The organism is Microbulbifer sp. ABF4_143 (assembly GCF_056160225.1).
This window is the reverse complement of sequence record NZ_JBSWWT010000008.1, coordinates 1-187,781: the sequence shown is the minus strand read 5'-3', so window position 1 is coordinate 187,781 and position 187,781 is coordinate 1. Positions and strand designations below refer to the sequence as shown.

Annotated in this window: 157 protein-coding genes, 2 other RNA genes and 1 pseudogene; 72 read left to right on the top strand and 88 right to left on the bottom strand. The window is 63.0% G+C overall.

What is annotated here, in order from left to right; genetic code table 11:
* On the bottom strand, nucleotides 1-456 hold a 456-nt coding region (locus ACXAF3_RS08690; protein ID WP_475111902.1), incomplete at its 3' end, for a transposase.
* Between the two features lie 59 nt (nucleotides 457-515).
* A pseudogene (locus ACXAF3_RS08685) lies at nucleotides 516-944 on the bottom strand (transposase); the annotation flags it as partial.
* Between the two features lie 202 nt (nucleotides 945-1,146).
* On the opposite strand from ACXAF3_RS08685, the gene ACXAF3_RS08680 reads away from it, so the two are divergent.
* Complete coding sequence (locus ACXAF3_RS08680; RefSeq protein WP_475111901.1) at nucleotides 1,147-1,584, top strand: VOC family protein; 438 nt, start codon at nucleotides 1,147-1,149, stop codon at nucleotides 1,582-1,584.
* 110 nt (nucleotides 1,585-1,694) lie between these two features.
* Here the strand turns inward: ACXAF3_RS08680 and ACXAF3_RS08675 are convergent, their stop codons facing one another.
* Complete coding sequence (locus tag ACXAF3_RS08675; protein WP_475111900.1) at nucleotides 1,695-2,156, bottom strand: ion channel; 462 nt, start codon at nucleotides 2,154-2,156, stop codon at nucleotides 1,695-1,697.
* A 702-nt stretch (nucleotides 2,157-2,858) separates the two neighbouring features.
* Between ACXAF3_RS08675 and pcp the strand changes: the two genes are divergently transcribed.
* The 5 genes from pcp to ACXAF3_RS08650 all read left to right on the top strand — a co-directional run bounded on the left by pcp (nucleotide 2,859) and on the right by ACXAF3_RS08650 (nucleotide 10,219).
* Nucleotides 2,859-3,527 carry a pyroglutamyl-peptidase I gene (gene pcp / locus ACXAF3_RS08670; RefSeq protein ID WP_475111899.1) on the top strand — a complete coding sequence of 223 codons (669 nt, stop codon included), beginning with the start codon at nucleotides 2,859-2,861 and terminating at the stop codon, nucleotides 3,525-3,527.
* 242 nt (nucleotides 3,528-3,769) lie between these two features.
* Entirely contained in the window at nucleotides 3,770-5,908 is a 2,139-nt protein-coding gene (locus ACXAF3_RS08665) for a prolyl oligopeptidase family serine peptidase (protein WP_475111898.1), read from the top strand.
* Nucleotides 5,909-6,097: 189 nt separating this feature from the next.
* Nucleotides 6,098-8,671, top strand: coding sequence for an ATP-dependent helicase HrpB (hrpB, locus tag ACXAF3_RS08660; protein ID WP_475111897.1), 2,574 nt, complete (start codon nucleotides 6,098-6,100; stop codon nucleotides 8,669-8,671).
* 50 nt (nucleotides 8,672-8,721) lie between these two features.
* Nucleotides 8,722-9,084 carry a hypothetical protein gene (locus tag ACXAF3_RS08655; protein WP_475111896.1) on the top strand — a complete coding sequence of 121 codons (363 nt, stop codon included), beginning with the start codon at nucleotides 8,722-8,724 and terminating at the stop codon, nucleotides 9,082-9,084.
* 142 nt (nucleotides 9,085-9,226) lie between these two features.
* Entirely contained in the window at nucleotides 9,227-10,219 is a 993-nt protein-coding gene (locus ACXAF3_RS08650) for an endo alpha-1,4 polygalactosaminidase (RefSeq protein WP_475111895.1), read from the top strand.
* Between the two features lie 127 nt (nucleotides 10,220-10,346).
* On the opposite strand, the gene nfuA is transcribed toward ACXAF3_RS08650, so the two are convergent.
* The 5 genes from nfuA to ACXAF3_RS08625 all read right to left on the bottom strand — a co-directional run bounded on the left by nfuA (nucleotide 10,347) and on the right by ACXAF3_RS08625 (nucleotide 14,556).
* The gene (nfuA, locus tag ACXAF3_RS08645) at nucleotides 10,347-10,937 is read right to left on the bottom strand and encodes a Fe-S biogenesis protein NfuA (protein ID WP_475111894.1); all 591 of its coding nucleotides are present in this window, start codon (nucleotides 10,935-10,937) and stop codon (nucleotides 10,347-10,349) included.
* A gap of 123 nt (nucleotides 10,938-11,060) precedes the next feature.
* A complete protein-coding gene (locus tag ACXAF3_RS08640; protein WP_475111893.1) occupies nucleotides 11,061-11,753 on the bottom strand; it encodes a type 1 glutamine amidotransferase domain-containing protein in 693 nt (230 codons plus the stop codon).
* Nucleotides 11,754-11,780: 27 nt separating this feature from the next.
* Nucleotides 11,781-12,815 carry an NADP-dependent oxidoreductase gene (locus ACXAF3_RS08635; protein WP_475111892.1) on the bottom strand — a complete coding sequence of 345 codons (1,035 nt, stop codon included), beginning with the start codon at nucleotides 12,813-12,815 and terminating at the stop codon, nucleotides 11,781-11,783.
* A gap of 112 nt (nucleotides 12,816-12,927) precedes the next feature.
* Nucleotides 12,928-13,518: a TetR/AcrR family transcriptional regulator gene (locus tag ACXAF3_RS08630; RefSeq protein WP_475111891.1), complete on the bottom strand. Its 591-nt coding sequence runs from the start codon at nucleotides 13,516-13,518 to the stop codon at nucleotides 12,928-12,930.
* An 87-nt stretch (nucleotides 13,519-13,605) separates the two neighbouring features.
* Nucleotides 13,606-14,556, bottom strand: a complete 951-nt coding sequence (locus ACXAF3_RS08625; RefSeq protein ID WP_475111890.1) for an AEC family transporter — start codon at nucleotides 14,554-14,556, stop codon at nucleotides 13,606-13,608.
* A gap of 174 nt (nucleotides 14,557-14,730) precedes the next feature.
* On the opposite strand from ACXAF3_RS08625, the gene metH reads away from it, so the two are divergent.
* The 5 genes from metH (at nucleotide 14,731) to asnS (ending at nucleotide 23,108) form a co-directional block, all read left to right on the top strand.
* Nucleotides 14,731-18,426 carry a methionine synthase gene (metH, locus tag ACXAF3_RS08620; protein WP_475111889.1) on the top strand — a complete coding sequence of 1,232 codons (3,696 nt, stop codon included), beginning with the start codon at nucleotides 14,731-14,733 and terminating at the stop codon, nucleotides 18,424-18,426.
* Nucleotides 18,427-18,541: 115 nt separating this feature from the next.
* Nucleotides 18,542-18,754 carry a DUF2970 domain-containing protein gene (locus tag ACXAF3_RS08615; protein WP_475111888.1) on the top strand — a complete coding sequence of 71 codons (213 nt, stop codon included), beginning with the start codon at nucleotides 18,542-18,544 and terminating at the stop codon, nucleotides 18,752-18,754.
* A gap of 525 nt (nucleotides 18,755-19,279) precedes the next feature.
* Nucleotides 19,280-20,941 carry a nitrite/sulfite reductase gene (locus tag ACXAF3_RS08610; RefSeq protein ID WP_475111887.1) on the top strand — a complete coding sequence of 554 codons (1,662 nt, stop codon included), beginning with the start codon at nucleotides 19,280-19,282 and terminating at the stop codon, nucleotides 20,939-20,941.
* The gene (locus ACXAF3_RS08605) at nucleotides 20,925-21,479 is read left to right on the top strand and encodes a DUF934 domain-containing protein (RefSeq protein ID WP_475111886.1); all 555 of its coding nucleotides are present in this window, start codon (nucleotides 20,925-20,927) and stop codon (nucleotides 21,477-21,479) included. The genes ACXAF3_RS08610 and ACXAF3_RS08605 overlap by 17 nt, the downstream gene beginning before the upstream one ends.
* A 222-nt stretch (nucleotides 21,480-21,701) precedes the next feature.
* Entirely contained in the window at nucleotides 21,702-23,108 is a 1,407-nt protein-coding gene (gene asnS / locus ACXAF3_RS08600; protein ID WP_475111885.1) for an asparagine--tRNA ligase, read from the top strand.
* A gap of 67 nt (nucleotides 23,109-23,175) precedes the next feature.
* Here the strand turns inward: asnS and ACXAF3_RS08595 are convergent, their stop codons facing one another.
* Both ACXAF3_RS08595 and ACXAF3_RS08590 read right to left on the bottom strand, forming a co-directional pair.
* Nucleotides 23,176-23,775 carry a rod shape-determining protein gene (locus ACXAF3_RS08595; RefSeq protein ID WP_475111884.1) on the bottom strand — a complete coding sequence of 200 codons (600 nt, stop codon included), beginning with the start codon at nucleotides 23,773-23,775 and terminating at the stop codon, nucleotides 23,176-23,178.
* Between the two features lie 45 nt (nucleotides 23,776-23,820).
* A complete protein-coding gene (locus tag ACXAF3_RS08590) occupies nucleotides 23,821-25,023 on the bottom strand; it encodes a CaiB/BaiF CoA transferase family protein (protein WP_475111883.1) in 1,203 nt (400 codons plus the stop codon).
* A 153-nt stretch (nucleotides 25,024-25,176) separates the two neighbouring features.
* Between ACXAF3_RS08590 and ACXAF3_RS08585 the strand changes: the two genes are divergently transcribed.
* A complete protein-coding gene (locus ACXAF3_RS08585) occupies nucleotides 25,177-25,494 on the top strand; it encodes an Mpo1-like protein (protein WP_475111882.1) in 318 nt (105 codons plus the stop codon).
* A 51-nt stretch (nucleotides 25,495-25,545) separates the two neighbouring features.
* On the opposite strand, the gene ACXAF3_RS08580 is transcribed toward ACXAF3_RS08585, so the two are convergent.
* Complete coding sequence (locus ACXAF3_RS08580) at nucleotides 25,546-26,979, bottom strand: TyrR/PhhR family helix-turn-helix DNA-binding protein (protein WP_475111881.1); 1,434 nt, start codon at nucleotides 26,977-26,979, stop codon at nucleotides 25,546-25,548.
* A 190-nt stretch (nucleotides 26,980-27,169) separates the two neighbouring features.
* Between ACXAF3_RS08580 and phhA the strand changes: the two genes are divergently transcribed.
* The 3 genes from phhA (at nucleotide 27,170) to ACXAF3_RS08565 (ending at nucleotide 30,094) form a co-directional block, all read left to right on the top strand.
* On the top strand, nucleotides 27,170-27,985 hold the full coding sequence (phhA, locus tag ACXAF3_RS08575; protein WP_475111880.1) for a phenylalanine 4-monooxygenase: 816 nt from the start codon (nucleotides 27,170-27,172) through the stop codon (nucleotides 27,983-27,985).
* Nucleotides 27,986-28,248: 263 nt separating this feature from the next.
* Nucleotides 28,249-28,719: an Lrp/AsnC family transcriptional regulator gene (locus ACXAF3_RS08570; protein ID WP_475111879.1), complete on the top strand. Its 471-nt coding sequence runs from the start codon at nucleotides 28,249-28,251 to the stop codon at nucleotides 28,717-28,719.
* Between the two features lie 205 nt (nucleotides 28,720-28,924).
* Nucleotides 28,925-30,094, top strand: a complete 1,170-nt coding sequence (locus ACXAF3_RS08565) for a cation:proton antiporter (RefSeq protein ID WP_475111878.1) — start codon at nucleotides 28,925-28,927, stop codon at nucleotides 30,092-30,094.
* A 145-nt stretch (nucleotides 30,095-30,239) separates the two neighbouring features.
* Here ACXAF3_RS08565 and ACXAF3_RS08560 read toward each other — a convergent pair whose 3' ends face one another.
* Genes ACXAF3_RS08560 through ACXAF3_RS08550 form a run of 3 tightly spaced genes read right to left on the bottom strand, consistent with a single transcriptional unit; the run spans nucleotide 30,240 to nucleotide 36,021 of the window.
* Nucleotides 30,240-33,380, bottom strand: a complete 3,141-nt coding sequence (locus tag ACXAF3_RS08560) for an efflux RND transporter permease subunit (protein ID WP_475111877.1) — start codon at nucleotides 33,378-33,380, stop codon at nucleotides 30,240-30,242.
* Nucleotides 33,377-34,579, bottom strand: a complete 1,203-nt coding sequence (locus ACXAF3_RS08555) for an efflux RND transporter periplasmic adaptor subunit (protein ID WP_475111876.1) — start codon at nucleotides 34,577-34,579, stop codon at nucleotides 33,377-33,379. The genes ACXAF3_RS08560 and ACXAF3_RS08555 overlap by 4 nt, the downstream gene beginning before the upstream one ends.
* Complete coding sequence (locus ACXAF3_RS08550) at nucleotides 34,576-36,021, bottom strand: efflux transporter outer membrane subunit (protein ID WP_475111875.1); 1,446 nt, start codon at nucleotides 36,019-36,021, stop codon at nucleotides 34,576-34,578. Before ACXAF3_RS08550 ends, ACXAF3_RS08555 begins: the two co-directional genes overlap by 4 nt.
* Nucleotides 36,022-36,349: 328 nt before the next feature.
* Between ACXAF3_RS08550 and ACXAF3_RS08545 the strand changes: the two genes are divergently transcribed.
* The 4 genes from ACXAF3_RS08545 to ACXAF3_RS08530 all read left to right on the top strand — a co-directional run bounded on the left by ACXAF3_RS08545 (nucleotide 36,350) and on the right by ACXAF3_RS08530 (nucleotide 41,023).
* Nucleotides 36,350-37,534, top strand: coding sequence for an acyl-CoA dehydrogenase (locus ACXAF3_RS08545; RefSeq protein WP_475111874.1), 1,185 nt, complete (start codon nucleotides 36,350-36,352; stop codon nucleotides 37,532-37,534).
* A gap of 243 nt (nucleotides 37,535-37,777) precedes the next feature.
* Nucleotides 37,778-38,395, top strand: a complete 618-nt coding sequence (locus tag ACXAF3_RS08540; protein ID WP_475111873.1) for a trimeric intracellular cation channel family protein — start codon at nucleotides 37,778-37,780, stop codon at nucleotides 38,393-38,395.
* Between the two features lie 25 nt (nucleotides 38,396-38,420).
* On the top strand, nucleotides 38,421-40,031 hold the full coding sequence (locus ACXAF3_RS08535; protein WP_475111872.1) for an alpha/beta fold hydrolase: 1,611 nt from the start codon (nucleotides 38,421-38,423) through the stop codon (nucleotides 40,029-40,031).
* A 143-nt stretch (nucleotides 40,032-40,174) separates the two neighbouring features.
* The gene (locus ACXAF3_RS08530; protein WP_475111871.1) at nucleotides 40,175-41,023 is read left to right on the top strand and encodes a sulfurtransferase; all 849 of its coding nucleotides are present in this window, start codon (nucleotides 40,175-40,177) and stop codon (nucleotides 41,021-41,023) included.
* A 196-nt stretch (nucleotides 41,024-41,219) separates the two neighbouring features.
* Here the strand turns inward: ACXAF3_RS08530 and msrA are convergent, their stop codons facing one another.
* Entirely contained in the window at nucleotides 41,220-41,849 is a 630-nt protein-coding gene (gene msrA / locus ACXAF3_RS08525; protein WP_475111870.1) for a peptide-methionine (S)-S-oxide reductase MsrA, read from the bottom strand.
* A gap of 36 nt (nucleotides 41,850-41,885) precedes the next feature.
* Entirely contained in the window at nucleotides 41,886-42,500 is a 615-nt protein-coding gene (locus ACXAF3_RS08520; RefSeq protein WP_475111869.1) for a class I SAM-dependent methyltransferase, read from the bottom strand.
* 295 nt (nucleotides 42,501-42,795) lie between these two features.
* On the opposite strand from ACXAF3_RS08520, the gene ACXAF3_RS08515 reads away from it, so the two are divergent.
* Nucleotides 42,796-44,061 (top strand): porin, encoded by a 1,266-nt coding sequence (locus tag ACXAF3_RS08515; protein WP_475111868.1) that lies wholly within the window; start codon nucleotides 42,796-42,798, stop codon nucleotides 44,059-44,061.
* A 38-nt stretch (nucleotides 44,062-44,099) separates the two neighbouring features.
* Nucleotides 44,100-44,606: a DnaJ domain-containing protein gene (locus ACXAF3_RS08510; protein WP_475111867.1), complete on the top strand. Its 507-nt coding sequence runs from the start codon at nucleotides 44,100-44,102 to the stop codon at nucleotides 44,604-44,606.
* Between the two features lies 1 nt (nucleotide 44,607).
* Here ACXAF3_RS08510 and ACXAF3_RS08505 read toward each other — a convergent pair whose 3' ends face one another.
* Genes ACXAF3_RS08505 through ACXAF3_RS08495 form a run of 3 tightly spaced genes read right to left on the bottom strand, consistent with a single transcriptional unit; the run spans nucleotide 44,608 to nucleotide 46,423 of the window.
* Nucleotides 44,608-45,387: a methyltransferase gene (locus ACXAF3_RS08505; RefSeq protein WP_475111866.1), complete on the bottom strand. Its 780-nt coding sequence runs from the start codon at nucleotides 45,385-45,387 to the stop codon at nucleotides 44,608-44,610.
* Nucleotides 45,384-45,707 (bottom strand): MazG-like family protein, encoded by a 324-nt coding sequence (locus ACXAF3_RS08500; protein ID WP_475111865.1) that lies wholly within the window; start codon nucleotides 45,705-45,707, stop codon nucleotides 45,384-45,386. The genes ACXAF3_RS08505 and ACXAF3_RS08500 overlap by 4 nt, the downstream gene beginning before the upstream one ends.
* Before the next feature lie 2 nt (nucleotides 45,708-45,709).
* On the bottom strand, nucleotides 45,710-46,423 hold the full coding sequence (locus ACXAF3_RS08495; protein ID WP_475111864.1) for a DUF599 domain-containing protein: 714 nt from the start codon (nucleotides 46,421-46,423) through the stop codon (nucleotides 45,710-45,712).
* Nucleotides 46,424-46,650: 227 nt separating this feature from the next.
* On the opposite strand from ACXAF3_RS08495, the gene ACXAF3_RS08490 reads away from it, so the two are divergent.
* The 4 genes from ACXAF3_RS08490 to ACXAF3_RS08475 all read left to right on the top strand — a co-directional run bounded on the left by ACXAF3_RS08490 (nucleotide 46,651) and on the right by ACXAF3_RS08475 (nucleotide 53,023).
* Complete coding sequence (locus ACXAF3_RS08490) at nucleotides 46,651-49,560, top strand: insulinase family protein (RefSeq protein WP_475111863.1); 2,910 nt, start codon at nucleotides 46,651-46,653, stop codon at nucleotides 49,558-49,560.
* Nucleotides 49,561-49,712: 152 nt separating this feature from the next.
* Nucleotides 49,713-50,456: a carboxy-S-adenosyl-L-methionine synthase CmoA gene (gene cmoA, locus ACXAF3_RS08485; RefSeq protein ID WP_475111862.1), complete on the top strand. Its 744-nt coding sequence runs from the start codon at nucleotides 49,713-49,715 to the stop codon at nucleotides 50,454-50,456.
* Nucleotides 50,457-50,464: 8 nt separating this feature from the next.
* Nucleotides 50,465-51,442: a tRNA 5-methoxyuridine(34)/uridine 5-oxyacetic acid(34) synthase CmoB gene (gene cmoB, locus ACXAF3_RS08480; protein WP_475111861.1), complete on the top strand. Its 978-nt coding sequence runs from the start codon at nucleotides 50,465-50,467 to the stop codon at nucleotides 51,440-51,442.
* A gap of 195 nt (nucleotides 51,443-51,637) precedes the next feature.
* Nucleotides 51,638-53,023, top strand: a complete 1,386-nt coding sequence (locus ACXAF3_RS08475; protein ID WP_475111860.1) for an L-serine ammonia-lyase — start codon at nucleotides 51,638-51,640, stop codon at nucleotides 53,021-53,023.
* Nucleotides 53,024-53,096: 73 nt separating this feature from the next.
* Here the strand turns inward: ACXAF3_RS08475 and ACXAF3_RS08470 are convergent, their stop codons facing one another.
* From ACXAF3_RS08470 to ACXAF3_RS08440, 7 genes are all read right to left on the bottom strand, one after another.
* Nucleotides 53,097-53,900, bottom strand: coding sequence for a class I SAM-dependent methyltransferase (locus ACXAF3_RS08470; protein ID WP_475111859.1), 804 nt, complete (start codon nucleotides 53,898-53,900; stop codon nucleotides 53,097-53,099).
* 36 nt (nucleotides 53,901-53,936) lie between these two features.
* Complete coding sequence (locus ACXAF3_RS08465) at nucleotides 53,937-54,305, bottom strand: SpoIIAA family protein (protein ID WP_475111858.1); 369 nt, start codon at nucleotides 54,303-54,305, stop codon at nucleotides 53,937-53,939.
* 63 nt (nucleotides 54,306-54,368) lie between these two features.
* On the bottom strand, nucleotides 54,369-54,833 hold the full coding sequence (locus tag ACXAF3_RS08460; RefSeq protein ID WP_475111857.1) for a hypothetical protein: 465 nt from the start codon (nucleotides 54,831-54,833) through the stop codon (nucleotides 54,369-54,371).
* Nucleotides 54,834-55,229: 396 nt separating this feature from the next.
* Complete coding sequence (locus ACXAF3_RS08455) at nucleotides 55,230-55,721, bottom strand: hypothetical protein (RefSeq protein ID WP_475111856.1); 492 nt, start codon at nucleotides 55,719-55,721, stop codon at nucleotides 55,230-55,232.
* Between the two features lie 290 nt (nucleotides 55,722-56,011).
* On the bottom strand, nucleotides 56,012-56,662 hold the full coding sequence (locus tag ACXAF3_RS08450; RefSeq protein WP_475111855.1) for a YiaD family glycine zipper/OmpA-like lipoprotein: 651 nt from the start codon (nucleotides 56,660-56,662) through the stop codon (nucleotides 56,012-56,014).
* A 603-nt stretch (nucleotides 56,663-57,265) separates the two neighbouring features.
* Entirely contained in the window at nucleotides 57,266-57,490 is a 225-nt protein-coding gene (locus ACXAF3_RS08445; protein ID WP_475111854.1) for a SlyX family protein, read from the bottom strand.
* Nucleotides 57,490-58,635 carry a serine hydrolase domain-containing protein gene (locus ACXAF3_RS08440; protein ID WP_475111853.1) on the bottom strand — a complete coding sequence of 382 codons (1,146 nt, stop codon included), beginning with the start codon at nucleotides 58,633-58,635 and terminating at the stop codon, nucleotides 57,490-57,492. The genes ACXAF3_RS08445 and ACXAF3_RS08440 overlap by 1 nt, the downstream gene beginning before the upstream one ends.
* A 126-nt stretch (nucleotides 58,636-58,761) precedes the next feature.
* Here ACXAF3_RS08440 and ACXAF3_RS08435 point away from each other — a divergent pair, with 126 nt between their 5' ends.
* Complete coding sequence (locus ACXAF3_RS08435; protein ID WP_475111852.1) at nucleotides 58,762-59,226, top strand: PaaI family thioesterase; 465 nt, start codon at nucleotides 58,762-58,764, stop codon at nucleotides 59,224-59,226.
* 16 nt (nucleotides 59,227-59,242) lie between these two features.
* Here ACXAF3_RS08435 and ACXAF3_RS08430 read toward each other — a convergent pair whose 3' ends face one another.
* On the bottom strand, nucleotides 59,243-60,070 hold the full coding sequence (locus tag ACXAF3_RS08430; protein WP_475111851.1) for an ion transporter: 828 nt from the start codon (nucleotides 60,068-60,070) through the stop codon (nucleotides 59,243-59,245).
* Nucleotides 60,071-60,235: 165 nt separating this feature from the next.
* Between ACXAF3_RS08430 and yciH the strand changes: the two genes are divergently transcribed.
* Nucleotides 60,236-60,559, top strand: coding sequence for a stress response translation initiation inhibitor YciH (gene yciH / locus ACXAF3_RS08425; protein WP_475111850.1), 324 nt, complete (start codon nucleotides 60,236-60,238; stop codon nucleotides 60,557-60,559).
* Between the two features lie 277 nt (nucleotides 60,560-60,836).
* On the opposite strand, the gene ACXAF3_RS08420 is transcribed toward yciH, so the two are convergent.
* The gene (locus ACXAF3_RS08420) at nucleotides 60,837-63,299 is read right to left on the bottom strand and encodes a hypothetical protein (protein ID WP_475111849.1); all 2,463 of its coding nucleotides are present in this window, start codon (nucleotides 63,297-63,299) and stop codon (nucleotides 60,837-60,839) included.
* A gap of 218 nt (nucleotides 63,300-63,517) precedes the next feature.
* The gene (locus tag ACXAF3_RS08415; protein ID WP_475111848.1) at nucleotides 63,518-64,165 is read right to left on the bottom strand and encodes a TetR/AcrR family transcriptional regulator; all 648 of its coding nucleotides are present in this window, start codon (nucleotides 64,163-64,165) and stop codon (nucleotides 63,518-63,520) included.
* A 133-nt stretch (nucleotides 64,166-64,298) separates the two neighbouring features.
* On the opposite strand from ACXAF3_RS08415, the gene ACXAF3_RS08410 reads away from it, so the two are divergent.
* The 4 genes from ACXAF3_RS08410 to ACXAF3_RS08395 all read left to right on the top strand — a co-directional run bounded on the left by ACXAF3_RS08410 (nucleotide 64,299) and on the right by ACXAF3_RS08395 (nucleotide 69,680).
* Entirely contained in the window at nucleotides 64,299-65,906 is a 1,608-nt protein-coding gene (locus ACXAF3_RS08410) for an acyl-CoA carboxylase subunit beta (RefSeq protein WP_475111847.1), read from the top strand.
* Nucleotides 65,907-65,972: 66 nt separating this feature from the next.
* Entirely contained in the window at nucleotides 65,973-67,139 is a 1,167-nt protein-coding gene (locus tag ACXAF3_RS08405) for an acyl-CoA dehydrogenase family protein (RefSeq protein WP_475111846.1), read from the top strand.
* A 145-nt stretch (nucleotides 67,140-67,284) separates the two neighbouring features.
* The gene (locus ACXAF3_RS08400; protein ID WP_475111845.1) at nucleotides 67,285-69,291 is read left to right on the top strand and encodes an acetyl/propionyl/methylcrotonyl-CoA carboxylase subunit alpha; all 2,007 of its coding nucleotides are present in this window, start codon (nucleotides 67,285-67,287) and stop codon (nucleotides 69,289-69,291) included.
* Nucleotides 69,292-69,299: 8 nt separating this feature from the next.
* Nucleotides 69,300-69,680, top strand: coding sequence for a SirB2 family protein (locus ACXAF3_RS08395; RefSeq protein WP_475111844.1), 381 nt, complete (start codon nucleotides 69,300-69,302; stop codon nucleotides 69,678-69,680).
* Nucleotides 69,681-69,797: 117 nt separating this feature from the next.
* Here ACXAF3_RS08395 and ACXAF3_RS08390 read toward each other — a convergent pair whose 3' ends face one another.
* The gene (locus ACXAF3_RS08390; protein WP_475111843.1) at nucleotides 69,798-71,276 is read right to left on the bottom strand and encodes an alanine/glycine:cation symporter family protein; all 1,479 of its coding nucleotides are present in this window, start codon (nucleotides 71,274-71,276) and stop codon (nucleotides 69,798-69,800) included.
* A 213-nt stretch (nucleotides 71,277-71,489) separates the two neighbouring features.
* Between ACXAF3_RS08390 and ACXAF3_RS08385 the strand changes: the two genes are divergently transcribed.
* Nucleotides 71,490-73,160 carry a sulfatase-like hydrolase/transferase gene (locus tag ACXAF3_RS08385; protein ID WP_475111842.1) on the top strand — a complete coding sequence of 557 codons (1,671 nt, stop codon included), beginning with the start codon at nucleotides 71,490-71,492 and terminating at the stop codon, nucleotides 73,158-73,160.
* A 66-nt stretch (nucleotides 73,161-73,226) separates the two neighbouring features.
* On the opposite strand, the gene ACXAF3_RS08380 is transcribed toward ACXAF3_RS08385, so the two are convergent.
* Entirely contained in the window at nucleotides 73,227-74,093 is an 867-nt protein-coding gene (locus tag ACXAF3_RS08380; RefSeq protein WP_475111841.1) for a beta-keto acid cleavage family enzyme, read from the bottom strand.
* A gap of 252 nt (nucleotides 74,094-74,345) precedes the next feature.
* Between ACXAF3_RS08380 and ACXAF3_RS08375 the strand changes: the two genes are divergently transcribed.
* Both ACXAF3_RS08375 and greB read left to right on the top strand, forming a co-directional pair.
* Nucleotides 74,346-76,295, top strand: coding sequence for a S9 family peptidase (locus ACXAF3_RS08375; protein ID WP_475111840.1), 1,950 nt, complete (start codon nucleotides 74,346-74,348; stop codon nucleotides 76,293-76,295).
* A 7-nt stretch (nucleotides 76,296-76,302) separates the two neighbouring features.
* Nucleotides 76,303-76,803, top strand: coding sequence for a transcription elongation factor GreB (gene greB, locus ACXAF3_RS08370; protein WP_475111839.1), 501 nt, complete (start codon nucleotides 76,303-76,305; stop codon nucleotides 76,801-76,803).
* Nucleotides 76,804-76,962: 159 nt separating this feature from the next.
* On the opposite strand, the gene ACXAF3_RS08365 is transcribed toward greB, so the two are convergent.
* Nucleotides 76,963-77,250, bottom strand: coding sequence for a hypothetical protein (locus ACXAF3_RS08365; RefSeq protein WP_475111838.1), 288 nt, complete (start codon nucleotides 77,248-77,250; stop codon nucleotides 76,963-76,965).
* Between the two features lie 31 nt (nucleotides 77,251-77,281).
* A complete protein-coding gene (locus ACXAF3_RS08360) occupies nucleotides 77,282-79,579 on the bottom strand; it encodes a hypothetical protein (protein WP_475111837.1) in 2,298 nt (765 codons plus the stop codon).
* 584 nt (nucleotides 79,580-80,163) lie between these two features.
* Between ACXAF3_RS08360 and ACXAF3_RS08355 the strand changes: the two genes are divergently transcribed.
* Together ACXAF3_RS08355 and ACXAF3_RS08350 are read left to right on the top strand one after the other, a co-directional pair.
* Nucleotides 80,164-81,441 carry a hypothetical protein gene (locus ACXAF3_RS08355; protein ID WP_475111836.1) on the top strand — a complete coding sequence of 426 codons (1,278 nt, stop codon included), beginning with the start codon at nucleotides 80,164-80,166 and terminating at the stop codon, nucleotides 81,439-81,441.
* A 105-nt stretch (nucleotides 81,442-81,546) separates the two neighbouring features.
* Entirely contained in the window at nucleotides 81,547-82,845 is a 1,299-nt protein-coding gene (locus ACXAF3_RS08350; RefSeq protein WP_475111835.1) for an MgtC/SapB family protein, read from the top strand.
* 360 nt (nucleotides 82,846-83,205) lie between these two features.
* On the opposite strand, the gene ACXAF3_RS08345 is transcribed toward ACXAF3_RS08350, so the two are convergent.
* Entirely contained in the window at nucleotides 83,206-84,885 is a 1,680-nt protein-coding gene (locus ACXAF3_RS08345) for an NAD-dependent malic enzyme (RefSeq protein WP_475111834.1), read from the bottom strand.
* A gap of 64 nt (nucleotides 84,886-84,949) precedes the next feature.
* Entirely contained in the window at nucleotides 84,950-86,056 is a 1,107-nt protein-coding gene (locus ACXAF3_RS08340) for a cation diffusion facilitator family transporter (RefSeq protein WP_475111833.1), read from the bottom strand.
* 254 nt (nucleotides 86,057-86,310) lie between these two features.
* Between ACXAF3_RS08340 and ACXAF3_RS08335 the strand changes: the two genes are divergently transcribed.
* A complete protein-coding gene (locus tag ACXAF3_RS08335; RefSeq protein WP_475111832.1) occupies nucleotides 86,311-87,927 on the top strand; it encodes a DUF1254 domain-containing protein in 1,617 nt (538 codons plus the stop codon).
* Nucleotides 87,928-88,307: 380 nt separating this feature from the next.
* Here the strand turns inward: ACXAF3_RS08335 and ACXAF3_RS08330 are convergent, their stop codons facing one another.
* A complete protein-coding gene (locus ACXAF3_RS08330; protein ID WP_475111831.1) occupies nucleotides 88,308-89,861 on the bottom strand; it encodes an arylsulfatase in 1,554 nt (517 codons plus the stop codon).
* 133 nt (nucleotides 89,862-89,994) lie between these two features.
* Here ACXAF3_RS08330 and ACXAF3_RS08325 point away from each other — a divergent pair.
* A non-coding RNA gene (locus tag ACXAF3_RS08325) (sX9 sRNA) lies at nucleotides 89,995-90,072 on the top strand.
* A 308-nt stretch (nucleotides 90,073-90,380) separates the two neighbouring features.
* Here the strand turns inward: ACXAF3_RS08325 and ACXAF3_RS08320 are convergent.
* Nucleotides 90,381-91,388: an HAD family hydrolase gene (locus ACXAF3_RS08320; RefSeq protein WP_475111830.1), complete on the bottom strand. Its 1,008-nt coding sequence runs from the start codon at nucleotides 91,386-91,388 to the stop codon at nucleotides 90,381-90,383.
* Nucleotides 91,389-91,768: 380 nt separating this feature from the next.
* Between ACXAF3_RS08320 and ACXAF3_RS08315 the strand changes: the two genes are divergently transcribed.
* The 3 genes from ACXAF3_RS08315 to ACXAF3_RS08305 all read left to right on the top strand — a co-directional run bounded on the left by ACXAF3_RS08315 (nucleotide 91,769) and on the right by ACXAF3_RS08305 (nucleotide 96,237).
* Entirely contained in the window at nucleotides 91,769-94,006 is a 2,238-nt protein-coding gene (locus ACXAF3_RS08315) for a tetratricopeptide repeat protein (RefSeq protein WP_475111829.1), read from the top strand.
* A gap of 175 nt (nucleotides 94,007-94,181) precedes the next feature.
* Entirely contained in the window at nucleotides 94,182-94,697 is a 516-nt protein-coding gene (locus ACXAF3_RS08310; protein WP_475111828.1) for a hypothetical protein, read from the top strand.
* A gap of 52 nt (nucleotides 94,698-94,749) precedes the next feature.
* Nucleotides 94,750-96,237 carry a phospholipase D-like domain-containing protein gene (locus ACXAF3_RS08305; RefSeq protein WP_475111827.1) on the top strand — a complete coding sequence of 496 codons (1,488 nt, stop codon included), beginning with the start codon at nucleotides 94,750-94,752 and terminating at the stop codon, nucleotides 96,235-96,237.
* 27 nt (nucleotides 96,238-96,264) lie between these two features.
* Here ACXAF3_RS08305 and ACXAF3_RS08300 read toward each other — a convergent pair whose 3' ends face one another.
* The 7 genes from ACXAF3_RS08300 to ACXAF3_RS08270 form a co-directional block, all read right to left on the bottom strand.
* Nucleotides 96,265-96,648: an OsmC family protein gene (locus ACXAF3_RS08300; protein ID WP_475111826.1), complete on the bottom strand. Its 384-nt coding sequence runs from the start codon at nucleotides 96,646-96,648 to the stop codon at nucleotides 96,265-96,267.
* 89 nt (nucleotides 96,649-96,737) lie between these two features.
* The gene (locus ACXAF3_RS08295) at nucleotides 96,738-98,732 is read right to left on the bottom strand and encodes an alkyl/aryl-sulfatase (RefSeq protein WP_475111825.1); all 1,995 of its coding nucleotides are present in this window, start codon (nucleotides 98,730-98,732) and stop codon (nucleotides 96,738-96,740) included.
* Nucleotides 98,733-98,778: 46 nt separating this feature from the next.
* Complete coding sequence (locus ACXAF3_RS08290; RefSeq protein ID WP_475111824.1) at nucleotides 98,779-100,071, bottom strand: OmpP1/FadL family transporter; 1,293 nt, start codon at nucleotides 100,069-100,071, stop codon at nucleotides 98,779-98,781.
* A gap of 69 nt (nucleotides 100,072-100,140) precedes the next feature.
* Nucleotides 100,141-100,950 carry a hypothetical protein gene (locus tag ACXAF3_RS08285; RefSeq protein WP_475111823.1) on the bottom strand — a complete coding sequence of 270 codons (810 nt, stop codon included), beginning with the start codon at nucleotides 100,948-100,950 and terminating at the stop codon, nucleotides 100,141-100,143.
* 237 nt (nucleotides 100,951-101,187) lie between these two features.
* Nucleotides 101,188-102,345 carry an acyl-CoA dehydrogenase family protein gene (locus ACXAF3_RS08280; RefSeq protein WP_475111822.1) on the bottom strand — a complete coding sequence of 386 codons (1,158 nt, stop codon included), beginning with the start codon at nucleotides 102,343-102,345 and terminating at the stop codon, nucleotides 101,188-101,190.
* A 248-nt stretch (nucleotides 102,346-102,593) separates the two neighbouring features.
* Nucleotides 102,594-103,508: a DMT family transporter gene (locus ACXAF3_RS08275; RefSeq protein WP_475111821.1), complete on the bottom strand. Its 915-nt coding sequence runs from the start codon at nucleotides 103,506-103,508 to the stop codon at nucleotides 102,594-102,596.
* A gap of 100 nt (nucleotides 103,509-103,608) precedes the next feature.
* Nucleotides 103,609-104,118 carry an Lrp/AsnC ligand binding domain-containing protein gene (locus ACXAF3_RS08270; RefSeq protein WP_475111820.1) on the bottom strand — a complete coding sequence of 170 codons (510 nt, stop codon included), beginning with the start codon at nucleotides 104,116-104,118 and terminating at the stop codon, nucleotides 103,609-103,611.
* Between the two features lie 142 nt (nucleotides 104,119-104,260).
* Between ACXAF3_RS08270 and putA the strand changes: the two genes are divergently transcribed.
* From putA to ACXAF3_RS08235, 7 genes are all read left to right on the top strand, one after another.
* Nucleotides 104,261-107,419, top strand: coding sequence for a bifunctional proline dehydrogenase/L-glutamate gamma-semialdehyde dehydrogenase PutA (gene putA / locus ACXAF3_RS08265; protein ID WP_475111819.1), 3,159 nt, complete (start codon nucleotides 104,261-104,263; stop codon nucleotides 107,417-107,419).
* A gap of 300 nt (nucleotides 107,420-107,719) precedes the next feature.
* Nucleotides 107,720-108,523, top strand: a complete 804-nt coding sequence (gene cyoA, locus ACXAF3_RS08260; protein ID WP_475111818.1) for a ubiquinol oxidase subunit II — start codon at nucleotides 107,720-107,722, stop codon at nucleotides 108,521-108,523.
* 178 nt (nucleotides 108,524-108,701) lie between these two features.
* Nucleotides 108,702-110,681 carry a cbb3-type cytochrome c oxidase subunit I gene (locus ACXAF3_RS08255; protein WP_475111817.1) on the top strand — a complete coding sequence of 660 codons (1,980 nt, stop codon included), beginning with the start codon at nucleotides 108,702-108,704 and terminating at the stop codon, nucleotides 110,679-110,681.
* Nucleotides 110,678-111,280, top strand: coding sequence for a cytochrome o ubiquinol oxidase subunit III (cyoC, locus tag ACXAF3_RS08250; RefSeq protein ID WP_475111816.1), 603 nt, complete (start codon nucleotides 110,678-110,680; stop codon nucleotides 111,278-111,280). Before ACXAF3_RS08255 ends, cyoC begins: the two co-directional genes overlap by 4 nt.
* Nucleotides 111,277-111,561 (top strand): cytochrome o ubiquinol oxidase subunit IV, encoded by a 285-nt coding sequence (gene cyoD, locus ACXAF3_RS08245; RefSeq protein WP_475111815.1) that lies wholly within the window; start codon nucleotides 111,277-111,279, stop codon nucleotides 111,559-111,561. Before cyoC ends, cyoD begins: the two co-directional genes overlap by 4 nt.
* Nucleotides 111,562-111,646: 85 nt before the next feature.
* Nucleotides 111,647-113,329, top strand: coding sequence for an FMN-binding glutamate synthase family protein (locus ACXAF3_RS08240; protein WP_475111814.1), 1,683 nt, complete (start codon nucleotides 111,647-111,649; stop codon nucleotides 113,327-113,329).
* A gap of 26 nt (nucleotides 113,330-113,355) precedes the next feature.
* Complete coding sequence (locus ACXAF3_RS08235; protein ID WP_475111813.1) at nucleotides 113,356-115,068, top strand: thiamine pyrophosphate-dependent enzyme; 1,713 nt, start codon at nucleotides 113,356-113,358, stop codon at nucleotides 115,066-115,068.
* A gap of 164 nt (nucleotides 115,069-115,232) precedes the next feature.
* Here the strand turns inward: ACXAF3_RS08235 and ACXAF3_RS08230 are convergent, their stop codons facing one another.
* Together ACXAF3_RS08230 and ACXAF3_RS08225 are read right to left on the bottom strand one after the other, a co-directional pair.
* Nucleotides 115,233-115,628, bottom strand: a complete 396-nt coding sequence (locus ACXAF3_RS08230; RefSeq protein ID WP_475111812.1) for a glycine zipper family protein — start codon at nucleotides 115,626-115,628, stop codon at nucleotides 115,233-115,235.
* A 183-nt stretch (nucleotides 115,629-115,811) separates the two neighbouring features.
* Complete coding sequence (locus tag ACXAF3_RS08225; RefSeq protein WP_475111811.1) at nucleotides 115,812-119,336, bottom strand: indolepyruvate ferredoxin oxidoreductase family protein; 3,525 nt, start codon at nucleotides 119,334-119,336, stop codon at nucleotides 115,812-115,814.
* Between the two features lie 302 nt (nucleotides 119,337-119,638).
* Between ACXAF3_RS08225 and ACXAF3_RS08220 the strand changes: the two genes are divergently transcribed.
* The gene (locus tag ACXAF3_RS08220; protein WP_475111810.1) at nucleotides 119,639-120,121 is read left to right on the top strand and encodes an Lrp/AsnC family transcriptional regulator; all 483 of its coding nucleotides are present in this window, start codon (nucleotides 119,639-119,641) and stop codon (nucleotides 120,119-120,121) included.
* A 225-nt stretch (nucleotides 120,122-120,346) separates the two neighbouring features.
* Here the strand turns inward: ACXAF3_RS08220 and cobN are convergent, their stop codons facing one another.
* The 3 genes from cobN to ACXAF3_RS08205 are packed head-to-tail and all read right to left on the bottom strand — an operon-like array spanning nucleotide 120,347 to nucleotide 125,195.
* On the bottom strand, nucleotides 120,347-124,288 hold the full coding sequence (cobN, locus tag ACXAF3_RS08215) for a cobaltochelatase subunit CobN (protein WP_475111809.1): 3,942 nt from the start codon (nucleotides 124,286-124,288) through the stop codon (nucleotides 120,347-120,349).
* A gap of 2 nt (nucleotides 124,289-124,290) precedes the next feature.
* Entirely contained in the window at nucleotides 124,291-124,665 is a 375-nt protein-coding gene (locus ACXAF3_RS08210; protein WP_475111808.1) for a DUF2149 domain-containing protein, read from the bottom strand.
* Nucleotides 124,665-125,195, bottom strand: a complete 531-nt coding sequence (locus ACXAF3_RS08205) for a MotA/TolQ/ExbB proton channel family protein (RefSeq protein WP_475111807.1) — start codon at nucleotides 125,193-125,195, stop codon at nucleotides 124,665-124,667. Before ACXAF3_RS08205 ends, ACXAF3_RS08210 begins: the two co-directional genes overlap by 1 nt.
* A gap of 221 nt (nucleotides 125,196-125,416) precedes the next feature.
* On the opposite strand from ACXAF3_RS08205, the gene ACXAF3_RS08200 reads away from it, so the two are divergent.
* Nucleotides 125,417-127,600 (top strand): TonB-dependent hemoglobin/transferrin/lactoferrin family receptor, encoded by a 2,184-nt coding sequence (locus tag ACXAF3_RS08200; protein WP_475111806.1) that lies wholly within the window; start codon nucleotides 125,417-125,419, stop codon nucleotides 127,598-127,600.
* Between the two features lie 173 nt (nucleotides 127,601-127,773).
* Here ACXAF3_RS08200 and ACXAF3_RS08195 read toward each other — a convergent pair whose 3' ends face one another.
* Nucleotides 127,774-127,980, bottom strand: coding sequence for a DUF2905 domain-containing protein (locus ACXAF3_RS08195; protein WP_475111805.1), 207 nt, complete (start codon nucleotides 127,978-127,980; stop codon nucleotides 127,774-127,776).
* Nucleotides 127,981-128,128: 148 nt separating this feature from the next.
* Here ACXAF3_RS08195 and ACXAF3_RS08190 point away from each other — a divergent pair, with 148 nt between their 5' ends.
* Complete coding sequence (locus ACXAF3_RS08190; protein ID WP_475111804.1) at nucleotides 128,129-129,775, top strand: amidohydrolase; 1,647 nt, start codon at nucleotides 128,129-128,131, stop codon at nucleotides 129,773-129,775.
* Between the two features lie 138 nt (nucleotides 129,776-129,913).
* On the opposite strand, the gene ACXAF3_RS08185 is transcribed toward ACXAF3_RS08190, so the two are convergent.
* The 5 genes from ACXAF3_RS08185 to ACXAF3_RS08165 all read right to left on the bottom strand — a co-directional run bounded on the left by ACXAF3_RS08185 (nucleotide 129,914) and on the right by ACXAF3_RS08165 (nucleotide 136,545).
* A complete protein-coding gene (locus ACXAF3_RS08185) occupies nucleotides 129,914-132,133 on the bottom strand; it encodes a M3 family metallopeptidase (RefSeq protein ID WP_475111803.1) in 2,220 nt (739 codons plus the stop codon).
* Nucleotides 132,134-132,508: 375 nt separating this feature from the next.
* A complete protein-coding gene (locus tag ACXAF3_RS08180) occupies nucleotides 132,509-133,189 on the bottom strand; it encodes a glutathione S-transferase family protein (protein ID WP_475111802.1) in 681 nt (226 codons plus the stop codon).
* A gap of 131 nt (nucleotides 133,190-133,320) precedes the next feature.
* Nucleotides 133,321-134,727, bottom strand: coding sequence for a class II 3-deoxy-7-phosphoheptulonate synthase (locus tag ACXAF3_RS08175; protein ID WP_475111801.1), 1,407 nt, complete (start codon nucleotides 134,725-134,727; stop codon nucleotides 133,321-133,323).
* Nucleotides 134,728-134,804: 77 nt separating this feature from the next.
* Entirely contained in the window at nucleotides 134,805-135,995 is a 1,191-nt protein-coding gene (locus ACXAF3_RS08170) for an amino acid aminotransferase (RefSeq protein ID WP_475111800.1), read from the bottom strand.
* Nucleotides 135,996-136,032: 37 nt separating this feature from the next.
* Nucleotides 136,033-136,545 (bottom strand): MarR family winged helix-turn-helix transcriptional regulator, encoded by a 513-nt coding sequence (locus ACXAF3_RS08165; RefSeq protein WP_475111799.1) that lies wholly within the window; start codon nucleotides 136,543-136,545, stop codon nucleotides 136,033-136,035.
* Between the two features lie 276 nt (nucleotides 136,546-136,821).
* On the opposite strand from ACXAF3_RS08165, the gene ACXAF3_RS08160 reads away from it, so the two are divergent.
* Nucleotides 136,822-137,952, top strand: coding sequence for a homogentisate 1,2-dioxygenase (locus ACXAF3_RS08160; protein WP_475111798.1), 1,131 nt, complete (start codon nucleotides 136,822-136,824; stop codon nucleotides 137,950-137,952).
* A gap of 113 nt (nucleotides 137,953-138,065) precedes the next feature.
* The gene (gene maiA, locus ACXAF3_RS08155) at nucleotides 138,066-138,695 is read left to right on the top strand and encodes a maleylacetoacetate isomerase (protein WP_475111797.1); all 630 of its coding nucleotides are present in this window, start codon (nucleotides 138,066-138,068) and stop codon (nucleotides 138,693-138,695) included.
* A gap of 76 nt (nucleotides 138,696-138,771) precedes the next feature.
* Here maiA and ACXAF3_RS08150 read toward each other — a convergent pair whose 3' ends face one another.
* The 6 genes from ACXAF3_RS08150 to ACXAF3_RS08125 all read right to left on the bottom strand — a co-directional run bounded on the left by ACXAF3_RS08150 (nucleotide 138,772) and on the right by ACXAF3_RS08125 (nucleotide 143,873).
* Nucleotides 138,772-139,200: a hypothetical protein gene (locus tag ACXAF3_RS08150; RefSeq protein ID WP_475111796.1), complete on the bottom strand. Its 429-nt coding sequence runs from the start codon at nucleotides 139,198-139,200 to the stop codon at nucleotides 138,772-138,774.
* 168 nt (nucleotides 139,201-139,368) lie between these two features.
* A complete protein-coding gene (locus ACXAF3_RS08145; protein ID WP_475111795.1) occupies nucleotides 139,369-140,133 on the bottom strand; it encodes a hypothetical protein in 765 nt (254 codons plus the stop codon).
* Between the two features lie 49 nt (nucleotides 140,134-140,182).
* On the bottom strand, nucleotides 140,183-140,716 hold the full coding sequence (locus tag ACXAF3_RS08140; protein WP_475111794.1) for a hypothetical protein: 534 nt from the start codon (nucleotides 140,714-140,716) through the stop codon (nucleotides 140,183-140,185).
* A 122-nt stretch (nucleotides 140,717-140,838) separates the two neighbouring features.
* Complete coding sequence (locus ACXAF3_RS08135; protein WP_475111793.1) at nucleotides 140,839-141,807, bottom strand: mechanosensitive ion channel family protein; 969 nt, start codon at nucleotides 141,805-141,807, stop codon at nucleotides 140,839-140,841.
* Nucleotides 141,808-141,846: 39 nt separating this feature from the next.
* A complete protein-coding gene (locus ACXAF3_RS08130; protein ID WP_475111792.1) occupies nucleotides 141,847-142,692 on the bottom strand; it encodes a 2OG-Fe(II) oxygenase in 846 nt (281 codons plus the stop codon).
* Nucleotides 142,693-142,793: 101 nt separating this feature from the next.
* Entirely contained in the window at nucleotides 142,794-143,873 is a 1,080-nt protein-coding gene (locus ACXAF3_RS08125; RefSeq protein WP_475111791.1) for a dipeptidase, read from the bottom strand.
* A 184-nt stretch (nucleotides 143,874-144,057) separates the two neighbouring features.
* Here ACXAF3_RS08125 and ACXAF3_RS08120 point away from each other — a divergent pair, with 184 nt between their 5' ends.
* Nucleotides 144,058-144,531, top strand: a complete 474-nt coding sequence (locus ACXAF3_RS08120) for an LEA/WHy family protein (RefSeq protein WP_475111790.1) — start codon at nucleotides 144,058-144,060, stop codon at nucleotides 144,529-144,531.
* Nucleotides 144,532-144,572: 41 nt separating this feature from the next.
* On the opposite strand, the gene ACXAF3_RS08115 is transcribed toward ACXAF3_RS08120, so the two are convergent.
* Genes ACXAF3_RS08115 through ACXAF3_RS08100 form a run of 4 tightly spaced genes read right to left on the bottom strand, consistent with a single transcriptional unit; the run spans nucleotide 144,573 to nucleotide 146,694 of the window.
* Nucleotides 144,573-144,947: a hypothetical protein gene (locus tag ACXAF3_RS08115; protein ID WP_475111789.1), complete on the bottom strand. Its 375-nt coding sequence runs from the start codon at nucleotides 144,945-144,947 to the stop codon at nucleotides 144,573-144,575.
* A complete protein-coding gene (locus ACXAF3_RS08110; RefSeq protein ID WP_475111788.1) occupies nucleotides 144,940-145,494 on the bottom strand; it encodes a sigma-70 family RNA polymerase sigma factor in 555 nt (184 codons plus the stop codon). The genes ACXAF3_RS08115 and ACXAF3_RS08110 overlap by 8 nt, the downstream gene beginning before the upstream one ends.
* Before the next feature lie 21 nt (nucleotides 145,495-145,515).
* Nucleotides 145,516-146,355 carry a DUF6249 domain-containing protein gene (locus ACXAF3_RS08105; protein WP_475111787.1) on the bottom strand — a complete coding sequence of 280 codons (840 nt, stop codon included), beginning with the start codon at nucleotides 146,353-146,355 and terminating at the stop codon, nucleotides 145,516-145,518.
* A gap of 54 nt (nucleotides 146,356-146,409) precedes the next feature.
* Nucleotides 146,410-146,694 (bottom strand): hypothetical protein, encoded by a 285-nt coding sequence (locus ACXAF3_RS08100; RefSeq protein ID WP_475111786.1) that lies wholly within the window; start codon nucleotides 146,692-146,694, stop codon nucleotides 146,410-146,412.
* Nucleotides 146,695-146,869: 175 nt separating this feature from the next.
* Between ACXAF3_RS08100 and ACXAF3_RS08095 the strand changes: the two genes are divergently transcribed.
* From ACXAF3_RS08095 to ACXAF3_RS08085, 3 genes are all read left to right on the top strand, one after another.
* A complete protein-coding gene (locus ACXAF3_RS08095) occupies nucleotides 146,870-147,472 on the top strand; it encodes a DUF924 family protein (protein ID WP_475111785.1) in 603 nt (200 codons plus the stop codon).
* A complete protein-coding gene (locus ACXAF3_RS08090) occupies nucleotides 147,472-148,089 on the top strand; it encodes a LysE family translocator (RefSeq protein ID WP_475111784.1) in 618 nt (205 codons plus the stop codon). The genes ACXAF3_RS08095 and ACXAF3_RS08090 overlap by 1 nt, the downstream gene beginning before the upstream one ends.
* 275 nt (nucleotides 148,090-148,364) lie before the next feature.
* On the top strand, nucleotides 148,365-148,667 hold the full coding sequence (locus tag ACXAF3_RS08085; protein WP_475111783.1) for a YebG family protein: 303 nt from the start codon (nucleotides 148,365-148,367) through the stop codon (nucleotides 148,665-148,667).
* Between the two features lie 153 nt (nucleotides 148,668-148,820).
* Here ACXAF3_RS08085 and ACXAF3_RS08080 read toward each other — a convergent pair whose 3' ends face one another.
* The 3 genes from ACXAF3_RS08080 to ACXAF3_RS08070 are packed head-to-tail and all read right to left on the bottom strand — an operon-like array spanning nucleotide 148,821 to nucleotide 151,840.
* Complete coding sequence (locus ACXAF3_RS08080) at nucleotides 148,821-149,213, bottom strand: MAPEG family protein (RefSeq protein ID WP_475111782.1); 393 nt, start codon at nucleotides 149,211-149,213, stop codon at nucleotides 148,821-148,823.
* Between the two features lie 12 nt (nucleotides 149,214-149,225).
* Nucleotides 149,226-150,512, bottom strand: coding sequence for an amidohydrolase family protein (locus tag ACXAF3_RS08075; protein ID WP_475111781.1), 1,287 nt, complete (start codon nucleotides 150,510-150,512; stop codon nucleotides 149,226-149,228).
* Between the two features lie 23 nt (nucleotides 150,513-150,535).
* The gene (locus ACXAF3_RS08070; protein ID WP_475111780.1) at nucleotides 150,536-151,840 is read right to left on the bottom strand and encodes an amidohydrolase; all 1,305 of its coding nucleotides are present in this window, start codon (nucleotides 151,838-151,840) and stop codon (nucleotides 150,536-150,538) included.
* Between the two features lie 289 nt (nucleotides 151,841-152,129).
* Between ACXAF3_RS08070 and ACXAF3_RS08065 the strand changes: the two genes are divergently transcribed.
* Both ACXAF3_RS08065 and ACXAF3_RS08060 read left to right on the top strand, forming a co-directional pair.
* Nucleotides 152,130-152,618 carry a PAS domain-containing protein gene (locus ACXAF3_RS08065; protein ID WP_475111779.1) on the top strand — a complete coding sequence of 163 codons (489 nt, stop codon included), beginning with the start codon at nucleotides 152,130-152,132 and terminating at the stop codon, nucleotides 152,616-152,618.
* A gap of 36 nt (nucleotides 152,619-152,654) precedes the next feature.
* On the top strand, nucleotides 152,655-153,785 hold the full coding sequence (locus ACXAF3_RS08060) for a response regulator (RefSeq protein ID WP_475111778.1): 1,131 nt from the start codon (nucleotides 152,655-152,657) through the stop codon (nucleotides 153,783-153,785).
* A gap of 4 nt (nucleotides 153,786-153,789) precedes the next feature.
* Here the strand turns inward: ACXAF3_RS08060 and ACXAF3_RS08055 are convergent, their stop codons facing one another.
* The 7 genes from ACXAF3_RS08055 to ACXAF3_RS08025 are packed head-to-tail and all read right to left on the bottom strand — an operon-like array spanning nucleotide 153,790 to nucleotide 158,820.
* Nucleotides 153,790-154,956, bottom strand: coding sequence for a glutathionylspermidine synthase family protein (locus ACXAF3_RS08055; RefSeq protein WP_475111777.1), 1,167 nt, complete (start codon nucleotides 154,954-154,956; stop codon nucleotides 153,790-153,792).
* Between the two features lie 12 nt (nucleotides 154,957-154,968).
* The gene (locus tag ACXAF3_RS08050; RefSeq protein ID WP_475111776.1) at nucleotides 154,969-155,568 is read right to left on the bottom strand and encodes a DUF1190 domain-containing protein; all 600 of its coding nucleotides are present in this window, start codon (nucleotides 155,566-155,568) and stop codon (nucleotides 154,969-154,971) included.
* A gap of 11 nt (nucleotides 155,569-155,579) precedes the next feature.
* Nucleotides 155,580-155,996: a DUF350 domain-containing protein gene (locus tag ACXAF3_RS08045; RefSeq protein ID WP_475111775.1), complete on the bottom strand. Its 417-nt coding sequence runs from the start codon at nucleotides 155,994-155,996 to the stop codon at nucleotides 155,580-155,582.
* A gap of 15 nt (nucleotides 155,997-156,011) precedes the next feature.
* Nucleotides 156,012-156,662 carry a YjfK family protein gene (locus tag ACXAF3_RS08040; protein WP_475111774.1) on the bottom strand — a complete coding sequence of 217 codons (651 nt, stop codon included), beginning with the start codon at nucleotides 156,660-156,662 and terminating at the stop codon, nucleotides 156,012-156,014.
* A complete protein-coding gene (locus tag ACXAF3_RS08035) occupies nucleotides 156,647-157,693 on the bottom strand; it encodes a potassium channel family protein (RefSeq protein ID WP_475111773.1) in 1,047 nt (348 codons plus the stop codon). Before ACXAF3_RS08035 ends, ACXAF3_RS08040 begins: the two co-directional genes overlap by 16 nt.
* 30 nt (nucleotides 157,694-157,723) lie before the next feature.
* Complete coding sequence (locus ACXAF3_RS08030) at nucleotides 157,724-158,419, bottom strand: PspA/IM30 family protein (RefSeq protein ID WP_475111772.1); 696 nt, start codon at nucleotides 158,417-158,419, stop codon at nucleotides 157,724-157,726.
* A complete protein-coding gene (locus tag ACXAF3_RS08025; protein WP_475111771.1) occupies nucleotides 158,416-158,820 on the bottom strand; it encodes a DUF2170 family protein in 405 nt (134 codons plus the stop codon). The genes ACXAF3_RS08030 and ACXAF3_RS08025 overlap by 4 nt, the downstream gene beginning before the upstream one ends.
* Before the next feature lie 136 nt (nucleotides 158,821-158,956).
* Here ACXAF3_RS08025 and ACXAF3_RS08020 point away from each other — a divergent pair, with 136 nt between their 5' ends.
* A complete protein-coding gene (locus tag ACXAF3_RS08020) occupies nucleotides 158,957-159,259 on the top strand; it encodes a DUF6471 domain-containing protein (RefSeq protein WP_475111770.1) in 303 nt (100 codons plus the stop codon).
* A gap of 41 nt (nucleotides 159,260-159,300) precedes the next feature.
* On the opposite strand, the gene ACXAF3_RS08015 is transcribed toward ACXAF3_RS08020, so the two are convergent.
* The 6 genes from ACXAF3_RS08015 to ACXAF3_RS07990 all read right to left on the bottom strand — a co-directional run bounded on the left by ACXAF3_RS08015 (nucleotide 159,301) and on the right by ACXAF3_RS07990 (nucleotide 167,987).
* The gene (locus ACXAF3_RS08015) at nucleotides 159,301-159,600 is read right to left on the bottom strand and encodes a hypothetical protein (protein WP_475111769.1); all 300 of its coding nucleotides are present in this window, start codon (nucleotides 159,598-159,600) and stop codon (nucleotides 159,301-159,303) included.
* A gap of 72 nt (nucleotides 159,601-159,672) precedes the next feature.
* On the bottom strand, nucleotides 159,673-162,414 hold the full coding sequence (locus ACXAF3_RS08010) for a DEAD/DEAH box helicase (protein ID WP_475111768.1): 2,742 nt from the start codon (nucleotides 162,412-162,414) through the stop codon (nucleotides 159,673-159,675).
* Between the two features lie 66 nt (nucleotides 162,415-162,480).
* The gene (locus ACXAF3_RS08005) at nucleotides 162,481-163,032 is read right to left on the bottom strand and encodes a GmrSD restriction endonuclease domain-containing protein (protein WP_475111767.1); all 552 of its coding nucleotides are present in this window, start codon (nucleotides 163,030-163,032) and stop codon (nucleotides 162,481-162,483) included.
* A 163-nt stretch (nucleotides 163,033-163,195) separates the two neighbouring features.
* The gene (locus tag ACXAF3_RS08000) at nucleotides 163,196-166,294 is read right to left on the bottom strand and encodes an efflux RND transporter permease subunit (RefSeq protein WP_475111766.1); all 3,099 of its coding nucleotides are present in this window, start codon (nucleotides 166,292-166,294) and stop codon (nucleotides 163,196-163,198) included.
* A 33-nt stretch (nucleotides 166,295-166,327) separates the two neighbouring features.
* Complete coding sequence (locus tag ACXAF3_RS07995; RefSeq protein ID WP_475111765.1) at nucleotides 166,328-167,422, bottom strand: efflux RND transporter periplasmic adaptor subunit; 1,095 nt, start codon at nucleotides 167,420-167,422, stop codon at nucleotides 166,328-166,330.
* Nucleotides 167,423-167,450: 28 nt separating this feature from the next.
* Entirely contained in the window at nucleotides 167,451-167,987 is a 537-nt protein-coding gene (locus ACXAF3_RS07990; protein WP_475111764.1) for a TetR/AcrR family transcriptional regulator, read from the bottom strand.
* A 224-nt stretch (nucleotides 167,988-168,211) separates the two neighbouring features.
* On the opposite strand from ACXAF3_RS07990, the gene ACXAF3_RS07985 reads away from it, so the two are divergent.
* A complete protein-coding gene (locus ACXAF3_RS07985; protein WP_475111763.1) occupies nucleotides 168,212-168,595 on the top strand; it encodes a YchJ family protein in 384 nt (127 codons plus the stop codon).
* Nucleotides 168,596-168,617: 22 nt separating this feature from the next.
* Here ACXAF3_RS07985 and ACXAF3_RS07980 read toward each other — a convergent pair whose 3' ends face one another.
* Both ACXAF3_RS07980 and ACXAF3_RS07975 read right to left on the bottom strand, forming a co-directional pair.
* On the bottom strand, nucleotides 168,618-168,779 hold the full coding sequence (locus tag ACXAF3_RS07980; protein ID WP_475111762.1) for a hypothetical protein: 162 nt from the start codon (nucleotides 168,777-168,779) through the stop codon (nucleotides 168,618-168,620).
* A gap of 128 nt (nucleotides 168,780-168,907) precedes the next feature.
* Entirely contained in the window at nucleotides 168,908-170,116 is a 1,209-nt protein-coding gene (locus ACXAF3_RS07975; RefSeq protein ID WP_475111761.1) for an RtcB family protein, read from the bottom strand.
* A gap of 476 nt (nucleotides 170,117-170,592) precedes the next feature.
* Between ACXAF3_RS07975 and ACXAF3_RS07970 the strand changes: the two genes are divergently transcribed.
* The 5 genes from ACXAF3_RS07970 to ACXAF3_RS07950 all read left to right on the top strand — a co-directional run bounded on the left by ACXAF3_RS07970 (nucleotide 170,593) and on the right by ACXAF3_RS07950 (nucleotide 174,152).
* Nucleotides 170,593-171,255, top strand: a complete 663-nt coding sequence (locus ACXAF3_RS07970; protein WP_475111760.1) for a pseudouridine synthase — start codon at nucleotides 170,593-170,595, stop codon at nucleotides 171,253-171,255.
* A gap of 127 nt (nucleotides 171,256-171,382) precedes the next feature.
* Nucleotides 171,383-172,453 carry a proline racemase family protein gene (locus ACXAF3_RS07965; protein WP_475111759.1) on the top strand — a complete coding sequence of 357 codons (1,071 nt, stop codon included), beginning with the start codon at nucleotides 171,383-171,385 and terminating at the stop codon, nucleotides 172,451-172,453.
* A 19-nt stretch (nucleotides 172,454-172,472) separates the two neighbouring features.
* A complete protein-coding gene (gene lhpI, locus ACXAF3_RS07960; RefSeq protein WP_475111758.1) occupies nucleotides 172,473-173,423 on the top strand; it encodes a bifunctional Delta(1)-pyrroline-2-carboxylate/Delta(1)-piperideine-2-carboxylate reductase in 951 nt (316 codons plus the stop codon).
* Between the two features lie 127 nt (nucleotides 173,424-173,550).
* Complete coding sequence (locus ACXAF3_RS07955; protein WP_475111757.1) at nucleotides 173,551-173,811, top strand: DUF1810 domain-containing protein; 261 nt, start codon at nucleotides 173,551-173,553, stop codon at nucleotides 173,809-173,811.
* The gene (locus ACXAF3_RS07950) at nucleotides 173,781-174,152 is read left to right on the top strand and encodes a DUF1810 family protein (RefSeq protein WP_475111756.1); all 372 of its coding nucleotides are present in this window, start codon (nucleotides 173,781-173,783) and stop codon (nucleotides 174,150-174,152) included. The genes ACXAF3_RS07955 and ACXAF3_RS07950 overlap by 31 nt, the downstream gene beginning before the upstream one ends.
* A gap of 62 nt (nucleotides 174,153-174,214) precedes the next feature.
* Here the strand turns inward: ACXAF3_RS07950 and ACXAF3_RS07945 are convergent, their stop codons facing one another.
* Complete coding sequence (locus ACXAF3_RS07945; RefSeq protein ID WP_475111755.1) at nucleotides 174,215-175,546, bottom strand: dicarboxylate/amino acid:cation symporter; 1,332 nt, start codon at nucleotides 175,544-175,546, stop codon at nucleotides 174,215-174,217.
* 252 nt (nucleotides 175,547-175,798) lie between these two features.
* Between ACXAF3_RS07945 and ACXAF3_RS07940 the strand changes: the two genes are divergently transcribed.
* Together ACXAF3_RS07940 and ACXAF3_RS07935 are read left to right on the top strand one after the other, a co-directional pair.
* The gene (locus tag ACXAF3_RS07940; RefSeq protein WP_475111754.1) at nucleotides 175,799-176,002 is read left to right on the top strand and encodes a hypothetical protein; all 204 of its coding nucleotides are present in this window, start codon (nucleotides 175,799-175,801) and stop codon (nucleotides 176,000-176,002) included.
* Nucleotides 176,003-176,053: 51 nt separating this feature from the next.
* Nucleotides 176,054-177,091 carry a M14 family zinc carboxypeptidase gene (locus tag ACXAF3_RS07935; protein ID WP_475111903.1) on the top strand — a complete coding sequence of 346 codons (1,038 nt, stop codon included), beginning with the start codon at nucleotides 176,054-176,056 and terminating at the stop codon, nucleotides 177,089-177,091.
* Here ACXAF3_RS07935 and aceE read toward each other — a convergent pair.
* From aceE to ACXAF3_RS07920, 3 genes are all read right to left on the bottom strand, one after another.
* The gene (gene aceE, locus ACXAF3_RS07930) at nucleotides 176,980-179,691 is read right to left on the bottom strand and encodes a pyruvate dehydrogenase (acetyl-transferring), homodimeric type (protein ID WP_475111753.1); all 2,712 of its coding nucleotides are present in this window, start codon (nucleotides 179,689-179,691) and stop codon (nucleotides 176,980-176,982) included. The two genes, ACXAF3_RS07935 and aceE, sit on opposite strands and share 112 nt — an antisense overlap.
* Nucleotides 179,692-179,836: 145 nt before the next feature.
* On the bottom strand, nucleotides 179,837-181,021 hold the full coding sequence (gene megL / locus ACXAF3_RS07925; protein ID WP_475111752.1) for a methionine gamma-lyase: 1,185 nt from the start codon (nucleotides 181,019-181,021) through the stop codon (nucleotides 179,837-179,839).
* 50 nt (nucleotides 181,022-181,071) lie between these two features.
* Nucleotides 181,072-181,554: an Lrp/AsnC family transcriptional regulator gene (locus ACXAF3_RS07920; RefSeq protein WP_475111751.1), complete on the bottom strand. Its 483-nt coding sequence runs from the start codon at nucleotides 181,552-181,554 to the stop codon at nucleotides 181,072-181,074.
* Between the two features lie 268 nt (nucleotides 181,555-181,822).
* Here ACXAF3_RS07920 and ACXAF3_RS07915 point away from each other — a divergent pair, with 268 nt between their 5' ends.
* The 4 genes from ACXAF3_RS07915 (at nucleotide 181,823) to ppnN (ending at nucleotide 185,965) form a co-directional block, all read left to right on the top strand.
* On the top strand, nucleotides 181,823-182,212 hold the full coding sequence (locus tag ACXAF3_RS07915) for a ribonucleotide reductase subunit alpha (protein ID WP_475111750.1): 390 nt from the start codon (nucleotides 181,823-181,825) through the stop codon (nucleotides 182,210-182,212).
* A 259-nt stretch (nucleotides 182,213-182,471) separates the two neighbouring features.
* Entirely contained in the window at nucleotides 182,472-183,872 is a 1,401-nt protein-coding gene (locus ACXAF3_RS07910) for an MFS transporter (protein WP_475111749.1), read from the top strand.
* A 581-nt stretch (nucleotides 183,873-184,453) separates the two neighbouring features.
* Nucleotides 184,454-184,531, top strand: a non-coding RNA gene (locus tag ACXAF3_RS07905) — sX9 sRNA.
* 60 nt (nucleotides 184,532-184,591) lie between these two features.
* On the top strand, nucleotides 184,592-185,965 hold the full coding sequence (gene ppnN, locus ACXAF3_RS07900; protein WP_475111748.1) for a nucleotide 5'-monophosphate nucleosidase PpnN: 1,374 nt from the start codon (nucleotides 184,592-184,594) through the stop codon (nucleotides 185,963-185,965).
* 236 nt (nucleotides 185,966-186,201) lie between these two features.
* Here ppnN and ACXAF3_RS07895 read toward each other — a convergent pair whose 3' ends face one another.
* Nucleotides 186,202-187,683, bottom strand: a complete 1,482-nt coding sequence (locus tag ACXAF3_RS07895) for a lipase-like domain-containing protein (protein WP_475111747.1) — start codon at nucleotides 187,681-187,683, stop codon at nucleotides 186,202-186,204.
* Between the last annotated feature and the right edge of the window lie 98 nt (nucleotides 187,684-187,781).

Sequence of the window (187,781 nt, the reverse complement as noted above, 5' to 3'; positions counted from 1 at the left end):
TTGCAGCACCAGCAGTGCTGCGGCCTCAGCCAGCGCTTTCTCCTTGCGTTTGAGATCCTTCTCCAGCTTGCGGTTCTTCTTGCGTTCCTGCTGCAACTCCCGCCGCTCATCGGCCGATAGCTGGCCGTTGCTGCCGGCTCCGGTAACGGCGGCCTCTCGCCAGCGTTGTATCTGTTCGGCGTAGAGTCCCTTGCGGCGGCAATACTCCGCCAGCTGTTCTTCATTCAGCGCCGCGGTCTCAATCACCACGGCCAGTTTGCTTTCCCCGCTCCAGTTCTCGGGGTTCTTTGGGTCGGCAGGCACGGCTTTTCCCTGTTCACGGATTCGATTGCGCCAATTGTACAGGGTTTGCTCAGAGACGCCGGTCTCCCGGCTAACCTGGGCCACCGCCATGGCATTTGGCGGCATCATCATCTGCACGGCTCTTTCTTTGAAGCCTTCACTGTAACGCGGCATTTTCCACTCGATTACCGCCCCCTCATACACTGTTGATTAAAAAGTGGGCGCGACATCTATGCTGACACAGGGGGGGCCTGCTCGCCAACCAGTGCCCGCAGCGCCTCCTGGAAGTCGCCAGTGGATACCCCGCGCAGGTACAGCCAGGGAATCAGCTCGTCGAGGCTCTTGGCGCGCTTGAGGTACGGCGGCAGTAGCCTGCTGTTGAACTTGATACCGGCGCCGCTGCGATCCCTGACCTTCGGTACCTTGACCTCGACATCGCCCACACCGGTCTGGATGGTCCGCTGGGGCAGGTAGCCATTGCGCACCACCGCTTGGCGGCCGTCCTCTGTCTTGAGGTCCCGATACTGTTGCAGCAGCGCCGCCAGCTCCGCCTCGACCGCCGCGGCGATCAGGGCAGAAGCCCCCTGACGGATGGTCTCGTGGAGCGGGTCCAGGCCCTTTGACTCTGGTTGTGAAAGAACATGCAAGGTAGACTTGTCCATGGCGTACTCCTTTTGTTGGTTGTGATCGTCGTGGTGATCAACCAACAGGGTACGCCATCTTTTTAGCCTACTGCCATACACCAGAAATCAGTATAACTCGCAGTTTTTCAGAGGTTCCCTAACAAGGCGCTGCTGTCGGACAAATTTTCCGCTGCATTCCTAGTTTTCCGTAGAGCGCGGCGTTAGAGGCCAAGGAGACATCATGACAGTCAGGCGTATGGACAATGTCGGTATCGTGGTCGAGGACATCGATGCCACCATTGAGTTCTTCTCTGAACTCGGCCTAACCCTCGAAGGCCGCATGCCCATCGAAGGCGAATGGGCCGGCCGCGTCACCGGAGTGCGCGGCCAGCGCGTCGAGATCGCCATGATGCGCACCCCCGACGGCCACGGCCGCATCGAGCTCTCGCGCTTCGACGCCCCCGCCATCGCATCCGATCACCGTACAGCCCCGGTGAACTCGTTGGGATACTTGCGCGTCATGTTCACCGTCGAGGACATCGACGACACCCTCGCTCGGCTCCGCACGCTCGGTGCTTCGGTGGTCGATGAAATCGTCAATTACGAAGACAGCTACCGGCTGTGCTACATTCGGGGCCCCGAAGGAATTCTCATCGGGCTTGCTCAAGAGCTCGGGTAGGTGAGGTGGTCTAATACCAACGGACACCCCAGTTAAAGGGAGAGCGGGGTCAGACCTTACATTTGGCGTGCGAGCGGAATGCCGCGCCGGAATCCCCGCTCTTCCCCGCGCTAAAACTCCGTCCACACCTTCTGCAAAACTAGAAACAGAAAAGCCGTGGAACAGCCAAACATCAGTAGACCGTTGATCGCCGCCAATGGCCCGAGCACCCGCCAGGGCGGCCGCAGCGCCACATCCCCATAGCCCTGGGCGGTGATCGAGCTGCTGGAAAAATAGATGCCTTCGGTCAGGCATGGAACCACCTTGCAGCGCCACAGGAACAGCCCCCAGGCGAAGGCCTCAATCACATGGGTCATGAAGAGGACAAAGAAACAGGCTGGTACCAGCACCCTGCCCGCGTTCTCCGGGCCGTAGCTGTCCGTCAGCCAATCGTGCGCCGCGGTCAGGCTGCGGACCATCTCCAACAACACTGCGGTGTGAAACAGGAAGATGCCGGCCGCCAGCAACAGGGCCAGGCCGAAAACCCGACGCCAGTGACGCCTTCCGATCTGCTGATCGTATGAGGTGGTCATTTGCTGCTCGCCCGTGCGGCATTGCGAGAGGTGCCTCAAAATTTCCGCCGAGCGCCAGGTGCAGGCGGATGCGGTTGGCGATCCGGGCATTGCGCAGTCTGATCACGCTGGCCCCAACGACTATCTGTTCCGCCTGCAGCGCCTCCACCCACAGCAGGTCCCGTCTGCCCGGCGATAAGATCGCTTCCTGAGTAAAAAGCGCTACGCGACAGAACAGATTTTTTCGGTGACCGGCGCCTTTCCGACCGATGGACGAACGCCGTTTCGGACCAAACGCCTGCGTCGGCCACGGTACTGGAAACGGCGATGAGAGGATGAGAGCAGATAGCGGAGAAACAACAGATTCGCCCTGGGAAATGCCACCGGGGGCCGCGAGTGGGGAAAATTGAAAAACAGGACGCCGGGGGTCTCATCCATAGGACGCCTCCATGAAGTTATGAGTTGCTCCGAACGGTGGCTTTTAATTTCCGATGGCATATTATGAACATACAATTTGAGATCTGTTGCGGGCGGTGCCACACAGTTAGCAGCACGCACTGCCAGAAAAAATTTTGCCGTCGCTGTGTATAGTTCAGCGATGCAGACATTGCAAAGGCGTCTCAGCGCAACCGGCGCCACTGGCGGGCGAATGGCTTTGCGGCGCCGGGAGGACTGAAGCATCCCCAAGTCGCCAGCCAACACAACAGGGAAATCGGGACAACAGTGACAAGGATTTTACTGACGGGGTTCGAAGCCTTTGGCGATACGCCGGTCAATCCCGCTGAGTCGGTGGCGCAAGCTCTGGACGGCAGCCGGATTGATGGTGCGGCGGTCACCGGAATCGTGGTGCCGAACAATTTCTTCGAGTGTATCGATTTCGTTCGCGCAGCGATCGGAGATGTCCGGCCGGAACTGGTGGTGATGATGGGCGAGTACGGCGGCCGGGCCGCCATCACCGTGGAACGTATAGCACAGAACCTCAACGATTCGACCCGCTACCAGCTGAAGGACAATCGCGGGGTGGCCATGCAGGGCCAGCCCACGGTACCGGACGGCCCGGTGGCCTACAGCAGTACTCTGCCCCTGCGCGCGATGGTCAAGGCCATGCGCACCGCCGGCGTGCCGGCGGATATATCGGACACCGCCGCCACCTTCTGCTGCAATCACTTGATGTACGGCATTCTGCACTCTATCGCCACCAGTCAGCTGGATATCCGCGCCGGCTGGATACACCTGCCGCACCTGCCCGAGGTGGCGGCTCTGGTGGAGAATTTGGGCGCACCGAGCATGTCCTGCGAAACCGCAACCCGGGGCGTCCGCGCGGCAATAGAGGCCGCCCTGAAGCATCCGCAGGATATCGACGAACCCATCCCGTCGCGGCTGCAGATATAAAAGATTCCGCGCACTCTGGGGTAACAGCTGTCGCGTCTGTTTGCGCCGGCGTGCATGCGATCGCGGCAGCGGGCCTCGTGTCGCTCTCGTGGCCGGCAACCACGTTCGTCGCAATTTCACAGCGCCGTATCTCAAGGGCCGATCGCACAATCTTTACACAGCCAGACGCCAACCCTATCCTGTCCCGCGGACAATTCGCGGCGCAGAGTTCGCGGCCATAATTTTCTACAGGTTCAATAACTATGAGTACAAAGTTTCGACAGCTCGCCGTCGCGGCCCTGGCGCTTGCCTCGGCGCCCGCGCTCTGGGCGGAGGAAGATCCCTATCTGTGGCTCGAGGAAGTGGACGGTGAACGGGCCATCGAGTGGGTGAAAGAACAGAATGCCGAGACCCAATCCCGCCTGGCCGGGACCGACCTGTACAAATCCCTCTACGCCGACGCCCTGGCGGCGCTGAGCGCCGAAGACCGGCTGCCGGAAATCACCCAGAAGGGCGACTGGCTGTACGAGAACCACCACAGCAAAGAGAATCCGCGCGGCCTCTACCGCCGTATCCCGGTGGACAAGTTCGACCGCGGCAGCGAGCGGTGGGAAACCGTGCTGGATATCGACGCCCTGTCCCGCGCCGAGGGCAAGAAGTGGGTGCTCAAGGGTATGGACTGTCAGGACGAGGCCCAGACCCGCTGCCTGGTGGCCCTGTCCGCCGGCGGCGGCGACGCGGTGGAGCTGCGCGAGTTCAACGCCCGCGACAAGAAATTCGTCGAGAACGGCTTCTTCTCTCCGATGGCCAAGCAGTCCGCTGTCTGGCTGGACGGCGACCGCCTGCTGATCGCCAGCGCCAGGGGCGAGGACGCCGCGACCGAGTCCGGCTACGCCCGCACCGCCCAACTGTGGCGGCGCGGCGAACCGCTGGCCAAGGCCAAAACGCTGCTGGAAGTGCCGCGGGACTCGGTGTGGCTGACTCCCGCCGCGATCGGCAGCGGTGACAAGCGCACTATCCTCCTGAACGAGGGCCTGGATTTCTGGCATGCCCGCACCTTCGTCTACCGGGGCGGCGAGGTGCTGCCGCTGCAGCTGCCGCAGAGCGCCGCAATCGAAGGCGCCCTGGGCGACGCGCTGGTGGTCAGGCTGAACGAAGACTGGAAGGTCGGCGGCAAGCAGTGGCCGCTCGGCAGCCTGGTGCTGGTCTCCCTGAACTCTCTGCTGAAAGGCGACACCGAGGTTTCCGCCCTGGTCACTCCGAACGAGCGCGAAGTGGTCGAGTCCGTGGCCGTATCCGAAGCCGGCGTGCTGGTGACCATGCTGGACGACGTCAAGGGCCGCGCCTACTTCTACCGCCGCGGCGACAAGGGCTTTGAGAAAACCCCGATCCCGTTTCCCGACAACGGCAAGCTGGCCATCGCCACCTACAGCGATGAAAGCGGCAACGCCTACCTGACCTGGGAAAACTTCATCACGCCGCCGACCCTGTATCGCTACCGCGCCGATGCGGACACGCTGGAGCGCCTGCTGGTGCAGTCCCCGACCTTCGACGGCAGCAAATTCAAGGTAGAGCAGTACTTCGCCGAATCCGCCGACGGCACCCGAGTGCCCTACTTCGCGGTGATGGCGAAGGATATCGAGCTGGACGCCGACAACCCGACCCATATCTTCTCCTACGGCGGCTTCCGCAACGCGCTGCTGCCGTCCTATTCCGGCTCTTACGAACCGCTGAACGGCGCCTACGGCAAGCTGTGGCTCGAGCGCGGCGGCGTCTTTGTGCTGGCGAATATCCGCGGCGGCGCCGAGTATGGCCCCGCCTGGCACGCGGCGGCCCTGCGCGAAAACCGGGTCAAGTCTTTCGAAGACTTCGCCGCGGTGGCGGAAGACCTGATCGCGCGCCGCATCACCCGCCCGCAGCGCCTCAGCATCGAGGGCCGCAGCAACGGCGGCCTGCTTGTGGGCGCGAGCATGACCCGCCGCCCGGACCTGTTCAACGCGGTTATCTGTGGCGTGCCGCTGCTGGATATGAAGCGCTACCACAAGCTGCTGGCCGGCGCCTCCTGGATGGGCGAGTACGGCAACCCGGATACCGACGACTGGAAATTTATCCGGGACTACTCCCCCTACCAGAACCTGAAGGCGGACACCGACTACCCGTCGGTGTTCTTCTTCACCTCCACCCGCGACGACCGCGTACACCCGGGCCACGCCCGCAAGATGGCCGCGCGCATGAAGGCCATGGGCCAGCGGGTGGAATACTTCGAAAACCTGGAAGGCGGCCACAAGGGCAGCGCCACCAACGAGCAGCTGGCGCACCGGGTCGCGCTGATGTACACGCACCTGTGGAAGGCGCTGGAGCACGGCGACGCGCCCCCGGCACTGAGCGCCGCCGGCCGCTAACCCCGCCAGATTGCTCTCGCCCCACCGGGGTGCGGCTGTAAACACACAGCCGTGCCCCGGCCCTCCCCCAACACGTCCCTGCTGGCTTCGGGTGGACCGCTGCCCTGGGCTCTCATCCCTCCGCAGAGAAGCCAGCGGCGCACCGCCGCCCTAGCCTGAACCGGTGCGGCTGCCGCTATAATCGCGGCCATGTCCGAGTTACCTATTCAATCCGCCCTGCCCAAACTGCTGGCCGCCCTCGGCCGGCACGACAATGTCGTGCTGCAGGCCCCGCCCGGCGCCGGCAAGACCACCGCGGTGCCGCTGGCGCTGCTGGACTGCGATTGGCTGGGAGACAAAAACATCATCATGCTGGAGCCGCGGCGGCTGGCGGCGCGGGCCGCGGCCGCGCGTATGGCGGATCTGCTCGGGGAGCCGCTGGGTCAGACCGTCGGCTACCAGATACGCGCCGAGCGCAAAGCCAGCGACAAGACCCGCATACTGGTGGTGACCGAGGGTATCCTGACCCGGCTGCTGCAGTCGGACCCGGAGCTGGCGACCACGGCGCTGGTGATTTTCGACGAATTCCACGAGCGCAATCTGCACGGGGATCTGGCCCTGGCGCTGTGCCTGCAATCCCAGGAGTACCTGCGCGAGGACCTGAAGCTGCTGGTCATGTCCGCAACCCTGGAGACCGAAGCCGTGGCCGAACTGCTCGGCGATGCACCGGTGGTGACCAGCGAGGGGCGCAGTTTCCCGGTGCATGTGCACTATCTGCCGCAACAGCGGCCGCCCCGGCAGCCGGCGGACGACAGGCGCCAGCTGCCGGCGCTGATGGCGCGCAAGATCGCCGAGTGGATGGATGACTACGAGGGCAGCCTGCTCGCCTTCCTGCCCGGCGTCGGCGAGATCAAGCAGGTGGAGGCGCTGCTGCGGGAGCAGCTCGCGGAGCGGAGTGAGATCACCATAGCGCCCCTCTACGGCGACCTGAGCAAAGAGCAACAGGACACCGCCATAGCCCCCGCCCCGCCCGGCCGGCGCAAGATAGTGCTGGCCACCAATGTGGCCGAAACCAGCCTGACCATCGAGGGTATCCGCATGGTCGTGGACTCCGGCTTGATGCGGGAATCCCGCTTTGATCCGAATACCGGCATGAACCGCCTGGTGACCACCAGCATCTCCCAGGCCTCGGCGACCCAGCGCTGTGGCCGCGCCGGGCGTTTGAGCGAGGGGCAGTGCCTGCGGCTGTGGAGCGAGTCCCGCCAGCAGCAGTTGGCCGCAAAGAACACCCCGGAAATACTGCTCAGCGACTCGGCGCCGCTAATGCTGGAACTGGCCCAGTGGGGAGTTACCGATGTCACCGAGCTGCGCTGGCTCGACCTGCCCCCGCCCGGCCCCGTCGCCCAGGCGCAGGAACTGCTGCAACAGCTGGGCGCACTGGACGGTGAAAAACGCATCACCGAGCACGGCAGCGCCATGCTGGCGCTGGGCACCCATCCACGCCTGGCCCATATGATGATTCGCAGCCTGGATCTCGGGCTCGCGCGCGAGGCCTGCCTGCTGGCGGCGCTGCTGTCGGAGCGGGATATCTTCCGCGGCGAGGCGCGCTGGGACAGGGATATCCAAAAACGCATGGCGGTGCTGCTGGGCGAGCGCAAAGACAGCGGCGCCGATCGCGGCGCAATACAGCGCATCCGCCAGCAGGCGAGGATATGGCAGACCCAGCTGCAGAAAAGCCGGCACGCGGCCAGCCCGGGCAGCGCCGGGGCCGCAATCGACGAAACGGATCGCATCGGTGTGCTGGTCGCCCTCGCCTACCCGGACCGCATCGCCCAGAACCGCCACGACCGCGAGCGCCGCTTCCTGCTCGCCAGCGGCCGCGGCGCCCACTTCTCCCACGACGACGAACTGGCACTGGCGGACTATCTGGCGATCGCCGAGCTGGACGGCCAGGGCCGCGATGCGCGCATCCAGCTGGCCGCGCGTATTTCCGAACAGGCGCTGCGAGAAGTCTTTGCCGACCTGATCGAACGGAGTGAGTCGGTGCGCTGGGATGACAGGGCCGGCCGCGCGGTGGCCAGCCTGCGCACCGCCCTCGGGCGCATAGTGCTGGATGAAAGACCGGCAAAGGACATATCCCCGGAACTGCTGAACCGCGCGCTGCTGGACGCGATTCGCCGCAAGGGTCTGGAAATACTGCCCTGGACCCGCGAGGCCGAATCCCTGCGCGCCAGGGTGGAATTCCTGCGCCGCAACCGGGAGCAATTCACCGATCTGCTCGCGGACCTTACACTGCCGGACTGGAGCGACGAGGCGTTGGCCGATTCGCTCGAGGACTGGTTGCTGCCGCACCTCGGCGGCTTCAGCAGACTCGAACAGCTGAAACAGCTGAACCTGCACGCGATTCTGCTCGGCCGGCTGGACTGGCCCAGCCAGCAACAGATAGACACACTGGCGCCCAGCCACATCACGGTACCCAGTGGCTCGCGCATTGCGATCGATTACGGTGAGGAGCCGCCGGTCCTGGCCGTACGCCTGCAGGAGATGTTCGGCCTGGCACAAACACCGGCGATTCTGCAGGGCCGCTACCCGCTGATGATCCACCTCCTCTCCCCGGCCCGGCGGCCGGTGCAGGTGACGCGGGATCTGGCCAGCTTCTGGACCAACACCTACAGGGAGGTGAAGAAGGAACTGCGCATCAAATACCAGAAACATTTCTGGCCGGATGATCCACTGACTGCACCGGCAACCAGCAGAACGAAAAAGCGGATGGATCTGTCCTGATTTCTATCGGTTGGGTAGGAGTTACTAGTTCCAGGGAAAGTTGGTGTCAGATGACAAGAGCCTCAATTACAGCTTTTCTATTGTTGCAGGCAGTTTTTGCCAGTGCCTGCAACAACAATACGATTACTGTCACAGAAATATCAGGAAATGGTATCGATGATGAATCGGGCGAATTCTGTGCAGAATTCACGCTGACGAGGGAAGAGGCTCAAAAATATTTTAATAGCGCCGAGGAGGTTTCCATCAAAGAGATCCACGACGAATACCCCTACCTCCCCTGCTTTGTGACCGGGAAGGCCACTCTCGATCAGAAGATGTGCGAGTGGGAGATTCGAGCCGGGGGAACGAGTCATCTGCGCTGTGGCGGCCAATCTGTACTTATGGCCTGTCGCGACTGCTTACCTAATCCATAAGTCCGTCGGCTACGAGCCCCGGAACCTTTAACCGGCACCTTTAAAGAAAAAGCTCAGCCCCGCAAGCGCGGACTTGTCGTTGCCCCATTCCCGCAACCTTGCTAACGTGCCGGATACCCGTGTTTAACCAGGGAGACGGATCTTGAAACGGATACTCGCGCTCTTTCTTTGCCCGCTGCTGTTTGTCGGCTGCAACCTCGACGAGCTGCCGGACTTCTCTGGGCGAATCCCGATCGACTACCAGCAGGAGATGCGCGATCTGGTCCAGGACATCAGCCGCTACGCGAAGCGCATCGACAAAGACTTTATCATCATCCCGCAAAATGGCGTGGAGCTGGTGACCAGCAACGGCCGCGAGAGCGGGGCGCCGGACAGCGGCTACTTGGGCGCCATCGACGGCCTCGGCCAGGAGTCCCTGTTCTTCGGCCAGGGTGGTGTCGACCAGCCCACGCCACTGGAGGAGCGACAACGCCTGCGCAAGTTCCTGGATATCGGCAAAGACAACGGCAGTGTCGTGCTGATCACGGACTTCGCCGCCATCCAGGCCAATGTGGACGACTCCTATGAGGACAACGAAGATGCGGGCTATATCTCCTTCGCCGCGGACCACGAGGAGCTGGACAATATTCCCAGCTACCCGCCGGAGGTTCACAACCGCAACTTCGACAATATCGTTTTCCTGGACGAGGCGAGCAACTTCCTCAACCTGATCAATCCGCGCCTCTTCTCCACCCGCCAGGAGCTGGTGGACGCCATCGCGGAGACCGATTACGACATCGTCATTATCGACTTCTTCTTCAACGGCGAGGAGTTCACCGCGGAACAGATAGAGCAGCTCAAGGTTAAGGACAACGGAGCCCGCAGGTTGCTGATTGCCTACGTCAGTATCGGGCTGGCTCAGGACAACCGCTTCTACTGGCAATCCTTCTGGCCCACCAACCCGCCGGCCTGGCTGGACGGGGAGGTCCCGGGCATGCCCGGCGATTACTATGTGGAGTACTGGCAGGAGGGCTGGCAGGAGCTGATCTTCGGCAACGACGAATCCTATATGTTCAGGATACTGGATGCGGATTTTGACGGGGCCTTACTGGATAACGTCGATGTGTTCGAGTTTTTCGAAGAAAGGGATAAGTGAACGGCGAAAAACCTACAGCAAATAACTGACGCCGGGTGGCTGTTGCGCATCCGGCGGTGATCCAACAGAAATTAAATGGGCGAACACAAGGTTCGCCCCGAGAAATCCTCTTGTGCGGCCCGGCCGATCAGTAATAGGCCTGGGACTTGTCCGAGTGGTCGGTGATGTCCTTGACGCCGGCCAGCTCCGGAATCTTCTCTTTCAGGGTCTTCTCGACCCCCTCTTTCAGAGTCATGTCCACCATGCCGCAGCCCTGGCAGCCACCGCCGAACTTCAGCACCGCGTACATGTCCTCGGTGACCTCCACCAGACTCACCTGGCCGCCGTGGGCGGCGAGGCCGGGGTTGACCTCGTTGTAGAGCACATAGTTGATGCGGTCCTCGATCGGGCTGTCGTCGGTGATCTTCGGCATGCGCGAATTCGGCGCGCGGATGGTCAACTGGCCGCCCATCTTGTCCGACGAGTAGTCGACCCGCGCCTCGTCCAGGTAGGGCACGCTGCGGCCTTCGAAGTAGGCCTTGAAGCCGTTCATCTCCATCACCACGTCGTCCTCCTGCTCCTCGCCCGGGCGACAGTAGGCGATGCAGGTCTCCGCGTTCGGCGTACCCGGGTTGGAGACGAACATGCGGATGGCGATGCCCTCGCAGTCCTGCTTCTCCAGCAGTTCGCGCAGGTATTCCTGGGCGGATTCCGTGATGGTGACATTCAATTCAGACATAAGCCTTCTCAAATAACCGAGTTTCTTTGTCGGGTATTTTACTCCCAGTTGCGGTCAAGTTAAACCGGCTATTGCCGTTTGCGGGCGCTGTGGGTATCGCCGCGCCCGCAAACGGCTCTGCGGTCATCCGTCTTTCGGCGCCTTGACGAAACCGAGCAGTGTCTCCGCGGCCTCCTCGGAAGACGCCGGGTTCTGCCCGGTAACCAGCTTGCCGTCGACGACCACATAGGGCTGCCAGTCGTCCGCGCTGGAAAAGTTGGCGCCATTGGACTTCAGCATATCCTCGACCAGGAAGGGCACCACCTCGGTCAGCCCCACCGCCGCCTCCTCGGAGTTGGTGAAGCCGGTAACGCTCTTGCCGCGTACCAGCGGCTTGCCGTCGCTCCCCCGGGTGTGGCGGAAAATACCAGGACCGTGGCATACGGCACCGACGGGCTTGTCGGCCGCATGGAATGCCTCGATCAGCGCGATGGAGAGCTTGTCCTCCGCCAGATCCCACAGCGGGCCGTGGCCGCCCGGATAGAAGACGGCATCGTAGTTGTCTGCATCGACCTCGGCGAGCGGCAGGGTGTTTGCCAGCGCTTTTTGTGCGTCTTCGTCTTTGCGGAAGCGCTCTGTGGCTTCTGTCTGGAAGTCCGGCTCGTCACTTTTCGGGTCCAGCGGCGGCTGCCCCCCTTTCGGCGAGGCGAGCGTTATCTCGGCGCCGGCGTCCCTGAAGACGTAGTAAGGCGCGGCGAACTCCTCCAGCCAGAAGCCGGTTTTTCTGCCCGTGTCCCCCAGCTCGTCGTTGGAGGTCAGCACCATCAAAATTTTCATCGTCCGTCTCCTCTGGTCATTTCCAAATCAGTCGTCGGCGCCCACGCGCACCACCAGCTTGCCGAAGTTCCTGCCTTCCAGCAGGCCCATAAACGCCTGCGGCGCCCGCTCCAGCCCCTCGACGACCTCTTCCCGATATTTGATCCGGCCGCTGGCCAGCCACTCGTTCATCTGCGGAAAGAATTCACCGAAGCGGTCCTGGTAATCGAAGACAATAAAGCCCTGGATTTTCAGTCGCTTGACCAGCGCCTGGCCCATCAACAGGCCCATGCGGTCCGGCCCCTCCGGCAGTGACGATGCGTTGTACTGGGACACCAGGCCGCAGACCGGAATGCGCGCAAAATTGTTCAGCAGCGGCAGCACCCCATCGAATACCTTGCCGCCGACATTCTCGAAATAGACGTCGATACCTTCGGGGCAGGCCGCCGCCAATTGCCCGGCGAAATCTTCCGCGCGGTGATCGATACAGGCATCGAAGCCCAGCACCTCCACCGCGTAGCGGCATTTCTCGGTCCCCCCGGCGACACCGACCACGCGGCAGCCTTTGATCTTGCCAATCTGGCCGACGGTCGCGCCCACCGGACCCGTCGCGGCGGCCACCACCAGGGTCTCGCCGGCCTTGGGCTGGCCGATATCCAGCAACCCCATATAGGCAGTGAAGCCGGGCATACCCAGCACTCCGAGAGTGTAGGAAGGATTTTGGGGATTGCTTCCGAGGTTCATCAGCCCGGCGCCATCGGACAGGGCGTAATCCTGCCAGCCGCTGTAGGCGAGCACCCAGTCGCCCTCCCGGTAGTCGGGGTGGCGGGATTCCACCACCCGGCTGACGGTGGCGCCCACCATGGTTTCACCGATCTGCACCGGCTCCGCGTATGAAGGGCCGTCGTTCATACGCCCGCGCATATAGGGGTCCAGCGACAGGTAGACGGTGCGCAGCAGCAGCTGCCCCTGCTCCGGCTTTGGCAGAGGCACTGTCTCCAGGCGGAAGTTTTCGTCGCCGGGCGCCCCTTTGGGACGGGATGCCAGCACTATGCGGCGGTTTTTATCTGTCGGTTGCTTCACGCTCATTCTCCGATTGGGTGGATAGTTCTATATTTGCCCGCCAGTATTAGACCGGTCGTCTATTTATGCGCCATAAAAATGCCCGCCAACTGGCGGGCAGTCACAATCGACTTCAGTTCAGGTCGAGCAGATCGCGGGTGGTGGCCATCGCCTGCGCCATAGCCTCACCGCTGCGATGCAGCTTGGCCAGCAGGCTGGCGCCGAGCCACAGTTGGTAGAGCGTCGAGGCGCTCTCGCGGGCGTCCAGATGCGGCGGCAGCGAACCATCCGCCCTGCCCGCCTCGATGCACTCGGCGAGGCGCGCGATAATCCGCTCTGTACCGTCGCGCAGTGTCAGGCGCATCGGCTCGGACAGGTCGGCGACCTCCGCGCTCAGCTTCACCACCAGACACTTCTGCCCGTCACAGGGCTCGCAGTAGCCCTTCAGCCACTCCTGCCAGTAGCGCATCAGGTTTTCACCGGCGCTGCGACCCCCGGCGGAAAAGCACAGATCCATGCCCTGCAGATACTTGCGGAAGTAGTCCTCCAGCAGCGCCTGGCCGTACTGCTCCTTCGACTTGAAATAGTGATAGAAGGAGCCTTTGGGGACACCGGCGGTATTCAGCAACTCGCTCAGGCCGACACCGGAGAAGCCCTTGACGGACATAATCCGGTGGCCGGTATCGAGCAGATGCTGGCGTGTATCTTCATAGCTGGGCTTCATGGCGCTTAGCCTATCCGATACTAGACCGGTCGTCTAGATCAATCGGTTTCGGTCGTATTCCACCCGGCAATACAGGCCGGCGCGGGGCTATTTCGGGAGCGCCTCCGGATAGATATGGGCCAGGATAAGCAGCCACAGCAGCAGAGTGATTACCGAGGCGGCGGAACTCGCCGATATGATGACGGCAACCCGCGACGGGTGCTGCCGATATCTGTTGGCCAGTACGAAGGTGGACTTGCCGACTGGCACCGCGGCACAGACCACTGCCGAGACCGCCATGATCGGGGGCAGGCGGACGAGGAAAGCCAGCAGCAGCACCAGCAGCGGTAACAGGATCAGCTTCACCAGCGAAATACCGGCGATCGCACGGAACTCCCTGCCGAAGTCTTTGAACCTGATCGACAGGCCGATGGCAAAAAGCGCGCACGGAGTCACCGCGGCCCCCAACAGGCTCAAATACTGTTTGGCAGCGGCGGGCAGCGGCCAACCGGTAGCGGCGTAGGCAATCCCCGCAAAAGTCGACAGAATCACCGGATTCAACAGCGCGTGCCGCACGCCGGACAGAGCACCGAAACCCGATTCCGACGCCGCCGATTGCGCCCTTTCCAGCAGGACCGTCGCGACGAGAAGAACGAAGATCAGCACTACTGTCGCAATGGCCGCGGGCAGTACGGCCTTGTGGCCAAACACCGAGTGCAGCAGCGGCAGCGCGACGAAAGCCGTATTCGAGTAAATCGCCATCATAGACAGCATGGTCGCATCGCTCAGTGAATGATGCCGCCAGCGCCGCGCGTATATGAATACGGCGACAAAGAGAATCGCCACCGCCCCACCGAAACAAACATAGAAACCCGGATCGAGCAGCCTCGCCATCGACTCCTCGGCAAGGATCGAGAACAGCAGCGCCGGAATTGCGACCCAGAACGCAAACTGAATCAGCAAATCGGCCGCGCCGTCCGGCAGAACCCTGAAGCGGGCGAACACAATACCGGTGACAATGATCGCGAATATGGGGAATAAGAGCCCGAGAATTTCCATCGACGCACTACTCCCGATTACTTGTCCGGATCCGGCACACAGCGACGACCGACTGCCAGCGGGCATCGGTCACCCTTGCAATGGATTCAAAATAGTGCGTGAAACCGGGCCCGGCCAGCCGATTGTGCTAAGATTGCCGCCCTCTCGCCTCCGGCCGTTAAATAGGAAGTGTCCATGTCCCAGCAGTCCCGCAGTCAACGCCTCCAACAGCTAGAAGCCGCGCTGAATGAGCGCATCCTGATCCTGGACGGTGCCATGGGCACCATGATCCAGCGGGAGAAGCTGCGGGAAGCGGACTACCGCGGGAAGCGCTTTGCCGATTTCCACCGGGATCTGAAAGGCAACAACGACCTGCTGAGCCTGACCCGGCCCGAGCTGATCGAGCGCATTCACCGGGACTATCTCGCCGCCGGCGCCGATATCATCGAGACCAACACCTTCAATGCGACCCGCCTGTCCCAGTCCGACTACGACATGGAGGACCTGGTGCCGGAGCTGAACCGGGTCTCCGCCGAGGTGGCGCGGCGCGCGGCGGATGCGCTGTCGACGCCGGACAGGCCGCGCTTCGTCGCCGGCGTCATTGGCCCCACCTCGCGCACCGCGAGCATCTCACCGGACGTGAACGACCCCGGTGCGCGCAATGTGACCTTCGATGAGCTGGTGCAGAACTATGTCGAGGCCGGCCGCGCGCTGATCGAGGGCGGCTCCGACCTGATTCTGATCGAGACCATCTTCGACACCCTGAACGCCAAGGCGGCCATCTACGCGCTGCAGCAGCTGTTCGAGGAACTGGGTTTCGAATTGCCGATCATGATCTCCGGCACCATCACCGATGCCTCCGGCCGCACCCTGTCCGGCCAGACCACCGAGGCCTTCTACTACTCGGTGGCCCACGCCAAGCCTTTGAGCGTCGGCCTCAACTGCGCCCTCGGCGCCACCGAGCTGCGCCCCTATATCGAGGCGCTGTCCGGCGTCTGTGCCGAACACGTGTCCGCGCACCCGAACGCCGGCCTGCCGAACGAGTTCGGCGAGTACGACGAGACACCGGAAGAGACAGCCGCGATCGTGGCCGAGTTCGCGCGCAGCGGCTTTATCAATATCCTCGGCGGCTGCTGCGGCACCACGCCGGAGCACATCCGCGCTATCGCCGACGCGGTCGCCGATATAGCGCCGCGCAAACTGCCCGAGATCAAACCGGCCCTGCGCCTTGCCGGCCTGGAGCCCTTCGTCGTCGACGAAAACTCCCTGTTCGTCAACGTCGGCGAGCGCTGCAACGTGACCGGTTCGGCGCGCTTCAAGCGCCTTATCCTCGAGGAGGACTACGACACCGCACTGCAGGTGGCCGCCGCCCAGGTGGAGGACGGGGCCCAGGTGATCGACTTCAATATGGACGAGGCGATGCTGGATTCCGTCGCCGCGATGCGCCGCTTCCTGAATCTGGCCGCCACCGAGCCGGATATCGCCCGGGTGCCCTTTATGGTGGACTCCTCCAAGTGGGAGGTGATCGAGGCAGGCCTGCAGTGCATTCAGGGCAAGCCGATCGTCAACTCCATCAGCCTGAAGGAAGGTGAAGCCGATTTTATCGACAAGGCGCGCCTGTGCCTGCGCTATGGTGCCGCGGTGGTGGTCATGGCCTTCGACGAGCAGGGCCAGGCGGACACCTTCGAGCGCAAGATAGAGATCTGCAAGCGCAGCTACGACATACTCGTCGACAAGGTCGGCTTCGCGCCGAACGATATTATCTTCGACCCGAATATCTTCGCCGTCGCCACCGGTATCGAGGAGCACAACAACTACGCGGTGGACTTTATCGAGGCGACCCGCTGGATCCGCGAGAACCTGCCCGGCGCCAACGTGTCCGGCGGCGTATCCAATGTGTCCTTCTCCTTCCGCGGCAACAACCCGGTGCGCGAGGCCATCCACTCGGTGTTCCTGTTCCACGCGATCAGGGCCGGGTTGAATATGGGTATCGTCAACGCCGGTATGCTGGAGGTCTACGACGAGCTGCCGGCAGAACTGCGCGAAAAAGTCGAGGACGTGATCCTGAACCGCAGCCCGGACGCCACCGAGGCGCTGCTGGATATCGCGGAGAAATACCGCGGCGAAGGCGGCGGCCAGGCGCGCAAGGAGGATCTCAGCTGGCGCCAGCTGCCGGTGAACAAGCGCCTGGAGTACGCGCTGGTCAAGGGCATCAACAACTATATCGAGGAAGACACCGAGGCCGCCCGCGCCCAGGCGGCGCGGCCGCTGGACGTGATCGAGGGCCCGCTGATGGACGGCATGAACGTGGTCGGCGACCTGTTCGGCGCCGGCAAGATGTTCCTGCCCCAGGTGGTCAAATCCGCGCGCGTGATGAAACAGGCGGTGGCCTACCTGCAGCCCTATATCGAGGCGGAGAAGACCGCGGAAAGCAAGCCCAACGGCCGCATCCTGATGGCCACGGTCAAAGGCGATGTGCACGATATCGGCAAGAATATCGTCGGCGTGGTGCTGGCCTGCAACAACTACGAGGTGATCGACCTGGGCGTGATGGTGCCGGCGGAGACGATTCTGCAGACGGCAAAGGAAAAGCAGTGCGATATCATCGGCCTGTCCGGCCTGATCACCCCGTCCCTGGACGAGATGGTGCACGTGGCTGCGGAAATGGAGCGCCAGGAATTCGATATACCGCTGCTGATCGGCGGCGCCACCACCTCCAAGGCGCACACGGCGGTCAAGATCGACCCGCAGTACAGGCGCAGCCAGACCGTCTACGTGGCCGACGCCTCCCGCGCGGTGGGCGTGGCCAGCAGTCTGATTTCCGACGAGCTGCGCCCGGCCTTCATCAAGAATATCCGCGAGGAATACGAAAAGGTGCGCAACCGCACCGCCAACCGCAAACGCAACGACAAGCGGCTGAGCTACGAAGAGGCCCTGGCCGCGGCACCGCAATTCGACTGGGACAATTACATCGCCGCGGTACCGAACAAGCCCGGTGTGACCGTCATCGACGACTTCCCGCTGGAAAAGCTCGTCGACACCATCGACTGGACGCCCTTCTTCATCTCCTGGGACCTGGCCGGCAAGTTCCCGGCGATACTGAACGATGAGGTGGTCGGCGAGGCGGCCACCGATCTGTACAAAAACGCGCAGCTGATGCTGCAGCAGATCATCGACAAAAAGCTGCTGAAGGCCCGCGCCGTCTTCGGCCTCTGGCCGGCCAACAGTGACGGCGATGACATCATCGTCTACAAAGACGAGAGTCGCAGCGAGGAGCTGGCGCGGCTGCACCATATGCGCCAGCAGGTGCAAAAGCGCGGCGGCGACGGCCAGTGCAGATCGCTGGCGGACTTCGTCGCCCCGGTGGGCTCCGGCGTGGCTGACTATGTCGGCGGCTTCGCGGTGACCACAGGCCACGGCGCGGACGAACTGGCCGCGGAGTACGAGGCCAAACACGACGACTACAGCGCGATTATGGTCAAGGCGCTGGCGGACCGGCTGGCAGAATCCTTCGCCGAGTATCTGCACAAACAGGTGCGCGTGGACTACTGGGGCTATGCGCCGGACGAAAGGCTCAGCAACGAGGAGCTGATCAAGGAGGCCTACCGCGGCATACGCCCCGCCCCCGGCTACCCCGCCTGCCCGGATCACACCGAGAAGGCGACCCTGTTCAAATTGCTGGACGCGGAGCGCAACGCCGGCGTCCGCCTGACCGAGCACTTCGCAATGCTGCCGGCGGCATCGGTCAGCGGCTGGTACTTCGCCCACCCCGAAGCCAAGTATTTCAACGTGGGCAAGATAGGCCGCGACCAGCTCGCGAGCCTGGCCCGGCGCAAAGGCGTCAGCGAACAGGAGCTGGAGCGCTGGCTGCGCCCGAATCTGGAAGACTGATACTGGCGATGCGCCAGCAACAGACCGAAGCCTGTAGGAGCCTGCTTGCAGTCGAACTACTCTGAGCCATTCGCCTGCAAGCAGGCTCCTACGGACAAATTGCGAGGACCCCGACATGGACAGTGAGCAACCAAAGAAGCCCTCCTTCGGCCAAGTGGTGCTGAGCACCCTGGCCGCGGCCATCGGTGTGCAGAGCAACAGAAACCGCGAGCGGGATTTCAAAGGCGGCAGCATCAAGACCTATATCGCCGCCGGGATTATCTTTACCGCGCTGTTCGTGCTGACGCTGGTGCTGGTGGTAAAGACAGTGCTCGGCAATATGGGCTGATCTTCAGGGCAGTCCCTACCTCGATCGCGGCCCGACAGCATAGCGTCCGCCGTACGGCACCATTGGAAAACGGGGAATATAGAAAAAAGGGGGAACCCGCCCGGCACCGCTCTGCTCCGGGCCCGGGGAGGATTACTGGGAAGCGACCCAGTAAACGCAGGTCACAACAAAAATGGCCACCAGAGCCACTGCGGCGAAGGCATCCGCCACATTGTCTTCTTCATTGGATACAACTACTTTTTCATTCATCGAAATACTCCGATTACCAATTATTGTTATTGACTGTAGTTGGACCGCTTCAGAACGGTCAGTCAAGTAGAGCAAATCCCCGCCGGTGGCGCAAGCGGCGCCCGCACGGCAATTCCGGACCACTTATAACCATTGGTTACAGATATAGCGAAAAATATTGTTATTTTTTGCATAAGCGCACTGGTATGTTATCCGCCACCGGAGACACTGCGGGGCCCGCCCCTTTGTCCCTGATTTCCTACAGAGTGCGCAAAAAGGCAATGGAATCAAGCAGTTATGTATCGATATGACGACCGGGACCGCGCCATCATCGGCGACCGCGTGGCCCAGTTCCGCGGCCAGACGGAACGCTACCTGGCCGGCGAGCTGAGCGAGGAAGAGTTTCTGCCGCTGCGCCTGCAAAACGGCCTCTATATCCAGCGGCTGGCGCCGATGCTGCGTATCGCCGTGCCCTACGGTCTGCTGAACAGCACTCAGCTGCGGCGCCTGGCGCGCATCACCCGCGACTACGACAAGGGCTACGCCCACTTCACCACCCGCCAGAATCTGCAGCTCAACTGGCCGCAACTGGAGGACGTGCCGGACATTCTGGCCGAGCTGGCGGAAGTGGAGATGCACGCGGTACAGACCAGCGGCAACTGCATCCGCAACACCACCTCGGACCCCTACGCCGGCGTGGCCCGCGACGAGATCGCCGACCCGCGCCCCTATTGCGAACTGATCCGCCAGTGGTCCACCTTTCACCCCGAGTTCGCCTTCCTGCCGCGCAAGTTCAAGATTGCGGTCAACGGCGCCGAGGCGGACCGCGCCGCGCTGCGCGTACACGACATCGCGGTGCAGATAGTGAAGCGCGGCGGTGAGATCGGCTACCAGATCTATGTCGGCGGCGGCCTCGGGCGCACACCGGTGATCGCCGAACTGATCCGCGACTTCCTGCCCGAGGAGGACCTGCTGTCCTACCTGGAAGCCATAGTGCGCATCTACAACCAGCTGGGTCGCCGCGACAACAAGTACAAGGCGCGCATCAAGATACTGGTGAAGGCGCTCGGCGCCGAGGAGTTCGCCCGCCGCGTGGAAAGGGAGTGGGAACAGATCAAAGACGGCGCCGAGAAGCTGACCCCGGAGGCGCTGGCCTGGGCCAAATCCTTCTTTACCGAGCCCGAATACGAGACCTTCGACGGCGCCGCCAGCGACGCGGCCCTCGAAGCCCAGGCGGCCCGCGACAAGGCCTTCGCGCGCTGGCTGGAGCGCAACAGCTTCCCGCACCGGGTGCCCGGCTACCGCGCGATCAAGCTGTCCACCAAGCCCACCGGCGTGCCCCCGGGCGATGTCACCGACCGCCAGTTGGAGGCCATCGCCGACCTGGCCGACGAGTTCAGCTTCGGCGAGGCCCGCGTCACCCACGACCAGAATGTGGTGCTGGCGGACGTGCGCCAGGACCGCCTCTACGAACTCTGGCAGCAGGCGCGTACACACGGCTTCGCCACACCCAATATCGGCACCCTGACCGATATGATCTGCTGCCCCGGCGGCGACTACTGTTCACTCGCCAACGCCAAGTCCATCCCGGTGGCGGAGGCGATACAGCGCAAATTCGACGACCTGGACTACCTCTACGACCTGGGCGACCTGAACCTGAATATCTCCGGCTGTATGAACGCCTGCGGCCACCACCACGTGGGCCATATCGGTATTCTCGGCGTGGACAAGAAGGGTGAGGAGTTCTACCAGGTGCAACTGGGCGGCAGCTCGTCGGAGAACGCCAGCCTGGCCAAGGTGCTCGGGCCCAGCTTCTCCCGCGCCGAGGTGCCGGAGGTGATCGGCAAGATCCTCGATCTGTACGTCGAACGGCGCCGGCCGGAGGAGCCCTTTATCGACACCTACCACCGCATCGGTCTGCAGCCCTTCAAGGAGCGCGTTTATGCCAAAGCCAGCTAATCCCGGGCCGCAGCCGGCCAACCCCGCGGAACTGATTATCGACGGCGCTATTGTCGCCAACGAGTGGCGGCTGCTGCCGCAGACCGACGAGGAAACGCAGATCAGCGCCGAATCCCTCGCAGCCGGCAAGGTGATACTGCCCTACGCGCTCTGGAAGAGCCTGAAGGGCAGCCTCGCCGGCCGCAGGGCCGAAATCGGCGTCTGGCTCGACAGCGACGAGACGGCGGACCTGATCGGCAAGGCGGCGAAAGGGCTGCCGCTGATCGCGGTACACTTCCCGGCCTTCGCCGACGGCCGCGGCTTCACCGCCGGCCGCCTGCTGCGCGAGCGCTACGGTTTCGACGGCGAACTGCGCGCGGTGGGCGCCTTTATGCGCGACCAGCTCACCTATTTGCGCCGCTGCGGCTTCAACGCCTTCGCCTACGAGGGCGAGCAGCCCCTGGCCGGCCTGCTGGACTCGCTGCACGACTTCAGCGACAGCTACCAGGCTGCCGTGGACCAGCCGCTGCCGCTGTTCCGCCGCCGCGGTCTCGCGTAACAAGCCCCCGCCATCGCGGCGCAGAGCGGAGCCCGAATTCCCCGGGCCCCGGTGCCGGGGTGACGGGCCATTGAAGTGCCCGGCCCCCCTTGGGGCTGGATTTCCCCCCGCCAAAACGTCAATATGCCCGCCGTAAACGAATGGCGGCGGGCCGCTCCTGTTTCAGGTTCAGGCGATTGCCAGGTGCCCCGCCCCGAGGACCAGCGAGAGCGCAGATAAACGATGACAGTAAAAGTCGAAACCGTAGACAGCCTATTGAAATCCAGCGGCCGCGAGGGCAGCAAGACCCGGGTGCAGGGCTGGATCAGAACCCGCCGCGACTCCAAGGCCGGCCTTTCCTTCCTGGCCGTGCACGACGGCAGCTGCTTCGATCCGATCCAGGTGGTGGTCGAAGCGGATCTCCACAACTACCAGTCCGAGGTGCTGCGCCTGACCACCGGCTGCTCAGTGGAGATAGAGGGCACACTCAAGGCGTCCGAGGGCAAGGGCCAGGCCATCGAGCTGCTGGCCAGCGAGGTGCATGTGGTCGGCTGGGTCGAGGATCCGGACACCTACCCCATGTCGCCGAAGCGCCACACGATGGAGCATTTGCGCGAGCACGCACACCTGCGCCCGCGCACCAATGTCAGCGGCGCCGTGGCGCGGGTGCGCAACTGTATCGCCCAGGCCATCCACCGCTTCTTCCACGAGCAGGGCTTCAACTGGGTGCACACGCCGATCCTGACCGCATCCGACTGCGAGGGTGCCGGCGAGATGTTCCGGGTCAGCACGCTCGACCTGGAAAACCTGCCGCGCACCGACAAGGGTGATATCGATTTCAGCAAGGACTTCTTCGGCGAGGAGAGCTTCCTGACCGTATCCGGCCAGCTGAACGTGGAGAGTTACTGCCTGGCGATGTCCAAGGTCTATACCTTCGGGCCGACTTTCCGCGCGGAAAACTCCAACACCACCCGCCACCTGGCGGAGTTCTGGATGGTGGAACCGGAAGTCGCCTTCGCCGACCTGGCGGATATCGCCGACCTGTCCGAGGAGATGCTGAAATACGTCTTCAAGGCGGTGCTGGAAGAGCGCGCCGACGATATGGCCTTCTTCGCCCAGCGCATCGACAAGGAGGCCATCTCGCGCCTGGAGAACATCATCGAAAACGACTTCGCGCGCATCAACTATTCCGACGCGATCGAGATTCTCGAGCAGTGCAAAGAGAAGTTCGAGTTCCCGGTATCCTGGGGCATAGACCTGGCCTCCGAGCACGAGCGCTACCTGGCCGAGCAGCACTTCAAGAAGCCTGTGATCGTCATGAACTACCCGAAGGATATCAAGGCCTTCTATATGCGCATGAACGACGACGGCAAAACCGTGGCAGCCATGGACGTGCTGGCGCCGGGCATCGGCGAGATTATCGGCGGCTCCCAGCGCGAAGAGCGCCTGGAGAAGCTGGACGAGCGCATGGACGAGATGAACATTCCCAAGGACCACCTCTACTGGTACCGCGACCTGCGCCGCTATGGCACAGTGCCCCACGCCGGCTTCGGCCTCGGCTTCGACCGCATCGTGGCCTATGTGACCGGCATGGGCAATATCCGCGATGTGATTCCATTTCCGCGCACGCCGAAAAATATCGCCTTTTAATAAAAAGCCCCGCGCTGCGGGGCTTTTTGGTTTCCCCGCAGAAATCTCTGAAGAAATTCGGCGAGAACTATTGGCCGCGGTTGCCAAACACGACCATGGCCACGATCAGCAGTATCCACAGCAGCACCAGAAACCACTGCACGGATTGGCCTGCGCCATCTGCCGAGGGCTTTTGGGCCTGTGCGCTTTTTGGTTGGATTTTTTTCAGATCGAAGGTATGCCGGGTCAGCTCCTCGCCCTGATACACGAGCGCTTCCCGCGCCCCGGCTGCGAGCGCCAGCTCGCGGAAGGCGCGCGCTTCAATTTCGGTCAGGCCGCCCTGGTTTTTCTCCATCGGCTGTATCACCACCAGCGGCGACGGCGAGAGCAGCTTGTCGCCGGTGAGCTTGCGAAAAACATGCTGCAGTAGTTTTGCCCCGGCGGCGAAGTCGTTGATCAGCGAGCGGGGGTGCGAGAAGGGATTGACGATCTCGATATCCCGGCCGGAAACGGACGAGGCGCGGTTGCCCACCGCGACCACGGTGGGCCGCCCCTTCCCCGCCTCCAGCGCAACCAGCGGGGATTCGTCGAAAATCTCCCCGCTTTCGATATTGGTCACGCGAATGCGCTTTTCCCAGACCTGCACGTACAGGGTGCTTCCCAGGCTGGAAACGAGTTTGTTGAGCATACGGAACTCCCTGTTCGAGCCGCCCCGAGACGCGCCAGCGCGCTGTCAGACGATTTCCTGTTCCCGCAGCGCGCGTATCTCGTCGTCGCTCTTTCCCAGCAGCTCGCGCAGCACCTGTTCGGTGTGCTGGCCGAGCACCGGCGGTGCCCGATCATACTCCAGCGCCGTCTCGGAGAAGAGCACCGGGTTGCGCACGGTTTTTACCTTACCCGCGACGGGGTGATCCTGCTGCAGCACCATTCCCCTGGCCTGAACCTGGGGGTCGGCAAACACCTGGTCGAGGTTGTTGATGGGGCCGCAGGGCACATGGGCGTCGCTGAGTTTCTCCAGCCACCAGGCGGAGTCCTGCTTGCGCGTGGCCGCCTCGATCAGCGGCATCAGCTCTTCGCGCGCCAGAACCCGCGCGGCATTGGTGGCATAGGCGGGGTTCTCGGCCAGTCCGTCGATACCGGCGATGTGACAGAAGCGCTTGAACTGTTCGTCATTGCCGACCGCGAGCATAAAGTAGCCGTCCCTGGAGGGCACCGCCTGGTAGGGCACGATATTCGGGTGGCCGGTGCCCTGGCGGGTCGGGTTGTTGCCGGAGGTCAGATAGTTCTGCGCCTGGTTGGCGAGCCAGGCCACCTGGGTATCCAGCAGGGCCAGGTCGATATGCTGCCCCACGCCCGTCTGCTGGCGGTGAATCACCGCCGCCAGCACCGCAGACACGGCGTACATGCCGGTCATCAGATCGGCCACCGCCACGCCGACCTTCTGCGGGCCGGCGCCCGGCTGCCCTTCCGGCACGCCGGTGATACTCATCAGACCGCCCATGCCCTGGATCATCGCGTCGTAGCCGGCGCGGTTCTTGTAGGGGCCTGTCTGGCCGAAGCCGGTGATGGAGCAGTAGATGATGCGGGGATTGACCGCCTTGATGGAATCGTAGTCCAGGCCGTATTTCTTCAGCCCGCCCACCTTGTAGTTTTCCAGCAGGATGTCGCAGCGCTCGGCCAGTGCCTTGATCAGCTGCTGGCCCGCCTCGGTGGTGATATCCACGGTGACGGATTTCTTGCCGCGGTTGGCGCTGAGGTAATAGGCGGCGTCGGCGGTATCGGCGCCCTCGGCGTCTTTCAGGTAGGGAGGGCCCCAGTGGCGGGTGTCGTCGCCGCGCTGCGGCCGCTCTATCTTGATGACCTCGGCACCGAAATCGGCGAGCACCTGGCTGGCCCAGGGGCCGGCCAGGACCCGGCTGAGATCGAGAACTTTCAAATGTGCTAGCGGACCTGCCATAACTTCCTCGTCTTGTTGGTCACAGCAAAAATTTGCCGCAGCCTACCAGATTTGGCCGATCGCCGCCCGGCTTGGATACGCCGCGCTATGCCCGTAAACTGGCGGCGACAATAAAAAATAAGGAGTGCAACTATGGCCGCAGCAGAAGCGCGCAAATTCGAGTCTTTTCGCGATTTTTACCCCTTCTACCTGCAGGAGCACCGCAACCCGACCTGCCGCCGACTGCACTTTTTCGGCACCCTGCTGGTCATCCTGCTGGTTGCCGCGGCGCTGATCGGCGGCGACTACCGGCTGTTCGCCGCCGTGCCCGTCGCCGGCTACGGCTTCGCCTGGGTCGGGCACTTCTTTTTCGAGCACAACAGGCCCGCCACCTTCAAGAATCCCTTCTACAGCCTGTGGGGGGATTTCGTGATGTTCAAGGACATACTGCTGGGCAGGCTTAAGTGGTAATCGACCGCTCGCGACCGGCGGCTCCGGCAGCGGCCGTCTCGAAACCGCCCTCTATGCATTCCGCCGCAGGCCGTATTTGCGCAGTTTGTTCGCCACCGCCGTGTGTGAGATACCGAGGCGCTTGGCCAGCTCCCGGGTGGAGCCCTGAGCGGCGGCCAGGTCGCTGAGCAGCGCCCTTTCCAGTTGCTCCATGATTTCCCGGTAGGTCAACCCGCGGCTCCAGTCGCGCCAAGGCAGCCGCGCGCACAGGGCCAGATCCGGCAGGTCCGCAAGTTCGATTTCCGCCGCGCCGCGCGCGCGGCTGCGGCGCGCCGCCGCGCGCAAATAGTCGCCGAAACCATTGAAATTGTCCGGCCAGTCATGCCGCTTGAGCAGCGCCAGCACCTCATCCCGCAGTGGCGGCGGAGCCTCCCCGGCAAATTCCTGGCGCAGCAGGGCCGTCGCGAAGCGGTCCAGCGCAGGGCGCATGCCTCTCAGCGGCGGCAGCGACAGCGCCAGCGACGAGAAGACCTGCGCCAGTGCCGGCTCCAGCCGCTCGACATCGCCACAGGTGCCGACCAGCCTCAGCTGCGGCGGCAACTCCCGCAGCTCGCGCACCAGCGCCAACTGCGCCGGAGCGGACAGGCGGTGCAGATCTTCGACAATCAATGTGCCCGCCGGGCGCGGCCGCGCGGGCAGCGATACTCTGCCGCCGTTCGGCACACAGCGGTGGCAGTCGCCGGTGGCCGCCTGCGGTGACAGATAGTGCAGCCCGGCGGCGAAGGTGCTCTTGCCGCTGCCCCGCTCGCCGGAGATCAGCAGCGGCGCACTCAGGGCGGCCAGCTCCTGCAGCTGCAGGCAACTCTCGCGGCGGCGGTCGAAATCCCACAGCGGCAGCGGTCGCGGCAGATCGCCCAGCGACTGATCCGAATCCCAGCGCTGCAGCGTCAGCACGGCGCCGGCCAGGGAGTCCACCGCGCCGGGGCCGCCGCGTCCCTCCGCCAGCGCGATCGGTGACCACTCCATACGATAGGCGCGGCCGCGCACCGTCACCGGCAGGCCGTAGCGCGGTACCGCAAAGTCCCGCAACAGCTCCGCCACCTGCATCAGCGGCAGAAAGCGCTGAAGCTGCAGGCCCGGCACCTTATCCAGACTGACGCCGAAGGCCCGCGCCGCGGCCAGATTGGCGGCCACCACCCGCCCCTCCCGGTCCACCGACAGCACCGGGTCGGCCACATGGCGCAGCAGGGTGTCCAGTTCGAAGTGGCGCCGCTCGGACGGGATCAGCGCGATGCGCCGCACCCGCTGCACGCCCGGCACCCTGAGCAGGGACTTCTCGATGGTCTGGTACTGGGTGGCGAGCATGCTCGGCGCCGACAGGTAGACCTTGTCCCCACTGTCACCGCCCAGCTCGCCCGACGTCACGTTTATTCGGTATTCGCCGAAGATCTGCATTATTTCATGCAATATGCCGACACGGTTGGCGCAGGTTATTTCGACTCGCACGGTCCACCTGTAAAAATAAGTTTACAGAAAGTGTAGCGCCGGCGCGGCGAGCGCTTCAAGAGAGGGACTCCCGCCCTCCCCGGCCGCGGCTCCGCTGACTAAAAATAGGGGACACAGATAACAACAACCACAGAGCGGCGATCCGGTACCGGCCCGGCGGGGTCGGCCGACAGGCCGCGGGAGCAGACTCATGAAGCAAGATGCCAAGAAAGCAGGGAAAAAGCCCAGCAAATACGTCGCGCGCAAGCCGGACGAGCGGGGTTTTATCCACTATTCCGACCTGGAGCACCAGACCTGGCAGCGGCTGATCGAACGCCAACTGAAAGTGGTGCCCGGGCGCGCCTGCGACGAATACTTGCACGGCCTGGAACTGCTGGACCTGCCCCGCGACCGCATTCCGCAGCTGCACGAGATCAGCGACGTGTTGCGCCGCGAAACCGGCTGGGAGGTGGCCCGGGTACCGGCGCTGATCGGCTTCGAGACCTTCTTCGGGCTGCTCGCAGAGCGCAAGTTCCCGGTGGCGACCTTTATCCGCACCCCGGAGGAGTTCGACTACCTGCAGGAGCCGGATATCTTCCACGAGATCTTCGGCCACTGTGCCATGCTGACCAACCCATCCTTCGCCAACTTCACGCAGAAGTACGGCGAGCTGGGCCTGAACGCGAGCCCCAAAGAGCGCGCCTATCTGGCCCGCCTCTACTGGTTCACGGTGGAATTCGGCCTGATCAACACCAAGGACGGCCTGCGCATCTACGGCGGCGGTATCCTGTCGTCGCCGAAGGAGACGATGTACGCACTGAGCGGCGAGCCCGAACGCTACGACTTCGATGTGCTGGACGCGCTGCGCACCCCCTACCGCATCGATATAGTGCAGCCGATCTACTATGTGCTCGACGACCTGCAGCAGCTGCAGCAACTGACCGAGATTGACCTGATGGCCAAGGTGCACCAAGCCATGGAACTGGGCCTGTTCGAACCGCGCTTCCCGCCGAAGGACGCGGCCTAAGCCCCCGCCTGCAGGAGCGGCCCCGGGCCGCTCCTACATCCACCGCCAACCACTCGCACTGAAATATTTCGCTACCAACACGATCAATCGGAGCCTATCGTTACATCGGTGGGTGCGGTGTGAGCCCAACCATCCCCGAAAGGCGGATAACTCCACTACACTCAATCCATGGGACCACCGAAAGAGGTAGCCGCGCCAGTGACGGCGCCCGACTTGTCGCTCAGGGATACACGGCCCCGAAGTTGACGGAGCTTTGTAGAATTATGTCTTCACTCGACGCGATTGATCGACAACTGCTTGCCATCTTGCAGTCGGATGTCAGCCTCTCCATCGAAGAGCTGGCAGAGCGCGTGGGCCTGACCAAAACCCCCTGCTGGCGCCGCGTACAGAAGCTGGAAAAGAGCGGCATTATCCGTCGCAAGGTGGCACTGCTGAACGCCGAGATTCTGGGGCTGCCGGTTTCGGTCTTCGCCCAGGTCAAGACGGACCAGCACACCCCCGAGTGGGCCGATGCGTTTGCCGCCCATATGGCGGAGCTGCCCGAGGTGGTGGACTGCTACCGCATGGCCGGCGACTACGACTACCTGCTCCGCATAGTGGTCAGCGATATCGCCGCCTACGATCGCTTCTACAAGGAGTTGATCCGCCGCGTGGGTATCAGCGATATCATCTCCAACTTTGCGCTGGAGCAGATCAAGAGCACTACCGAGCTGCCGATACCGCCCGGCGAGTAACGCCCCTGCTCTCCTGTAGGAGCGGGCGGGGGGGTGGAGCCAGCGCACTTAAACAACCAAAAAACAACCCAGACCCCCAAACCCCCCCCCCCCCCCCCCCCCGCCCCTACCGCACCATTGGGGCCTCCGGAATCCCCCCCGCTGTTCCAGCCGTACCAACATCTATGGATAATGGAGCTCATTGCCCAACACGCAAGGATGTCCAGTGGCGGAACACTCTCTCTTCCAGTCCTTTTTCCTGATCTTTAGCGGCGCGGCCATAGTCGCGTCCCTGGCACTGTTCGGACGCCAGCCGCTACTGGTGGCCTATATCGCCCTCGGCGTACTGCTCGGCCCGTCCGGCCTCGCAGTGGTGGACAATGTGCAGCTGCTGGCGGAGATGTCCAGCGTCGGCATCATCTTCCTGTTGTTCCTGCTCGGCCTCGATATGCAGCCGCAGGCGCTGCTCTCGGTGCTGCGCAAGGCCACCTTCGTCGGCATTATCAGCTGTGTGCTTTTTCTCGGCCTGGGTTTCGGTATCGGGCGGCTGTTCGGCTTTACCGACACCGAATCCTGGGTGATCGGCATGGCGCTGATGTTTTCCAGCACCATCATCGGTATCAAGCTGCTGCCCACCACGGTGCTGCACCACAAGCACCTGGGTGAAATGATGGTGGGCCTGCTGCTGTTTCAGGACTTTGTCGCCATCGCCTGCCTGATGATCCTGATCTCCGGCAGCACCGGCGAGATGGACCTGGCGCAGCTGGGCCTGTCCTTTGCCGCCCTGCCCCTGCTGGTATTCTTCGCCTGGGTGGTGGTGAAGTACCTGCTGCTGCCGCTGTTCACCCGCTTCGACCGCTTTCACGAATACGTATTTCTGCTCGCGCTGGGCTGGTGTATGGGGCTGGCGGAACTGGCGGAGATTCTCGGGCTGTCGCGGGAAATCGGCGCCTTTATCGCCGGCATCACCCTGGCCACCAGCCCCATTTCCCAGTACATAGCCCTGAGCCTGAAACCGCTGCGGGATTTCTTCCTGATCCTGTTTTTCTTCAGCCTCGGGGCCCAATTCAAACTGTCGATGGTGCCGGAAATCGCGCTGCCCGCACTGGTCACCGCGGCCGCGGTGCTGCTGATCAAGCCGGTGGTGTTCCGCTACCTGCTCGGCAACCAGAGCGAGCACAAGGTGCTGGCCTGGGATATCGGATTCCGCCTCGGACAGATCAGCGAATTCTCGCTGCTGATCGCCTTCCTCGCCTTCAGCCACAACCTGATCGGCAGCGCCGCCTCACACCTGATCCAGGCCACGGCGATACTGACCTTCCTGGTCTCCTCCTACATAGTGGTGATGAACTTCCCCAACCCGATCGCGATCAAGGACGAGCTGCGCCGGGATTAATGAATTCGGGCGAGATGCGAAGGTCCCGCTGCCGCTGGCTTCTTGCGGGCCCTTATAAGGCATGGACGCCGATCAGATGTAGGATGGGCAAAGCGCAGCGTGCCCATCAGGTGCAGCGATGGGCACGTCCTCTCTTTTGCCCATCCTACGCACCGGCGGGGTTTCTGCTGTTGCGCCGCAAGTAGCCGAACAACTGCGGTATATCCTTCGCGAACATCAGGTACAGGCAGGGCACCAGCAGCAGTGAGATGGTGGTCGCCGCGAGTATGCCGTAGCCGAGGGAAATCGCCATCGGAATCATAAAGCGCGCCTGCACCGAGGTTTCGAAAATCATCGGCATCAGGCCGCAGAAGGTGGTCACCGTGGTCAGGATAATCGGGCGGAAGCGGCGCGCAGCGGCGCGCTTGATCGCGTCGGCGATGTCTGTGCCCTCCTCCCGCAGGCGGTTGCCGTACTCGATCATTACCAGGGTATCGTTGATCACCACCCCGGCCAGCGCCACCATGCCCAGCAGGCTCACCATGCTGAGGCCGTAGCCCATGATCAGATGGCCGAGCAGCGCACCTATGACGCCGAACGGAATCGCGACCATCACCGTCAGCGGCTGAATATAGCTTTTCAGCGGAATCGCCAGCAGCAGGTAGAGCGCCGCCATGGTCAGGGAAAAGGTCAGCCCCAGCGAGGCGAGCCCCTCGCGCTCCTCCGCCTGGCGCCCCTCGTAGGAGACCCCGAGGCCCGCGAACTCGGCCCGCAGCTGCGGCATCACGCTGCGTTCCAGCTCGTTGATCACCAGTGCCGCCTGGTCCGGCGGGTCCACATCGGCCGTCACCGTCATAACGCGGCGGCCGGCGCGGCGGTTGACCGTCGCATAGGCGCGCCCCTTGTCCACCTCGACCAGATCCGGCAGCGGCAGCCAGAGGCCGTTGCCGGCGCGGATCATAATGCTCGAAACATCGTCCAGCCCAACCCGCTGATGTTCCGGCAGGCGCACCATGACCTTCACCTGGTCGCGGCCGCGCTGTTGGCGCATGGCTTCGGCGCCGTACAGGGACGCGCGCAGCTGCCGCCCTATTTCCTCCGCGCTGAGGCCGAGACTCTTCGCCGTTTCGGTCAGGGTCAGATCCAGCTGCTGCTTGCCCAGTGAGATGCCCGCGTCTATATCGCTGACTGCGGGAAACTTCTGCAGCTCGTGCGCCAGCCGCTGTGCCGCCTCCTCCAGTATCCCCGTATCGGTGTGGCTCAACTCCACCGTCAGGGCCGCACCCGCGCCCGGGCCGCCGCGGTCGGCGGCAAAACTGGAACTGATAGCGCCGGGCACCGGCCCCACCTCGCGGCGCCACTTGCGCACAAACTCGCCGGTGGTGAAGGGGCGCTGGTCCGAGGGCACCAGGTACACATCCACCTGTACATTGTTTTCCCGCACCAGCCCGCGCATGCCGAGGAAAACGCGCTCCCGGTCGGTTTCCGCCAGCACGCGCTCCGCCGCCGCCATTATCTGGCTGCGCGCCTGCGCCAGTTGCTGCTCCGCGGTGCCCGGCGGGAAATTGACCTGTACGCGGCCGGTATCCCGCTCCACCTTCGGCATCAGCGTGAAGCCCATGCGCCCACTGGCCGCATAGCCACCGACCACGAGCAGTGTAGCCACCGCCACCGCAATGGTGGTGTAGCGGTGGCGCACACAGAGATCCAACAGCGGCTTGAAGCGCACCTCGACGAAGCTGTCCAGGCTGCGCGCGATGATTTTCTGCCGCGCGGCAATGCGCCGCGCCCAGCCATTCTTGTAACCGCGGCGCGAGTGTGCCAGGTGGGCCGGCAGGATAAACAGCGCCTCCACCCAGGAAATGACGAAGACCGATCCGACCACAAACGGAATGATGCCGAAGATCTTGCCCATAAAGCCCGGCAGGTGCATCAGCGGAATAAAGGCGACGATATTGGTCAGGATGGCGAAGGTCAGTGGCACCGCCACCTGGCGCGCACCGCAGATGGCCGCCTCCAGGTTGCTGTAGCCGAGCCGGCGCCACTCGTGGATGTTTTCCCCGGCGATGATCGCATCGTCCACCACTATGCCGAGCGCGATAATGAACGCGAACATGCTGACCATGTTCACCGAGATATCCAGTATCGGCAGGAACAGCAGCGCGCCGAGAAAGCTGGTGGGTATTCCCAGGGTCACCCAGAAGGCGAGGCGCAATTCGAGGAAGGCGCCCAGCACGACAAATACCAGCAGCAGGCCGATAAATCCGTTCTTCAGCAGCAGCGACAGGCGCTCTTTGAAAATCTCCGAATCGTCGTCTCGGATACTGATATGTACCCCGGGCGGCAGCGTGCGCTCCAGTTCCGCCAGCACCTCGCGCGCCGCTTCGCTGACGCTCATCGGCGTCTGCTCACCGATGCGGAAGATATCGATACCCACCGCCGGCTGGCCGTTGAACAGCATATCGCGCGGCTCATCGACTAGGGTGTCGCGAATGGTGGCGATATCGCGCAGGTAGACACTGCCGCCACCACTGCCGCGGGCCACGACTATATCGCCGAACTCCCGCGCCCAGTCGCGCCGCTCCGTCACCCGCACCAGTATCTCGCCGGCCTCGGATTTGACCCCGCCGGCGGGCACGTCGACGGCGGCGTCGCGCACCAGCTGCGCCACCGCCGGCAGTGTCAGGCCGTAGCGGCGCAGGTCGTCGCGGTCCACTTCCACCGCGACTTCGAAGTCGCGCACGCCGGAAGTCTCCAACTGGGTGATCTGCGGGTGCGCCTCCAGCCGCTCGTAGACCTGCATCGCAATATCGCGCAGGGTGCGCTCGTCGAGGTCGCCGTGAATGACCAGATCCATAACGTCGCGCTTGCGCTCCGCCAGGCTTACCTGGGGCCGCTCGATATCCGACGGGAAGGTGGTGACCCTGTCGATGGCCTGCTGTACATCCTGGTAGACCTGGTTCGCGTTGGCGTCCTCGTCCAGCTCCAGGGTCAGTGTCGCGCTGCCCTCCGAGGCGGCGCCGCGCATCTCCTTGATACCGGCGATGCCCTGCACCGCCTGCTCCGCCGCAACCAGCACGCCCCGCTCGACCTCTGCCGGGCTGGCACCTGGATAACTGATCTGCACGCTGACCATATCCAGGCTGAACTCGGGGAAGACCTCCTTTTTGACCGTCAGGGAGAAGATCAGGCCGCCGGCGATAAACACCAGCATCAGCAGGTTCGCCGTCACATGGTTGTGCGCCATCCACGCGATGGCGCCGGCGCGGGTATCCACTCGGAGCCTGTCTACACCGCCCTGGCTCATCCGCGCTCCCCCTTTTCGCTCTCCGGCGCCGGCTGCGCGCGCCCGCGCGCCGGGTCGCCCTCGGCGCCGGCGACCTGTACCGGCATGCCGTCGGTCACCGTGGCGAGCCGCGTGGTCACCAGTGTCTCGCCGCCGTCCAGGCCGCTCTCCAGCACCGCGTAGTCACCGTTCAGGTAGGCGATTTCTATCGCGCGGATCGCGATGCGGTTGTCCCGCACCAGCCACACCCGGTCACCGTCCTGCACCGCGCTCAGCGGCACGCGCACCCGCTCCCGCTCGGCGCGGCCGGTGATCTCCACCCGCGCCAGGTCGTTGAGCAGCAGTCGCGGCCGGGCCGGATCCTCGATGGCCAGCGGGTCCGGCAGTTCCACCAGCAGCCGCGCCAGTCGCCCCTGCTCCTCCAGCACCGGGATCACACGCACGAACTCGCCGTCGCGGTACGCGCCGGCCGGCCACTGACTGCCGCGGATACGCACCGCGGCGGGGCTGCTCAGCCGCTCCAGCGCCAGCGCCGGCACCTCCACCTCGATCTGGAAGCGCTCGGCGCCGGCGAGACTGTAGAGCACCCTGCCCGGGGCGACGCGATCGCCGATATCGACACTGCGGCTGACCAGCAGCGCGGTAAATGGTGCGCGGATCTGCGTCAGGCGCAGGTTCCGCTGGGCCAGGCGCAGCTGTGCCTCGGCCGCGTCCAGCCGCGCCCTGGCCGCGGCCAGTTGCGGCTCTCGCAACACCAGCGCGCGGTCCGCCTCCGGCAGCGAGCTGCCCAGCAGCTCGTATTCCTCTCTCGCCACCTGGTGCTGCCCCTGCTCCTGCTGCAATTCCGCGCGGCGCTCGGCGAGGCTACTGCGCGCGGTCTGCAACGCCAGCTGGTAGGGCTCCTGCTCTATGCGCAGCAGCAGCTGGTCTTTCGCCAGTATCGCGCCCGGCCCCAGGTCGTAGTCGAGCCACTCCACACGCCCCTCCACCTGGGGTTCGAGCTCCACGAACTCCCGCGCGGCGACCCGGCCCAGCGCCGCAACGGTCGGCGGAAAGCGCCCGCGCTGCGCCCGCACCACTTCCACGGTCGGCGGCGGCGCCTTGCGCTCGCCGCGGCTCAGGGTCGGTTTTTCCCGCATCAGCCAGATGGCGATCAGCAACGCCAGCAGAATCAGGGCTACCGGTACGACAAAATTCCAGTTGAGCCGCTTCAGTATCAAGTATTCCCCTCCCGGTACTGCTTCAACTCCACCGGTTGCGCCGCCGGCAGATCTTCTTGCGGAAGGCCGCCGGAGAGCGCCCGGTAGAGGGTGACCCGGTTCTCCATCAGTTCGCGCCGCGCGCTCAGGATCTGGCGCGCCAAGCTTTGCTGTTCGTTGGTTGCGGTCAGCACATTGAGAAAGTCCACCGCGCCGCGGGCGTAAGCGCGCCGCTGGCGCACGACGATCAGATCGGAGAGGCGCTCGCGCTCGCGCAGGTGGGCGAGGCGCTCCTCGATCGCGCGCTCGCGGATCAGCGCCCGCTCCACTTCCGAAAGCGCCTGAATCACCGCGCCGCGGTACAGGGCCCAGCGCTCCTGTAGAAGCGCGTCCTGCTGCGCCTGCGCCGCGGCCAGTTGGCCGCCGTCGAAGATGACGCCCTCCGCCGCCGCGGTAATGGTCAGCAGCCAGTCTTTGCTGATATCGCCGATCGATGAGCCGCCGCCGGTGGCGATGGCGGACAGGCTGATCACCGGCAGCCGCTCCGCCCAGGCCTGATCCGCCAGGTAGTAACCCTGCAGCAGTTCCCGCTGCGCCCGCTGCACATCCGGGCGCCGCAGCAACAGGCGGGCGGGCACGCCGGTATCCGGCAGCGCCGGCATCGGCGGCAGGCCGGCGGCAGCCTGCAGCTGGCCGTCCAGTTCGTTTTCCGCAACCCCGAGCAGCGTCGCCAGCTGGACCTTGAGGGTCTCGATATCCGCCTCCACCTGCTGCAGCTCCTGCTCGGACTGCTGCACCAGCTGGCGCTGCTGCAGCACATCGGCAGCGGCGCTGGCACCGCGGCCGAAACGCAGTTCGAGGACGCGCAGCGTCTTGCGGTTAGTCTCCAGCTGCTGTTGCAGCAGATCCCGCTGCCCCCACTGCTCGCGCAGCTGCAGCCAGGTGATACAGACCTCCGCCGCCAGGCTCAGCGCGGCGGTCTGCAGGTTCTGCTCCTGCGCCAGGCGGCCCGCCTCCGCGGCGCGGGCGCCGGCGCGCACCCGCCCCCACAGGTCCACCTCGTAGCTGGCCGCCAGCCGCCCGCTCCAGCTGTTGCCCTCGTTCTCACCGCCGGAGAAATCGAAGCCGTCGGCGGAGGAGCGGCGCTGCTCGATATTTTCCAGCCCCGCGGTCAGTCGCGGCCAAAAACCGGCGCGGGCGCCCCGGGCGGCCGCCTCCGCCTGCTGCAGCCGCCACAGGGTAGCCTGCAGGTCGGGGCTGCCCTGCAGCGCCAGCCCTACCAGCCGATCCATCTGCGGATCGCCGAAGCTGCGCCACCAGCGTATCTCCGGCGCCACATTGCCCGAGGTGCGGAAGCTGTCCGGCAACCCCAGGGTCTCGCGCGCCAGATCCGGCGGCAGGGGCTGTGAGGCACAGGCGGTAAGCAGCGGCAGACAAATCGCGACTAGGCGGGAAAAACGCAAGGAAAACTCACCAAAGTGTCTGGATTAGCGTGAAACTTGGAAAATTATTGCTCTAATTATGGAATTCGTATTTACCCCTGCAAGCAGATTTACGGTTGTTTACGCTTTATTGGCAAAAGTCGCGCAAAATTTGGCACTGCCGGGAGTGCTCCGGCGCCCCTACTTAGGTATGATGCGCCACACTAAACTGGTCGGTCATTGGGCCTGGCGCCGGGATGGCCGCGGCGCAACTGACCGCGATCCCCGCCGCAGAGCTCTAAGCGGCCACACAATTGCGCTGGCCGGACACGCCAGCCGAAATCAATAACGGAAGTAGACGAGATACAGCATGAGTAAACATCAGCCCCTCGCCCACTGGGACGACATCCTGCTGCTGGACCGCCAGCTGAGCGACGAAGAGCGCATGGTGCGCGACACGGCGCGCGAGTACTGCCAGACCAAACTGATGCCGCGCGTTCTGGAGGCCAACCGCCACGAGATCTTCGACCGCGAAATCATGCGTGAAATGGGCGAACTGGGCCTGCTCGGCTCCACTATCGAGGGCTACGGCTGTGCCGGCCTGAACTACGTCTCCTACGGCCTGGTTGCGCGCGAGGTCGAGCGCGTGGACTCCGGCTACCGCTCCGCGATGAGCGTGCAGTCCAGCCTGGTGATGTACCCGATTTCCGCCTACGGCAGCGAAGCGCAGAAGCAGAAATACCTGCCCAAGCTGGCCACCGGCGAGTGGGTGGGCTGCTTCGGCCTGACCGAGCCGGACGCAGGCTCCGATCCCGGCGGCATGAAAACCCGCGCCAAGAAGGTGGACGGCGGCTACCGCCTGACCGGCTCCAAGATGTGGATCACCAACAGCCCCATCGCCGACGTCTTCGTGGTCTGGGCCAAGGACGACGAGGGCGTGATCCGCGGCTTTATCCTCGACAAGGGCATGGAGGGCCTCTCCGCGCCGAAGATCGAGGGCAAGTTCTCCCTGCGCGCATCTATCACCGGCGAAATCGTGATGGACAATGTGTTCGTGCCCGAGGAAAACAAGTTCCCCGAGATCGGCGGCCTGCGCGGCCCCTTCGGCTGTCTGAACCGCGCCCGCTACGGCATCTCCTGGGGCGCCATCGGCGCCGCCGAGTACTGCTGGCACGCCGCTCGCCAGTACGGCCTGGACCGCAAGCAGTTCAACAAGCCGCTGGCACAGACGCAGCTGTTCCAGAAGAAGCTCGCCGACATGCAGACCGAAATCACGCTCGGCCTGCAGGCGTCGCTGCGCGTCGGCCGCATCATGGATGAGGACAAGCAGTTCGATCCCACCATGATCTCCCTGGTCAAGCGCAACAACTGCGGCAAGGCCCTGGATATCGCCCGCGTGGCCCGCGATATGCACGGCGGCAACGGTATCGCCGACGAGTTCCACGTGATCCGCCACGTGATGAACCTGGAGGCGGTGAATACCTACGAGGGCACCCACGATGTGCACGCGCTGATCCTGGGGCGCGCACAGACCGGTTTGCAGGCGTTTTTCTAAAACCGGACCTGCGGTCCGTGGGGCGAACACAGGGTTCGCCCCTACCGTTGAAAAGAATATCTAAGTGCAATGCGAAGGCCCTCTGCCGCGGGGCATTTCGCGGGACCTTATGAGGCATGGATGCCGATTAGAGCCTACACGGCTGTATTCACGGCTTGTCCCGCGAAATGCCCCGCGGCAGCAGGGACGCCCCGAAACCACATATCCCACCCTGCGAAAGCCGCCCAACACAGCTGAATATCTATGGAACAACTGCTGTACTGGTTCGATCTAATCGGCATAGTGGTCTTCGCCTTTACCGGCGTACTGGCCGCCGGCCACAAGCAGATGGACCTGTTCGGGGCCGTGGTACTGGCCTGCGTGACCGCCACCGGCGGCGGCACCACGCGCGACATGATTCTGAATATTCCGGTATTCTGGCTGCAGGACAGCCACTACCTGTGGATAGCGGCCACCACCGGCGTGGTCAGCTTCTACCTGATCCGCTACCTGCAGGTACCCATGCGTCTGCTGATGATCGCCGACGCGATGGGCCTGGCGGTATTCGTCGTGATCGGCACCCAGAAGGTGCTGGAGCTGGGCCACTCCCCCGCCATCGCGATAGTGATGGGGGTGATGACCGGCACCTTCGGCGGATTGATCCGCGACATACTCGCCGGCGACATACCGCTGCTGCTGCGCCGCGAGATCTACGCCACCGCGGCCCTGAGCGGCGCAGCGGTACTGGTACTGCTCGATGCCAGCGGCAGGGTGCCGGGCGAGGTGGTGGTCGCGGTCGCCATGCTGGTCACCCTGTCGATTCGACTCGCGGCGCTGCGCTGGAACCTGTCCGCGCCCATCGCGCGCTTCGGCAACAACTGATCCGTCTTTCACAGGTAATTTCGCAGTGTGTGAATCCCGTCTTCAGAAAGCCGCCCTACTCCTCCTGTGCCTGCTGGCCAGCGCCTGCGACCGGCCCGCACAACCGGGCGTCGCCGACAACCCCACACGCCTGATTCCCAAGCCCTGCTGGTTCGAAACCGACGACAGCTGGCCGGTGACCCAGTGCTTTATGATGGAAGTGCCGGAGAACTACGCCAAACCGTCAGGGCGCAAGGTCCAGTTCCCGGTGGTGCGCTTCCTCGCCGCCGAGCCGGATGCCGACAAGCTGCCGCTGCTGCACCTGGGCGCCGGCGGACCCGGCGCCAGCCTGGGACTCGAGCCGGAAAACGCCAGCGAGTGGCTCTGGGCCAACTACGCCGCGATGACCGTGGACAGCGGCCGCGACCTGATCCTGATGGACCCCCGTGGCACCGGCATGGCCCGCCCGCGCCTGAGCTGCAGCGAGTTTATCGAGGACGCCCACACCGCCTTCCAGCGCAACCTCTCCCCCGACGAAGAGGCGCGGGTGTTCACCTTCAGCCTGGAGCGCTGTTACAGCCGCCTGAGCAAGGTGGCCGACCTGGCCCAGTACAACAGCGCCACTGTCGCCCGCGACGTGGAAGCCCTGCGCCGGCAGTTGGGCGTCGAGAAATTCAACCTGTACGGCGTCTCCTACGCCTCCCGCTACGCCCTGACCCTGGCCAGGGACTACCCGGACTCGGTGCGTGCACTGGTGTTGAACAGCGCCGTATTCCCACAGATATCCTACGTCCAACACCTGGCCAAGGATTCACTGGCGGCCTACCAGCGGGGATTGCAGCACTGCATCGAAGACAAGCTCTGTAACAGCCGCTACCCGGATCTGCGCCGGCGCCTGGAAAACCTGGTGCAGTCACTGGACGAAAACCCGCGCACCATCCCCACCAAACACCGCTACGCCGACGGCGAATACCCTTTCGTCCTGTCCGGCCAGCGGCTGCTGCGGGTAGTCTTCCAGGCGCTGTACGACGAGAATTTTCTCGACGATCTGCCCAGGTTGATCGAGGCGCTGGAGGGCGGCGAAGAGGCGGATCTGGAGCCGGTGCAACGGGCCACGGCAAATTTCATGGACATCATCCTCGATCCCTATTTCGGCGATGCCGCCGGTGTCAGCCATTTCTGCTACGAAGAGGCGCCCTTTGTCGACTTTGACAAAGCCCGTGCCAGCGCGGAGGAAAGCGGCATTCTCGGCGGCGCGGTGCGCGCGGATATAGAACTGATGCAGATGCAGTGCCGTATCTGGGCGATACCCTCAGCGCCGCTACAGGAATCCAAAGCCATAGCCACGCCGCTGCCGGTCATGCTGCTGCACGGTGGCCTGGACCCGGTACTGGCCGCCGACGAGGCGGACAAGGCGCGGCGCAAACTCCCCAATCACCAGTGGCTGCTGTTCCCGCAGCTGGCCCATGACATCATCTCGGCGAGCAACTGCGCCGAGCAGGCGGCGGCGCAGTTCCTCGACGACCCCGCCGCCGACCAGAGGGAATCGGTCGAGGCCTGCCGCCGGGAGGAGATCGCCGGCCAGCTGCCCACCGGCGAGGGGGCGCCGGCCGGTGGCGAAGCAGCGGCGGATGGCCAGTACAGCCAACAGCACTGATCGCTTAACGAGCATCCGCGCCCGTACACAAACTGGATAGCTGCGGGGACTTTTCGCGGGCACCTGACCCACTGGCTGGACAAAGTTCCCGGTTGCGCTTAATTTCCCCCTATAACAACGATAAGCGCACCCACACGACGAGCATGAGCGACAAGGCAGTAATCGAAGTCTCCGCGCTGGCGGATCTGGATCCGGCGGCGCCGGTGGCAATCCTGGATTGCCGCTACGACCTGAGCGACCCGGAGGCCGGTGCCCGCGCGTTTGCCGGCGGACATATTCCCGGGGCCCGCTACGCCAGCCTGCACCGGGACCTTTCCGCCCCCCCGGGCCGCTACGGCGGCCGCCACCCGCTGCCGAGTGCGCGAGCCTTTCAGCATTTCGCGCGGCGGATCGGCGTCAAGCGCGACACCCTTGTCGTCGTCTACGACGATCACCGCCTCGCCTTTGCCGCCCGCGCCTGGTTCCTGTTCCACCATTTTGGTCACGAGAAGGTCGCGGTGCTGGACGGTGGGCTCAACGCGTGGCGCGAGGCCGGGCTGCCCCTGCAAAGCGGCGACAGCGCCGAGCCCCCGCGGGGCGACTTCGTCGCCGCAGCCCGGGACGGCGGCCTGGTCGATCACCAGCAGATATACAGCCGGCTGGACAACCCGCCCTGGCAACTGGTCGATGCCCGCGATGCGCAGCGCTTCGCCGGTATCGAGGAGCCGCTGGACCCCATCGCCGGACATATTCCATCGGCCATCAACAAACCCTGGCAGGGTGTGACCAACGACGACGGGCGCATCAAGTCCCGCGCCGAGCTGCTGGCGCACTGGCAGGATATTCCGGCCGACGAGCGGCTGGTGAACTACTGCGGTTCCGGCGTCACCGCCTGCGTGAATCTCTTCTCACTGCATCTGATCGGGCGCACCGACGCCCTGCTCTATCCGGGCAGTTGGAGCGATTGGTGCGCGCATATTATTCATCCGCGGGCAGAGGACAGGGCCGAGTGACGGGCTCGGCAAATAACGGCCCCTATCCCCTGTGATGCCTTATCCCCTGTAGGAGCGGCCGTGGGCCGCGATCCAGACCCGGGGGCTGCGATAAATCCCAGACCGGCAACAGGATCGTTCGAAGTGATTCACCCGGCGGCACCCCGATCGCGGCCCACGGCCGCTCCTACACAACGAGGTGTTCGATGATCGGCAATCAGCGCAGCAGACAGGCGCCGGTGCCGGCCAAACCGCAGTAGCCGTCCGGATTCTTGGCCAGGTACTGCTGGTGATCCTCCTCGGCGTAGTAGAAGCTGGGCGCCGGGGCTATCTCGGTGGTGATCGCGCCGAGCCCCTGCGCCTTCAGCGCCTCCTGGAAGCGCGCCTCCGTCTCCCGCGCCGCCTGCAGCTGTTCGTCGCCGAAGCAGTAGATACAGGAGCGGTACTGGGTGCCCAGGTCGTTGCCCTGGCGCATACCCTGGGTCGGGTCGTGCTCCTCCCAGAAGCGGCGCAGCAGTTCGCCGTAGGTCACTTTTTGCGGATCGAAGACCACCAGCACCACCTCCGCGTGGCCGGTGCCGCCACTGCACACCTCGCGGTAGTTCGGGTTCGGCGTGCTGCCGCCGGCATAGCCCACCGCGGTACTGTAGACGCCGTCTATCTCCCAGAACAGCCGCTCCGCGCCCCAGAAGCAGCCCATGCCGAACATCGCCTTCTCCAGCCCCGCGGGAAAGGGCTCCACCATCGTGTGGCCGTTCACATGGTGCACGCCGCTGATCGGCATCGCCTCGTCGCGGCCGGGCAGCGCTTCTTCCGGACTTGGAATGGTGAACTTGTCGTATTGCATTCTCGACCTCTGACAACAAAACCCGGTTCGGGCAAACTAACTGCCTACTTCCAGAATACAGCCGCTGGCCTTCAACGGCCGGCTGACGCTCCACTCCCGGTATAGGGCCCCCAACTTATCCTCCGCGCGCTCCGCCAGGCGGCGAAATGGCGAGCGCCCCGGATCGGACAGGACAACCCGCTCTACGCCGGCGCGCAGGGCGCGGCGGGTAAGATTGTACAGCGCCGGCTCCAGCTGATCCCAAAAACAGATATCGGTACCGATCACCAGGTCGAATCTGGCCAGGTCGGCCTTGGTCACCTTCTCGTAGCGGCAGCGCCAGGTTTCCAGCTCCACACCATTCAGCTCGGCGTGGTAATGCGCAAACGGGAAGACACTCGGGTCCGCATCCAGACCGGTTACCCTGGCCCCGAACTGCTTGGCGCAGAAGATACCCCCCAGCCCCCAGCCGCACCCCAGATCCAATACCCGCACCCCCTTTCGCGGCGGATTCTTCTTCAGGTAATCCATCGTCAGGCAGGAGCTCTTCCAGAACTTGTTGCCGTGCAGGCTGGCTTCCCCGGCCTCCCGCCGCAGGCGGCGCATGTCCGGGTGCGCATTCTGGCGAACAGTCAAACCGAATAGGCGACGGCTGAGTTGGCGGGAAGACATAGTGCGAGGGCACCTCCTGTTAAGTAGGGTAGCTGTGGAAAAACACGTAAGTCTAACGGCAAACACACCCGCTTTCAGCCGCCCCTGTGGATATGCGCCTTGGCGCCCACTCCGATCGCCCTCGCCACTAACCGAAAAGAATCGGGTATTGCGCCGCCACTAGAAGGCGAGGGCCGCCAAAAACGCCTTCTCGAGTTTAGCCGGGAATCACCGCATGGATTTACTGAACTACCTTTTAGGTCGACCGCTCACGAAATAACCGCAAATGCACGACAGGGAAGCTGTTCAAAGAGAGATGCGCAAGTTAATTCCGATTGGCCTTGCCGGCCTCGCCGCACTGACCGCGACCGACAGCCATGCGTTACCGGTGTACGAGTCAAAAGAAGTTGCCCTCTACATCCACGGTTATCTGACCACTCATCAGATCAATATCGATGGCAGCACGGAACTGATCGATGGCGCCTCGCGTCTCGGCTTCAACCTCGACGTGCCCGCCTACGACAAGTGGAATGTCGGGTTCAATATCGAGTGGGGGCTGCTGCTGGTATCCCCCAATCAGCAAATCGTAATATCCGGCGACCAGCAGGCGGAGGCGGGGGAGCGCGCAGACCCGCTGGCTGTTCGACAGGGCCACGCCTATGCCAAGCACGAGCTGTGGGGCGATTTTGCCGTCGGCAAGCAGTGGGCCGTCTATTACGACGTGGCGGGTATCACCGACTGGTACAACGTGTCCGGGGGCTTGGCCAGCGGCGCCTTCGCCCTCGGCGGAGACGGCGGTATCACCGGTACCGGGCGCGCCGATGCCGCACTCACCTGGCGCAAGGACTGGAAGGGCCTCGGCGGAGAATTCCAGATAGGGTTGCAGTACGCGGCGCACGTCGCGGACCTGGTTATCGAGGTCATGGGCGTCAGCGGAATCAACACCCTGCTGGTGTGCCCGCCGGGGGACTGCGAGTACGGCCTGTCTCGCGGTGCCTCGCTGACCTACAAGCTGGATGTCGGCGCAGGCTGGTTTTTCGGCGCCGCTTACAATCGGGTCAATCTGGATCTTTTTACCGACCGCGGCCTGCTTTTCGAACTCTCCGATGGGGACAACCGGATACTGATCCGGGATGATGTGGTGATCAACGCGTCCAGCAGCGATTTTGCCTTTATCGGCGGCATCGCCTACGGTACCGGCCCCTACCAGAAAGGGCTCTACGCCGCCTTCAACTGGCACCGCTCGCACAACAACGAGATAGCCCCGCCCGGATCGACCATGGGCGCCACCAACTTCTTCAACGCCATCGGCTCCGAAAGCTTCGTCGGCTACACCTGGGGCGCCTACAACTGCTACACGGTTTACGGCGGCCACAACCTGCTCAAATCCCACGACGACGACGTCTTCCACCCGGCACTGGTCACCGGCGACAGCTACCGCCTGGGCAAGTTTTTCCTCGGTTTCAACTACCAGTGGAACGAGCGGGTGCGGCTGTACCTCGAGGGCGGTATCGACGACAGCAACGAAGTGGCCCAACAGACGGGCGACTTTATCGCCGCAGGCGTAAGGGTCGATATCTGATAAGCTAGCGGCCCAGCCTACTAGAGAGAGAATTTCCGTTGGGCCGCATTATCCTGCTGATCGCCGTTGGCATATTCGCCTGGCTGGCGTGGCAAAAATTCATAGCCAGTCCTCCGCAGCAGAGGCGCAAGCTGTTGTTGCAGTGGCTGCTGATCGGCCTCGCGTTGGCGGCGGTGCTGCTCGCCATCAGCGGACGCCTGCACTGGGTGGCCGCGGCCATAGCGCTGGTCCTCCCGGTTCTCGGTCGCTGCCTGAGCTGGCTCGGCCGGCACCTGCCGTGGCTGGCGCCGCTGATCGCCAAACATGCCCAGGCCAGGCGGGGGCAGAAAAAAGGGGAGGAGCACACCGGCGGCGCCGACAAGCCCCCGCCCCTGACGCCCACCGAGGCACGCCGGATCCTCGGCGTCAGCGCGGATGCCAGCCGCGACGAAATCATCGGCGCCCACCGCAAACTGATCCAGAAGCTGCACCCGGACCGGGGCGGCAACGACTACCTCGCCTCGCGCGTCAATGCCGCCAAGGAGCTGCTGCTGCGCGATCTTTAGCCTACAACCGGCACAGCAGGTGGATATAGCGCGCCAGCTGCCGGTAGGGGTCCACGCGGGAATACTGCAACTCCTTCTCCACGATCGCCGCCGCCGGCAGCTTGTCCCGGATCGCCGGTGTCATAAAGTCGTGAAAGCAACGGATGCCGCTGTGGGCGACGACACTCAGCCCGGCCTGCGCCAGCCAGTCCTGCACCCACTCCAGCAGCAGCGGATTCTGGGGCGTCAGGCTGCCGGGATGGCCGCCCCAGTGGTCGGATTCGATATTGCGGTCCAGTTGGCGGAAGCTGCCGCGCTGCAGCAGCCGGAACTCCAGCGCGCGGCGGTTGTAGAAAGTCAGGGACAGGTAACCGCCGGGCCCGAGCAGGGCGCGCAACTGCTCGACGGCCTGTTTCGGCCGGGCCAGCCACTCCAGAACCGCGTGGCAGATCACCAGATCGGCGCCCTGCAGCTCCGGCAGCGCCGACAGCTCCTGTAGCGGCCTGTGCAGCAGGGTCACCCGCTCCTGTAACTGCCGCTCTTCCACCCGCTGCGCGGCCTGTTCCAGCATCTGGGCGGAAATATCGGCGAGGAAAACCCGGTGCCCGCCTTCGGCCAGATCCAGTGCGAACTGCCCCTGGCCGCCGCCGGCATCGACGATTTTTAGCGCCCGCCCCGCCCCCGCCAGCACCGGCGCCAGATCCCGGTTCAACACGGCCAGGCGGATATCCCCCTTCAGGCCGCCATAGATGCGGTTGCGGAAGCGGTGCGCCAGATCGTCGAAATTGCGGTCGCCCATCATCGGGGGCCGGCTCCCGCGGCGCAGCGGCGCCGGTTCTCGGCCATCTTGTCGCGCAGCGCCCGCTCCATATCCACACCCAGGGTCGCGGCCAGCTTGCACAGGTACATCTGGATATCCGCCAGCTCCGCGGCCACCGCGGCGGACGCCTCCGTCTCCATCAGCCGTTGGATATCCCCGTCGTCGCGCCACTGAAGGTGGCGGCACAACTCGGCCACTTCCACGGACAGGGCCATAGCCAGGTTCTTCGGCGTGTGCAGCGGCTGCCAGCCGCGCGCCCGCGCGATTTCGTCGAAGGCCGCCAGTATTTCATCGGTGTCCATGTCTATTTCCCCACCGCCTGCCCCAAGGAACGGCCCTCCGCCGCCAGGATCGACTGCAGCGTGCGCGAGCGGAACTCGCGCAGGTAGAGCACCCGCACCACGAGCAGATAGCCGGCGACAAACAGCAGCGGATGCACAAACCAGCCCATCACCGCCATGGCGAAATAGTAAGAGCGCAAGCCGTAGTTGTAGCTGTGCCCGGCCTGGTCGATGACCTTGGCGGTGCTGATAGCGAAACGGCGGCGCTCCTCCTCGGAGATCTCGTCCGCGTCCGCGGGCGGCGCCGCGCCGATCAGCACGTTGGCGAAGGAGTACTGGCGCAGCGACCAGGTGAAATTGAAAAAGGCGAAGATAAAAATCAGTATCAGCAACAGCACCTTCAGCTCAAACTGCGCAACCGTGGTCTGCTCCGCGAACGGCAGGCTGCTCAGTACCTCGATGGCGGCCTTGTTGGCCGTCAGCGCCGTGACCAGGCCCGCCAGGATCAGAATGCTGGTGGAGGCGAAGAAGCCGATGACCCGCTCCAGGTTGCCGATAATGGCCGCGTCCGGCATGCGCATATCCCGCTCCAGCATGCGCAGCATCCACTCCACCCGGTACCACTGCAGCGAGGAGGACAGCGACCAGATGACCTTGGCCCGCTTGCGCGCGAAGACGGTATACCCCGCCCAGGTTATAAAAAAGCCAATGACGCTTGCGATATCCAACAGGGACAACTTATCTCTCCGTGTTCGTCTACATTTATGCCGGGGAAACCAGCGCAGTCTTCGACCTGGTGGCACCCTTGTCAACACCGGAATCCGCCCGCCGCGACTCCGCTTTTTCAGCCGCGGCGCTGTTTTTCCGGTAGGGCCAGACGGTAGAATAGCGCCCCGATCGCCGGGCCGGAGCAGCCTCCTGCGCCGCCGTCCGCAGAATTCGTATAAATCCACGGAGCTGTCTTTTGAGCAACTCACATCCCGCTTTTGAACTGGTTACCAGCGCAGAAATCGAATCCCTCGGCGTGCGCGTCGAGGAGTACCGCCATTTGAAAACCGGTGCCCAGCACCTGCATATCGCCGCCGACAACCCGGAAAACGTCTTTCTCGTGGCACTGCGTACCGTCCCCCAGGATTCCACCGGCGTGGCCCATATCCTCGAGCACACGGCGCTGTGCGGCAGCGACAAGTACCCGGTACGGGACCCCTTCTTCATGATGATAAGGCGCTCGCTGAACACCTTTATTAACGCCTTTACCAGCTCCGACTGGACCGCCTACCCCTTCGCGAGCCAGAACCGCAAGGACTTCGACAACCTGCTCGACGTCTACCTGGACGCGGTCTTCTTCGCGCGCCTGGATCCCCTGGACTTCGCCCAGGAGGGCCACCGGCTGGAGTTTGCCGACGGCGACAATCCGGACAGCGAGCTGGTGTACAAGGGCGTGGTCTACAACGAGATGAAGGGCGCCATGAGCTCCGTCAGCTCCCAGCTGTGGCAGACCCTGAGCAAATATCTGTTCCCGACCACCACCTACCACTACAACTCCGGCGGCGACCCGGCGGATATCCCCAAGCTGACCTATGAGCAACTGGTGGAGTTTTACCGCTCCCACTACCACCCGAGCAACGCCATTTTCATGACCTTCGGCGACATTCCCGCCGCCGAGCACCAGGCCGCGTTCGAGGAGAAGGCGCTGCACAAATTCGAGCCGCTGCACAAGGTCATCGCCGTGGGCCGCGAGGACCGCTACCCGGCGCCGATCGCGGTGGAGGAGCGCTATCCGCTCAGCGGCGAGCCGTTAGAGAGGAAGACCCATATAGTGCTCGGCTGGCTGCTCGGCGATGTCACCGACCTGGAGGAGTCGCTGACCGCGCACCTGCTGTCCGGCGTGCTGCTGGACAACAGCGCCTCACCGCTGATGAAGCTGCTGGAGACCACCGATCTCGGCACCGCGCCCTCGCCGCTGGTGGGCCTGGACGACTCGCAGCGCGAGCTGGTGTTTGTATGCGGTATCGAGGGCAGCGAGCGCGAACACGCCGAAGCGCTGGAGAAGCAGGTGCTGGCCGTACTGGAGGATGTGGCGGAAAACGGCGTGCCCTACGAACAGGTCGCCGCCAGCCTGCACCAATTGGAACTGCACCAGCGGGAGATCACCGGCGACGGCTACCCCTACGGCCTGCAGCTGATCCTCACCGCCCTGACCGGCGCCACCCACCGCGGCGACGCCATAGGCCTGCTGAATATCGACCCCATCCTCGAAAAGCTGCGCGAGCAGATCAAGAACCCGCGCTTTATCGCCGACAAGGTGCGCGAGCTGCTGCTGGAAAACCAGCACCGGGTGCGCCTGGTACTGTCGCCGGACGACCAGCTGGCGGCGCGCCGCGAGGCCGAGGAGAAGGCGCGGCTGGCCGAGATCAAGGCCAAGCTCAGCGACGGGGAAAAACAGCAGATACTGCAGACCGCCCGCGCCCTGGCCGAGCGGCAACAGCGCGAGGACGACGCCTCCATCCTACCCAAGGTCGGCGTCGAGGACATACCGCCGGAGCTGCCCAAGGTGGAGGGCGAGGAAATCGAGCTGGGCGGGCAGAAGCTGACCCGCTACGGCGCCGGTACCAACGGCCTCGTCTACCAGCAGTTGGTGTGTGCCCTGCCGGAGTTCAGCGAGGAGGAAAAACAGCTGCTGCCCTACTACTGCCAGGTGCTGAGCGAAGTCGGCCTCGGTGACAAGGACTACCTGGAGGTCCAGCAGTGGCAGGCCAGAGTGGCCGGCGCCCTGCACGGCTTTACCAGCAGCCGCACCGCCATCGACGACCTGCACAGCCTGAAGGGCCACTTCGTGCTCTCCGGCAAGGCACTGGCGGCCAACCAGGCGGCGCTGACCGAACTGATGCAGGCCACGATGGAAACGGTGCGCTTCGACGAACTGCCGCGTATCAAGGAACTGCTGCAACAGACACTGGCGCGCCGCGAACAGGGGGTGGTCGGCAACGGCCACGCACTGGCCATGGCCGCCGCCAGCGCCGGCTACAACCGCGCCGCCTTCGAGAGCCACGCCAGCGGCGGCCTGCTGGGTCTGCGGCAACTGAAGGCGCTGGTGCGCGAACTCGAGGACGAACGGGCGCTGGAAAGACTCGCCGACCAGTTCAGGGCCATTCACGACAAGATCCTCGCCGCCGAACGCCAGTTCCTGCTGGTAGGCGAAGAGGACAAGCTGCCGGAACTCAGCCGCGCCCTGGCGCCGCTCGGCCGCGACACCTCGCTGCCCGCGGCGGACCCCAACGCCCCCTTCGACCCCCACCACATCCGCGAACTGTGGGTTGCCAACAGCCAGGTCAACTTCTGTGCCAAGGCCTATGCCACTGTACCGATGACCCACCCGGACGCGGCGCCGCTGTCCGTGCTGGGCGGATTCCTGCGCAACGGCTTCCTGCACCGCACCATTCGCGAGCAGGGCGGTGCCTACGGCGGCGGTGCCAACCACGACAGCAATATCGGCGTCTTCCGCTTCTACTCCTACCGCGACCCGCGCATGGCGGAGACACTGCAGGATTTCGACGCGTCGCTGGAGTGGCTGGCGCAGGAGAAACACCGTGACGAACAGGTCGAGGAAGCGATACTCGGCGTGGTCGGCGCCCTGGACAAACCCGGCTCCCCCGCCGGCGAGGCCAAGAAGGCCTTCCACTCCGCCCTGTACGGCCGCAGCCACGCGGTGCGCCAGGAATTCCGCCGCCGCGTGACCGAAGTGCGCCTGGAAGACCTGCGGCGCGTCGCCGCCACCTACCTGGTGCCGGAGAAGGCCAGCACCGCGGTGGTCACCGGCGTGCAGGGGCGCGAGGCGGGGCTCGAGCTGGAGCTGCGGGAAGAGAAGCTCTGAGCCAACACCAAACACGCCCCCTGTAGGAGCGGCCCATGGCCGCGATCGATACCGGAAGAATCCACCGTCGATCGAATCGCAGCCCGCCAGGCCCAATCGCGGCCATGGGCCGCTCCTACAGAGCTGCGAGCCATTTTTTTGACGACTCGAAGATGAGCAAACAAGACAATATCTACGCAAACCCGCTCGGCGAAGTGGCCGGCTTCAAGTTCGACCAGTCTGTGGTCGAGGTCTTCCCGGATATGATCCAGCGCTCGGTGCCCGGCTACACCACCATAGTGGCGATGATCGGGACCCTGGCGGAACGCTACGCCCAGGCCGGCAGCCGCTGCTACGACCTGGGCAGCTCCCTGTGCGCAGCCACCCTCTCCATGCGCCACCGCATAGCGGCGGCGGACTGCGAGATCATCGCCGTGGACAACTCGCAGGCGATGATCGACCAGGCGCGCATGGTACTGGCGGCGGACAGCGGCCAGATCCCGGTGCAACTCGTCTGCGACGATTTGCAGAATGTGCCCATCGAAAACGCGTCGGTGGTGGTGCTGAACTTCACCCTGCAATTTATTCCGGTGGCGCAGCGTCTGGCCATAGCGCAGAAGATCCACGACGGCCTGCGCCCCGGCGGTATCCTGATCATCTCCGAGAAGGTCGACTTCACGGATCCGGACCACCGCGAGCTGATGATCGAGCTGCACCACAACTTCAAGCGCGCCAACGGCTACAGCGAGCTGGAAATCGCGCAGAAACGCACTGCACTGGAAAATGTGCTGATTCCGGAAACGCTGGACACCCACCGCGAGCGCCTCAAGGCAGTCGGATTTACCAGCGTCGATGTCTGGTTCCAGTGTTTTAACTTTGCCTCCCTGATCGCGATCAAGGGAACCGCCGGGAAGTAACTGCAACCGTGATTGACTACACCCGACTCTACGCCGATCTGCAGCATATCCCCGCCCTGCGCCCGTGGTTGGCGCAGCTGCCGCAGCAGGTGGCCGCGGGCCTCAGCCCGCACCGCTGGGGCGACCTGCCGGACTGGCGCGCCGCGCTGGACGCCCTGCCGGATATAACCCCGTCCGCGATCGACCTCGCGGAGCAGGTGCGCATCGGCTGCGCCGGAGATGCCAGCGACGGGCAACGCGCGCAGCTGGAGAGTCAGCTGCGCAGACTGCACCCCTGGCGCAAAGGCCCGTGGGAGGTGTTCGGCCTGTATATCGACACCGAGTGGCGCTCGGACTGGAAGTGGGAGCGGGTGCTGCCACACCTGGAACCGCTGCACAACCGGCTGGTACTGGATGTCGGCTGCGGCAACGGCTACCACTGCTGGCGCGCCCTCGGCGCCGGTGCCCGGCGCGTGATCGGTATAGACCCCTCGGCCAAGTATGTGGCCCAGTTCTACGCGCTGAAAAAATACCTCGGCGCGGAGAAACCGGTGGACCTGCTGCCGCTGGGCATCGAGGCCCTGCCCCCCAATCTGCAGGCTTTCGACACCACCTTGTCCATGGGCGTTCTCTACCACCGCCGCTCGCCGATGGATCACCTGCGCGAGCTGCGCGGCACGCTGCGCCCCGGCGGCCAGCTGGTGTTGGAGACCCTGGTGATCGACGGCGATCTGGGTGACTGTCTCGTGCCCGAGGGTCGCTACGCCAAGATGCGCAACGTCTGGTTTATTCCCAGCTGCGCCACGCTGGAGAGCTGGCTGCGCAAGTGCGGCTTCGAGAAGCCGACAACGGTGGATCTGAACAGCACCAGCTTCGGCGAACAGCGCCGCACCGAGTGGATGCGTTTCGAGTCCCTGGCGGATTTCCTCGATCCCGATGCCCCCGACAAAACCATCGAAGGTCACCCCGCGCCCAAACGCGCCGTACTGGTCGCGAATGTGCCGTAGCATCTATTACGCCCGCGGCGCAAAGGGCCATTAATTCCGCCAAACCGCAAGCGGATAGAATTTTGTGCGGAATCGCCAGTGCCATCTTGATTGTTGCGCCTGCATCGGCAAAGTTCGCCCCCTATTGGTGCAATACTATCCTTCGCGGTAGCGGCTTCGGCCGTCTCTGCGGCGAACCCGAGTCAGAATGATTCCATGAGCATTAGCGTATTCGAACTCTTCAAGATCGGCGTCGGCCCGTCCAGCTCCCACACCGTGGGGCCCATGGTCGCCGCGCGCCAGTTTGTACAGGACCTCCGAGAGCGCAACCAGCTGCGCGAAACCGACCGGGTACAGGTGCACCTGTACGGCTCCCTGGCCCTGACCGGTATCGGCCACGGCACCGACATGGCGGTGCTGATGGGGCTGCTCGGCGAGGCGCCGGACACCATCGACGTGGACAGCATCGACGACAAGATGGCGGCCATCGAGCGGGAGCAACGGCTCCGGCTGAATACCGACCACAATATCGAATTCGTTCGCGCCCGCGACCTGGTGTTCCACAACGACGAGTTCCTGCCGCAGCACGCCAACGGCATGACCTGCCAGGCCTACGCCGGCGGGGAGCTGCTGTTCGAGCGCAGCTATTTCTCCATCGGCGGCGGCTTCGTGCTGTCGGAGGACGACTTCGCGCACCGGGAACAGATCGCCACCCTGCTCCCCTACGATTTCAGTTCCGCCAAACAGCTGATGGAAATCTGCGATCGGCACGGCTGGAGTATCGCCGAACTGGCGATGGAGAACGAAAAGGCATTTCGCAGTGAGCGGGAAGTGAAAGACCAGCTGTGGCGCATCTGGGAAGTGATGGACGCGTCCATCCAGCGCGGCTGTCGCCAGCAGGGTATTCTGCCCGGCGGCCTGAAGGTGCGCCGACGCGCGGCGGAGCTCTACCGCGAGCTGAGCAAGCAGAGTGAAGAAGAGCGCAATCACGGCCTGGCGATCCTCGACTGGGTCAGCCTGTTCGCGCTGGCGGTCAACGAGGAAAACGCGGCGCGCGGGCGCATCGTCACCGCACCCACCAACGGCGCGGCCGGCGTGATTCCGGCGGTGATCGCCTACTATGTGCAGTTCGTGCACGACCCGAAGGAGCATGGCGAACTGAAAGACCAGGTGGTGAAATTCCTGCTCACCGCCGGCGCCATCGGCATGCTGTTCAAGAAAAACGCCTCCATATCCGCGGCGGAAGTCGGCTGCCAGGGCGAGATAGGCGTGGCCTGCTCCATGGCCTCCGCCGGGCTGGCCGCGGTACAGGGCGGCAGCAATCAGCAGATAGAAAACGCCGCGGAAATCGGCATGGAGCACAACCTGGGCCTGACCTGCGACCCGATCGGCGGCCTGGTGCAGGTGCCCTGCATCGAGCGCAACACCATGGGCGCGGTCAAGGCCATCAACGCCGCGCGCCTGGCCCTGCGCGGCGACGGCGCACACATAGTGCCGCTCGACAGCGTCATCGAGACGATGCGCCAGACGGGCATCGATATGCAGAGCAAATACAAGGAAACCTCACTCGGCGGCCTGGCCGTCAACGCGGTCAACTGCTGATGCCGGTGCCGGCCTGCCCTGTCGGGCAGGCCGGCCCGTTGAAACTCTCGAAGCCTTTTTAGGGCAGGCCCTGTCAAGCGGGCACGCCGTGCTTGGTGTAGATATCGAAACGCCCGGACTTGCCCTCCAGAGAAAGCGCCGGCTTGCGGCCGGCCAGAAAGGGGGCGAGCCGCGGCCGCTTGACCACGGTGCGGAAATAGCAGGCCGCATAGGCGGGCGCCAGCAGTTGGTCCGCGTCCTCGTCGCCGCCGACCAGCCGGTGGAAAGCCGCCATCTCCTTCTTGACCTTGGCGCTCTTGCCGCGCTCGGGAAACATCGGATCCAGGTAAACCACCGGCAGCGATTCCGCCGCCTGCCGCGCCAGCCATTCGACCGCCGAGCCGCCCTCCTCCTCCAGTGTCAGGCGGGCGGCGATTGCGGCCAGTTCGCCGTCTTCCACTGCGGCCTCGCGCAGGCGCCGCAGCCCGTCGCGCAGCAGGGCGCGCACGACCGGGTTGCGCTCCAGCATCTGCACCTCGCAGCCGAGTGAGGCCAGCACGAAGGCATCCCGCCCCAGTCCCGCGGTGGCGTCCAGCACCCGCGGGTAGAAACCGCCGCGCAGGCCGACCGCCCTGGCGATCTGCTGCCCCTTACCGCCGCCGTACTTGCGCCGGTGCGCCAGTGCGCCACCGACAAAATCCACAAAGACCGGTCCCGGCGCCTTGCGTCCGGTCGCGCAGAGCTGCAGCTGCCCGCCGACTTTCAGCACATAGGCCGGGTCTTCGATCCTCTCTATATCGCGGCAGTCCAGGCAGGGGATATCCAGTTCACGCGCCAGCGCGCGGGCCGCGGACAGGTGTTCGGCCGCGTCGGCAACGACCGCCAATGCGTCACTCACTATTCTTCCAGCAGGTTTCCAAATTCGGGCGGGATGCTAACCCGGCTGGCCGAGCCAATCTAGCGCCTGCCGATAGTCGCCCGACCCGAATGGGCGGACCTCCGCGCTGACGAAGTGGTCGACAAGACGCGGCATAAAACCGAGCAGCGTGTGATCGGAAACCACCGCTATCTTGTGGATGTGTTTCTGGTGGTCGCGGATAAAGCGGCAGTGGGATACCAGTGCGACAAAATTTTCCCAGCCGGCAAAGTTCTCCGCGTTGATCAGCAGGCCGGCCAGCCGCCCGTGCTCACTGATCACAGGATCGACCTGCGCCTCCAGTGAATGGAAGTCCTCTTCCGACAGCGGCCCCAGCGGCTGCACCTCGAGTATGCGGTGTCCCCGGTGCCATTTGTGATCGATCATAAAAAACGCCGGAAGCCGCTGGGTACAGCGGCTTCCGTTCTCTCGTCAGCGATTACCCGAATATCAGTTCTGCGAACCGTCGTCACTGTCGGAGTCCTCTCCGCGCACCTTGTCGGCGGCATCTTCGGCGGCCTTCTTGGTCGCGTCGCCGGCGTCCTCTATCGCCTCGCCGGCTTTCTTCGCGGCCTCCTCGACGGTTTCACCGGCTTTCTCCGCAGCACCGCCGACGGCCTCGCCGACATCTTTCGCCGCGTCCTCAGCCTTGTCCCTCAGGCTGGAGTCATCGGAAGTGCCGGGCGGAGTCGTATCCGTCTCATCGGACTCCTGCGGCATCTGGGTATCCGGCGTGCCCATGCCATCCGGCGGGGTGCCGGTGTCGTCGGGCGGTGTCGTCGTATCGTCCATCTGTTCACTCTTCGGCTGCTCGAGCGAATCGTAGGCGTCCTTGGCCTCGTGATCGCCGCCGCGCGACATGAAGTAACCGATAATCAGCAGCAGAATTATCAGCGGAAGCAGTAGCTTTTTCATAAACCCACCTCTGGACCCCAGGCTGTTTCGTAAATGGAGACATCGCTCGCAGGGCCTACAGCGTTGTAACGGGCCGGGCGGGAAGCATAAAGTTTTCCCCTGGCCCGGCGGATTCGTGACGACAACATGCCCTACCCTAGCCTCTTGGCGCCAAGGCGTTCTCCGCAGTTGGAAAAGCCGCGGAAGAAGGCGACGCCAACATTGATAAGAATAACTCGCCATTGGGGTTCTTCAAGGAACATTGTTCCTCTCAGCCAGTTCGGATTGCTGTATACAAAGCTCCGGCTAGAACCTGAAGTTTTAAAAAAGGAGGCTGCGGGACGGCTCGGAGGGAAAATGGCGCGGAGCTGCGGTGACATTGGCGCCGCCCCGGCGGGCGGGAATAGCGGGAGAGACTCAACCCTGCTTGTCGAACTGTTCCAGGCGCGCCAGTAGCGGCGCCGCATCCGGTTCGGCCACGGCCGCTTCGCAACTGTGCAGCTGCAGGCGGCCGTAACTGTCTGCGCGGGCAAAGATCAGGTAGTGCTCGCCCTTTTTCAGCTTTCTGTCGCAGGACTCGAGCGCCACGCGGAAGGCGATCAGGCGGTTGGCCCGGCCTTTCCACAGGCGGCGGGATACGCCGGAGTAGACATAACCGGAAATCGCAACCATACCCGGCTCTGACAGGGCGTTGTCGATATCCCTGTGAATACCGGTCACCTGTACCTGGGCCACCAGGTCCGCCTGCGCGTACCGCTGTGCGAGGCTATCCTCGGCGCCATAGCGCGCGGCGTCCCGCCCTTCGCCGGACGGCGCTTCTTGCGCACCGGCTGTCGAAATACAGGCGGCTAAAAAACCGAAGATCAGTGCATTGCACCAGGGGCTTGTTGTTTTCCCGATTGTGGCCACGCGAACTCTCCATTTTTCGAAACACAGGGTCATTCCCGAGGGGAGTAAACGCCCCGTGCCGTTTTGCCACCCAATAAAAAGGGCACCGAGGTGCCCTTTTGCTGTGTCCCGAATGCAAAACGGCGTTCATGCCGTTTAGTGGCTCGGGCCATCCTGGCCCTCGCCCTTCGGGCAGCCTGCGGCTGCGCAAAACGGCATCCATGCCGTTTAGTGGCTCGGGCCATCCTGGCCCTCGCCCTTCGGGCAGCCTGCGGCTGCGCAAAACGGCATCCATGCCGTTTTGTCTCATATTATTTGAGGGGCAGCAACTCCAATTCCACGCGGCGGTTGGCCTGGCGGCCGGCTTCCGAGTCATTGCTGGCGATCGGGTAGCGCTCGCCGTAACCCACCGCCTGTACGCGGCCGGCGGCAACACCGCGGCCGGTGAAGAAGCTGGCGACGGAGTTGGCGCGGCGCTCACTCAGAGTCTGGTTGTAGACGTCAGAGCCGGTGCTGTCGGTGTGGCCACTGACGCGGATCGCAGTCTGGTCGAATTCCTTCAGTACGAGGACAACCGAATCCAGGGTGTCGTAGAAGTCGGTGCGGATCTCCGCGCGGTCGGTGGCAAAGGTGATATTGCCCGGCATAATCAGGCGGATATTGTCACCCTCGCGCTGCACCCTGACACCCGTTCCCTCCAGGCGCTGGCGCAGGGCCATTTCCTGGCGGTCCATGTAGTAGCCGATGCCACCGCCGATGGCCGCGCCCCCGACGGCACCGGTAATGGCGCCCTTCTTGCGGTCCTTCTTGCTCGCGGTAGCCGCACCGATGATGGCCCCGGCCACGGCACCGGCACCGGCGCCCTTGGCCGCATTACTGGTCTTGCTCTGCCCTGTATAGGGATCGAGGGTGGTACAACCTACCAGTGAGCCCAGTGCGAGAATTGCTACCCATTTTTTCATGTAAGGTTCTCCTAACGCATTGTCGATGAACGGGTGTTAAACGCGCGGCGCGCCAATTTGGCTCCGCGAATTGGGTGAAAGTATTGCCAGCTGCAGCTGACTGGCAGCTGAATCGGCCCCCTCTTTATGGGTACCGAAGCCTAGGGCGAATCCCCGGGCAGGTCTACCGTCTGCTCCACATTTGTGGCCGGAGGAACCTGCGGCCGCAGTTGCTCCGGCTGCACCGACCACCCCGGCGGTCTTCCACAAGTTCTGTGGATAACTCTGTGCATGAAGTGGTAAAAGGCGGCGCCAGGCGGCGCAGACTCTTGCCCCCAGCAATTTGCGCACTTTTTAAACTCCTGCATTTTCCCCTTAAAAAACAAAGAGTTACAAGTATTTCGAAATTTTGCGTACCAATTTTTGGCATGCGCCCACAGGCTGCGCGAGGCCCGGATCGACATGTGGAAAAAATTTGTCAATAGTTGACTGGCGGGCCGCGCATAAATTTTTTAGAAAAATTTCTGATTAGGGGCTTGCGCAAATGCACCGTCAGACATTAGTGCACGGTGGTGCTAACTGAGTCCCGCTACGGGCGTGACCGGGCACCGGGAATACGGTCATTTAATAGTGGGGCGGCTTTTCATTCCCACCCGCGTCGCCCCGCATCTCGAAGGCCAGGTCCTGGTACTTGTCCCCCAGTTCGCGCAGGCGCGCCATCAGGGCGCGGATATTGGCGTCCTGGGTAGCGATCACATCGTTGAGCTGGGACAGGGTGTCCTCCTGAAACGCCAGGCGGCTTTCCAGTTCCTCCACCCGCGCGGTCAGCTCCGCCAGTTTCCGTTCCATTACAGCAACCTATATAGATGTTCCACCAGGCTCACCGAGCGCCGGTCCATAAACAGGCTTTGCCCCAGCCGCGTGGTCACATAGCCGCAGCCAATGCCCCGCTCCGGGTCGGCAAAGCCGACACTGCCACCGGCGCCGGGATGGCCGAAGCCCCGCTCGCCGCCAAAGCGCAGATCCGCCGCCCTGCCGCTGCGGATAAACCCGCAGCCGAAACTCACCTCCGCCTGCAGCACCGCATCGCGCCCGTGACTCTGCTCGCGCGTTGCCTCCTGCACCAGCTCCGCCGGCAGGAGCGAGGGCACGTCCAGCGCCAGATCCCCGTAGACCGCCGCCAGGTCGCGGGCGCTGAAATGGCCGTTGGCAGCGGGGATCAGCGCGCCGCGCCACTCGGGGCTGTTGGTGCCCATCATCAGGCTCACAGGGTTGGTAAAGGCCATGGCCACGGGCCCCTTGCGGTCCTCTTTGATCGCCCGGCCGACGGCATTCTCGCGCAGCTCCGGCAGCGGCTGCTTCAGCGGGCCCACATCGGCGATACGGGTCGATCTATGGCCGAGGGCGCCGAAGCCCCCGTCCAGATCGAGGGGTTTGGCCAGCCCCTGGCGGTAAAGTTCCGCCAGCGGCGTGGACGAGACCCGCTCCAGCAGGCCGCCGAGACTCCAGCCGTACAAAAACGGGGCGTAGCCCTGGCGGCTGCCCGGCGCCCACCAGGGCTCCTCGGCCGCGGTCCGGGCGCAGGCGCCGGCCCAGTCGTAGATCAGGCCATCGGCGACCTTTTCCCGGAAGGCCACCAGGCCGGCGCGGTGGCACAGCAGCTGCCTGGCCGTCACCTGCGCCTTGCCGCCGGCGGCAAATTCCGGCCAGTAGTCGGCCACCGGGCGGTCCAGATCCAGGTTGCCGGCCGCCACCTGCTGCAGCGCCAGCAGGGCCAGCACCCCCTTGGAGGAGGAAAACACATTCGCCAGGGTATCTTCGGTATAGGGGGTTTCGCCCCCCCGGTCCGCGCTGCCCGCCCACAGGGACACGATCAGTTCGCCGTGCTGGCGCACCGCAAAGGCCGCGCCGGTGTCGCCACATTCGCGGAAGTTGCGCGCAAAGCTGTCGTAAAGCGCCTCAAAGCCGGGAGCGCAAAAGCCGTAGATATCCATGAGTCTCCGTCCAGCAGGAAATTCGAGGCGCAGTAGTGTAATGCTTCGCGCCAAATGGCGATACACCGCTTCCTTCCCCTGACAGGAACAAATCGTTAGCATGGCGCCAGCCAGAGGGGAGTACTTATGACAGAGCAGAAGGCAATCCAGGACCAGATACCCGGCAACCACTGCTTCGGCTGCGGGCCCGACAACGAGCGCGGACTGCGGATCAAGAGCTACTGGAACGGCGCGGACAAGACCCGCTGCGAGTTTGTGCCGCAGCCCCACCACAGCGCCGGCCCGCTCCAGTACTTGAACGGCGGAATCATCGCCACGGTGATCGACTGCCACACCATCTGCACGGCCATTGCCGATGGCTACCTCCAGGCCGGCCGCGAGGTGGGCACTGGGGACAAGATATGGTACGCGACCGGCAAGCTGGATGTGCGCTACCGCGCACCGGCGGCCATCGACAGCCCCGCCATCCTCGAGGCGAGCATCCTCGAGCGCAGCGAGCGGAAGACGCTGCTGCACTGCAGCCTCAGCAGTGGCGGACGGATCTGCGCCACGGCCGAAGTGGTTGCGGTGCGGGTGCCCGACAACTGGTAGCCGCGCCCCGCCGGCGTCAGTCCGGCATCTCCGGATCCGCCAGCTTGTAACCGCAGTGCTTGCAGTACTCGGCATCCCGGTCGTGGCCGGCGCGGCTGCAGTTGTCGCAGCGGTGCAGGGTGCGCTCGTGGCGCAACTCCGAGGCCAGCTCCGCGGTCACTATGCCGGTGGGCACGGCGATGATCGAATAGCCGATCAGCATGGTCAGGGCGGCGATCCCCTGCCCCACGGGGGTCTGCGGCGATATATCTCCGTAGCCCACGGTGGTGATGGTCACTATCGCCCAGTAGATGCTCTTCGGAATACTGGTAAACCCGTGCACGGGCCCCTCGACCAGAAACATCAGCGCCCCGAAGATAACGCACATCACCAGCACGCTGGCGTAGAAGACCAGTATCTTGCGCCGCGCCAGCCCGAGGCTGCGCAACAAGAGGTTCGCATCGCGCAGATAGCGCACCAGCTTGAGAATGCGGAATATACGCAGCACACGCAGCAGGCGGATAACCAGCAGGTAGCTGGCGCCGGTATACAACAGCGCGAGGTAGCTGGGCAGAATCGCCAGCAGGTCGACGATGCCGTAGAAACTGAAAATATAGGAGCGGCGATTTACCGCGCAGTAGATCCGCAGCAGGTATTCGACGGTAAACAGAGCGGTAAACAGCCACTCGAGGGCAAACAGCCACTCGCCGTAATGGCCGGCAATCTGCTCCACCGACGCCAGCATAACCAGCGCGACGCTGATCAGAATGGCCCAGATCAAAACGACATCGAAACCCCGACCCGCAGGGGTATCGGTGCCAAAGATCACTTCGTTGAGCCACTTGCGCCTGCCGGTCAGAGCCATGATCCCTCCAGAAAATAGCGACTATAACGCCAGCCCGGTGATACCGCCAGATGACAGCCGCGGCCCTTTCCCTGTAATCTAGGGAACCTCTGATTAAGTCCGTAATGTCTCTGGCTTTCAGAGGTTCCCTAGCGCGCCCGGATTGCACAGCCGACAGAATCTGCCATGAAAAGAGAAAATCGCCTGGTCTACTCAACCGATCGCGGCAGGATAAAAGAAGAGCCGCAACAGGAAAGCCGCCGCACCGGCGACGGCATAGTGCGCATTCAGCGGGAAACCAAGGGCCGTAAAGGCAAAGGCGTGACCTGTGTGCGCGGCCTGCCGGGCACCGATGCGGAACTGAAGCTGTTGCTCGCAGAGATGAAAAAGCGCTGCGGTTGCGGCGGCGCCCTCAAGGACGGTGTGATCGAAATTCAGGGCGACAAGCGCGACGAAATCAAGACGCTGCTCGAGGCCAAGGGCCACAGGGTGAAGCTGGCCGGTGGCTAGGGAACCTCTGAATAATTCCGCAATGCCTCTGCGGGACCTGAAGGCTGCAGCTGTTAGGCGCAGCTCGCCGCGAATGGCCCAGCCCTTTGCAAGAGCTGCAACGCCGCAGATGCGGCCTTCAGGCCCCGCCCTGCGGGGCTTGCAGAGCGATTCACACTCTGCGTTGCGGCTTCTTGAAAGGTCTAGACATTCCTGCGAAGCCGCGCCTTGATTGTGAACCGCTCTGCAAGCCAGAGGTATCGCGGAATTATTCAGAGGTTCCCTAGTTGAAAAAGTATTACTGACCATCCACCCGAATCAAGCGCAGGGGTTTCACATTCAGCGCCCGCTCCCGCTTTAAACAGATCTTTAGCAGTTTCGCCAGCTGGATGCGGTAGTGTTCCACAATAGCGGCTGCGGCGCTCTTGCATTTCAGTTCCATTGCCTGCAGCGCGTCCACCAGCTCCTGGCGCTGCACCGGCAGCTCGGGCGCGGGAGATCCTGCGCCCCGCTCCCGAAGAGCGTCTGCCAGGGCCAGCTTGCGCAGCGGCTCCGATTCATGCACCGCGGAGAAAACCCCCTCCAGCTCCTGGGCGGCCAGCGCAAAGTATTTCTGCACAAGCGCCCGCTGCCCTTCCGCCAGCGACAAGCGGTCGATCATCAGCCCGAGAATATCCGTGTAGTGCTCGAGTTTTTCCAGGCGCGGCTCCAGAGCGCTGTAGGCCGCCAGCCCGTCGAGCAGTTTGCCCGACGCCTCCCGCTCGCCGGCCGGCAGGGATTCCAGTGCGCGGCGGACGCGCAGATAGAAGACGCGGAAGATCTGCCGGACCTGCTCCTGTGCCTCCGCGCGGCGCGCGCGATTGTCGCGGATGCTCTCGTCCGCGGCCGCCGGTGTCGCGCCGCTGAGGGAATACGCCTGCGGCTGAATTTTTTCCTGTGCCCGGACGAGTCCCGCCCCCAGCCGCATGACGGCACCGCTGCGGCGCAGGTTTTGCAGGCGCTGGTTCAGATCGCGCAGCTCCACCAGTTTACCGCGCAGCCAGTCTATTGCGCCCTGCAGGTCCAGCGACCGCAGCTCTTCCCCGGCGGGCGCTTCCATCGGCAGGAAGAAACGCGGCGGCAATTGGTTAAAGTAATCTCCGACGATTTTCGCCGCCTGCTCGACCTCCTGACTCGCGCACAGCAGCAGGGAGTTCTCCACCGCCCGGCAGCCCTCGCCGGCCACCGCCGCACTGACGGCATCGCTCAGCCCCTCCAGGTCGTCGAACAGTTTGCGCGCGGAGAAGGCCCGCTGCAGCAGCGGCTCCAGTGCCAATGCCTCTGCCCGGGCAATCCGCTCGCTGTCCGCCGCCTGTGTTCGGTCCCAAGGGTCCCCGGGCTGCGCCATCGCCAGCTCGATATTGGAGCGAATCTCCCGATCCAGGCTGCAGCGCATCCAGCGCACCGCATCGGGGTAGTCCCGCAGGCGCTGGCCGGCGACCGCGGCCTCGCGGTTGATTTCCCCCACCATCAGCTCCGCGTACACCAGCTGGTGCCACTTCTCCGCAAAGGCGACAAAGCCCCCGCTGCCGAGCAACTGCGCGGCCCAGGCGTCACCGCGCCGCTCGATCCGCCGCGCAACCGGCGCGGTGAGCGCCCTGTGCAACAGAAACAGGCGATCCACCAGGGCCAGCGCCGGCCTGCCGCAACGGCACAGCAGCGCGTGCAGGGGTTTTTGCAGGCCGCTCGCCTCGCCGCTTGCACAGAGGATACTGCGCTCGTTTTCCAGCGCCCACTGCATCCGCTGCAGGCGGTCGGCGGTATCCAGCACCAGCCACGCGACAATGCCACCGAGCCTGCCGCGATAGGTGCCCAGTGCCCGCGCCACCAGGGCGAGCAGTTCGCGGCCGTCCAGGGACAGCACCGCGCCCAGGCCGATGCTGAGCGGCAGGCGCTGGCGGACTATCTCCGCCAGGCCCGGATCGGAAACGACCTCCACACCCGCGGTAACGTAAATCCGCTCCACTGACGGCAGCTGCGTTTTTTCCGCCAGCAGCTCCAGCAGCAGGTGCAGTCCTCGGGCGTCGGCGGCGTCCAGTGCCTTAGCGCCCGGCTCGACGGGATACAGGCGCCGGGAGGAGAAAAAAGGCAGTGCCAGCAGCGCGGCGACAAACCCGGCCAGCGCTATCGAGAGCGTGTTTACAGCCAAGCCGACAAAACCGGGCGCGCCGTCGAAGAAAGCCAAAAGGATCTGCCACAGGGCCCGCGCGGTCGCGTAGCCGCACAGGCACAACAGCGACAGAAACAGAGCCGGTACCAGGGCCGCGGGCAGGAACCCCAGCATCAGCTGAACCCGCCCGGCCACGCTCTCGCCCAGCGACGGCTGCAGGTCACCGAACAGCGCCGCCAGTTGGGCGCGGGCCCCGGCCGTCCCCTCGCCACCCTTTTTTTCCGCGGGCGGCGCACTCGCTGTGGCGGCGCCGCCCGACCGGGCGCGGCGTTTCTGCGCGAACTGCAACTTGGCGATCAGGGCGCGGTTGTCGAACTTGCCCGCGGGGAAGACCTCCACCCGCAGCCCGATCGTTTGCAGGCGGGAGCGGTATTCGACTACCTGTTGCGAGGTCAGCCGGTCCTTGATCACCCAGCCCTTGACCATCAGCCTACGCGCCTGGGGCAGCGGGAGGGAAAACGCCTTCGCCGCTTCCTGCAGCACTGCCTCCGCCGTCTTGCCACGCAGGGTCTTACCCGTGGAAACCAGCTGAAACTTTTCCTGGCCGGACACTTGAGCGCTCCTGTCAATTACTAGCCCGACAACGAAAAGTTGCCGGGTTAAATGTGACATCCAGTGTCACATGTCGGATGTTTGGAGGCGGGAGACTAAAAGAAACCCAGGGTGCGCGGTGCGCACTGGTTCTCACCAGGGGCGCGGTGGAGGGGGGGTTGATGCAAAGGGCGGCAGGGCGCACAGAAAAACTGAGAAGCGCAACCGGTCACACAAGTCTATTGCGGGGCGAACACCTGCAGCACCCGATCGGCCAGCTCCGCCAGGGAGAGCCCGCGGCCGCGCGGCTTGAACCAGCTGTGGGTATGGCTCAGGGCCCCGAGCAGCAGGCGGCGCGTCAGCGCCGGGTCGCCGCCGGCGCAACCGGCGGCGGCGATGGCCTCGAGCCAGATCTGCTCGTAATCCTGCCGCTGGCGCAGCACCAGTTTCTGGCTCGCCGGCGACAGGCTGCGCCACTCCACCACCAGTATCGAGAAACCGGGCACGGCGAGCCCGTGTATGGCCTCCAGTTCGCAGAGAATACAGGCGCGCAACCGCTCCCGCGGCGAGTCCGCCCGCGCCACCGCGCTGGCCATACGCGCGCGGGCGTACACGGTCACCTCCTGCATAACGCGGCAGAGTATCTCCTCCTTGCTGGAGAAGTGGTGAAAGATACTGCCGGAGAGTATCCCCACTTCGGCGGCGATATCCCGCACCGTGGTGCGGGCAAAGCCCTTCTGTTCAAACAGCCGGGCCGCCGCGTTCAGCAGCCGCCCGCGGGGAGAATCGGGGGCCGTCAGCAATCCCTCTTCCACCAGCGCCGCGATCAATTGCCGCGGCGACGGCGCTTCCCCATGCCCTGCTGGCGCCTGCGCGGATTTCTGCACCTCAGTCCCCTCGTCCGAAAGCCTACCATGCAACTATTGAATACCAAGCGCTTGCTTGGTAGCGTTATCACATTCTGCGCTTTCGACTTCGCCGGCGCAAGTTCCCGCGAGCGATCGGAGAGGACAATCGCTGATGCAACCCATCGAATCCCAGTTGGACAGCCGCTCGGCAGAGTTCAACGACAACCGCGCGGCCATGCTCGAGAAGATCGCGCTGTTTCGCGCCGCCGAACAGCAGCCAGTCGCGGCGGAGCGGCAGAAGTCCGAACGCTACCGGCAGCGCGGCTGGCTGCTGCCGAGGGAGCGCCTCAACCGGCTGCTGGACCCGGGCGCGCCCTTTGTCGAGCTGTGCGCACTGGCCGGCTACAAGCTCTACGACGACCGGGACGGCAGCGGTGCCGGCGGCGGTGCTATCTGCGGTATAGGTCAGGTTTCCGGCCGGCGCTGCATGATCCGGGTCGACAACTACGCGGTGAAAGGCGGAACCATCTCCCCGGCCGGTATGGAAAAGGCCCTGCGTATGCAGCAGATCGCGCTGGAAAACCGCCTGCCGTTCGTCACCCTGGCGCAGAGCGGCGGCGCCAACCTGATGTACGCCGCCGAGACCTTCGCCCCCGGCGGCCGCGGCTTTGCCAACCAGGCCCGCCTCTCGGCGGCGGGCATCCCCCAGATCACCGTGGTTCACGGCGGCGCCACCGCCGGCGGCGCCTATCAGCCCGGTCTGTCCGACTATGTGGTAATGGTGCGGGGCCAGACCGGCATGTACCTGGCCGGCCCACCGCTGCTACTGGCCGCCACCGGCGAGGTCGCCGACGAGGAGCGTCTGGGCGGGGCGGAAATGCACTGCCGCCAGTCCGGCAGCGGTGACTACCTCGCGGAAAACGACGCCGACGGCATCCGCATCGCGCGGGAGATAGTCGCCAGCCTGCCGCGCCCAGATCCCGACCCGCAGGCGCGGACCTACCCCGAGCCGCGCTATCCCATCGACGAACTGCTGGGACTGATACCCGCAGACAGCAAAAAACCCTACGACGTACGCGAGATACTTGCGCGCATCGCCGACGGCTCCGCACTGCTGGATTTCAAACCGGAGTACGACCGCCAGACATTCTGTGGCCACATCCGCATCGAGGGCTTTCCGCTCGGCGTCATCGGCAACAACGGCCCCATTACCCCCCGCGGCGCCGGCAAGGCCGCGCAGTTTATCCAGCTGTGCGAACAGAGCGGCACGCCGCTGCTATTTCTGCACAACACCACCGGTTTTATGGTGGGCACTGAAGTGGAGCAGGACGGCATCATCAAACAGGGCTCGAAACTGATCCAGGCGGTAGCCAACGCCACGGTGCCGAAAATCAGCATCGTGGTCGGCGGCTCCTACGGCGCCGGCAACTACGCCATGTGTGGCCGCGGCTTCGATCCGCGCTTTATCTTTGCCTGGCCGAACGCGCGCACCGCCGTTATGGGCGCGGCCCAGGCCGGCAGGGTGCTGCGCATTGTCACGGAACAAAAGATGCGGCGCGCCGGCCGGGTGGACGAGGCGGCCCTGGACAAGCTGGAAGCCGATACCGCCGCCTTTATGGAAGGCAGCGCCGATGCCATCGCCTGCAGCGCGCGCCTGTGGGACGACGGCATCATAGACCCGCGCGATACGCGCAAGCTGCTGGGCCTGCTGCTGGAGATCTGCCGCGAGGCGGAACGGTCGGCACCGAGGAAAAACAGCTTCGGCGTGGCGCGCTTCTGAGATCGCCGCGGAAACGGCCGGGGTCGCGCGCAAATCACACGGATCAGGTCAACGGGAATAAAAATAATGTTACTCAGCGACGAACACCGGGAGCTGCAGCGCACAGTGCGCCATTTCGTGCAGCAGGAAATCAACCCCCACATACCCGAATGGGAGAAGGCCGGCGCCTTTCCGATCCGTGAAATATTCCGCAGGCTTGGCGCGCTTGGGCTGCTCGGCATCAGCAAACCCCCGCACTACGGCGGTCTCGGGCTGGACTTCAGCTACGAGGCGGTGTTTCTCGAAGAGCTGGGCGCGGCCCACTGTGGCGGCGTGCCGCTTTCCATCGCGGTGCAGACCGCCATGTGCACACCGGCATTGGCCAATTTCGCCAGCGACGCGCTGCGCGAACAGTTCCTCGCCCCCGCGGTCCGCGGCGAGATGGTCGGCGCCATCGCGGTGTCCGAACCCGGCGCCGGCTCCGACGTGGCCGCGATCAAAACCACCGCGGTGGCCGATCGCGGCGACTATATCGTCAACGGCAGCAAGATGTGGATCACCAACGCGCCCTGCGCGGATTTCTTCTGCACCCTGGTCAACACCGGCGACGGCAAGCCCCACAAAAACAAGTCCCTGCTGATCATCCCGGCCAAATCTCCCGGCGTGCGCGTCGGCGAAAAGCTGGACAAACTGGGGATGCGCTCCTCGGAAACCGCGCCGGTATTTTTCGACAATGTGCGGGTGCCCCGGAGCCATCGCATCGGCGACGAGGGCGCCGGCTTTCTGCTGCAGATGCTGCAGTTCCAGGAGGAGCGCCTGGCCGGCGCTGCGCTCACCATCCGCGGCCTGGAGAACTGCGTCGCCGCCACCATCGACTATGCGCGCGAGCGCCGCACCTTCGACGCGCCGCTGCTCGACAACCAGACGGTGCACTTCGCGCTGGCGGAGATGCAGACCGAAGTGGAGTGCCTGCGCGCGCTGACCTGGCGCGCGGTGGAAGACTATGTGCGCGGCGAGGACGTCACCACCCTCGCCTCCATGGCCAAGCTCAAGGCCGGGCGCCTGTCCCGCCGCATTCCCGACCAGTGCCTGCAGTTCTGGGGCGGCATGGGCTACATCGAAGAGACGGCGGTCAACCGCGCCTATCGCGACTGCCGCCTGACCGCCATCGGCGGCGGCGCCGACGAGGTCATGCTGGGCATTATCTGCAAACTGATGGGCATACTGCCGCGCAGACATCAATCCGGTCGCTGAGGACACCTATGCACACATTCATTGCCAGGAGGCGCGCTACCGCTCAGTCGGCCCCCCTGAACGGGCCGGTGCAACACAACGCAGTCAACCGGCAGATGGCCGAAAAGCTGCTGCAAGAGAAGAGATCCCCGGAGTGGCAGTGCCGATGACCACACCCCCTACCCTGCTCGTCGCCAACCGCGGTGAAATCGCCCTGCGTATTTTGCGCAGCGCCCGCAACGAGGGTTACAGCACCGTCGCCATCTACAGCGACGCCGACCGCGACGCACCGCACGCGCGCCACGCCGACCGCGCCGTCGCCATCGGCGGCCAGACAGCGGCGGAGTCCTACCTGGATATCGGGCGGATCATTGCCGCGGCAAGAGATTCCGGCGCGACCGCCGTGCACCCCGGTTACGGTTTCCTGGCCGAGAATGCCGAATTCGCCCGCGCCTGTGCGGTGAACGGACTGCAATTTATCGGCCCCTCGGCGGAGGTGATCGAACTGATGGGCAACAAGCGCAAGGCCAAGGCGTTTGTTGCCGCCGCCGGCGTGCCCTGTATCCCCGGCGTCTCCCGGGACGGGCGGGACGACGACGCCCTGGCAGCGGAAGCGCGGCGCATCGGCTTCCCGCTGATGATCAAGGCCGCCGACGGCGGCGGCGGGCGCGGCATGCGCCTGGTGCGGGATGCGCACAGCTTTCCGGCACAGCTGCGTTCGGCGCGCAGCGAGGCGCTGAGTGCCTTCGGCAGCGACGAAATTATTCTGGAAAAGGCGCTGACCGACGCGCGCCATATCGAGATACAGGTGTTCGCCGACAGCCGTGGCAATGTCATTCACCTCGGCGAGCGCGACTGCTCTATCCAACGGCGCCACCAGAAGATCGTCGAGGAGTCGCCGTCGCCGGCGGTGGATGCGCAATTGCGCGAGCGGATGGGCGCCGCCGCCGTGCGCGCGGCCCGGGCCTGCCATTATGTCGGCGCCGGCACCGTGGAATTCCTGCTCGACGGCCAGGGCGATTTCTACTTTCTGGAGATGAACACCCGCCTGCAGGTGGAGCACCCGGTGACCGAAATGGTGACCGGCTACGACCTGGTCGCCTGGCAGTTGGCGGTGGCCCGCGGCGAGCCGCTGCCGGTTGCGCAGGCCCAGGTGCAGCGGCGCGGCCACGCCATCGAGGTGCGCCTCTGCGCGGAGGATCCGGAAAACCAGTTTCTGCCCCAGTCCGGCCCCGTCCTCCACTGGCGACAGCCGCGCGCCGAGGGCGTCCGCATAGACCACGGGATACGCGCGGGGCTCGAAATCCCGCCCTTCTACGACCCGATGCTCGGCAAGCTGATCGCCTGGGGCCGGGACCGGGAGGAGGCGCGGCGGCGCCTGCTGCGCGCGCTCGACGCGATGGAATTTATCGGGCCCGCGAACAATATCCACTTTCTGCAGCAGCTGCTGCAGCATCCGCAATTCGGCGCCGGCCGCACCGATACCGGATTCCTGGAAAACGCGTTTCCGCAAATCGAGGCGCCTGAGCCGGAAGCGGAGATGCTCGCCGTGGCCGCGGTACTGAATCACCAGTGCCAGCTGAGCGCGGCCGACCGCCGCAGCGGGCGCGCCAACTGGCGCAGCGGCGACAACAGCCTTCCGCTACACTACCGCCTGCGCTGTGAAACGCGCACCTTCGACTGCCACCTCAGCTGCCGGGGCGGAAACGAATACCTCGCGACCCTGGACGGGCGGGATTTCCATATCGAGCTGGAGCAGTATGCGCAGCGGCGCGCGCGCCTGACCGTCGACGGCGTGCGCAGAAACCAGGCGTTTATCCGCACCGGCGATATCCTCCAGCTGCTGTGGGGCGGGCGCCAGTGGCAGCTGCGGGATATCACCCAGGCGCCGGCGAGCAGCGCCGACAGTGCCGGCAGCGGCCGGATCACCGCGCCGATGGACGGCTGTGTAGTGGAAATACTCGTCGGCGCCGGACAGCGCGTGCGCCGCGGGGAGACACTCGCGGTGATGGAGGCGATGAAGATGGAGCACCCGCTCAAAGCCGATTGCGACGGCACCGTCACTAAGCTGGCGGCCGCCGCCGGCGAACAGGTGCGCGGCGGCCAGCTGCTGGCGCAGATAGAGATCGGGGCCGCAGTCGCCGATAGAGACCCGGCTGCGAGCGAAACCTGAGAAACGCGATGCTCGACTACCCGACCATCAAGCTCATTCACATCACCTGCGCGGTACTGACGGTTTCGCTATTCGTACTGCGCGTGCTTCTGGATTTTTTCGGGCGCACAGGGTGGCGGCGGACACCGCTGCGCTGGGTGCCGCACCTGAACGACACGCTGCTGCTGGGCGCCGCCGTCGCACTGGCGTTCATCGGCGGCTGGAATCCGCTGCGATACCCCTGGCTCGCAGCCAAGATAGTGCTGTTGCTGGGTTATATCGCAGCCGGTGTGATCGCGCTTCGCCAGTCGCTGCGCCTGCGCCCGCGGCTTATTGCTTTCGCCTGCGCTCTGCTGCAGGTGGCGCTGATCTTCTACCTGGCGATACAGAAACCGCAGATTTTCCATTGACCTGGGAATCAAATAGTTCGGTCCGGCCGCTATCTCGGCGCCTTTGGCCCCGAACTATTTGCCTGTCGCCCGCACTTCACTCGACGGCACACGGCCGTGCCAAACCAGCCCGCAAAGTCAGCGCGCGTCGCCGTCCCAGACATCGTGCTCTATACCGCCGATATCATACTGGCGCGCATCGAAAACCGGCTCTTCGATGCCCTTCGCCCGCTGTGCCTCGTAGTCTCCCAGCACCTTGAAGGCCACCCCCGACAGCAGCAGTATCGCCAGCAGGTTTGCCGAGGCCATAAAGCCCATGGACATATCGGCCATATTCCACAGCAGCGCAAAATTGTCCGAACTGCCGCTGTAGGCGACCCAGGCCCCGAACAGAATAAAGGCGATGTAGAGCAGCCGGTAACAGAAAATCGACAGGCGCGAATGCCACAGGTAAAAGATATTGGTTTCCGCGTAGTAGTAGTTGGCGATAATCGAGGTAAAAGCGAAGAAAAGCAGCGCCACGGCCACGAAGCTGCCGCCCCAGGCACCCACCTCGCTGGCCAGCGCATCCTGGGTCAGGGTCACGCCCTCGATATTGCCGACCATATGCACATCCGCCAGCAGTATGATCGCCGCGGTGGCGGTGCAGATCAGGATGGTATCGAGAAATACCGAGGCCATCTGCACATAGCCCTGCACCGCCGGGTGTTTGACATCCGCCGCGGCGCCCACGTTCGGGGACGACCCCATACCCGCCTCGTTGGAAAACAGGCCGCGCTTGATGCCATTGGCGACCACCGCGCCGAACGCGCCGGCTCCCGCCTCTTCATAACCGAAGGCGTTGCCGAATATTTCCGCCAAAACCTTCGGCAGCTCGCCCAGATTCATCAGTATCACGGCGAAGGCCACGGCCAGATAGGCCAGGGCCATAAAGGGCACGACGATTCCGGCGAAGCGCCCGATGGAGTGGATGCCGCCGAAGACGATGATCGCCGCAAGCAGCGCCACCACCAGCCCCACCAGCAGCGGATTCACGCCCCAGGCGCCACTGATGGCCTCCGCCATCGCGTTGGATTGCACCGCGTTGAAAAAGAACCCAAAGCAGATCACCAGAAAGACGGAGAAGAGCACCGCCAGCCATTTCCACCGTTTGCCGAGCCCCTTCTCGATGTAGTAGGCGGGGCCGCCGCGAAAAGTACCGTGTTCCTCGCCGCGTTCCTTGAAGGTCTGCGCCAGCGTGTTCTCCACGAAACTGGTGGCCATGCCCACCCAGGCCACCACCCACATCCAGAAGACCGCACCCGGCCCGCCGGCAGTAATGGCCACCGCCACTCCGGCGATATTGCCGGTACCGACCCGGGCCGCGGCGCTGGTGGCGAACGCCTGGAAGGAGGACACGGAATCGTAGTGTTCCTTGCGGAAACTGCGCTTCATCACCGCGAGCATATGTCCGAAGTGGCGAAACTGGATAAAGCGGCTGTGCCAAGTGAAATAGATACCGGCCGGCAGCAGGCCCGCCACCAGTATTCCGAGCCACCAGATGCCACCTATACCACCCCAGGTAATCGCGTTGCCCCAGCCGATAAAGCCGCCGAGGGTATCGAGTAAGGCCTGCATGTGCACTCCGTATAGATTTTTTTGACTCCCCTCATGACGCGTAAAAGCCTTCTGAGACAAGCCTCATCACAAACAATCGTTATCTCCAGTGCCGCAGTGGCTCATTGAAAGAAACCCCCACTGCTATACTGCTTACGATGTAACGACGCGCTTTAGACACCCTTCAGTAAACAGTAAAGCCCAACCAACCCACTCACGAATCCGTCAAGGCCGATGAACCTACAGTTACTCGCGAAAATTGGCGCAGGGTTACTACTAATTTCCTCCCTTGCACATGCCGACAAAATCGTGCACGACGCCGAATACTACATCTTGAAAGCCCAGAATGGAGAAAAATGGGCGCAACAGGATAGAATCGTGTCGCAAAAACTCGCAGCCTTCAAAAGGCGCAATGGCGGAAATCCCCCCAATATTGTTTACATCCTTATTGACGACATCGGCTTTGGGGATCTTGGCAGTGAGACTCTGAATGCCATTCGGGGTTATAAGACACCTTCGATCAACGAATTTGCAAAGGAAGGCATGCGCGTGGCTCGTTTTTATACGGAGCCCTCCTGTACTCCCACTCGCGTCGCCTTTATGACCGGCCGACAGCCGTACCGCAATGGAATGGGGAATACATCGGTCGATATTTCAGGTTTTGGACTAGCGGAAGGGGAGGTCACACTCGCCGAGATTCTTTCTGCCTCCGGCTACAACACCGTGCACATTGGAAAATGGCATATGGGCGACATTCGGGAAGCGTGGCCGAACTTTCAGGGTTTCGATTATACTGCATTTCCGATTCATCAGCAGGGGCAGCTAAGCATATTCCACGACGACGCAGCGGATGAAGAGGTATCAATCGGCATCGGCGACAACAACTATGACAACCGCTTCACCATGGACCGCTGGTTACGCACTGATGCCTCGGCCATGGTCACCGGTGTGGAAGGCACTCGCAACAAGGACGTGCGGGAAGTGCACATGAAGCCCGGAGAACGCTGGAATGAGGCCAAATACCATGAAATGAATGTGCGATATCAAGAGCAGGCCATGGAGCAGCTGCGCAAACTGGCGTCGGCGAACAAACCGTTTTTCCTGAATTACTGGCCCCTCTACCCACTAACCGGGCCACGAACAACTACCGACCGCTACACCACCCCAAATGGTGGTCACTACGTGGAAAAAATGAAGCTGGTGGACCAGTGGATCGGCGAGATGATGAGCGAGATAGACTCACTGGGGATTGCCGACAACACCGTCGTCATCATCATGAGCGATAACGGCCACTTCACCAAATACTCGTCAAAATCCGGCTATACGCCGTTGATTTTCCGCGGCGGCAAGGGGGATACGACGGAAGGAGGGGTGCGGGTGGACGCCTTTGTTCGCTGGCCGGATATGATTGAGGCTGGCTCCGTGGTTGGGGATATAGTACACGTATCCGATCTATTCACCACCCTGGCCCGCATCGCGGATGCTACTGACGAAATCCCCACCGACCGCATTATCGATGGGGTCGACCAGACAGCTCTCTGGCTGGATGGCGAGACCCATGGCCGGCGCGACTATGTCTTCCTCTACAACATTGACACACTGGAGGCCGTGGTTAAGGAGCAGTATAAACTGGCCTTTCCCGGCTCAATCAAGAATGCAATTCTAGCTGAGTTTTACGATTTGTTCCGGGATCCCCGTGAGGAACATCCGGTTTCAACCGAGTTGGGCGCCTGGGGTGGAGGTAAGTTCGTACGGATGATTCAGCGCCATATGACCCGTAAAAAGAAATACCCGGACAGCGGGCCCGCGACGGGAATTCCCTATGAAGGAATAGAGAACCTGCGACCGGAATCCAAAGAGGCGGTCGAGCAGTTCCTGTTTATGCAGAAAACGCCGGAAATGTAACGTTTTCGCTATCAGTACCGCACCGCTTGCCAGCGGTATTGCAGGAAAGCAATCCCGCGATGTCCGCTAACCATGTGATAATAGAAATATCTCCCGCGCGCGCTCAGGCGACACCACCGCGCGCCCGCAGTCCTCGGCGATGCCCACCAGCGCCTCGATCAACTGACCGTTGCCACCGGCGCGCTCACCACCGGGGAGATAGAAGGTGTCCTCGACGCCGCTGCGCAGGTGTCCGCCCATTTCCGCGGTCTTGCGATGTAGTGGCCATATCTCCCCGCGGCCGATCAGCGTCGTCTGCCACAGGGCGCCCGGCTTCATATATTTCGGCAGCAGCTGCAGTAGCTCCACATCCGCCGGCATACCGGAGGCCACGCCCATCACCAGATTGTAGTTGGGCCTGTCCACCATGCCCACGTCGCTGAACATGCCCACCGAGCGCACTATACCGACATCGAAGCATTCGAACTCGGGGCGGGTGCCGGTTTCCCTGCAGACCTCCAGCAGCTCCTGCACCTTTTCCACCGGATTTTCGAACAGCAGCGGCGGCCAGGCCCAGGTGCCGTTGGCGCGCGCCTTGAGGTAGTTGAGACTGCCGGCATTGCAGGCGGCGATTTCCGGCCGGCCGGCGCGGATGCACTCCAGCGCGCCCCGCTGGTCGCGGCCGATGGTGCCGGTGGTGAAATTCAGCAATACGCCCGGACAGGCGTCGCGAATCGCGTCGGCAATCGCGAGCGCCACATCAGGGTCCCAACTGGGCAGGTGCCCCCTGCCCGGCTCCTGCGCTCGGAAGTGCACATGCATGACCGAGGCGCCGGCGTCGTAGGCCTCGCGCGCAGACTGGGCCATCTGCGCCGGAGTCACCGGCACCGGGTGCTGCTCGGGATTGGTCAGCACCCCGGTCAGGGCACAGGTAATCACCACCTCATCGGACATCGCAGCGCCTCCTGAATTATCTTTATTGAGATGCGGACATTCATTGAGATGCGGACATTCATTGAGATGCGGACATTCCGGCCGCCCTATGCCCGCCTTCCATCGCCCTGCATTGGATTCCGCGCTTATTCGACACCAAGCGCTTGCTTGGTCATACAGGCTAGCACAGGCGGCCGCCGGGACAAAGGCATCTTGTCACCCCGCGCCGCGCCCGGCAGAATGCGGCGCGAATCGCCAGAAGGAGCTATATCCATGAGTGAATCCCCGGCAGTGAAGACGGCCCCCTACGGCAGCTGGAAATCCGCCATCGACGCCGAGTTGCTGGTTCAGGGCAGCGTGCGCCTGAGCGAGGCCAGCCTGGTGGACGGGCGCTACTACTGGCTGGAGTCGCGCCCGGCGGAAAAGGGCCGCTCGGTGCTGGTACAGTACTCGCGGGAACAGGGCCGGCGCGACCTGCTGCCGGCGCCACTCAGCATCCGCTCCAAGGCACACGAATACGGCGGCGCCAGTTACCTGGTCGACGGCGACACTGTCTACTTCGTGCTCGCCGAGGACCAGCGCATCTACCGCATGAATCTGGACAAACGGCTGCCGGAGCCCATCACCGCGGAGAACAGGAGCCGCTACGCCGACCTGACCCTCGACCGCCGCCGCAACCGGCTGCTGTGTGTGGAGGAGGATCACGCCCCCTGCGACGGCGGCGGCGAGCCGATCGCGCGCATACTGGCGATAGACCTGAACGCCCCCTTACAGCGCGCGCCGCAGGTGCTTGCCGAGGGCGCCGATTTCTATTCCAACCCGGCCCTGAGCCCCGATGGCGCACGGCTGAGTTACCTCTGCTGGTGGCACCCGAATATGCCCTGGGACGCCACCGAGCTGCATCTGGCCGAACTGGATGCGCAGGGCCTGGTGGCGCGCAGTGAGAAAATCGCCGGCGGCGACGGCGAATCGCTGTTCCAACCCCAGTGGTCCCCGGAAGGCGAACTCTTCTATGTTTCCGACAGGAACAACTGGTGGAATATCTACCGCCGCGGCAGTGACAAGCCCCTGTGGGAGAAGGACGCCGAGTTCGCTACCCCGCAGTGGGTGTTCGGCATGTCCACCTACGGCTTCCTGAATTCCGACGAAATCCTGTGCACCTATACGGAGGAAGGCCGCTGGCACCTGGCCAGTATCGACATCCACAGTGGCGAGCACCGCATTATCGATCAGCCCTATTGCGATATTGAAAGCCTGCGCTGCGAAAGCCAGCGGGCGGTGATGATCGCCGCCGGCGCAGGCAGCTTCCCCGCGGTGGTCGCCTATGACCACCACAGCGGGAAGCTCGAGACCATCGCCAGCAGCAACAGCAACCCACTGCCGGACGATCTGTTTTCCATCGCCCAGGCGGTCGAGTTTCCCGTCGGTGAGCGCCGCGTGTACGGTTTCTACTACCCGCCCCACAACCCGCACTTTGCGCCACCGCAGGGGGAAAAGCCGCCGCTGATCGTATTCAGCCACGGCGGCCCCACCGGCGCCACCTCCGCCGGGCTCAACCTGAAGGTCCAGTACTGGACCAGCCGCGGCTTCGCCATCCTCGATGTGAATTACTCCGGCAGCACCGGCTACGGGCGCGCATACCGCGAGCGCCTGAAGGACAGCTGGGGCCTGACCGATGTGGAGGACGTCTGCGCCGGCGCCGAATACCTGGTCGCCCGGGGGCTGGCGGACCCGGAGCGGCTGCTGATCAAGGGCGGCAGCGCCGGTGGCTACACGGTGCTGGCCGCCCTGACCTTCCACGACACCTTCAAGGCGGGCGCCAGCCACTACGGTATCGGCGACCTGACCACGCTGGCGCGGGATACCCACAAGTTCGAGTCCCGCTACCTGGACAAACTGGTGGGCCCCTGGCCCGCGGCGGAAGACGTCTACCGCGCGCGCTCACCGATCAATTACGTCGAGCGGCTGAACTGCCCGGTGATCTTTTTCCAGGGCATGGAAGACAAGGTGGTGCCGCCGAACCAGGCGCAGACAATGGTGGATGCGCTCAAGGCGCGCGGTATACCGGTGGCCTATATCACCTTCGAAAACGAGGGCCACGGCTTCCGCAGCGGCGACAGTATCAAAATGGCCCTGGAGGGCGAGCTGGAGTTCTACAGCCGCATTTTCAATTTCCCGCTGCCGGAACCGGGCCCGGGCATTACTATCGAAAACCTGGATTGAGTGAACGATGGGAAGATGGAGACCACCGCGCCCGCGCGGCTCCCGCTATATCACCCCCGAGGGCGCGCGGCGCATGCGCGCGGAAGTGAAACGCCTGTGGGAGGAGGAACGCCCGCGGGTCACCCAGGCGGTCAGCGACGCGGCCAAGCTGGGGGACAGGTCGGAAAACGCCGACTACATCTACGGCAAGAAGCGTCTGCGCGAAATCGACAGCCGCGTGCGCTTTCTCACCAAGCGCCTGGAGGAGGTCACCGTCGTGGACCGCATCCCGGAAGACCGCGAGAAAGTTTTCTTCGGTGCCTGGGTCACACTGGAGGACGACGACGGCAAAACCCTGACCTACCGCATCGTCGGCCCCGACGAGTTCGACGTAAAGGCGGGACTTATTTCCATGGATTCCCCGGTCGCCAGGGCCCTGCTCGGGCGGCGCCTCGACGACGAGGTGGAACTGAAAATGGGCGACCAGTGGGCGACTTACTACGTGGTGGATATCCGCTACGAGCCCTAGAAGGTTGTTGCAAAAGGTCATCCCTGACCTTTTGCAACCCGGGTTTACGGCGCATGCCCGCAAACCCTCAACGACAAATCAAGCACTTACGTGCTTGATTTGCGGCCCGGCCGTCCACGACCGGGCTAGCAGGCTGTTTTCCAACAGCCTGTAACCCCGTTACGGGACTATGACGCCGTCCCGCTCGGCGTCTTTCAGGAACAGGTCGACCAGGGAATCGTCATCCGCACTACAGCCCGCTTCCGTCTCGAAGTAGGCGTAACAGGGGTAGCCGGACAGATGCGTGGCGCAGAGGTCGCTGCTGCTGTAGCGGGTGCGCACCTGCTCGCGCACGTTGACCGACCACCCCTGTTGGGGCAGATAGACGTGGCACTTGGGGCGCTCGTCCTGCGCCAGGGCGGCGGCGCTGGCCAACAGGCACACGACAACCGATACGATAACTTTCATAATTTTCTCCATCGGGTTGCACACAGGCGTATCAATAGCGGACTACCCGCAGCGTGCCGCTGATCGGCGAGCCGATATTGCTGCTGAGACTCAGGCTGCCGCCGCCACTTTCCCGCACCACCGCAAAGGGTGATGCGAGATCCTGGACATACAGCAGGTTGCGCTCGTCGACACTATCGCCGGCCATGCCCCAAGGGCCCGCCATTCCCAAGGGCATAGCGCCGCCGCTCGGGGGCGAAGCAGAGATATGCAGCGGCAGCACCGAGTAGCCGTTGCCGAGCAGATAGCCGGTCATCTGCGCCTGCGGCACAACCTTATCGTCCTCCACGCGGATATAGGAGGCCTTGAGCTGATTCTTCGGCGTGGCGAAGCGCCAGTAATTGTCTTCCCTGCCGATGGATTCCGTCACTTCGTAGCGGAACAGATCCCCCTTGTTGAGCATACGCATCATCAGATCCTGCATGGACTCCCCGGGCCGGCGCATCATACCTACCGCCTCCATGACTTTATCCATCGAGATGCTCTGACCGGCCGTGCCGGTAAAGTGCATGGAACCCGGCTGGAAACTGGTTTTCAGATCATCGAACCTGTCTCCGTAGTGAACAAACCTGTCCTTGAGACCTTCCACCTGGATATGGCGCAGGAACAACAGCGCTTCGTCGTTGCGGAAGGAAAAACCATCCAACCGGTTGATCATCAGGTGTTTCGGATCGATGCTGACGAGGCGCGAGGATCTCGGGATCATCTCGTAGTGGCGGCCGCCGGCCGGGGAGAAAGAAAACAAACCGTTCTGCCCACGATCCCTGCCCAGCATTATCCGCTGCACCCGGGCGTCGAAGGGCGCGGAGAAACCGATCCCGCCAAAGCCGCCGAAAGCGCCAGCGGCCGCCGGAGGCGCATTCACCTGCTCCTGGGAGACCGGGGTGAAATCCAGGCGCACCTCATTGACCAGGAAGCGATCGCCGAACGACAGGTCCGTGAACTCGATAATGTCCCCGGGCCGCAGACCTATCGGAATATGGATCAGGGCGTCGCTGTTCAGCTGGACATTCGGCTTGCTGTACACCACCGGGCGGTACTCCGACGGCGGCAATATATCCTTGGCACCGTAGTAGCCGAGCTTGACCTCATAGCCGGGGAAAATACGGCTATCCAGGTTCGCGTCGAATACCTGGCCGTTGTCGTCCACCACCGACGTGAACCAGCGCCGCCACTGATAGCGCTCGCGCGCGGTCTGCAGTTCATCGAAGGTACGGCGGCTGCTGCGCAGCCCGCTAATCACCTCTATGTAGGGTTCGCGGTCGTTGCCGGTTACGGCGCCGTCATTCAGCCGGTGGTTCTTGTTGGCCAGGGCGAGCGGGTAGAAATCGCGCAGCGCCATACCGGATTGCGGAATATTGATATAGCGCACCGTGCGGCGCCGCCCGTCAAAATAATCCAGCTGTGCATGGGTGCCGCGCAAACGCTCCTTGATCTCACTCACCGCCAGCAGCTCGCCGCCGTGCTGTACGCGCAGGTCCTGCAGCTTGATGACAATGCCGGAGGATTGGCGGTATTTATCCGACAGGCTGAGAAAGTCCAGGTTGCGCACCCGCACAGGAATGGAGTAACTCTCCCCGGGCGCTATCGTGATAAGGCTGCCCTGCCCGCCGGCAAGCTCCGTGTGCCCCACCAGGGTTTTGCCGCCCTCATCCAGTTGCAAGTGGATAACAAACGACGGCTCCGTAATGCGAATGGTGCGTTCGCCGATATTGCGCACATTGACCGAGAAGCTGATAAAGCCCTTGTTGATATCGTATTTCAGCTCCTCGGTGATCTTGGCGCTCAGCGCGCTGCTGTTCTCCCAGGCGGTGGCGATGGACTGGCTGGCCGTGGTCTTGGCGTTTTCCTTGGTGCTGTAGGTCTCCGCCACATCCCAGTTGTAGCGCGGCTCGGCCATATGGTCGACAAAGTTGCCGCCCCACTCGGCGAGGCCGCTGAAGTCCCCGCCAAAGGCGCGCGCGATTCCGCCGAAGAGGCCACTGGCCTTGGGGCGGGTAGCCCTTTTCCTCGGGTTGGTGGTCTTCTTGCGGGTCTTGGTGGTGGAGGTTTCGCGGGCGTTTTCGCTGCTGGAGGCGGTATTGGAGGTCGTCGTCGTGGAGGCGTTGTGGGTGGTGGTGATCAGTGAATTGTAACTGCCCTGCTTTTCGATCCCTATCTCCACCACCGACTCGATGTGATAGGCAACTGACGGCACATAAACCACATCCGTCTCCTGGGCCCGGGCCGACAGCGCCAGCAGAAAGGCGAGCGGCAGGCACAGCGCGATGCGGCGTCTCGATTTCCCCATGGTGATATTCCATTTATTGTTGATTTTCCGTTGCAAGGCCGGCCCGGATACCCACCGCAAACCCGAGCGCCGGCCATACCGGGGAAAAACTGCGCCACCCGGCGGCACCGAGAACCATATCACACTTCAATAGGGCCCCCCATCGACGGGAATGGCGACTGCGATCGCCACACGCTTCAGGTATCTGCCGCTCCCGGCCCTCGCCCAGCCGATCAATATTTAACCAAACCAATCCTTGAAAACATTTGCTGTTGATAAATCAATCAAATTGGTACGCAACGGTGGAAGCACCTTTGCAGAGCGGGTAAACTCCCCGCGTCGTCAAAAAACAAACTGGTTACTTATTAACCACTCTCGACACTACACGGACGTCCAAAGCCGGCCGCGGCATTGCCGGGCCCACAGCAGGGTACAGCGCTTGAAGACGTCCGCCCCTCTCCCGGGACACCAGGACCCTCCCTTCGCGCGCAAGTCGCTGACGAAAAAACAATAAAAGATCCAACGCGCTGCAACCCGTTCCTCCGTTCCGGGCGACGGCTTGCTCGTTGCGGCGCACAGCGTTTATTTGTAGGCCAATAATTCCGATGACCAGGTTTCTGAATCTCTGCTTCTGCATTGCACTTGTGGGCGCCCTATATGGATGTAGTGGCGGTGGAGGCGGCGGGGACGACGCCGAGACGAATTCTCCCGGTGGGGCCGCGGACAGCGGTTCGTCCGGCTCCGGCGGCAGCCCGGGTTCGGGCTCCGGGGGTTACCTGGCGCCCGGCAGCTATGTATCCCTGCCCTCCTGTGTGCCCTTCGAGGGCAGCGAATCGGCGGAACTGAAAATTCTCTTTATCAACCTGAACGGCGCGCCCTATTTCGACGAGCTGGTCGAGGACGCCGTCTACCGCCAGTTCAAGACCATCGCCCCCTTCAGCGAATATTTCTCCAACCTGGCCTTCTACCGGATGGAGATCGATGACGGGCGGGACTACAACTGCGTGGGCCGCGACGGGGCACTGAGCGGCAACAGTCTCAGCTGCGACAACGAAAAAATCCACGAGGCCATCGCCGAACAGTGCCCGGCGGACGATATCAACGGCCTGATCAAGATCGTATTCGCCGAGTCGCCCAACGGCGGCGCCGCCGGCGAGGTCATCTATATCGGCGCCGACCCCGACTGGACCAGCGCCGAAAAGGCCCTCAGGGCCCAGCGCAATACCGTCGTCCACGAGGTGGGCCACAACTTCGGCCTCGCCGACCTCTACGGCGGCGCCTTCAATCACGACGGCTCGCCGGAGAAAGGCTGGCCCAGCGATATGTCCCGGGAGTGGTCCAACCTGGACGGCCCGGGCTGTTCCAAGTGGTGCAACGGCTTCAAACCCGCCTCCGAATACACCCTGTCCACCAGCGCCGCCTGCCCCGGTTTCGACAGCAGGTCCGAGTGCCTGGCCTTCAACCGCGACGAGGAAGGCGCCTGCAGCGACGCCGACGGCGACGGCCACTACGACTGCTGCGCCTGGTCCGACGAGGAGCGCGACGACTACTTCAACTCCAACTGCACGCCGGTATGGGGCGTCGAGGATATCGGCCTCAACTGCCTCGCCGACACCGGCTGTTTCTACGGCGGCGCCTACGGCAACAACTCCTGGCGGCCGGTAAAGACCTGGGACGACAGCATCATGTACGGCCAGCACGGCTCCGAGCGTTTCGACGCCGTGTCGGAACGCGAACTGCGCGAGGCGCTGCGCTGCTGCGCCTCCTCCGACGATGGCACCGCCTCCTGTGCGGATTTCCGCCAGCGGTTTGTCGCGTTCCTCGACGAGCACCACCCGTACAAAGAGCGCATCGGCTCCTGCGGCCGCGGCCCCAACGGCTGACAATGTCCCCCCGCGCCGCCCGGCGCGGGATACCTCCCGTCTGCGCCATAGCCGTTGCCGATAGTGCCCTAGAATAAATCCATGGCGCCGAACCACGGGAACCCAATGCGAAAAGCCCCGGACAGCGCGGGCGGAGTCCCGGAAACGCTGGCGACATTTATCGACTCCGAGAGTGTCGTGTCCTTCGCGATCGCCCTGGGGCTGGGCCTGCTGATCGGCCTGCAGCGCGAGCGCACCGCCGACCGCCTCGGCGGTATCCGCACCTACCCGCTGATCGCCCTGTTCGGTGCTGTGGCCGCCCGCCTGGGCCAGTTGTACGCTTCCCCCTGGCTGGTGCCGGCGGGCCTGCTGTGTATGACGGTGCTGATCGTGCTCGGCAACCTGGCGCGGATGCGGGGCGAAGGGGAAGGCAGCGGCATCACCACCGAGGTATCGGCGCTGCTGATGTTCCTGCTCGGCGCCTTTCTGGTGGTCGGGGAGAGGGCCGTGGCTGTCACCGTGGGCGGCACCATCGCCGTGCTACTGCACCTGAAGCCGAGCATGCACCAGTTCGCGCGGCGCCTGCCGGAAAAAGACCTGCGCGCGATCATGCAGTTCGCGCTGATCTCGCTGATCATACTGCCGGTGTTGCCGAACAGGACCTTCGGCCCCTACGACGTCCTCAACCCGTTCAAGATCTGGCTCCTGGTGGTGCTGATCGTCGGTATCGGCCTCGGTGGCTACGGCGCCTACAAGCTGGTGGGCGCGCGCGCGGGCACCCTGCTCAGCGGCCTGATCGGCGGCCTGATCTCCTCCACCGCCACCACTGTCAGCTATGCGCGCCGCGCCGGTGTCGACAAGGGCGTCGCCGGCCTGGCGGCGCTGGTGATACTGATCGCATCCACCAGTATGTTTATCCGCATGTTCGTGGAGATCGCGGTGGTCGCGCCGCGCATGCTGCCGGAACTGCTGCCGCCGCTGGCCGTGCTGCTGGCGGTCAGTGCGACCACCTGCGCGGTGGGCTACCGCTTCGTGGAACACCGCGCGGAAGAAATGCCGCAACAGAGCAACCCGGCGGAGCTGGCCACCGCGCTGGTATTCGCCGCCTTCTACGCGGTGATCCTGCTGGCCATCGCCGCCGCGCGCGATTACTACGGCGACAGGGGTATCTATGTGGTGGCGCTGATTTCCGGATTTACCGATGTGGACGCGATCACCCTGTCCACCGCCAATCTCGCCGACGCCGGCGCCCTCGAAGCCGATACCGCCTGGCGCTCGATGGTCATCGCGACGCTGGCCAATATGCTGTTCAAGACCGGCGCCGCCGGCGCCCTCGGCGGCCGCGCGCTGCTGCGGCAACTGCTGCGGCTGTTTGCCGTGCCCTTTGCCGCGGGGCTGGCCGTGGTGCTGCTCTGGCCCAAATAGCGATCGACGCTGACCACCAGCAGCCGAAACACGATTTTTTGCGATCGAAGGCGTAGGGACAGGCAGGGATAACTACAGTTTCACCACCGAAAAGAAAAGCTGCCGGATTACGGTCAGCCAGCCGATGCGCTCGCTGACGCCGGAGCCGTTCACGCTGACCGCCACGGTGCGCTAGGGCCCCGGCACCGTGGCGTTATCGGCCCTAGCAGGCTGCTGAAAAAGTATTTTTCAGCAGTCGGATAGCCCGGCCATGGATGGCCGGGTCGCAAATCATAAGTGCCTGATTTGTCGTGGAGGGTTTGCGGACATGCGCCGCAAACCCGGGCTGAAAAAACCAAGGATAGTTTTTTCAGCCACCTGCTAGAAAGCGCGCCGGCGATAGCAGCGGTAGTTCGGGGTCCAGAAATTGCGCTCTATGCTGCGCTCCAGCTTCTCCTCGTCGACCACCGGCGCCACGCCGTCTTCCTGTGCCTGGCGGCCCACCGCCAGGGCAATGGCCCGGCTCACGTCGCGGATCTCCGCCAGCGGCGGCAGCAGCGCGCCGGCGCCACTTTTCACCACCGGCGCCTGTTCCGCCAGCGCGCTGGAGGCGGCCATCAGCATATTGTCGGTGACGCGGGAGGCGCCGGCGGCGATGACCCCCAGGCCTACTCCGGGAAAAATATAGACATTGTTGCACTGGGCGATGGTGTGGCGCCTGCCGTGCAGCTCCACCGGCTCGAAGGGGCTGCCGGTGGCCACCAGCGCCTCGCCGTTGGTCCAGCTCAGGATTTCCTGCGGCGTGGCCTCGGCGCGGGAGGTCGGATTGGACAGCGGCAGCACCAGCGGTTTGGCGCAACCCTGGTGCAGCGCTTCGATCACCTCCTGGGTGAAGAGGCCGCCCTGCCCCGATACGCCGATCAGAATGCCGGGCTTGACCCGCCGGATCAGTTCCGGCAGCTCCCAGTCTGCGGCGCCCTCGAGGGCTGCCGGGTCCTGGGCCAGCCTGGCCTGGAAGTCGTGCAGCCCCTTCATGCCGCTCGTCACCAGGCCGTAGCGATCGAACATAAAAATGCGGCTCCTGGCCTGCTGCTCGCTCAGGCCCTCACCCACCATGGCCATCACTATCTGCTCGGCGATACCGCAGCCGGCGGAGCCGGCGCCGACGACCACCACCCGCTGCTCGGCGAGGCTTTCCTTCCTGGCCTTGCAGGCGGCGAGGATAGTGCCCAGACACACGGCCGCGGTGCCCTGGATATCGTCGTTGAAACAGCAGAGGTTGTCGCGGTAGCGCTGCAACAGCGGCATGGCGTTGGTCTGGGCGAAGTCCTCGAACTGCACCAGCACCTTCGGCCAGCGGCGCTTCACCGCGGCGATAAACTCGTCCACAAACTGGTCGTACTCCTGCTGGGAGATGCGCTCGTGGCGCCAGCCCATATACATGGGGTCGTTCAGCAGCGCGCGGTTGTTGGTGCCGACATCCAGCATCACCGGCAGCGTATAGGCGGGGCTGATGCCGCCGCAGGCGGTGTACAGCGACAGCTTGCCGATCGGGATACCCATGCCGCCGATACCCTGGTCGCCGAGGCCGAGAATCCGCTCGCCGTCGGTGACCACGATCACCTTGACGTTCTCCTTGGTGGCGCTGCGCAGTATATCGTCCATATAGGCCCGGTCCGGGTAGGACACGAACAGGCCGCGGTGGTTGCGGTAGATATTCGAGAACTCCTCGCAGGCGGCCCCCACCGTGGGCGTGTAGATGATCGGCAGCATCTCCTCGATATGCCGCTCGATCAGGTGGAAGAACAGCGTCTCGTTGTCATCCTGTATCGCGCGCAGGTAGATATGGCGCTCCAGGTCCGTGCGGCACTGCAGATACTGGTGGTAGGCGCGGCGGGCCTGCTCCTCGATGGATTCGACATTGTTCGGCAGCAGCCCGATCAGATTGAACTCGACGCGCTCCCGCAGGGTAAAGGCGCTGCCCTTGTTCAGCAGCGGCATCTCCAGCAGCGAGGGGCCTGCGTGGGGAATATAGAGGGGGCGTTTGTCTTTGTTACTCATATCCGTGCTTACATCTGGTGCGGAGTGAAAGAAAGGCGGGCAGACTAGCGACTGCGGCCGGAGTTCACAAGGCCCCCGGCTCATCCAGCTTCGACGACGGCGCTATACCCTCCACCTCTACGGTCAGGTGGAAGACCCGCGGGCAGCGCGCCTTCAGCTCCCGCTCCAGCTCGTCGACGATGCGCTCGGTGCGCTCCAGCGTGGCCTGAATCACCGCGCGGGTTTCCGCGTATTCGCGCACCCGCTCGTTCAGGCGCTCCTCCGGCACCCGGGCCAGCAGCGCGCGCTCGTGGGCATCGATGCGCTCGCGCAGATCCCCCACCAGCCGCTCCTCGCGCAGCTCCACCTCGGCCACCACCACCGTGTGCCTCTCGTCGACGATCACCGAGCGCAGGTCGTGAAAGCGCTCCACCTCCGGGTGCGCACTGCAGATCTCGCGAAAGGCGTTTTCGGCCCCCTGGTCGCGGATGCTGGTCAGGAAGCGCATATTGACCATGCCGAGGAAGATGGCCGTGACCCCGAGCATCGCCGCAATAATGACGGAGAAACCGATATCCCACAGCCTGTTGCCGGTCAGCTGTGTCATCGCGATACCGGTGGCGGCCAGCAACACGCCGGTAACCGCGATCGAATCCTCCAGCAGTACCGCAATCAGCGTCGGGTCGTCCGCGTCGCGCAGATAGCGCAGCGGATTCCCGACTCCGGCGGCACGCATGCGCGAAACAAACTCTGTGGCCGCCACCCACAGCACATAGCCCTCCAGCACCAGCGCGATCAGCAGCACCACTGCCGAGATCCAGATAGGCGCCACCTGCAGCCCCAGGATAGACACCGCATCGGGCCGCGCGATCACATGCAGCTGCTGGTACGCATGCCAGGCGTGGGCCAGGCCCAGACCGCAGCCGATGGAGAAGAGACCGATGGCGCTCCACAGGTTCCACAGATACTTCTTCTGCCCGTGCCCGAAGGCGTAGTCGCGGTCCGCCGGCCGCCCGCCGCGAATCAGGCCGAGCAGCAAAAACACCTGGTTGAGCGTATCCATCAGGCTGTGTACCGCCTCGTTCATCATCGCCGCCGAGTGGGTGGCCAGCGCCGCCAGGCCTTTCAGCACAGTGACTATCGCATTGACGCAGATGGCGTAGAGCACCGCTCTTTTTGATCCTTGTGCCATGGGTTGTCCCAACTTCCTCTGTATTTATTGAATGTACAGCCGATTGCGCAGGCTACTCTAGCGCAGCGGCGCTGCGAACGACAGTGCGGTCTTTGCCCCGTTTCAGCAGCCATTGCGACGCCGCTATCCGAAAACGGCTGCTATTACGCAACACGGCCGGACCCGCCGGCGGCCACCACCAGTCACCCGCTCGCTACGTTGTGAAACAGCTTCTATGCTTTTGCTCAACGGTCCATCGACACGGAGAGCGGCGAGTGCACCTTCTCAGTAAACTGACACTGCTGGCCACGGCAGCCACCCTGCCCTGCCTGGCCGCGGCCCAGGTGAACCCCAAAGTCCCGCAATCCATTACCACGCCGGAAAAAACCGAGACCCGCATAGGCCCGCTCGAGTACAAAGACGGTGTGCCGAGTGTGGAAACCGCCGAGCGGGTGCGCGACACCCTGGACTTCACCCGCGCGCTGAACGTATTCAACAACAGCTTCCGCGGCGCCTCCGCCTACGCCATCCGCGCCGGCTTCCACAGCATCGGCGCCGAAGACAATAGCGTCGTTATTTTTTCTGAACTGATGGACGCCAACTCACTCTTCCTCACCGCGAATGCGGACACCGTCTACTACTTGTCGGCGGTGGACCTGTCCAAGGGCCCGATGGTGATCGAACAGCCGCCGATGGGCCTCGGCACCATCAACGATATGTGGTTCAGCTGGATCATCGATATCGGCTTTCCCGGCCCGGACCGCGGCCAGGGCGGTAAGTATCTGCTGGTGCCGCCGGGCTACGAGGGCCCGCTGCCGGAGGGCGGCTTCTACGTTGCGCGCGCCAAAACCAATCACGTGCTCTACGCCGGGCGCGCCTTCCTGACCGACAACGATCCCAAACCGACTGTCGACAATATCAAACGGCACCTCAGGATCTATCCCTACACACCGGGCGGGGTCGGCACCAGTATCGCCACGGCGCTCCAGGGAGAGGTGCGTCTGAGCAAGAACCCGCCACTGCCCGAAACCCAATTTATCGAAGGCAGCGGCAAGGCGTTCAACACCATTCCGCCCAACGATTTCAGCTTCTACGAGATGATCAACGCCAATGTGCAAAACGAACCCGCCGGCAGCTATGATGTGGAGCTCGCCGGACAGCTGGCGGCCATCGGCATCGTCAAGGGCCAGCCGTTCAAGCCCGATGCGCGCATGAAAAAAATACTCACCGATGCCGCCGCGGTCGGCAATGCCACCGGCCGCCTGCTCAACTGGCGCTACGCGATGGTGCACCCGGACTGGGCCTACTACCCCGGCTCCCAGTGGGGCAGTATGCTGTGGCAGGGCGGCGCCTTCTTCGAGACGCCGCCGCCCCGGTTCACCAAAGACGGGATGTTCAAACCCTACCCGCCCACCGGCGCGCGCACCCTGGACTCGCGCACGGCCTTCTACTACGGCTACACCCTCGACTCCCCCGGTATGATCATGCGCATACCCGAGGTGGGCTCGCAGTATCTGATGGCCTTCCTCGATGCCAACGGCAACCCCTACGACGGCGGCAAGACTTACAAAGTCACTCTGCCGAAGAATATCCCCGCGGCAAAGTTCTGGTCGCTCACCGTCTACGACAACCAGACCCGCTCGATGCTGGCCACACCGCAGCGCTATCCCCGCGCCGGCAGCCAGAGCTACCCCACTCCGGCCGCGAAGCCGAACCGCGACGGCTCCATTACCGTCTATTTCGGTCCGGAACAGCCACAGGGCGTCGATCGCGGCAATTGGATCCAGACGACGCCGGGCAAGGGCTGGTTCACGATACTGCGTTTATACAGCCCGCTGGAACCCTTCTTCACCAAGCGGTGGCGTCCCGGAGAGATCGAGCCGGTGAAATGACAGGCGGCGAAGGGCGCGGCATGCCCACACCGAATATCGCCCCTGTGCCGCCGGCGGCATAACCTTCTTCTCCTTCTACACGCAGCCCAGCTGCACCCCGGGTCGGGCGGCGATACAGACGGGCCGCATTCCGAACCGCAACGGCAGGATCCGCAGGAGCGCCATGACCTGTTTATCAACAGCTTACCCGCCGAGAAAAGTGCAGAGACCTACGCTGGCCCGGTTACCATCAGCGCGGCGCGACAAATACGTAAGGGAAGCGTTTGAAAAAGAGGGGCTCAGCCTGCCGTTGCCGGCCGGCAACTGATCACTTTTCAGAGAATCCCAGTATAAGAAAGGGCCTGTCCGGTTTCCGGGACAGGCCCTCTGATCATAGCTTGTCAGTTGCTGCCGGAAGCGCCCGCTTCCAGCTGCTTCTGTATCTTTTCCAGATTGAACGAGCCCGGTGTCTGGCTCGGTGGATAGTCCTTCATGGTTTGCAGGAACTTGGCCGCAAACTGCTGCATCGGAATCAATACGAAGGCTCTTTCAAGAAACCAGTCGTTGTAGGTATTGGCATTGTGCTGGGCCCGCTCATAGGGGTCGCGTCGCAGGTTGAACAGCAATGGCACGCGAAGCTCGGTAAATGGCTCTCTCCAGACTTCAAAGGCCTTGGCGCGGTTTTCCAGAAAGATCGCCTTCCACGGCTGGTAGCGCATCGCCACTATGGCGCCGTCATCGTTGACATAGATAAACTCGTTGCGCGGTGACTCTTCTGTTTTACCGCTGAAGTAGTCCAGCATGTTGTATCCGTCTATATAGTTGCGATACTTGCGCCCGTTCAGTCTGACGCCCTTCAGCAACTGTTGTTTGATATCCGGATTCCCGCCCACAGCCGCCAGTGTGGGCAGCCAGTCCTCATGGGAGACGATTCCGTTGAGGGTTTTTCCGGCCGGGAATTTTCCCGGCCAGCGCACGAAAGCCGGAACCCGGTAGGCGCCCTCCCAGTTGGAATTCTTTTCGCTGCGAAACGGTGTGATCCCCCCATCGGGCCAGGTGTTGTAGTGGGGACCGTTGTCGGTGGAGTAGAACACGAGGGTATTGTCGGCGATACCCAGCCGGTCGAGTAGAGACAGCAGTTTTCCCACATGCTGATCGTGCTCTACCATGCCATCGATATATTCATTGCTGTTTGGACCGCCGAGGTTTTTGTGCTCTTCGCGCACATGGGTTCTGAAGTGCATGCGGGTCGCATTCCACCACACGAAAAAGGGCTTCTTAGCCTCGTGTGCCCGCTTGATAAAATTGATCGCCGCATTCAACGTTTCATCGTCGATGGTCTCCATGCGCTTTTTGGTCAGGGGACCGGTGTCTTCGATCTTTCCGCCCGCCCTGGAGCGGATCACACCGCGCGGGCCATACTTCTTGCGAAACTCCGGATCCTTCGGGTAGTCCCTGTGCTCTGGCTCCTCCTCGGCATTCAGGTGATACAGGTTGCCGAAAAACTCATCGAATCCGTGATTGGTCGGCAGATGCTCGTCGCGGTCCCCCTGGTGGTTCTTGCCGAACTGGCCGGTGACATACCCCAGGCTCTTCATCACCGTGGCGATGGTGACATCGGACTCTTGCCAGCCCTCCTTCGCCCCGGGGAGGCCGACCTTGGTCATGCCTGTCCTCACCGGCACATTGCCGCCCAGGAAGGCCGCCCGCCCGGCGGTGCAGGACTGCTGCCCATAGTAGTCGGTAAAGGACAACCCCTCTTTGGCAATGCGATCGATATTTGGCGTCTGGTAGCCCATCAGCCCGCGGCTGTTGAAACTGATATTGGTAATGCCGATATCATCGCCCCAGATCACGAGAATATTGGGCTTCTCCTGGGCCCAGGCGGCGCTTTGGTAGAGTAGAAACAGGGATAACGGAATCAGAAGCAGCCAGCGCGGTGAGGACAGATACATCGCTTTCTCCCGGGTTTTGTCCTGATATAGCCATGCGGGAGGACGAGGGGCCTCCGGCACAATACAAGACTAGAAGCTGTTTCATAACTACTACACGGGCGCCTGGCGGCGTCCGGCGGTGCTCGGCATCCTCACGTACTACTTGTACACTGCGGTGCCTCCGCTCCGGCGGCCACCACCAGTCACCCGCTCGCTACGTTATGAAACAGCCTCTAGCAGGCTGCTGAAAAAAACCATCCATGGTTTTTTTCAGCCCGGGTTTGCGACGCATGTCCGCAAACCCTCCACGACAAATCAAGCACTTAAGTACTTGATTTGCGACCCGGCCATCCATGGCCTGCTAGGGAACCTCTGGTTAAGTCCGTAATGTCTCTGCGGGGCTTGCAGAGCGATCCACACTCTGCGTTGCGGCTTCTTGAAAGGTCCAGACACTCCTGCGAAGCCGCGCCTTGATTGTGAACCGCTCTGCAAGCCAGAGGTATCGCGGACTTATTCAGAGGCTCCCTGGTTGATTCAGGGCTACCGGTTGCCCCAGGGGAATATCACTTTCCAGTCATTCTGCATATCGACCAGCGTCCAGCCCGCCTTTGGTGCGGCATCGAGGGCCTTGTCCAGGCGTCCCACCGGCGAGTCCCGGTCATAGGCCCACGCGCGCTCGGCATCGGTGTGGTGAATCAGCAGGCCGAATCGCGCTCCGCCGCCGGCAGTGGTCCACTGCAACATCTCGAAGTCTCCGTCGGAGTTGCCCCCGGCAAAGACCGGGCGGCGGCCGATATTCTGATAGATACCCACCGGTTTTCCCGCCTTGTCGTCGATCAGATCCACTTCGGGGAGTTTGACGATGGCGGGTTTGCCGTCGCGCACTTCGTACCTGGCCTTAAGGCTGCTTCCCACCACCTGTTCGGGGGGGATTCCATAGGTCTTTTCGGCGAAGGCGCGCATAAAATCGATACCGCCACCGGAGACGATAAAGGTCTTGTAGCCGTTCGCTCGCAGGTAGTCGAGCAGTTCCAGCATTGGCTGGTAGACCATCTCGGTATAGGGCCTTTTGGTTTCTGGATGCCGGGCCTTCGCCAGCCATTCCTTGACGCTGAGCTGGAACTCTTCGCCGGTCATACCGGCATGGGTTGCTGCCAACAGCTGCATCAGGGCGGGTTTTCCGCCTTCCAGCGCCTTTTTCGTGTCGCCTTTCAGTACTGAGGCAAAGGGTTCTTTCTGTTTCCACTCCGGGTGCTGCGGCGCCATCTCCCTGACCTTGTCGATGGCATAGAGCAGCTGGAAGTAGATCGGACGTTCCGCCCACAGGGTGCCGTCGTTGTCGAAAGTGGCGATGCGCCGCTCGGGCGGCACAAAATCGGCGGACCCCTCGCTGGTGGTCTTGTCGACGAAATCGATAATGGACTGCCGGGTTTTACCGGCATTCCAGGATGGCAGCGGGTCCGCCACCTGTGCGATTGCGGCTCCACCGAGCCCTACCAGGACAAATCCCAGGGCCAGCAGGGTACGGAGCAAGCGCCAGGCTCTCATAATTACTCCTCGGCACGCATTGCCACGCGGATCAGAAGGTCTGATGGAATATGGCGTACAAATTTACCCTAGCGCACTTTTCGGCAACTGGATTGCAGATACCCGGCGAGAACTTGGCGGTCACCATTACAGATGGATTACCGGCCCGGCACTGACGCGCTCCGACACGGCTCGGCAGGGCCACCGGCAGAAGCTGTTATCGGGATCGGCCGGGATCTGTGTGGTCGCTTGCGCCGGATAGACTCGGAATCTACGCGGCTCAACCACAGTCTGGTCTAACCTAATGAGACCCACGCCACCTGACTGGCCGCGGATTCAACAACAACGACACAGCATTCAATCACCTGCCCCACTACGCCATGGCACTGTTCGGGACAAATATGCCGCTACTCATCAGGACCCTGCTGTTCGCCCTGGTGCTCAGCGGCTGCGACACAAGCGCGCCGCCGGATCGGGAAAATCGGGCCGCCCCCGGGACCATGCCGCCCACCACTTATGTGGGCAGTGAACACTGCGTCTCCTGCCACCGGCAGGAGTTCCAGTCGTGGCAGGGTTCGCACCACGATCTGGCGATGAAAGAAGCCAGTGAGGCCACGGTACTGGGCGACTTCGGCAATGCCGAATTCAGCTACAACGGCATCAGATCGCGCTTTTTCCGCCAGGATGGCAAGTTCCTTGTGCAAACCGATGGCCCGGACGGCGATCTGCAAGACTATCCCATCGCCTATACCTTCGGCGTCTATCCGCTACAGCAATATCTGCTCGAGCTTCCCGGCGGAAGGCTGCAGGCGCTGAGTATCGCCTGGGATTCGCGCGGCAAAGAAGATGGCGGTCAGCGCTGGTTCCACCTCTACCCGAACGAGCAGATAGCATCCGGCGACGAGCTGCACTGGACCGGTCTCAACCAGAACTGGAACTTTATGTGCGCCGACTGTCACTCGACCAATCTACAGAAAAACTACGATCTGGCCAGCCAGACATACACTACGCGCTGGTCCGAGATCAACGTTGCCTGTGAGGCCTGCCACGGACCGGGCTCGCGCCACCTGCAGTGGGCACAGAACCCGAACGCAGATATTGTCGACAAAGGCCTCGCCGTTTCTTATAGCGGGCGCAAAAGCGCCGCCTGGCGGATGAACACCGCGAGCGGTATCGCGCAACTCGCCGATCCGGCGGACTCACAGCGGGAACTGGCGACCTGTGCCCAGTGCCATTCCCGCCGCACCACCGCCTTTCCCGGCGCCCAGGCGGGCGCGCCCTTTATGGACCATTTCAATCTGTCGCTGCTTGAAGAGGGCCTGTACCACGCAGACGGGCAGATCGACGGCGAGGTCTACGTCTATGGTTCCTTCCTGCAGAGCAGGATGCACGCAGCCGGCGTGACCTGCAGCAATTGCCACGACCCGCACAGTTTGCAGTTGCGCGCCCCGGGTAATGCGGTCTGTGCCCAATGCCACCTGCCGGAAAAGTTCGACAGCGCTGACCACCACTTCCATCCGGCGGACAGCGCCGGCGCTCAATGCGTCAGCTGCCATATGCCGGCCAGGACCTATATGCAGGTGGACGCCCGCCGCGACCACAGTTTTCGTATCCCGCGTCCGGAGCTGTCGGAAAAACTGCAAACACCCAACGCCTGTACCGACTGCCACAGGAACAAGCCGGACAGCTGGGCCGCGCAGGTGCTGAAAGAGAGATTCGGCAGGCCTACGGGAATGCACTATGGCGAGGCCATTTATGCCGGCCGCCACGGCCTCCCCGGCGCGGAAGCAAAACTGATAGAGTTGATCGGCGACGAGTCCCAGGCGGATATTGCCCGCGCCACGGCGGTCAGCCTGCTGCCGCGCTACTTGTCCATGCAGTCGGCCCAGCTGCTACAGGCGATCGCCCAGGGTGACAATCCCCTGCTCCAGCTCGGTCTGGCGCAATCCCTGCAAGCGCTGCCGCCACAGATACGCCCCGCCGCTGCTATTCCGCTGCTATATGAAGATGAGCGCGTAATCGCGGCACTCGCGGCCAACGCGCTGTCGGATTTGCCGGTGGATGGCTATCCGCCGGAAGTGCAACAGCGCTTTGCCCGCGCGCTGAATCACTACCTGGTATCAGAGTCCTTCAATGCCGATCGCCCCGAGTCCCTGGCCAATCTGGGCGGACTGCACGCACAGCGGGGCAACGCGCAACAGGCCGAGGCCTTCTACCGGCGCGCAATGAAAGTAGCGCCCTATTACACGCCGGCTTACATCAACTTGGCCGATCTATACCGCGCGCTCGGCGAAGAGGATAAAGCGGAAGCGCTGCTCCGCGAAGCGCTCAATCATGTCCGCGACAAGACACCGGTTCAGCACGCGCTGGGGCTCGCCCTGGTGCGCCAGCAGCGCAGCTCGGAGGCGTTAAACTACCTGCGCGAAGCCGCGCACAGCGAAACCGCCACCGCGCGCTATATCTATGTCTACGCCATCGCCCTCAACTCCTCCGGCAAACCGGATACCGCCCTGGCGGAACTGGAGCGCGGGCGGCAGCGCTTTCCCGCCCACCGGGATATTCTCGCGGCGCTCGCCTCCATCAACCGGGAAAGGGGCAACCGACAGGCCGCCGATCGCTATGAGCAGATGCTGCGCTGATCCCCAACAGTCGACTAGTTATTGATCTCGAACAGGTGGCGACACCGCTACCCGGATCCGGCCGTACCGCTCTTTCCCCCGGGGCTGCTAGGCTAATCTAAGTCCCCCGACCACTCGGTGATATGCCCCGGTCGGCACTTCCCCCAAAGGGCGCCAAGCGTATTCCAGGGAAAAAATGGCGAAATCAATATTCTCAAAGCTCTCGGTGAATCTCGTATTCCTGAACCTGTTTTCCGCCTTCTTCCTGATACTGTGCGCCGCGATATTCATTTCCACGGTTGCCACCTTCACCCACTTTATCCTGACCTCGGAAATCTATTACATAGAGAACGAAATCCCAGAGGTAGTGATCAACGCCATCAGCAACCTGATTATCTCCCTGGCAATGTTTGAACTCTATGTGGTCATAAAGATCAACCTGTATTCGGAACACAGGATTTCCACCTTCTTCGTGCTGCTGGAGTCCGCCGCGCGCTTCATTATCGTCGTCTGCGTGGCACTGGCGCTGGAGGGGCTGGTACTGGTCATCAAGCTGGTTCAGGACGAAAAGACCGAGGAGCTGCTGGCACCCATCGCCGTGATATTCTGCGCGGCAATCCTGTTGATCGCCCTGGGGCTGTTCCTGAAGATATGTCCAGACAGGCTGCAGGGCCGGCAGAACGCGGATGTCGCTGTGAAAAAAAACAACTGACGGCGGGGATTTTGACCTCAGCAGCGGGCCGTCGGGCGCCGGATATCTATCCATGAAAAAGGGCTCTCCCCATCCTTCAATCCACGCAACCCCGCCCGAAGCCGTCGATACCCGGTTGGGGCGCGCCATCCGTGCCGGGATCCGCCGGCACCCCGCGCAGCAATCCGGCGTTCATCTGCTACACGAAGGGCTACCCGCACTCGCCGCCCGTGCAACGCTGATCGAGGAGGCGGTCGTTTCTCTGGATCTGCAGTACTACGTTTACGCCGATGATACTTCCGGGGCCATGCTCGCCGAAAAGCTGCTCGAAGCCGCGGACCGCGGCGTATGTGTGCGACTACTGGTGGACGATCTCGGTACCCGAATGACCAATCCCTGGATAGCAGCACTGGACAGCCATCCCAATATGCAGGTGCGGATATTCAATCCTGTGGGTGGCCATAGAGGTCTGCGGAAAAGCCTTGTCGAAGCGCTGAACCTTTGGCGAATCAATCACCGCATGCACAACAAGCTGCTGATTGCCGATGGCCTGGCCATCATCCTCGGAGGCCGCAATGTCTCCGATCGCTATTTCTCCGACGCAGAGGTCGAATTCCTCGATATCGATGTGATAGCAATAGGCGCGGTTGTTGCGGAAGCAGCCTCGACCTTCAACGACTTCTGGAGCAGTCCCGCATCGGTGCCGGTAAGCGAACTATCACAGGGTCAAGACGGGGATAACCCCCTGCATCTGCTGCGCGCCCGGCTGGTGGAATACACGGCGGGGCAATCCGAGTCAATCCGCACATTGCGGAATTCCACACTGGCGAAGACGCTGGTGGGCGGCAATCTGGCATTTCACTGGGGAAACGCCACCCTGTTTTCCGACCCGCCGGAAAAGGTGATGGACCACAAGCGTATCCCGCTCACTGAATACCCGGGCTACCAGCTGAAAAAGGTCGTGCAGAATTTACGCCGGCGGTTGCTGATCAGCAATGCCTACTTTATTCCCGGCAGGCCGGGGATGCACCTGCTTTGCGAACTGATGGGGCGAGGCGTGGAGGTCGGCATACTGACCAACGGACTCAGCACCAACGACACGGCCGCTGCTCACGGCGCCTACTCGCGCTACCGCAAGTCTCTGTTACGCGCCGGCGCAAAACTATGGGAGCTGCGCCCAACGGCAGAAAGGCAGCACCGGCTACACTGGTTCAGGGACAAATCCCGGGCAACCCTGCACGCAAAGGCTTTTGTGATGGACGGCAACTGCAGTTTTGTCGGCTCCATTAATCTGGACAGCCGCTCGATTCTGTACAATACGGAAATCGGTATTCTGATCGAGAGCAGCGAAATCAATCGCCAGCTGGATCGGATCTTTACCGAGTGGACCGCACCCGATGCAGCCTGGCGGCTCGAACTTGGGAGGGACGGCAATATCACTTGGTACGGTGCCGGCAAGGACGGTCATGAAATAGCGGCGTGCAGAGATCCACAAAGCACGTTTTGGCAGCGTTTTCTGTCTTGGCTGCTGTCGATACTGCCGATCGACTCTCAGATCTGAGAGTCCGGACAGCCGCTGCCGGAGCTCCTATCCGGCCGCAGACAAACGCGAACGCACCACGGTTTCCGTCGTCAGTGTATTGTGCACCGGGCAGCGGTTGGCGATATCCAGCAGCATCTGCCGCTGCTCACCGGTCAGCGCCCCCTCGAGGATGATCTCCCTGACTATCACGTCGATTCGGCCTTCTTTCGATTCACAGTCTTCACAATCCCGCGCGTGCACCCTCTGGTGAGACAAAATTACCTGCACTCTGTCCAGCGGTATCCCCTTGCGATCCGCATACATACGGAGCGTCATATTGGTACAGGCGCCGAGCCCCATCAGGACGTATTCGTAGGGACCGGGCCCAAGGTTGTCGCCGCCCAGGTCTTCCGGTTCATCGGCGACCAGCTGGTGTGGCCCTGACTGCAATTGCTGGACAAATTTTCCCTCCAGAGTTTCTGTAACCGTAACCACGGTTGGGGTAGGAGCTCCCATCGGATTTCCTTTTTATCTCGCTATCAGTTTTTTGGCGGCGGATTGGGCGTGACCAGATTCCACCAGAAGTCGAAGGTATCCAGCAGCGACAGCAGTGTCTCGAACTGGTCCTGATCACCGGTCACCTTGGCCGATCCGTCCTCGATCTTGTCTTTGATCGTCGCAGTGCCGAGGATAACGTCGTTCAGATCATTGCGGTTGATGGTGATGGTGCTGTGGGGCCTGTCCACCGGCCGGCCGTAGTTGAGCACGGCGTTTTCCAGCACCAGGGAATAATTGCCGTTCACATCCGGCAGTGACACATTAATGGCAATCTTCTTACCCGCTGCCTTGGGGCCATTGAGGCGAATACCGAGAAAGTCGAAGAACATCTCGATCGGCATACTGCGGATGGTGTCGGGACTTGCAGTGATAGGCACCGGCAGTTTCTTGACCCCCTCGCGCAGTTCCTTTGCGCCGCTCAGGAAGAAGTTGCGCCAGGGGCCATTCTCCTGCTGATACCCCATCTGCTCCAGGGCGTCCGCCAACAGTTTGCGCGCCGCCCTGTTATTGGGCTCGGCGGACACCAGCTGATCAAGTACCTGGGCCACCCAGCGGTAGTTGCCGGCATCATAGTCTTTTTTCGCCCGCCTGATCACATTGTTGGCGCCGCCCATATACTCGACAAACTTTCTGCCCGCCTCCGCCGGCGGCAGCGGATAGAGGCGCGCCGGATTGCCGTCGAAAAATCCCAGATAATAGTTCCACACAGCGCGGGTATCGTGGTTGACGCTGCCGTAATAGCCGCGGTTGGCCCAGTAGTCGGCCAGTTCCGGCGGCAGCTGCATCATCTCGGCGGCTTCGACCATGTTGTAACCGTGGTTGGCCATGCGCAGCGTCTGGTCGTTCAGGTATTTGTACAGATCCCGCTGCTTCTTGAGGTGATCGACCACCTTCTCCTGCCCCCAGGTGGGCCAGTGGTGCGGCCCGAACAAGACTTCCGCCTTGTCACCCCAGCGCTGTATGGTGTCGTGCAGGTAGCCGGACCAGGCGCGCGCATTGCGCACCTTGGCGCCGCGCAGCGTATAGAGGTTGTGCAGCGTATGATTGGCATTCTCCGCGGCGCTGACCGCCTTCAGCTCCGGAATATAGAAGTGCATCTCCGCCGGCGCTTCCGAACCGGGCGCCATAATGAACTCGAAGGTCAAGCCGTCCACCTTCAGCTGCTGCCCATTTTCGCTGATGATATCGGTGGGCTCGATCAGCGTGGCGTTACCAGTGGAGGTGCCCAGACCGAGGCCGGTGCCGAGCCCGCCCTCGGGGCCTTTCGGAATCAGGTTGCCGTACATATAACTGGCGCGGCGCCCCATATGATTGCCGGCAAATACGTTCTCGCTGACCGCCTCCTCGACAAAACCCTCGGGCGCGATAATCTTGACCTTGCCGCCCTTTACCTCCTTCTCATCCACAACACCGCGCACGCCGCCGTAGTGATCGATATGGCTGTGGGTATGCAGCACCGCGACCACCGGTTTGTCACCGCGGTGCTTGCGGTAAAGATCCAGCGCGGCTCTCGCGGTTTCCACCGAGATCAGCGGGTCCATCACGATGACGCCCTTGTCCCCCTCGATAAAGGTGATATTGGACAGATCGGCGCCGCGCACCTGGTAGATACGCGGTGCGACCTCGTACAGGCCGCCCTCGGACAGCAGCTGCAGCTGGCGCCACAGACTGGGATTGACGCTGTCCGGTGCCTCCTTGCCCTGGGCGAACTCATAGGCGCTCAGATCCCACACCGGCTGCCCCTGTGCATTCTTGATTACGCCCTTGTCTGGCAGCGGTGCGATAAAGCCGCGCTTGATATCCTTGAAGTCCTGCTGATCCTTGAACGGCAGCGCTTTCCGCACCCCGGCGTTGGCCTTCTTGGTGGTGGAAGTGGCCGGCTTGGGCTCCTGCGCAACGGCGCCGCCACAGGCCAAGAACACGCCTACCGTTAAGACACAAACTGATGCAGCGAAGGGCCATTTCTGTAGTTTCATCGGATACTCCCAAACGCGATTTTCAGTTACATAGAGACCTGTGGAATTAAAGCTCGAACTGCACCGAGGCGCCGAAGAAATGCAGCGCTGTGTCCTTGTAGGTCCCCTGCAGGCGCGGGTTGAACGGCGGGCGGCCGCTCTGATCGATCTTCGGGTCTCCGACCCACCCCAGGGTATAACCGGCGTCCAAGCGCAGCCCCGGACAGAGCTCCTTGCGGGCGCCCAACCCTAGGCGCCAGGTTTTGTCGACAATCACGTCCGCGGTGCGCGAACCGAGATCCTCCATACTGCTGTCGTAGGCGATCCCGGCGGACAGTGACCACCCCCGCAGCGCACCCGCGCTGTACCGGTGCCGCACACCCAGGGCCCCGTGCCAGGTATCGTCGTACTCGCGATTGACCGTGGCACTGGTCTGATTGGGGTTGTCGATTTCAAAACCGACCAGGCCGAAGTCGGACCACTGCTGCCAGTTCAGATTCGCATACAGGGTGGTCGCCGGAGAGAGGGATTGCTGCAGGCTGAGGGTTACCGTCTGCGGCACATTCATGTCGATATTCGTGCGCGCGCCATCGAGTCTCGCCACCAGTTCCGAGAAGAGCGGGCCGAAATCGGCGAGGCGCAGATCGTCCCTGAATTCCCAATCGACCTGCGAGGTGTAAGTCAAGCCCAGGGTCGTGGCGCCGCTCGGTTTGTAGATAACACCGAGATTGCCGCCGTAGCCGATATCGGTGTCGTCGTATTTCAAACGCGCGTCGCCGCCCGCCAGGCCCGCGCGCGGACGGGACTCGTATTTGAAATAGCCTCCCATGATATTCAGGGCCAGGCCGAAAGACAGGCAGTCACTCGCCTTCCAGCTCAGCGATGGCAGCAGGCTCATACCGATCAGGCTGGTCTCGGTGACGAAGCGGCGTCCCTTCCAGCCATCGTCGTAATCCAGTACCCCGCCGAGATTGCCCGACATCGCGAATCCCCAGCCGAACTGTTCACTCAAGCGCCCCGCGGCAAAGAAGCCACCGCCCGGAAACCACTCGATCGCGTTGCCGCCATCGCTGCCGGGTATGTTGCTGCCACCGCCATCGCTGAATTCGAGGTCGCCGTAGAGCAGCTGGGCCGAAACCATCGTCTCTGTGCCGTCCCGCCACAGGGTACCGGCCGGATTGGTATAGGCGGTGGCCGCATCCTCCGGCATGGCCGCCCAGCCGGCGCCGGCGGTACCCAGTGTCGGCGTGCCGATTTCCCACACCATCAGGCCGCCGGCGTGAATCGCCGGCGATGTAAGACAGACGATCACGGCAGACGCGACTACCAATTTTGGGGGCGAGAAGATATGAGGGTTCAAGACCGACTCCTTTCGGTACTGGGCATAAGAACACCTGTTCCGTCGATTGCCCGGCGCTTACTGCCCTGTCTACTCCATAAACTGCATATTGAAGCCCATAAAGACCTGCCATTCCGGCTGACCCGGACCGTCGTCGGCGACGGACCACTGGGGTTCGACAAAGGCGTTGTAGACCGTCTTGCCGCTTTTGATAACCTTCCCGGCTCCGATACCGAGCGGCACGCTGTAGTTGTCGTTCTCGAAGTTGTAGACCCAGATGGGCGCACTTCTGAGGTAATAGCCCCCGCCGACCTGGTAGAACGCAAATGGCTGCAGGGCGCCGACGTTGACATCCGGCGCGCTGCCTGTCCCGGCAAAACTGTGCTGCCAGGTCAGCAGGTAGCCGTACTGAAACTTCGCGCTGTTGCCATTGAACAGCACATTGGCGAAACCCGCCGACCACTTCTCGCTGCCGAGCCCGTCCTCGCTGGCCGTCGGCACGGTAATCTGCGGCCCGATACCAAAGCTGACGGCCGGATTGCCGGTATCGATCAGGTAGGCGGCAAAGACATTGAGATCGCCGAGGCCGGTATTCCTGCTGAGGGACGAACCAGTGGGGAAAGTGTTGATCGGCAGCGATGCGCGCATCAGCCAGTCGCCGTCCGCAATTGAAAAGGGTTTCGCATAGCGGAACCAAAACTGATTGGCGCTTTTATCGATGACGCTGAGATCGCCGATATAGTAGTTCTGCAAATTGAAGGCGGTCATATTGGCGAGCGGGTTGTTCGCCTGGGCGGCGGCGCTGCTGTCGTCCTGCGCCGCCGCGGAAATGGACAGAGTCGAAGAGAGGAGGAAAAAGGGCGAATACTTTTTCAGTGGTCGCAACTTTTCCAGACGCATATTCCCCCTCCGTGGACGCTTCTCCAGCACATGGCACATTCCAGCAGATGGCACATACAGTGCCGCTCAATACAGCATAGAACGGAATGGCCTGGCGGCATCGCCAGCCGATATTTTCGCGGGGATTGCTCCGACAACTTACCTGGCGCGCGACGCGGAGCCGTCGGATAGCGCGTTGCAATGATGGGGGATGAGACGCCCCACCCGCATGGTGGGGCGCACAGGCAGGGCGCAGGATCAGCGCACGCCTTCGAGCAGGTGCCGGGCGATAATCAGCCGCTGTATCTCGCTGGTGCCCTCGTAGATGGTGGTGATGCGCACATCGCGGGCCATGCGCTCCAGCGGGAACTCGCGCGTGTAGCCGACGCCGCCGTGCATCTGCAGCGCCACATAGCAGGCCTCGTTGGCCTTTTCGCTCGCAAACAGTTTGGCCATGGAGGCCGCCGGGCCGAAGTGCATACCGGCGTCCTTCTGCCAGGCGGCCTGCATCAGCAGCAGGCGCGCGGCTTCCATCTCGGTGTACTTGTCCGCCAGCTGCCACTGCAACCCCTGGAACTGGGCCAGCTTCTTGCCGAACTGCTCGCGCTCCTGCAGATAGGCGCGGGCGCAGTCCAGCGCCTCCAGGCCGATACCCAGGGCCAGGGAGCCGATACCGATACGGCCGCCGGCCAGCTCGCCGGCGGCGATGCGGAAGCCGCGGTTCTCCTCGCCGAGCAGATTGGCGGCGGGGATACGGCAGTCCTCGAAGGCCACCTCGTTGGTGACCGAAGCCTTCTGCCCCATCTTCTCCTCGGCCTTGCCGATCACCAGACCCGGCGTGCCCGCCTCCACCAGGAAACAGGATACGCCCTTGCCTTTCGGCGCGTCCGGGTCTGTCACCGCCCAGACCACGAAGACACCGGCGAATTCGGCGCTGCTGATAAACAGCTTGCTGCCGTTCAGCACGTACTCGTCGCCTTCTTTGACCGCGCGGGTACGCATCGCGGCCGCGTCGGAGCCGGAGCCGGGCTCGGTCAGGCAGAAGGAGCCGGCGGCGTATTCGCCGCTGCAAATTTTCGGCAGATATTTGGCCTTCTGCGCGTCGTTGCCCACCGCCTGAATCACTTCGGCGACCATATTGGTCACCGAGGTGGTCGTCGCGGTGGAGGCGCAGCCGCGCGCCAGCTCGGTGATCGCGAGGCTGAACGCAATGGTGCCGGCGCCGGTGCCGCCGTACTCGGGATCGATATTGATGCCCATAAAGCCGAGTTCGGCCAGTTGCTTGAGCTTTTCCAGCAGCAGCTGGCGGTTACCGGTCTTGTCCAGCTCGGCGGCGACGGGTTTCAGTTCGCTGTCGGCAAACTGGCGCGCCGCCTCCTGGATCATCTGCTGTTCTTCGGTGAGTGCGAAATCCATACAGTACCTTCTTTATACTTATCTCGAAGTTTTCATGTAGGAACCTGCTTGCAGGCGAATTCAAGGGTCAACCAAAAACCCCGGGGATCTTCGCCTGCAAGCAGGCTCCTACAGCGTTACAGCGATCTCTCATCCGGTCATCGTTTGCGTAGAGGTAAGTCACTCTATCACCGCCATCCATGGCGCGACGTCTGTGTGTTCGCTTCAGCCCCGGCCCCGCCACCCATGGCGGGTCGCAGGATCGCAAATCAGGCTGCGCCTGATCTGCTTGCGATCCTGCCCTGCTGGATGGCCACACCGAGCATAATCAAAAATAGGCCGACAATGGTTGCCATATGAATCCGCTCGCCGACCAAAATCGCAATCAATAGCAACGAAAGCGGCGGCGAGAGATAAATCAGGTTGCTGATGCGCGCGGTGTTGTCGCAGTACATCATCGCCGCCTGCCACAGCAGGAAGGCGATCCCCATCTCGAACAGGCCCACGTAAATGGCGCCCACCCAGCCGGCCAGCGGCGGCCACTGGAACTGATCGCCCTGCAGCGCCAGCGCCATAACCAGCCACGGCAGGCCGCACAGGAAGCTGAGCAGCAGGTTGATCTCCGCGCTGCCCCCGATACGGGTACTCAGCAACCAGTAGCAGCACCAGATCAGCGTGCTGAACAGCGCCAGAGCCACACCCAGGGGTTGATCGAAGTGTAGCCCCAGCAAGTCGCCGCGGGTGGCGATGACCAGCACACCGCTGTAACAGACCAGTGCGGCCACCAGGTCCCGGCGGCGCAGCTGCTGCTTCAATACCGGCACCGACAGCAGCGCCAGCAGCACGCCCCAGGTGTAGTTGAGCGGCTGCGCCTGCTGGGCCGGCAGCAGGTCGTAGGCATTGAACAACACCAGGTAATAGAGGAACGGATTGCAGAAACCCAGCGCCAGATACCAGCGCCAGTTCCGCCGCCAGGCGCCGGGGACCCTGTGCCAGCCGCGCCGCCAGCTGATCACCGCGGTCATCAACAGGGTGGATGTCAGCGCGGCGATAGTCACCAGCTGCAGCGGCGACAGATACTGCAGGGAGAGTTTGAAGGCGCTGGCCACGGTGGACCAGCAGAGCACCGCCGCCAGGGCCAGCAAATAGGCGCGGCGGTTGTCGACGGACGGGGGCATGGTCATGGCTGCTACTTCTCAATTCGCCAGATACAGGGGGCGCGGGGCTGAGCCACAGGCGTCAACGAGTGGCTCGGCAGTCCCGGCCGGGAACACTACCCTTATGTCAGCGCTTGCCGCCCTTGGCCTTGGGTTCCGGGTCCGGTACCGCCACCGCGGTGTCGGTCTTGACCTCCTGGATCACCACATAGGTGTGGGTCTCGCGCACCCCGGGGATGGAGGCGAGTTTCTCACCGAGGAAGCGGCGGTAGCCGAGCATATCCTTGATGCGGATCTTCACCAGATAGTCGAAACCACCGGCGACCATATGGCACTCCTGCACCTCCTCCAGGCTGGACACATGCTGGTTGAAGGCCTCCAGGGCCTCGGTCGCGGTGTCGGTCAGCGTGACCTGGATATAGACGACGAGGCCGGCGTGCACCTTGAGCGGGTCCAGCAGCGCCACATAGTCGCGGATAAAACCCTCGCGTTCGAGGCGTTTGACCCGCTCCAGGCAGGGCGTGGGGCTCAGGTTTACCCGCCGCGCCAGCTCCACGTTCGGCAGGCGCCCGTGGCGCTGCAGGATGCGCAGTATCTGGCGGTCGATACGGTCCAGATCTTCCAACTGTCGAGACATAGCAACATACCCTACTGGTGATCACGCAAATAGGCGTTATATTTAACCACAACCGGCGGCAATATGGCGATTAATTCTGAGAGCTTTCCCACATAATCCGGGTTTTTATACTGTACCTCAGCCACAGAGTTTGGGAGACATTATGTCGACAACAGTCGCCGGCCAATTCACCAATGAGTTGCACAGTGCCCGCCAGCGGGCCCGCGAATATCTGCACGCCGACGAAAACCAATGCGTCGGCGAACTGCTGGCCGCCCCGCGCCCCAGCGACGCGCTGCGCAAGAAAATCCTGCACACCGCCCGCGAGCTGGTGCGCCACTCCCGCCAGCACCGCAGCAAGCGCGGCACTCTGGATGCCTTCCTGCAGCAGTTCGGCCTCTCCAACAAGGAGGGCGTGGCCCTGATGTGCCTGGCGGAGTCCCTACTCCGCGTGCCGGATGCGGATACTGCCGACAAACTGATCGCCGAGAAAGTGCATTCCGGCAACTGGGCCAGCCATCGTGGCCAATCCGACTCGCTGTTCGTGAACGCCTCCACCTGGGGGCTGATGCTGACCGGCAGTATTGTCGAGCTGGACCCGGATATCACCGAGCAGCCCTCCTCCTGGATGAAGCGCCTGGTCAGCCGCATCGGCGAGCCGATGGTGCGCACCTCGATGATGCAGGCGATGAAGATCATGGGGGGCCAGTATGTGCTCGGCCGCACTATCGAGGAGGCGCTGAAGCGCGGCCCGGCGGAGAACCTGCCCGGCACCCGCTTCTCCTTCGATATGCTCGGCGAGGGCGCCCGCACCATGGCGGACGCGGAGCGCTATTTCGACGCCTATATGACGGCCATCGAAAAGATCGGCCAGAACAACGACAAGCGCGACGTGGTGGAGGCCAACGGCATCTCCATCAAGCTGTCCGCCCTGCACCCGCGCTACAGCGTGCTGCAGCGCGAGCGGGTCATGCACGAGCTGCTGCCGCAGGTGAAGCGCCTGTGTGTGGCCGCGGCCAAATACGATATGGGCCTGAATATCGACGCCGAGGAGGCCGAGCGCCTGGATATCTCCCTGGATATCTTCGAGGCCCTGGCCCGCGACCCCGAGCTGAAGAACTGGCAGGGCCTCGGCTTCGTGCTGCAGGCCTACCAGAAGCGCGCCCCGCACGTGGCCGACTGGCTGATCGCGCTCGGTCGCGACACCGGCCGCAAGCTGATGGTACGCCTGGTGAAAGGTGCCTACTGGGATACCGAGATCAAGCACGCCCAGCAGATGGGGCTCGCCGACTACCCGGTATACACACGCAAGTGCCACACCGACCTGTCCTACCAGGTGTGCGCGCAGAAGCTGCTGGATGCCCGCGACGCCATCTACCCGCAGTTCGCGACCCACAACGCCTATACCGTCGGCCTGATCCTGGAGATGGCCGGCGACAGCGGCGACTACGAGTTCCAGCGCCTGCACGGCATGGGCCACCTGCTGTACGCGCAGGTGGAGGCGGTGCACGGCAAGCGCGTGCCGGTGCGTGTCTACGCCCCGGTGGGCGCGCACCGGGATCTGTTGCCCTACCTGGTGCGCCGCCTGCTCGAAAACGGCGCCAACAGCTCCTTCGTCAACCGCTTTATGGACGAAAAGACCCCGATCGAAGAACTGGTGCAGGACACCCTCGAACTGAGCGAGGCCTGCAACCCCTATCGCCACCCGCAAATTCCGCTACCGGAGGACATCTATATGGGCGCAGAGGCTCTGCCACGGAAAAACTCACACGGCCTGGAGCTGACCGACCCGCTGGCGGTGGAGCCGCTGCTGGAGGCGGTGGAGAAGATGCGCGGCAAGCAGTTCAAGGGTGGGCCCATAGTGGACGGCACCATGGGCGAGGCGGATCTGCCCGTGTACAACCCGGCCAGCGGCGAGCTGGTGGGCCACACCGCCAATACCGACAAGCACCTGATTGACCGCGCCTACGCCTCGGCCACCGAGGCGCAGATCGCCTGGGACCGCCTCGGCGGCAGCGAGCGCGCGAAGATCCTGGACAAGATCGCCGACCTGTACGAGAAGCATATCAACGACCTGACCGCGCTCATTTGCCTGGAGGCCGGCCGCACCCTGAACGACGGTATCAGCGAAGTGCGCGAGGCGGTGGACTTCTGCCGCTACTATGCCAACGGCGCGCGCCAGCACTTCAGCGAGCCGACCCAGCTGCCCGGCCCCACCGGCGAGGACAACAAACTCTACCTGGGCGGCCGCGGCGTCTTCGTCGCCATCAGCCCGTGGAACTTCCCGCTGGCGATCTTTACCGGCCAGGTGGTGGCGGCGCTGGCGGCGGGCAACGCGGTGCTGGCCAAGCCGGCGGAGCAGACCCCGCTGATCGCCGCGCGCGCGGTGCAGCTGATGCACGAGGCCGGCGTCCCCGAGAAGGTGCTGCACCTGATTACCGGTGAAGGCAGCCAAGTCGGCGCGCCGCTGATCGAGGACCCGCGCCTGTCCGGCGTCGCCTTCACCGGCTCCACCGAGACCGCGCGCCTGATCAACAAGCAGCTGGCGGACAAGGAGGGCCCCATCACGCCGCTGATCGCCGAGACCGGCGGCCAGAATGTGATGATCGTCGACTCCACCGCCCTGCCCGAGCAGGTGGTGGACGATGTGATCCAGTCCGCCTTCCTGAGTGCCGGCCAGCGCTGCTCCGCGCTGCGCATCCTGTGCGTGCAGGACGTGATCGCCGACAACCTGCTGGAGATGCTCAAGGGCGCCTGCGAGGAGCTGACCCTGGGCGATCCGTCCAAACTGGAGACCGATATAGGCCCGGTCATCGACGACAAGGCGCTCGGCATGCTGGAAGCCCACCGCGAGCGCATGCGGAAGGAAGCCAAGCCGCTGTTCGCCTTCGACGAGCGCAAGAAGCCGGCCAAAGGCACCTTCTTCGGCCCGCAGGTGGTGGAGATAGAGGATATTTCCGTACTCGGGCGCGAGGTCTTCGGCCCCTTCCTGCACGTGGTGCGCTTCAAGGCCGAGGAACTGGAAGACGTGATCCGCCGTATCAACGCCACCGGCTACGGCCTCACCTTCGGTCTGCACTCGCGCATCGAGGGCCGCGCCCACGCGGTGTTCAAGCGGGTCAAGGCGGGCAACTGCTACGTGAACCGGGATATGGTCGGCGCGGTCGTGGGCGTCAACCCGTTCGGCGGCCAGGGTCTGTCCGGTACCGGCCCCAAGGCCGGCGGCCCCCACTACCTGTTCCGCTTCGCCCACGAGAAGACCAAGACCATCAACACCGTGGCCACCGGCGGCAATACGCAGCTGTTTACGCTGGGGCAATAGCGCCCCGGCCCGGCTGGCGGGCCGCGCTCGCTTCTAAGCGGGCACAGTGGCGGCAAAGCCCCGGGGCAGGTATTTCGAAACGCTGTAAATACATCCCTGTGCGCTCCGTCGGCGACGTCCATGTCGCCGACGGTTCGAAATACCCGCCCCGGGGCTTTGCCTTCATTTCAGACTACGGGACTTTGTTCGCCCTTTTTCGTGCCCGCACCACCAACCAATTCCCTGCCGCCGAATTCGCCAGAAAACGTCTTTACTTTGTGGGAGGCAAAGTAGCCACAGACTGTCGGAGCAAAGCTGGCCATGGACAGCTGCAACCCCATCCTCACCCCCCTGCTCCACCCGGCGGGGCCGGTGGCGCTCGCCGAACGCGACCTGCTGATTGCCGCGGTGCTGATCATGCTGATCGTGATACTGCCCGTATTCGTCATGGCATTCGCCTTCGCCTGGCGCTACCGCGCCGGTGGCGGAAAGGGGCGCTACGCGCCGGACTGGTCCTACTCCGGCAAGGTCGACGCCGCCATCTGGCTTTTGCCCGCGGCCGTGGTCGTAACCCTGGGCTTCCTTTTATGGACGGAAACCCACAGGCTGGACCCCTACCGCCCCCTGGAGCCGGGCGCCGAGGCGCTGGAAGTCGAGGCGATCGCCCAGGACTGGAAATGGCTGTTTATCTATCCGGAGCTGCAGATCGCCACCGTCAATGAGCTGGCCTTCCCAAGCGGCCGCCCCCTCAGCCTGAAAATCACCTCCGACACGGTGATGAACGCCTTTTTCATTCCGGCGCTGGGCGGCCAGATCTACGCCATGGCGGGTATGCAGACGCGCCTCCACCTGCTCGCCGACAGGCCCGGCTGCTTCCGCGGGCGGAACATGCAGTACAGCGGGGACGGCTTTGCCGACCAGCATTTCAGGGCTCTCGCCCTGTCTGCGCAAGACTTCGACGCCTGGGTAGCCAGAGTCAGGCAATCGCCCTCGACACTGGACGGCGCCAGCTATAGAGCGCTGGCGGCCCCCAGCATCGGCCATCCGGTCAGCTACTATTCCGGTGTCACGCCGGGCCTTTTCGAGCACATCATCGCGAAATACGCCGGCGCTCACGCAGACTGACAGGTGGCTGAAAGAACCATCCTCGGCTTTTTCAGCCCGGGTTTGCCGCACATGTCGCAAACCCCCGACGACAAATCAAGCACTCAAGTGCTCGATTTGCGACCCGGCCATCCGTGGCCGGGCTACCCGACTGCTGAAAAATACTTTTCCAGCAGCCTGCTAACACAGGGAGTCGCCTATGCTCGGAAGGCTGAGCGCCGACGCACTGCCCACCTACAGCTGGGTCGCCGTGAGCGGCGCCGTGGTTACGGTGCTCGGCCTGCTGGGCGTGATCGGCGCAATTACCTGGCTCGGCAGGTGGCGCTATGTGTGGCGCGAGTGGATGACCAGCCTCGACCACAAGCGCATCGGCATCCTGTATGTGCTGCTGGCTCTGGTGATGCTGTTGCGGGGGTTTATCGACGCGATCATGATGCGCGCGCAGCAGGCGTTTGCCCTCAACGGTGAAGGCTATCTGCCGCCGGAGCACTTCGACCAGATCTTCAGCTCCCACGGCACCATCATGGTATTTTTTATGGCGATGCCGTTTCTGACCGGGCTGATCAATATCATTGTCCCGCAGCAGATAGGCGCGCGCGATGTCGCCTTCCCGCTGATGAACTCCGTCAGCCTGTGGCTGACCGCCGCCGGCGCCGGGCTGGTTCTTATTTCACTTGTTATTGGCCGATTCTCCACCGCCGGATGGAGCGGCTACCCCCCCTATTCCGGCGCCCAGTACAACCCCGGCGTCGGCGTCGACTACTGGATATGGGCGATACAGGCGAGCGGCATCGGCAGCACTCTCTCCGGTATCAACTTTGTCGTGACCATCCTCAAGCGGCGCGCGCCGGGCATGACGCTGATGCGCATGCCGCTGTTCTGCTGGACGGCGCTGGCCTCCAGCGCGCTGATGATCTTCGCCTTTCCGGCCCTCACGGTGGCCACCGCCGCACTGGCGCTAGACCGCACCTTCGGCATGCACTTTTTCACCAATGCCGACGGCGGCAATATGATGAACTACGCCAACCTGTTCTGGATCTGGGGGCACCCGGAGGTCTACATCCTGATACTGCCGGCCTTCGGCATCTATTCCGGAATTGTCACCACCTTTTCCGCCAAGAGCCTGTTCGGTTACAAGTCCCTGGTGTTCGCCACCACGGTGATCGCCCTGCTTTCCTTTACCGTCTGGCTGCACCATTTCTTCACCATGGGCGCCAGCGCCAACGTCAACGCGTTTTTCGGTATCGCCACCATGGTCATTGCGGTACCCACCGGAGTGAAGGTCTTCGACTGGCTGATGACGATGTTTCGCGGGCGCATCACCTTCCACCCGTCGATGCTGTGGACGCTCGGCTTTATCGTCACCTTTGTGATCGGCGGCATGACCGGCGTGCTGCTGGCCCTGCCGCCGGCCAATTATCTGGTGCACAACTCCACCTTCCTGGTGGCGCACTTCCACAACATGCTGATTCCCGGCGCGCTGTTCGGCTACCTGGCGGGCTATATGTACTGGTTCCCGAAGGCCTTCGGCTTCACGCTCGACACGCGCTGGGGTGTGCGCGCCTTCTGGTGCTGGCTTGTCGGTTTCTACCTGGCCTTTATGCCCCTCTACGCCCTGGGCTTTATGGGCATGGCGCGGCGCATGGAACATTACACCGTCGCCGCGTGGCAGCCCCTGCTCGCCGTCGCGGCGCTGGGCGCGGTGGTGGTGATGGCCGGCATCACCTGCCTCGCCATCCAGCTGATCGTCAGCATCCGCAACCGGGAGCGCGCGCGGGATCTGACCGGCGACCCTTGGAACGGGCGCACCCTTGAGTGGCTCACCGCATCGCCACCCGCCCCGTACAACTTCGCGGTATTGCCGCAGGTGCGCGATATCGACGCGCTGCACGATATGAAACTGCGCGGCTGTGCCTACGCCAGACCGGAGCGCTACGAAGACATACTGCTGCCGAAAAACAGCGCCACCGGCGTGGTGCTGGGCGGGCTCGCCTTCGCGTTCGGTTTCTCCGTGGTGTGGCATATCTGGTGGGCCGCCGTCGCCGCGCTGCTCGGCATACTGGCCGCGGTCATAGCGCGCAGTTTTTGCGACAGGACCGAGTTCCGCCTGCCCGCCAGCGAAGTGGAAAAAATCGAAGCGCGGCGCTTTGAAAATCTCGCCCGAGGAAGAGCGCTGTGAAAGGAGCCCTGGAAAGCAGCGGCGTGATGCCGGAAGCCGAAGTCTATGAGCAGAGACTCTTCGGTTTCTGGCTCTACCTGATGAGCGATGCGATCCTCTTCGCCCTGCTGTTTGCGACCTATCTGGTCATGCTGGGCAACACCGCCGGCGGGCCGGATGGCGAAGCCCTGTTCAGCCTGCCCCACACCCTCGCCGAAACCCTGCTGCTGCTCACCAGCAGCCTCACTTTCGGCTTTGCCTCTCTGGCGCTGGAGGCGGGAAAGCGCCGCCGGCTGCTGATCTGGCTCGCGGTCACCTTCGTTTTGGGGCTGGCTTTCGTCGGGCTCGAGATCCGCGAGTTCCAGGGCATGGTGTCGCGGGGCGCGGGGCCGGACCGCAGCGGATTTCTGTCGGCGTTTTTTACCCTAGTGGCCACCCACGGGCTGCATGTCAGCGCCGGACTTGTGTTTATCCTGGTGATGATGGTGCAGGTGGCGGTCAAGGGCCTGAGCCGGCCGGTGCACTCGCGCTTACAGCGGCTGGGCCTGTTCTGGCATTTTTTAGATATCGTCTGGATCGGTATTTTTTCCGCTGTCTATCTGCCGGGCATGCTGCGATGAAAAACTATCTGACCGGCTATCTGCTGGCACTGGCATTGACCGCCATTCCCTTTGGCGTAGTGGCCGCCGGCGCGCTCCCCAGGCATAGCGCCCTGATTACTATCGGCGCCGCGGCGCTGCTCCAGGTGCTGGTGCACCTGCGCTACTTTCTGCATCTGGGCCTGCGCTCCACGCCGCCGGAGCGGCTGCTTGCCCTCGCCTTTGCCGCCGTGCTGATCCTGATCATGATCGGCGGCAGCCTGTGGATCATGTACAACCTGCACTACCGGATGTGGGTCTGATCCGGCAGGGTCCGCGAAAATAACCTAGTTTCAATAACAACACTCTGTTATTGCACCCTCCAGCGCAGACAACGGACCGCTCTGAATGAAGATTGCCGAAGTCTTGCGCGCCTATGCCGGCAGAAACGGGCTCAAGCGCGCCATCATTCCCCTCGCCGCTTTAGTGACGGCGCCGCTTTTCCTGCTGCTCGCCGTCCTTGCCAGCCCCTGGTGGCTGATCGGCCTGCTCGCCAGCCTGTCGCTGCTGGCGCTGGGCGCCTACGACATGACCCAGCGCTATTCGACCATCCTCAGCAACTACCCGGTGGCCACACGTATCCGCTGGCTGGCGCTCAACCTGCGGCCCTACCTGAGGGCCTACGTGGTCGAGGGCGACGAAGAGGGCAAGCCCTTCAGCTACGAGGCGCGCCGCCTGGTGTACGCCCGCGCCGACGGCACTTCCGACCTGCACCCCTTCGGCACCGAGTACGACGTGGACTCCGAAGAGTATTCCTGGCTGGCCCATTCGATCGCCCCGGCGGAAAAGCCGCAAACCGACGCGCGCGTGGAGGTGGGCACGGAAAGCTGCTCGCAGCCCTACGCGGCCGCGCTGCTGAATATCTCGGCGATGAGTTTCGGGGCCCTGTCCGCCGCGGCGATAGAAGCGCTCAACAAGGCCGCGGCGATCGGCGGCTTCTACCAGGATACCGGCGAGGGCGGCATCAGTCCCTACCACCGCAAACACGGCGGGGACCTGGTGTGGGAGCTGGGCACCGGCTATTTCGGTGCGCGCAGGGACGACGGTCATTTCGATCCGGAACTGTTTCGCGAACAGGCCTGCGACGAGCGGGTGCGGATGACCGAGATCAAGCTCAGCCAGGGCGCCAAACCCGGTCACGGCGGCGTGCTGCCGGGCGCAAAGGTCACCGCCGAGATAGCCCAGGCGCGCAAGGTCCGCGTGGGCGAAGACTGCGTATCGCCCCGCGCCCACTCGACATTCTCCACGCCGATCGAACTACTGGAATTCGCCGCCCGGATGCGCGAACTGTCCGGCGGCAAACCGGTGGGCATCAAGCTGTGTGTCGGGCATGTGTACGAGGTGCTGGCCCTGATGAAGGCCATGCACGAAACCGGCATACTGCTCGACTTTATCGTGGTGGACGGCGCCGAAGGGGGCACCGGCGCCGCGCCGCTGGAGTTGTCGAACCAGGTGGGCATGCCCCTGCGCGACGGGCTGGTAGCAGTGCGCAACGCCCTGGTGGGCAGCGGGCTGCGCGATCGCGTGCGCCTGGCGGCGAGCGGCAAGATCTACTCCGCCGCGGCGCTGGCGGAGTGCCTCGCCATCGGCGCCGACTGGTGTAACGCCGCGCGCCCGTTCATGTTCTCCATCGGCTGTATTCAGGCACAGCGTTGCCATACCGATACCTGTCCCACCGGCATCACCACCCAGGATCCGCGCCGCCAGCGGGGGCTGGTCGTGGATGTGCAGGCGCAGCGGGCCGCGACCTTCCAGGCCAGGACCCTGGCCACGCTGGGCGACATAGTTGCCGCCGCCGGCCTGACCCATCCGAGTCAGCTGCAGCCCCACCACGCCTTTCACCGCATCAGTGCCACCGAATCCCTGCCCGTCGACCAGGTCTGGCATTTTCTCGGCGACAAGGCGCTGCTCGAAGAACCCGAAAAAACGCCCTACGCGCACTGGTGGCGCGCCGCCCGCGCCGACAGTTTCAAACCCGCCATCGACCTGGAGCGCGAGCACTGCGCCGACTTGCGGCGAACGCCCCGCTGAGCACCGCCAAAACACACGGAGGTTCCATGTCGACCGTTTCGGAGATCATCGTCGATACCCTGGTACAGGCCGGCGCCAAGCGCTGCTACGGCATCGTCGGCGATACCATCAACCACTTCACCGACGCCGTGCGGCGCTCGAAGATGGAGTGGATCCATGTGCGCCACGAGGAAGTCGGGGCCCTCGCCGCCGGCGGCGAGTCCTACCTGAGCGGCGAGTTGAGCGTCTGCGCCGGCACCGCCGGCCCCGGCAGCCTGCACTTTCTCAACGGCATCTACGAAAGCCATCGAAACGGCGCGCCGGTGCTGCTGATCGCCTCGAATGTCGACCGCCCGGAACAGGGACTGGGCTTCCCGCAGGAGGTGGATCAGAAGAAGCTCTACGAGCAGTGTTCGGTATTCTGCGAAACCCTATCACACCCGGACCAGGCCAGGCGTATCGTCGCCCAGGCTGCGCAGGCCGCACTCACCCGGCGCGGGGTGGCAGTAGTCATCGTCAATGGCGACACCTTCAAGCTGAAAGCCGGTGACAGTATCCCCTGGTCGGTGCACCGGCCGCAGTCGCTGGTGCGACCGGTGGACCGGGAGCTGGACAAGCTGGCGGAACTGCTCGGGCAGGCCCGGCGGATCACCATTTACGGCGGTATCGGTTGTCGCGGCGCCCGCGAGGCGGTAGTCGCACTGGGCCGGCACCTGGCCGCTCCGATAGTGCACACCTCGCGCGCCAAGGAGTTTCTTGAGCCGGACAATCCCTGCAACGTCGGCATGAACGGCATCCTCGGCAATCCGGCGGGCTACCGCGCGGTGATGACCTGTGACCTGCTGCTGTGCCTCGGCACGGATTTCGCCTACAGCCAGTTCTATCCGCAGGGGGCGACCATAGTGCAGGTGGACATAGATGCCGCCCGCATCGGCCGCCGCACCGCGGTCCACATGGGGCTGGTGGGCGATGTCGCCGCCACCATCGAGGCCCTGCTGCCCAGGTTGGCGCGGCGGGAAGACACGCAATTTCTGCATGAGCTGCGATCCCGCTATCACAAAGACCTGGAGACGCTGACCGAGCGCGGCGAGGAACCGGACCCCCGACTGATCCATCCCCAGTTTGCAGCCCACACGCTGGACAGCCTGGCGGCGGAGGACGCCGTTTTCACCGCCGACGGCGGCTCACCCATGGTTTGGCTGCTGCGCCACCTGCGGGCGAACGGCCGGCGCGCCTTCCTGACCAGCCTGCTGCACGGCACCATGGCCAACGCCTACCCCCAGGCGCTGGGTATTGCCAGGGCCAACCCCGGTCGACAGGTCATCGCCCTGTGCGGCGACGGCGGACTGACGATGCTGCTGGGCGACCTGCTGACGCTGGTGCAGGAACAGATTCCGGTCAAGCTGCTGGTATTCAACAACGGCTCCCTGGGCTTCGTCGAAATGGAGCAGCGGATCGAGGGTCAGTTGGACTGTTTTACCGGGCTCAAGAATCCCGACTTCGGCCAGCTGGCGAAAGTCTGTGGACTCTGGGGGGAGAGGGTCGACGCAGCGGACAAGCTGGCCGGGGCCATGGAGCGCTGGCTGGCGGCGGACGGCCCGGCCCTGCTGGATGTGCCGGTCAACCGGATGGAACTGGTGGTACCACCGAAAGTTACCGCGCAGCAGGTCTCGTCCACGGCCCTGTTCGGGCTCAAGGCCCTGCTCAGCGCGCGCGGGGACGAGGTGATCGATCTGCTCAAAGACAATTTCCTGCGCTGAGCCGGTGCGCCGGCGAAAATCCGCTCCCACAACGGGCGCAGGGTTCGCGATCGAAACGCAGACAAAAAAAAGAGCCGGGGGTTTCCCGGCTCCAGCCAAGTCCTGTGAGATTGCCGAATATCAAAGGACAGAGTGATGCTTTGACCGCCCCGATCAGAAAAAGATCAATTCAGTACGCGATATCCGCGACCGCGCAGACAGTTTCTGGTAATGCGGTCCGCCTCCACGTGCGCACTGCCGACACCGGATACGCCACCCAACACCGCGCCGGCGCCGGCACCGGCGGCGGCCGCGCTGCTGCTATCGCCGATAATCGCGCCCAGGGCACCGCCCAGTAGCGCGCCACCGGCGGCGCGGGTCACGCCCCTGCGCCCCTCATCGGCGCGCGCCGCGTATGAAAGATTCCTGCAGTCCGCCAGGTCTGTCTGGTACTGGCGCATATTCACGCCGTAGGTGTCGATGACTATGCCGCCGGCGCCGGGCACCTGTTCCGGCTGCGTGGCGCAACCAAACGTCAATGCGGTGCCGATGCCGATGGCCACTGCAACTGCAAACTTCATCTGATACTCCCGTCGACCTCGATTCGCCGCGGCGCAAAAAATTTGGCGCCGCAATGTCGCCCTGTTCATCTTTAGGTTTAGCTGCAGGTGGAAGAAGGCGCCAGTTGCGGGATGGAAAAACGGTGACCAGAGGGACAAAGCAAGACCTGTAGGAGCGGCCCTTGGCCGCTCCTACAGGGGGGATCAGGAGGCGCTGGCCGCCAGCTGGGCTCCGCTGTCGTCGACAAAGCGGCTCAGTAGCTGCTGCCAGCGCTCGCGCACCTGCGCGTACTTCTGCTCGCGCACATGGCCGTAGCCGCGCACCTGCAGCGGCAGCGCGAGCAGTTCCCGCGCGGCGGCCACATTGTCGCTGTTCAACTGCGCCGCGACGGCGTTGACCGCCCCGTGCACCTGGCGCGCCCAGTCGCGCTCGGCGCGCCGCTCGCGGGTGTAGCCAAACAGATCGAAGACGGTACCGCGCAGTACCTTGCCTCTGGCCAGCAGCGGCATCAGTTTGCCCACCCAGGGGCCGAACTGCATTTTCTTCACCCTGCCGCTCGCATCCGGGCGCGCCAGCAGCGGCGGCGCCATATGGAACTTGAGCTTGTAGTCACCGGTGAAGATCTCCTTCAGCTGGCGCCGGAAGTCCTCGCCGCTGTAGAGGCGCGCGACCTCGTATTCGTCCTTGTAGGCCATGGCCTTGTACAGGCTGTTGGCCGCCGCGCGGGTCAGGGACCCGTCGCCGTGCGGCAGTTTGTTTTCCGCCGCGTGCAAGCGCTCGATGCTGCGGGTGAAGTGGCGCGCGTAGGCGGCGTTCTGGTACTCGGTCAGCTCCGCCGCCAGGCGCGCTATCAGCTGCTCGACCGTCTCCTGCGGCTCGACCAACTTCACCGGCTGCGCCGGTACCGCCAGCTGCTCCACCACCCTGGGGTTTACCGCCAACAGGCGACCGGCGCGGAAGGCGCGCAGATTGCTCTCCACCGCGACGCCGTTCAGCTCTATGGCCCGCTCCAGCGCCGCCTCGCCGATCGGCAGCAGCCCCTTCTGGCAGGCGTAGCCCATGATCATCAGGTTGCTGGCGACGGTATCGCCGAACAGCGCCTGGGCGTATTTGTTCGCATCGAAGGCGAAATACTCGGCGCACAGGGATTCGATACTCTGTTGGGTCGCATCCGCCGGGAAGGCCAGTTCCCCGCCTTGTGCAAGGTCGCGAACAAACGCGGCCACCGGTACCTCGGCGGTATTGACCAGCGCGCGCATCTTGCCCGCGGCGAACTTGGGCCGCTGGCTGGCCGCGGTGACCATATCGCAGCCCAGCAGCAGCTCCGCGGCGCCGTCGCGAATGCGCGCGGTGGTGATGCTCTCCGGGCGCGCGCCCACCTTCACATGCGCGACCACGGCGCCGTTCTTCTGCGACAGGCCGGTGAAATACAGGGTGGTGCTGCCCTTCTGCTCCAGGTGCGCGGCCATGCCCAGCAGCGCGGCCACGGTCAGCACGCCGCTGCCGCCGATACCGGCGACGAGAATGCTGAGCGGCCTGTCCAGACTCGCCTGGGGCGCGGCCGGCAGGCCGGCGATGGCTACGTCGAGCGCATCCGCCAGGGAGGCGAGCGCCGGCTTCTTCAGTTCACCGCCCTCGACGGAGACGAAGCTCGGGCAGAAGCCGTCGGCGCAGCGCATGTCCTTGTTACAGCTGGATTGGTTCACCTGGCGCTTGCGGCCGAACGGCGTCTCCAGCGGCTCCACCGCGATACAGCTGGACTGCACGCTGCAGTCGCCGCAACCCTCGCAGACGCGGTGATTGATCAGCAGCCGGGTGGGCGGATCGGCCATCTGTTTTTTCTTGCGCCGGCGGCGCTTCTCCGCCGCACACACCTGCTCGTAGATGATCGCGGTCACGCCTTCGGTCTCGCGCAGGCGGCGCTGCACTGCGTCCAGCTCCGCGCGCGGCAGTATTTCCACCGCGGGCGGCAATTCGCTGCGGTTTTTCAGCCAGTAGTCCGGGTTCTCGGACAGCAGAACCACTTCGCGCACGCCCTCAGCCAGCAGCTGCGCGGCCAGTCTCGGCGCCGTCACCTCGCCGTCGGCGGGCTGGCCGCCGGTCATCGCAACGGCGTCGTTGAGCAGAATCTTGTAGGTGATATTGACCCGGCTCGCGACCGCCTGGCGTATCGCCAGCAGGCCCGAGTGGTTGTAGGTGCCGTCGCCCATATTCTGGAAGATATGGGAGGCGGAGGAGAAACGGTGCAGGCCCACCCACTGGGCGCCCTCGCCGCCCATATGGGAATAGGTGTCGGTGCGCAGGCCCTTGCCCAGCGCCATAATATGACAGCCGATACCGGCGCTGCCGAGGCTGCCTTCCGGCAGTTTGGTGGAGGTGTTGTGCGGGCAGCCGGCACAGAAAATCGGTTCGCGCGCGAGCAGGCCCTGGGCCCTGGCCGGCACATTGCCGCCGAGCTTTTCCGCCAGCGGAACTATTTTTTGGGCCAGTTCGGTATCCGCCAGCCAGCGCGCGATCGCCACAGCCACCCGATCCGGGCCGAAGCCCCAGATGGCCGGCAGCAGATCGTCGCCGTTCAGATCCTTCTTGCCAACCACCTTCGGGCGCCTGTGGTCGGCCCAGTCGTAGAGCAGCTTCTTCAGCTGATCTTCCACCAGCGGGCGCTTCTCCTCGACCACCAGCAATCGCTCCATGCCGTCGGCGAAGGCGCCGATACCGCGCGGCTCCAGCGGCCAGCTCATGGCCACCTTGTAGATGGAGATGCCGGCCTCCTCGAGATCGCGTTCGCTCAGCTCCAGCAGCTCCAGTGCCTCGAGCAGGTCGCCGTGGGCCTTGCCGACGGTGACTATGCCGAAGCGCTTCTTCGGCGCCTCGACGACGGTCTTGTCCAGCCTGTTCGCGTAAGCGAAGGCCTGGGCCGCCGGCAGCCGCTCCTCCAGCATGCGCCGCTCGTACTCGAGGCGCTCGGCGGGCCAGTTCAGGTGCGGATCGTAGTTCAGGCCGTGGGGCGGGATCGGGAAGTCCGCCGGCCGCGCAAACTGCGGCAGCTCCGGCACGACGATCGAGGCGCCCGCCTCGACGGTCTCGGTGATGGTCTTGAAGCCGACCCAGAGGCCGGAGAAGCGCGACAGGGCGATACCGGCCAAACCCAGGGTCAGGTATTCGTCAATGGTGGCCGGGAACAGCAGCGGCATCATCACCGACTCGAAGATCTGGTCGGTGTTGTGGGAGAACATCGAGGACTCGGCGGTGTGATCGTCGCCGCACAGGGCCAGCACGCCGCCCAGTTTGGAGGTACCCTGGATATTGGCTTGGCGGAAGACATCGGCACTGCGGTCGACGCCGTGGCCCTTGCCGTACCAGATGGAGAAGACACCGTCGCGGGTCGCCTGCTCCCGGTAGTGATCCAGCAGCTGGGTGCCCCAGATATTAGTCGCGCCCAGGTCCTCGTTGATACCCGGCTCGAAGTGGATATCCCGCTCGGCCAGCAGCTTCTTGTGCCGCCACAGGGCCTGGTCGTAGCCGCCCAGGGGCGAGCCGCGGTAGCCGGAGATAAAACCGGCGGTCTTGTGCCCGTCCCGCTCGTCCATCTGCTTCTGCATAATGGGCAGGCGCACCAGCGCGTCAATCCCGGTCAGAAACACCCGCCCGCTATCGCGGGTAAACGCGGCCTTGAGGGAATATTCGCTATCGAAGCCCAGCTCCCGATCATTTTCGACCATCGCCATGGGTACCACCTCGCCAACTCAATCGTTATTGGTTTTTTATTTGCCGGTAAAATTAACACCGCGCGGCGAAGCAGGTCATACCAAAATAGACCCTGATAAGGCATAATGCTGACACAAGTCACCAAAGACTGGCTGCTAACGGCAACGAATCACTCAATTGGCACCGTTTTGGGGAATGCAAGTCAAAGCGCGACTGGCGCCTGCACCCCGGTCCGGCCAGCCGCCGGCAGCGCGAATCACCCGGACCAGCCTCAACCCCAGACCCGGTACAATCACCTACTGAAGAGATACGGAATAGAACAATGGCCTATTTACTGGATGCCATCGATAAGAAAATCCTGGAGATACTGCAGCGGGACGCCACCATTCCCAATATCGAACTGGCGGAGAAGGTCTGCCTGTCCCCCTCCCCTTGCTCCCGCCGGGTCAAGAACCTGCACGAACAGGGCTTTATCAAACGCGCGGTGACGCTGCTGGAGCCGGAGAAGGTCGGCCTGCCGGTGAGCGTGTTCATCCAGGTGACCCTGAACCACCAGGTAAAGAAGGAGCTGCAGGACTTCGAATCGGTGATCGGCCAGTGGCCGGAAGTGATGGAGTGCTACCTGATGACCGGCGACTTCGACTACCTGCTGCGGGTCGTGGTGCCGAATCTGCAGGCCTACCAGGAGTTCCTCGACAAGAAACTCACCGAGCTGCCGGGTATCGACCATATCAAGAGCAGCTTTTCGCTGAAACAGGTGCGCTACCGCACCGAGCTGCCGCTGGATCAGTTGCTGGAAAAATAATCCCTGTTTCGAATTTGTAGGAGCGGCGGGGCGGCCCTGCTGCCGGTAGCTGTTTGCGGGACACGCCGTGAATACATCCCTGTAGGCTTGTCTGCGAGATCCCTCTCGCAGACAGTCCCGCAAACAGCTACCGGCATCAGGGCCTTCGCATCGACTTAGTCGTACGGCCCACCGTCTCCAGGGCGAACACAAGGTTCGTTCCAACCTCTCCAGGTCTTCGCGGGGTCAGGCCGCAACCGGGCGCCGCTCGGCCCAGTTGCTGGCGAAGCCGGCCAGCACAATACCCAGCAACAGCAACCACAGGTAGATCTGCGCATCGTCATCGCCGGAAGGCTTCTCCACCCGCGCCAGCTTCTGGCCGCTGACCTGCCTAGTCGGCGCGGCGGGCGCGGCCTCCGGTACTAGAGAGTTTTCCGGCACCTGGCCACTGACCAGCGGCGCCAGGCCGAAGCCGACCGCCTGCTCGCCGACAAACGCCTTGAATTTCCCGTTGTCGGTGGCCACGTCGAATTCCTCGGCGAGTTCTGTATAGGTCTCCACCATCTTCTTCAGGGTTTCCGCATCCGCGTCCCAGTAGCCCTTGCGCACCGCCTCGAGCATGCGCTCCAGTATCTGCGCCAGCGCCTCGGCGTTGTGCGCCTCGAAGAATTCGCGCATCGCCATCTGGTATTTGTCATCCACATAGACCTCGAACATCTCCTGCCACTGGTCGTCGCGGATGGTCTCCGGGGTCATCACCTCCCAGCCCCACATATTGTTGACACGGTCCAGTATCGCAGTGGCACCGGCGTAGCCGGATTCCTGCATCGCCTGTATCCAGCGCGGGTGGAAATAGCGGCTGCGCATCTCCCGATTGATAAATTCACCGAGCGTCTGCGCCTTGATATTGTCCTTGCGGCGCAGGTTGGACACGTACATCTCCGGCGTCGCGCCGTCCAGGTTGCGCACCGCCAGGCCGATACCGCCGAAATACTGGAAGGGGTCGTCGTTGGTCAGCATCGCGTAGAGATTGGTGGAGCGCGAGAAGATGACGCCGTCGGTGCCGGACAATACCCTGCCGTACAGGTCGGAGCCCCGCTGGTCCTCGCTCCAGCGCGACTCGTCCGCGCCGTAGGCGAAACCCATGCGGCGCATATAGAGATCCGCCAACTTGTCATCCGTCTCCCAGCTGTCGGAAGCCAAACTGGCGCCGTTCAGGCCAGTGCCGTAGTTGCCGGTCTCGTTGGAGAAGATACGCACCGAGGACAGGTACTGCGCGTCCTCCTCGCTTTTGCCCTCAGCGAGCAATTCCCGCTTCAGCGCCTGGGCGTGGCGGTAGACGAAGTTGTTGTCCTCCTTCATCTGCGCCACCTTGTCGATGGCCTCCGCCAGCCACAGCATCACGTTCGGGAAGGCGTCGCGGTAGAGGCCGGTGGCCGAGATAACCACGTCGATACGCGGCCGCTTCAGTTCCGCATAGGGAATCACCTCGGTGCCGACTACATTGCCCTGCCGGTTCCACTTGGGTTTCAGACCCAGGGCGTGCAGTATCTGCGCCTCCAGCGCGCCCTGGTGGCGCATGGTTTCCAGGGACCAGAGGGAGAAGGCCAGCTTGTCCGGGAAGCGGCCGTGTTTTGCCCGGTAGTCGGCGATGGTCTGCTCCATCAGCTGTACGCCGGCCTCATAGGCCTCTTTGGACGGCACCTTGGCCGGGTTGAAGCCGATCAGGTTGCGCCCGGTGGGCACCGCCTGAGAATTGCGGATCGGGTCACCGCCGTGGCTGACCGGAATATAGCCGCCGTCGAGGGCCAGCATCAGGTTTTGCAGCTCGGCAATTTTCTCGAAATTTTCCCGGTAGTCGCGGCCGGTCCGCAGCTGCTCGCCGAGGCTTTGCGGCAGTTTTTTAGCGGACAGCTTTCCGGATAAATAGGCGTCCAACAGCTGGTAGCCGGGCTGTGCCTCCAGCGCCACCACCTTGCGCTCATCGCGGGCCTGTTCTTCGGGCAGGCTCAGGCCGTTTTGCTTTTCGTATTCGCCGGCGGCGGCCATAAAGTCGTCGCCCAGCATCTGCAGCAGGGTGCTGGTCAGATGCTCGGACTTTGGCAGTTGGCCGAAGCGGTGAATGCCGAGCGGCTGGCTCATATCCGCGAGCTGGGTCAGGTAATCCTGCAGCCGGCTCAGCTGCCCGTCGAAATCCGCGGCCAGTTCCTGCGCCGACATTTTCAGATCCTCGAGCAGATTTAGCGCTTCTGCCAGCGCGACAATGCGCTCGCGGGTGTTCTGCTTGGTCTGCCCCTCCTCCAGCAGCAGGTAGTTGCCCACCAGCTCGGAAAGCGCCGCCACTTCGGCGTAGAGGCCGGCCTTGGCGAAGCCCGGCGTCAGGTGGCTGATTATGGTGGCGCGGCCGCGGCGCTTGGCCTGCATCGCCTCGCCGACATTGTCGATGATATAGGGGTAGAAGACCGGAATATTGCCGACGGCCAGATTGGGGGCGTCGTACACCGACAGGCCGCGCTCCTTGCCGCTCAGCCACTCCTGGGAGCCGTGGGTGCCCAGGTGAATATAGGCATCGGCGCCGAAGGTCCGGCGCGCGTAGAGGTAGAGCGCCAGGTAGGCGTGATTTACCGGCGTTTTCGTATCGTGATACAGGGAGGCGTGATCCGCGGCATTATCCGCGCGCAGGCCCTGGGGCAGTACTATCAGGTTGCCGAGATCCATACGCGGAATCACGAAGGCCCGCTCGCCGTCGCGCTCGGCCAGCATGGCACTGCCTTCTGGCTCGCCCCAGCGCTCGACGATCGGCTCGCGCACACTGGCGGGCAGCGCGTCGAACCATTCGCGATAGGTGGACAGCGGCAGCCAGTCCGCCAGCCCCTTGTCGATCAGCGCGGCGCTGTCCTCGCGCCGGTAGTAGGGGCGCAGCAGCTGGCCGGCCCAGTCGATCAGCGTCTCTGAGTCCCGCAGCTGGATCCGGTAGCCGCGGGATTTCATCTCCCTGGCGATGGATTCGATCGACGATGGCACGTCGAGGAAGGCCGCGCCGATATTTTTTTCACCGGGGGGATAATTCCAGATAAAGGTCGCGACTTTTTTTTGTGCGTTCGGCTTGTGCGCCAGGCTGGCGTGGTTCCAGGCGCGCTCGATCAGCGCATCCAGCTGGTCCCGCATAACCCGTTTGACACCCTTGTCGGTGGCCGCGATCAGCAGCGGATCTATGCTGCCGGTATCCTCCGGCATCACCAGGAAGAAGGGGGTCAGCGACGGGGAGACGCCGCTGTTGTCGGCCAGATACGCGGCCTCATTGCCCTCCGTGTAGTTGAGCGCGTGGATCACCGGCACGCCCAGTTTTTCGAATTCCGCACGGCGCTTGCTGACATAGTGCAGTGCGCGGTAGTTGATAATCAGATCGACGCGGGTCTCGCCGTCTTCGTCCTGCAGCAGCTCCGGATAGCTGAGCGGCAGATCCTCGCCCTCGAAGAAGAAACCGAAAGCCCTGCCCCCCTTTTTCTCCAGGCCCAGGATCAGCGCATCCACCACCTGCTGCTGTTCGTAATCGACCACGGAGCGGTGCATCGCGATGGCAATTAGCGGCTGCTTGTCACCGGTACGCAGCCAGTCAAAAAACGCTTCTTCCCTGTCGGTGACCTTATCTGCGTAGCGCGGGTGGTAGAGCCCCACCTCCGGCACCTCAATCGGCGCCGGCGCCACCTCGCCGGACAGGCCGAACACCGCGGAGGACAGGTACAGCATCAGGTTGCGGTAATTCCGGCGCCCGGCGTTACTGAAATAGCTGCCTATGGCCGCGCGCTGCACCGCCGCCAACCCCTGGTTCATGGCCGCGTTGTCCAGATCGCCGAGGGAGATCACCGGCACCTGCGGGTGTTTGTCCAGCAGCGGCTGGTACTTGCCGAACATAAATTGGGACAGGGCCGGGTTGATACCGTCGAACAGAATCAGATCGGCGGATACCCAGGCCCGCTCTATCTCCTCCTCGCTCTTGCCCTTGCCATTGAATACTTCGAGCGCGAAGGGCTGGTCTTCGGCCAGCTCGGCCAGCAGATCGCCCTTGGCCTTGGCGGTATGACTGGACATCATCAACAGTACTTTCGGTTTTTCGCCGGCCTGTACCAGCACCGACAGCAGAAGCCCGACCAGCAGCCCCAGCACAGACAGAAAACTTCTCTTCATCGTTATTTGCTCCCGGCACCGTGAGTCGCACTGCCCTCGGCCAGCGCCTTGCCCTTGCTGTCTCCACCCTTACTCTCGGGCACATACACCAGGCTGCCGTCGGCCATCTGGTAGGCGACGCCGGCGCGGGTGCCCTCGCCGGAGCCTATTTCGCCAGTGGACTTGTACTGCTTGATCTCCCTGCCCTCCTTGACGATGACTTCCATATTCGGCTCGCCGGCATTTTTGATCACAGTGACCTTTTCACTGGAAAAGACGTTCAGCGGGTTCTGCGCGATTGCGATCAGCAGCGCGGCGATGACCACCAGAAACACGTCGATCAGGTTGACCGCGCTCAGTATCGGGTTGAGCTCCTCGTCCTCGTGCAGAAAGCGCATCAGCCCGCCCCCTTCAGCTTGCGGATATTAATCAGCTCACTGGCAAACCAGCGCTTCTTCACCGACGCCGGCCAAAAAGTCAGCGTCGAGATGGCCAGGCCCCAGATCACCGCGGCGAAGGCGATGATCAGGTTTTCACTGATACCCTGGATATTGCCGTCCGCCAGTGCGCGCAGCGCCGGCCCCATCGGGATCATCGTTGCGATCAAGCCCAGCATCGGCGCTATGCGGGTGGCCATGCGCAGCATTTCCAGCTTCTTCAGCGCGAAAACCTCCAGCTCGTCGTCACAGACCCCGGGATTGCGCACATAGTAGTTGTGCACCTGGTATCCGGGCAGCCACCGAAGCTCACCCCGCCCCAGCGCGCGCCGGTAGGTGACGGCGTTTCTGCGGCGCAGTAGCCACAGGGACAGGAAGCGCCCGCAGGCGTAGAGGGCGTAGACAAACAGCAGCAGTATCGCCAGCAGCACCGGGACCATAAACAGGTCGGCCACACTGGCCATCAGATTTTCGATTGCGGAGATATTCAAGGGGCACCTCGTCTGGCGTTATTCGTGTTCGTTGGACGGGTGCGCAAACTAACCAAATGCTGCGCCCCGGTCAATCTTAATCTACGTGATAATTATTCTCATTTAGCTTTACATTACGTTAATCGCCTCTATAATCCGCCGCTATCGGGGCCATAGACAGCCCCGCCGCCAACAGAATCTGACGCCACCACAGGCAGAGAATGATCAACAAGGATATGAGCATGAAACGCCACCCCCTCGCCGCAGCCCTGCTGGGTCTGCTGTCCGCGCCCGGCCTCTACGCCGAAGAAAGCTCCGCCGCCGACGACCTGGAGCTGGTCATCGTCAGCGGCCGCGCCGAGAAGCCGCTGAAGGATGTGGCCGGCAGCGTCTCGGTGGTTAGCGGCGACGAGATCGAGAAGCTGCAGTTGAACGATATGAACCAGCTGTTCCGCTACGAGCCGGGAGTAGAGGTCAGCGGCCGAATCGGCGGTGCGCAGAATATCCTGGTGCGCGGCATGGGCGGCGACCGGGTACTGATCATCAAAGACGGCATGCGCGTCAACGAGGGCTATGGCGCCAACGGCCTGAACGACGTAGTCGGCCGCGGCATGATCGAGATGGACACCCTGAAGCAGGTGGAAGTCGCCAAGGGCGCCGCCTCCTCCCTGTACGGCTCCGACGCCCTGGCCGGTATCGTCGTCTTCACCACCAAGGATGCCGGCGACTATCTGGCCGACGGCGAGCAGTTCGGCGGTGCGATCAAAAGCGGCTACAGCGGTATCAGCAGCCAGACCCATGTGTCCCCTACCCTGGCCCACCGCTCCGGCGATTTCGAACAGCTGTTGCAGCTGACCTACCGCGACGGCGAGGAGGAACAGAACTACGCCGAAACCCTGGATGCCTTCCAGATAGAATCCGACAGCCTACTGTACAAGGCCAAGTACAAGCTCGGCGGCGAGGACTACATCAGTTTCAGCGCCGACCACTGGAACCAGGACAGCCGCGGCGGTGACGCCGACGGCCTGCTGCACTACTTCCGCGGACTGGCCGACTACGGCTACGAGATCGTCGACGAGAGCTCCAGCTCCGGGAAGCAGACCCGCGCCTACCAGCTGCGCTACCACGGCGAGACGGCCACGCCGATCTACGACCAGCTGAACCTGAGCCTGTACCGCAACAAGACGGAACAGACCGACGAGCAATATGGCCGGCTGGATATCGACGCGCCCCTGTTCGGCGTGATGGAACTGCGCGATATGTGGGAGACGGGCGTCTACGAGCAGATCACCAGCGGCTTTCTGTCCAGTGCCAGCAAGGCGCTGAACCCGCGGCACAGGCTCGGCTTCGGCCTCGATCTGGAAAGCACCGAGAGCAGCCGCTCAGTGCGCCAGTACCGCGAACGGGTACAAACTGGCTCTTCGAATACCGACGTTATCCTGGATGAGTCCACGGAAAAATTCCCTGAAAACGATGTGGCGCGCGCCGGCGTTTTCGCAAATGACGAAATCACCTTTGCCAGTGGCGACCTGGTCATTACCCCGGGCCTGCGCTACGACTGGTACCAGATGGATCCCAACGGCGCACTGAAGTCCGACGGCACGCCCTACGCCACCATCGAGGAGAGCAACGTCTCCTTGAACCTGGGCGCACTCTACCGGATCAACCCGCGCCTGACCGCCTTCGCGCAGTACGGCCAGGGCTTCAAGGTACCGGCCTACGACCTGGCCTATCTCGAGCACTATCTACAGCCGACCGCGTCCTACATCTACGAGGTGGTGCCGGCGGAGGACCTGTCACCGGAAACCAGCGACACCTTCGAGCTGGGCCTGCGCGGCCACCTGGGCCGTTTCGCCTTCAGCGCCGCCGCCTTCCACACCCGCTACGACGATTTCCTCGAAACCCAGCTGATCGACAGCCAGATGTTCTTCGACGACAGCGGCGACTTCTCCCATATCTACGAGAAGTACCAGTACCGGAACATAGACTCGGTCACCATCGACGGCATGGAAGTCAGCGCCACCTGGTACCCGACCCCGGCGCTGGAAGTCTTCGCCAACGCCAGCTACCAGCGCGGCGAGAACGACACCAGCGGCGAATACCTGCGCTCGATCAGCCCGCTGTCCGGCGTCGTCGGCGCCGCCTACAGTGGCGACCAGCTGTCCAGCCAACTGCTGCTGCGCTGGGCGGACCGTATGGACCGGGTCAACGAGGGCGAGAGCGAAGTGGCGGGCTTCGGCGTGGTGGACTGGATACTCGGCTACCAGCCGCAGGAGCGGCTGTCGTTCAACCTGGCAGTCAACAACCTGCTGGACCGGGAGTATGTGCCCTATGTGAATGTCGCCGGGCGCGACGAGGGCAGCGACCTGTCCGTCAGCTCCGCGGCCGGCCGCACCTTCTCCGCCTCGGTGAAATACGCGTTCTGACGCGGCCGGAATCGAAGGCGGAGTGCGGGGCGAGCATTTCGAAACCGTCGGCGACAGGGACGTCGCCGACGGAGCCTACATGGACGTATTCACAGCGATTTCGAAATACTCGCCCCGGCACTCCGCCGCCACCGCACCCGCCTAGAAGGAGAAAGGGAAGCGCCGTTCCGCTATCAGCGCCGGAACAAATTGATAAGCACGCTGAGCACAATGCTCAGAATAATCATCGAAACGATCGGAAAATAGAAACGGCTGCGCCCCGACTCGATACGGATATCCCCCGGCAAGCGCCCGAACCAGCTCAAAGCCCCGGGGAAAAAGTGCAGCAGCAGCCCCACGGCAACCAGCAGACAGCCCGCGACAATCAGCCATTTAGACATCCCGATACTCCCCTCCTACTCCCCTTCGCCCGCATTCGCACCCCGATTGTAGGGGGCCCCTGGCTGCGGCGCAGCTGTTTGCCAGCCATTTCCGCCCGCTGCTACCATCGAAGTCGCAGCAGCAACGGCACAAATAAGGTTAACGACAATGCGCCTCCTTCCAACACTCGCGGGCCTGATCCCCGCACTGTTCAGCAGCGGCCTACAGGCCGCGACACTGATGCACAACTTTTCCGGCTACCAGACCACCGAGAAAAGCCTGGACAAGTTCGACGCAATAGTCTTCGACCAGGGCAAGGTGCTCGCCAACGGAAAATACGCGGAACTCCGACGGCACTACCCGCAGGCGACAAAAATCGATGCCGGCGGCAGGACACTGCTGCCCGGGCTGATCGACGCCCACGGACATATGCTCGGCCTGGGCCGGCTGCAACAGCAGCTGGAACTGCGCGACCTGGATCTGGCACAGACACTGCGGGCCATAGAGCAGCAAGCGCAGCGCCTGGAGCCCGGCGAGTGGCTGCTCGGGCGCGGCTGGAACCAGGTGCTCTGGCCCGGCAAACAGTTCCCGACCCGGGCCCAGCTGGACGCGCTGGCAATCGACAACCCCATCTGGCTGCGCCGCATCGACGGCCACGCCGGCTGGGCCAATTCCGCCGCGCTCAAACTCGCCGGTATCGATAGGAATACAATATCTCCCGAAGGCGGCGAAATACTGCGCGGCACAGACGGCGAACCGACCGGGGTGCTGATCGACAACGCCATGACACTGCTCGAGAAGGCCGTGCCCGAGCCCAGCCTGGCGCAGGACAAGGAGGCTCTGCAGACCGCCTTCAAACTGGCCCTCTCCCTCGGCCTCACCGGCGTACACGACGCGGGCATTGACGACAAAACGCTGCGCGCCTACCGGCAGCTGGCCGACGAAAAAGCCATTCCGCTGCGCGTCTATCCGATGATTTCGGTGGACAATGACAACTACGCCGAACTGTTGAAGGAGGGCCATATCGGCTCCCCCGCAGAGCGCCTCTATGTGCGCAGCATCAAACTGTCCGCCGACGGCGCCCTCGGCAGCCGCGGCGCCGCGCTACTCGAACCCTATCACGACGCCCCCGGGGAAAAAGGCCTGCTGCTCTACCCGGAAAGCAAGATTCTGTCACTGTTGGAGCTCGCCACCGACAACGGCTTCCAGGTCAATGTGCACGCGATAGGCGACAGGGCCAACCATATAGTGCTGAACCACCTGCAGACACTGCACGGGGAAAAAGACCAGAGGCCGCTCCGCCACCGGGTGGAACACGCGCAGGTGCTGACAGCGGCGGATATTGCGCGCTTCCCGCGCCTGAACCTGATCGCGTCGATGCAGCCCACCCACGCCACCAGTGACAAGAATATGGCCGGCGACCGCCTCGGCGAAAAGCGCCTGGCCGGCGCCTACGCCTGGCAGACCTTCCTGAAACAGGGCACCCGCATCGCCGCAGGCTCCGACTTTCCGGTGGAGCCCGCCAATCCGCTGTACGGCATTCACGCTGCGGTAACCCGCCGCGACCGCCAGGGCGAGCCGCCCAAGGGCTGGCGCACCGAGGAGGCCATGACGCTGGAACAGGCACTGCGCGCCTTCACCTTGGACGCCGCCTATGCCAGCCACCAGGAACAGGTGATCGGCAGCCTGGAGCCGGGTAAGTTTGCCGATTTCATTCTGCTGGATCGGAATATCTTCGAGATAGATCCGCAGGAGATCTGGAAGGCGCAGGTGATGGAGACCTGGGTGGAGGGAGAGAGGGTCTACGCCCGATAAGAACTAGTAGGAGCGGCCCGTGGCCGCGATCGATGCTGGAGACTTCCCCTGAGAGTGATCGCGGCCATGGGCCGCTCCTACACGGGAAACAAAAAAGCCGCACCACTTCCGTGGTGCGGCTTTTCAATGGCGAGAACCTTAGTCCTTCACCGCAACGGTGGTCGCCTTCTTCTCCGGCACCGGGAAGCCGCGATCGCGCATCAGCGCATCGATCTTGGCATCGCGGCCGCGGAAGGCGCGGTAGGCCTCGGCAGGATCAACCGCGTTGCGCGGCGCGAACAGGTGTTTCACCAGCTTCGCGGCCACTTCCTTGTCGTAGAAACCGCCCTCGGCTTCGGCGAAGGCTTCCGCCGCATCGGAGGTCAGCACGTCGGCCCACAGGTAGCCGTAATAACCGGTGGCGTAACCCTCACCGGAGAAGACGTGGCCGAAATGCGGCGTGCGGTGGCGCATCACCAGCTCCTTCGGCATGCCCAGCGCGGCCAGGGTTTCGCGCTCAAACGCGTCCGGATCGATCCCCTCCGGGTCGGTGGTGTGCAGCTTCATGTCGATCAGTGCGGACGCCAGATACTCGGTGGTGGCGAAGCCCTGGTTGAAGGTGGCGGCCTTCTTGATCTTGGCCACCAGCTCCGCCGGGATCGGCTCGCCGGTCTTGTAGTGCACCAGGTAATTGTCGATCACCTCGTCGGTGGACAGCCAGCGCTCCAGCAGCTGCGACTGGAATTCCGTGTAATCGCGCACGCCGCCGTTCAGGGTCGGGTAAGACACGTTGGAGGCGAGGAAGTGCAGCGCGTGGCCGAACTCGTGGAAGAAGGTCTCCGCATCGTCCCAGCTCACCAGCACCGGCTCGCCCGGGGCGCCCTTGATAAAGTTGGAGTTGTTGGAGGCCAGCACCGTCTTCTTGCCGTCGAAGGTGGTGTGGTCGCGGTACATGGTGGCCCAGGCGCCGGAGCGCTTGCCGGCGCGGGCGAAGGGATCCAGATACCACAGGCCGATATGCTCGCCGCTGGTCTTGTCCTTCACCTCCCAGACTTTCACGTCTTCGTGGAAGACCGGCACACTGCCCTCTTTCACCGGCGTAAAGGTGAAGTTGAACAGCTCGCCGGCGACGAAGAACATCGCCTCGCGCAGCTTGTCCAGCTGCAGGTACTGCTTCACCTCGTCGGAGTTCAGGTCGTATTTGGCCTTGCGCACCTTCTCCGCGTAGTAGCGGTAGTCCCAGGGCTCTATGGTGATGTCCGCGCCCTCGGCGTCGGCCACCGCCTGCATATCCGCGACCTCCTCTTTAACGCGAGCTATGGCGGCGGGCCAAACGGCCTCCATCAGCGCCATGGCGTTTTCCGGGGTCTTGGCCATGCGGTCCTGCAGGCGCCACTGGGCGTAGTTGTCGAAGCCGAGCAGAGCGACGCGCTCGTCGCGCAACTTCAGGATCTCGGCGATGATGGCGTTGTTGTCGTGCTCGTCGCCGTTGTCACCGCGGCTGTAATAGTTGCGCCAAACCTGCTCGCGCAGTTCGCGGTTGTCGGAATAAGTCAGGAAGGGATCCATGGACGAGCGGGTATTGGTGATCGCGTATTTGCCCTTCTGGCCCTTCTCTTCCGCCAGCGCCGCCGCCGCGGCGACGAAGGACTCGGGCAGACCGCCCAGCTGATCCTCGGTCAGGAAGATATCGTAGCCCTCCTCGTCCGCCAGCACATTGTTGGCGAACTGGGTGTAGAGTTCCGCCAGGCGCTGGTTGATCTCTGCATAGCGCTGCTTGGCCTCGCCTTTCAGGGTCGCGCCGTTGATCGCGAACTCGTTGTAGATCAGTTCCACCACGCGCTTCTGCTCGGCGTTCAGATCGGATTCGTGACGCTGCTCGTACACCGCCGCGATGCGCTGGAACAGCTTGTCGTTCTGCACAATCTTGGACTGGAAGTCCGCCAGCTTAGGCGCCATCTCCCGCTGGATGGCGCGGAATTCCGGCGAGGACATGTTCGCACTCCAGATACCGTAGTAGGCGAAGACGCGATCCAGTTCGGCGCCACTGCGCTCCAGTTCCTCGATGGTGTTGGCGAAGGTGGGCGCGGCCGGGTTGGCGGCGATAGCATCAATCTCGGCCAGATTCTTGCGCATTGCAATTTCCAGCGCCGGCTTCAGATCCTCGAGGCGCATCTTGTCGAAGGCGGGCACGCCGCCATAGGGACCTGTCCATTCGGCGAGCAGGGTGTTGCTGGCCTCGGTCGCGTTCGCGATCTCGGCCGCCGGTTGAGCGTCGGCCATATTCTTCGCGGCCTGGGTCTGCTCCGCCTCCTTGCTGCATCCGGCCGCGGCCGCCAGGGCTGCGGCGACGGACAGCGCAATCAGTGTGTGACGCATCGGCAATCTCCTCTCGAATTGCTTTCTTGTGAAACTTATTTGAGCGCCCGAGTGTAACCCCAGTTGCCCCATCGCCGCCAATCCCGCCCGCCGGGCCCCGGCATAGCCGGCGACGGGTAGAGGGGTTTTCGCGACAAACGCCCTGCCCTGGTTGACCGGTTGGTGGGGCAGAAAGTCCGCTACCGGTTTTCGATCGCAAAGTTGATAACGACTTTTTAAGTGTATTCTTTTTATAGGTGCAAATGATAGGTATGAAGGGCGTGTGCGGAACTATGCCGGGGGGCGGTACCGGGTGCGCCGGAAGCCCGGCGCCCGCGGAAACGCGATTGCGATCGCCCGGGCGGTCGATGCGCTGTATTGGACGGACCGCGGAAACTACTGGCGCAGATCCTCGACGATGGTACCGGCCCGCCGCAGCGCCTCCTCCTGCCCCGGCTCGCGCCAGGGTTCCTGCAGCGCGTCGGCGATCCACTCCCGCATCGCCGGCAGCTGCAGCAGGCGCTCGACATAACCGGCCGCGGTCTCGCTCAGCGGCAGGTCGTAGTTTCTGGCGCGGACCGCCACCGGGGCGTAGAAGGCGTCCACCGCGGTGAAGGCCTCCCCGGCCAGAAAGGCGCCGCCGAAGCGCTGCAGCCCCTGCTGCCACAGTTCATCGATACGCTCGATATTTCTCTGCAGCTGCGGTGGTATCTGCGCCAGGCGCACTTTCACGCCGCAGTTCATGGTGCAGATATCCCGCAATGCGGAAAAGCCGGAATGTATTTCCGCCGCCGCGCAGCGGGCCCAGGTGCGCGCCGCCCTCCCCTGCGGCCACACCGGCGGGTGGCGCTCGGCGAGGTACTCGGCGATACCCAGGGAGTCCCACACGGTGGTATCGCCGTCGATCAGGCAGGGCACCTGGCCACTGGGGGAAAAGCTGCGGAACTTTTCCCGGCTGCCACCCGCCTCGAAGGTCACCAGCTGCTCCTCGAAGGGGATCTCCAGCTGGCGCATCAATAGCCAGGGGCGCAGGGACCAGGAGGAATAGTTTTTGTTGGCGATAAACAGCTGGTACATGGGCCCCCCGGTCGGGAAAGGAATAATGCGTGGAAGCTGCTTCACAGCGACTACACGGACGCCTTGGCGGCGTCGGCTCACCACGTTATGAAAACAAAAAAGCCGGGCGATTGCCCGGCCTTATCATTCGATCAGCTGGCCCTGCCGTCGCGCAGCCACTCGGCCACATTGAAGGCCAGCTCCAGCACCTGGTCCGCATTCAGGCGCGGGTCGCACTGGGTGCGGTAGCAGCTGGCCAGGTCCGCCTCGGAGATCTTCCAGGCGCCGCCGGTGCACTCGGTAACATGCTCGCCGGTCATTTCCAGGTGGATACCGCCTGGGTGGCTTCCCTCGGCGCGGTGCACGGCAAAGAAGTCGCGGATCTCGCGCAGTATCTTGTCGAAGTCGCGGGTCTTGTAGCCGCTGCTGGCCTTGACGGTGTTGCCGTGCATCGGGTCTGTGCTCCAGACCACCGAACGCCCCTCCCTCTGCACCGCCCGCACCAGCGTCGGCAGCTTGTCGCCGAGGGTGTCCGCGCCCATACGCGTGATCAGGGTCAGGCGCCCGGCGTCGTTGTGCGGGTTCAGCTTGTCGATCAGGCGCAGCAGCTCGTCCGGCTGCATAGTGGGTCCGACCTTGACGCCGATCGGGTTGCAGACACCGGACAGGAATTCCACATGGGCGCCGTCCAGCTGCCGGGTGCGCTCGCCGATCCACAGCATATGCGCCGAGCAGTCGTACCACTTGCCGGTCAGGCTGTCGGTGCGGGTCAGGGCCTGCTCGTAGTCCAGCAGCAGCGCCTCGTGGGACGTGTAGAGCACCGTCTCGCGAATGGCCGGCGTATTTTCCGAAGTCACGCCGCACACGGCCATAAATTCCAACGCCTCCTGCAGCCGCTCGGCCAGCTGCGCGTACTTCTCCCGCTGGGGATTGTTCTCGAGATAGCTCAGGTTCCAGCCGTGTACCTGGTGCAGGTCGGCGAGGCCGCCCTGGGCGAAGGCGCGCAGCAGGTTCAGCGTGGCCGCAGACTGGTTGTAGGCGGTCAGCATGCGCTGCGGGTCCGGCACCCGCGCCTCGGCGGTGAAGTCGATACCGTTGATGATATCGCCGCGGTAGCTCGGCAGCTCGACACCGCCGATGGTCTCGGTATCCGCTGAGCGCGGCTTGGCGTACTGGCCGGCCATGCGCGCCACCTTCACCACCGGCAGGTTGCCGGCAAAGGTCAGGACCACCGCCATCTGCAGCAGCACCTTGAAGGTGTCGCGAATGCGGTTGGCGTTGAAGTCGGCAAAGGATTCGGCGCAGTCGCCCCCCTGCAGCAGGAATGCCCTGCCCTCCGCCACCTGCGCCAGCTGGCGGCGCAGCTCGCGCGCCTCGGCGGCAAATACCAGCGGCGGGTAGCCGGCCAGCGCTCTGGTGACCTCCGCCACCCGCTCCGGGGATGTGTAGCTGGGTTGCTGTCTGGCCTCGAAATTCCGCCAGCTTTCCGGGGTCCAGGCCTGGGTGGTGGTATCGGGCGCAGGGGATTCGGACACGGGGGTATCTACCTCAACTTCCATTTTCGGCTCTTGCATCGATCGTCATTCCGCCGGGGCGAAGCTGGTGTTCGCCCCGGCAGGCACAGGTTGCCGACATTCTACAGGATGCTGGCCACGGCTTTGCAGAAGTACTCCATATTCCCCTGGCTCAGGCCGGCAATGCTGATGCGGCTGGAGTCGACCATATAGATGGAGTACTCCTTCTGCAGCCGCTGCACCTGCTCCGGTGTGATGCCGAGGAAGGAGAACATGCCCTTCTGGCGCTGGATAAAGCTGAAGTCCCCGGCGGCGCCGGCGGCGGCCAGGCTCTCGACCAGGCCTGCGCGCAGGCCGTTGATGCGCTCGCGCATCTCGGTCAGCTCGGCCTCCCAGTTGGCCTTCAAGCCGGCGTCGGTGAGGATGGACTCGACGATGGCCGCACCGTGGGAAGGCGGCATCGAGTAGTTGCCGCGAATCACGTTCAACATCTGGCTGTGCCCCTTGTCGGCATCGGATCCGTTGTTGTAGATCACCATGGCCAGGCCGACGCGCTCGCGGTAGAGGCCGAAGTTCTTCGAGCAGGAGGCGGCCACCAGCATCTCGGGCACAGATTCCGCCATCAGGCGCAGGCCGTAGGCGTCGTCGTCGAGGCTGTCGCCGAAGCCCTGATAGGCCATGTCGATAAACGGCGTGAAGCCCTGCTTCTGCGCCATCTCCGCCAGCAGCTGCCACTGCTCCCGGGAGAGGTCCGCGCCGCAGGGGTTGTGGCAGCAGGCGTGGAACAGCACCAGGTCGCCCTCGCCGACGTCCTTCAGGGTCTCCACCATCCGGTCGAACTGCAGACTGCTGGTGGCGCGGTCGTAGTAGGGGTAGCTCTTGATCTGCAGACCGGCGTTGCCAAGCAGCGGCACATGGTTGGCCCAGGTGGGGTCGCTGACCCAGATGGTGGCACCGGCTTTCGCGCGGTTGGCGAATTCCGCCAGTACCCGCAGCGCACCGCAACCGCCGGGGGTCTGCGCCGAGCGCACACGGCCGGCCTTCAGCGCCGGGTGGTCCGCGCCGAGGATCAGTTCCTGCATCGCGGTGTTGAAGCCCGGGGTACCGGCGGGACCGATATAGGCCTTGGTCTCCTCGCTCTGCAGCAGGCGGGTCTCGGCCTCTTTTACCGCCTGCAGCACGGCGGTGTGGCCCGCCTCGTCTTTATAGACACCGACACCCAGGTCGATCTTGTTCGGGTTTTCATCGGCGCGGTAACTGGCCAGCAGACCCAGGATCGGGTCCGGCGGCAGGCTGCTCAGGTGCTCAAACATCGGCTGACTCCTTCTACACTATTCTTTCGGTGATTCGCTAATCGATCAGGCCGCGCTCGGCCCACGCCTGGGCGCGATCCATCAGCTTTTCGATAATGCTGTCCAGCTGCTGGCGCTCCTCATCGGACAGCGACGCCATCAGGTCATTCTCGTACTTCTGCGCCAGCGGCACTATGCGCGCGTAGACGTCGCGCCCCAGCTGCGACAGGTTCAGCACCTGACGGCGGCGGTCCGCCGGGTCCTCGCTGCGGGTGATGTAGTCGTTCTTCAGCAGGGACGACACGGCGCGGCTGATGGCCACCTTGTCCATCGCCGTCTGCTCCACCAACTCCGCAGCGGACAGATCCGGAAAGCGCCCCAGAACCGCCATCACCCGCCAGGCGGGAATGGTCAGGTGGAAGCGCGCACCATAAGCTTGGGCAATGGCGTTGCTCACGCGGTTGGACAGTACCGACAGGCGGTAGGGCAAAAATTTTTCCAGGCGCAGGTCGTCGCGCGTTGCGGCCGGTTTCTCCACATGGACGTTGGGCGCATTGTTATCGGTTGTCATGGCTGGTCATACACCTGTTGTACTCCGGAACAGAGGCTCTGGCTTGTTTCGGGTTACAAATGTAACTAACATTGGTTTCAATTGTAACCACTGCCTGGGGAATTTTCCCCGGAGAGTTGCAGGTCATCAGACAAAATCGGTCGCGCATTATACGGCTTTACGCGCCATTTTTGGTATCAAAATCCCACCGCCACGCAAAATATTTGCGCGCACCTCCGACAGCGCCTGAAACTTTCCGGCAATCGCCGCCGCTTGATCGAGAAGCGAGACAGCCCGATGAAAAACTGGATCCACTTTCCCCGCGTCGAAGGGGAAGCCAGCCGCCAGGCCCATGCAGACTTTCCCAGTAACACCTATGAGCGGGAGATGGGCAAGGAGGGCTTCTTCGGCCCCGCCACCCACTTCTACCACCGACACCCGCCCACCGGCTGGACCGATTTCGAGGGCCCGCTGCGCCCCCACGCCTTCGACAGCACGCAAATGGTCCACAAGGGCAAGAGCCCCTGGGAGCACAAGCCGATACTGCAAAACGGCGACAGCCTGGTGGCCCTGTGGACCTGCCGCGAGCCGATGGACCACCTGGTGCGCAACGCCGACGGCGACCAGCTGCTGTTCGTGCACAACGGCAGCGGCGACCTCTACTGCGACTTCGGCCACCTGCATATCCGCGACGGCGACTATATAGTCCTGCCCCGCGGTACCATGTGGCGCCTGGAACCCAACGACTGCGAGGTGTTGGAGCTGTTGATGGTCGAGGCCACGGGCAGCCACTTCCAGCTGCCGGAGAAGGGCCTGCTGGGGCCCCATGCGATATTCGACCCGGCCATACTGGACGTGCCGGAAATGGACGACAAGTTCCGCGCCCAGCAGACCGAAGACGAGTGGCGGGTGAAGGTGAAGGTGCGCCAGCAGATCTCGACGATCACCTTCCCGTTCAACCCGCTGGACGCGGTGGGCTGGAAAGGCGACAACCTGGCCGTGCGCATCAACTGGCGCGACATAAGGCCCCTGATGAGCCACCGCTACCACCTGCCGCCGTCTGCCCACACCACCTTCGTGGCCCGCGGCTTCGTGGTCTGCACCTTCGCGCCGCGCCCGATCGAGAGCGACCCGGGCGCATTGAAAGTGCCCTTCTTCCACAACAACGACGATTTCGACGAGCTGATCTTTTACCATCGCGGCGACTTCTTCAGCCGCGACAATATCTACCCGGGCATGCTGACCCTGCACCCGATGGGCTTCACCCACGGCCCCCACCCGAAGGCCTTCGCCGCCGGTGCCAAACACGCCAAGACGGAGACCGACGAGGTGGCGGTGATGATCGACAGCCGCACGCCCTGGGACATACTGCCGGATGCCCACGCGGTGGAACTGCCGGACTATGTGAACAGCTGGAAAACCAAATAACCCCCCTGTAGGAGCGCCCCATGGCCGCGATCTGTGGCATTAACCACCACCGATCGCGGCCATGGGCCGCGCCTACATCAAGAGAGAAAAGAAGCAGTCAATAAGGAAGCACAATGGAACTACACGGCTATTTCCGCTCCTCCGCCAGCTACAGAGTGCGTATCGGCCTCAACCTGAAAGGCCTGCAGTACGACTATAAGCCGGTGAACCTGCTGAAAGGAGAACAGCGCGAAAGCGGCTACCGTCAGCTGAACCCCCAGGGCCTGGTACCGGCACTGGTGGACGGCAGCACTGTCCTGACCCAGTCGCTGGCGATACTGGAGTGGCTCGATGAGCGGCACCCGGAACCCGCGCTGCTGCCGGGTGAACCGCTGGCGCGGGCCAGGGTCCGCGCCCTGGCCTACAATGTCGCCTGCGACATACAGCCGATCCAGAACCTGCGCATCCTGAAATACCTACAGTCGGAGTACGGTATCAGCGACGAGCAGAAGACCGGCTGGATCAGGCACTGGATCCACGAGGGCTTCAGCGCGCTGGAGCAGCAACTGGATCCGTCGCCTTTCGCCGCCGGCGACAAGCCGGGGCTCTTCGAGTGCTGCCTGATACCGCAGATCTACAACGCCGAGCGCTTCGGTATGGATATCGCCGACTATCCGGCCATTCACCGCATCGCGCAGGCCTGCGGCGAGCTGTCGGCTTTTATCGATGCGCGGCCGGAGAATCAGCCGGACAGCACGCTATAGAAATTGCACCAGCTGCAGTAGCCCATCGCAGTTATCGAGCCCGCTTTGGGCTACTGTAATCCTCCCGTCACGATCCCTACTGTGCGGAAAATGTTTTTCCATTCCACTTCAGCGTGCCGCGATGGCTTTTTCCGTGAAACTCTATGGCTGGCGGCTCTCCACTCCCCAGTCTAACGCCGCGCCCCAACATATGTTCCTTCTCGACCAGTAGATCACCCTCACGCACATAGATCATCCAGGAGCACAGCTGTCCGCAGGCGAGACTCTCCGCGCGACTATCACAACTCAAGCCTTCGTGAGAAATAATCAGGTCCTTGCGCCCATCTCCGGTCAGATCTCTTTCGATCACCGCCCCCGAAGAAAACCGACCCTTAACACCCGCCCCACAACCGGCCTCGACTTCCTGGGCAATCAGCCACTCGGCCGCCTTTGAGTAGGCTTCGACGTAGCCACACAGCAGTATTAAAGTGCCGGCGACGGCAAACTTTGCCCGAAATATATTCATGCAGCCCTCCAATAAGCTCGGGTCGACTCACAGCGCGGACTCTGAATCTCCCTGAAGCCCTGCTGTGAGACACACGCTGTCCAGGTGATAAGCCCCGGAAATTCTCGCCGCCGGAACACAAAGAGAAGCGCGGGAATGACCGAGCCCACATCCCCCCACAGCGGCTGCCTACTCCGACAGCACCTCAACCACCGGCTCCTCGAGCAGCACCTTTCCATTTTTAATCACAGAAAGTATTCCCGGCGGGGAGTCTCTCGGGCCGAGCACAATGACATCGCAGCGGTATTCGTAGTCACCGCGCCTGAAAATATAGTGGTGATTGCCGCCGCTGCCCTCAAACACCCGCTCGCCATTCGCAATCACGATATCGGGCTTTTCATTGATACCCTTGCCTTTCGACCAGGCGGCGTAGCGGTAGTTATTATCTCCGAGAGAATCTATTCGGATTCGGTATTTCGGCGTCTTCCATTCCAGCACCGGGCGCTCGAAGTCCGCCAGGCTACTGTGCAGCCTTTCTCTCTGACCACCGATCAAGCGATCTCTCTTTTGCCGCTCCTTTTGAGACTGGTAGTTCACAGCCGTTATCTGACCGCCAGCGTCGAGCCACACCTCCCCGTTTCCCAGCATAATCCCCCGGGCGCCGACCGCCTTCCAATCCCTGTCGATATCCGAATTGACTATCCGGGAGATCAGCTCGGGAGCGAAGACCTCATCAAACCGGGCTATCATTTCGCTCCGGTCTTTCACCGGCGGCACCGGGTACTCTCGCCGCAGCGGATACTCCACCAGCGAAGCTATCTCCTCCCGGTTTCCTTCTCTGAACGCATGGACAAGCCCGACCACCACGGCCCTCTGCCCATCATCCAGGGAAAGAGCGCTCGGACAGAGAAGCCAAAAAAGGCAGGTGAGAATAAAACCAAACCGGATAGACATATGTACGCCTTGACGACCTTCGATCTATGGCTGATTGCTAACAAACCCGCTAGGACCTGTCCCGATGCTTGCATGACAGCACAATGAGTTCTGACTTCTGTTCCTCAGACAGGCCGAGACTATTCATTAGTTTTTCCGGAATATAGGCCTCTCTGCCGCGCTCCAGGCGACATCTATTCTTTTTCGCAAACGTCTCTACAGACCCAATATCGTCGCCGCCCGTCAGCGCAATGGCATTCCCGGGACTGACACAACAACCCACCCACTCCTTAAAGAACTCGTGCTCGAAGTAAACCAGCCTGGCACCGAACAGAGAGACCTTCTTGATCGGCAGATAGTAGCTTGAGTAGTCGAACCGCGCCTCGGTTTTCGGGTCGATCACTCCCAGCTTTGCCAGTTCGGATACCACCTCTCCGCCATCCATTTGGCTTTCGCCGGTATTCGGATCCAGCGTCAGTGAAAGCAGGATAAGATCAGCGGCCCGCGAAGCGGATTTTCCGCCCTCAGCGTCTTCGGCGATTGCGCCCCCGCTCGTCAGGTACAAAACACCCATGGAGATCAGGTACAGTCTGAACAGTTTCATCGGCATCTGCTTAACTCTTAGACGCAAATACTCGGATTTCATCGTAAATCGGCGATCGGCTGAGATTTGCCTTCCCGGGCGATGCGGCGGCGTCGCTTAGCGGTTGACTGCGTCACGCCGGATCACGGCCTGGGCGACTCCCCGCACACCCGCAGCGGCTCCTTGAAGGTCAGCGTGCGGTAGGGGAATGGAATCTCGATACCGGCCTCATCCAGGGCGCACTTGACCGCAGTCACCACTTCGCCGCGGGATTCGCGCACCGCCAGGGGAGTGGACCCGGTCCACCAGGTAACCTCAATATCGATGCTGCTCTCGCCGAAGCCCTGGGGAAACACCTGAATCGGGTCTTCGTGCCGCGTCGTCTTGCAGGAAGACAGCGCCTTTTCGATCACCGCGACGGCCCCGGCGACATCCTCGCCGTAGGCCACGCCGACGATAATAGTCACCCGGCGCTTGACGCGGTTGGTCAGGATTTCACAGGGGTTCTTGAACAGAAACAGGTTCGGGACCACGACCAGCTCCCCCGTCATCCTGCGGATACTGGTATCGCGCACATCCACCGCCTCCACCCGGCCGACAATACCCTCACACTCGATCACATCCCCCTCCTCGAACGGAAAGCGCCACAGGATCAGGATACCGGCAAAAAAATTCTCGAAAATATCCCGGAACGCCAGGCCGATGGCCACCGACAGCAGCCCCACGGCGCCCAGCGCCTTGGCCGGCGTCAGGCCCGGGAAGAGCACCATGGCGGCAAACAACAGGCCGAGCAACCACACCGCGATGGTGAGCAGGCGGACCAGGAGATCGTGCAGGGATTTGCGCGAGGTGGTGCGCCGGAACAGGTGGCCGCCAAAGCGCCGCAACAGCGCGACAATAATGCAGGTCGCGATCAGCACCATGAGGCTGGCGATAACGTAGGGGATATGGCCGAGAAAGTTTTCCCAGATCTTCTCCAGGGAGGCCATCACCGTCTGCGCCGCCACGGAGACGGATTCGGGCGCGATTTCCTCCAGCGCGGATTCGGTTTCCTGTTCCTGCTGCGCGAAGGCGCCCGGAGATCTATCGGTAAAAAGTCGCGGTGGGTACATAGCGGGAATTTCGCACCGAATGAGTTGTTGCGCGCCCCATCAGCCGGGATAGTCCCCGAGCCGCAGCCACTTGGTCGCGATCCACTTTTCGCCGGCGACAACCGGGCTGCCACCGTGCAGGGTCATCGCATCCAGGTTGCCGGACGCATCGGCGTAGGAGAAATAGAGACCGCCGCCCTTGCGCGGCAGTATATCCAGGCCGATTTCCGGAAAGACGGTGGAACCGCCGGCCTGGACATCATTCAGGTACATGATCAGGGTGGCGCAGCGCTGGCCGCCCTTTTTCAACATCCTGTCGAATCCCGGCGACCGCGGATCGAAGTAGTCGTAGTGCGGCCTGTACTCCTCGCCCACCGCGTATTTGAGCACCTGGATGCCCTCGCCGCGGCTGACCGGCGTGCCGAGCAGTTCACCGATGCGCCGCTCGATGCGGTCGATCAGCGCATTTTCTCCGCGGCGGTAGCAGGTGCCCTGGCTGGTGCGCTGTGGATCGAGATCGCGCTTGCCGCTGACGGCATTGACGACCCGGGAAGGTTTCAGGCGGGAGCGGCTGCGCTCGATCAGCTCATCGCACTCCTCGTGCGACAGCAGGTTGCCGAACAGCCGGACGCGCGGCTTGGCTATTTCCATCAATATCTGCACTTCGCGGTCCGAAGTGGCCGCGGCGCCGGACTTCTCTTTCCGGGGGGCGGCGCGCTGCGGCGGCCGCGCGCGCGCCGGCTGCCGAAGCTCCTGCAGACACTGCTGCACCGCGTTGGAGATTCTCGGGTGGTATCCGGCGTTTACCAGGGCATCCACCACCGCTTCCGCCCGCCGGTTGCGCACCGCATCGCGAATCCAGTCCTGGAGATCCGGCTCCAGTTCATCAAACTGCTCGAACAGCATGGCGCTGCCTCCCTGCCCGGCCTTCCGGCCCCGGTTCCCTCCGATTATCCCGCAGTGAGTATAGTCCGCGGCCTCCTTCCCCGCTCCGCGCCCGCCCCGAATCAGGACTGGGGCAGCTGGGCCAGGAAGAAGTCGCGCAGGTTTTCCCCCATCACCCGGCGGATCTCAACCTCGCTGAACCCCTGCTTCAGCATCTCAGCGGTCAGCACCCCCAGCTCACCGGCATCGAATGCGACCTCGACGCTGCCGTCGTAATCGGAACCCAGCGCGACATGCTCCACCCCTAGCAGGTCTATCGCGTAACGCAGTGTCTTGACGATATTCTGCGGGCTGTTGTCGCAAACGGCGCCTTCCCAGAAACCGACACCGATCAGGCCGCCCCCGGCGGCGATTTCCCGCAGCAACTGATCGCCGATATTGCGCGGAGAATCGCAGCGGCCCCGCAGGCCCGTGTGGGAGACGATCAGCGGGCGCTCCGCCAGGGCCAAAAGATCCCGCACCACCGCTTCCGACGAGTGCGCCACATCGATCACGATCGAGCGGCGCTCCATCTCCGCGACCGCCGCGCGGCCGAAATCGCTCAGGCCGGCGCCGCTCTCGCCGTGCAGCGAGCCGCCGAGCTCGTTGTCGAAGAAGTGCTGCAGCCCCATCACCCGGTAGCCGGCCGCGTAGAGGCGGTCCAGGCTTTCGAGCTCGCTTTCGAGCGGGTGGGCCCCCTCGGTGCCGAGAATCGCCGCCAGCGTCTGTCCGCCCTGTGCCCGCGCCGCCAGCAGGCGCCGCAAATCCTGCGCGGTGCGCACTATCTGGATCTGCTCCGGCGCCGATCGCTGCAGTTTTTCAACCCGTTCGGCGTGGTAGAGGGCGCGCTCCAGCAGGCTGTCCCAGGTGCGCAACGGCCAGGCCTGGGCCGCGGCCAGAAGGGTGATGTTGTCGCCGGCCTCGCTGGAGTTCTGGCGGTAGTTCTGCCCGCGGGGGGACTTGGTCACCGACGTGAAAACCTGTATGGCGAGATTGCCGCGGCGCGCCCGCGGCAGGTCGAGGTGGCCGTAGCCGGCCTCGTTTTCCAGGTCGCGCGCCCACAGGAAGCTGTCTGCGTGCAGGTCGCCGACAATCAGGGATTGGTGCAGTGCGGCGGCCTCGGCACTCAGCGGCGGAATCTCGGGGCCGCTGCGTTTATTCATGCTCCGCTCCACGGCGGGGAGCAACAGCCACTTCCATCCCGAGAACAATACCAGGGATACCGCTGTCAAAGCTGCGAGCCACTTCTTCATCACTGTTTACCGCGCGTTATTATTAGTGGCCGAGTATTATCCGCTGCGGGCCTTTGCGCGCAATATCCGATCGGGAACACACTAAGGACAATTTGTGACAAGACTCTACCGCCCCACCCTGCTGCTGATGCTGACCCTGCTGCTGGGCGGCTGTGCCGCCCTCTCCCCCGACTTTCAGAAACCGGAAGTCGAAGTGACCGCGCTGGAGCCCATGCCTCCGGGCCCGGGCAGTGATTTGCGCTTTCGCATACACCTGCGGGTATTCAACCCCAACAACAGTGAACTGGCGCTGTCCGGCCTCTACTACACCCTGAGTCTGGCCGGCCACAAGGTGATGACAGGCACCTCCAGCAACCTGCCGCCGATCGCCCCCTACGGGCAGGGCGATATCGCCGTCGACGCCACGGCCAGCCTGGTCGGATCTATCTTCGCCGCGATGGAGCTGATCGAAAGCCGGCGGGACACGGTGCCCTATGAATTGGAGGCGAAGCTGGGACTGCGCAGGTCGATAGTGCCTTCGATTACCGTGCGCAGAAGCGGTGAGGTGCGATTGAACCAATACCGGTGATATTTCCGGTGCCCCGGGGCGGGCCCTGGGCCCGCCCGGTGTCAGCGGCGCGCGGCGAGGATGCCGCCGGTCATGGCCGCCAGTGAAGAGAGTACGCCCAGGCCTACCAGGCTGTACAGACTGATGGAGTGCTGCGCGAGCTCACCGAGCAGCTCCCCGAAGGGGAACTGCCAGGCGACGATCGCGGAGGCCGCGACCACGGCGGCGTACTGGGCGCGGGCCGCGCGGCGCTCGGTGCGCTTGCTCGGGGCCGGCAGCCGCGCCATCACGCGATCGCAGAAGCCGTCGTTATCCAGATAGGGCTCGTTGAACTGCAGCTGCTGGCTGAGCCAGGCGTCGAAGTCCGGATCTTTGCCCTGCAGGGCTGCGTCGTTCAAGGTATCGGCCCCACCATTGCGCTGTTCAAACTTATCCATTGACCACCTCCTCGCGCCACGCCTGTAGCAGGCTCTGCAACTTGGCTCGCGCGCGATTGACATGGGATTTTACCGTACCCAGTGGCAACTTCATAATGCTGGCCGCCTCTTCATGGGAGAAACCCCGTTGCATACACAGGTGCACTGCCTGGCGCTGGGCGTCGCTGAGTTCGCCCATGGCCGCATTCAGGTCCCGCGCCATACCCAGCTGCTGGGACTCCTCCACGGTTTCCTCCGCCTGCGCCCTGTCCACCGCCTCCTGGTTGACCTCGGGGGAGTTCTTGCGCTTGTGGCTCATGACGAGGTTGTAGGCGATGCGGTACAGCCAGGTGCTGAAACGCGCATCGCCCCGGAACGCCGGCAGCGCCTTGTAGGCCTTGATAAAGGCCTCCTGGGCCATGTCGTCGGCCAGGGCCTGGTCGCCATCGCACAGCTGACGGAGCGAGAAACGCAGCTGTGACTGATAGCGCCGAACCAGCTGGGCGTAAGCCCGCTGGTCCCCGTCTTCGACGACGCGCCGAATCAAATCCTCGTCATTGAGGTCCATAAACCGCTGTCCTTTGACCCTTTATTGCTGGGGCTGTTTGTTATCCAGCTTCCAGTTCACAAAGCGGGCGACACCGATGAACAGCGGTATCAGGCCGAGGCTCCCGGCCTCGGGGCCGGCGGCGATGGTGAGCCAGATGAATATCGCCAGGCCGACCGCGATCAGGGTAAAGCCGCGGTCCTTCATCTTGCTGGGGGACTCGCTCTCCATCGCATCCAACAGCTCCGGCGGAATGTCGCGGCCCTCGGCCACCAGGCGGTTGATGTTGTCCATCAGCAGCTGCTTCTTGCGGTAGCTGTTGCGGGTCACCAGCCACACGATCAGTATCGGGGTGCCGAATACCGCGAGGATGGAAACAATCGGAATCAACACCGTCGCATCGCTCTTGAAGGGGAAGTCATCGTGGTCGTGGTGTCGGCCGGGATCACGGCCCCGCTCAATATCCGCCGACATACCGATATGGACGTTCTCCGGCACGCTGTCCAGCGCCTCCTCGACGATCAGACCCTTCTCGTCGAGAATTCCGCGGCTCTCCAGCTTCTCGATGATACGGCGGCTCAGGGCACTGCCGAACTCCTCGCCCAGATCCACCTGGACCTCGCTGCGCTCGCCGTTCTCGTCCCGGGTGCGGATGCGCAGATTGCCGTTTGCATCGCGGGTGATACGCACCTGCTTCTCCACCTTCTCGACCTCTGGCGCCGGTGGGGCCTCGACCGGGGCCGGGGGGGCGGGGGGCGTTGTCAGCGCCTGCTCGTCGGCGGGTGTTTCCTGGGCCCAGCTGGCGGCGACGCAGAGTGCCGCCACCAGTGCCATCAGCCAGCGGGCGCCGGCCCGCGCGGGGTGAATGTTTCTCGCTCTCATATTCTGCTCTCGATCAGTGTTATCTGGCTATTGTTCCGTACACCCGGGTAAAACTCACATCACGGTCAAGCGCGCCGCGGCAAAGGGGCTCGATGCACCGCCCTGCGCCGGCTTGTCCTCCGCGATGCGCACCGGGTAGGGGTGGCCTCTGCCCTCCTCCGCCCGCTGCGGGCATTCCGCCAGCTTGCGCGAGAAGGCCTCGTCGGTCTTCTGCGTCAGCTCTTGCTGGACCTGCCCGAGGGGGAGCGTCAGCTCCGCCGCGCCGGCCTGCATTGCGCCCAGCATCATGCCCAGGGCGGCGTAGAATTGTACCTTCTTCAGTGTTCCTGCGGTTACCATGGCTTTCTCCAGGGTGAATTTCCTTGTACAACCTAAAGACACCGCCAGCCCGACCATTGGATGCAGTGGCGCGCAAAAAAATTGCCCCATCCCCCGGACCGGAACAGAAGGGCGACCTGGACCCGCCGGGCGGGAAGCCGCGATAATCACCGAAAATCGATGGAAGTAGCACAAGATGCCAGAGCCCCGAGAAATACTGACATTCTGGTTCGGACGGCCACAGCTGGACGCCACGCCGGACGACGAGCACCGCCGGCGCTGGTTTGCCGGCGGTGAGGAACTGGACCGAAAGATCGAGAAATACTTCGGCGCCACGGTGGAGGCCGCCCTGGACGGGGACCTCGACCAGTGGCGCCAGACGCCGGAGGGCGAGTTGGCCCTGGTACTGGTCTGTGACCAGTTCACCCGCAATATCTACCGCGGCTCCAGCCGCGCCTTTGCCGGCGACCCGCTGGCGCTGGAGGTGGTTCTGGCGGTCATCGAGCGGGGAGACGATCTCTCCATGGGCCTGTACCAGCGCGCCTTCCTCGGCATGCCGCTGGAACACAGCGAGCAGCCGGAAATGCAGCGGCGCTCTGTGGAGTACTTCAACCGGCTGCGCATGGACTACCTGGACGGCGCCGAGAGCGCCGCCCAGGCGGAGAGCTTTTACCAGTACGCCCTGGCCCACCGGGAGGTCATCGATCAGTTCGGCCGCTACCCGCACCGCAACGCGGCCCTGGGACGCCAGTCGACGCCGCAAGAGCGGAAGTGGCTGGATCAGGGGGGCGGCTTCTGATGGATCTGTTGCACTGGCTGTCCCTGGCCGGCATCTGTGCCCTCGGCGCCATGTCGCCGGGCCCCAGCCTGTTGATCGTCCTGCGCAGTGCCGCCTCCGGGGCGCGCCAGGGCATCGCCTGCGCCCTCGCCCACGGCGCCGCGGTGGCCATCTACGCCGGGATTACCGCCTTCGGCCTGGCGGTGCTGATCACCCGCTCGCCGCTGCTGTTCGACATACTGCAGTGGGGCGGCGCCGCGATGCTGGTATACCTGGGCTGGAAGGCGCTGCGCGCGCCGGCGCCCGCGGCCTCCGCCAGTGGCGCCGGCGCGCCGCGGCAGTCCGTCGGCCGCGCCGCGCTGCAGGGGTTCGGCATCGCCTTCTTCAATCCGAAGATCGCTGTTTTCTTTACCGCCCTGTTCAGCCAGTTCGTCGCCGAGCAGCAGGCGCTGTCCACCAAGCTGGGCATGGCCGCGCTCGCGGCGGGGATAGACGCCGCCTGGTACTGCCTGGTGGCACTCGCCGTCTGTGCCGGCCGCAACCGCAACTGGATCAGCCAGTCCGCCGGCCACCGCCTGCAGCAGCTGTTTGGCGTGCTGCTGATCGGCCTGGCCGCGCGCCTGCTTCTGAGCCTGTGACGCCTCTTCTCACGCAAAAAAATAGGCCCGCGTTGCGGGCCTTAAACGTCTTACTGCGGGGTCGGAGCTAACTGCCGCTTGGGGGGGGGTAGGAAGGCAGCCAGCCGCCAGATCTATTATGGCAGCCCCCGCCGCCGCGTGCCGGCAAACCACCGCAACCCCGGCTCCACTTGTCGCAACCGCTTCTCCCCCGGCCGTTGACACTGAACATTTATACAGATACTGTATACACATACAGAGTCATCAAACGCCGCAACAATAACCGGAGGCACGATATGGCCGTAGTAGCCGTTTGGAAATGCGATAGAGACGGAGCAATGTTCGACAACAAGAAAGATGCCGAAGAACACGACAAGATGCTGGAACTGGCCGCCAATATCACCTCGCTGATCGAGCGCCATATCGACGGCGTCTCCGAACAGGCCAGCGAAGAGATAGGTCTGCTGCTGGCGAAGCGCCGCGAGGATCTGGCCAAGGCCTGTAAGGGCAAACCGGAAATCCTGCTGGAAGAGACGCAGGAAGGCGATTCGCAGGAAACGGGCGACGAGCGCGTTACCCCCTTCGCCGCCAACCAGTAATACCACTCACCCGGCAATATCGATTGCCGGGCGAATGCGGCACAGGAATGTGCCACTTCGATACCTGATTCAACGTTTCCATCCCTGTACTTTCCGCCCGGCACTACACCGGGCTTTTTTATGCCCGCGCTATGTCCGCCCCGATGCGGGGGCTCAGCCTTTCAGGGCAATACCGATATCGATGGCGGCCAAAACCAGTATCACCGTCCAGCTGAGCGCCGTGCCCCAAAAGCGGCCGGGGTGATAGCCGCCCCGCCCCGCGGTGAGACCGTAGGCGTGCATCAGCCGCGCCAGCAGAAACAGGCCTCCCAGCAGGTGCAGCCAGCCGGCGGCCAGGCCGCCGAGCTCGGCAATCAGCATCAACACCAGCGCCAGGGGAATATATTCGATCGCATTGGCGTGCACCCGGACGCGGACCTGGTTGTCGGTGTCTTTTCCGCTGCCGAGCCCCACCTTCTTCGTGCGGCGAAACTGAACGACACGGAACGCCAGTACAATCACCAGGATCGCGCAGATACCGGCGTAGAGCGCGGTTACATTTGCCATGGATTCTCTCCCTCAGTGTTTGTAACCGAAATCGTGGCCCGGCTGCGGCTTCAGGTAGCGGTCGCGCAAGCGGGTCGAGCGGGTAACCAGCGACTGGGGCAGGCCGTCGATCAGCACCTGTTCCGGGTAACTGGTGACCTCCAGCGGGTCGCCGCTCCAGACGACGATGTCCGCCACCGCGCCCGGCTCGATACTGCCGCCCTCGATACCGAAAATTCTCGCCACATTGACGCTGATCGACTTGAGCCCCTCCTCATAGGGCAGCCCGCTGGCCACCGCGTTGCCCGCGGACTGGCGCGCGAGGTAGACATTGTGGGTAGAGGCGTATTCCGGGCCGCTGACCGCTACCGTTACGCCGGCCCTGTTCAGCTGCGCGGCGTTATCCAGGCGCGCACCGAGGCTGGAGAAGGAAATCGGCAGGTTGTTGATCGCATCGATCACCACCGGCACCCCGGCCGCCGCCAACTGGTCGGCGACCATCCAGCCCTCGGCCGCACCGAGTATCGCCAGCTTCAGATCGTACTCATCGGCCAGCTTCAGGGCCCAGAGGATGTCGCTGGCGCGGTTGGCGGTGACCAGCAGTGTCTGCTCGCCTTCGATCACCGGCTGCAGCGCCTCCAGGTCGGCGATACTGTTGTCCAGCTCGCGCCAGTCGCCGCGCCGAATCGCGTCGCGGTTTGCGCGGTACTCCCGCGCCTCGTCCAGCGCGTTCACAATCTTGGCATAGGCACTGGCGCGGCTGCCGCCGGCGAGCTTGCCGCCCGGCTCGCCCAGATAGGCCTTCTGTGCCAGATCTGTGGCCACCACGCTGTCGAATTCACCGTTCAGTTTGATGACAAAACTGCGCCCGGCGAACACGCGCTGCGGGTTGCCGGCATCGTCCCACAGGTTGATGCCCGGAAAGACCAGCGCGCGGGTCACACCACCGGCGCGGTTGAACGGGATCAGTGTAGATTTGGGGTTGTAGGCCGGCAGTGGATCGAAGGCGCTGCCGATACTCTCGCCGCGCACCGCGTGATCGTCCGTGGCACTGGCGGCGCTGATCTCGACCAGGCCCAGTTCGGAGACCGGTGCGATCACGCCCGGAGTCACCACCTTGCCGCGCGCGTCGATAACGCGATCCGCCTTGACGTCCAGGGATGGCGCCACGGCCTGGACGCGGCCGTCGCGCACCAGGATATCCGCGGCGTCGAAACTGCCCGCCTCGGACAGGGTGTAGACCCTGCCACCTTTGATCAGCAGGCTTTCCGCCGACACAATGCCACTCGCCAGCCCCGAGGCCAGGGCGCAAATGAACATGACGCTTGTTTTCAATAGTCCCTTCACAGCCGCTCCCCCTCTGCGTCCAGAATACCCAGCTCAAAATCGCTGCGCGGTTGGCGCGCCCTGTCCGCGCGGTCGTACATCAGCTCGCCGTCGATAAAGACCTTCTCCGCGTGGGTGTAGACGCTAAACGGGTTGCCGGACCAGACCACCACGTCGGCCATCTTGCCCTTCTCCAGACTGCCGGTCAGCGCCTCTATGCCCAGCGCCCTGGCCGGGTTCAGGGTCATCCAGGCCACGGCATCCTTGGGCTGGATATCGAAGCCGGCCCGCTGGCCGGCGGTCATGGCCTTGGCCACCTCCTCATTCAGGTGCTGGATACCCACCGCGGAATCCGAGTGAATCATCGCGCAGGCCCCGGCCTGGTCGACGATGGCGATATTGGCCTCAGTCATATCGAAGGCCTCGTGCTTGAACCCCCACCAGTCGGCCCACATGGCTGCGCAAATATTGTTCTCCGCCAACAGATCCGCCACCTTGTAGGCCTCCACCGCGTGGTGGAAGGTGGAGATCTGGAAATCGAACTCCCTGGCGATATCCATCATGACCGCCATCTCCTCGCCCCGGTAGCAGTGGTTGTGCACCAGAATCTCACCGGACAGGACCCCCGCCAGCGTCTCCAGCTGCAGATCGCGCTCCGGCGCATCGCCGCCGTTCTCGCGGTAGTCGTCCCACTGCTTCTTGTACTTGCTCGCGGCGATCCAGGCGTTGCGGTAGCCGGCCACGTTGCCCATGCGGGTCGAGGGCAGTGAACCCTTGCCGCCGTAGACGCGCTTGGGATTCTCGCCACAGGCCATTTTCAGTCCGTAGGGCGCGCCGGGGAACTTCATGTCCTGCACCCGGCGGCCGGGCACATTCTTCAGAGTCACACTGCGGCCGCCGAACAGGTTGGCGGAGCCCGGCAGTATCTGCAGGGTGGTCACGCCACCGGCGAGCGCCAGCGCAAACTGCGGGTCCTGAGTCCACACTGAGTGCTCTGTCCAGACCTGTGCGGTGTTCGGCGAGGTCATTTCATTGCCGTCCTGGGAGGACTCGATGGCCGGCGCCGGGTAATTGCCCAGGTGCGAGTGCACGTCGATAATGCCCGGGGTCACCCATTTCCCCTTGCCGTCCACCACCAGGGCGTCTTTCGGTGCCCTGAGCTTCTCACCGATTTTGGCGATCTTGCCCTCCTTCAGCAGCAGATCACTGTTTTCCAGCTGCTCGCCGGTGCCGGTAAGCAGTGTTGCGCCCCGGATCAACACGGGGCGGCTCTGAGTCAGGGAATAGGTGGAGGGGAAAGCGTCCTGGCGCGCGAAGTCCACGGACTTCCCGTCTCCGCCGGCCTTTTTATCCCCCCCGCAACCGGGCAGTAGCAGTGCGGCACAGAAAAGTGCCGCGATACCACGCCCGCAAGTTCGAGAGTTCAGCTGCATAATCAGTCTTCCGTACGTTTTTTATATCGTTGAATGAGATGGGGCGAGCCCCGGCTTCTGGCCGTCAACAATCTCACCCGGCATGCTAACAGCTTGCCGCCCTTTCGCCACTGGACTTTGTCATTTCATCGTGATGGAATCTGAGGGCGACAATTGTCCACCCGGATGATACGGGCAGATGGAAGAGCATAAAAACGATAACGATCCCTCCATGCACTCAAGCGGGCAGGCAGGCGAACAGGCCGCAGCCGGGCCGCCTACCCTGGCGCAGGACTCACGCCATGTCTATGAAGCCTTGCGCAAGAGTGAAGAGCGCTACCGGGAGCTCGTCGAACACGCCAACTCCATCATCCTGCGCTGGGATAGAAACGGCGTCATCACCTTCTTCAACGAATACGCGCAGCAATTCTTCGGCTATTCCGAGGCCGAAATCATCGGCCAGCATGTGATCGGCACCATCGTCCCCGCCTGCGAGAGCACCGGCCGCGACCTGCGCCCGCTGATGGAGCATATTTGCAAGCACCCGGAGGAACACCGCTACAACGTCAATGAGAATATCACCAAGAGCGGCGAGCGGGTGTGGATTGCCTGGACTAACAAACTGCTCACCGACGAAAACGGCAGCGTCATCGGCGTACTGAGCATCGGTACCGATGTTACCAAGTAGCGGCTGCTCGAAGAGGAGCTGCGCCAGGCGCAGAAGATGCAGGCGATCGGCGAACTGGCCGGCGGCATCGCCCACGACTTCAACAATATGATCCACGGTATCACCGGATACGCGGAGGTCATCCAACAGTTGACCACGGATCCGCGCATCAGTGACTACGCCTCCCACATTCTGAACACGGCCCGCCACGCGGCCGAGCTGACGAAACAGTTGCTCACCTTCGCGCGCAAGGGCAATTACCAGCTGAGCGAGTGCAATACTCACGAGATTATTCGCGATGTCTGCGCCATGCTCGAACGCACCATCGACCGCCGCATCTACATAGCGCAACAACTGAATGCCGAGCAGCCGCACGTCAAGGGGGATGCAGCACAGCTGAAAAGCGCCCTGCTCAACCTCGGCATCAACGCCAAGGACGCAATGCCCTGCGGCGGCTCGCTGAGTTTCAGCACCAGCAACATCACCATCGACAAGCCGACACAAATTTCCGATTTCGAAGTCGAGCCCGGGCGATACCTGTTGATCAATATCAGCGACAGCGGCACGGGCATGTCCGCCGAAGTGCGCCGACGCATCTTCGAACCGTTTTTCACCACCAAGGAAAGCGGCCGCGGCGCCGGCCTGGGACTGGCCGCTGTCTACGGCACCACCCATCTGCACAAGGGCGCCATCCGCTGCCGCAGCAGCGAGGGACAGGGCAGCAGCTTCGAGCTCTTCCTGCCGGTCATCCAAGATTGCAGCACGGATAGCGGCTCCCAGACCAGGTCAGGCAGGAGCGGGCGATGTATCCGCATCATGGTCGTGGACGACGAGGCCATAGTGCGCAACTACTCGAAAACCCTGTTCGAGATGCACGGTCACCAGGTGGAGACCTTTGCCGGCGCCGAAGAGGCGATCAATTACTACCGCCAGGCCTATGAGAATGTGGATCTGGTACTGCTGGACATGATCATGCCGCGCATGGACGGCCAGCAGCTGTTCGCCTTCCTGAAACGCATCAACCCGGACATCAAGGCGATACTGTCCACAGGCTACAGCGTCGACAGCAAGGTGCAGGAAATCCTCGCCGACGGGATTCTGGACTGCATCCAGAAACCCTTCACCTACGAGCAGTTACAGAGAAAGATCGACGCGATGATAGCCGACGGCCACCTGCAGCCGCAGTAACCGGCTAGACGATGGCATGGGGCAGGTAGCGGCTCATATCCTGGGTGATCATACTGTCGTCCTCCCTGATCGACATGCCCGCCGCCTCGTCGTCCACCAGCCAGCTGCCAACCAGGGTGTGGTAGCGGCCGAATTTCGGCAGCGGATGCAGGGCCTGGTATATATAGCCCTCTTCGCCGTAGGGCCCGTCGGACAAAGGCTTCACCTCGCCGCCGCGCACAATCGAGATATTCGCCCCCTCGCGGGAGAAGAGCGGCTTTTTGACCAGCGCATCCAGCTCCGCCGCCCGGTCCAGCTCATCTTCAAAGAAAGACGGCAGCAGATTGGGATGCTCCGGGAAGAGACGCCAGAGCATCGGCAGCAGTGCCTTATTGGAGATTATTGCCTTCCACGGGGGTTCCAGCCAGCGGATATTGTTGCCCCCGAGGAACTCTCCGTACTCCTCGCGGAACATAAATTCCCAGGGGTACAGCTTGAACATCCAGGTGATCACGCGATCCTGCAGGTCGGTAAAGCGCCCCTCGGCATCGCGGCCTATATCCTCGATATAGACAAAGTGGCTGTCGATACCCGCCTCGCGGGCACAATCCTCGAGGTACTGGACGGTACCCCGGTCTTCCTCGGTGCCCTTGCAACAGGCGAAGTGCAGCGCGCGCCCCGGGGTCAGGAACTGCAGGTCGCGAAAGCGGTTGACCAGTTTTTCCTGCAGGCTGTTGAACTGGTCCGCCTGCAGAGGCAGCGCACGCCTATCCACATTGTCCTGCAGCCACAGCCACTGCCAGAAACCCGTCTCGTAGAGGCTGGTGGGCGTATCCGCGTTGTTTTCGTAGAGTTTCGCCGGCCCCTTGCCGGAATAGGCAAAATCCAGGCGCGAATAGAGGCTGGGGTCGCCATTGCGCCAGGATTCCCGCACGAAATCCCAGTGGGACTCGGGAATGCGAAAACGCCGCATCAGCTCCTCGTCTTCCACTACCCGGGACACGACCTCCAGACACATCTGGTGGATTTCTTCGGTGGGAGCCTCGATATCCCTTTCCACCTGTTCCAGGGAAAACTGGTAGTAGGCGCTTTCATCCCAGTAGGGTTCCCCGTACATGGTATGAAAGCCGAAACCGAACTCCCGCGCCCGCGCCTTCCAGTGCGGGCGCTCGCCGATGGGCATGCGCAGCATCTCAGTACTCCGTCAGCCCCCCCAGCCACCGGAACGCCCACCGCCCCAGCTCGACTTGGCGGATGCCACCGAACCGAAGCCGCCGCGGGATACCGTTCTGGTGACCGAGGGCTTGGGCTTCATCGCCGAGCGGTCGACGGTGTAGCTGGACTTGCCATAGCGGCCTATCACCTCGCCATCGGCGGTCATCAGCCGATCGTAGTAGCGGGAGTTGGTGCGTGAATAACGGTAGACGGGGTTGTAGTAGCCGTAGCGGCGATCGCGGTCGTCCAGCATCGAAGCGACCATAAAACCGGCCATCAGCGGCATCCAGAAACCGCTGTCGGTGCGCTGGCAGCTCTCGAACTCCGCTTCGCACAGGGGACGGGAAGCGTATTTGGGCCCGGTGCGCTCCGCCTCCGCCAACGCGCGCTGGTAGGCGGCCTCGCACTGGCTCTCATCCAGTGAGGTATTGTCCACACAATCCGCGATCGAGGAGACCACCCTCACCTCTTCTTTCGACGCACAGCCGACCAGAGCGGCCGCGACACCGATCGCCAGCGGGCGCAACACAAAGCTGCTGCCGGCGGCCTTGCGCATACGCGCGAGATCAATATGTCTGGTACGTTTCATGGCGCCCCCACTCAGTAGCTCATGCAGGCTGCGTTGAGCACACCCACTGCGATGGCGATAGCGGCCAGCATCACACCCGCGCTGACCTCCCCGTCTTCGATACGGGCGACGATACGGGGCATAAAACCGAAACGGATGATCGCGAATGCCAGCAGCTGCGCAACGAGCGCGATCAGCGCCCAGGTGGCGAAGTCCACCAGTGATACCGAGTTACTGGCCGCACCGCCCACGGCAATGGCAAAACCGAGCACCGCGCCACCAAAACCGATTGCGGCGGCGGTGTTCTTGTTTTCACGGATCAATTTCCACTCATCGTGGGGTGTCACCAGGGTATAGAGGAACTTAAACGCAATCAGGAACACCAGTGACAGGCCAAAATAAGCGGCAAAATGCAGGATACCAGTCAATAAATCATACGGCTGGTCCATGAATACTTCTCCTTGTTATCCGTGAATAGTCAGTTGTGATGGTGTCAGGGAAATCCCTGTACTGATGACGAGGCATCGGCTCAGGTAGCCGGCGTCCTCTACCCTTTCCTCCGCGGAGAGGAACAGGGATTCTGTGCGACGATCGGACAGTTCCCGCTCGAACAGCATGGTGAACTGATCGGTGGTGGAGTAGCCGCCCTCCTCGCCATAAGTCTTCTCGGTCATATGGACGGGATTGTGGTATTCCCCCGCCGCCGTCCAGACCCGCCGGTAGCTCCTGCCCTGCAGCTCGTAGCTGGGCGAGCCGATTTCCCGCTCCAGCAGCTGATTCCAGGCCTGCTCGGAGGCAATATCCTGAGTGTCGTAGAAATGAAACAGCTTCACATCCACGACATGCTCATCGCGATTGCCACCCTCGGCAACCACCTGCAGCCAGGCATCATCGTCGGTGTAAAAGCGATATACCCAGGTGCCGTCGAGATCGACAACCCCGGCGGCCTTGATGATCTGGGTCGGGGAGCAGGATTCAATCGTCAGTTCATCGAGTACCAGGCGGACCGCCAGCGGGTCCACCTCGAAGCTGGCGCCGAGCCGCAGGCCCATGATGGATGGGGTCTGCACGGCGGGAGCCGGCTTTTTGATTTTCTTGATCAGCTTGGCAAACATTCGCCGAGTTCTTCCCTGTCACTTATCTTGATATCGAAACAGCGCCGCTCGTCCAGTCGTTCGGCGGCGATATAATACAGCGTGTCGCCTTTCGCGACACGTTCATCCAGAGCGGGATTGATCTCAATTTTCTGCTCCCCGGCCCGGCGCACACCGATCAGGGTTGCCGCCAACTCGTGTTTGAAGTGATCGAAAAGCCCGCCCACCGGCAGCGATGTCTCGCCCCGGTATTGCACACTGTACTGGGTCATGCCGTAGGTGCTGTCGAGCAACTGCCGGTGCAGGCGCGCCGAGCCCGGGTCCAGGGAGGACTTGGCCAGCAACTCCACAGCCACCGACGGAATGCACTCGATTTTCGGACAGTGGGCGCGCAACAGTTCACCGACGGTCTCGTCCTGAAAATAGGCGGTCTTGTGGCTGTCCGGGCTCACCTTGTCGCAGTAGAGCGCGATAGTGAGGGTCACGTCGTCCAGCGGGTTGTCGATGATGATGCGCGCCGCGCGATCCAGTGCCGCGCGCTGCATGGTTTCGGCGTGGGTGAAGGATTCCACGCGCACGAAGTCGATCCGGTCCGGCATCGGGTTTTCGATATCCGCCTCTACACAGAGGACTATCTCGGCCGTGCTGCCGTTGGTCCTGGACAGCAGCAGCTCGATCAGGCGCAGGGTGCGCGCGCCGTTCCAGCCGATGATTACCGTGTGGTTTTCGTGATTGATCATGCGCAAACCTTTCTTTCCGCGATGGACAAATTCCGATATCGCAAAGCCCACCCGGGTGATCACCATGGCGAAGAGGCTCAATCCCAGCGGGATCACCCAGAGGCTTACCGCCAGCTTGCCGGCCGCCGTTGTCGGGGAAAAATCCCCATAACCCACGGTGGACGCGGTAACCACCAGCCAGTAGAAGAAATTTTCCGGTGCGACTATCTCGCTCTCACCGGCCGCGCTCAGCAACAGATAGCAGCTGGCTGTGTAGGCAGCCGCGGCGAGTAGCACCGTGGAGATTTTGGCCCTAATAAAAAGCGACGCCAAAAGGCGTCGCACTTTATACAGCAACACGGATCAGGCCTTTTCGCGGCTTGCCAGCAGTTGTGCCAGTTTGTCGCTGCCGCTGACCTTGCCGCCCGGCGCGATGCCGGCCGCCTTCAGCTTCGCGTCGAGGCTGGAGCCACTCTCGTCCGCAGCCAGCTCTTCCGCCGCCTCCAACTCCGCCGCGCGCTGCTGCTGCTTGCTCTTGATGCGCTCGAGGCTGTCCAGCGCGGTCTTCACCTTGCTGTTGGCCCCCATATGGCGGGTGGATACCGCCACCTGGGCTTTCTGCACCGACTCGGTCGCCTTGATCTGGTCGATCTGCTGCTCCATACGGCGCACGTTGGCCTTGGCCTTGGCAATGTTGCTTTTCAGCGAGCGCTCGGAGTTGAGGAAGCCTTCCAGCAGCCCCCGCTCCACTTCGAGCTGTGACTCCAGCTCGGCCACACGCTCGGCGCACTCGATCGCCAGGCTCTCGTCGCCCTTCTCGCTCGCGGCGATGGCGTGGTTGCTGTAGTTGTCGATATCCGCCTGCAGAGCACTGACCTTGTTCTCGGCCAGTTTGCGCTTGGCCATGATCTTGGTCAGATTTTCGTCGCAGGCTTTCAGTTCGGACTTGGCATCGCGCAGCTCCTGGTCGAGGATGCGGATAGACTGGCTGTCGACGATGGCCTCGGTCCCCTCGTTCACCGCGCCGCGCAGCGCGGTCCAGATTTTTCTCAGACTCATGCCACACCCTCCATCTCAAAATACTCCGAGTACAGATCCAGGAAATCCCCCACATTGGCAAACAGGGTTTCGATTTCCTCTATCACCACCTCGTCTTTGCTCGCCACAGACAGGGCGCCGAAGGCGACGTAATAGTTCTGCCCGCCGATCGCCTTGATCGCGACGGTGGTCAGGGGCACCAGTTGGTGCGTCTGCAGTATCAACTTGTTCAGCGCAGCCTCGTCATGCACCTCGTCGACGGGAAACAGGATGGTCTCGACGACTATCTGCTTTTCACCGACATAGACGAAGGCATCGACCCCCTCATCGTTGGAGATGCTGAGGCATTCTCCCTCCGCCTCGACCACCCAATCCGGGTGCTGCTCGGCCAGTTGCCGCAGCTTTTCATTGTTCCAGGTCATTTCAACTCCCTTGCAGGTGTGGAATATCGGTCACAAATATAACAGGTAAAAACGGGCCGTCAATAGCACATTCAATAGATTTGTTGCATATAATCCACGCCAGGCTATTATGAGCCACATCAGCAGGAGGGACGAAATGGACCACAAGCAAAGCCTGGAAAACCAGCGCGCGCTGGCCCCCTACAAGCGGGCCATCGCCCGCTATGTGCGCGCCTCTATGGCCCTGAAAGGCGTGCGCTACAGCGATCTCGCCAGCGCCCTCGCCGAGCGCGGCATCTCGGTCACGCCGGAGAACCTGCGCAGCAAGGTGAGCAAATGCATGTTCTCCGCCGACCTGCTGGCGGCCATTATCGATGTGCTAGGCGTCGAGGACAGCGCCATGCCCGATATTCTCAAAGCCGCGCGGGAACTTCAAAACCAGGACAGGGACAGCCGGTAACGGCGAAACGGACAAGGTGGCGTGTACGGTAGGGAAACGGCTCAGTAGTGATACAGCTTGATCACCGGTTCGCCGTTGTCACACTCTCCGACGACTTCCGGCCCGGAGATCTTCGCCCCCGCCTGGATCACCTTGTTGTTCGGATAGGAAACGAAGCAGGCAAAATTGAAGTTGACCGCCCAGTTACACAGCAGGCGCCCGTCGTCCTCCTCGTAGAAGCGCTGCTGGCAGAAACTCAGATAGGGGCTCTGCCCGCCCCCCGGCTGGGGGCCGATGGTAATCGTCTGGGTGTCGAAGGAAACCGGCAACAACAAGCTGGAGGCGAACAACCACTGCCACATAAGCGCACCCGAGGCTTTTCCGCTTTAGTTCCCCCTCAAGCATAGCAGCCGTGGCGCAATTCTCATCCTCTCTTAAGAGAGATCTGCGAGTTCCCCGCCGCCCCCACTCAGGCGCCGCCCCGCCCCACCGCCGCGCAGAAGCCGCAACAGCCCCTCGATACAGGCACGCCTGTCCCTCTGCCAGCTAAGATAGGGGAGCGGCAGCACATGGACCCCCGCCCTGTGCAAGGTGTGGTAGGTCTGCACACAGAAATGTTCCGCAAAGTCCCCCGGATAGCCGATCAGGTCGATACCCACCAGCCGGCCATCCCGCTCGCACACGACGTCTATCTCCTGGCCGGCAATGGCAAATCCTATCCAGGTATTGACACCGACAGCGGCCAGGGAGCCACTGACCTCAGCGGCAAAGTCGCACAGGATTTCACCCCGGGAGTCGACCTCGTTCGCCCAGTGGTCGAAGGACAGGTATTGCCCGAGCAGGTTGCCCGGCGGCAACGCCTCCCGGTCGATGGAGTGAAACACCAGCTGTCGATCCTTGGCCCGGGTCACCGCCACATTGAACATATCCGGCCTGTTCAGGTAGGCCGCGGCGCGAGTGGATTCGCTGTCGATCGACAGGGACAACAGCATCAGGTCGCGCTCCTCCCCCTGGAAGCCGTAGGGTGTGGCCACCCGCAGGGAGAAGTCCCGCAACGCCTCGGGCGGGAAGGCCTTGCGAATCTCCGCGTCGAGAAATTCCGCCTGTTCCCGGTAGGGCGACAGCACCCCCACCGAGGGCTTGACCGGCGACGCGGCGTACCTCTCGAAGTGCTGCCGCAAGGCCGCCAGCACGCCCTCTTTCTCAACCGCATTTCTTCCGCTCGGCGCCCTGCGCCCGTCGACGCGCCGGAACTCCAGCGCCGCCCCCTTCGAGGCCCGCGGCCGCGCCTGCATCACTTTCAGGCGCCCGCCGTAAAAGTGCCTGTTACTGAAGGCGATCAGCTCCGGCCGGCTGCGGTAGTGCTCGTCCAGCAGCGTCACCGCACTCTGGCTGCCGATCGCATCGGACACCAGATCCAGCAGCGACTGGTCCCGGTAGCTGAATCCGACCGGCACTTCGCCGGCCAGGCCGGACTCCCGCCACAGCGCCTCCTGCCTTTTCGACGACAGGAAGGAGACGTGCCTGAGCTGCTTACCGTCCCCGACCACAACCGCGCGCCTGGCCCGATAGAGTGCCGGGAGCGCGCTGGCGATATCGCACTGGGTGGCCTCGTCGAATATCACCAGATCGAACATCGAGCGGTAGAACGGCAGCACCCGGTTGAGTTCGTCGAGACCCACCAGCCAGATGGGATAGGCCTGCAGGATCGCGTTGAAATCCGTTGCCTCGAAACGCTCCGCCTGCCGCTTGGATGTCCTCGCCCGCAGAGCCTGGTTAAAGCGCGACAGGTTGCGCCTCTCCCTGTGCAGCAATTCGGCCAGGCGTTCCAGGCGATGGGCATTGAGGTAAGCGGCGGCCTGTTTCTCGAAACGTTTGCGCAGCTCGCCGATGGAATCCTGGAATCCCCACAGCGCCTCTGTGCGCAACAGCGGCCGGTAGAGGGGGGCCAGCATTGCCACCAGCCAGGCGGGCATCCGGTCCGGCCCCAGCCGCCGCGCGGCCCGCAGGGCGCGGTCGAAGCGCCGCTCCGCGCGGCTGAGCCGGCGGCGGCTTGCCCTGAGTGCCGCGCGAAGCTCTCCGGCAGGTTGCGGCGGCCGCTCCACCCCCTCTTTCAACAGCGCATCCAGGTGCACTTTCAGGCTCTGCAGGAACCCCCGCTCGCCGGCATGGACATAACCGGCGTCCAGGCGGTAATCGGATTTCAATTTTTCGCCGACCACGTCGATGGCCTGGGGCGTCTTGGACACGACCAGCACCGACTCCCCGTGCAGCATCCTGTCGATGGCCATGGCGGCAATGGTAAAGCTCTTGCCGGTACCCGGCGGCCCAGAGACCAGGCTGACAGAACAGCGGGCAGCGTTGTGCAACGCCCTGACCTGGGCACCGCTCAGCAGGCCGGGCAGCATTTCCGGGGCGCTTGCGCCACTGTGTACGGCGCCACCGGTGGCTCCCAACACTGTGCCGAGCGGCTCGGAATAAGTGTCCGCCTCCGTCAGCAGAGTGAGCTCATGCAGCACACCGCGGACGCTTTTCGAGCGATCCGCCAGCACCAGGCAGCAGGCGGTAGTGAGTCTGGGGCTGTGCTCTTTTGCCCGTGCGGAGACGGCTTCGGCCCCCTGTAGCCTGGGCCAGCGCCCCAACTCCTCCAGCTCCTGCAGGAGCGTATTTTTCTGCAGCCAACGTCCCATGGTGCCTACCTGCCCGGAATCCAGTGGCCACTGCGGCACAGGGAAGCTGTCCACCAGCGCGGAATCCAGATCCGGTTTTAACAACAGGCGCAACAGAGGCAGGTTCACCCGCACATCGGAGGTATCCACCTCGAGGAAAGTATCTTCATCCCGGTAGAGATTGGCCGGGGCGTATAGCAGTGGCGCGCAGAGCTTGCGCCGCGCGGAAAAACCCCCGGCGGCATTTACCCTGCCGGTAATCATAAAGCAGCCATACACCAGGCGCTTTTCCCTGCGGTAGCTGTCCGCCTGCTCCATCAGCTCTTCGGCGATTTCACCGACCAGGGGCATACGGTGCAGTTGACCGCTGGCCAGGACATCCTCTCCCACCATAAAGACACGCCGGTTCTTCGGAATCTTTTCGATATTGGAAATCGAAAGATCGTAGCTGTCAGCGCGGTAACAGCGCCGGAAGAATTCGATTAGCTGACGGGGGGACTGCTGCATACTGACAAATCTGCGACTGACCGGAGGCGCACCAGTGTAAACACAAGGTACCGATCAGGACAGCGGCTAGGACCCCGCCGCCAGCGCCTCGAAGCGGCTGACCTCCGCCAGGCTCGGCTGCAGGCCGTACTTCTGCACTATGGCCATAAAGCGCTGTACATAGATCCTCGCCACCGGCGCATAGGGCGGCATCCACTCGTCGGGACCGCGGTCGCCCTTGCTCTGGTTGTGGCCGTCGTCCACCAGCCACAGGTTGTCCGGGTCCTCGGCAAAGCGCCGCTTCTGCTCGCGGCTCCAGTGGGCGCCGCCGCGTTCGTGAGCCCACTTCAGCGGCACTATATGCTCGACGTCCAGATCCGATGCCCTGGTGTAGAAATTGCCGGTGTAGGGATCGAGCCACAAACCGGTGGCCACCTTGCAGTTGTCCGCGCGGGTGAAGGTGACCGGGGCCAGGGAATAGCGGATCAGCAGCTCGTGGCGGGTGTCCTGGCAATCCCGGTCGAAATCCGACCAGCGCGGCAGCCACTCCTCCCGCTGGTAACTGCTGCCGAGCGCCGCCGACGTGGCGGATGAGAAGAAAAAGAAAACAAGAAGTGCAGAAATTGATCGACTGCGCATACCACTCCTACCAATCAATTTTTTGCACGATGGTACACAAAAAGATTGGGGAGAAGTATCTACTGGTCGACGCTTCCAAGCGGCGACCTCCGCCGCCGGAGCTGGCAGCCGGCTGCCGCGCTCACGACACCGCCGACGGGCGCCGACCCGTCGGCGGGCGGCCTTAGAGCACCGCGTCAGTCAATTTATCGGATTCGATACGGGCCGACCTCTCCCGCCCGACAACCTCCTCCGTCCGCACCCTGTGAAAAACGGCGTACAGCACAGGAATCGCGATCAGGGTCAGCACCGTGGCGAAGCCGAGACCGCCCATGATGGTCACCGCCATATCCGCAAAGAAGGCGTCGAACAGCAGCGGCGACATCCCGAGAATGGTCGTGACCGCGGCGAGGAACACGGGCCGCAGACGGCTGACGCTGGCCTGCTGGATAGCGGTCAGGCGCGGCAGACCGGCGTGGGTCTGCGCCTCGATTTCATCCACCAGCACCACCGCATTCTTGATCAGCATACCCGACAGGCTGAGCACCCCCAGCAGCGACATAAAGCCGAATGGCAAGCCGGTGGTGAGCAGGCCGACCACCACCCCCACCAGTGACATAGGCACCACCAGCCAGATCATCAGCGGCTCGCGCACCGTGCCGAACAACAACACCGAGATCAGGATCATGACCAGGAAACCGAGCGGCAGCCCCTTGCCCAGCGACTTCTGCGCGTCGGAGGAGCGTTCGTACTCGCCGCCAAATTCGAGCCGGAATCCGGCCGGCAGCGCCAGCTGTTCGGCGCCCGCACGGATGCGTTCGAAGGCCGCCATGGCGGTGATTCCCTGCGGCGCATCGCCGCTGATGGTAATCGTCGGCACGCGGTTGCGGCGCTGGATCAAGCCCTCTTCCGCCGTGGTCTCGAATTTTTCCACCAGCTGTCCGGCGGGGATATAACCGCGCTTGTTCGGGCTCCACACCAGGCGGTCCTGCAGGGAACCCGCGCGGTTGCGGTCGCCCTCGGGCAGGCGCGCGACAATCGGAATAATGCGGTCGCCACTCTCGAAATCGCCGACGCGGTAGCCGGAGGTGGCGAAGCGCATGGTGCGGCTGATATCGGCAGCGGTCACCCCCGCCACCCGCGCCCGCTCGTCATCGAGGTGCGCGCGCACTACCGGTTCCCGGCTCCGCCAGTCGTGGCGAACATTTTCCAGCCCCTTATCGCGAAAGAGGTGCTCGACCTCCCCGGCCAAAGCCCGCAGGCTATTGAAATCCGGCCCGGAAATCCGCACCTCCACATCCGCCCCGCCGCCGGGGCCGAATACCAGCCGCTTGAAGGTAATCAGCGCTTCCGGCTGCGCATTGCGCAGGGTCATTTTCGCCCGCTCGATCAGCGCCGGGATCTGCTCCCGGTTTTCGGTGCGCACTATCAGCTGGCCGTAGGAGGGGTTCGGCGGCTCGGGCGCATAGGTCAGCATAAAGCGGTCCGCGCCCCGCCCCGCCACCGAGGTCACAGACACCACTTCTTCCTGCGCCAGCATGAATTCCGTCGCCTGCTGCAGGGCCTTCTCTGTCCGGTGAATATCGCTGCCCTGGGGCAGAAAATAATTCACATAGAACAGCGGCGCATTGGAGTTGGGGAAGAAGCCCTGCTTCACGAAGCCGAAGCCGAAGTAGCTGAGCAGGGTCACCGCCACCAGTACGGCGATAGTGCGACCGCGGTGGTTCAGTGCACCGGAAAGCGCGCGCGCGTACATCCGGTAGAAGCGCCCGCTGTAGGGGTCGTCGGAGCCCCCATCCCGGCCGGGCCTGAACAGGTGGTAGCCGAGGTAGGGAGTGACGGTAATCGCCAACACCCAACTCAGCAGCAGGGAAATGCCGATCACCGCAAACAGGGAGAACAGGAACTCGCCGGTGGCGTCGCTGGACAGGCCGATACCCGAGAATGCCATGATGCCGATAATGGTGGCGCCGAGCAGCGGCCAGAAAGTCTGGCGCACCACGCGGCCGGCCGCGCTCTGCGGAGGCTCTTTTCTCTGCACCCCCATCAGCATGCCCTCGGCGACGACAATCGCATTGTCCACCAGCATGCCCATGGCAATAATCAGCGCACCGAGCGAGATCCGCTGCAGGTTGAGGCCGAACAGGTTCATGATCAGCACCGTGCCCAACACCGTCAGGCCGAGCACTGTCCCGACGACAACCCCGGAACGCCAGCCCATAAACGCACACAGCACCAGTGTGACGATCGCCACCGACGAGATCAGGTTGAACAAGAATCCATCGACACTGTCCTCGACCACCCTGTGCTGTTCGTAGACCGGGTGAATCTCGATACCCAGCGGCAGCCCCTGCGCCAGTTCGGCGAGCTTGTCCTCGACCGCCCTGCCCACGTCCACGATATTGGCATTCTGCGCCCCGGCCACACCGATCAGAATCGCGGGCTCGCCATTGAAGCGGGCGATAAACCCCGGGTTTTGATCGTAGCCGAGCGAGACCTCGGCGATATCCCGCACCGCCAGCATCGCGGTTGAACCGGGCACTCCCACCAGGATGTTGCGGATCGCCTCCAGGTCGCTGGCCGGGCTGTCCACCAGGATACGGGTGCGCAGATCGCGCCCCTCGATTTCACCCACCTGCTGGGTGGCACTTTCCGATCTCAGCACCTGCGCCAGATCGTCGAGAGAAAAACCGAAATGCGCGAGGCGCGCCTCGTCGATGTCGAGATAGGCCACCTCGTCGATCACGCCGGAGCGGGAAACCTTGGCCACCCCCTCGACGGTGAGCAGCTCGCGGCGGATCGCCTTGGTGATCTCGCGCATCTCGCTGCGGGAAAAGCCCTCGCCGGTAATGGCATAGTAGATGCCGAATACCTCACCGAAGTCGTCGTTGACCACCGGCGCCATGGCCCCGCGGGGCAATTGCCCCTGGGCATCGCGCACCTTGCGGCGCAGCTCGTCCCAGACCTGCGCCAACTCTTCGGAGGCGTATTCGTCTTTGATATGCACGCGGATCTCCGACATGCCCGGGCGCGATGTGGACGTGATGCGCTTGAGCTGCCCCATTTGCTGGATGGCGACTTCGAGCTTCTCCGTCACCTCCTCCTCTACCTGCCGCGCGCTGGCGCCCGGGTAGGCGGTAAAAACACGGGCCTCTTTGATGGTAAAGGCCGGATCTTCCAGGCGGCCGATATCCGCCATCCCCCAGAGGCCGCCGATCAGGCAGATCAACATCAACAGCCAGCTGTATACCGGCCGCTGGATAAATACATCAGAAATCTTCACGATACTTCCCCACTTTGATCAGGGCCGCTGACTTCACGGTGCAGACTGCTGTGCATAGTCGCGCACTCTGGCCCCTTCGTAGAGGTGCTGGCCACCGGCGGCGACCAGTTTCATCGGCGGCTGCAGGCCCGCGACAATCTGCACCCGGTCGCCGTCGGTGCGCCCCAATTCAACCTGGGTCCTGGACACCGACTGGTCGCCGTCGATCCGCCACACGAAGGGCGATCCGTCCGCGCTGGTCTGCACCGCAGACAGCGGCACCCACAGGTCGCCCCGCGCCTGGTTGAGTTCCAGATTCACCCGCGCCGTCATGCCCGGCAGTATCTGCACATTCTCCGGCCGCGGCATGCCCAGCTCGACGGCATAGGTCTGGGTCACGCTGTCCGGCTCCGCCTGGTGCTCGCGGTATTCCAGCGGAAACTCCCGTCCCGGCAGAAACTCGAAGGTGGCCGTGACGGAGTCCACCCGGTCCCGGTTTACCGTGGCCAGCATTTTTTCCGGCACCGAGATCTGAATCCGCACTTCCGATACATTCTGCAGGCGCACTATGCCCTGCCCCGGCTGCACATTGGTGTAATTCTCCACCAGCTGACGTGTCACCAGCGCGTCGAAGGGGACGCTCAGTTTCGTGTAGGCCAGATCCTGTTCGGCTTTTTCCAGCGCCACCTTCGCCAGGTCGTAATTGGTCTCGGTTTCATCCAGTTGCTGGCGGGAGATCACCTTGCGCTCCGCCAGGGAGCGCTGCCGGGCCAGGGTTTTCTCCAGCAGTTCGAGATTGACCCGCGCCTCCTTTACCCGGCGGCGGAAGTCGCGGTCATCGAGCGCCGCGATCAGCCTGCCCTTCGGGATAATTTCACCTTCGCGAAACTGCAGCTGCTCGAGCTTACCGCCCACCTGAAAGGACAGATCCACCGTCTGCACGGCCTTTACCCTGCCGGCAAACTGGCGCTGGCTGATCTGCCCACCATTGGCCACATCGACGATTTTTACCGGCCACTGACGTTCGAGCCGCTGTTCGTCGGCACCGGAATCGGAGCAGCCCCCGAGGGCTGCGGCCACCGCCAGCAGCAGGAATAGTGGGAAACGGGCATTGCCGGACAATTTCATATTCAGTATCCAGAAACTCATTGGGGGATTACAGGGATCGGCGAAACAGTCAGTTGAGGTCGGCGGCAAGTGCCAGCAGTCGTTTGCGCAGGCGCTCGAAAATCGGGTCGTCGGGATCCATCACACCGAGCACGCGCCCGAGAAACAGGCCGCGGGCGGCGAACAACAGCAACAGCGCCAGCTCCGGGTCGCTGCAGGTAGCGCGCACCTCGTTGCGGACCTTGACCTCCTTGGCCCTGATCGGCTCCAGCAGTGCCGGGTCCTCCGCCACCGCGGCAATCAGCGCGCGCGGCAGACTCTCGTCATCCTTCATCAGCGCAAACATGGCACCGAGACGGGATGCCAGCGGCCCACCGCTGTTATCACCGGAGGCCGCAGACTCCGCCACCAACTCCACTTCGCGGGCGCTGGCCGATTCGAGCATCGCCTGCAGCAGCGCCTGCTTGGTGCGAAAGTGGTGCAACAGCCCGCCCTTGCTCAGACCGCACTGTGCGGCCACCGCATCGAGTGTGAGCTTGCGCGCCCCCTTCTCCCGCACCACCTCTTCCGCCGCGCGGATAATGGCCTCTTTGTCGACCCTGGACATATGACCTCCCAGACACCTTTGGTCAAACCGACCAACCAGACGGTATGTTATCAGCGCGATCCGGGGCGTCAAGTGAACCGGCGCGGGCGCCCTAGGACCGCGCGCCGGTCGGGAAGGCGAAAATGACCGCTCGACAAGCCGGGGCTTCCATTGCCGCCGCAGACGGGTAGACTCGCGCCGGATTCCGCTGAAGCGGACGCACTATCACGCGACGGAAGCCCCAAATGTCACAACAGCAACTTTGCCCCTGCGGCTCCGGCAGGCCACTGGATAGATGCTGCGGACTCTACCTGTCCGGCCAGGCCTACCCGAACACCGCCGAAACCCTGATGCGCAGCCGCTTCAGCGCCTTCGTCGGCGGCAACCTGCCCTATCTGCGCAAGACCTGGCACCCGGACACCTGCCCGCAGCTGGAGGCCGCCGACCTGCAGACACAGTGGACGCGGCTGGAAGTTATCCGCAGCAAGCCCGGGCTGAAGAAGTCGGTAGTGGAGTTCAGGGCCTGGTATTTGGAGGATGGCACCGAGCGGGCGATGCACGAGATATCGCTGTTCCGGCTGCACAGGAAACGCTGGGTCTACGTAGAGCCACTGCCGGGCTGGCCCTAAGCGGGGATATGGCTGCCTGCAATCAGGCCGCGACAGAATCGCGGGAGCTTCTCCACTCCCGCGCCGCCTTCAACATCTTCTGTTTACTGGCAAACCGCTCGCCGGACTTGGCCCTGACATGGGCACCGCCCTTGCGAAGCAGTGGGTTCTGCGCAATGCGATTGCGCGGCTTGTTGCTTTTCATAGCGATCGCTCCCCTCGATAAATTTCGCCAAAAGCCATTGACCTCCCTGTCTGCAGACGGCGCCGGAGCGCCGCCTCTCCCTTACAGTTTGTTGAAATCAGTCGCTCAGGCTGCTTTTCAACAGCCCGCTAACCTTTTACGCAGATCACCTGGCGCAGCGTGTGCACCACGTCCACCAGGTCGGACTGGTTCTGCATCACCTTGTCGATATCCTTGTAGGCGGCGGGTATCTCGTCGATCACACCGCTGTCCTTCCTGCACTGGATACCCCTGGTCTGCTCCTCCAGATCCCTGCGGGTAAAGCGCTTGCGGGCGGCGGTGCGGCTCATCCTGCGCCCGGCGCCGTGGGCGCAGGAACAGAAGGAATCGGCATTGCCGCGGCCGCGCACGATAAACGATCTGGCGCCCATGGAGCCGGGGATTATCCCCAGCTGATCCCGCTGCGCGCTGATCGCCCCCTTGCGCATCACAAACACATCGCGCCCGAAGTGCCGCTCCCGCACCACATAGTTGTGGTGGCAGTTGATCGCCTCGGACGTCAGGGTGAAGTCCGGCAGATACTCGCGCAAGCAGCCGAGTACCAACTTCATCATCTCCTGGCGGTTCACCCGCGCATACTCCTGGGCCCAGTTGACCGCCTCGATGTAATCGTTGAAGTGGCCGTTGCCCTCGCTGAAGTAGGCGAGATCCCGGTCGGGCAGGTTGTGCATATGGCCGGCCATATCCTTGCGCGCCAGCTGGATAAAGTGCTGACCGATGGCATTGCCGATACCGCGACTGCCGGAGTGCAGCATCACCCAAACCGCATCGCGCTCATCGAGACAGATCTCGATAAAGTGATTGCCACCGCCCAGGGTCCCCAGCTGGGTCACCCAGGTCTGCTGCGGTTGACGCAACTTCTTCAGCAGTTCCGGATGCTTTTCGAACAGCCTGTCTGCTCCGGGAGCGAGACGTTTGCAGGCAGCTTCCCGGGCGTTGACCATCTTGTGACGTCCAAAGCCCACGGGGACTTTCACCTCAATGGCATCCCGCAGCGGCTTCAGGTTGTCCGGCAACTGGTGTGCATGCAGAGATGTGCGCACCGCGTTCATGCCGCAGCCGATATCCACCCCCACCGCCGCCGGAATTATCGCGCTGACGGTAGGAATCACGGCGCCCACAGTGGCGCCCTTGCCCAGGTGCACATCGGGCATGGCGGCCACGTGAGAGTGCACAATCGGCAGCTGGGCGATATTTTTCAGCTGTTGCAATGCCGCCGGCTCGATTTCATCGGTGTAGATTTTCACCGGAACCCTGCCCGGCGGCGCATTGTTGTTCAATACCATTTTTACAGGCATAGCGAATCCCTGGATTACTCCATGTTTCTATGAAAATTGCCTTCCAAGGCCGAAAAAACAAAAGCCCCGGCGGACGCCAGGGCTTCAGGGAGATCTGGCTTGAAAGGCGTTGCCACCTTTCAAGCGTGAGCACATGAAAGGTGTATCAGATAAAGCGCTTTTTCAGAAGTTGATACCGCATTTCATGGCTCCTTTTCATACACCCCCGCGGTTGCGGATCGCGGAGGGCTTGGGGTTGTTCGAAAGAGTCGGCGAGTCTAAACAGAAGAAGCCGGATGTCAAGTATAAATCTAATTGTTGCCGAAAATTTCCGCCGCCGGCAAAAGCCGAAAAGCCGATCGGACAGTGAAAGGCGGTCGGGCCCACAATATAATGTTGGGATACAGGCTCTCCTATCGGTATCGAGCAGCGTGCAACCGGAAATTATTTTTGAAGACGACCATCTCGTCGCAGCCTACAAGCCCGAGGGGTGGCTTGTGCACCGATCGGATATAGATCCCCGCGAGGGGCGGGTCCTGCTGCAATATCTGCGCGACCGGGTCGGCTGCCACCTGTACCCAATCCACCGGCTGGACAAACCCACCTCGGGCATTATCGTCTTCGGCAAGAGCGGGGAGATAGCCGCACAGGTACAGGCGCAGCTGGAGAGCGAGGAATCGGTCAAAAAATATATCGCCGTGTGCCGCGGCTACTGCCCGGAAGAGGGCGTGATCGACTACCCGCTGCCGCCAGTCTGCGACTTCAAACACCAGCGCAAACGGCCGAAGGCCGATCTGCCGCGCCAGGATGCGGTCACACTGTTCCGACGGCTGGACACCATCGAACTCCCCTACGCGGTGGACCGCTACCCGACCAGCCGCTATTCCCTGGTGGAGATACAATTGAAAACCGGCCGCAGGCACCAGATCCGCCGCCACTTCAAGCATATCCACCACCCGCTGATCGGCTGCCCCAAATACGGCAAGTCGGTACACAACCGCTTCTTCGCCGAACAGTTCCGCTGCAGCCGATTGCTGCTGCACGCCCTGCAGCTGCAGCTGGATCACCCGGTCACCGGCGAGCGCCTGAAGCTGGTCGCGCCGCTCCGCGGCCCATTTCTCATGCTTGTCCGCGAATTCGGCTGGCGAGTCCCGGACTGACATCACTGGCCGGCCCGGCCTCTCCGCCGCCCAAAAACCGGCAGCCCCACGGATACCGCCCAGGCAATTGATGCATTCGGCATAAATTGCTATTGTACCCAATATAACAAACAGCCGGGAGCAGGCGATGAATCAGAGCAGCTACCAGAGAATTCTGCAGAATCATAAGCTCAAACCCCGCGAGGACTGGCTGGAAATCAGGACCATCGATATGCACACCGGCGGCGAGCCGCTGCGGGTCATTGTCGACGGCTTCCCGCAAATCCACGGGACGGATGTACTCAGCCGCCGCAACTACGTGCGGGAGAACCTGGACCAGTTGCGCACGGCATTGATGTGGGAGCCCCGCGGTCACGCGGATATGTACGGCTGCCTGCTGCTGCCGCCCAATGATGCAGACGCGGACTTCGGCGTTATCTTCCTGCACAACGAGGGCTACAGCACCATGTGCGGCCACGCGGTGATTGCGCTGGCCACCCTGGCGGTGGAGATGGGCTGGGTGGATGCCCGCGGTCCCGGCAATGAAACACCGGTCACCATAGATGCGCCCTGCGGCCGCATCCACGCTTTTGCGAGCCAGGATACTGCGGGGCGGGTGAGCGGCGTGCGCTTCCTGTGCGTGCCCTCATTCGTGCTGGCACAACAGCAGCGGATACAGGTACCGGGCCTGGGCGAGATTCAATACGACCTCGCCTATGGGGGAGCCTTCTACGCCTACGTCGACGCCGCACAGTTGCCATTTGCGCTGAAGCCCGAAAACGCCAGCCGCATTATCGACACCGGGCGCGCGATAAAAAGCGCGGTAATGGACAGCGGCCCTGATATACGCCACCCGTTTGAAGCGGATCTCAGCTTTCTGTACGGCACCATCTTTATCGACAGCACCCCCACCGGCAGCGCCGACAGCCGCAACGCCTGTGTTTTTGCCGACGGCGAGCTGGACCGGTCGCCCACCGGCTCCGGTGTGGCCGGGCGCATGGCGCTGCATCACGCCCAGGGCACCCTGCCCGCCGGCCGCCCGATGCGGATTGAAAGCATTACCGGCAGTGTCTTTAGCGGCCGGGTTGCCGAAACCGTGCAGTACGGCGAGTACGACGCGGTGATTCCAGAGATACAGGGCTCGGCAAGTGTCACCGGTGAACACACTTTCTATATCGATCCGTCCGATCCATTCAAGGACGGATTTTTTCTGCGCTGATTAACTCGAGGTCAATTGCATGCAGTACATCGACCAGCAACAAGTGGCCGACTCGCTCGACTATCCGGCCTTGATCGAGGGGCTGCGGAGCGCGTTTCGCGAGCGACAGATAGAGGTGCCACCGCGCCACCATCACCACTACCCGTATTCGCACGGGAGCGACGCCGAAAACACCCTGCTGCTGATGCCCGCATGGCAGAGAGACGGCTACCTGGGTGTCAAGACTGTTGTGGTCGCACCGGACAACACCGAGCAGCCTTCGATCCAGGGTCAGTATGCGCTCTACGATGCATCCACCGGCACCCCCAAAATCGTTATGGACGCCGCCAGCCTGACAGCGCGCCGCACCGCCGCCGCCTCAGCCCTGGCCGCGGACTACCTGGCTCCTGCCGCTGCGCGCACGCTACTGATGGTGGGCACAGGCACTCTGGCACCGCAGCTGGTCAAGGCGCATTCCAGTGTACGCCCGATAGAGCGGGTACTGATCTGGGGCAGAAACGAAGACAAGGCACAACAGCTGGCAGAATCGCTGCGGCAACAGGACTACCCGGCAAACGCCTGCAGCGACCTGCAGCGGGGCCTAGCGGAAGCGGATATCGTCAGCTGCGCGACCCTGAGCAAAACGCCGCTGCTACACGGCAACTGGATACGCCCCGGCCAGCACTTTGATCTGGTGGGCGCCTTCCGCCCGGATATGCGCGAAGTGGATGACGAACTGATCCGCCAAGTGGACCTGTATGTGGACGTCCTGCCCCAGGCGCTGCAGGAAACCGGCGACCTGGCCATCCCCATCGCCAGCGGCGTACTGGACCCGGACTCCATAGGCGGAGACCTGTTTTCCCTGTGCCGGCAATCCGCCCCGATACCGCGTGCCAAGGACAGCATCACCTGCTTCAAATCGGTCGGTCACGCACTGGAAGACCTGGTGGCGGCGCGGCTGGTTTACCAAAAGTTCCTCAGCGGGACTTGAGTGGGCCGTACCCGCCACGCACGCCCACCATCCGGCTTGAGAGGCTTTGTCGGCGCCCGCTAGAAGTATGCTATCCAAATAGCGGGCGCCCCCGCCCCGACTGCTGCGCAGAGCAGAGGAGGCCTGTATGAGTGATCCCTTCAACCTCGAGCGGTTCGTGTCGGCACAGAGCAAATCCTACGATGCGGCGCTGGCGGAGCTGGTCAGTGGCCAGAAGCGCTCCCACTGGATGTGGTATATCTTTCCGCAGATCGCCGGGCTCGGGCACAGCGCCATGGCGCAGCGCTACGCGATCAGCGGTTTGGAAGAGGCCAGAGCCTATCTCGCCCACCCGATTCTGGGCGACAGGCTGAGGGAATGCTGCGAGCAGCGGTTAAGGAACCTCTGAATAATTCCGCGATACCTCTGGCTTGCAGAGCGGTTCACAATCAAGGCGCGGCTTCGCAGGAATGTCTAGACCTTTCAAGAAGCCGCAACGCAGAGTGTGGATCGCTCTGCGAGCCCCGCAGAGGCATTGCGGAATTATTCAGAGGTTCCTTAACACTGCAGGGACGCACGGCACACCAGATTTTCGGCAGTGCGGATGACCTGAAACTCCGCTCGAGTATGACGCTGTTCTCCGCCGCAGAAGGCGGAAACAGTGTGTTCGATAAAGTGCTGGAAAAATATTACGACGGACAAACGGATCCACGCACCGCCGCCATTCTCGACGCACTCAACCAGACCTGAAGCCTCGGCTTGAGCCGCTGAGAAGCGCGAGAAGGTCAATCGCTTAGCACGCGTCACCTATCTCAGGCAGCAGCGCGCTCCAGGTCGCCACTCCCCAGCCACCGGTCCATTACCAGACAGGCGGTCAGATCGCCGGTCACGTTGACCGCGGTGCGGCACATATCGAGAATTCTGTCCACGCCGATAATCAGGGCTATCCCCTCCGGCGGCACGCCGATTCCGGCCAAAATGGTCGCGAGAATCACGATACCGACCCCCGGCGTGCTCGGCGAACCGATGGAGGCGCCGACCGTGGTTATCGTCAAGCCCGCTAACTGCGCAGTGCTCAACTCGATACCATACACTTGGGTCAGGAAAACCGCCGCGATCACCTGGTACAGTGCCGTGCCGTCCATATTGACCGTCGCCCCCAGCGGCACGATGAACTTGGCAATGGATGGCCTTACACCGAGGGCGCTTTCGGCTGTCCGCATCGACAGCGGCATCACCGCGGCGGAACTGGAGGTGGAAAACGCGAGAAGCTGGACACCGCCGACACGTTTTAGGAAGGCCAACGGGCCTACCGGGGTAAGCAGCGACACAATTAACAGATAGAACAGCAGCAGTGTCAGCAGTCCGAGTATTACCGTGCCCACATACACAGACATCCCCAGAATGGCGGTCAGGCCGACTCTGATAGAGATATCCGCCAGCAGGCCGAATACCGCCAGGGGCGCGAACAACATGGCCCAACCCACGATCTTTAGTGCGATCTCCTGCACGATACCCAGAGCGTAGACGGCCGTATCGCGCCGCCGCTCCGGCAGCAGCATGACCGCGACGCCGGTGAAGATGGCGTACACGACCAGCTGCAGCATATTGCGCATGGCCATACTTTCGTTCAGGTTCGCGGGGATCAGTTCCGCGATGCGCTCGGGCAGCGGCTTCGGCTCCACGGCCACCGGCGGCAAGGCGCCCGGCAACTCCGTCGCCACCGAAAGCAGTGCTTCGTCGATGTAGTTGCCGGGCTGAATCAACTGAACCAGCACAATGCCGATCAGCACCGCCACTGTTGTCGTGGCGACGAAATAGGGCGCAATTCGCAGACCGACCCGCTTTAGCTGTGCCACGTTACCGCTGCCGCACAAGCCCAGGATGATCGATGAAATCACCAGGGGGATCACCACCATCTGGATCATGTTCAGGAAAACAGCTCCGGGCAACTTCAACCAGCTCGCGAGCTCCATACTCAGTTCTTCGTCGACCAGCGCCGCGCCCTCCGGCGACAACAACAGGCCGACGGTCAGCCCCAGCGCCATGGCCACCAGAATCTGCATCCAGAGACGCGTGCGGACCAGTATCCGCAGTGATTCAACAAGCCGTATCAGATAGCTGCTAGTGCCGTAATTCGTCATCGAGATACCAGGAAATATTGAAAAAGGGGCGGACCGGCAGACAACCGTGCAATAGCATTCACCGCGCAAGCAAATATCTCCCCGTGAAATATCCGCTTGCCGCCGCCGGAATACTGGCGAAGATACGTGGATCTTCCGCTATTTCAAGGGCGGGATCCCCCAATTTCGCTGCGCCCGGTAGGTATTTACAATATCATCCGGGTCTTCGGCCAAAGAGATCAACCAGCGGCTCCTGTTCGGAAGGCAGCCACCATGTCCAGCACCACATCTTGCACCCGCTCCCGCCTGTTCGCCCACTGCCTGATCGCCGCCGCGACTCTGCTAGCTCCCGCGGTCCGGGGGGATATCCCGCTGCAGGCGCCGCTGCCGAAACTGATTCCCTGGCAGGGCGCCTCTGAAATTTTGAAAGGTCTAGACATTCCTGCAAAGTCGCGCCTTGATTGTGAACCGCTCTGAAAGCCAGAGAGGCCATGGAGTTATTCAGAGGTTCCCTACCATTCCGGCGAGATCGACGGCAAGGATGCCAGCCTGATGCTGCTCAGGGACTATGTGCGCGGCGACCGGGCACTGCACCGCTTGATCGAGCAGGTCAACCTGCTGCTGATCCCCATCCTCAATGTAGACGGCCACGAGCGCGCCGGCCCCTACAGCCGCATAAACCAGCGGGGCCCGGACAATGCCGGCTGGCGCACCAACGGCAACAATCTGAACCTGAACCGCGACTACAGCAAGCTCGACACCCCGGAACTGCGGGCGCTGATGGACGTGATCAACACCTACAGACCCAGCCTCTACCTGGATATCCATGTCACCGACGGCGAGGACTACCAGTACGACATCACCTACGGCTACACGGGTTCTTTCGCCAGCGATTCGCCGGCCATTGCCAGGTGGCCGGAAAGCCGGCTGCAGGAAGATCTGGACGCGGCGCTGTCTGCCGCCGGGCATATACCCGGGCCGCTGGTGTTCGGTGTGAATCCGCAGGACTTCGCCCAGGGTATCACCCGCTGGACCGCGAGCCCGCGCTACTCCAACGGTCTCGGCGATCTGCGCCACACACCCACGGTGCTGGTGGAGAACCATTCACTGAAGCCCTATCGCCAGCGGGTTCTGGGAACCTATGTACTGATCGAAGCGGCTCTGCGCACACTGGCGGAAGACGGCGCAACACTCGCCAAGGCCATTGCCAGCGACCAGCGGCGTCGCCCGCAAACCCAGGTGCTGGCGTGGAAGACCAATAAACCCCCCGACCTCACCGTATTTGCGCAAGCCCCCTTCAAGGGTATGGCATACAAAAAAGAAAAGAACCCCATCACCGGCGCGGAGCAGGTGGTCTGGCTCGGTGAAGCCAGGGACTACCCCGCCCTGCCCGTTTTTGTCGATTCAGACCTATCTGCAATATCCGGTGCTGATGCAGTACTGAGCGCCCCGGCTTACACCGCCATCTCGCCGGGGAACTCGGCTTCCGCGGCGCGGGGGAATTCGTCGAAGACGCCGAGCTCATCGCCCAGTGACGCGAGTCTGTCCGCGCCGATCTCCCCCTGATCACAGAGGGTGGCCAGCGCGGCGTAGGCGATACTGGCTGCATCCACTTCGAAGTACTTGCGCAGATGCTGCCGCGATTCACACACGCCGAAGCCGTCGGTACCCAGCGCGACATAGCGCCCCGGCACCCAGCGCGCAATGCTGGCGGGCAGCGCGCGCATATAGTCGCTGCAGGCCACAACCGGACCATCCACTGCAGCGAGTACCTGTTCCAGGTAGGATCTGTGTTTTTTCCCGGGCTCCAGCCGCTTCAGGCGCTCGGCCCGCTCCGCGTCGCGCGCCAGTTCCGTATAGCTGGTCACACTCCACACATCCGCACGGATACCGCGATCCGCGAGCAGTGTCTGGGCCTCCAGCACCTGCTGCATGATGCTGCCGCTGCCGAAGAGCTGCACCGAGGGCCCTGCGCGATCGGCCTCGTCCGCCGGGCGGAAGAGATAGATTCCCCTGCGCACGCCCTCTTCGATGCGCGCCTGCGCCCCGTCGGGAATCGCCGGCATGAGGTAGTTCTCGTTGTAGACAGTGATGTAGTAGAAAACCTGCTCGCCCCGTTCGTACATCTCTTCGATACCGTCGCGCAGCAATATCGCCAGCTCGTAGGCAAATGCCGGGTCGTAGCTGCGCAGGTTCGGCACCGTCGATGCCAGTATGTGGGAGTGACCGTCCTGGTGCTGCAGGCCTTCGCCATTCAGGGTGGTGCGACCGGCGGTACCACCGAGCAGAAAGCCGCGGCACATGCTGTCGGCACAGGCCCAGATCATGTCGCCGACCCGCTGAAAGCCGAACATACTGTAGAAGATATACAGCGGAATGGTCGGTATTCCGTGGTTGGCATAGGCCGTGCCGGCGGCCAGGAAGGAGGCCATGGCGCCCGCCTCGCAGATACCCTCCTGCAGGATCTGCCCGTCCGCCGCCTCGCGATACGGCAGCAGGCTGTCGGCGTCCACCGGCAAATACTTTTGCCCGCCGGGGGCGTAGATACCGGCCTCCCGGAACAGCGCCTCCATGCCAAATGTGCGCGCCTCATCCGGCACTATCGGCACTATGTATTTGCCGACGCGCTTGTCCTGGATCAGCTTGGCCATCATCCGCACCACCGCCATGGTGGTGGAAAGGGTGCGCTCTCCGCTGCCGCGATAGAACTCTGCAAAGAGCGCCCTTTCCGGAGCGGTCAGCGCTACACAGTCCACCCGCCGGTAGGGCATACCGCCGCCGAGGGCGCGGCGCCGCTCCCGCAAATAGCGCAGCTCCGCGGAGTCCTCTGCCGGGCGATAGAAACTGGCCCGGGCCAGTTCGTCGTCCGCGAGCGGAATAGCGAGCCTGCGGCCGATATCGATGCGCTCCTGTGCGGAAAACTGTTTCTTCTGGTGCGCGGTGTTTCTGCCCTGGGTCGATTCGCCCAGCCCGTCCCCTTTCACCGTCTTGACCAGTATCACCGTCGGCCTGCCGGTGGTTTTCGCGGCCCGGGCAAAGGCCGCATAGATTTTCTTCGGGTCCTGGCCGCCGCGCTTGATCTCCCCGACCTCTTCATCGGTCAGGCTGCTCATCAGCGCCTGCAGCTCGGGGGAGTTTTCCACCCAGTGCTCGCGCTGGGCGCCACCGGGGCGGGTGGAATACATCTGGTAGTCTCCATCCAGGGCTTGGTCCATGCGTCTTTGCAGCGCACCACTGTGATCGTTCTGCAGCAGCGTATCCCAGCCGCTGCCCCACACCACCTTGATCACCTGCCAGTCGGCACCGCGGAAACTGCGCTCCAGTTCCTGGATGATTTTTCCGTTGCCGCGCACCGGGCCGTCGAGACGCTGCAGATTGCAGTTGACCACCAGCACCAGATTGTCGAGCTTCTCCCGCGCGGCGATATTGATGGTCCCGAGCACTTCCGGCTCGTCCGCCTCACCGTCACCGATAAAATTCCAGATCTTGCCGCCGTTCTCCGGCTTCAGCCCCCGCGCTTCCAGGTATTTGACGAAACGGGCCTGATAGATGGCGGACGGGGTGGATAGCCCCATAGACGCGGTGGGCGCCTGCCAGAACTCCGGCATCTGGCGCGGGTGCGGGTAGGAGGAGAGACCGCCGCCCGGCTGCAACTGGCGGCGGAAATTCCGCAACTGCGCCTCGGTAAGCCGCCCTTCCAGGAAGGCCCTGGCGTAAATACCCGGCGCCGCGTGGGCCTGCACGTTGAGCATATCACCGCCATAGCCCGCATCCCGACAGCGGAAGAAGTGATTGAACCCCACCTCGAGCATGGTCGCGGCGGAGGCATAGGTGGCGATATGGCCGCCCACACCGGCACCGCTGTCGGCCGCCTGCAGCACCATCGCGATGGCGTTCCAGCGGATTATATTCTCGATGCGCCGCTCCACCTCCAGGTTGCCGGGATAGGCCGGCTGTTCGGACAGCGGTATCGTGTTTCGGTAAGGGGTGTTCAGCGGTGCCTGATCCAGCTGCACACCGCGCCTGAGCAGACCCTCCTGCAGCGCCCGCAGTATTTCCTCTGCGCGGCCGGCGCCCTGGTAGCGCAGAATATCGTCCAGAGACTCCAGCCACTCCTGCAGCTCTAAATCCTGATCCTCAATGAAATCGCGGGGATTGACTTGCATATTCACGCTGCACCCTTACCGGCTCGACAGTTGTGGGAAAGGCCAGCTCGCAACCGGCGCCCGGACAGCAGCGAAAGGGTTTTCAGCGATGCCGGGGCGCTCGTGCGATGGCGACGTTTTGTTTCCTAAAGTGAATCGGGCGCTGTCAGGCAGCGCTGGCCAGAGCCTGTTCCAGATCCGCCACTATGTCCTCGGCATTTTCCAGGCCCACCGCAAGCCGGATCAGCGTGCGGGAAATACCGGCCTCCGCCAGTTCTTCCGGATCGTAGGTGGAGTGGGTCATGGACGCCGGGTGCTGGATCAGGGTTTCGGCGTCGCCGAGGCTGACCGCGCGCTTGCACATCTTCAGCTGGTTGATAAACGCCACCGCCTGCTCGAAGCTGCCTTTCAGCTCGAAGGCCATAACGCCGCCGGCACCGTGCATCTGCTTGCCGAGCAGTCGGTAGCCGGGATGGTCGGGGAGCCCGGGATAGTAGATTTTCTCGACGGCACTGTGTCTTTGCAGGTATTCGGCCACCTCCTGCGCATTCTCACAGTGACGCTGTACGCGCAGGTGCAGGGTTTTCAGGCCGCGGATCACCAGCCACGCACCGTGGGGGCTCATCACCGCCCCCATATCCTTGCGCGTGGTCATCTTGATATGGTCGATGAGTTCTGCGGGGCCGCACAGAATGCCGGCCACGACATCGCCGTGGCCGTTCAGGTACTTGGTTGCGGAGTGCAGCACCAGGTCTATGCCGTGGCTCGCGGGGCGCTGCAGGATTGGCGACATAAAAGTGTTATCGATGACCGTGATGATATCCCGCTCCCGGGCGATAGCGGCAATGCTGTCCAGATCGATCACGGTCAGGCACGGGTTGATCGGCGTCTCGCCGTAAATCACCTTGGTATTCGGCTTGATGGCCGCGCGGACCGCCTGCTCATCCGCCAGATCCACGAAGCTGACTTCGATACCCAAAGCGGGCAACTGGTGGTTGAAAAGCGCAAAGGTGCAGCCGTAGAGGCGGTGGGACGTGATCAGGTGATCGCCGGCCTTCAGCAGGGCGAAAATCGCCGCCGAAACCGCGCCCATGCCGGAACCGAAAGCCGCCGCCGCCTCGGTTTCCTCCAGCACCGCCATACGCGCCTCCAGCTCATCGACGGTCGGATTCCCCAAGCGGGAATAGATATGCCCCCGGGCATCGCCGGCAAAGCGGTCCGCGCCCTGCTGCACATCGTCGAAGACAAAAGTCGAGGTCTGGTAAATCGGCGTCGACAGGGGGCCGTGCTCACCCTGGGACTTCTTGCCGCCGTGGATGGTATTGGTCTCGATGTTTTTGGATTCCCACATAGGTGCCTCTTTTATCGTTATAAATCCGACGGGGCACATAGGTGCCCTGTCTAGGGTTCCGGCAATTCCAGCTGCGTCGTCTGCTTCAGCGCCTTCAACACGATGCTGGTGTGTATCCGGGCAATGCCCGGCAGAGGTATCAGGCGCGTGGCGATAAAGTGGTCGAGTGCCCGGTTGTTCACGGTGGAGACCTTGATCATGTAGTCGTACTCACCGGTAACGTGATAGCACTCGAGCACTTCCGGCATCGCCACCAGGCGATCCAGCACCTCGGCGATTCGCTCGTGCTGGTGCAGCTCCAGGGCGATCTCGATCAGGGCCAGGTTGTCGTGACCCAGCTTTTCCCGATTGAGCATCGCCGCATAGCCGCTGATATAGCCCTCCTCCTCCAGACGCCTGACCCGGGCCAGCGTGGCCGGCGGCGACAGGTGCACGCGGTCGGACAACTCCACATTGCTGATCCGGCCCTCGGCCTGGAGGACCCGCAGGATGGCTATATCGGTGCGATCCAGCGACGAGATCGAGTTTAACATCGGGCAAGCCTCTCGGATTTAAATTAGGCAAAAGCCACATTATTCAAAATATTATTAGGCATCAAGCGAATTTTGCACATGAAAATGAAGAATATTCTGCTTCTACCCGGTCAGCCTTGCCGAATATTAAGTGGGCCAAAAGCTTCCCGGGGGGCGGCTCCGGACAGGACGCGGTACTGCCCCGGCAGCCACGGCACAGTTGATCGAGATCAATCCAAGCGGAGTGACAGAGGCTATCCTTGCCCCAACTCACATACCGGTGACATCCATGCATTCCAACTTCCAGAAACTGATCAGCGCCGCCCAGGCCCAACCCGAACCCCAGAGACTCCTGTTCCTGCTGGCAAAGGCAGAGCGCAGCAACAACTCCAAGAAATCCACGGCCAGGGGGGCAATCACACCGGTGATGTGTGTGGACAAGCTACCGGAGGAGCTCACCAGCTTTGCCGACTTCGTCGCCGAAGCCGACGGGATAGACCAAAGCTGGAATATGATCCTGATCGCCGGTCTGAACGGGGAGCAGGGCCGGGCACCGGCCACCGAAGAGGCCGAGCCGCTGCTGAACAAGATGGCGAACGACCTGATGCAAGGGCAGGATCTCTCCCGCTACCTGATTCTGGACCGGGAAGAAAACCAGATCGAGATGATGCCGCGCTAACCGCGAATAGCCCGCCCGACCTCCAAACGCCGATCTGAGCACCCCGGCGGGAGCGGTCATCCGCCCCGCCCCGCATATCATCCGTCGGTCGCCGCCACAGCCCCGCTTCCCATGCGCGCGCATCGCTCCCCCAATGGGCGATACACATCCAGTCACAAAAAGCCACAGAGGCCGGCAGTAATAGCCGCGCTTTTGAGCCAGACTGTTGGGGCAATTTCAATCCCCGATCAGTTCCCCCGCGCAGGAGCAACCAGGGAAAATGACAGAACCCAAGACACCCCTCACGCGGCCCCAGAAGCTGGGTATGGTGGCGTTGACTTTCGCGATCTTTTTGATCGCCAACGATTTCACCGCCTTCTCAGTCGCCCTGCCCGCCATCGAGAAGCACTTCAATTCAGACATCACCACGACACAGTGGGTGATCAATGGCTACGCGCTGGTAATCGGCGTCCTGATCGTATCCGGTGGCCGCCTGGCCGATATGTTCGGGCGACGGCGGATCTTCTTTATCGGCACCGCAATTTTCGTCGCCTTCTCGATACTGGGCGGGCTCGCGGTAGATATCTGGATGCTGTTGATCTGCCGCTGCCTGATGGGGATCGGCGGCGCAATGATGTGGCCATCCATTCTGGGCATGACCTACAACCTGATGCCCGAGGACCGCGCCGGCCAGGCCGGCGGCCTGATAATGACCGTCACCGGCTTCGCCAACTCGGTCGGGCCACTGCTCGGCGGCACGCTCACCGACGTGCTGAGCTGGCGCTGGATATTCTTTATCAACGTGCCCATCGCCGCCCTGGCCGTGTTTATCTGCTGGAGGGAAATAGCCGACGACAGGCCGGAAGATCGCGGGGAACATATCGATTACGCGGGCGTCACCACGCTGTCGCTGTCCCTGTTCGGCCTGCTTCTGGCCCTGGATCTCGCCGTGGATATGGGTTTCAAGAACCCGCTGATCATGGCTCTGCTGGCAGCCTTCCTTATCTTTATGGGTCTCTTTATCAAGGTGGAACGCCACAAGGGACGCAGCGGATTGATCCCGGAGGACGTGGCCAGCAACCGCAGGTTTTTCGCCGCCGGTCTGACGACGCTGCTGCTGTCGGTGATTTTCTTCGCCGCCCTGCTCTACATCCCGCAGTATCTGACCAAGGTAAAGGGCTTCTCGGCGATGGGTGCCGGCGCCGGGCTATTGCCGATGATGGTGACCTTTGCGCTTATGTCCTACCAGTCGGGGCGGCTCTACGAGAAGCTCGGCGCCAAGCTGATTATCACGGCCGGGATCATCTGCCTGGGTGGAGGCATGTTTATGCTGTCGCACCTGCACAAGCACACGGAATTCACGGCACTGGTGCCGGGCATGATAGTGCTGGGCGCCGGCATCGGCCTCTTCTACCCGACGATCACGACCGCCGCAATCACCTCCGTAGATCCGAGCAGATCGAGCCTGGCCGGCGCCATTCTGTATATGTTCCAGATTGCCGGCGGCGCCATCGGCCTCGGCATGAACACCACTATTGTTGCGATGGCTCCGGATATTACCACCGGTATCGATCGCGCATTTACCGTCAACTCCTATCTCACGCTGGTGGGATTGGTTGTCTGCCTGCTATTTGTGAGCGGCAAACCGGTCGAGCGGACACGGAAGAACCGGGGCGATTAGATCCCCACAGCGGCCAAGCCCGATTGCATGAGCTGAGTGAATAGATCGATGCAGTTTTTCTGACAGGATTGACGGGGCGGCTTTGCCAAACTGCCCAGCAACAAAATTTATATATCACCGGTAAAGCCGATATCTCGGCGTCAAGTTTTGACCAACGCCGTAAACAGGAGTGCCTAGGGAACCTCTGAATAACTCCATGGCCTCTCTGGCTTTCAGAGCGGTTCACAATCAGGGCGCGACTTTGCAGGAATGTCTAGACCTTTCAAAAAGTCACAACGCAGAGTGTGAATCGCTCTGAAAGCCCCGCAGGGCGGGCCCTGAAGCATGCACCTGCGGCGTTGCAGCTCTTGCAAAGGGCCGAGCCATTCGCTGCGAGCTGCGCCTTGCATCTGCACGCTTCAGGGCCCGCAGAGAGGCTATGGAGTTATTCAGAGGTTCCCTAGTTCTTATACCCCGGCACTACTAGACAGCGAAAAACACGGCAACAAGGGTAAGCAACCGCTTTCGTTACACGACTATAGAAGCTGTTTCACAACTAATACGCGGGCGCCTGGCGGCATCCGGCGGTGCTCGGCACCCTCATGTACTACCTGTACACTGCAGTGCCTCCGCTCCGGCGGCCACCACCAGTCACCCGCTCGCTACGTTGTGAAACAGCTTCTAGCCAGAATACGGCACTTGCGGTACTGTACAAGCTTTCAGGTTTTATTGAGGGCTGCATGTCTACGGATCTTATCGATGCACAGGTATCGCCAACCGGGCAGTTCGACATTCTGTCCAAGTACGAAATCCACAAGCTCAGCCGTGAAAGCCGCGGTCCTCAGTACCAGACCTTCCGCAACTGCGCCCTGGCCGTACTCAGTAGCGGCGGCTATATGGATAACGGCAAGGAACTTCTGGAAACCTATGCCGACTTCGACATTTCCGTTGTCCCGACAGAGCGCAGCGTAAAACTCCAGGTAAAAAATGCCCCCGCCACCGCTTTTGTAGACGGCAAGATGATTCGCGGCATCGCCGAGCATCTGTTTGCCGTACTCCGCGACATCATCTATGTGAACAGCGAAATCACCGGCGACCCGCGCTATGACCTGGTCTCCGCTCAGGGGGTCACCGACGCGGTATTCCATATCCTGCGCAATGCCGGCACTTTTGACCGCACCCGCGCACCCAGACTGGTGGTGTGCTGGGGCGGGCACTCCATCTCGGGCGAGGAATACGACTACACCAAGGATGTCGGCTATGAGCTGGCGCTGCGACACCTCGATATCTGCACCGGCTGCGGCCCGGGCGCGATGAAGGGCCCGATGAAAGGCGCCACCATCGGCCACGCCAAGCAGCGCGACCGGCGCGGCCAGTACCTCGGCATTTCCGAACCCGGCATCATCGCCGCAGAAGCGCCCAACCCGATCGTCAACCAGCTTGTCATCATGCCGGATATCGAGAAACGCCTGGAGGCGTTCGTGCGTACCGGCCACGGAATCATCGTATTTCCCGGCGGCGCGGGCACCGCCGAGGAGATCCTCTATCTTCTCGGCATACTCCTGCACGAGGAAAACCGGGAGCAACCCTTCCCGGTGATCTTTACCGGACCGGCGAGCGCCGCCGACTACTTTACACGTATCGATCAGTTTATTACCGACACCCTCGGCGAAGCGGCCAGATCCAGGTACCAGATTATTATCGACGACCCGCAGGAAGTGGCGCGGCAAATGGCCGCTGGCATCGACGAGGTGCGGGAACACCGCAAAGAGACCGGCGATGCCTATTACTTCAACTGGCAACTGAAGGTATCGACGGAGTTCCAAAGGCCCTTCGCCCCCACCCACGAAAACATGCGCAGCCTCGAGCTACACAAAAAGCAGAAACCCTATCTGCTGGCCGCCAACCTGCGCCGCGCGTTCTCCGGCATAGTTTCCGGCAACGTCAAGGACGAAGGTATTCGTATCGTGGAGAAGCACGGCCCCTATGAACTGTGCGGCGATCCGGCAATTATGCACAGCATCGACACTCTGCTGGAGTCTTTTGTGAAGCAGCAGAGAATGAAGCTACCCGGTAAGGAATACATTCCCTGCTATCGGATCAGTGCTGGATAACAGCTTACATATAGGCGGTCAGGTCGACGCCTTGGCAGGAGTTATCAGTAAATAAACAGAGGTCATCAAGTTGGTCTGACCCAATTTATTCCAAAGACCCAACGCGGCGTCGGGATTTCCGACTATTCGGCGGGTCGCCGCAGCCGAAGTGCAGCGCACGGAAGCCGGCAATCAAAAAAGCCAGCCCACCATCGGGCTGGCCTTTCCCACTCCCTCCCCAACCGGGGAGGGTCAGGTCAATCCAGGGACTTCAGGATCTCCACGTGGTTCAGGTACATCGGGTTGATATCCTTCAGGGTAAACATCCCGGTTACGTCCACGTGGTCCCAGCCGGATTTCTTGCCCATATGCTGCCACACACCGGGCACCGGCAATCCATTGTAGTCCTGGTAGGGAGCCCCCGTCGGCGCCACCATGCTGTTGGTATTCACCACGCTGTCATTGGCGAACCAGCTGGCATCCACACCCAGGTTGCTGTTCGTGTATTGCCCCATAAACAGGGACTGCGGCATGAACGGCAGGAAGGTGGAAGCTGTGGGGTAATGCTTCTGCGTGAACAACCCCTTGTAGGTGGATTGGTTCGAATAGGAGAAGTAGTAAACATCCGGATAGGTGATGGCACCGCCGTAGATATGGGGCGCCCCCTCCGCACTCAGGTCATAGAGTGACGTATCCACGGACTCGTCCCACAGAGTGTGGTCCTTGACGCGCTGGAAGTAGTCACTCCAGCTCTCCCCGGATTGGCGGGTCAACGCCCACTGGTCCAGCTTCAGGTCGTAGACCACGTTCTCGCCGCTGACCAGACCCGCCGCCCGGTAGATGGCGGTGACCAGTTGCTCGGTAATATCCAGCGGGTTGAAGAACTCGGTCAGCGTGGTGCCGTTGTGGGGCGTGGACACCGTGGTGATGCTGTGCACCCAGTTCCTGCCACCTTCGAACACTGTGCCGGCCTCGTAGTTTTCCTCCGGAGAGCCATCCCGCAGCAGCTTCAGCAGTACCCGGGCCGTCTGGCCACCCTGACTGTGGGCGATGATGTGGATCTTGTTGGATGCATCCCAGTCTGGCAGCAGCCCGCCGAAACAGCGGCCGAATTGACTGTGCCCATGGGTCGCGGCATGGGTTGCCCCGTAGTTCACACAGCCGCCCTTCAACTGGTAGTAGGCCTCCACCGCGCGGTCCCAGTTGGAGCTGAGCGGCCCGACGGCCAGAGTGACGGTGTCATGCCCCTGGGATTTCAGGTATTCCTGCAGGTCCTTCTTGCCGTTCCAGCCGCCGCCCCAGTACTTGAAGCCGAACAACTCGTTGCGGCCCCAGCCTGCGAAACCATGTAGCAGGACAACAGTGTCATTATTCTCGGCCGCGGCGGCAGCGGAACTGGCGGGAGTTGATAGAGCCTGCAGTTCAAACACCTGATTGTTGTCATAATTGCAGGTGTACTGCTCCAGTTTCTGGTAGCCCGAGCTGGACACGCTGTTGTTCACGTCCAAGCACTGGTAGCTGGACTTCGGCCGTATCACGTAGCCTGAACCGTAGGGCACGAAGCGGAACAGCTGGTTGTCACTGCCGTACCCCTCGCCCTGCTCGATTGCCGTACCCGCGGCTTCGGCAAAATTCCGCACCGACAACGAGAGCCCGCTATTGGTGTTCTGGATCTTGTAGTAACCGTCGGCCTGGTGGGTCAGCTCGAACGTCTGCGCGCTGGTGCCGTAACCGCTCATTCTACGACGTTATTGCCCCATCCATAGACCTCTGATCGCAGTGGATTGCTGGCAAACTTGTCCTTCCATAGCCGCGGCGTCAGATCCGCAACCTCTCT

What these genes read in the sequence shown, in the direction of transcription:
- ACXAF3_RS08295 (WP_475111825.1), bottom strand. Translation starts at nt 98,732, where the DNA reads ATGAAACTACAGAAATGGCCCTTCGCTGCATCAGTTTGTGTCTTAACG.
- ACXAF3_RS08230 (WP_475111812.1), bottom strand. Translation starts at nt 115,628, where the DNA reads ATGAAGTTTGCAGTTGCAGTGGCCATCGGCATCGGCACCGCATTGACG.
- putA (WP_475111819.1), top strand. Translation starts at nt 104,261, where the DNA reads ATGTCGACAACAGTCGCCGGCCAATTCACCAATGAGTTGCACAGTGCC.
- ACXAF3_RS08130 (WP_475111792.1), bottom strand. Translation starts at nt 142,692, where the DNA reads ATGCTGTTCGAGCAGTTTGATGAACTGGAGCCGGATCTCCAGGACTGG.
- ACXAF3_RS08500 (WP_475111865.1), bottom strand. Translation starts at nt 45,707, where the DNA reads ATGGACACCGATGAAATACTGGCGGCCTTCGACGAAATCGCGCGGGCG.
- ACXAF3_RS08305 (WP_475111827.1), top strand. Translation starts at nt 94,750, where the DNA reads ATGAAAAAGGGCTCTCCCCATCCTTCAATCCACGCAACCCCGCCCGAA.
- ACXAF3_RS07950 (WP_475111756.1), top strand. Translation starts at nt 173,781, where the DNA reads ATGCTGCGAGCAGCGGTTAAGGAACCTCTGAATAATTCCGCGATACCT.
- ACXAF3_RS07985 (WP_475111763.1), top strand. Translation starts at nt 168,212, where the DNA reads ATGTCACAACAGCAACTTTGCCCCTGCGGCTCCGGCAGGCCACTGGAT.
- cyoA (WP_475111818.1), top strand. Translation starts at nt 107,720, where the DNA reads ATGGACAGCTGCAACCCCATCCTCACCCCCCTGCTCCACCCGGCGGGG.
- ACXAF3_RS08545 (WP_475111874.1), top strand. Translation starts at nt 36,350, where the DNA reads ATGAGTAAACATCAGCCCCTCGCCCACTGGGACGACATCCTGCTGCTG.
- ACXAF3_RS08520 (WP_475111869.1), bottom strand. Translation starts at nt 42,500, where the DNA reads ATGTCTTCCCGCCAACTCAGCCGTCGCCTATTCGGTTTGACTGTTCGC.
- ACXAF3_RS08195 (WP_475111805.1), bottom strand. Translation starts at nt 127,980, where the DNA reads ATGTCTAAATGGCTGATTGTCGCGGGCTGTCTGCTGGTTGCCGTGGGG.
- ACXAF3_RS08185 (WP_475111803.1), bottom strand. Translation starts at nt 132,133, where the DNA reads ATGCGTCACACACTGATTGCGCTGTCCGTCGCCGCAGCCCTGGCGGCC.
- ACXAF3_RS07980 (WP_475111762.1), bottom strand. Translation starts at nt 168,779, where the DNA reads ATGAAAAGCAACAAGCCGCGCAATCGCATTGCGCAGAACCCACTGCTT.
- ACXAF3_RS08240 (WP_475111814.1), top strand. Translation starts at nt 111,647, where the DNA reads ATGAAGATTGCCGAAGTCTTGCGCGCCTATGCCGGCAGAAACGGGCTC.
- ACXAF3_RS08615 (WP_475111888.1), top strand. Translation starts at nt 18,542, where the DNA reads ATGGACAGTGAGCAACCAAAGAAGCCCTCCTTCGGCCAAGTGGTGCTG.
- ACXAF3_RS07955 (WP_475111757.1), top strand. Translation starts at nt 173,551, where the DNA reads ATGAGTGATCCCTTCAACCTCGAGCGGTTCGTGTCGGCACAGAGCAAA.
- ACXAF3_RS08445 (WP_475111854.1), bottom strand. Translation starts at nt 57,490, where the DNA reads ATGGAACGGAAACTGGCGGAGCTGACCGCGCGGGTGGAGGAACTGGAA.
- ACXAF3_RS08605 (WP_475111886.1), top strand. Translation starts at nt 20,925, where the DNA reads ATGCCAAAGCCAGCTAATCCCGGGCCGCAGCCGGCCAACCCCGCGGAA.
- maiA (WP_475111797.1), top strand. Translation starts at nt 138,066, where the DNA reads ATGGAACTACACGGCTATTTCCGCTCCTCCGCCAGCTACAGAGTGCGT.
- ACXAF3_RS08165 (WP_475111799.1), bottom strand. Translation starts at nt 136,545, where the DNA reads ATGACAACCGATAACAATGCGCCCAACGTCCATGTGGAGAAACCGGCC.
- ACXAF3_RS08030 (WP_475111772.1), bottom strand. Translation starts at nt 158,419, where the DNA reads ATGAGTCTGAGAAAAATCTGGACCGCGCTGCGCGGCGCGGTGAACGAG.
- ACXAF3_RS08475 (WP_475111860.1), top strand. Translation starts at nt 51,638, where the DNA reads ATGAGCATTAGCGTATTCGAACTCTTCAAGATCGGCGTCGGCCCGTCC.
- ACXAF3_RS08140 (WP_475111794.1), bottom strand. Translation starts at nt 140,716, where the DNA reads ATGAAACTGTTCAGACTGTACCTGATCTCCATGGGTGTTTTGTACCTG.
- ACXAF3_RS07895 (WP_475111747.1), bottom strand. Translation starts at nt 187,683, where the DNA reads ATGAGCGGTTACGGCACCAGCGCGCAGACGTTCGAGCTGACCCACCAG.
- ACXAF3_RS08200 (WP_475111806.1), top strand. Translation starts at nt 125,417, where the DNA reads ATGAAACGCCACCCCCTCGCCGCAGCCCTGCTGGGTCTGCTGTCCGCG.
- ACXAF3_RS07920 (WP_475111751.1), bottom strand. Translation starts at nt 181,554, where the DNA reads ATGTTAAACTCGATCTCGTCGCTGGATCGCACCGATATAGCCATCCTG.
- ACXAF3_RS08320 (WP_475111830.1), bottom strand. Translation starts at nt 91,388, where the DNA reads ATGAGAGCCTGGCGCTTGCTCCGTACCCTGCTGGCCCTGGGATTTGTC.
- ACXAF3_RS08175 (WP_475111801.1), bottom strand. Translation starts at nt 134,727, where the DNA reads ATGGAAGTTGAGGTAGATACCCCCGTGTCCGAATCCCCTGCGCCCGAT.
- megL (WP_475111752.1), bottom strand. Translation starts at nt 181,021, where the DNA reads ATGTGGGAATCCAAAAACATCGAGACCAATACCATCCACGGCGGCAAG.
- ACXAF3_RS08400 (WP_475111845.1), top strand. Translation starts at nt 67,285, where the DNA reads ATGACCACACCCCCTACCCTGCTCGTCGCCAACCGCGGTGAAATCGCC.
- ACXAF3_RS07965 (WP_475111759.1), top strand. Translation starts at nt 171,383, where the DNA reads ATGAATCAGAGCAGCTACCAGAGAATTCTGCAGAATCATAAGCTCAAA.
- phhA (WP_475111880.1), top strand. Translation starts at nt 27,170, where the DNA reads ATGAAGCAAGATGCCAAGAAAGCAGGGAAAAAGCCCAGCAAATACGTC.
- cyoD (WP_475111815.1), top strand. Translation starts at nt 111,277, where the DNA reads ATGAAAAACTATCTGACCGGCTATCTGCTGGCACTGGCATTGACCGCC.
- ACXAF3_RS08020 (WP_475111770.1), top strand. Translation starts at nt 158,957, where the DNA reads ATGGACCACAAGCAAAGCCTGGAAAACCAGCGCGCGCTGGCCCCCTAC.
- ACXAF3_RS08405 (WP_475111846.1), top strand. Translation starts at nt 65,973, where the DNA reads ATGTTACTCAGCGACGAACACCGGGAGCTGCAGCGCACAGTGCGCCAT.
- ACXAF3_RS08680 (WP_475111901.1), top strand. Translation starts at nt 1,147, where the DNA reads ATGACAGTCAGGCGTATGGACAATGTCGGTATCGTGGTCGAGGACATC.
- ACXAF3_RS08435 (WP_475111852.1), top strand. Translation starts at nt 58,762, where the DNA reads ATGACAGAGCAGAAGGCAATCCAGGACCAGATACCCGGCAACCACTGC.
- ACXAF3_RS08430 (WP_475111851.1), bottom strand. Translation starts at nt 60,070, where the DNA reads ATGGCTCTGACCGGCAGGCGCAAGTGGCTCAACGAAGTGATCTTTGGC.
- ACXAF3_RS08390 (WP_475111843.1), bottom strand. Translation starts at nt 71,276, where the DNA reads ATGCAGGCCTTACTCGATACCCTCGGCGGCTTTATCGGCTGGGGCAAC.
- ACXAF3_RS08160 (WP_475111798.1), top strand. Translation starts at nt 136,822, where the DNA reads ATGAAAAACTGGATCCACTTTCCCCGCGTCGAAGGGGAAGCCAGCCGC.
- ACXAF3_RS08100 (WP_475111786.1), bottom strand. Translation starts at nt 146,694, where the DNA reads ATGGTAACCGCAGGAACACTGAAGAAGGTACAATTCTACGCCGCCCTG.
- yciH (WP_475111850.1), top strand. Translation starts at nt 60,236, where the DNA reads ATGAAAAGAGAAAATCGCCTGGTCTACTCAACCGATCGCGGCAGGATA.
- ACXAF3_RS08255 (WP_475111817.1), top strand. Translation starts at nt 108,702, where the DNA reads ATGCTCGGAAGGCTGAGCGCCGACGCACTGCCCACCTACAGCTGGGTC.
- aceE (WP_475111753.1), bottom strand. Translation starts at nt 179,691, where the DNA reads ATGCAAGTCAATCCCCGCGATTTCATTGAGGATCAGGATTTAGAGCTG.
- ACXAF3_RS08380 (WP_475111841.1), bottom strand. Translation starts at nt 74,093, where the DNA reads ATGTCCGATGAGGTGGTGATTACCTGTGCCCTGACCGGGGTGCTGACC.
- ACXAF3_RS08460 (WP_475111857.1), bottom strand. Translation starts at nt 54,833, where the DNA reads ATGAAAAAGCTACTGCTTCCGCTGATAATTCTGCTGCTGATTATCGGT.
- ACXAF3_RS08625 (WP_475111890.1), bottom strand. Translation starts at nt 14,556, where the DNA reads ATGGAAATTCTCGGGCTCTTATTCCCCATATTCGCGATCATTGTCACC.
- ACXAF3_RS08075 (WP_475111781.1), bottom strand. Translation starts at nt 150,512, where the DNA reads ATGTTCATTTGCGCCCTGGCCTCGGGGCTGGCGAGTGGCATTGTGTCG.
- ACXAF3_RS08465 (WP_475111858.1), bottom strand. Translation starts at nt 54,305, where the DNA reads ATGATCGATCACAAATGGCACCGGGGACACCGCATACTCGAGGTGCAG.
- ACXAF3_RS07915 (WP_475111750.1), top strand. Translation starts at nt 181,823, where the DNA reads ATGCATTCCAACTTCCAGAAACTGATCAGCGCCGCCCAGGCCCAACCC.
- cmoA (WP_475111862.1), top strand. Translation starts at nt 49,713, where the DNA reads ATGAGCAAACAAGACAATATCTACGCAAACCCGCTCGGCGAAGTGGCC.
- ACXAF3_RS08665 (WP_475111898.1), top strand. Translation starts at nt 3,770, where the DNA reads ATGAGTACAAAGTTTCGACAGCTCGCCGTCGCGGCCCTGGCGCTTGCC.
- ACXAF3_RS08235 (WP_475111813.1), top strand. Translation starts at nt 113,356, where the DNA reads ATGTCGACCGTTTCGGAGATCATCGTCGATACCCTGGTACAGGCCGGC.
- ACXAF3_RS08050 (WP_475111776.1), bottom strand. Translation starts at nt 155,568, where the DNA reads ATGAAACGTACCAGACATATTGATCTCGCGCGTATGCGCAAGGCCGCC.
- ACXAF3_RS07990 (WP_475111764.1), bottom strand. Translation starts at nt 167,987, where the DNA reads ATGTCCAGGGTCGACAAAGAGGCCATTATCCGCGCGGCGGAAGAGGTG.
- ACXAF3_RS08345 (WP_475111834.1), bottom strand. Translation starts at nt 84,885, where the DNA reads ATGAGTAACAAAGACAAACGCCCCCTCTATATTCCCCACGCAGGCCCC.
- ACXAF3_RS08090 (WP_475111784.1), top strand. Translation starts at nt 147,472, where the DNA reads ATGGATCTGTTGCACTGGCTGTCCCTGGCCGGCATCTGTGCCCTCGGC.
- ACXAF3_RS08145 (WP_475111795.1), bottom strand. Translation starts at nt 140,133, where the DNA reads ATGTCTATCCGGTTTGGTTTTATTCTCACCTGCCTTTTTTGGCTTCTC.
- ACXAF3_RS08065 (WP_475111779.1), top strand. Translation starts at nt 152,130, where the DNA reads ATGGAAGAGCATAAAAACGATAACGATCCCTCCATGCACTCAAGCGGG.
- cobN (WP_475111809.1), bottom strand. Translation starts at nt 124,288, where the DNA reads ATGAAGAGAAGTTTTCTGTCTGTGCTGGGGCTGCTGGTCGGGCTTCTG.
- ACXAF3_RS08530 (WP_475111871.1), top strand. Translation starts at nt 40,175, where the DNA reads ATGAGCGACAAGGCAGTAATCGAAGTCTCCGCGCTGGCGGATCTGGAT.
- ACXAF3_RS08675 (WP_475111900.1), bottom strand. Translation starts at nt 2,156, where the DNA reads ATGACCACCTCATACGATCAGCAGATCGGAAGGCGTCACTGGCGTCGG.
- ACXAF3_RS07945 (WP_475111755.1), bottom strand. Translation starts at nt 175,546, where the DNA reads ATGACGAATTACGGCACTAGCAGCTATCTGATACGGCTTGTTGAATCA.
- metH (WP_475111889.1), top strand. Translation starts at nt 14,731, where the DNA reads ATGTCCCAGCAGTCCCGCAGTCAACGCCTCCAACAGCTAGAAGCCGCG.
- ACXAF3_RS08190 (WP_475111804.1), top strand. Translation starts at nt 128,129, where the DNA reads ATGCGCCTCCTTCCAACACTCGCGGGCCTGATCCCCGCACTGTTCAGC.
- ACXAF3_RS08610 (WP_475111887.1), top strand. Translation starts at nt 19,280, where the DNA reads ATGTATCGATATGACGACCGGGACCGCGCCATCATCGGCGACCGCGTG.
- ACXAF3_RS08095 (WP_475111785.1), top strand. Translation starts at nt 146,870, where the DNA reads ATGCCAGAGCCCCGAGAAATACTGACATTCTGGTTCGGACGGCCACAG.
- ACXAF3_RS08585 (WP_475111882.1), top strand. Translation starts at nt 25,177, where the DNA reads ATGGCCGCAGCAGAAGCGCGCAAATTCGAGTCTTTTCGCGATTTTTAC.
- ACXAF3_RS08395 (WP_475111844.1), top strand. Translation starts at nt 69,300, where the DNA reads ATGCTCGACTACCCGACCATCAAGCTCATTCACATCACCTGCGCGGTA.
- ACXAF3_RS08570 (WP_475111879.1), top strand. Translation starts at nt 28,249, where the DNA reads ATGTCTTCACTCGACGCGATTGATCGACAACTGCTTGCCATCTTGCAG.
- ACXAF3_RS08220 (WP_475111810.1), top strand. Translation starts at nt 119,639, where the DNA reads ATGGCCTATTTACTGGATGCCATCGATAAGAAAATCCTGGAGATACTG.
- ACXAF3_RS08595 (WP_475111884.1), bottom strand. Translation starts at nt 23,775, where the DNA reads ATGCTCAACAAACTCGTTTCCAGCCTGGGAAGCACCCTGTACGTGCAG.
- ppnN (WP_475111748.1), top strand. Translation starts at nt 184,592, where the DNA reads ATGTCTACGGATCTTATCGATGCACAGGTATCGCCAACCGGGCAGTTC.
- ACXAF3_RS08135 (WP_475111793.1), bottom strand. Translation starts at nt 141,807, where the DNA reads ATGTACCCACCGCGACTTTTTACCGATAGATCTCCGGGCGCCTTCGCG.
- lhpI (WP_475111758.1), top strand. Translation starts at nt 172,473, where the DNA reads ATGCAGTACATCGACCAGCAACAAGTGGCCGACTCGCTCGACTATCCG.
- ACXAF3_RS08630 (WP_475111891.1), bottom strand. Translation starts at nt 13,518, where the DNA reads ATGAAGCCCAGCTATGAAGATACACGCCAGCATCTGCTCGATACCGGC.
- ACXAF3_RS08010 (WP_475111768.1), bottom strand. Translation starts at nt 162,414, where the DNA reads ATGCAGCAGTCCCCCCGTCAGCTAATCGAATTCTTCCGGCGCTGTTAC.
- ACXAF3_RS08515 (WP_475111868.1), top strand. Translation starts at nt 42,796, where the DNA reads ATGCGCAAGTTAATTCCGATTGGCCTTGCCGGCCTCGCCGCACTGACC.
- ACXAF3_RS08375 (WP_475111840.1), top strand. Translation starts at nt 74,346, where the DNA reads ATGAGTGAATCCCCGGCAGTGAAGACGGCCCCCTACGGCAGCTGGAAA.
- ACXAF3_RS08385 (WP_475111842.1), top strand. Translation starts at nt 71,490, where the DNA reads ATGAACCTACAGTTACTCGCGAAAATTGGCGCAGGGTTACTACTAATT.
- ACXAF3_RS08210 (WP_475111808.1), bottom strand. Translation starts at nt 124,665, where the DNA reads ATGCGCTTTCTGCACGAGGACGAGGAGCTCAACCCGATACTGAGCGCG.
- ACXAF3_RS08640 (WP_475111893.1), bottom strand. Translation starts at nt 11,753, where the DNA reads ATGAAAATTTTGATGGTGCTGACCTCCAACGACGAGCTGGGGGACACG.
- ACXAF3_RS08275 (WP_475111821.1), bottom strand. Translation starts at nt 103,508, where the DNA reads ATGACCATGCCCCCGTCCGTCGACAACCGCCGCGCCTATTTGCTGGCC.
- ACXAF3_RS08450 (WP_475111855.1), bottom strand. Translation starts at nt 56,662, where the DNA reads ATGAAAAAATGGGTAGCAATTCTCGCACTGGGCTCACTGGTAGGTTGT.
- ACXAF3_RS08105 (WP_475111787.1), bottom strand. Translation starts at nt 146,355, where the DNA reads ATGAGAGCGAGAAACATTCACCCCGCGCGGGCCGGCGCCCGCTGGCTG.
- ACXAF3_RS07995 (WP_475111765.1), bottom strand. Translation starts at nt 167,422, where the DNA reads ATGAGTTTCTGGATACTGAATATGAAATTGTCCGGCAATGCCCGTTTC.
- ACXAF3_RS08270 (WP_475111820.1), bottom strand. Translation starts at nt 104,118, where the DNA reads ATGTCTCGACAGTTGGAAGATCTGGACCGTATCGACCGCCAGATACTG.
- ACXAF3_RS08330 (WP_475111831.1), bottom strand. Translation starts at nt 89,861, where the DNA reads ATGTATCTGTCCTCACCGCGCTGGCTGCTTCTGATTCCGTTATCCCTG.
- ACXAF3_RS08365 (WP_475111838.1), bottom strand. Translation starts at nt 77,250, where the DNA reads ATGAAAGTTATCGTATCGGTTGTCGTGTGCCTGTTGGCCAGCGCCGCC.
- ACXAF3_RS08110 (WP_475111788.1), bottom strand. Translation starts at nt 145,494, where the DNA reads ATGGACCTCAATGACGAGGATTTGATTCGGCGCGTCGTCGAAGACGGG.
- ACXAF3_RS08015 (WP_475111769.1), bottom strand. Translation starts at nt 159,600, where the DNA reads ATGTGGCAGTGGTTGTTCGCCTCCAGCTTGTTGTTGCCGGTTTCCTTC.
- ACXAF3_RS08060 (WP_475111778.1), top strand. Translation starts at nt 152,655, where the DNA reads ATGCAGGCGATCGGCGAACTGGCCGGCGGCATCGCCCACGACTTCAAC.
- hrpB (WP_475111897.1), top strand. Translation starts at nt 6,098, where the DNA reads ATGTCCGAGTTACCTATTCAATCCGCCCTGCCCAAACTGCTGGCCGCC.
- ACXAF3_RS08310 (WP_475111828.1), top strand. Translation starts at nt 94,182, where the DNA reads ATGGCGAAATCAATATTCTCAAAGCTCTCGGTGAATCTCGTATTCCTG.
- ACXAF3_RS08150 (WP_475111796.1), bottom strand. Translation starts at nt 139,200, where the DNA reads ATGAATATATTTCGGGCAAAGTTTGCCGTCGCCGGCACTTTAATACTG.
- ACXAF3_RS07910 (WP_475111749.1), top strand. Translation starts at nt 182,472, where the DNA reads ATGACAGAACCCAAGACACCCCTCACGCGGCCCCAGAAGCTGGGTATG.
- ACXAF3_RS08125 (WP_475111791.1), bottom strand. Translation starts at nt 143,873, where the DNA reads ATGAATAAACGCAGCGGCCCCGAGATTCCGCCGCTGAGTGCCGAGGCC.
- ACXAF3_RS08040 (WP_475111774.1), bottom strand. Translation starts at nt 156,662, where the DNA reads ATGTTTGCCAAGCTGATCAAGAAAATCAAAAAGCCGGCTCCCGCCGTG.
- ACXAF3_RS08025 (WP_475111771.1), bottom strand. Translation starts at nt 158,820, where the DNA reads ATGACCTGGAACAATGAAAAGCTGCGGCAACTGGCCGAGCAGCACCCG.
- ACXAF3_RS08005 (WP_475111767.1), bottom strand. Translation starts at nt 163,032, where the DNA reads ATGCGCAGTCGATCAATTTCTGCACTTCTTGTTTTCTTTTTCTTCTCA.
- ACXAF3_RS08440 (WP_475111853.1), bottom strand. Translation starts at nt 58,635, where the DNA reads ATGGATATCTACGGCTTTTGCGCTCCCGGCTTTGAGGCGCTTTACGAC.
- ACXAF3_RS08280 (WP_475111822.1), bottom strand. Translation starts at nt 102,345, where the DNA reads ATGGATTTCGCACTCACCGAAGAACAGCAGATGATCCAGGAGGCGGCG.
- ACXAF3_RS08225 (WP_475111811.1), bottom strand. Translation starts at nt 119,336, where the DNA reads ATGGCGATGGTCGAAAATGATCGGGAGCTGGGCTTCGATAGCGAATAT.
- ACXAF3_RS08355 (WP_475111836.1), top strand. Translation starts at nt 80,164, where the DNA reads ATGACCAGGTTTCTGAATCTCTGCTTCTGCATTGCACTTGTGGGCGCC.
- nfuA (WP_475111894.1), bottom strand. Translation starts at nt 10,937, where the DNA reads ATGTCTGAATTGAATGTCACCATCACGGAATCCGCCCAGGAATACCTG.
- ACXAF3_RS08410 (WP_475111847.1), top strand. Translation starts at nt 64,299, where the DNA reads ATGCAACCCATCGAATCCCAGTTGGACAGCCGCTCGGCAGAGTTCAAC.
- ACXAF3_RS08085 (WP_475111783.1), top strand. Translation starts at nt 148,365, where the DNA reads ATGGCCGTAGTAGCCGTTTGGAAATGCGATAGAGACGGAGCAATGTTC.
- ACXAF3_RS08340 (WP_475111833.1), bottom strand. Translation starts at nt 86,056, where the DNA reads ATGGCACAAGGATCAAAAAGAGCGGTGCTCTACGCCATCTGCGTCAAT.
- ACXAF3_RS08115 (WP_475111789.1), bottom strand. Translation starts at nt 144,947, where the DNA reads ATGGATAAGTTTGAACAGCGCAATGGTGGGGCCGATACCTTGAACGAC.
- ACXAF3_RS08045 (WP_475111775.1), bottom strand. Translation starts at nt 155,996, where the DNA reads ATGGACCAGCCGTATGATTTATTGACTGGTATCCTGCATTTTGCCGCT.
- ACXAF3_RS08540 (WP_475111873.1), top strand. Translation starts at nt 37,778, where the DNA reads ATGGAACAACTGCTGTACTGGTTCGATCTAATCGGCATAGTGGTCTTC.
- ACXAF3_RS08055 (WP_475111777.1), bottom strand. Translation starts at nt 154,956, where the DNA reads ATGCTGCGCATGCCCATCGGCGAGCGCCCGCACTGGAAGGCGCGGGCG.
- msrA (WP_475111870.1), bottom strand. Translation starts at nt 41,849, where the DNA reads ATGCAATACGACAAGTTCACCATTCCAAGTCCGGAAGAAGCGCTGCCC.
- ACXAF3_RS08170 (WP_475111800.1), bottom strand. Translation starts at nt 135,995, where the DNA reads ATGTTTGAGCACCTGAGCAGCCTGCCGCCGGACCCGATCCTGGGTCTG.
- ACXAF3_RS07940 (WP_475111754.1), top strand. Translation starts at nt 175,799, where the DNA reads ATGTCCAGCACCACATCTTGCACCCGCTCCCGCCTGTTCGCCCACTGC.
- ACXAF3_RS07975 (WP_475111761.1), bottom strand. Translation starts at nt 170,116, where the DNA reads ATGCCTGTAAAAATGGTATTGAACAACAATGCGCCGCCGGGCAGGGTT.
- ACXAF3_RS08080 (WP_475111782.1), bottom strand. Translation starts at nt 149,213, where the DNA reads ATGGCAAATGTAACCGCGCTCTACGCCGGTATCTGCGCGATCCTGGTG.
- asnS (WP_475111885.1), top strand. Translation starts at nt 21,702, where the DNA reads ATGACAGTAAAAGTCGAAACCGTAGACAGCCTATTGAAATCCAGCGGC.
- ACXAF3_RS08560 (WP_475111877.1), bottom strand. Translation starts at nt 33,380, where the DNA reads ATGAGCCAGGGCGGTGTAGACAGGCTCCGAGTGGATACCCGCGCCGGC.
- ACXAF3_RS08505 (WP_475111866.1), bottom strand. Translation starts at nt 45,387, where the DNA reads ATGATGGGCGACCGCAATTTCGACGATCTGGCGCACCGCTTCCGCAAC.
- greB (WP_475111839.1), top strand. Translation starts at nt 76,303, where the DNA reads ATGGGAAGATGGAGACCACCGCGCCCGCGCGGCTCCCGCTATATCACC.
- ACXAF3_RS08360 (WP_475111837.1), bottom strand. Translation starts at nt 79,579, where the DNA reads ATGGGGAAATCGAGACGCCGCATCGCGCTGTGCCTGCCGCTCGCCTTT.
- ACXAF3_RS08180 (WP_475111802.1), bottom strand. Translation starts at nt 133,189, where the DNA reads ATGTACCAGCTGTTTATCGCCAACAAAAACTATTCCTCCTGGTCCCTG.
- ACXAF3_RS08315 (WP_475111829.1), top strand. Translation starts at nt 91,769, where the DNA reads ATGCCGCTACTCATCAGGACCCTGCTGTTCGCCCTGGTGCTCAGCGGC.
- ACXAF3_RS08655 (WP_475111896.1), top strand. Translation starts at nt 8,722, where the DNA reads ATGACAAGAGCCTCAATTACAGCTTTTCTATTGTTGCAGGCAGTTTTT.
- ACXAF3_RS08285 (WP_475111823.1), bottom strand. Translation starts at nt 100,950, where the DNA reads ATGCGTCTGGAAAAGTTGCGACCACTGAAAAAGTATTCGCCCTTTTTC.
- ACXAF3_RS08350 (WP_475111835.1), top strand. Translation starts at nt 81,547, where the DNA reads ATGCGAAAAGCCCCGGACAGCGCGGGCGGAGTCCCGGAAACGCTGGCG.